This window comes from Nocardia stercoris (assembly GCF_003696265.1).
In the GTDB taxonomy this organism is placed as follows: Bacteria; Actinomycetota; Actinomycetes; order Mycobacteriales; family Mycobacteriaceae; genus Nocardia; species Nocardia stercoris.
The window spans coordinates 167966-398651 of the sequence record NZ_RFFH01000003.1 but is presented as its reverse complement, the minus strand read 5'-3'; the positions used below and the strand labels follow the sequence as shown (position 1 = coordinate 398651).

The window sequence follows — 230686 nt, the reverse complement described above, 5'->3', positions numbered from 1 at the left end:
CCATCGCGCTGGCCGGTATGCGCCCGATGATCACCCTCGACCACTGGGTCTACCCCGGCTGGGAGGCCGACCGCGGCGGCTGGACCAACCCGGGCATGGTCGACGACTGGCTGGCCAACGCGCGCCACGTCGTCGACCGCTACGCTGCCCGGAAACCGTTGTGGGTCACGGTGAACGAGCCTCTGGCCTATGTCGGCACCGAACGCCGGATCGGGGCGATCACCAGCAACGAGGACGCCGACACCATGGTGGACCGGCTCGCGCGGGTACACAACGCCGCCTACGACGAGATCCACCGCGTGCAACCCGACGCCATGGTCACCAGCAACATCGGCTACGTCCCCGGCCACGAGACCGAAGTCAATCAGGGATTCGTCGACCAGGTCCGCGGCAAGCTCGACTTCGTGGGCGTGGACTACTATTTCGGCCCCAGCGGCGACGGCACCCAAGCCGGCGCACCCGGCATGTGGAACCTGCCGCTGCAGACCGAGGGCATCTACTACGCGCTGCGCCACTACGCCCGCCAGTTCCCGGGTAAGCCGCTGTTCGTCGTCGAGAACGGCATGCCGACCGAGAACGGGCAGCCCCGGCCCGACGGCTATGACCGCGCCGACCATCTGCGCGACACCGTGTACTGGATCCAGCGCGCGAAGGCCGACGGCATGAACGTCATCGGCTACAACTACTGGAGTCTCACCGACAACTACGAGTGGGGCAGTTACGCACCCCGGTTCGGGCTGTACACGGTCGACGTCGGAGCGGATCCGCAACTGATCCGCAAACCCACCGACGCGGTCGAGGCCTACGCCACCCTGTCGCGGGCCGGCGGGGTCCCCGCGGGCTACACGCCGACCCGCGCGCCCGTGCCCTGCTCGCAGGTCGACCCGCCCGACAGCTGCGACGACGCGGTCTCGGCCGCACCTTGACCCCACCGGCCGCCACCCGTCGCTGCGGAACGGGTGGCGGGGGTGGTCCCCGCGCTCGAAGGGGCCGAGGATCGGCGCACGGCTGCTGGTGAGCGGCACGCGGTTTCGGTAGGTTCGGGAGATGCCCGACGATCCCGTACACCTGTTCGTATCGGCTGCCCACAGTTTCGCCGAGCTGGTCCGGTCGATTCCCGAGAACGCTTGGGACGGACCGGGTCTGGGGGACTGGGACCTGCGGTCGCTGGTCGGGCACACCTCGCGGTCGCTGATCACCACCAGCACCTACATCCACCAGCCGGCGCAGGTCGAGGACGTGACCAGCGCCCACGAGTACTACGCCATGGTCCGCGCGGTGTCCGCGCAGCTGGGCAGCGCCGACATCGTCGAGCGGGGCCGCAGTGCGGGCGCGGAACTCGGCGCGAACCCGGCCGACGCGGTCGACACCCTGGTGGCCACCGCGACCGCAGCGGTCCGCGGCGCCGAGGACCGGCTGATCACCGTGATCGGCGGCCGCGGCATGCGCCTGTACCCCTACCTGACCACCCGGGTGTTCGAACTCGCCGTCCACAGCCTCGATATCGCCCGCGCGACCGGCCTCGCCTACGACCCGCCGAGCGAGGTCCTCGAGGATGCGGCCGTGCTGGCTACCCGCATCGCGGTGCTGGTCGGTGCGGGCACTACGGTCTTGGCCGCCCTGACCGGGAGATCGCCACTGCCGCAGTCGTTCTCGGTGGTCTGAGCGGTACCGCGTCAGCCTCGGTGCACGCGGTCCATCAGCTGCATCAGCTGCCGGGTCTCGGCATCGGTCAGCGATGCCAGTAGTTCTGCATTCGCGTCCTCGGCCAGCCGGGCGCATCGATCCAGGACTTCCAGCCCGCGTGATGTCGCCGTTACCGCATTCTTGCGGCGGTCGTGGGGGTCGGGCCGGCGTGCGGCCAGCCCGGCATGCTCGAGGTGGTTGATCAGCACGACCATGTCTTTCGGGTCGAAGCGCAGCAGGCGGACCAGATCGGCCTGCGCGATCGGCCCGCATTCGGCAACGGCCGCGAGTACGGCGTGTTGGGGCAGCTTCAGGCCCTCCGCGGCGATGGCAGCGGCGACCAGTTCGCGGCCGCGGTCTGCTACTCGTCCGGCCAGCCAGCTGGGCAGGGTCTGGATGTGGGTCAGGAAGCGCGGCTCGCTCATGGCCTCAGACTATCGCCAATCGTTGGACATTCCAATGAATACCGGTTACGGTCGAATGATCATTGGAACTTCCAATGAATTTCCGGCAGGAGGTGCGCGTGCTTCGCGTTCGATACGAAACCAGCGGCGGCCCAGAGGTTCTGTTCACCGAGGAGGTCGCACCGCCGACCCCCGGGCCGGGTGAACTACTGATCGAGGCGCGCGCCATCGGCGTGACACTGCCCATGGTGCGCAAGGTACGCGAGGCGGATACTCCCGGCCCGCTCGGTGGCGAAGTCGCCGGCACGGTGATCGCCATGGGACCGGACGTCACCGATTTCACCGTCGGCGACCAGGTCACCGGTCTGTGCTTCGGGCACGGCTACTCCGAACAGGTTCTGCTGCACCACACCATGGCCTCCCGCATACCCGACCGGGCGACCGCGGTCGAGGCAGTCGCCCTGGTACGCAGTGGCCTCGTGGCGCGCGGCGCGTACGAGGCGGCCCGCGCGCAACCCGGCGACACGGTTCTGATCACCGCCGCGGCGAGTGCCGTCGGGTCGCTCGCCGTGCAATACGCGAAAGCGGCCGGGGCCGGCCGGGTAGTCGCCGCCGTCGGCGACATCGACAAGGCCGAATTCGTCCGAGGCCTGGGCGCCGACGAGGTCGTGCACTACGCCGACCACTCGTGGGGCGAGCCGGTCGATATCGTTCTCGACGGCGTCGGTGGCGAACTGCTCGGCCCCGCCGTGCGTTCCCTCGCCCCGGCTGGCCGGCTGGTCGCGTTCAGCTCGGGCGGCGGCATGATCGACGCCTACGAACTGCTGGCACGTGGTGCCTGCGCGATCGGTTTCCAGATGGCGGCGATCGCGCGGGGCAAGCCCGAGATGTATGCGCGCTGGCGCGACGAGCTCTGGGAACTCCACCGCGCCAGGACCGTCCGGCCGCGGGTATACGCCGAGGTCCCGCTCCGCGAGGCCGCCCGCGCGCACGAGATGATCGAGTCCCGCCGCAACCTCGGCAAGGTCGTGCTGGTTCCCTAGCTGTGCCGGCACCACGATCGCAGTGCGCGAAGTAGGTGCGGCCGAGCGTGAACCGCCGACTACAGCGCGGTCCCCACCAGGTGTCCGATGCCGTAGGTGATCGCCATGGCCGCGGCACCACCCACCAGGACACGAATCGTGGCCCGCCACACCGGCGCCGAGCCCAGCACCGCGCCGACCGCCCCCGTCCCCGCCAACGCCGCGAGGACGGCGGCCACCGTGATCGGTACCCGCATCGTCGGCGGGGTCAGGATGGCCAGCAGCGGGAGGATCGCGCCGATGGTGAACGACAGGGCCGACGACAACGCCGCCTCGAACGGGTTGGTGAGCGCCTTCGGGTCCAGGCCGAGTTCCGCCTCGGCGTGCGCGGTGAACGCGTCGTTGTCGGTCAGTTCCCGCGCCACCGTGCGCGCGGTCGCGGGTGAAAGGCCCTTGGCCTCGTAAATGGCGGTCAGCTCGGCCAGTTCGGCGTCGGGCTGTTCGGCCAGTTCCCGGCGCTCCAAGTGCAGGACCGCCCGCTCGCTGTCACGCTGTGTGCTCACCGACAAATACTCGCCCAGCGCCATCGACACCGCGCCCGCGGTCAGGCCCGCGATACCGGCGGTGAGGATCTCGCCGCGGTCGGTGGTCGCGGCGGCGACACCGACGACGATGCCGGCCACCGAGACGATCCCGTCGTTCGCGCCGAGCACGCCCGCCCGCAACCAGTTGAGCCGCCCGGCCATCCCGGGGTCGTGTGGTTCGTGCTGCGTGTGCGGCGAGCCGCTCTCGTTCTGCACGGGTGGAGCCTACGACGGCTGGGCGTGAGTGACCGGAAAGGGCGATCGTGCCGCCGTGTCGAGGTGGGCGTAGGCGAGAGTGATCAGGCGGCGGCTGCACCGGGTGCGGCCGGAGTGCGACTCGGTAGGACACAAAACGTTTCGCGCCGGCACCTCCGGAATCCGGTGGTGCCGACGCGATGGGGGTGTCGAGGTTCGGGTTCAGCTCAGCGCGGGGACCGGAGCGGATGCCGAGCCCTTCACGGAAGCCGCAGCGGCACCGCGGGTTTCGTGCAGGATGAGCAGGCCGGTGACGGCGACCAGTACGGCGGTCAGGCCGTGCACACCGAACGCGGTCGCGGTGGAACCGTGGTGGGCGAGCACGTTGGTCATGTCGCCGAACGGAGCGAGCGACTCCACCAGCATGGTCAAGCCCAGCGCGCGGCGGTGTCCGGTCAGCAGCAGGACGGCCGGCACCAGCACGGTCACGACATCCAGGATGCCCTTCTCGATCAGGAAGCCGCCGCCGTCGCCGGCGGGCCAGGTCGGCAGGCCGAACCCGGGTGCGATGGTCGCCGGGGTCAGGATGTAGGACACGCCGACGTAGAGCATGAAGAGGACACCGGAGGCGGTGAGGATGTTGTTGACGGTCTTGAGCGACATGACTTTTGTCCTTGGGTTCGGGCCGCGGGAGGCGGCGTTCGTTCGATGTACCGAGAGTGCGCTCGCGCTGTTGGAGGGCACTTGGAGGTGACTTGGAGCGGTGCCCGCCACCGCGCGTACCATCGGCCGGGTCATGATCTTGCTCCGGGTATTGGGTTCGTTCGCGGCCGAGAACGGCGATGAGCGGGTGCCGCTCGGCGGGCCGCGCCAGCGTGGGGTGCTGGCCCTGCTGGTGGCCGCGCGGGGGCAGGTCGTGTCGGTCGACCGACTCGTCGACGACCTGTGGCGCGGCGAACCGCCGGGCCGGGCGCTCACCTCGTTGCAGGCGTATGTGTCCAACCTGCGCCGACTGTTGGAACCCGGCCGCGCACCCCGCAGCCCGGCTCGGCTGCTGGTCAGCGCCGCGCCCGGCTACGCGCTGCGGCTGCCGCCCGCCGGAGTCGACGCGTGGCGCTTCGAGGAATTGCTTGACCAGGCCCGTGCGGTCGCCGACCCGCGTGCCGCCCGTGACCGGTTGACGGCGGCGCTGGCACTGTGGCAGGGGCCGGCGTTCGCCGAATTCGCCGACGAGCCGTGGGCGGCACCCGAGATCGCCCGGCTGGACGAACTGCGCGTGGTGGCCCGCGAACTGCGAGTCGCGGCCGGACTGCGGCTCGGCGATCCCGCCGCGGTGGTGCCCGAAGCCGAAAGCCTCACCCGCGACGAGCCACTGCGCGAAGCAGGCTGGCGCCTGCTCGTTCTCGCCCTCTGGGGCAGCGGCCGCCAAGCCGACGCCCTGGCCGCCCTGCGCCGCGCGCGCACGACCCTGGCCGACGAACTGGGTCTCGATCCGGGCCCGGACCTGGTGGAACTGGAAGCCGCGATCCTGGCCCAGCGCACCGACGTGCTGCGCGCCGCCGTCCCACCGGCTCCGGTGCGCGACACCACGGAACCCGCACGGCGAGACACCGACTCCCGGTACCCGGCGCACACCACCGCAGGACAGCAGCGCGACCGCCCGGGACTGGTGCGCGCGGACGGGGAACCGCTGCAGGCGAATCCGATGGGTGCCAGAGCGAAACAGCCACAGGCCCAAGAAGAATTACGGCGCGAGACGGCAAACCCGGTGCAGGCGAACGCAGGACAGGCGCAAGACCGGACAGGCCCGGCGCAGGAGCGCGACGACCGGCGACCCGGCAGTGCGGAATCGGCTGGGGCGCAATCGAACACGACGTCGTCACGAATGCCGGTGCAGCAGCACCCGGGCTTCGTCGAGCCGGTCCACGACAATCGCGTCGAGGACGCCCAGGTGCCCGTGGACGGTGGCGGTCTGTGGTCGACCGGCCCGCACGGCGATCCGGCCCGCGCGGCGAGCTTCGTGGGCCGGGACCGTGAACTCGACGCACTGGTGGCCGCCGCGGGGGAGGCCGCAGTCGACGGGGTGCGGGTCGCGCTCGTCACCGGCGAGGCCGGACTCGGGAAGTCGACGCTGCTCGAACAACTCCGTGCACGGCTCGGGCGGGACGGATGGCTGGTAGCCGCCGGCCGCAGTCCCGAACTCGACGGCGCGCCACCGGCATGGGCGTGGGTCGAGGCACTGCCGGCGGTGGCTGCGAGTTGCCCGCCAGGCGCACTCGCCGACGATCTGGCACCGCTGCTGCACGACTCCGGGGTGGTCGACGGTGACGCGGCGGCCGGGCGGTTCCGGTTGCGCCGGGCCGTGTGGGAATGGCTCACCGCGGCCGCCGCCGAACAGCCGGTCGCGGTGGTACTCGACGATCTGCACTGGGCGGACAGCGTGACCCTGGAACTGCTCGCCGGTGGTGTGGGGCTGCGGGCCCCGATCCTGGTGGTGGCGGCCTACCGCGGCGACGAGAGCGAACGCCTCACCGGCACACTCGGTTCCCTGGCCCGCACCGCGCCGCTGCGGTTGGATCTGGCCGGGCTCGACACCGACGCCGTCGCGGAACTCGTGCGGGCCGAGTGCGCGGCCGACGACGCGACGGTCGCCGGGATCGCCGAACGGACCGGTGGCAATCCGTTCTATGTGCGGGAGAGCGCGCGGCTGCTCAGTGGCGAGGGAGCGCTGGTCGCGCTGTCCGAGGTGCCCGACGGCGTGCGGGATGTGTTGCGGCGCAGGCTCGCTCGGCTCCCCGAGCGTGGCGTGGCGGTGCTGCGGTGGGCGGCGGTCGCCGGTCGGGAGAGTTCGGTGGACGTCCTGGTGCGGGCCGCCGACGCCGACGAGGACAGCGTGCTCGACGCACTCGACGCGGGCGTGATCGCCGGATTGCTCGACGAGCCCGGCCCCGGGCGGGTGCGATTCGTGCACGCCCTCGTCCGCGACACCCTGGTCGCCGACGTGAGCCGGTTGCGGGCGACCAGGATGCACGCCCGGATCGCGGCCGCACTCGAAGGCAGCGGCGACGTCTCGGCGCTCGCCCACCACTACGCGCGGGCCGGATTGCCGCAGGCTGTCGACTATTGCGTGCGCGCAGCCGATCTCGCCGAGACCCGCTACGCCCACGACATCGCCGCCGGCCTGCTCACCGACGCCGTCGCCAACTCCAGCGATCCGGACGAGCGCGTCGGCCTGCTGGGCCGGCTGCTGCGCGCACAGGTCAGAGCGGGCGCGGTCGCCGCGGCCCGAGCCACCCGCGAGCAAGCCGTCGAGTACGCCGAAGCGCTCGGCCGCGACGACCTGATGATCGCCGCGTTCACCGCCTGGACCGAACCCACCCCGTGGCAGGCCCGCACCTACGGCACGATCGACCAGCCGATCGTCGCACGCCTGCGCCGCCTGCTGCACCGAACCGATCTCGCCCCCGACGTCCGTTCCCGCCTGCTGACCGCCTACGCCGCCGAACTGGTGGGCGAAGACGATCCGACGGTCGCGGCCGCCGCACGCGAGGCGCTCGACCTCGCCACCGACCCGCGTCTGCGCGGAGCGGCCCTACTGATCCTCGTCCGCGAACCTGAGCGCGACGAGGGCGCCTACCTCCTCGGGCACGAGGCCTGTCCCGACTCCCACGGTCGCGGGCACGAGCAGCGCACCCGAGAGCCCGAGCGCGTCGGCTATGCGCGCGAACTGCTCGAGATCGGCGTCGAGCACGACCTGCCCATCTACCGCGTCACCGGGCTGCACAATCTCGCCTGCGCCGCGGCCCTCGCCAACGATCCGGAAACCATGCGCCGGACGGTCGCGGAAGCGCTGGATCTGGCCCGCGCCTATCGCATGCCGGAGGCGATCGGTGTCGCCGAGATCGCCCAGGCGACCTTGGAACTCGTCGAGGGCCGATACACCGCGGCCGAACGCGGCTACACCGAAGCCACCGAACGTCTGCTGGCCGCCGGATCGGTCCACGCCGCAGGCTTTCTCGACCTCGCCCTGGCAGTGATCCGGCTCCACACCGGCACCCTCGGCGACCACCTCGACGACGTGCGCGCCCTCCACGCGGCCTTCGGCCCGCTGGCCACCGACCTGCTCGCCCTCGCTCTGCACGCCGCCGGCGACGACGCCGAAGCCCGTCGAATCCGCCTGTCGGCCAGCCCGATCCGCCCCGACTTCTTCTACACCTTCCTGATGTGCCTGCGCGCCCGGGCGATCATCGCGCTGGACGAACACGGCGCCGCCGAAGACACCTACACGGCCCTGCTCCCACACCGCAACAGTCCACCGGCCGGCGCGGCGAGCCTCTCCCTGGCCCTGCACCCGGTCGCCCACACCCTCGGCGACCTAGCGCTGTACCTGCGCCGATTCGATGAAGCCACAGCCCATTTCACCCTGGCCGCCGAGATCGCCGACCGATGGAACGCACCACACTGGTCAGCCGACGCCCGATCCGGCGCCGATCGTGCACTGCACGAGGCTGTGTCACCGCGAGATCACTAGCGGGACCCAGGCTTTCGATCCTTGCCGGGGGCGCGCTGCAAGGCGCCTCCGGCTTGTCGCCGTCCTCCTCGACTTCGAGGACGCGGATTCTCGGCCGTGCCCGAAGTTTTCGCGCTGCCCTTCTGGTCCTCGAACCGCGGCCGATACATGTCCCGGCAGCACTCGTCGCCGCAGTACAGACGGGGCCGCCGTCCCTTTCGGCTGCTCGGCGAACAGACCGGAAGTTATCCGGACCGAACGCGCATGGGTAGGCGGCATGAAGCCGACAGATTGTGCTGTGGGCGCAACAGAGTTCGTGCTGCACGCCCTTGTTCGGAGTCGAGCAGGTCGATCAGTGGCTGCGATCAGCAGGGCTCGAGCGGGAAGCACACCTGCGGTTGGGTCGTCGGCGCGGGCGGCGCGACGGTCGGCGAGGCAACGGCCGACACTGCCTGAGGGCTGGTCGCGGGGAACACGGCGGGATCGGAGGTCCGGTGCGGGGACACCGCGAAGTAGACGGTCCCCACAGCCAGAAGGAGGAACACACCGACCACCAGCACCACGACGGTGGCCACGATCGGCGTAGGTGATGCGGTGGTGAAGCCGTGGACGTGCGGGTTCAGGCGGCGTCCACGCTGCCGCGGTCGGCGTTTGGGAGTGAGACGAGCCATGGCGTCCTCCTCGCATCCGGGAGCGGTGTCGACGATCTCGATCTCAGTGAACCATCCGACGCCCAGACCCCGGCGGGAACCCGCGGCCGATCCGCCGGTCCAGGCAGCCCGGACCGGCGGATCGTGAAATCCCAGTCAGGCGACCGGCACGAGGCTTCGAACCACGGCCGCTCGGCGCGGGGCTTCAGTTTTACGGCTGATCGGGTACTGGCCGCGACGGTCCCGTACCGGCGACGAGGGCCGCGTCGGACTTGTCGTCGCGGCCGCATCACTACACTCGCGGGCGTGCCGAAACCTTCGCGCCCGGCTAGCCTCGCCGATGTCCACGACGTGGCCGCCGCCATGCCGCATGTCACGATCATCGAAGGGCCGCAAGGCAATCCGGTCTATCAGGTGGGCAGGAAGTCCTTCGTCTTCTTCCGTACTCCCCGGCCCGATGCCGTCGACCCGGTTTCCGGCGAGCGCTACCCGGACGTGATCGTCTTCTGGGTTCCGTCGGAGTCCGACAAGCTGGCGCTGGTCCAGGACGAGAACTCCCCGTTCTTCACCACCGCCCACTTCGCCGGACACCTCTCGGTACTGTTGCGCGGCAGCAGAATCGGCGAACTCACCCTCGCCGAGCTGACCGAGGTCATCCAGGATGCCTGGCTCAGCCGCGCCTCCGCCGCCCGCGCCCGCACCTGGCTGGCCGAACACCGCCTGCCGTGAACGGCCGCGGGTGCCCCGGACTCAGTACTCGTTCTTGATGACGAAGTAGCTGCCGCGGATGGTGCCGGCCAGCTTCGACTTCTGGCGGGCGAACTTGAAGGACGAGAGTTCGGCGGGGATCTCCATGCCGTCGGACAGTTTGAAGCCGACCGCTCGTTTGCCGGCGTCCGCGAGGGTGTACATGACGTTGATCGAGAGGCCGCTCCGGTAGAAGACGTAGGCCATGCGGATGCCCTCGACCTCGAATTCGGTGGCCTCGAGCGGGGGAGAGGCGATGACGATATCGCGTTCTTCGCGCAGGATGCGGCTCACCCAGTCGATCGTCGACTCGGCCTCGGCGGCGGGCTCGACGGTGAAGGTGTGGTCGTACTTGTTCTTGAAATAGCGGGCCTCGTTCGCCCGCAAGCCCGCCAGAGCGGGTGCGACCGGCGAGGATTCCAGGCCGGTGGTCGAAACATCCTTGAAGTCCACTGCATAGGGCATGGGCGCGCTTCCTGACCGCGTCGGTCCGCGCGGGGGCGGACAGTCGAAGTTTCGCAAAACCCTAACGTGCCCGGCCGGCCGGGCGGGGCGGACGCGCGGAACGGACGGGGTGATCGCCGGACTCGGCGGATGCGGCTGTTTCGGGGTCCCGGCCGGGGCCGGGATGGGGTCTGCTGTGTCGGCACACGGCAGCTACCTCCTGTTGTCGACGGACGAACGGCGGGCCGGGTGGGTCAGCCGGTGACGCGGAGCAGGAACGCGGCCAGGTTCTCGCGCACCCGCAGGGCCTTCTCCTCCGGAGACAGTTCCTCGCGATAGCGGTTACCGAGCGCCGGACGCTTCTTGTTGCGGGCGTACAGCGAACACGCCAGGTCGGTGCACATATAGGTGCCGACCGTATTGCCGCGCCGGCCCGCGTCGCCGACCTTCGCCGCGGTCATCAGCGACACATCGGAACCGGTGTGCGTGGTCAGGCAGATCGTGCACATCTGAGCCTTGCGGGGACCGCCGGACTCGTAGCGCAACGCCACCCCGACCGGGCCGTCCGCTCCCGAGACCGGGATATCGGCGGGAACGACGATATAGGCGCGGCCACCCAGCGACGGATCGGTCCAGCCCAGGAAGTCCAGGTCGTCCCAGGGCCGGTCGGCCAGGTCGCGAGGCAGGTTGAGGCGTTTGGTGTCGCCCTTGGAACAGTTCACGAAGGACGAGCGGATCTCGCCTTCGGTCAGCGGATCCATGCGGATCCCCTTTCGTTGCGGAAAATGGACCGCTCCACGCTAGTCAGGAGCGAGCCGCCCGACAACGCAATATCGGGCCGCGCGGGCCACGTCCGTCACATGCGGCGCATCACCGAGACCACCTTGCCCAGCACGACCGCCTCGTCACCGTCGAGCACCGGGTAGGCCGGGTTGCGGGGTTCGAGATAGGTGTGACCGTTGCGGCGGCGCAGCACCTTCACCGTGGCCTCACCGTCGATCATGGCGGCCACGATGTCGCCGGAGTTCGCGTCGGGCTGGCGGCGCACCACCACCAGGTCACCGTCGCAGATGGCGGCGTCGATCATCGACTCGCCGCGCACCCGCAGCCCGAAAACCGTTCCGTGGCCGACCAATTGACGCGACAGGGTGAGTAGATCGTCGGTGTGCTCCTCGGCGAGGATCGGACTGCCGGCGGCGATGTCGCCCACCACGGGCACTGTCACCGACTCCGAATCCGCCACCGCCGCAGGCGAATTGCGCAGGAACAGGCGCACGTCCATCGGCCGCGCCACCGAATCACCGCGCCGCAGGAACCCGCGCTCCTCGAGCGCCTTGAGATGCTTCGACACCGACGACGGCGAACGCAGACCGACCGCCGACGCCAACTCCCGTGTGCTGGGCGCGAATCCGTCTCGCTGCACCGCGTCGCGGATGACCTCGAGCAGTTTGCGCTGCCGCGCGGGCAGGGTCGAGGTGTCGAGGTGGTCGAAGTCGTCGGCGGTCACCGGGGCATCGTACGGTGCGCCGGGCCCGGTGCCCGACCCGGCGCGCCTCGGGTCAGTTCACGCAGGGGATGTCGTCACCGATGCTGGTGGTGACCGGCTTCCCCGAGTCCGGCACACCGTCGTCGGCGCTGGGTGTTTCGGTGGCGCCGGCCGCGGTCGATCCGGACTTCGGCGGGGGCGCGACGCTGGTGGTCGTAGGCGGGGTGCCGCCGAGCGCCTCGGGCAGGGTGAAGTCGGAGCTCAGCACCACCTTCACGTGACCGGCGGCGACGTTCTTCGAGGCGACCGACGGGATCCCGCCGAGCATGTCCGACAGCTGACCGGCGTCGGTGTCGGCGCCGGAACCGTAGTAGATCGTGGACGCCGAATACTGGCCGGAGGTGTCGCTGGCGACAGTGCCCTCGGTGAAACCCTTCTGCGCCAGCGCGGTCGACAGCTTGCCCGCGTCACCGGGATTGGCGCCGGCGTTCCACACGTCGACCGTGCTGGTGGGGGTGGTCTTCGGAGCCACCGGCGCATCGGTCTGCATGCCGAACGCGGTACGGACAGTCGACCGGATCAGAGCCAGGTCGACGACGTTCACGTCTTGGCCGTCGACGGTGTCGTAGGCCTTCACGGGCAGGGTCTGGAACTCGATCGGTACCTTGCCCGCCTTGCCGAGCGTCTGGGCGAAGTCGAGCACGTCCCACCCCGCGGACAGCACGATGTCCTTCTGCGCCGCGGTGATCAGCTGCTGCAGCCGGGTGACATTGGTGAGGGTGCCGGAACTCTTGAGCTGCTTGGCGACCGAGGTGAGGAACGCCTGCTGACGGTGGGTCCGGTCGAGGTCACCGTTCTCCAGCTCGTGTCGCTGCCGCACGAACGACAATGCGTTGGCGGCGTCGAGATGCTGCGGGCCGGCCGGGAAGACGGCACCGGAATAGAACTCGTCGTCGACCGCGTGATTGAGGCAGACGTCGACGCCGCCGAGAATGTTGGCCAGGTCGTAGAACCCGACCAGCGAGACCTCCGCGACTCGGTTGATCGGCACGCCGGTGACCGCCTTGACCGTCTGCAACACCGACTTCTGGCCGGCCTCGCGGCCCTTGTGCTCGAGCTCGACCTTGTCGGTGACGCCCTGGGCCTCCAGCTTCTGCTCGGCGTAATACTTCGCCAGGCCGTAGGATTCCTTGATCTTGGCGTGGTCGTATCCGGGGATCCCGGTGACGGGCACGTAGTCGTCACGCGGGATCGAGAAGGCGGTGATCTTCTTGAGATCCTTCGGAATATGCACCAGGATCAGCGAATTGGCGTTGTAACCACCCTCTTCGCCGTCACCGGCGTGCAGCTGGTCGAGGATGTCCTTCGGTAGGTCGTTGCCGTTCTGGTCCTTTCGGGTGTCCAGACCGATCAGCAGTATGTTCATGTCGTCACCGAGCGCGGCGTTGTCCTCGGGATTGATGACGTCGGCCCGGGAGAACCCGTTGTTCACGCTCTTCTCGGTGTAGTACGCGAAACCCGTTCCGGTGACGACGATCACCGCCGACGCGGCGGCCATGATGCGGCTGCCCATCCGGACCGCGCGACCCTGCAACCCGGTCGGTGCGGCCGCGGCGGCCCGTCGGCGGCGGCGATTCGGACCCGTGGTGCTGCCGCGCACCGGCGTCAGCAATTCGGTTACCGGAGTGAGCAGTTCGGTGGGCGCGTCGACGGGGTCGTCGGCGGCGGGGGATCCGGACCGATCAGCGGAGGTCCGGTCCTGCGCCGGGAGCTTCCTGCTCGCGCGATCCCCGGCGGGCCGATCCACGTATACCGGGATCTCTTCGGTCTGGTCGTTCATCGTTCTAACAGTCTCGCATCATCTTGCTGAAGAAACTCTGAGAAAGTCGTGCTCGCGGGTCCAGTCATCCTGCCCGACCCAGCCGCCGAACGCCATTTCGCGCCAGTCGGATCGGCGGTCAGCGGGCGGGCGCGGCAGGCAATCCGAGCAGGTCACACAGCCCGTCGAGCTGATGGTCGAACAGTTCCGCGCGGTCGCTGAACGTGCTCTCACCGTACTGGTCGAAGACGTCGAAACTGATCGCCCCGAACATGCCGGTCCACAGCGAAACCGTCCGCAGCAGTACGGAATCGGGGACGGCGAGCCCGAAAGCGTCTCGGATGAGGGCGAAGTCGGCGGCCAGGCCCGCCGACAGCCGCGGTTTGGGCTCGGGCACGGCGACCGTCTCGGTGCGGCAGGCGTTGTCGACGATCTGCAGCAGGGTGCCGATCAGGCGGGTGCCGGGCGGCACGGTTTGCTGGGCGGGTGCCTGATAGCCCGGGACCGGGGTGCCGTAGAGCAGGCCGTAGCGCGCGGGCTCGGCCAGCGCCCAGGCGCGGACCGTGCGGCCCACGACCATGATCCGGGCGCGTGCGTCCGCGGGAGCGGTGGCGAGCGCGGTGTCGACGGTGTCGGCGAGTTCGGTGAAGCCGTCGACGACCAGCATGGTGAGCAGTTCGTCGCGGCTGCTGACGTATCGGTAGACCGCGGAAGACACGACGCCCAGATCGCGGGCCACGGCCCGCAGTGACAGGGCCGCGGCACCGTGCACGGCCAGGTGCTCGCGGCCGATCCGCACGATGTCGTCCATGGTGCGGGCGCGGGCCCGGGCGCGTGGTGTGGTTCCGGTCATTCCGCCATCCTGCCAGATCGAGAGCAGTGCTCTGGTATTTCGGGTCGAAACGACAGCGCCGCCCCACCGCCGGAGCGGGGAGCGGCGCTGCCGCACTGCGATCGCCGGAGGACGATCAGTGCGGGTCGGCGGTCAAGTCGTAGACGGCGGTACTGCCGATGTGCTCGACCGGATAGTGTGCGGACACCCAGTTGTAGATTTCGGGATTGCCGCCGGGATGCCACCGCGGGGTGTCCGGGTTCGCCTGCGTACCGGGCGCAGCGGACTCCGGTTGCGGCGCATCGGGTTTCGGCGCGTTCGGGTCCGCCGGCTCGCCGGGCTTGCGGTGGTGCGCACCGGGGGCCGGCTGGTCGGTCTTCCACGAGTCCGGCAGCTCGACCTCCTGGGCCAGGTAGTAGGCGATCTTGTGGTCGTGCACCAGTTGCTGGAAACCGGCCAGCGTGGGCACCGGGTCCTCGGAGGTGAAACCACCGATCGCCAGCACCGCGGTGTTCGTGGCCAGCTCCAGACCGGCCGCCGGACCGGACCGGTCGATCGCCGCCGACCAGGTCGTGTGCGTGGCCTCCAGCTTCGCGGTGAGCTGCGGATCGACCGAACCGCTGCCGGTAAACATCGCCATCTGCTGTCTCGTGATGCCGCCGAACGGGTTCGCCTTGTCGTCCTGCTTCGGACGGGCCGGGCCCACCGACGGGCTACCACCGGTGTGCGCCTGCGGCAACGTCGCCGCGGCGTACGCGGTGGTCCCGGCCAGGCCGACGATCACACTCGCCGCCAGCAGCGCGGTGGTCGCGCGCCGGCGCAGTTCCGGCGTGCGGGCCGTCGCCGGTGCCGCGGTCAGCAACAGACCCAGCGTCACGACCACGGTCAGCGCCAGGATCGTCCAGCGCAACCACGGCTGCCAGTCCGCGTTGCGGTTCAGCAGCACGAACGCCCAGCCACCCGAGGCCGCTACCAGCGCGGCCCCGCCGACCCGGCCGATCAGGCCGTCGCGCAACCGCCACGCCTCGAACGCACCCAACGCAACACAGCCGGCGATCCCGGGGGCTACCGCGAGGGTGTAATAGGCGTGCATGCCGCCCTTCATCTCGGTGAACGCGATGCCGTCGATGATCAGCCACAAGCCGAACACCAGTGCCGCACCGCGCACGACATCGGTGCGCGGGGACCGGCCGCGCGCGACCATGACCAGCGCGAACGCCACCAGTGCCGCCGGCAGCAACCAGGAGATCTCCCAGCCGATCTCACCGGTGAACATGCGGTCCGGCCCGTTGGCCCCACTGAACGCGCCGCCGCCGCGGCCGTGCCCGCCGAGCAGGTTCTCGGGCAGCTTGTAGCCCGGCGGCAGCTCGAACGGACCGCCGCCCTTCTGGCCGCCCATGTGGTTCTTGCCCAGGTAGCGGGAGATGCCGTTGTAGCCCAGCACCAGATCCATGAACGTGTTGTCCTTGGACCCGGCCAGATACGGCCGCGAATCGGCCGGCCACAGGATCGTCAGCAGCACGAACCAGCCCGCGGACACCACCAGCGCCACCGCGGCCGCGAGCAAGTGCGCGATCCGCTTGCCCAGCGTCGTCGGAGCAACCACCAGATAGGCCAGTCCCAGCGCGGGCAACACCATCAGGCCCTCGAGCATCTTGGCCAGGAACGCGAAACCCAGTGCGACACCGGCCAACATCAGCCAGCGCACACTCGCGCCGCGCAACGCCCGCACCGTGCAATACGCGCCGGCGGTCATCAGCAGCACCATTACCGCGTCGGGATTGTTGAACCGGAACATCATTGCCACGACCGGTGTCACGGCGAGCGCGGCACCGGCGAGCAGGCCGCTCGCGCGGCTACCGGTGGCGCGGGTCAGCGCGCCGTACATGAGGACGACGGCCGCGACCGCCATCAGCGCCTCGGGGACCAGCATGCTCGCGCTCGAGAAGCCGAAGATCTGCCCGGACAGGCCCATGACCCATTGCGACACCGGCGGTTTGTCGACGGTGATGAAGTTCGCCGGGTCCAGCGAGCCGAAGAGCAGTGCCTTCCAATCCTGCGACCCCGACCACGTGGCGGCGGCGTAGAAGTTGTTGCCCATCCCGTTGACGGTGATGTTCCACAGATAGGCGGCGGCGGTGCCCAGCAGCAGGACCGCCAGCGCGATCCGCTCCCACGGGCGGGCCGGGGCCAGTTCGTGGGGAACGGGTTCCGCCGCAGCGGGTACCTCGGGTGCTTCGGGGGCGGGTGGGCCGGCGTCGGAAGTTTCGGTACTGGTCACGGTCACCGCGCCAGCATGCCCGTCGCGCCGGTGAAGACTCTCACCGCTTCCTGGGAATCAGCTGGGAGCCCGTAGGGTGCAGGCAGCGAATACCCGGTTGCTCTTGCAGCTCACTTCCAGCACAGGGAAGATGGCGGCCGAGTCGGGACACCCAGTGGAATACAGCGGCAGGAGTTGACAGTGGCGAATTCGAGGAGAGTTCTGGCGATGGTGGCGGCGGCTGCGGCCGCGGCCGAGGTGACCGCGGTCCTGGCGGCGGGTCCCGCGTCGGCGACCCAGCACGGCGCGTTCGACGTCGGTGGAGCAATCGAGGTCGACTACAACAACCTCGGCGGGCCCGACGTACTCGGCGACCCGATCACCCCCGAATCCCCGGCGGCCAACGGCGGCCGGTTCCAGAAGTTCACCAACAACGCCTCCATCTACTGGACACCCGCGACCGGCGCCACCGAGGTCGGCGGCCGCATCCGCGACAAGTGGGCCTCGACCAACTACGAGAACGGCCCGCTGGGCTACCCGGTCACCGACGAGCAGGGCACCCCCAACGGCGAGGGCCGCTACAACCACTTCCAGAACGGATCCATCTACTGGTCGCTGGGCACCGACGCGCACGTCGTGTCCGGTCCGATCCGCGACAAGTGGGCCCAGATGGGCTGGGAGGGCGGCATTCTGGGCTTCCCGGTCACCGACGCCGCCAAGGCCGGCAGCGACGGCCTCTACCAGATCTTCGACGGCGGCACCGTGTACTGGTCGCCCAAGACCGGCGCGCACACCGTGTGGGGCGCGATCAAGCAGAACTGGCAGTCCTACGGCGACGTCAACGGGCGCTACGGCTTCCCGACCAGCGACGAGTACGACTACAAGGACGGCAAGGCCCAGGACTTCCAGGGCGGCAAGCTCACCTGGCAGCCCTGAAACCGGCTGTCACAGGCCGAGTTTGGTGACGGCGTTGTCGTCGAGCGGGTTCGCGGTGCGGATGTAGCCGTGCACCGTGCGCGGGTTGGACCAGCGGCCCTGCCGCATGATCTCGCGGTCGCTGGCCCCACCGAGCGCGGCCTGGGTGGCGAACCCGGAGCGCAGCGAGTGCCCCGAGAACAGGGTCGGGTCGAGACCCGCACGGGCGGCATAGCGTTTCACCAGTTCCGCTACCGCGCGGCCGGACATCGCGGTGCTGCCCAGCCCGCCGTGCCGCGACACCGCCGGGAACAGCGGCAGATCCGGATCGGTCAGCGTGGTGCCGGTGAAACCGTGGCAGCGGTGCAGGTCGGTACCGACCGGGGTGGCGTCCAGCCAGCCGGGTAGTCCGCCGCGGCCGTGCTCGGCGTAGGCCTCCCGCAACCGGATCCAGTCCGTGAACGCGCACACCGGGCAGGTCGGCGGGCGGCCGCCGCGCGGTAGCGCGACCCGCTGACCGGTGCTGCCCGACGGGTCGGTCTTGGTGGCCGGCAGCTGGATCAGCAGCATCGGCTCGCCGGTGTGGTGGTCGAGGTGGACGCTCACGTCGGTGATCCGCAGGCCCGCGATCTCGCTGCGCCGCAACGCGCCCGCGAATCCCACCAGCAGGATGAGCAGATCGCGGCGGCGAGCCGGTTCGGTGGGCCAGCCGGGTGCGGGAAGTTCGGCCAGCAGCTGTTCCAGCGTGTGCAGCAGGACCGGGCGTTTGCGCTTGGGTTGGGTGCGGCGGGTGCGACGGATACCGCGCAGGGTCAGGCGCACCACATCCGAGCGGGTCGGTGACGGCAGCCCGTTCGCGGCATGGACCGCCGCGATGGCGGCGCACTTGCGTTCCAGGGTCGCGGCACCGAATGCCCACTCGCCGCCAGTCTTTCGCGCGTCGGCGGCCGCGGCGACATACACGGCGACGTCGAGGGGGTCGGCGGGCAGCGACTGCCGGCCTTCGGCGGCACACCACGCCGACCAGGCCACCCAGTCGGATCGATAGGCGCGCACCGTATTCGGCGACTGGGACGCGGCGAGGTAGCGGCCGAGCGCGCCGGCCTGTTCGCTGTCGAAGCGTTCCCGCACCAGCCGCAGGGCCACCGGGTCGACCAGAACGCTGCGCACCCCGCGCCGCAGCTCACCACGAACGGTGTCGGGCACCGCGATCTGCGTGTCGGTGGTGGTCATTCGCGACAGGGTACCGTCTCGCAGGCGTTTCCCAGGTTCGCTCGAAACCCGTTGTGCCGGAATTTCACCGGATGGAAACAGGGACGGGCGTACCGGGCAGACCGCGGTATCGGGCCTCGGTGCTCGTCGGCACGATGTCCGGCCGCGCTGTGCCGCGGCGGAGCCGGGTCACCTCGGGTTCCGTTCCGCCGCAAGGGCTCTCGACGGGCGCTCGATCGTGCCCGCCCGCCGGGGTCGCCGTTCAGATGTTGAAGCGGCCGGCGAAGCCGCGGAGGGGAAGGTCGGCGCTGGTGATGATGCCGGGGCGGGCGGCGACGACGGATTTGATGGCGTTGAGGGCGGGCAGGCCGGTGACGGTCATGCCGATGGAGGCGAAGTTCTCCGGGTTCGACAGGTCGAAACCCTTACGCGGGAAGATCATGTGCTTGCTGTAGATGTTGGGGTCGCCGGTGACCTGGGTGATATAGCAGCCCTTGATATTCCATGCGGGGTCGGTGTGCGGGGTCATCTGCCATTCGAGGTGGGTCTCCACTCGTGCGACGCCGTCGACCATGCCTTGGTATTTGATGTAGTTCGCGCCGAGTGAACCCTTGGGCATGAAGTACCAGCCGAGGTCGACGTCCTTGGTGCAGGCGCCGAGCTCGTAGCTGAATTTCACCTCGTCGAGTTCCAGGCCGAAGGCGTCGGCCATGAGGTAGACCGAATCGGCGAAGACGGCGGTGTATTTGTAGAGCGAATCGGGGATGGTCGGATCGTCGATCGGGCGGCCGTAGCCGACGGCCTTCCAAGTGTCCACGGAGTGATGGCAGGACACATCCACGGATTCGGTGACGGTGACGTTCTCGATATCGGCGACGTCGGCGGTGTGCACGATGCCCAGGATCTGGCACAGGCCCGGATTCATGCCGGTGCCGTAGAACGTGGAACCGCCACGCTCGCAGGCCGCTTGGATGACCTCGCTGACCTTGCGGCCCGAGGGATGCGAGTGGTTGCGGTCGCGGTGGAAGCCGGTGATCCAGTCCGCGGTGGTCACCACGTCGATGCCGGCCTCGAGCACTTTTTCGTAGAGGTCCTCATCGGGGAACACGCCGTGGAAGGTGAGCACGTCGGGGCGGGCGGCGATGATCTCTTCGACCGTGCCGGTGGCGATCACACCGATCGGGTCCAGACCGACGATCTCTCCCGCGTCGCGTCCGATCTTGTCCGGCGAATAGCAGTGCAGCCCGACCAGTTCGAGGTCTCGGTGGTTGCGGATGCGGCCGATCATCTCGGTGCCGAGGTTGCCGGTGGCGACCTGGAATACCCGGATCTTGTCGGAGTTGCTCATGCCTCCACCTCGCTGACGCTCGGCTCCGGCATGACCACCAGGGTGGCTGTGTCTATTGGTCGCTCGCTGCGCTCGCTCATGATCAGTGCCTTTCTGGCTGTTACGTTTTCGCGTCGGTACTGGGTCGGGGAGGTTCAGGCGGTGGTGGCCGCCGGGCGCACGGCGCCGCTATCGGGGTGACGTGGATCGGTGCCAGCGGGTCCGCCGTCGGGGTAGAACTGCACGGCCCATTCGCGCAGCGCCTTGAAGCCCTTGAATTCCTTCTGCGACAGGGCGGGCGGGTCGGAGTAGCGCTGATGCGCCCAGATGTGGACGTCGGCTTCGAACTGCTCGATGACGAATCCGGCCATGGTCGTGCCGTAGCGGCCGATCTCGGGGCGTTCGTCGCCGGGCTTGCGGCCGATCCAGACGGTGAAACGCACATCGGAGGTGTATTCGTCGACCGGTGTCACCGCGGGCATGGTGCGGTGGTCGATCATGCCCCAGCTCTTGGTGATCGAACAGCCCAAGCCGGCGTTGATCGATTCCACACCACTGTTGACCTGGTCCTCGGCGATGTCCTCGTCGAAGGCGATGGTGAAATCGACGTAGGACACCGGGCCGGAGAAATCGTGACGGGTGAACTCCGGCACGAACGGCGTCTTGTGCACCACCTTGAAGTGCGCGAAGTCGACGCCGTTCTCCATCACATATTGCGGATGCAGTTCCAGGCCAGGCCGGAACAATGTCGCGGCAGGCACCGGCGGGTAGTAGTCCGCGGCGGTCTTGCCGTCACCGAACGCTTCGAACACGTCCGGCACCTCGAAATACGGTGCGCGGCCGGCGGTGTCGTACCAGATCCACACCGCCTCGTTACGTTCGACGACGGGGTAGCTGCGGATGCGGCGGCCCTTGTTCGGGTGGGACTCGTAGGGGATGCACACATTGCGGCCCTCGCGGTTCCATTCCCAGCCGTGGAACGGGCACACCAGGTTCTCGCCCTGAACCTGCCCGCCATAGCCGAGGTGCGCGCCGAGGTGCTCGCAGTAGGCGTCGAAGACCGCGAGGTCGCCGGCGGCCGATCGCCACGCCACCATCTCACGCCCGAAGTACTTCATCCTGTGCACCGCACCGACCTCGATCTCGGTGCGCCAGGCGACTTGGAACCAGCCCGTCGGCTCCATCGACAGTGGTGGTTTGGCCATCTCGATCCTCCACGTCTTCGCGGGCTGTCCGGGTCGGCGCGGACCGTCGGTTCCACGCCCGGCGACCACGAGAATAGAACCCTCTTTGAAAGAATGCAAGAGGGTTAGTTGAAACTGGATTCCCCAGGTCGATCGAGGTAGCATCGGCCCTCGTGACAGAGGCAACGGCGGGCACGAGGCGGGCGAACAAGCGCGGGATCCAATCGCGGGAAGCCATGCTCGAGGCGGCGATCGCCTCGCTGTCGACCGGGGACCCCGCCGCGGTGTCCGGCAACCGGATCGCCCGCGACATCGGCGCGACCTGGGGAGTCGTCAAATATCAGTTCGGCGACATCGACGGCCTGTGGGCCGCGGTCCTGCGCTACACCGCCGACAAGCGCGGGGACCTGCCCGCGGCCGCCAAACCGGGCGGCACCCTGCGCGAACGCGTCGCCGCGCTCATCCACGCGATGGCCATCGGATTGCGCCGCCCCGAGTCATTGGCCATCGAGACGCTGCGCGCGGCGCTGCCCCGCGACCACGCCGAACTCGAACGCGACTACCCGCTCACCGCCGCCGAGCTGGCGTCCTGGAAACCGCACTGGGACGACGCGTGCCAGCGGGCCTTCGCCGATCTGGAACTCGATCCGGTCAAGGTGCGCCGGGTCGCGGCGCTGATCCCGGCCGCCATGCGTGGTATCACCTCCGAGCGGACTCTCGGCACATACGGCAACCTCGACGACGCTATCGAAGCGCTCATCGGAAGTATGGTCGCCTACCTCGAGAACTGAGGCGTCTCGACTGCACTCACCAGCTACTGCGGACAAGCCCGCCGGTGCCCGGCTGCGATGAGCAGGCTCAGAACAACGTGTCACGCACCCGTAGCGGCCGGTGGCCGGTCGGCCCGAGCTGGGCGAGTTCGGCGTCGAGGTCGACCTCGGTCGCGCCGAAGCTACGGGTGGCGGTTCGGGGTGGATGTGGTGAAGAGCAGGTGCGCCGCGCGGGTGATGGTGTGGCGGATGTCGGTGATGTCGGCGGGATTGGTGGTCAGGTCGAGTAGGCAGGTGGTGAGGACGTGGCCGAGGACCAGGGCTCGGTCGTGGTCGTCGGTCCAGCCGGGGTCGGCGAGGGCGGCGCGGACGAGTTCGGTGAACACCGGCCGCCAGACCCTGATGCCCGAGCCGTCGCCGGAATGCACGGAGTTCATTCCGGCCTGCAGCAGATTGTGGTCCTCGGCGGCCCAGTCGATGACCTGGGAGAACGCGGCGGCGATCCGGTCGGCGGGCTCGGCGCCGGGGTCGGCCGGTAGGCGGGTCAGGCGTTCGAGGGTGTCGAGGGCCCAGTCGGCCATGAGGTGCTGGATCAGGCCGTCCTTGGAACCGAAGTAGCGGTACACCGTGACCGGGGTGGTGCCGGCCTGGGCGGCGACCTCGCGGATCGTGACGCCCTTGTAGCCGTGCCGGGACGCCATCGTGCGGGCGACCGCGGCGATCTCGGCGCGGCGTGCGCGTTCGGTGGGCCCGAATTCGCGGATCACGCGCAACGAATCGCGGGACTCGCGCAGCAGGGCAGCAGTGTCGTCGACCACGGTTCGAGGGTACCGCAGAACGAGAACACGTTGTATAACGTGTTATATAACGTGTGAAAGGCTGGTTGTGATGACTGTTCCTGACCTGTTCGGCGCTGAGGCACTGCAGGACCCGTATCCGCTGCTCGAGCAACTGCGTCCTATCGGGGACGTGCATTATCTTCCTGACCAGCAGCTGTATGTGGTGCTCGGGTTCGAGGCGATCCGCACTGTGCTGGCGGATCCGCAAACCTATTCGAGCAATCTGGTCGCGGTGCTGTCGGCGGCATCGGGTTCGGCGACGGTGTCGGTGGCCGAGGCCGGCGCCGGAGTCGATGTGCTGGCGACCGCGGATCCGCCCGCACACACCGCGCAGCGGGCGCTGGTGATGTCGCGGTTCAGCCCGCGTGCGATAGCCGAGACGACCGAGCTGATCGACGCCGCGGTCGCCCCGGCGGTGGCCGGGCTGGTCGCCGCCGGCGGCGGTGACTGGATGACCGCGGTCGCCCATCGGGTCCCGGTGCAGGTGATCGGCGAGCTGATCGGGCTGCCGCGCGAAGACCATCAGCGCCTCGCCGACTGGTCGGACGCGGCGATCGATCTGGTTTCCGGGGTCGCAAGTCCCGAACGCGCCGGGCAGGCCGCGCTCGCGGTGCTCGAGTTCGCCCGGTATCTGGGCGAGCGCCTCGACCAGGCCCGCCCGGGGCAGGACACGGGGGTGCTGGGCAGTGTCGCGGCCGCGGTCGCGTCGGGAACCCTGACCCGTGATCAGGGGGCGGTGCTGCTGGTGCAGCTGGTCACCGCGGGCGCGGAATCGACCGCGAGCCTGCTCGGCACCGCGGTACGGCTACTGGCCGAGGATCGGCAACTGCAAGTAACCCTGCGCGCCGAACCCGACCGGATCGGTGCGCTGGTGGAGGAAGCGGTGCGCATCGAGAGCCCGTTCCGCGGCCACTTCCGCGTCACTACCGCGCCCACTGAGCTGGCCGGAGTCGAACTCGAATCCGGTGCCCGGCTGATGCTGATGTGGGGTGCGTCCAACCGCGACCCCAGCATCTTCGACCACCCCGACCGCGTCGACCTCGACCGCGGCCAGCCGAAACAGCACCACAGCTTCGGGCGCGGCATCCACTTCTGCCTCGGCGCCCATCTCGCTCGCAAAGAAACCACCCAGGCCGTGCGTGCACTGCTCGCCACCACCACCGCCGTCTCGCTGAGCGGTCCGGAACCTACCTACGTTCCGAGCCTGATCGTGCGCCGCCTGGCGCACCTGAACCTGTCGCTCACCCCCGCATGACCGGCACACCGACCCGGTTCCGCCAGTACCGGCGCTACCACCGTGACCTGCGACCGTACGCGCTGGTCCTACCCCGCGAAACCGTCAGCCCACGCACGTTGCCGGTGATGCGCCGCCTTGCCGCACGCACCCGCCCGCATCCCGCCGCCCTGGTCACCGATCTGGGTGGCGGTGTGCGGGTCCGGGTGTTCGGCGACACCGGTTCCCGGGCGCCGGGCCCGGCACTGCTGTGGATCCACGGCGGCGGCTTCGTCTTCGGCACCGCCGCGCACGACGACCGCTGGTGCCACCAGATCGCCGCCCGCACCGGAGTGCTCGTCGCGTCCGTGGACTACCGCCTCGCCCCCGACCTCGCCGGGCTACCGCCGGCGTGGATCACCGTCGGCGACCAGGACCTGCTCCACGCCCAGAACGCCCGCTACCACCAGGCCTTGACCACCGCCGAGGTCGACAGCCGGCTGCGCCTTCCACGGCTTCGACACCGTCGCACCCACCACCACGATCAGCCGTGACCTGCGCCGCAACACCCTTCACACGATCCACACCGCGGTAACGACAGCACCACCCCGGTGAGCCTTCGGAGCAGCGTGTCGCGTAATTGCAGCGGCTGGTAACCGGTCGGCGGCCGCGCCGATGATGTAGCGGCTCAGAGTAGCCCGTACCGGGTGGCGGTGGTGACCGCCGCCGTGCGGTCGCCGACTTCCAGCTTGGCGAACGCGCGCAGCAGGTGGGTCTTCACGGTGGCCTCGCTGATGTGCAGGGCCCGCCCGATCGAGGCGTTGGTCTTGCCCTGGGCGACGTGGGCGAGGATCTCGAGTTCGCGGCCCGACAGGCGCGGCACCGTCCGGCGCAGGGAATGCGCGAGCCGGTTGGCGACCGTGGTGGCCAGTACGGTCTCGCCGCGGGCGGCCGCGCGGACCGCGTCGGCGAGCTGGGCACGGGACGCGTCCTTGAGCAGGTAGCCGGAGGCGCCGACCTCGACCGCGCGCAGGATGTCGGAGTCGGTGTCGTAGGTGGTGAGAATGACGATGTGAATTCCGGCGTGCGCGGCCAGGATTCGCTCGGTGGCCCGCAAGCCGTCGCCGCCGGGCATACGCAGGTCCATCAGGATCACCCGCGGCCGCAGATGCGCGGCAAGAACTTCGGCCTCGCCGGCCGAGCCCGCCTCGCCGACGACCGCGAGATCCGGTTCCGCGGACAGCATGCCGCGCAAGCCTTCTCGCACGATGGTGTGGTCGTCGACCAGCAGGACGGTGATCGGCGGAGCGGACGTCATGCGGGGACCTCGATCGTCACGGTGGTGCCGGTGTCGGCGGCGGTCGCCACGGTGACGGTGCCGCCGACTTCTTCGACCCGGGTGCGCATGCCGTGCAGGCCGTAGCCGACCGGATCGCCGGGTTCGCGCGCCGGGAAGCCGATGCCGTTGTCGCACACGACGATCCGCAGAAGTTCCGGACCGGTGTCGAGGCGCACCGCCACCCGGGAGGCGTGGGCGTGTTTGCGGACGTTGGCGAACGCCTCCTGCACCGAGCGCAGCACCACGACGCCGGTGGCGGTCGGGAGCGCCGACAGGTCGGGGTCGCTGTGCACGTCGACGGTCAGCCCGGTCTCGGCGGCGAGCCGGTCGCACTGCCGCCGCAGCGCCGCGCCCAGCGAGTGGTCGGCCAGTGCGGGCGGGGTCAATTCCGCCACCATGGCGCGTGATTCGGCGAGGTTCTCCCGGGCTGTCGCGCGCAGCAGCTCGAGGTGTTCGCGCGCGCGGTCGGGGTGCGCGTCCAGCTCGGAGTCGATGGCCTCGGCGAGGGTGATGATGCTGGTGAAGCCCTGGGCGAGGGTGTCGTGGATCTCGCCGGCCAGCCGGGCTCGCTCGGCGAGTCCACCGGATTCGTGGGCCAGGCGCGCGACCTCGGCGCGGCTCGCGGTGACCTCGGCGAGCAGTTCGGCCTGCCGATCGGTGACCCGGACGCGTTCGATGATCAGGGCGCCGATCAGCGGACCCAGTACCGCGCCCATCACGCTGACCACGATCACGAACCCGGCGGGCATCACCGCGCCGGCGAAATTCGCGACCAGCGGCAGGCCGGCTCCTGCGATCGCCGCCGCCGGCAGGCCGGCTCCGGCGATCGCGGCCGCGACCAGCGCGAACCGCAGCGGTAGCGACATGAACAGCAATGGGAACAGCAGCGGCAGCGCGAACGCGACGCCCGGGGCGAGGGCCGTGGCCAGGAACTGCAGGGCCGTGACGGTCAGCGCGAACACCACCGCGTACGGGTCCGGATCGTGCACCGTGCGGTCGTGGCCGTGGAACACCCGCTCGCCGAACAGCAAGCAGCACAAGGGGATTGCGACGAAGACGGCCAACCCCGGCAACTCGGGCGCGAGATCCGGAGCGAGGAACAGCTCAGCGGCGACCCCGATGACGAGATTGCCCAGCAGGTACCAGGTCCAGGGCCGAAGCTGCGGCTGCGCCCACCACATTCCGGAAAATCTACCCGACCGGGCCGCCGCACGTCCGCGCCCGGCGGGGCCGTCGACGGCCGGTTTCGGCGCGATCGTACGGCCGGTGCCGGGCGTGGGCGTGCTCATGCGGTCGGCACCCAGTTGCCGTGAAAACCGTTGGGCACCCGCGCGGGCAGATGCACTGTGGCCACATGGTCGAGGGTGCCCGCGTCGAGGATGACCAGGTCGCTGCGGCCGGTCTCGTGCCGGTAGACGAAGCCCATCACCACGCCGTCGTCCTCCGGCGTGCCGGGTCCGCTGGGCACGTGGATGAACTCACCCGGTTCGCCGTCACCGTCGAAGGAGACCACCTCCGTCGTCCCGGTGGTGACGTCGTTGCGCAGCAGCGTGTCCGCCGATCGTGTGTCCGGAACATTCAGGCGCGCGACCGAATAACCGAACCGGTGCCGCCGCCCGATCAGTCGCTCGTCGACGCGCGGGAACTCCTGTCGCCGATCGTCCAGCGGGGCCTCCGTGATCCGTCCGGTTGCCAGGTCGGCAGTCCATCGATGCAGGGCCGGCACGCCGATCGTGGGTTCGTTGTGGCCGTTGACGAACGTGCTGGGGTGCCGGACCGCGTCGATCACGATCCGCTGGCCCTCCTCGTAAGCGTTGAGCGTGTGGTAGACGAAGCACGGCTCGATCTCGAACCAGCGGACCTTTGCCGCCGTCCGCTCTCTCGGCAGCACACCGATCCGGGCGCCGTAGCTGGGGTCCCAGCGGTAGGGCAGCTGGAGGTTCTTGGGTTGTACTCGATGCGACAGGCTCATCGCCGCAGCCGCGAGCGGAGACGGCGTGCTATGGGTGGAGAAGAACCGGTTCAGCAGCTTGTTGCCGAGGTCGAGCACCACCGGAAGGTCGTAGATCAGCACGTAGTTCTCGGTGAGCGCGAAGTCGTGGATCATGACCGAGCCGCGCAACGGGATGTCGACCTCGCGCCGGATCCGGCCATCGACGCCGGTGACCGAGTAGCGGGCCAGGTTCGCGCGCAGCGGGTTGTAGGACACGGCATGCAGTTCGCCGGAGACCGGATCCCGTTTGGGATGGGCGGTGTAACCGCCCCGCAGGGAGCCGCAGAAGTCGCTGGGGCCGACGGTGTCGAGCTCGTCGTCGAGTTCGTAAGGGCGAGCGCCGGTTTCGGTCAGTGCCAGGGTGCGCCCGGCATGGCCGATGATATTGGTGTTGGCGGCGAAGTCGAATCCGCCGCGCCACGGGCCGCCGCGCCACTCCTCGCCGAGGGCGCGCGCGACGCGCGCCGAGCGGACCCAGCGATTGCGGTACCACTGGGCGCGACTGTCGCCGATGCGCAGCCCGTGCACCATGCCCTCACCTAGAAACCATTGGTAGGTCTCGGGATTCGGGTCGATCGGATTCGGGCCGATGCGCAGGAATCGTCCGTCGAGGTAGTCGGGGATGCTGCCGGTGACCGGTAGGTCGTAGGCGGTCACCTCCTGGGCCACCGGGCCGAAATTGCCTGCGAGATAGTGGTTTTCCGACACCGGGAGCGGGGCGGAACGCTGTGTGGAGGTCATGGTTCCAGCCTGCGCGCCCCGGCCCGTCGCCGCGACGACCGCTCGGCTGACGGTGGTGTCCGTCGATCGGTGGACAGTATGCGCCGGTGGCCGGAACGAGCCGCGGGCCCGGGAGGGGGGTTAACGGGTGCGCCGTAGTGCTCGAAAGGTGGAGGGAGAACGGCACATCGCCGTTCGGTGAAGGAGGAGCCGAGGATGAACCAGAGTCGGACGATGAGCATCGGGGCGGTCGCGGCGGGAATGCTGCTGAGCGCGGCGGCCGCCGGGGTGGCGGGCGCCGACGACCCGGCCATGACCGTGGACGCCGCGATCCCGTGCGCGGGGAACACGTACACGATCACGGTCCCGGCCATCAAGGTCCCGGCCGGATCGAATTCCTATCACTTCCTCGACGGCGCGACGTTGAGCACGGCGACCCAGATCGACGCCGACCAGCCCACGGTCCGCGGCGCGGACTTCACCTCCGCCTGGACCCCGGCCGCCGCCGGTGACCACAAGCTGTGGTTGGCCCTGAGCGGCGGCACCGGTGGGTTCCTGGGCCCGGTCGTCTTCACCGTCCTCGACGCGGGCGACCCGACCTGCACGCCCAGCACCACGGTTCCCGTGACGTCCACACCCGTCCCGACCACCACCTCGGTGCCCACCGGCCCTTCGGATCTCGGTACGTGGCTGACGGCGCTGCTGTCCTCGCTGTCGGCATCCGCCTAGGCTCTGTCTCGGAGTGTCGAGGGCATCTCGGTGGTTGCGACGCATGGGCCGGCGCGTGGGGCCTGTTCGCCGCCTGACAGCCGTCCCTGGCGAACACCGAAAGCAGCTGTGGCTTGGATGTTCCGGAGTATTCTGATCGCAGCTTCTGGATCGAAATTGGAGGAAGCGGTGGGACTCTTCAACAGGAAGCCCATGGCAGAGCGTCAGGCCGACGCCATGCAGCAGGCCGACCGGATCGTCAAAGGCAAAGGCTTTACCGGCAAGCTGACCAAAGCGGTGATGGGCAGCGAATTCACCAATGCGATGCAGGGTGCGATGAACTCTGCCAACCAGGCCCAGCAGGTTCAGGGGTTACTGGCGAGCGGAGTACCGACCGAGACTGCGACGGTCGTGCAGGTGCAAGACACCGGGCAGACGATCAACGACAACCCGAATGTCGTTCTCGTACTTGACCTGGGCGGTTCGCAGACCTCGATCACGACCCTCGTGTCTCGCCTCGAGATCCCCCGTGCGGGTGACGCGGTGCTGATCGTCCGGGAGCCGCAGTCGGGTGCACTGCTGTACGCCGGACTGGCACCACGCGGCTAGCAGGACGCAGGGCGCGGTGTCTGGGCCCGGTCGCACGGGTCCCGACACCGCGTCCGGGCTCAGCTCTTCGCCAGGGCGACAGTCGGTTTCGGCTCCCGCTCGCCGCGACCGCCCGCCGCGGTCTTGGCGAGCGGGATCAGCATCGCGATCACCGCGGCCACCAGGCAGACCACGCTGCCGATCAGGAAGACCGTGCGGAAACCGTGCTCGGTGGGCACATTGTGCCCGTCCATCGAGATGGTCATCTGGGCGAGAACCGCGCCGACCACGGCGGCGGAGGTGGAGGTGCCCAGTGAGCGCATCAGGGTGTTGAAGCTGTTGGCGGCGGCGGTCTCCGACTGCGGGACCGCGCCCATGATCAGGGCGGGCATCGCGCCGTAGGCGAAGGCCACGCCGCTGCTGACCACGATGTTGACCACCAGCAGTCCCCAGATGGATCCCATCAGCGGCAGTGCGACACCGTATCCGGCCGCCATGACGAGCGCGCCGATGACCAGCGTGACCTTCGGGTTGCGGGCCGCGGACAGTTTCGCGCCGATCGGGGAGACGACCATCATCATGATGCCGCCGGTGGCCATCCACAGGCCCATCTGGATCATCGACTGACCGAGGCCGTAGCCGAGCGACTTCGGCAGCTGCATCAGCTGCGGCAGGCTCAGTTGCAGCGCGTACAGGCCGACGCCGACGGCGATGCTGGCGAGGTTGGTGACCAGCACCTGCGGCCGGGCGGTGACCCGCAGGTCGACCAGCGGTTCGGGGGAGCGTAGTTCCCACCAGCCCCAGATCAGCAGGACGACGACGGCTGTGGTGAACAGCCCGATGGTGGTGCCGCTGGTCCAACCCCAGTTCGCGCCCTTGGAGATCGGCAGCAGCAGGCTCACCAGGCCGCCGCCGAGCAGCACCGCGCCGAGCCCGTCGAAGCGGCCGGACGAGCCTTCGGAGGTGCCCTCCGGGACCACGACGTAGATGAGTGCGGTCGCGATCCCGACGAGAACCGCTGCGGCCCAGAACATGACGCGCCAGCTGCTGAATTCGGTGATTGCCGACGCGAGCGGCAGGCCGAGGGCGCCGCCGATACCCAGCGAGGAACTGATCAGGGCGATGGCCGAGCCGAGGCGTTCGGGCGGCATCACGTCGCGCAGCAGCGCGATGGCCAGTGGGATGGTGCCGACGCCGAGGCCCTGCAGTCCGCGCCCGGCGACCATCTGGATCAGTGAGCCGGCTGTGGCGCACACGACGGATCCGGCCAGCAGCGGCACGGTCGACAGGATCAGCATGCGGCGCTTGCCGAACATGTCGCCGAGCCGGCCGGCGACCGGGGTCGCGACGGCGGCGACGAGCAGTGTGACCGTGACGACCCAGGACGTGTTCGTGGGGGTGGAGTGCACGATGCGCGGCAGTTCACCCAGCAGCGGCACCACGAGCGTCTGCATCAGGGAGGCGACGACTCCGGTGTAGGCCAGCACCGCGAGCATGGCGCTCGCGTTCGCCCGGGCCGACGGCGCGCTGTGGTCGCCCGGCCGCGCCACGGATTCGGATCTGGTCATGGCTGGGTTCTCCCTCACGAGTCGACGATAGATGTACTATACACATGATGTGCATGATGCACATTCAATGTGTCGTGCACGCCACGTAGGCTGGGGGCAATTGAGGAGGTGCATTGACGACGCCCACCGAGCGGCTCGAGTTCGAGACCATGCTCTTCGGTCGCTACAGCCTGATCTCACGCAAGAACGTGGACAGCGGGCTCGACCGCAGCGCGTACCTGTTGCTGAGCGTGCTGCGCGTGGAAGGCCCGATGTCGATCGGGCAGCTCAGCGACTCGCTCGGGCTGGACGTCTCCACCCTCAACCGGCAGACCGCCGCGATGCTGCGCGCCGGCGTCGCCGAGCGGATCCCCGACCCCGACGGTGGCATCGCCCGCAAGTTCCGGGTCACCGAAGCGGGCATCGCCCGGCTGGATGCCGAACGCGCCCAGAGCATCCACCACCTCGACGCCATCCTCGCCGACTGGTCCGAGCAGGACATCACCGCGCTGGCGACCGGGCTGGCCCGGTTCAATGCGTCGATCGAGAACTACCGCCACCGGGTGCGGTCCCGCGGCTGACCGCTACGTCCCCGGCGCGCGGTGGTCGGTCGGCGTGTGGACGATGTCGAACCAGTCGTTGTTGCGGGTCGGGTCCGGGCGGACGCGGTCGACGAACTCCTTGTCGGTCAGAATCACCACATCGACATCCCTGCGCGAGACTTCTTGCCCGGCAGGGTTCTTCGTGATCATCGTGCGCGTCTTACCGTCCGGGGTGAGCCACCAGTCGCCGTGCGCCGCCGGGGCGTCGTCGAGTCCGAACGCGGTGAAGGTGCCGTTGCGGGCGAAGTACACGAAGCCGAGGTAGGGCCGCACGCGGTCGTCGGTGAGTGGCACCGGATCCCCGTGCGGGTCCTGGACGGCGGTCGTCTGCCACGGCGTCGCCGTCAACAGCGTCCCGAGCGAGTCCGCCGCCACGGTCGGTGGCGGCGGACTCGACACGGGTGTCGTGGGGGAGAAGAACGCCTGGATGCTGCCGCAGGCCGTGACCAGTCCGCAGACGGCGACCGCTGCGAGGGCGCCGGTGGTGCGGATCGCGATCGGGGTCATACCCCATTCCTATCGGTTGCCGACGGGGGATCCGGGAGGCTCGGCCGGTCGGAGCGCGAAGACGTGCTGCGCCGCACCGGTGCACTAGGCACGACCAGGCAATACGAGGACAATTGACCCGACTGGTACGCCCCTGCCTCGTCGAGCCAGCCGTCGCTCTGATCCATCATCAGCCGAATCGAGAATGCCGATCACTCACCGTTCAGGAGCACCGCGATGTCCACCATTCATCTCAACCACACGACTACCGTGACACCCGAGCAGTTCCTCGCCGCGCTGACCGACTTCGGCCCGGGCCGGTCGCAGGTGTTCGGCAACAGCGCCGACAAATACCTCCAGGTACACGACCGGACACCCGATCATGCCGACGTCACCGAGGGCTCGAGCGGCATCTGGGAGCGTCTGGACTACGACTGGTCCGACCCGCGCCACATCGTCATGAAGACCACCGACTCCAACCTGTGGGGCGGCGCATCGGGCCACACCTACACCCTCACCTCGATGCCCGACGGGAAAACCGACGTGGATGTCGTCGTGGTTCGCGAGGGCAAGAACCTCAAGGGCCGCATGCTCGAGGCCGTGCTCGGGACTGTCGGCAAGGGAGTCCTGGACAAGGCGTTCGTCAACACGATCAAGGCTGTCGAAGCCCGAAACTCCGGCCGGCGGACCGACGGCCCGGCGTAACCACGTTCCATCCCTGCAGTGCCCGACATGGAGAGCGAGGATGAAGATGCCCACTCATCGTGCAGTACACGTCGCATCGGCCGGGGAGAAGTTGACCCTCGTGGACGTCGAAACCCGGTCACCCGATCCAGGTCAGGTTCGAATCGCAGTGTCCGCGTGTGGAATCTGCGGCACCGACCACGGTTTCGTCAACGGCGGATTCCCCGGGACGACCTGGCCCCTGACACCGGGCCACGAAATAGCCGGAACCATTGCCGAACTCGGTGCCGGTGTGGCCGGTTTCGGTCTCGGGGACCGCGTCGCGGTGGGATGGTTCGGGGGTCACTGCAACCGGTGTGTTCCCTGCCGCCAGGGCATCTTCATCCACTGCGAGAATCTGCAGGTCCCGAGCTGGCAATATCCGGGTGGGTACGCCGAGTCGGTCACGGTTCCGGCCAACGCCCTCGCTCGCATCCCGGATGAGCTTTCCTTCGCCGACGCCGCGCCGATGGCCTGCGCGGGAGTGACCACCTTCGACGCCCTGCGCAAGACCCGTGCGCTGCCCGGTGATCGGGTGGCCGTCCTCGGCGTCGGCGGTCTCGGTCACCTCGGGATCCAGTTCGCCCGCGCGATGGGGTTCGAGACGATCGCGATCGCCCGCGGAACCGGCAAACGTGACGACGCCCTCGCGTTGGGGGCGCACCACTACGTGGACTCCACCGCCGGCGACGTCGGCGACAGCCTGCGAGAGCTCGGCGGGGTGTCCGTCGTGCTCGCCACCGCCGCGAACTCGGCAGCGATGGCCGCAACGGTCGGTGGCCTCCTCCCTCGCGGCGAACTGGTAATCATCGGCGCCGCCACCGACCCGCTCCCGATCAGCCCGCTGCAGCTGATCATGCCCGGATACAGCGTGACCGGCCATCCGGCAGGCACCGCGCGCGATGTCGAAGAGGCGATGCGGTTCGCCGTCCTCGCCGGCGTTCGGGCCCGCATCGAGGAACGTCCCCTGTCCGACGCCGCCCAGGCATACACGGACGCGGACGAAGGACGAGCCCGCTACCGAATGGTCCTCACCATGTGAACCTGCCTGCCGCGGGCGCGGACTGCCACGGCTACTGTTCGAACACCAGCAGCGGTTTGCCCTCGTGTCCGGGAGCTTCGGCCGAATAGACGGCCTCACTGAACTTTTCGACCGGGATCGGCCGGCCTTCGGGCACGCGCAGCGCGCCGCTGTCGACCAGCCGAAGTGTCCGGTCGATCACTGCGGCCATGCGATCCTTCGGGGTCTCGGTGATCCAGCGGAACAGCCAGAACCCCCGAACGGTCTTCGTTTCGTAGATCAACGAGCGGGCGAAGATCGGGATGGCGAGTTTGGCGGGATCGGTTTGGCGGTGCGTCGACAGCGCACCGTAGACGACCAACTCGCCGTGCGGTGCGAGCGCACGCGAGACATCCGCACCCACCTGACCGCCGACACAGTCGATCGCCTTGGATACGCCGTCGGGGCGGGCTATCTCCGCCACCCGTGCGCGGAGGTCTTCGTCCTCAGTGCAGATCACCGCGGTGCCCCCCAATTCGAGGATGCCCTCGACGGCGGATCGACGGCGGACCACGTTGAGGGTGTCGAAGCCGACGTGCGCGCCGAGCTGGATAACCAACTGTCCCACGGTCGATCCGGCCGCGGTTTGCAGGAGCCATTCGCCCGGTCGGACATCGAGTTCTTCACTGGTCAAGATCACGGCCGTGAGCGGATTGGTGAGGATCTGAGCGGCCGTGGAATCGCTCATACCGGCCGGAACGGGCCGGACGCGCTCGGCCTCGGCAATGACATACTCCTGCCAGGTGCCCGTGACTCCGATCGTGAAGACACGCTGCCCGACCTCCAAACCATCTGTGCCGCTACCGAGTTCGTCGATCACGCCGACGGATTCGATTCCGGGCACGGCAGGGAACTCCGGGGTGAATCCGTACCTGCCGCGGACGGTATGCAGATCACTGGCATGGACAGGTGCCACTCGCACCCGGATCCGGACCTCACCGGGACCGGGCTCCGGAATCGGGCGGGTGCGCAGCTGTAGGACTTCGGACGGTTCGCCCATGGTGTCGGCAACGACGGACCGCATGGTTGTCATCTCCCGGACGCTCCTTCGGTCGGATCCCACACGGTTCCGTATGGATATCCCATTCCTATCGGTTGTCGGCAGGGGGATCCGGGAGGCTCGGCCGATTGCGGGGTACCGCTACGGGTGCGTCGTCACCCCGGCCGCCGGGTCCGCGGTGACGACGCTGTGCGTGCCTGCGCGGCGGCCCGAGAAGACGGCGTCGGCCAGCGACAGGCCGCTGACGTAACCGTTCGAGCAGATGCCGACCGCCGCGCGGCCCGCCGCGAACAGGCCCGCGATCGGGTTGCCGTCCGCGTTCAGCACGGCGCCGGTGTCCTCGTCGACGACCAGGCCGCCGAGGGTGAGCATCGGGGTCGGGTAGGCGACGCGGGCGGCGAACGAGATGTCCAGCAGCGCAAAGGGTCCCGTGCGCAGCGGGCGGCGGATGTCGTCCGGCTTGCCCATCGGGTCGGGCTGCTGCTCCTCGATGGCCCGGTTGTGCCGGTCCACGGTCTCCCGCAGCCCGGCCGGGTCGATCCCGGCGCGGCGGGCCGCCTCCTCGATCGTGGCGCCCGACTTCCGGCCGACCCGCAGCAGCCATTCGGCCTGCATCCGCTGGAACCACACCGACTGACCGGGCAGTTGCCGCCGCGCCTCGGCCTCGAGTTCCGCGTCGACCAGCAGCCACGCCCGGTTGCCGGGGCTGGTGGCGAGCGCCGCGCCCAGGGCGGCGCCGTAGCGGGACTCGTCGATCATGCGCTGTCCCAGGTTGTTCACCGCGATCGAGCCGAAGAAGGCACTGGACGGGGCGATGAACCGCCAGGTCGAGATCGAATCCATCTTGCCGGTCGAGGCACCCGCGGCCACCGCCATCCGGATACCGCTGCCGTCGTCGCCGGCGGTGCCCAGCGGCAGGCCCTCGCGCCACGGGTAGTCCGGTGCGTGCTGGGCCACCATCGCCTGGTCGGCGATGAACCCGCCGGTGGTGAGCACCACGCCCGATCGGGCTTCGATCCGCACCCGCTTGCCGTACCGGCGTTCGATCCGGTCCAGTTGCGCCTGCACCACTGCGCGCAGACCCTGGTGGTACACACCGGGTTTCGCCGAGATGCGGGCCAGCGCCGCGAACCGGCGCCGTACCCCCTTCGGCGCGCCCTCGAGCGTGAGGGCCTCGACGCCGGCCACCCGACCGTCCTCGACGACCAGTTCGGTCACGCGCGTGCCGGTGTGGACCCGGACACCGCGCTGGGCCGCCGATTCGGCCAGCGGCCAGAACAGTTTCTTGCCCGAGACGCCGCGCCCGTGCGCGCGGTGGCCGCGCTGCGCGGGTTTCGCGATGGTGCGGTAGCCGCCGGCGTTCTCCGAACCCGAGTAGTACAGGTAGTAGTCGTCGGTCGGGTACGAGGTCTTGAACGGGCACAGCGAGGGATCGAACGGGACGCCGTGTGCGGTCAGCCAATCGATCATGCTCACCGATTCGTCGCAGAAGCGGCGCAGGGTCCGCTCGCTCACCGCGTCGCCGACCTCGGCGCGCAGGTAGGCGAACATGTTGTCCACGTCGTCCTCGACCCCCGCCGCGCGCTGCACCCAGGTGCCGCCACCGGCGTACACGATGCCGCCGGACAGCGCGCTCGCGCCGCCGCCGAGATACCGGTCCAGCACGAGCACATCGGCGCCCTCGGCACGCGCGCTGAGCGCCGCGGACGCCCCGGCCGCGCCGTATCCGGCCACCACCACGTCAGCCGAGTGATCCCATGTCCGCACCACGTGACAACCTTCCGGTCGGTCTTCGCGCGGCCCCGTCGCCGCCGCCAGAACTATAACGTGTTCTAGGTTGCGTCGGGTTCGGGTTCGCCACACGCCGGCGGCGGTCTGTGCCGTGGGTTGTGGGCCGGAGATGTCGACGGCTTTCAGCGCCGGCTCAGAACAGCCGGTCGCCAAAGGGTTCCGGCACGGGGGTCGGCTGCATCGGTACCGGCTCCTCGTCGTCGACGGCATCCTGGAGCGCGTCGATCTGGTCCTGGACCACCCCGGCGCGCTCCACCAACTCGACCCGGTCGGGCTCGGTGAGGCTCTCGGCACCGAGCTTCTCGAAGACGCACGAGAGCGCCGACCGCAAGTCCTCGAGCTTCATGTCCGACTCCACGCGACCGACCCTACGTCCGAACCGAACACGCATGCGCTCCAGCCGCGTTCTGTCGGCCGACCGGGGCGAACGGGCCGCCGGGCCCGATCCGATCAGCTGGTCCAGGGTGCGGTCGACAGAGCCGGCACCGCCTCGGAAACGTTCAGGACGCGGGTGGTTCGCTGCGTGATCCGCCAGTCGCTCGAGGTGCGTTCGAGCGCACAGTGATTCCTCTGTTACGACAGGTGCCGGTCGACCAGGGCGCGCAGCGCGGCCAGCTGGTCGCAGTAGTGGGCGGCGTCGGTGGCTCGTACGGTGCAGGTCAGGTGGGTGGCTCCGGCCGTGCGCAGCGACTCCAGCCGGCGCAGTGAATCCCGTTCGTCGCCTTGGGGATCCAGTGGCACGCCGGGGGAGAGCACCACGTCGAAGCCGGCGGGGGCGGCGAGCATGCTCGCGATATCGGCGGCACGCAAGCCGAACGGCACCCAGCCGGTCCCGAGGGTCAGCGCGCGCCGCAGCGAGCGCCGGGTGCGCCCGCCCACCCAGATCGGGACCGTGGTGCGTGTGGCGTGCGGTTCGAGCACGAATCCGTCGACCTCTCGCTGCCCCCACGCGGCGCGCAAGCGGGCCAGTGCCGCGTCGGCCAGCGGGCCCCGGTCCTGCCACGCCGCCCCGAGCAGCGCGAATTCCTCAGCGAGCGAACCGACTCCGACACCGAGCACCACGCGGCCACCGCTGAGCCGGTCCAGCGTGCCGTAGCTCTTGGCCAGCGCCAGCGGATGGTGGTAGCCGAGGACCAGCACCGAGGTGGCCAGGCGGATCCGGGTGGTGTGCGCGGCCAGGAACGACAGGGTGGCCAGCGGATCCCAGTAGGTGACGCCGCGCCCGGCGGCGGACGCGGCGGGGACCCCGACATGGTCGGCGCAGGTGAGGTGGTCGAAGCCGAGATCGTCTGCGGCGCGGGCGATCCGGGTGAGTTCCTTGGGTCCGGCGGTGGCCTCCCACGGCGACGCGATTCCCGGCACCTGCACCACGATCGGGGTGGACAGGCCCAGGCGCAGTGGGTTCACAGCGCTCATCGCGACTTCCTCACCCGGGGGAAAGATCTCGGCATCCCCTTGTTCTACAAGGTGCGCCGCCGAAAAACTAGAGTGAATTCTAGTTCAATGGCCTAGAGTAGCGGTCATGCCGCGAATTCCCGAGTCCCGCGCCCCCGGCCGGGTGTCGACCGCCCGCCAGGAGGAGCGCCGCGCCGCCATTCTCCGCGCCGCGGCCCGTCTGGGCGCGGAGCACGGGCTCGACCGGGTCCAGATGAACGAGGTCGCCCAGTCCGCCGGAGTCGCGCTCGGCACGCTGTACCGCTACTACCCATCCAAGCATCACGTGTTCGCCGCCGTCCTCGATACCGCGGTACGCGATCTGCCGGAGCCCGCGGGCATCCCGGCCGACCCGGTCGTCGGCGTCACCGAGTTCCTGTCCCGCGCGACCGCCGAGCTGCTGCGGCACCCGCGCCTGGCGCGGGCCATGCTGGTATCGATGAACGCGGTGCGCGGGGAGGAGCCGGTGCTCGCCCCCGGCGGCGCGACGGGCGCGGAAAACGTTATCTGGCAGGACTATTCGATGCCCGACCGCATCCTCGCCGCTGGTGGCATCCTGGCGCCCACGGCCGAGGACCGCCGCCTGGCCCGGTTGCTCGAGCAATGCGTCTACGGCATCCTGACCTGGGCCACAGCGGGCCGGCTGACCACCGACGAAGCGCTCTCCGACATCCGGCGGGCCTGCGAACTCCTACTCTCGCCGTGGCAGGAGCAGGGCTGAACCGCTACATCGGTGTGATGGCGCGAACGGTCAGCATGTGGTCGGGTCCGGGGCAGATGACCTTCGGCCACCACAGGGTCAGGGACTCGGTGTTGTCCGGCGGGTAGACCCGGATCGTGTCGGTGTGGACTGCGGCGCAGCCCTCCAGTAGGGAGTCGTTCTCGATGAACTCGAACTGGGCCGCGGCGTTCGGTGCGACGGTGACCGGTGCGGGGGTGGCCGTCTGCTCGCGGTCGGCCGGCTGGCCGACCGGGTCGCCGGTCGGGCCGTTGGTGTAGGAGACACCCGGGAATCCCTGCAGGACACATGAGTTCGCGCTGTGGTTGATGAGGCGCAGGAACCAGTGGCCACCCTGGAGTCCGCCGACACCCTTGTCCAGGGTGAGTTGGGACGTGGTGCACTTGCCGGGAGCGGGTGCGCCCGGGTTCGGTGCGCCGCCCGGCGAGCCGTTGTCGCTGCCCTGATTGTCCGTCGGCGCACCGGAATTCGGGCTACCGCCGGGTCTCGCCGGGGCAGGGTTCGCGCCGCCCGGCCCGGGGTTCGCGCCGCCGGGTGTGCCGGGGGTGGCGCTGTCGGGTGCGGAGACGGTCACGGTGACCGGGCCGCTGGTGAGGGTGGAGTTGCAGCCGGTCAAGGTCAGCGTGGCGGCGGCGAGGAGCCCGCCGGCAATCGAGTACCGCTTCATCGTTGGATCGCCTCTCGATCGGGAAACCGGTGCACGGTCCCACCTGGTCCGAGACCGCCGGGGTCGGCGGTCGACGGCGCGTGGCCGGAAAAAGGTGCTCCGGGTGCTGCCGTCGCCGGAACATCGTCGCGGATCCCGGAAGCGCAACAGCGCGGCGGGTTCTGATGTGGTTGGGCCGCGCGCGAATTCGCCACGCGCAGCCACCGGGGTCGAGCGGGTGCATGGCCGTGACGTGGCCCGATCGAGCCTCCCGGAGCCGGTGACTGTAACACCGTGTCCGACCAAAATCCAGACGTTGACGAGACGTCGTGTCACACTTATCTTACCGATACAGCCTGTCTCACATACATGGGTTACGCGGTACACAGGAGTTCTTGCATGACACAGAAAGTGTTCGTCGTCGGCGTCGGCATGACGAAGTTCGAGAAGCCGGGCGGTCGGGAGTGGGACTACCCCGACATGGCCCGCGAGGCCGGCACCAAGGCGCTCGAGGACGCGGGCGTGGACTACGACCGGATCGGGCAGGCCTACGTCGGCTACGTCTACGGCGAGTCGACCTCCGGGCAGCGCGCGGTCTACGAGCTGGGCATGACCGGCATCCCGGTCGTCAACGTCAACAACAACTGCTCCACCGGGTCGACCGCGCTGTTCCTGGCCGCGCAGGCCGTGCGCAGCGGTGTCTCCGACTGCACGCTGGCCCTCGGCTTCGAGAAGATGCAGAAGGGTTCGCTCGGCTCGACCTACGACGACCGGGAACAGCCGATGATGCGCCACCTCATGGCGCTCGCCGAGCTGCAGGAATTCGCGATGCCGCCCGCGCCGTACATGTTCGGCGCCGCCGGCAAGGAACACATGGAGCGCTACGGCACCACCGCCGAGCAGTTCGCCAAGATCGGCGTGAAGAACCACAAGCACTCGGTCAACAACCCGTATGCGCAGTTCCAGCAGGAATACAGCCTCGAGGAAGTGCTGGCAGCCAAGCAGATCTACGGCCCGCTGACCAAGCTGCAGTGCTCGCCCACCTCCGACGGCTCCGGCGCGGTGATCCTGGCCAACGAGGACTTCGTCGACCGCCACGGCCTCGCCGACCGGGCCGTCGAGATCGTCGGCCAGGCCATGGTCACCGACATGCGCTCCACCTTCGACACCGAGAGCGCGATCAACCTGGTCGGCTCCGACATGACCAACGTGGCCGCCCGCCAGGTCTACGACCAGGCCGGATTCGGTCCCGACGAGGTCGACGTGATCGAGCTGCACGACTGCTTCTCGACCAACGAACTGCTCACCTACGAGGCGCTCGGCCTGTGCGCGCCCGGCGAAGGCGGCCGCCTCGTCGACGACAACGCCACCACCTACGGCGGCAAGTGGGTCGTCAACCCCTCGGGCGGGCTCATCTCCAAGGGGCACCCGCTCGGCGCCACCGGGCTCGCCCAGTGCAGCGAGCTCACCTGGCAGCTGCGCGGCACCGCCGACGCCCGTCAGGTCGACGGCGCCCGAATCGCCTTGCAACACAACATCGGACTCGGTGGAGCGGTGGTCGTCACCGGCTACCGGCCCGCCAACCGCTGACCTTCCACCACCTCGCAACAAGGAGCACCACCATGGCATCCGTTTCCGTTTCCACCGAACTGCCCGTCGCGCCGCAGCAGGCGTGGGAGCTGCTCAGCGACCTCAACGGCTGGGACCGCTGGCTGACCATCCACCAGGGCTGGCGCGGGGAGGTCCCGGCGCAGCTGACCGCGGGTACCCGCTTCCTGGAGGTCGTGTCGGTCATGAACATGGCCAACAAGATCGAGTGGACCGTCGCCGAGGTCGAGGCGCCCAAGTTCCTGCGCATCACCGGCACCGGAATGGCCGGTGTCACCGTCGAATTCGCGCTCAAGGTGGAGGAGACCCCCACCGGTTCGGCGGCCGTGTTCGACGCCAGCTTCAAGGGCACCATGATCGTCGGCCCGATCGGCAAGGCCGTCGCCAAGAACGCCGAGTCCGACCTGCGGGCGTCGATGGACAAGTTCAACGAGCTCGTCGTCGCCGCATGAGTGGGTCAGGCGCGGAGGCGGTAGCGAAGCGTGACCACGCAGCGCCCCCGCTCATGCGAGGAGACACAGCATGACCAGCACCGAAGTCGCCTTCGACGGATCCGGTCTCGGTGCGTGGACCGATCCCGAACGGTTCGAGGTGACCGCGGCCCGGATCGCGGAATACGCTGCGGCGACCAATGATCCGATCGAGGCGCACCTCGCGGGCGAGGTCGCGCCGCCGGTGTTCGCCATCGTGCCGGTCTTCACCTCCATGGCGCCCGCCGCACTGTCGGTGGCGCCGGTGGAACTGCTCATGAAACTGGTCCACGGCGAACAGGACTTCCGCTTCCACCGGCCGATCCGGCCCGGCGACGACCTGGTGGTCCGGGCCAAGCCGATCGGCTACCACGGCCGCCCGAACGGCTCGACCGTCGCGGTGTACGCCGAAACCCGGGACGCCACCGGCGAACTGGTCAACGAGCAGTGGCTGACGGCGTTCTTCCGCAAGGTCGACGCCGGGGCCGGCGAGGGCGAGGGTGCGCCGGAACACCGGCTCACCGACGAGATCCGGGCCCTCGACCCGGTCGCCACCGTCACCCAGCACATCGACACCGACCAGACGTTTCGGTACTCGCCGGCCTCCGGTGACCCGATGCCCATCCACCTCGACGACGAGATCGCGAAGATGGCCGGCCTGCCCGGCATCATCAACCACGGTCTGTGCACCATGGCGTTCACGTCGTGGGCCGCGCTCACCGAACTCGGTGACTCGCGGGTGGAGCGGCTGCGGCGGCTGGCGGTCCGGTTCGCCAAACCCGTCCTGCCCGGCCAGGACATCACCACCCGGTTCCGGCGCACCGGAACCGACGGCACGGTCACGACCTACGCCTTCGACACCGAGGCCGACGGCGAGATCGCCATCACCGACGGTCTCGTGGAGATCGCCGACTGAGCGGAGCTCACCGCCCCGATGCGGTGTGAGCCCGCCACCCGAGCGGGACGGGGCCGGCCACCGATGCCCGGCCGGCCCCGTTCCTCCGCTCTCGACGCCACCCGGCGCCCCCGAAACATCACACAGGAGAACCTGATCCATGGGAAAGCTTGACGGACGTGTAGCGATCATCACCGGTGCCGGCCGTGGCATCGGCCGCGAACACGCGCTGCTGTTCGCCCGCGAGGGCGCCAAGGTCGTGGTCAACGACCTCGGTGGCGCGAACGACGGATCCGGCAACGACGCGGGCCCCGCCCAGCAGGTCGTCGACGAGATCCGTTCCGCCGGTGGCGAAGCCGTCGCCAACACCGAGAACATCGCCACCTGGGACGGCGCCCAGCGGCTGGTCGAGCAGGCCGTCACCGAATTCGGCGGCCTCGACATCCTGGTCAACAATGCCGGGATCCTGCGCGACGCCTTCATCGCGGGCATGGACGAGTCCCAGTGGGACGCCGTCATCGCGGTGCACCTCAAGGGTCACGCCGCGACCCTGCGGCACGCCGCCGCGTACTGGAAGGCGCAGAGCAAAGCCGGTGTGCCCGTTCGCGCTTCGGTGATCAACACCGCGTCCGCGTCGGGCACCTTCATGCCCAACGCCGGGCAGGGCAACTACGGTGCGGCCAAGGCCGGCATCGCCGCGCTGACCCTGGTGGCGGCCGACGAGCTCGAGCGCTACGGCGTCCGCGTGAACGCGATCGCGCCGATCGCGCGCACCCGTCTCACCCTGGCCACCCCCGGTATGGGCGCGCTGTTCGCCGCCGAGGTGCCGGCCGGTGAGTTCGACGCCTTCGACCCGGCCAACATCTCCCCGCTGGTGGCGCACCTGGCCGAGGCCGACTGCCCGCTGAGCGGCAAGGTCTTCGCGGTGCAGGGCGGTGCGATCACCGAGCTGCAGGGCTGGACCGGGATCCGGACCGTCGAGACCGACGGCCCCTGGGATCTCGACAACGTCGCCAAGGCGCTCTCCGAGGAGAACTGATGTCCCGCAACGGATACGAACTCGGCCTCGGCATGACCGAGGAGCACGGCGCGCTGGCCGAGTCGGTGCGCGGTTTCGCCGAGCGGACGATCACCGCCGAGGTGGTCCGGGCCGACGTCGAGGCCACGACCGTGCCTCGGGTCCCGTCCTTCTGGTCCGCCCTGGTCGGTCAGGACCTGCTGTCGCTGCACGTGCCGGAGGATCAGGGCGGCCAGGGCGCGGGCCTGCTGACGCTGGCGGTGGCGCTCGAGGCGCTGGGCCGGTCCCTGCACACCGGGCCGTTCGTGCCGGTGGTGCTGACCTCCGCGGTGCTGGCCGCGGCCGGTGCCGCCGCGGAATACCCTGGGCTGCTGGACGGTTCGCAGCTCGGCGCGGTCGCGCTGGGCGCGACCCTGACCGGCGGTGAGCGCGACGGCGGCCTGGTCGTGGACGGCACTCTCGACGGGGTGCTCGGCGGCGACCACGCCGACCTGTTCGTACTGCCGGTGACCGTCGCCGACACCACCCGCTGGGTGGTCCTCGACCGGGATCAGCTCACCGTCACCGCCCAGGACGGGATCGATGTGCTGCGCGGCAACGCACGGGTCACCGCGGCCGGCGCCGTGGTCGAGCCCGGCCGGATACTGGATGTGACGGCGGCGCGGGTGAATTCGCTCGCCGCGGTCCTGCTCGGCGCGGAAGCGGTCGGGGTCGTGTCGTGGTGTGTGTCCACCGCCGCCGAATACGCCAAGACCCGGGTCCAGTTCGGCCGGCCGATCGGCCAGTTCCAGGGCGTGAAACACAAGTGCGCGCACATGGGCATCTCCCTGGAGAAGGCGCGCGCGGTCCTGTGGGACGCGGCGCACGCGCTCGACGAGGGTGACGAGACCGCCGACTACGCGGGAGCCGTTGCGGCACTGATCGTTCCGGATGCCGCGGTGACCGTGGCGCAGGACTGCATCCAGGTGCACGGCGGTATCGGCTTCACCTGGGAGCACGACGCGCACCTGTACTATCGGCGTGCGCTGGCCGTCCGCGGCGCGCTCGGCGGACGCGCGACCCGGGCGGAAGCCGTTGTGACGTACGCCCTCTCGGGCGCCTCGCTGCCGACCGACCTGGAACTGCCCGCCGAGGCCGAGACGATCCGGGCCGCGGTCGCCGCCGAACTCGCCCCGATCGCCGCCATCGACGACGAAGACGACCAGTTGATCGCGCTCGGCACCGGCGGCTGGGTCCAGCCGCACCTGCCGCGGCCCTACGGCCGGGACGCCTCGCCGCTCGAGCAGATCGTGATCGCGCAGGAGATCAAGGCCGCCGCTATCGACATGCCGCAGCTGCTCATGGGCACCTGGGCGGTCAGCGCGATCGTGGGTCACGGTGACGAGCGCCAGAAGCGCGAACTCGTCGTCCCCACGCTCAACGGCGAGCTGGTGTGGTGTCAGCTGTTCAGCGAGCCGGGCGCCGGCTCGGACCTGGCGTCGCTGACCACCAAGGCGGTGCGCGACACCGGCGGCTGGCGGATCAGCGGGCAGAAGATCTGGACCACGGTCGCGCAGTTCGCCGACTGGGCGATGCTGATCGCCCGCACCGACCCGGACAAGCCCAAGCACGAGGGCATCACCTACTTCCTGCTGGACATGAAGACGCCGGGCATCACGGTGCGTCCGCTGCGCGAGATGACCGGATCGGCGCTGTTCAACGAGGTGTTCCTCGACGACGTGTTCATCCCGGACGAGAACGTCGTCGGCACGGTGAACGACGGCTGGCACGTGGCCCGCACCACCCTGAACGGGGAACGGGTCGCGCTGAGCCAGAAGATGGAGGCCTATGCCACCGACGCCGACCTGCTGCGGTTCGCGATCGGGCGCGACCTCGGTCCGGTGGCGCGCTACCGGACCGGGGAACTGATCGCCGAGGGCCGGGCGGTGGACGTGATCAGTGCCCGGGTGGTGCTCGGGCAGCTGTCGGGCATCGACATCTCCACCACCTCCAGCGTCGGCAAGCTGCTGGGAATGGCTCTGGGACAGGCGATCTCGGAGTTCATCGTGGCCGAATCGGGTGTGGCCGGCGTCGTGTCGGTGCCCGGCGCGGGCAGTGACCACGCGATGGAGCAGCTGATCGCGGGCCGGGCGACCACGATCTACGGCGGCACCACCGAGGTGCAGCTGAACGTGATCGGTGAGCGCATGCTCGGACTGCCCCGGGACGCGGCGGCATGACCGGGACCGGTGCGGGACGGGTCTCGCCGAAGAACCCGGAGGGGTGTGGGCCGCTCGCCGGCCTGCGGGTCGTCGAAATCGCCAGTCTCGCACCGGGTCCCTTCGCGTGCATGATTTTGGCCGACCTGGGTGCGGAGGTGATCCGGGTCGACCGGGTGGGCGACGTTCCCGGTCTGATGTCGCCGTCGGGTGTGCTGGATCGAGGCCGGCGTTCGATCGCCGTCGACCTGAAATCCGCTGCGGGACGCGAGGTCGTGCTGAAACTGGTCGAGACCGCCGACATCCTGATCGAAGGATTCCGGCCGGGCGTGGCCGAACGGATCGGCATCGGACCCGAGGACTGCGCGGCCCGCAATCCCGGCCTGATCTACGGCCGGATGACCGGCTGGGGGCAGGACGGCCCGCTGGCCGCGGCGGCCGGGCACGACATCAACTACATCGGCTTGTCCGGTGCGCTCGACCTGATCGGGCGGGCCGGGGAACGGCCACTGCCGCCGGTCAACCTGCTCGGCGACTTCGGCGGCGGCGGCATGCTGCTGGTCGTCGGCGTCCTCGCGGCGCTGCAGGAACGGGCCCGCTCGGGCACCGGGCAGGTGGTCGACGCGGCCATGGTCGACGGGTCGGCGCTGCTCACCGCGTTCGTGCACGGGATGCACGCGGCGGATCTGTGGGACGGCGAGCGGGGAACCAATCTGCTCGACACCGGTGGGGCGTTCTACGACACCTACGAATGCGCCGACGGCCGGTATGTCGCGGTGGGTGCCGTGGAACCGCACTTCTACGCGGCGCTGCTCGACCGGTTGGGGCTCACCGAGGACGAATCCGCCGGGCCCGACGCGCTACCCGTGCAGTACGACCTCGACGAAGCCGAGGTGCTGCGATCCCGGCTGGCGGCGGTGTTCGTCACCAAGCCGCGCGACGAATGGGCGGAGATCTTCGCCGGATCCGACGCGTGTGTCTCGCCGGTGCTGTCGCCGTGGGAAGCCCACGAGCATCCACACAATCGGGAGCGGGCGGCATTCGTCGAGGTCGGCGGAATCCGGCAGCCGGCCCCGGCGCCCCGCTTCGGCCGCACCCCCGCGGCGGTGCCGCAACCGGGCAGCGCCTGCGGCGCGGACACCACCAACGTGCTGCGCGAGGTCGGCTACTCGGCGGCGGAGATCGAGCGGTTGCGCGGCGCGGGGGCCATCGATTAGCGGGAGCGGGCAGGTCGTCGGGGCCGCCCCGCGGCGGGATGGGTAGGTTGAGCGAATGGCGAAGACTGCACCCGACCTCGACGCGACGAAAGTCGACGGCCGCGCCAGCCGGTGGGACGACCACAAAGCCGACCGCCGCGAGCAGATCCTGCGTGCCGCCGTCGCCGCCGTCGGCGCCCACGGACCCGAGGTGGGTGTCCAGGAGATCGCCGAACGTGCCGGTGTGCCACGTTCGGTGGTCTACCGCCTGTTCAAGGATCGCGCCGATCTCGACGAGCACCTGCGCCTGCGGATCCTCGACGACCTGATGGCCCACCTCGCCCCGACTCTCACCCCGGAGGGCACGGTCCGCGACGCCATCGCCCGCGCCGTCGACACCTATATCGGCTGGATCGTCGCCAACCCGCAACTGCACCACTTCCTGGGCATGGGTTCGGCGAGCAGCCCGGCGCGCGGGGCCCGCTCGGTCACCGACACCAAGACCGCCATCGGTGTGCAGATCGCCGAAATGCTGGACTCGGTGTTCGGCAAGCTCGGGCTGCAGACCGAGGCCGCCGAATCGCTGGCGTTCGCCCTGGTCGGCATGGTCGACAGCAGTATCAACCGGTGGTTGAGCCGCTCCCGCCGGCCGCTGAGCGCGGCGGAGTTGTCGGCGTATATCCAGCAGTGGACCTGGCAGGTGCTCGCCGCGACCGCCGAGAGCGGGGGGATCATCCTGGTTCCCGAGACCCAGGTGTCGGACCTGCTCTAGTTCGCGGTGCGTCTCTACCGGACCACGTGGCCTATCCGCCCACCGCCGAGACGATTGCGGCGCCGCTGATTTCGAGCAGTCGACAGCGTGCCGTCGGATCGTCGGCCTGCGCGTGTGGACGACTCGGCCTGGCGCCGTCGAAATACCGGCCTGTGGTCCGGGACAGGCCCGGATCGCAGATCAGCCGGAGAGTCGCGTCCGCACCTTCGGCGATCGTGCTGATCGGCGTAGCACCGGCGTCCAGCACCATGGTCGTCGGCATGAGGGTGGCCGGGTGCAGGGCGTTCACGGTGACACCGGTACCGTCGAGTTCCGCGGCGTACTCGATGGTCGCCATGATCATCGCCAGCTTGGCGCGGCAGTAAGCGGTGTACGGGTCGTAATCCCGCTCGGGGGTCGGATCGTCGAAGTCGATCTGCTGCTGCCCGGCGGAGGCTACGTTCACCACGCGCGACGGAGCCGAGGATCGCAACAGCGGAAGCAGCTGGCGCGTCAGCCGATAGGCGGCCAAATGGTTGACCGCCCATATCAATTCGTTGCCGTCGGCGCTGAGTTCGCGCTTCCCGTCCGACCGGCCGCCGGTGCCGGCATTGTTCACCAGCACATCCAATTGCGAAGTACGGGCGATGATCTCGTCGGCCAGCCGGTCCACCTCCGCGAGGCGTGACAGGTCGGCCAGGATGATCAGCGGAGCGTGCCCGCCCGCGGCCGTCACCTCGGCCGCGACCGCGGCGGCCCGATCGGGGTTGCGGCCGTGCAGGATCAGCCGGGCGCCTGCCGCGCCGAGCCGCAACGCAAGTTCGCGGCCGAGCCCGTCGGTCGCACCCGTGATCAGCACGGTGCGTTCGGCCATGCGGTCGATATCGGCGATCCGAACCGAAGTCACCGCAGTGTCTCCGCCGTGGTGACGAGCGTGGCCCGGCCCAGGATGTGCCCCGCGACAGCGAATCCGAGCATGGCCGGCGTGGAGTCGGTGGCGACGCCGATGTCGTCCACGTCCAGAGCGTGCACGGTGACGAAATAGCGGTGAGCACCGTGCCCCGCGGGCGGCGCCGCCCCGATGTATCGAGCCAGGCGCGCGTCGTTGGGCAATTGGAAGGAGCCGGCCGGCAAGCCGCTGCCCGCGTCGTCTCCGGCGCCCTCGGGGAGGGTCGTGGTCGTGGCCGGGATGTTGGCGACGGCCCAGTGCCAGAACCCGGAGCCGGTGGGGGCATCGGGGTCGTACACGGTCACGGCGTAGCTCTTGGTGCCCGCCGGGGCGCCGGTCCAACTCAACTGCGGGGAAACGTCTTTGCCGCCTGGGGCGCCGGACGACCACTGCGCGGGTGGCCAGGCGGCGCCGTCGCTCACTGTGCTGCTGGTGACCGTGAATGCGGCTGCCTCGGGGAGGCGGGCGAAGGGATCGTTTGCGCTCATCGTGTCGCGCCTTTCGGAGTCGTACGGGGGCGTGCAAGATCGACGATAGCACAAAAAATCGATTATTTTCCGAACCGTCTATGATCAAGTGGTGACCCCGAGGATCCCTGCCACAACAGAGCCGACGAAGCAGATGCTTTCCGAGCGGGTCTACGCCCAGTTGCGGAACGCGATCATGCGCGGCGAGTACGCGCCCAGTGACGCGCTCAAGCCGCAGGATCTAGCCAGGCAATACGGCGTGAGCCTGGCCGTGGTGCGCGAGGCGCTGGTGCGGCTGGTCGGCGACGGGCTGGCCGAACGGCTGACCAATCGCGGCTTCGCCGTCCCGGCCGTCTCCGCTCACCGCTGGCAACAGATCGGGGAGGCCCGCCGGACCATCGAGCCGGTGCTGCTGCGCATGTCGATCGAACGTGGTGACGTCAACTGGGAAGCCGACGTACGAGCTGCCCACCACCGCTTGGCGCGCACACCGTTGTTCACCGGGCAGGACGGCGAGTACTACAGCGAAGAATGGGCCGAGGCTCACCGGGTATTCCATCGCACGCTCTTGGAAGGATGCGGTAACCCGGTGTTGCTGGAAACCTTCGACCGGCTGTGGGTGGCGAGCGAGCTGGCCCGCCGCTTGGCGGCCCGCCGCGCCCCGGAGCGCGACAGTATCGACGAGCATCGCCGATTGGAGGAGGCGGCATTGGCCCGCGACGCCGACACCGCCGCCGACATACTGACTCGACACCTCACCCTGACGACGGCCGCACTGGTAGAGCCAGAAGGCTGACACTCCGCGGGCAGGCTTCGCGCGTCAGTTGGTGTGCGGCATGCGCTCGGCGGGGATGACGCCGAAGCGGCCGGCCTGGAAATCCTCGACAGCCGTGACCAATTCGGCCCGGGTGTTCATGACGAACGGGCCGTAGTGGGCGACGGGTTCCCGGATGGGGCGGCCACCGAGCAGGAGCACCTCCAGATTCGGTTCGGCGGCAGGGGTTTTGGTGCCTGCCTCGACGGTGACGGTCTGGCCGGGGCCGAAGACCACGAGCTGTCCCTTGTGGATCGGGCGGCGTTCCGCGCCGACCGTGCCGGTTCCGGCCATGACGTAGGCCAGGGCGTTGAACTCCTCGTTCCAGGGCAGAGTGAGCCGCGCGCCGGGGCTGACGGTGGCGTGGATCAGGGTCACCGGGGTGAAGGTGGAGCCGGGGCCGGTGTGGCCGGCGACGTCGCCGGCGATCACGCGGACCAGAGCGCCGCCGTCGTCGGAGGACAGCAGGACCGCCTCGGTGGACCGAATGTCTTGGTAGCGCGGCGGATTGAATTTGTTCGCGCGCGGCAGGTTCACCCACAGCTGGATGCCGTGGAACAGTCCACCGGAGACAACGAGGTGTTCCGGCGGCTTCTCGATGTGCAGAATGCCGCTGCCGGCGGTCATCCATTGGGTGTCGCCGTTGGTGATGGTTCCGCCGCCCCCGTGCGAGTCCTGGTGCTCGAAGACGCCGTCGATCATGTACGTGACGGTCTCGAAGCCGCGGTGCGGGTGCCAGTCGGTGCCTTTCGGCTCGCCGGGGGCGTATTCGACCTCACCCATCTGGTCCATGTGGATGAAGGGGTCGAGCTGACCGGACGGAACACCGGCGAACGCGCGGCGCACCGGGAAGCCCTCACCTTCGTAGCCCGTGGGCGCGGTGGTGACCGTGCGCACGGTGCGGGGTGTGGCCGTAGTGGAGTCGGGAACCGCCACCCTGGGCAGGGTCAGCGTGTCTGCGGTGATCGCGGGCATTGCGACGTCCTCTCCCTGATCGTCGAACATCTAGTTAAAATCTGAACTTCTATCCGCTGCAACACGCCGAGGTACCCGGACATTCCCGTCGGCGGTCATCAGCCACGGCGGGTGTCGGGGCGGACAGGACGCCCGATCGCACCTACCCTGGGCCGCATGAGCCCCGCGACCGCTTTCATGGTCCCCATCGATCCCGACCTGGCGGCCGTCACCACCGTCGGATACGAGGACGATCCCCGCTCGGCCGGGGTCGAGCCGCGCGCGGTGGACGCGATCTGGGAGTCGGTGCGCGAGTGGTATCGCATGGGCACCACCCCCACGATCCAGGTCTGCCTGCGCCGCAAGGGGAAGATCGTGCTCAACCGCTCGATCGGGTACGGCTGGGGCAACGGGCCCAAGGACGGTCCCGAGGTGCCGAAGCGGCTGGTGACCCCGGAGTCGCCGTTGTGCGGATTCTCCACCGCGAAGGGCGTCTCGGCGGCCGTGGTGGCGATGCTCATCGAACAGCACGCGTTCGCGCCGGACGAGCCGGTATGCACGTATATCCCCGAGTTCGCGGCGAACGGGAAAGCCGCCATCACGATCGGCGACGTGCTCTCGCATTCGGCGGGCATACCGTTCGTCACTCCGCCGTTCCACGGCACCGAGATGGTGTTGGACGAGGACGAGGCGTTGCGTGGGCTCGCGGCGCTGCGGCCCAGTTCGCCGCCGGGCCGGTTCCGGGTCTATCACGCGATGACCGCCGGGCTGGTCCTGCGGCTGCTGGTGCAGCGGGCGACCGGTAAGCGACTGCGGGAACATCTGCGGGAGCAGGTGCTCGATCCGCTGGGTTTCCGGTGGACCGATCTCGGCGTGCGCCCCGAGGACGTCGACCTCGTGGTGCCGAGCGTGCCGGTCGGGCCCGGGCCGTCGAAGCTGTGGCAGCACCTGTCGCGGCGGGCGCTGGGCGGCGGGCTCTCGAAGCCGGCCACCCCGGCCGACGTCCAGGCCTTCCTCACCGCCGAGCTGCCGTCCGGGAACCTGGTGACCACGGCCGCCGAGCTGTCCCGGTTCTACGAGATCCTCGGGCGCGGTGGTGAATTGGACGGTGTGCGGATCATGCGTCCGGAGACCGTGGCGTGGGCGGTGCGGCCGGCGCGCTGGATTCCGGGCGTGGCCGGACGGGTATCGGTGGCCGGATACGAACTCGGTGCGGCGCGGTCGAAGTTCGGTCGGCACACCGAATCTCATTTCGGCCGAAGCGGATTGACCACCCAGTACGGTTGGGCGGATCCGGCGCGCGCAATGAGCGGCGCGATTCTGACCAGCGGGAAGGCGCGCTCCGATATGGATCGGCCGTACCGGCTCGTCGCGCAGATCTCGGGATTGTTCGACCGGGTGCGCTGACCGCGGATGTGGTCTCGCCCGCGCCGGATAATTCCCGGCGGGGGTGCACAGCGCTGTGGTTTTCCGATACTCTGACGACGAAGCGGACATAGCGAATTGTTTGCTTAGATGGCGGCTCTGTTCGGGTTGTGCGCACAGACTTGTGTGCTCACCATTGGATATCGGTAAATGTATTGCGTCGCTGCATGATTGCGGCGCGAATGTATTTCGATCCATCGAACGGTCCGGCGGTGAAGTGTCGGTGGTGAAGGAATGTTACAGGTGAGTTTCGTCCGGGATGCATTGGTGGAAATTGATCGCCGGCAGGCGGAGATCCTGGACCGGGGAATTCCCTATACGGGAATCGCGGCCCAGACGGACCGCTCGACGGCGCTGTTCGAATGCGGCTGGGCCGGCGTCGTGAACGGTCGCGTCGAAATTCACGTGGTGGGGGAGACGGCCGAACTGTGGTCGTTGCAGTCGGTGTCGAAGACCGAGATGCTCGCCCGCGCCCTCACCCATTTCGGAATGAAAAGGGTCACCGGTGAATTGGTGCTCTTCCACGGTTCGAGTCATTTCCGCGGCACCACCGAACTCCGCGATACCAACGGTATGCCGAAGAACCCGTTCGTGAACCCGGGCGCTATGCGGGTGATCGCCGCACTGATCGAACACCTCGGCGGCCCGCGTGCCGTGGTCGACGACGTGCTCGGCGCGCTCAATTTCCGCCTGCGCGCGGACACCCCACGCTTCTTCGTCGACCCGCGTGAGGCCGAACCGGTGCAACTCGCGGCCGGCGGGTCCGGCAATCTCGCCGTGGCACAGGAGTTGGCCCGCTACGACATGCTCTTCGGCCTCGAGCCCGAGGTCGTGGTGGAGACCTATCACACCGTCTGCGCCACCACCGGCACCGTCGCCGCCACCCTGGAGGCGTTCTTCCACTTCGCCGACGGCCACGACGTGTTCGGCCGCCCGGTGCTGCCGTGCGAGCCGTCGTGGCGGCTGCTCATGTCGTCCGTCGTCGCCCTCGGCTCCTACAGCAATGCGGTGCTGGACATGGCCGACCGGCGCGCGGGCAAGACCGGCGGCTCCGGCATGGTGGTGGGACCGACGTTCGAAGGGGCGCAGGGCACCCCGCCGGGCGTCTTCGTGGCCGCCAGCCCGGGTCTCGGCGAGGACCTGAACCCACTGGTCGCCATGCGGGCGGCCGCGATGTTCGGCGAGCTCACCCGGACCGGACTGTTCGACTCCCGCTACGGAATGCGGCCGGGTGTGACCGCGGCCTGACCGGGCACGGTCGAGCGGCTCAGGCACGCTCGGCCGTCGGCGGGCCCGATATGCGGACGGCAATTTGCCACGGCCGCGACCAGGTGCGTTTCCGTGGGCGGCTGCGGCGCACCTGGTCCTCGCTTGTGTCGGTCCCGTGGGGTGTCGGTTCGCTCGCGCACACTGGGCCGATGAGGGACGAAGCGGTAGCTCGCCGGGGGCGGCACGAGTCCGCGCGGGTGATCCTGCTCGCGGTCCTGCTGACCGTGCCGGTGCTGAAACTGAGCTGGACCCTGGGCGGTGGCGACGCGGCGAACGACGCCCTGGGCGCCATGGGTGTACCCGACTGGCTGAACATCGTCGCCGGCATCTTCCTCACGAATGCTCTGCTGGCCACCGTTCTGGCGGTCGTGGCGTGCCGGGTGATCTACAGCTTCTTCGCCGCGGCCGGTGGCGCCGCCTGGCAACAGAGGTTCGCGCAGCCCACGACGATGGCCTGGGCGGCCGTGGTCCCGATCGGTGCGGGCGTCGTGGTCGGCGCGTTCAACGGTCTGGTCTGGGCGGTGATCACCATGGCCGTCGGCTATGTGCTGCGGCTCGGCGTCATCGGGGACTACGCGACCGGGCGGCGATCGGCGGACACCGGTAGACGCACCGGTCAGGCGGTGGAGACGGCGGCCCAGCGGGCTTCCTTCGTGATCTGGATCGTGAGCCTGGTGCTGGCGGTGGTGGTGCTGCCGGTCCTGGCCGTCGCGGCCGCGCTGGACGGGCGCGCGTGGAGCACCGTGCTGATCTGCGATGTCGATACCGGTGGCGGGCCGCACCGCGCGCGGGTCGCGGTGCTCACGTGGTCCGGTTCGGGCGTGGTCGCGTGGGACATCGCGGCTCGTGCAGTCGTGAACGGCCGCGACTGCGCAACCGACCCCGACGATCGGATCCGGGATCCTTGGTGGCGGTCGTGAGTGGAAAGTGTTCCCGGCCAACGCTTTCCGGCGTCGCGTGGGAGGGCCGATCGCGAATCGAGGGCCGCAGGCGAATGCCGTTGCAGTACTGGCCGGCACGGGCCGGGGTGGCCCCGTCCCGTGCCGGCGCAATCGCTAGCCCTGCCGGACCTTGAATCGCCGGTCGCGCCGGTTCAATACGTAGGTGCGGCCCCGGCGGCGAACCACCTGAGCTCCGGGCTTGGACTTCAGCGAGCGAAGCGAATTACGCACCTTCATCCTCGACCTTCCTCTCCACGCCGTCGGCGGCGTACAGCAGACTTGAACCATTCAAGTCGGTAGGTTGTTCCCGCGACGGCATCACTCCCCGGCTGCGGCGTGGCGCGGACCACGGAGTGGCCAGCGGAGGCCCGCCCGAACACCTATGTTTGATGGATGACCGCGAGCATCCGGTTGTCCACCGCGACCGGCCGCTGGGTTCTGCTGGCGACCGTCCTGGGGTCCGGGATGGCGATGCTGGACGCCACCGTCGTCAACGTGGCATTGCCGCGTATCGGCGACGAGTTCGGCGCGAGCATGGCCGGACTGCAGTGGACCGTCAACGCCTACACCCTGACCCTGGCCGGACTGATCCTGCTCGGCGGTTCGCTGGGCGACCGCTACGGGCGGCGGCGGGTGTTCCTGGTCGGGGTGGTGTGGTTCGCGATCGCGTCCGCGCTGTGCGGTGCGGCACAAGATATTTGGATGCTGATCGGGGCGCGTGCACTCCAGGGGGTGGGTGGTGCGCTGCTGACGCCGGGGTCACTGGCCATCATCCAGGCCTCGTTCCGGCCCGAGGAGCGGGCGCGGGCGGTGGGCGCGTGGTCCGGGCTGGGCGGTGTGGCCGGTGCGATCGGCCCCTTCCTGGGCGGCTGGCTGGTCGAGGCCGCCGGTTGGCGCTGGGTGTTCCTGCTGAACATCCCGCTGGCCGCGGTCGTGGTCGCGGTGACCGCCAAACACGTGCCGGAGTCGCACGACACACAGGCGCACGGGAAGTTCGACGTACTCGGCGCGGTGCTCGCCGCCCTGTGCCTGGCCGGGATCACCTATGCGCTGACCCTGGCGCCCGAACCGAACGCCAATCGAATCCTGGTGTGGGGCAGCGGGATCGCTGGTGTGGTGGCCGGTGCGCTGTTCGTGGTGGTGGAGCGCCGGCGGTCGCGCCGTGCCCCGCTGGAGCGGGAATCGGGCACCGAAGGGCCGCAGGCCATGCTGCCCGTGGACGTGTTCGCGTCGCGACAGTTCACCGCGATCAACGTGGTCACCTTCGTCATGTACGGCGCGATGAGCGTCGTGTTCTTCCTGCTGGTGCTGACGCTCCAGGTCGCGGCCGGGTTCGGTCCGATCGCGGCGGGCACCGCGATGCTGCCGGTCACCGTGCTGATGCTGCTGTTCTCCGCGCGCTCGGGTGCGCTGGCCCAGCGGATCGGCCCGCGCCTGCCGATCACCGCCGGGGTTCTGCTGGCCGGGCTCGGCATGCTGCTGATGACCCGGATCGGCGTGCACACCTCCTACCTGCGTGATGTGTTACCCGCCGCCCTGGTGTTCGGCGCGGGCCTCACCCTGGCGGTGGCCCCGCTCACCGCCACCGTCCTGGCCTCCGCCGACGAACGGCACGCGGGCGTGGCCAGCGGGGTCAACAACGCGGTGGCCCGGGCGGCCGGTTTACTTGCGGTGGCGGCGATTCCGCCCCTGGTCGGCCTCACCGGCGCCGCCTACACCCATCCGGCGGATTTCGCGCACGGATTCCGCTCGGCCCTGCTGACCTGCGTCGTACTCATGGTGGCAGCAGCCGCGCTGGCCTTCCTCACCGTCCGCGACGACACCCTGCGCACGGCCTCACCGGATGCGGAACCCGAATGCCGCACCTTCTCCGCGGTCGCCAGTCCGCCGCTGGATCCGTCCCACTGTGATCCGTCACCGGGCGGAGGGCAGTCAGGGTCACTGGATCGCTGAGGTCTCGACCGCAATGACAGGTGCTGCAGCGGCCGATCCGGCAGCAGCCCGCGACAGGTCCGAGACTGCGCAAGCAGCGTTCGGAAGCGTTCGGCCGCAGCGCAATTCGCCTGCCCGGTACCGCCCGGATCGGGCGGCCGACGAGCTGCGGTCGCGCGACCGGCGAATCCCGGTGCGGCCGGTCACACACCGATCAGGCGCATGACGTCGGTCGCCAACTGGATCGCTTCGCTGCGGGCCTGCTCGGGCGGCAGTGGTGTGCCGCGGAGCGAGCGGGAGTCACGGGCGCGGGTGCCTGGTGGGTATTCGGTGCCGACCCATTGGATCCGAACGAACACTCCGCCCACCCGGACCAACACCGCCGCACCGGGTCGTGAATGGTCCGTGTGGTCTATCTCCGGTAGGGCACCGGGGAACTTCGGTGCGAGGATTCCGGGGATGTCGGTGTCCGGGATCCGTGCGGTGAGCGCCTTGTCTCCGACTCCGGGCAACGGGTCGATAGTCGCGCTGTAGCCCTTCGCCATCATTCCCATGATCTCGTCGAACCACTTTTGCGCGGCGAAAGCGTCGGGAAACACAGCGACGTCCACCATGAGTGCCCATGTCGAGTTGCCGTCGGGGTCCGTTGTCAGCCAGTCGCAGTGCTGATTGGACTTGCCGTTGAACCGGGCGGGTACGAGGTGCAGTCCCCGGGCCTTGGCCGGAAGTGAATCGGTGAGCTTGAAGCAGAGGCCGTTGATGTTCAGGGTGGACGCGGGAGCGGTGGTTGTGGTCATGGCAGCCGGCGCCGGGCTCTTACCCCCGGATCGGGTAACCGCCACGCCGATCACCGCCAGCAATCCGATGATCAGCACCATCGCCGACCCGATCAGCACCTTCCGGATGCCGCCGGTGGTGACGAGCGGCGGCCGCTGTCCCACCGGCGGCAGCGCCTGCGAATATGCCTGCGGCTGTGGCGGATCGGACTGTTGCGTTTCGATGGGTCGGTTCCCCCACGACAAGGTCCCGTCGTCGAGCACGATCGCCGACCAGTCGGCGTCGGGCACCGGAAGGTCGGCACCCCAGTCGTTGTCACCCAATGCCATCCCGTTCCGACTCGACCCGACGCCGGTCCTCCTGCCCGGAGCCTAGCCCAGGCCGAGTCGCTTTGGGTGAGAGCCGTTGCTGCTCACTGGATTCCGGATCGGCAGAATTATCCGGCGCTCGGATCCGGGCCGGCAGGCGGCGATTTCGGCGTCGCGCTGTTCCGACACTCGAAGTGTGCGTCGGCGGACTCTGCGGCTGGTCGACCAGCCGCCGCGAGGGCGGTCAGCGCGATCGTGTGGATCTGGCCGTGATCAGTCTCGTGGTGCGCCGAACCATCTGGTCAGCGCACCGGCCAGCGGCTCGGAATCGTCTGCGACCCAGGCGATATGACCGTCCGGGCGCATCAGTACCCCTGATACCTCGAGCTCCGGTGCGGCATCGACGACATGGTCGACCCGGTCGGTCCAGCCCACGATCGAGAGCTCACCGGTCCGGTCGAGCAGGAGGCCGCGGCCGGCGTGGGTCAGGTCGTAGAGGCGGCCGCGGTCGAGTTCGGTGTCGCGTAGGCGTCGTCCGACCAGGTCGTGCTCCGAGCCGAGGTCGTAGCGGACCGTGGTGGCGATGATCTTTTCGGTGAGATATCGGCTCACCTCGTCGAAGTCCATCAGTTCCGCCACCAGCCGGCGGACCGCCTGGGCGCCGGGTTCCAAAGACATCAACTCCATTTGGGCGCGGGTGTTGTCGAGGACCGCGGCGGCTACCGGGTGCCGTTCCGCGTGGTAGGTGTCGAGCAGGTCCGCCGGCACCCAACCCTGCACTGCCGCAGCGAGTTTCCAGCCCAGGTTGAACGAGTCCTGGATGCCGAGGCCGAGGCCCTGGCCGCCGGTCGGTGGATGGACGTGCGCGGCATCGCCGGCCAGGAAGACCCGGCCGGATCGGTACCGGTCGGCCAGCCGGGTGGCGTCGCCGAAGCGGGACAGCCAGCGCGGCGAATGCGCGCCGAAGTCGGTGCCCGCGACCGCGACCAGCTGTGCGGTGAATTCGTCGAAGGTCGGCGGGATCCGCGGGTCGGCGGCGACACCGTCGGCCGGGGTGCCCACCCGGTACAGTCCGTCGCCGAGCGGGACGGCACCGAACCGCAGCTGGGTCTTGCGGACCTCGGTCATCACCTTCGTGAGTTCCTCCAGCGGCACATCCAATTCCATTTCGCCCAACAGGGTTTCGGTCCGGCTCGGTTCGCCGGGGAAGCCCACGCCGAGCAGCTTGCGGACCGTGCTGCGGCCGCCGTCGCAGCCGACCAGATACCGCGAGCGCAGCCGGGTGCCATCGGCCAGTTCGGCGGTCACCCCGTCGTCGTCCTGGTCGAGGCCGACCAGTTCGGTGCCGCGCCGGATCTCCGCGCCCAACTCGGCGGCGTGCTCTTCGAGCAGCCGATCGATGATCGGCTGCGGGAGGCCGAGAACATACGGCTGTGAGGTGTCGATCCGGTCGGGGGTGGGCTTGGAGATACCCGCGAAGAACCCGCGCAGCGGGTGGCGGGTGCCCTCTGCCACGAAGCGATCGAGCAGTCCGCGCTGGTCGAGAATCTCGAGGCTGCGCGCGTGCAGGCCGAGCCCGCGCACGACCTTCGTTGGTTCGGCGTCCCGCTCGAGCACGACGGTCCGGATGCCGTGCAGCCGCAGTTCGGCGGCCAGCATCATGCCGGTCGGCCCGCCGCCCGCGATGATCACGTCGATCAAGTGAGTCCTTTCGTCGTACCCCCGCGCCCGCGTATTTCCGCTGGTCAACGGCTTCGGCAGGAGATTGTGCAGCATGACCCCGGCCTTGCCGCAAGCCCCGGGGTACGCGATATCCTGAAGGTGGAAGGGGGAGCTGCCGCGTACGATCCGACCCGTGGCTACTTCCATCGGTGTCGCGGGCGTCCGGGTCGGTCACTGGACGGATCCGGTCGGGCTGACCGGATGCACGGTTCTGCTGCTCCCACCTGGTTCCACCGGTTCCTGTGAGGTGCGCGGCGGTGCGCCGGCGTCGCGGGAACTGGATGTGCTCGCACCCGACAAGACCGTCGACACCGTGGATGCCGTTGTGCTGACCGGTGGTTCGGCCTTCGGCCTGGCCTGCGCCGACGGTGTCATGCGCTACCTGCGTGAGCAGGGGCGCGGTGTCCTCACGCCCGGCGGCCCGGTTCCGATCGTGCCCACACTGGGCCTGTTCGACCTCGGCGCGGGCGAGCCCATCGCCCCGACCGCCGATCACGGCTACGCTGCCGCCGGCGCGGCCGCCGGCGACCAGGTGCTGCACGGGCGAATCGGCGCCGGCACGGGCGCGCACATCGGGCAGTGGCGGGGCCCGGACGGCCGCCGCCCCGGCGGAATCGCTTATGCGGAAAGACGATTGGGCGAGGTCGTGGTGGCCGCGCTGTGCGCGGTGAACGCCTTCGGCGATATCGACGACGGCACCGGCGAGATATCGCTGGACGCGGTCTCGATCCTGCAGCCGCCCGTCGACCAGTCCGGTTCCCGCACCCACACCACCATCGGCGCGGTGCTCACCAACGCCCGGCTCGGCAAGACCGACTGCCATATCGTCGCCCAGGGCGCCCACGACGGCCTGGCCCGCGCGATCACCCCACCGCACACCCGCTTCGACGGCGACGCGTTCATCGCGATCGCGACCGGAACCGTGCCCACCGCGGTCGATATCGTGCGCCTGCTGGCCTTGTCGGCAGTCGCGGGCGCCATCCGATCCCTGGCTCAGCCCTAGGCGGAGCTCGGCGGGGTGCCGATGCGCTCGAACGCGGACAGGTCCTTTTCGAGCGTTCGGGACAGCCAATAGGTGGCGGCGAAGGCCAGGGCGCTGCCGATGCAGAGGACTCGAAGCGGGACTATGACGGCCGGGATGTCCGCGGCCGGGATGAAAGTCGCGCCTGCTACCCCGAGGAGGGGGACGGCGGCGGCGGTCGCGAGGAAGAAGGTGCTGCGACTGTCCAGTTGCCGCAGCCGCCGCGCGTCCTCGGGACCGAGCCCGCCCTGTTGGAGGAACATCGGATACAGCGACCGGACGGCGAAGCCGGTCACCATGAAGTAGGGGTATGCCATAGCGATGCCGCCGCAGACGATCTGGGTGATGAAGTAGTGCACGTAGGACTCGGCGGTGAGGTGGTTGCCGGTGGCCTGCACCGAGATCGGGACCACGACACCGGAGATCACCCATAACGCGAAGCAGGTCAACATGGTTCGCATCCCGAGCTGCAGCGTACTCGCGCGCGCCCGGGCCAGGGTGTCGGCGTCGTAGGTACGGCCGCGGCCCATCCGCCACGAGATCAGCCACAGTCTGCTGCTCAGCGCGACCGTGACCACGACGCCGATCAGGAAACACAGGATGTAGGTGATCAGCGCGACCTGGTCGAACCGCTGCCGCGCCGGCTCGGCCAGCTTGCTGATGATCAGGGCCCGGTTGTGGTTGTGGCTGTACCAGATCGCCAGCACGTTGGGGACGCCGACGGCCAGGGCCATGATCGGATGCATCAGCCAGCGGGCCTGCAACCGCCAGCTTCCCGGTGGCGGGTCGACCAGATCGCGGGCCCGCGGGTCGAGGCTGACCTCCAGCTGCTGGGCCATCTCGGCGCCGGATTGCCACCGCTGGTCCGGTTCCGGATCCAGCGCGCGCACCAGCGCTCGCTGCAACGACTCCGGGCAGTCGCGGGGCAGATCCTGATAGGGCAGCGCCCGCGGACTGTGGGACCGCCGCTCCAGCATCGCGTCCAGAGTTGTCCGATCACCGCCGGTCACCGCGTCGTCCTCGAAAGGCTTTCGGCCGGTGAGCAATTCCCACAGCATTACGGCGAGCGCGTAGAGGTCGCTGCGGGTGTCCAGATCGGCGGCCGTGCCCTCCCGGTCCGGATGCACCACGGACAGCTGCTCCGGAGACATGTAGGCCAGCGACCCGCCGAAATACGCCACCGGACTGTCACCGGATACGTTCCCGCTGAAGCTGATGTTGAAATCGGCCAGCTTCGGGATGCCTTCCGCGGTGAGCAGCACGTTCGCCGGTTTGATATCGCGATGCAGCACGCCCGCGTGGCCCGCGTAGTCCAGCGCCTCGGCCAGCCTGCGGCCGAGCCAGGCAATCGTCTCCGGCCAGGGCAGGGCCGCCAGCCGCGCCCGGGTCTGCGATTCGGCCGGCCGGATCTCCCCCTTGCCGGCCAGCACCGAATCGATGACGTCCAGCACCAGCCGCCCCGAACGTTGCGCCGCCGGGGTCACCCGCACTCGTTCGAGCACGTCGAACAGCGTCCCGCCCGGCACATACTGCATGTACAGCAGCCGCAACCCGCGACTCTCCAGCACGTGCTGATCGAAGACCCGCACGATGTAGTCGTGATCGAGCTGGGCGAGCGTCTGCGGTTCGGTGCCCTTGTCCTGGGAGATCTTCACCGCTACCAGCCGCTGCATCGATCGCTGCCGGGCCAGGAACACCCGGGCGAACCCGCCACGGCCGAGCTCGGTCATCAGATCGAAGTCGTCGATCGTCTGCCCGACTTCCAGATCGTCGAGCTTCGTCGGCACCACGCTCGCCGTCATCAAGGTACTGCGATAGTCGTCGGTCGCCAGCATCTCCGAAAGTTGTTCCGCCTGTGCTGGATACGCGGCCGTGTACTCGGCGACCTGCGCCGAGCTCCCGGCGCGCCGGCGCATGTGGAACTCCTCGTAGATGAGATCCGGCGGCAGCGGCCACGTCCGCAATTCCGGCAGATCGTCGACATATTCCGCGAGCCGCTTCGGCGCCGTCCCCCGGGACCACCGATTGGCCAGATCCACCTTGATCAACTCGATCAACGACACCCGGCGGATCGCCGGAGAATCCGGCAGAAACGCCGGGAGGTCCGGTGGCGTGTCCGCCTCGGCCCACGCCCGCGCGAACTGTTCGACCACCGCAGCCACCCGATTGTCGCGAGCATCCGCGGGCGAGCGATCGGATCCGACCGTTGCCCCCGGAACCGCGGGGTGCACCATGTCCGAATGGTATCGCTGTCCGGGCGAGCGAGACCAGGCCTCGGCCCGGACGGCACATCCGGCTCCTCCGACGACGTCGACCCCGACGACGTCGACCCCGACGACGTCTACTGTGTGGGCTTACGCAGGCCCCGGTTACAGTCCGCTCGCGCCGAGCGGACGAAACCTGGATCGGCGAACCGAGCCGTCGCCGCGGATCAGCGTGTCCTGGCGCACACCGAGGCGGCGGCCGCGCTGGGCTGTCTCAGCGCCGTCGTGGCAGGGCCAGGCCCAGTGCGGCGATGTCGAAGCTGCCGGCGGTCACATCGACTCCGGTGTCGGTGAAGCGCCGCCCACCGAGGGTGTCGGTGATGAAGGCGTGTACCGAATTCGGTTGGGTGGCAAGGGAATCCAGTAGGTCTTGCGGGACTTCCAGGGTGCCGTCGAAGTGGCGTGGTGCGTCGCTGATGCCTGACGGCTGTGGTGTCTGGCGGAGGCCGTCGACGGTGTGCAGGGTCAGGTCGACGCTGTTGCCGTCGCCGAGCTCGACGTGCAGCGGGGTGGGGCTCTGGGAGACGTCGAAGTGGGCGATGGTCGCGGTCCAACCGGCGGTCGAGCGGCCGGAGTAGTCGAACGCGGATTCGGCGACGGTGGGGTCGACGCTGCGGTCGTCGGGGGTGTTGGTCAGCGGTGTGCCCGACAAGGGCGCGTCGGTGGCCACGAAGGTCCAGTCCGGGGCGGCGACCGTCTTGGTCCAGTAGCCGGTGTGCCCGCCGTCGACCCCTTCGACGCGGAGTTCGCGTGCGTCGGAACCGATTCCGGTCTTGTGAATGGAGATGCGGTCGGTGATCCGTCCGGGGATCTTGGGCTGGTGCAGCCAGCCGGGGGCGGGGAGCTGGATGGCGGCGGTGCCGAAATCCACCCGCTCGGTGACCGTGTCCGGGGCGACCGGGCGGCCGCGCTGGTCGTCGTAGGAGTAGCGGAAGAAGACTCCGTCCGCCCCGGAGATGTCGAAATCGTAGAGGCGGGTGTAGATGTCGCCGCTGCTGTTCCACCACCAGCGAGGTGGACCCGCTCACCGACAGGGAGACCGCGCGGAAGCGGCCGCCGGCGGGGGTGCCGACCTCGTAGCTGTCGTCGACCGGCAGCCACGGATCGATGTAGCGGATGCGCGTACCGCCGTCGGTCAGCGCGTACACGTGCGAGACCTTGGATCCACCCACCGCATGGTCGTTGCCGGCGGCGTCGCGCCAGACGTGATCCTCGTCCGGGGACAGGACCGACCAGCTCCAGTCGATCGTGTCCGGCGGCAGCGAGTTGCCCGCGCCCAGCCACAACGGAGTCCCGTAGCGGGAACTCCAGTTCCAGTCCTTCGGTGCGCTTTCCGCGTGGTCCATGGTGTAGAAGCGGCCGGCCCGGTCGATCGCGAGCACCTCGTCGTCGTCCGCGGAGACGCCGATCAGGTTGCCAGCCAGGCAATCCGGCAGCGGTACGGCTCGCCAGCTGCCACTGTCCGCGCTCGGCTTCACGTACAGGTCGCCAGCTCGGGTCGCGAAAGTCCAACGGCTGTCGAAGGTTTCGGTGGACGTGCGGAAGTACACCCGGTCGGGCAGCTCGACGGTGGCGGGCGCGAACGTGTCCAGGCCCGCCGTGCTCGGGTCCGGGACCGAGTCCGGAGTCCCGACCGTGCCGATCAGGACACAACCGCCCGGATCGGCGACGGCGCCGGACTGCGCGGTGAATCCGCTGAGGACGAGTCCGGCGGCCACGGCGAGCGCGCCACGGTGTGCGATTCGATGCATCACAACCAGCCGAGGGCGCCGAAGACGACGAGTGCCAGTGCGTCGACGCCGAGGATCGCGCCGACCGCCAGGACCTTGGCGCGCACGGTCGGCAGGTCGTAGACCCAGAAGCAGGCGACGAAGAAGGGCACGTAGCCGATCAGGAAGATCAGGTACGGGACGCTCGCGTGCCACCAGGACCAGTCCCAGGTCAGCACGCCCGCCCGGTTCAGCAGGATCTCGACGCCGACCGCGGCGGCCGAGTTCGCGGCGATCAGCACCGGCCGGTTGGGCAGTCCGAGGATGCGAGTCTGTTTGGGTGGCAGCATCTTCGCCGCCGCGACACCCATGACGGCGAACATGAGGCAGATCTCCACATTGAGCCCGATCAGCAACTGGTAGGCGGTGGGCCCGGTGGCGCCCCAGACCGGCGCCCGGCCGGTCGCGTGGAAGACCAGGGAGTTCCAGATCTCGTTGAACACGTCCATGCCCCACAGCGCGATCCCGGCGAACAGCACGTTCCAGTTCCGGCGCTCGACCTCGGTCGCGTAGACATACACGACCAGCAGCAACAGCGGGATGACATACCACTTGAACTGACTGCTGTCGCGCAGCAGTTCCAGTGCGGTGCGCGCATGCTCGGTCACCAGGGCTACCTCCTCATCCCGGCCGTCGAGATCGGGCCATGCTGTTACAGATCGACGCTGATTGTCAATCTGTAATTGTGGCGCCCGGTGACCCGAACCGTCCGGGTTTTCGCGCGTGGCAAATCTCGTGGACACCTCGGGATTCCGTCCGTATCCTCGACGCGGTGTTCGGCGGCCGGTGACCCCGCTGACAGATCGGGAGGACCTCACTTGCTCTGGCAGCTCATCCGAACCACGCTGGCGCCCTATCGAAAATGGTTGCTCCTCGTACTGGTTTTCCAGTTCGTCAGCACGGTCAGCAATCTGTTCCTGCCGTCGCTGTTCGGGCACATCGTCGACAAGGGCGTCGTCGCCGGCAACACCGGTGCCGTCTGGGGCGACGGCGGCAACATGCTGGCCGTCTCGCTGCTGCAGATCTGCGCCCAGGGCGCCGCGACCTATTACGCGGCCCGCACCGGTGCCGCCTTCGGTCGCCGGGTCCGGGCCGACCTGTTCCACACCGTGGGCGGGTTCTCCCAGCGTGAGGTCAACCGGTTCGGTGCCGCCTCGCTGATCACCCGCACCACCAACGACGTGCAGCAGGTGCAGCTGGTGGTCGTGATGGGCCTGACCTTCGCGGCCATGGCGCCGATCATGTCGGTCGGCGGCATCATCATGGCGTTGCGCGAGGACGTCGGGCTGTCCTGGCTGATGGCGGTCGCGGTGCCGGTGCTCGGGGTCGTCATGGGCTTCGTGATCGCGAACATGGTGCCCGGCTTCCGCGCTATGCAGCGCTACCTCGACGTCGTGAATCGCGTACTGCGCGAACAGCTCACCGGTGTACGGACCATTCGCGCCTTCGTCCGCGAGGACATGGAGCAGCAGCGATTCGACGTCGCCAACGAGGATCTGACCCAGGCCGGTATCCGAGTGATGCGCTTGATGGCGATCATGTTCCCCGCCGTCGGTGTGGCGATGAACGTCTCGACCGTGGCGGTGTGGTGGTTCGGCGGGCACCGACTCGCCGACGGGTCCATGCAGCTCGGCGCGATCACCGCCTACATGTCGTACCTGATGCAGATCCTGATGTCGATCATGATGGCCACCTTCGTCGTGATGATGGTGCCCCGCGCCGCGGTGTCGGCCGAACGCATCACCGACGTGCTCGCCACGGAACCGTCGGTCGGGCCGCCGGCCGAACCGGCCGATGTCACCGCGGTGCGCGGCGACATCGAATTCGACCGCGTCGGGCTCACCTACCCGGGCGCGGAGGCGCCGGTGCTGTGCGACGTGAGCTTCCGGTTGCGGCCCGGTGAGACGCTGGCGGTAATCGGCGCGACCGGCGCCGGCAAGACCACACTGCTTTCGCTCGTCGCGCGCCTGTTCGACGCCACCGCGGGCAGTGTGCGGATCGACGGGCACGACATCCGGGACCTGCCGCCCGAGGCGCTGTGGGGGCACATCGGGATCGTGCCGCAGAAGGCGTACCTGTTCACCGGCACCGTCGCCGAGAACCTCCGCTACGGCCGGCCCGAAGCCACCGACGAGGAACTGTGGGCGGCGCTGCGCATCGCGCAGGCCGAGGACTTCGTCACCGCGCAGGGCGGACTGGACGCGACCATCGCGCAGGGCGGCGTGAACGTCTCCGGCGGTCAGCGGCAGCGGCTGTGCATCGCGCGGGCGATCGTGTCCCGGCCCGCGATCTACCTGTTCGACGACTGTTTCTCCGCCCTGGACCTGGCCACCGACGCGGCGTTGCGCCGCGCGCTGGCGCCCGAGATCACCGAGGCTGCGGTCGTCATTGTCGCGCAACGGGTCTCGACCATCGAACACGCCGACCGGATCCTCGTGCTGGAGGCCGGGCAGGTCGTCGGGCTGGGCTCGCACCGTGAGCTGCTCGACACCTGCCCGACCTACCGCGAGATCGCCGAGTCGCAGAACCGGCAGGAGGCCACCGCATGATCGAGTCAGGGCCCGGAGGAGGCAGCGTGCGTAACCACGGAGGGCCCCGCGGTCATGCGCAGGAGGTAGCAGCATGAGCCGTCCGGGTGGAGGCTTCGGGGGCGCGAACGTTGCGCCCGGTCAGAAGCCGCTCGACTTCAAGACCACGGTGCGCCGGGTCGGGAAACTGCTTGTCGCGGAACCGATCACGATGGCGCTGGTGATCGCGCTGTCGGTGGCGTCGGTCGGGCTGGGTGTGGTCGGGCCGAAGATCATCGGGCACGCCGTCGACGAGATCACCTCGGGATACCTTGCGTCCCTGCGGCATACGGGTGCCATCGACTTCGACTCGGTCGGCCGGATCCTGCTGCTGGCGCTGATCGTGTACCTGGTGTCCAGTGTGCTGATGTGGTGGCAGTCGTATCTGCTGGCCGGGGTCGTGCAGCGTGCCATGCAGACGTTGCGGGCGCAGGTCGAGACGAAGATGCACAAGCTGCCGCTGTCCTACATCGACGCCCAGCCGCGCGGTGACCTGCTCTCCCGCGTCACCAACGACATCGACAACGTCGGGCAGACGCTCACCCAGACCATGGGCCAGCTGCTGGTCAACGGCATGACCGTGATCGGCGTGCTGATCATGATGCTGGTGGTGTCGCCGCTGCTGACGCTGGTGGCGATGGTGACGATCCCGCTGACCGTGTTCGTCACCGGCGCGGTGATGAAGCGCAGCCAGAAGCAGTTCATCGCCCAGTGGAAGCACACCGGCGCGCTCAACGCACAGGTGGAGGAGACCTTCGCCGGACACGAGCTGGTGACCGTGTTCGGGCGGCGTCGCGAGGTCGGGCAGAAGTTCGACGAGCACAACGACGCGCTGGCCGGGGCCGCGTTCGGCGCCCAGTTCGCGTCCGGGCTGATCATGCCGATCAATATGTTCATCGGCAATCTGCAGTACGTGGTGGTGTGTGTGGTGGGTGCGCTGCGCGTCGGCTCGGGGGCGATGACCCTCGGTGACGTGGTCGCGTTCATCCAGTACACCCGGCAGTTCACGATGCCGCTGACCCAGCTGGCGACCATGGCCAACCAGGTGCAGTCCGGTGTCGCCTCCGCGGAACGAGTCTTCGAGATCCTCGACGCCCCGGAACAATCGGCGGACGGCACCGCGGAACTGCCGGAACCCACCAGTGGCCGAGTCGAATTCAGTGATGTGAACTTCGGCTACCAGGCGGACACGCCGCTGATCGAGAACCTGAACCTGGTGGCCGAGCCCGGCCGGACGGTCGCCATCGTCGGCCCGACCGGTGCCGGCAAGACGACGCTGGTCAACCTGCTGATGCGCTTCTACGACCTCGACGGCGGTGCCATCGACCTCGACGGCCGCGACATCGCCACCGTGCCGCGCGGTGCGGTCCGGTCGCGGATCGGCATGGTGTTGCAGGACGCGTGGTTGTTCGAGGGCACGATCGCCGACAACATCCGCTACGGCCGGCCCGACGCGAGCGACGAGGAACTGCTGGCCGCGGCCCGGGCGGCCTACGTCGACCGGTTCGTGCACGCGCTGCCGCAGGGTTACGAGACCGTGCTGGACGAGACGGCGGGCGCGCTGTCCACCGGTGAGAAGCAGTTGGTCACCATCGCCCGTGCCTTCCTGGCCGATCCGGCGATCCTGATCCTCGACGAGGCGACCAGCTCGGTCGACACCCGCACCGAGGTGCTGTTGCAGGAGGCGATGGGCGCGCTGCGGCGCGACCGCACGAGTTTCGTTATCGCGCACCGGCTCTCGACCATCCGGGACGCCGACGTGATCGTCGTCATGGAGCACGGGCGCATCGTCGAGCAGGGCGACCACGCCGCACTGCTCGAGGCGCGCGGCGCGTACTACCGCCTCTACCAGGCGCAGTTCGAGGGCGCGTTCCTCGACGAGGAGGAGCAGGCGAGCAGCCCGGTGAGCTGAGCGCCGATTCGGCGGAACGGAAACGTCCCCCCGGGCTCGATGCCCGGGGGGACGTTCGGTTTCAGCGCGCGCCGGACTGGGCTAGGACGCGGGCTTCGGGTGGGTCGTCGGGGTGTGGACGATGTCGAAGTACACGTTCGGGTCACCCGCGTTCGGGTGCACCCGATAGGTGAACTCCTGCGGGGTGAGGGTGACGATGTCGACGATCCGGCGGAACTGCTCCTTGCCCGCGGCGTCCTTCGCGACGATGGTGCGGGTCTTGCCGTCCGGGGAGACCGACCAGTCGCCGTGCATCTTCGGCGAGTCGTCGAGGTTGACCATGGTGAAGGTGCCGTCCGGCGCGAAGTAGGCGAAACCGACGTAGTTCTTGACGTTCTCGTCGGTCAGCGCGACCGGCGCGCCCTGGGCGTCCTTGGCGGAGGTGGTCTCCCAGGGGGTCGAGGCCAGCACCGCGGCCGGCGTACCCGGCTGCACTGCGGCGGCCGGCGCCGAGACCGAGGTGCTCGCCGCGGAGGTCGTGGTGGCGGTGTCGTTGTTGTTGCTACCGCACGCGGACAGCAGGCCGGCGGTGATCAGGGCGGCGGCGACTGCGACGTACTTCGTGGTCCTCATCGGATGCGTCCTTTTCGTCGGTGAGCGGTCAGAACGGAACGGCGGGAAGGTATTTGCCGTCGAGGGTGATGACGGCGCGTTCGCCGCCGTCCGGGTCGGCGACCTTCTGTACGTCGAGCCGGAAGTTGACGGCGCTGATGATGCCGTCGCCGAACTGTTCGTGGATCAGGGCCTTGAGTGTGGTGCCGTAGACCTGGAGCATCTCGTAGAAGCGGTAGATGGTCGGGTCTGTCGGCACCCGGTCGGGGATCGAGCCGCGCAGCGGGATGGTCTGCAACTGGATCGCCGCGTCGGGGCCGAGGTCGAGCAGTTCGGCCACCGCGGTCGCGGCCGATTCGGGCAGCGCGTGCTGGCCGAGCACGGCGGCGGTGACGAAGGCGGGGGAGTAGCCCGCGGCCTCGGCGATCTGCTGCCAGGTCAGATCCTTGGTGATCTTGGCCTCGACGGCCGCCACGGCGAGGGCTTGCCGTGCGGTGGGGTCGAACTGGGCGTGCACCATCTGTGTTCCTCTCACTGCGCTGTCCGGGTGTCGGCTGCTGAATTCAGGATGCACGACCTGCGACTATAGCGTCCAGTATGCATTAGGCATAGTTGCAATTGGTGTCATCTATGGTTCATGGGTTCGTCGGCGAACGCCACCGCCGTGGCGGTGAACGCGCGCGCCGCCGCCGAGTGGTAGGCGCTGCCCCGCCGCAGCAATACCACCGTGCGGGTGGGCAGGTCCGGGGTGAGCGGTACCCGGCGCAGATCGGTGTGGACGCGGGTGGTGGCGCAGGGCAGCACGGTCGCCAGCGACCCGAGCCGGACCAGCTCGAGCAGGGTACTGACCGAATCGGACTCGACCGCGATGCGCGGCACCACAGCGCACTCCTCGAAGTAGTCGTCGATGTGCAGGCGGGTCGCGAACGTTCGGCTCAACATGCCCAGCGGGATATCCGCCAGCTCACCAACCGGCAGTGACCGCGTGCCCGCGAGCGGATGCCGCGGATCGACGACCAGGCAGAGCGTTTCCACGAACAGCGCGGTCGCCTCGACACCGGCGGCGTGCGTGCCCGCGAAGGCGATGCCCACGTCGATCCGGTCGGCGAGCAGATCCGCCTCCATCAGGTCCTGCGTCGTCTCGTGCACCGACACCGTGATTCCGGGATACGCGCCGCGGAACCGGTGCACGAGCGGCCCGATCAGATACGTGGTGAAGGTGGGTGTCACCGCGACGCGGACGTGCCCGCGGCTCAGGTCGTTCACGTCGTGCACCGCGCGCTCGCCGGCATCCAGGTCACGCAGCGCGAGCCGGGCGTGATGGGTGTAGGCCACCCCGGCGTCGGTCAGGCGGACCGTCTTCCCGGACCGGTCGAGCAGCGGCACGCCGAGCCGGCGTTCGAGCTGGCGGATCTGCTGCGACAGCGTCGGCTGTGAGACGTGCAGCGATTCGGCTGCCCGCGTGAAGTTTCCGTGATCGGCGACCGCCAGCAGATAGCGGATGTGACGCAACTCCATCGGGTCACTCTAGGTGCGATCCCGGCCCGAGCCGGTGCCCCGGTCGCGTGTTCGCGTGGATCGCCCGGGGGCGGCCGCCGCAGGATCCGGCCTGCTGACCGTTCAGCTCGATCGCCCGGGGGCGGCCGCCGCAGGATCCGGCCCGCTGACCGTTCAGCTCGATCGCCCGGGCGCGGCCGCCGCAGGATCCGGCCCGCTGACCGTTCAGCTCGATCGGCTGCGCGCCCGAGACGCATCGGCCGCGACGAGGAAGGCGACCACGGCCAGTGCGACCGCCGCACCGAGCATGCCGGTGGTGACGGTGGCCGTGGTGGCCAGCGCGCCGACCAGCAGCGGCCCGCCGGCGTCACCGAGCTCGCGGCCGAGTTCGGCGGCGCCCATGGTCTGGCCGATCCGTTCGGGCGGGCTGGTGGCCGCGAGGTGCGCGAATCCCAGTGGTGTGACGAGACCGGTTCCGGCGCCGATGATCACGGCGGCCGTGACGACCCCGGCGACACCGGGTACGACGACGGCCGCCGCGATCCCGGCCGCGGCCAGCAGCAGGCCGGCTGTCATGCCGGTGCGGTCCCGTAACCGGCCGTGGTCGCGGGCGCGCCCGGCTCGCGGCTGCACCAGCGCGGCCGTCGCGGCCAGCAGCGAGACCACCGCACCGGTGGCGAGCGGTCCCAGACCCTGCCGGGCGCCGACCACCGGCAGGAAGCCGACCCCGACCGCGAGCGCGGCGGTGGCGCCGGCCAGGGCGGCCGTCGGGCGCAGGAACGATCCGCCGGTCAGCCGCCGCGCCAGATCCAGCACGGTCTGCCGGGTCTTCGGCAACACCTCGACCGCGGGCACCGCGATCGACGCCCAGACCGCCACCACCCCGGCGAGGACCGCGAGACCGCCGAACAGCAGCGGATAGCCGCCGAGGGCGACCAGCACGCCGCCGAGCACCGGACCGAGCGTGTACCCCAGGCCTTTCCACGCGCCGTAACTGCCGAACGCGCGCCCGTGTCCGGTGGCCGGTATCAGCCGCGCCACCATCGCACCGGCCGCGGGCGAGAACGCCGCCGCGGCCGCGCCCTGCCCGAACCGCGCGAACCCGACCAGGCTCGGGTCGCCCACCAGGACGAACACCGTCGAGGCCACCGTGAACGCGGCCAGCCCGCCGAGCAGCACCGACCGCGCGCCGACCCGATCCGACAGGGCGCCGAACACCGGCTTCAGCAGCACCTCGGCACCGTCGTAGACGGCCAGCAGCAGACCGAGCGTCAGCAGGCTCTCGTGTTTGCTGCCGGTGTACCCGGCGAGACTCGCCGCGATGCTGTGCGCGCCGAAGGCGGTGACGAACCCGGCGGCGTACAGCGGCAGCAGTCGTGCACGCGGCGCGGACATCATGAAGCCCGTGGTGCGGGAACCGGTTCAGGCGACGCAGTGATCAATACCCGCAGCGGAGTCCGGGTCAGGAAGGTGAGTGCCCAGCCCAGCGTCGGCCGGGCCGGCAGGTAGCCGATCAGGCTGACCGCCGCCCCGAGCGCGAGGCCGGCCAGGACATCGAGCGGATAGTGCGCACCGATGTACACCCGCGCGAACACCATCACCACCGCCGCCAGGGCGCTGATCAGGGCGAGGCGCCGGTTCACCAGCCACAGCCCGGCGGTGACCGCGCCGACCATCACGGCATGATCGCTGGGCAGCGACCCGTCGGTGTTGCAGTGCAGAACCACGATGTCGTGCAACGCATTACACGGCCGGGTCCGGTCGACCGCGGCCGCGATCGGCTGGCTGATCGCCATGGCCGCGAGCAGACCGAGCGGCGCCCACACCGCCGCCACCATCCGCCGCGGATCCGCGGCGGCGCGGGCGATCCACCAGCCGGCCAGCAGCAGCGCCGCGAACAGCACGACGCCGTAGGCGGCGTAACCGGACACGATCGGGTGCAGCCACGGCGTGTGCCGGGAGAAGTCGTTGATGTCGTAGAAGATTCGGGTGTCCAGGCTCATCGGTATCCCTCGGTCAGGTCACATCTGGTGCAGGGCCTGGAAGACCAGGTCGGTGTATTCCGCCAGGCGGGCGGCGCAATGCTCGAGTCGATCGGCGGCCTCGCTCGCGGCCGAGGCGCCGAAGACGTCACGGGCCTTGATGTCCCGATGCCAGCGTCGTAGCCGTTCCAGGCTGTGTTCCTCTTCCTCGAGTTCGGCCATGGTGAATTTCCGCTTGCCGATCTCCTTGTCGATCTCGGCGTCGAATCCCGCACAGTCATTGAGGAATTCGGCCCACTCGTCCGTGCGCTCCGCGGTGAACAGGGCCTCCAGCCGGGCGGCATCGGTCTCCGCCCGCCCCGCGGCGTCGAGGGTCAGGACCTCACCGTCGCCGCGACGCACCAGTTCGAGCACGCGCGCGATGCCGTCGGCGAACACCGGGACGTCCGGCACCGCCCACACGCCCTGCCCGATCTGCAGGGCGCCGACCCGCCGCAGCTCCCGCCACACCGCGACCCGGTGCCGGGAGGGCTCGGCGGGCACGCGCACCACCAGCACCAGCCAGCGCACTACCTCGGAACTCTGCTCTGTCACGGTTGATAATGTAACAACTGTTACTCAGCTGGATGTACGCGGGTCGGCGGCGGGCGGTGGTTCCGCCCGCTGCGTGGTGCCACCCCGGTCGGCTGCTTCGAAGAACGCCCTAATGATGGAAGAGGCGAAGTCCGGTGCGCACGAGCGTGATCCGGTGTTCATGGCAGGCTTCCGCGACCTCGTCGGATCGCAGCGAACCACCCGGCTCCACGACGACCTCGACGCCGTGCGCGGCCGCGACGTCGATATTGTCCCGGAACGGGATGTAGCCGTCGGAGACCAGCGTGGCGCCGGTGAGCGGGCCGGAATCGCGGCGTAGCCACCATTCCCGGGCCTTGTCGCCGGCCAGCCGGGTGCAGTCGATCCGCGACTGCTGCCCGGCGCCGATGCCGATGCTCATGCCGTCCCGGACGTACACGACCGAATTGGATTGGGTGTAGCGGGCCGCGACCAGCCCCAGCAGCGCGTCGGCGGTGGCGTCGGGGCCGAGCCGGCCCTCGCCGGTCACCTGCAGCAGGTCCGGGCCGATCGGCGCGTGATCGCGTTCCTGCTCGAAAGTGACACCGAGAACGGTCCGGACTTCCGGGGCGGGCGGCTCATAGGTGGGGTCGATCTCGAAGACGACGAAGCGTCCGCCCTTCTTGCGGCTCAGTGCCGCAACGGTTCCGGGTTCGTAGCCGGGCGCGATGATGCCGTCGGAGACGACCGTGGCCAGCAGTGCGGCGAGCTGCTGATCCACCGGTTCGGACACCGCGATCATGTCGCCGTAGGACGAACGGGGATCGGCGTCGCGGGCCCGCACATAGGCCGCCGTCACCGGGCCGGCCGCGTCCGCGCCCAAACCCCAACGGTCGCGCATGGTTTCGTCGAGGGAGCCGGCGAGCGCCGCGCCGGCGGGCGACACGTGCTTGAACGAGGCGGCGGCCACACGGCCGGTCGCGCGCGCGGCCTCCGCCACCAGCTGCCCGGCATTGAGCGCGTCGAGATAGTTGATCAGCGAGGGCGACCCGTGCACCGCCCGGACGTGATCACCGCCGGAGACGATCCGTGCGGATTGATGCGGATTCATGCCGTAACGCAATTGCACTGCGGTACCCCGTCTCTCGTATCGAGATGGGGAGCACCCAGGCGGACGACGCTCCGTGCTGCGCTTCCTCGTGGTCGGTCCACGGACGCCAGTCGCGGTCCACCACAGGCTAACCCACCGGATGCCGCCGCTCGAAACGAGCGCCCGAGGTTCGGGAGACAACTGGCTTGGGGCGCGGCGATCGAACTGGAACTGCGGCGCGGGCGGTGCGGCCGAACGCGGAACCGGCGGCAGGGTGAGCTCCTGCCGCCGGTTCCGGATGTGTGAAGTTGTTCAGCCGCAGGCTGATTCGGCGATCAGTGCACTCCGAGGGCGGCGAGCAGCCCGGAGAGGATATCGCCGTTGCTGCTGCCAGCGCCGCCGCCGGTGGCGGTGGTCGTCGTGGTGACCGGAACCGTCGTCGTCACCGGAACCGTGGTGGTGACCGGCGCGGTCGTGGTGGTCACCGGCGCCGTCGTGGTGGTCGGCGGGGCGGTCGTGGTGGTGTCCGTCGTCGTGGTCGGCGGCGCGGTGGTCGTGGTGACCGGGTCGGTGGTGGTGGTCGGCGGAGCCGTGGTGGTGACCGGGTCGGTCGTGGTGGTGGGCGGGACCGTGGTGGTGGTCGGCGGAACGGTCGTCGTGGTCGGCGGAACGGTCGTCGTGGTGGGCGGAACGGTCGTGGTGGTCGGCGGGACCGTCGTGGTGGTCGGGGCGGCGGTCGCGGTGAAGCACACGTTCAGCGCGGGGGAATTGCTGACGCCCACGGTGCCGCTGACGCTGATGCCGCCCGAGGTGACCGGGCCGGCGGGCTCGTTACCAGGCACGGCATAGGTCACGGTGAAGGTGACCGGGTTGGAGGCGTTGACGAACCAACCGCTGCTGGTGGCGGCCCAGCCGGCACCGCTGGCGGACGGGGTAACGCTCTCGGTGACCTCGCCGCTACCGGCGTGGTACGCGGTGACCGAGGCGGCGACGGGTGCGCCGAACCCGCTCGGCGGGTAGTCGACGATGGTGTTGACGTAGGGGTTGCCGATGCCGGTCGTGCCGACGACAACCTGGTAGGTGACGGTCGAACCGTCCTGTGCGCTGGTCGGGCTGACCGTCTTCTTGTAGGTGTGGGTGACACCGAGGGTGCTGATGTCGTTCTTGGTGGTCGAAGCGGTAGCCGAGCAGGTGGCCGCGGAGGCCGGCCCGGCCGTTCCGAGCGCGATAGCCGCACCGGTCACGAGCAACGCTGACGCCGCGAAACCCGCGGTGATCGAGGAGTGACGCATATTTCCTTCTAGGGATTCTTCCTGAGCGCTGGTTGCCGGAAATGCCATATCCAGTGCTCGTCAACAACATTCGATTGCCGATCACCCCCCTGGCGGCAGCGGCGGCACGGGCGAATGGAGGTCGAGTTCGCCGTTGCCGCCGCTGCCACTGCTACCGCGGGCCTACGACAGCGAGGTCTTGATGATCTGGATGATCTGGTCGGAGACCGAGCCGGTCGAGCTGAGTCCGTTGGTGCCGGAGCCGAATCCACCCGCGTTGGCGCTGCCGGTGATGGCCTCGCCCGGGTTGTTGATCCGCGCGCCGAAGCAAGAGGTCAGGCCGGGCAGGCTGGTGCCGACGCCGGCGGTGCCGCCGACGCTGATTCCGCCGCTGGTGACGTCCGAGGCGACGGTGTTCATCGGCAGGGTGTAGTCGATGACCAGGGTGACCGGGTTGCCGGAGTTGACGAACCAGCCGGTGCTGTTGACGGCCCAACCGGCGCCGCTGACGGTCGGGGTCACGTTCTCGGTGACCTGTCCACCGCCGACATGGAAAGCGGTGACCTTCGCGCTGGTGGGCGCGCCGAATCCGGCCGGCGGGTAGTCGACGATCTGGTTGACGTACGGGTTGCCGATACCGGTGGTGCCCACGACGATGGTGTACTCGACGGTCGTTCCCACGCCGATGCTCGCCGACTGCACCGTCTTGCTGTAGTTCATCGTCACGCCCAGCGTGCTGACGTCCTGCTTGGTGGCGGTGCTGGTCTGGTTGCAGGTCGTCGCGGCGTCGGCAGTGGTGGCGCCGAGCGTGACGGCCGCGGCGGACACGAACAACGCGGTCGACGCGATGTTGGCGGCCGCCTTGGTGGAGATACGCATGATTCCTTCCTAGGGTTCCGTCGCGGACGGAACCGGTTCTGCTATGGCGACAGCAGTCGGACTTGGATCCCGGGGCACCTCGGAGAGGCGCCGGTGCGGGGTCCGGCGGACGCGGTTACCGAAGGTCGGGGATGGTGATCCTCGGCGTTCGTTTCCTGGCCCGTACTGCTGTGACCTCCTGTGATATCGACTGGGGCAAGCGCGCTCACCATAGGTGAACACGCTTTAGAAATGTCGCCGTTTCGCAAAGTTACCCGCCGGTTCGACCCGTTTTCTGGACATCTGCCCAGTTAGGCGCCGGATAACGATCTGGGCACATCGGCACACTCGTCGCGTGCACACCCTCGAGACCTGGCATGGGCGAGCGTCTTTCGTGCCCGCGCTGGTCACCGCGGCGATCGTCGCGCGCCACCGACATTGCCTGCTCGCCAACTCGGCGCGCACAGCAGCTCACTGGTTACCGATTGGTGGTGCGTGGTCAGTGGAATCGGATCCGGTGGTCGCTCGGGTCACCTCGCCGCGCAACAAGGATGTACCCATCCGTGCGGGCATTCCTCGTCGTACCCACCGCGCACGGAATCGGCAGTCGCGCGAGACGCTGCTGCCGATTCCGTGCCTATGAAGTTGTTCCGCCACAAGATAATTCGACGATCAGTGCGCCCCGAGTGCGGCGATCAGCCCGGACAGGATGTCACCGTTGCTGCTGCCGAATCCACCACTGGGTGGTGCGGTGGTCAACGTGGTGGTGGTGACCGGGGCGGTCGTCGTTGTCGTGGTCGGAGCGGTCGTGGTGGTGACCGGCACCGTCGTCGTCACCGGCACCGTCGTGGTGACCGGCACCGTCGTGGTGACCGGAGCGGTTGTGGTCACCGGCACTGTCGTAGTGGTGTCGGTGGTGGTCGGCGGGATGGTCGTGGTGGTGGGCGGCTCGGTCGTGGTCGTCGCCGGGTCGGTCGTGGTGGGGGGAACCGTTGTGGTGGTGGGCGGTTCAGTTGTGGTGGTCGGCGGAACCGTCGTCGTGGTGGGGGGTTCGGTTGTGGTGGTCGGCGGAATCGTTGTGGTGGTGGGCGGTTCGGTCGTGGTGGGGGGAACCGTTGTGGTGGTGGGCGGTTCGGTCGTCGTGGGCGGAACCGTAGTGGTCGTGGGCGGCACCGTGGTAGTGGTCGGCGGAACCGTCGTGGTCGTCGGCGGCACCGTTGTGGTGGTCGGCGGGACCGTCGTAGTCGTGGGGGCGGCGCTTGCGGTGAAGCAGACGCTCAGGCCGGACAGGCTGTTGCTGACGCCGGCGGTTCCGCTCACGCTGATGCCGCCGGAGGTGACCGGCCCGGCGGCGATGCCCGCGGGCACCTGGTAGGTCACCGTGAAGGTGACCGGGTTGGAGGCATTGACGAACCAGCCACTGCTGGTCGCGGCCCAGCCCGCACCACTGGCCGAAGGCGTCACGCTCTGGGTGACCTCGCCCGAGCCGGCGTGGTAGGCGGTCACGGATGCCGAGACCGGCCTGCCGAATCCGGCGGGCGGGTAGTCGACGATGGTGTTGACGTACGGGTTGCCGATGCTGCTGGTGGCGACCTTGACCGTGTAGGTGACGTCGGACCCGGCCACCGCGGTAGCCGTGGTGACCGTCTTCGTGTAGGTGTCGGTGATGAACGCCGTGCTGATGTCGTTCTTCGTCGCCTGGTTGGTGGTCGAACAGGTGGTGCCCGCCGCGGCCGGGCCTGCCGTGCCGAATGCGATGCCCGCACCGGTCACAAGCAACGCAGACGCCGCGATTCCGGCGATAGAGGACTGACGCATGATTCCTTCTCGAAACTTTATGAACGCTGATAGTTCGCGAAGGTCACCTTCGGCGATCACCAACCGCATTCGATTGCCTGTTCACTGCGACGGCGGCGACCACAGCGAGTGGAAATGAATACCCGAAGTGCGAATTCCGGGTACTGCTCGCCGTTGTCGCCGCCGTCGGTGTGACCGCAGGTGCTAGCCGGACATCGAGGTCTTGATGATCTGGATGATCTGGTCGGAGACCGAGCCGGTCGAGCTGAGTCCGTTGGTGCCGGACCCGAATCCACCCGCGTTGGCGCTGCCGGTGATGGCCTCGCCCGGGTTGTCGATGCGCGCGCCGAAGCAGGCGGTGAGGCCGGGCAGGCTGGTGCCGACGCCGACCGTCCCACCGACACTGATCCCGCCGCTGGTGACGTCCGAGGCGACGGTGCTCATCGGCACGGTGTAGTCGATCGTCAGGGTGACCGGGTTGCCGGAGTTGACGAACCAGCCGGTGCTGTTGACGGCCCAGCCGCTGCCGCTGACGGTCGGGGTGACGGCCTCGGTCACCTGGCCGCCGCCGAGGTGGTAGGCGGTGACGGTCGCCTTGGTAGGCGCGCCGAATCCGGCCGGCGGGTAGTCGATGATCTGGTTGACGTACGGGTTGCCGATGCCGGTGGTGCCGACGACGATGGTGTACTCGGCCGTGGTGCCGACGCCGATGCTCGCGGACTGTACCGACTTGGCGTAGGTGTGCGTGACGCCCCAGGTGCTGATGTCGTTCTTGGTGGCGGTGCTGCTCTGGTTGCAGGTCGTGGCGGCGTCGGCGGTGGTGGCGCCGAGCGTGACGGCCGCGGCGGACACGAACAACGCGGTCGATGCGATGTTGGCGGCCGCCTTGCTGGAAATGCGCATGGTTCCTTCCTGAGGTTCCGTCGCGGACGGAACCGGTTCTGCTACGGCGACAACAGTCGAACCCTGATCCCGGACACCAGAACAGGTTCTGGGACGTTCGGTGGACGATACGACCGAGTGTTGTAGAAGCGATTTCCCGGCATTCGCCCTGGCCCGTACTGCTGTGACCTCCTGTGATATCGACTGGGGCAAGCGCGCTCACCATAGGTGAACGGGCTTCAGAAATGTCGCCATTTCGGAAAGTTACTCGCCGGTTCGGCCGATATTCTGGACATACGCCCAGTTAGGTGGAAGATAACGATCTGGGCACGCCCGCACATCGCCCGCGTGCGCACCCGCGAGAGGCGCCAGGGGCGAACGACTTTCACGGGTGCGCTGGTCACTTCGGTGATCCCTGCCCGCCGCGTGCCGGCCCAGTTCCGGGACCTCCGCGCGTGGCACTTCGTCAGCTAACGGCCGACTCCGTGGCCGCGCAACCGAACCGGTGGGCGCACCCGACCGGGGCGCGTCATACGCTGCCCGCTCACCCGGCGAGGTGCAGAGCGGCGAGATAGCCGAACACGATCGCCGGGCCGATGGTGGCGCCCGGCCCGGCATAGGTGTGCCCCATGACCGGTGTGGCGGTATTGCCCGCGGCGTACAGGCCCGCGATCGCGGTATCGTCCGCCCGCAGGACCCGTCCGGTGAGGTCGGTCCGGAGCCCACCCTTGGTGCCCAGATCGCCGGGTACGAGGCGGGCCGCGTAGAACGGACCCGTCTCGAGCGCGCCGAGATTCGGATTGGGTCGCTGCCGCGGGTCGCCGTAATAGGCGTCGTAGGCGCTATCGCCGCGCCCGAAGTCGGCGTCGACGCCCGACCGGGCGAACGTGTTGAACCGGTCGATCGTGGCGGTGAGCTCGTCGGCCGGCAGCCCGATCTTGCCAGCCAGCTCCGCGACGGTCGCGGCCCGGCTGAGCACGCCGGTGTCGAACCAGCGCTGCGGCAACGGCTGCCGCGGGGGCAGACCCGCGAACAGATAGCGATTGCGGTAGCGCTGATCGAAGATCAGCCAGGCCGGGATGTTGGTGCCCGGCCCGTCGCCCTGCCCGTGTCGGCCCCCGTACATGTGGTGCACCGCATCGACATAGGGCAGCGACTCGTTCATGAACCGGCGGCCGCGGTCGTTGACGATGATGCTGCCGGGCAGGTTGCGTTCGGCCAGACAGAACCACGGCTGCCGGGGCAGTGGAACCGACGGTCCCCACCAGGCGTCGTCCATGAATTCGACTGCTGCGCCGAGGGTTTGCGCGGCACGGATCCCGTCGCCGGTGTTGGCGGCGGCGCCGACCGTCCAGTCGGTGCCGATCGGCGCGCGCTGGTACTGCTTACGCATGGCGTCGTTGTGCTCGAACCCGCCGCACGCCAGCACGACACCCCGGCGGGCCGTGATCGTGTGCTCGACATCGTCGCGGCGTACGACGACACCCGTGACGCGATCACCGGTCTTCCGGAGTTCGGCGAGTTCGGTGTTCAACAGCAGCGGGACGCCCGCGTCGGCCAGGCCGAGGCGCAGCATCGCCGCCAGCGCCTGGCCGCGGGCGAGCAGATGTCGGCGCAGGAGATGAGCCTTGACCGCCCGGGCGCCGATTCGGACCGCCCGCCACGGCGCGCGGGGGTTGCGCAGGCCGAGATGGATCTGGCGGAAATCGGCTTGGGTGGCAACGAAATTGCGTGGTGCTTTGGTGAAGTCCGGTTCCAGCCGGGCCAATTCGGCACCCAGGGCCGAGGCGTCGAAGGGAGCGGGCTCGACGGAACGTCCGTGTGCCCGCCCGCCCGGCGCCTCCGGGTAGTAGTCGCTGTAGCCAGGGACCCAGTGCATGCGCAACGGGCAGTGCGCGGCCAGGAAGTCGAAGGCCTCCGCCCCGCGATCGATGTAGGTGTCGATGCGGTCCTTGTCGACGGCTTCGCCGATGATCGCGTGCAAGTAGGTGCGGGCGGCCTCGAGGTCGTCGGCGGGCGCCTCGCGGCGCAGGACGGCGTTGCCGGGGATCCAGACTCCGCCGCCGGACCGTGCGGTGGAACCGCCCCAGTGCGCGGCCTTTTCGATCATGACGACCGAGAGTCCGTGGTGGGCGGCCGTGATGGCGGCGGTCATACCGGCCGCGCCGGACCCGACGACGACCACGTCCACGGTCTCCGGGAGTGTGCTGTTCTCGTGCATAGCTGATCGAGCTTCCTGTTCGAGCGATGTGCTGGGGTGCGATGAATCAGGCTGTGCGCCAGCGCTGGTCGACGACTGCATCGAGGGCGCCCTCGACACACACCGGCAGCGACGCCGACCGGGGGCCGCGGCCCAGCCACTGGAGGTAGCCGAACTCGGCGGCGGCGAGCATCAGGTGCACCAGAAGACCTGGGGTGCTGTCGGTTTGGGGGTCACGTCCCATACGCCGGGCGACGAGTTCGATCAGCCGCGCCCGGTGATCGGCCGGAATCAGCGCGACCCGGTCCAGCAGGTGTGGTGCGGTGGCGAACGCGGCTCGCCACCGCTCCAGCTCCTCGACCGGGGTGGCGGTCGAGCGGGCCAGGATCGCTTGTGCCAGCGCCACATCGGCCGGCTCCGCGGCCGGGCGGGACTCCAGCAGGGCGGCGATCCCCGCGCCACCTTCGCGGACCGGTTCCAGCAGCAGATCTTCCTTGCTGCGCACATGCCGGAAGAAGGTGCTGGTGGAGACCCCGGCGGCGGCCGCGATCTGCTCGGTGGTCACCTCCGCGAACCCGGCCTGCGCGAACAGGGTGTACGCCGCGCGCTCGATATCGGCGCGCACCTGGCGTCGCTGGCGCTCCCGTAGTGACATGTGCATCCTCCGGATCTCGGAGCGAGAGTGTGCCCCGTAATGACAGTCTGTGCCTATGTGGGAGTGACTGTCAATATGGGAACTTAGCCCATATCGCTCCAAGCCACCTCCAAGTGCGCTCCAAAGGGCCCGGCGCAGTCTCGATGCATCGACCAAACGAAACCCGAAGGGAAGCAACAGATGAGCGTCGACACCAAGAAAATGGAAGTCGTCCACCGCGGGCTGCGCCGCGAGTCACGGCTGCTGATCGAGCTGGTCGCCGCGGTCGCGCCCGGCGACACCGCCCGCGCCCGGGTGATCGCCGACCACTACCGCATCTACCGGCTGGGACTGAAGCACCACCACGAAGGCGAGGACGAACTGCTGTGGCCGCCGCTGCTGGCCCGCGTCGACCTCGGGACCGAGGTCATCCTGCGCATGGAAGCCCAGCACGAGCACGTCCACGCCACCTTGACCAGGCTCGATGCCGCGGTTCCCGCCTGGGAAGCGAACGCGGGAGCCGACGAACGCGACACGCTCGTCGCCGCGCTCATCGACCATCGGGCCGTCCTGACCGAACATCTCGACGACGAGGAGGCCACGCTGCTGCCGCTGGCCGCCGAGCACATCACGGAAGCGGAATGGGCTTCGCTGGGCGAACACCTGGTGGCCAACACACCGAAACTTACGCTGCTCACCCTGTTCGGTGTGGTTCTCGAGGACGCGACCCCGGCCGAGCGCGCCCAGCTGCTGTCCGGCCTGCCCGCCCCGGTCCGGGGGATCTGGCACCTCGTCGGGCGCCCGCGCTACGCCCGCCACACCCGCCGCGTCCGCGCCGCCTGAGGCCCGCATCCGTCACATGCACGGCGAACTAGAAGCCCCGCAGCGATCATCCCTGCGGGGCCGAGCCGTCGGCAGCCTGCGGTCGTGCCGCGTCCAGGGCGCGAATACCGAGTTCCCGCGCTCGAGCGGCTGGTGATCAGGGTGTCGAAGGAAGCGCCGGGGCACGCAGCCGCACCGGACGCCGGGGTACTACGGCAATCGCACCGGTAAACCGAAGGCCGGGAACAGTTCCGGGGCGTGGAAGATGTCGATGCGGGAGATGCCGTCGGCGGTGAGGGTCGGGATGTGCAGGTTGACCGCGCACGATCCCGTGGATTCGGGGCGGTAGGCGCCGAACGCCGGTTGCCCGTTGGCCCGGGTCGACAGGAGCCGGAATTCGGCGCTGGCGCCGAACACCTCCGCGAGGAAGGCCGACACCGCGTCCACGCCCTCGAACCAGGCGGCGAAGGGCGGCATCTGCATGACGACGTCGTCACGCAGCACGGACTTCAAGGTTTCGACGTCGAGGGCTTCGAACGCCTTGACGTAGCGGTCGAGGAAGTGGCGCTGCTCGGTGTCGCTGAGCTCCGAATCCGCTGCGGCGGGGCCGATTTCGGCGAGGCGGGCGCGGGCCCGCAGCAGCGCGCTGTTCACCGCCGCCGGAGTGAGTTCGAGCAATTCCGCGGTCTCGGCCGCCCGGAACATCAGGACGTCGCGCAGGACCAGGACCGCCCGCTGATTGGGCGAAAGATGCTGTAGCGCCGAGACGAACGCCAGGCGGATGGTGTCTCGGGCCGCGACCGTACCGGCCGGGTCGCCGGGCTCACTGTCGGGAAACGGTTGCAGCCAAGGGATTTCGGGCCGCCGCGGATGCACTCCGACCTGCCAGATCCCCGTCGGCTCCGACATGTCGGTGGGCAGCACCCGCCGCTCGGCATGCTGCAGCGCGGTCAGACAGAGATTGGTGGCGATCCGGTACAGCCAGGTGCGGACCGAGGCGCGGTGCGGATCGTAGCTGGCGGCGGCCCGCCAGGCCCGCACCGTCGTCTCCTGCACCAGATCCTCGGCATCGTGGAGCGAGCCGGTCATGCGATAGCAGTACGCCAGCAGCTCGTGCCGATGCGAATCCGCAGCCACCGCGATGTCATCGGCAACCGTCATCCCAGACCTCCCGTCAGGACCGACCGTGCATTCCGGATCACGTCCAGCATGCCACCACCCACCGACAGATTCGGCCGGTGAACGCCCTCGCACCGGAGGTGCCGATTCCACGGATCGCGTCCCGTCACCGGTACGAACCGCGCACCGAACCCAACGGACCGAACCCGTCACCTGCGCGAATTACCATATGGCACATGAAGATAGGGCGACCCTGACCGCAGCGATCAGGTGGTGACGCCGAGGTTTCCGGTCACGCGGTGATCTCCGCGACCGGGTCGTGTAGCTGCGCGATCAGGCGCCGGATCGGGTCGGGGGCGGCACTCATATCGCCCTCGATCCGGAGTTCGCCTGCGGCAGTTGCTGATCGGCGGCGTTGTTGGGCGGCGGCCATGATCTCGGGGTCGCCGGCCCAGATCTGGCGGGACAGTGCGTGATGTACGGCGTAGTCGGCGACGATCCGGAGATCAGCGGTCGCGGGGGAGCCGGCGCCGACCACGGTGCCGTCGGTGTGGAAGTGGATGGACCAGCTCAGGGTGCCGGCGGGGGTGTTGGCGCGGCCGGGCGGCGGGCTCGTGAGGTCTTCGCACACGCAGTAGTCGAGGGGTCCGGGATCGTCGCCGAGCAGGTCGGCGACGATCGCCGCGACCGCCTCGAGCCACTGCGGGCCGACGTATTCGAACGTGCCGGGAGAAGTCATGCTCGGATGGTTCCACGATCCGGGCCGGGCGGTCTTGTGTCGGTCTGTGTGCGATCGGGCGGCGGCTTCGCGAAGAAATTTCCGGCGCCGCGACGAATTTCCGTTCCGTGCCGAGTACGTACCGGTGACATATCCCGACTCGACCGGAAGGTTGAACCGACATGACCACCACACAGCGCTGGACGCTGGCGCTGGCCTCGACAGCGTCGCTCATGGTGGGCCTGGACGCGCTCGTCGTCGTCACCGCGCTCACCGCGATCCGTCACAGTCTCGGCGCCGGCGTCGCCGACCTGGAATGGACGATCAACGCCTACACACTGGCCTTCGCGGTCCTGCTGCTCACGGCCAGCGCGATCGGCGACCGCGTCGGCCGGCGGCGCATGCTCGCCGTCGGCCTGGGCGTATTCGCCGCCGCCTCCGCCGCCTGTGCGCTGGCCCCCGGGGTCGGCCTGCTGATCGCCGCCCGGGCGGTGCAGGGCGCCGGCGCGGCGATGACCATGCCTGCCGCGTTCGCACTGGTCGGCAGTGCGTTCGGGCCACGGGAACGCGGTAAGGCGATGGGTATCTTCGCCGGCATCACCGGCCTGGCGATCCTCGGCGGCCCGGTACTCGGCGGTCTGGTCGTGCAGGGCCTGGACTGGCAGTGGATCTTCTGGCTGAACGTGCCGATCGGCGTGCTCGCCGTTCCGCTGGTGCTCGGTCGTGTCACCGAGAGTGTGGGCCCGGCCCGGCCGATCGATGTCGGCGGCGTGGTGCTGTCCGGCCTCGGGGTGCTCGGACTGGTGTGGGGGCTGGCCCGCGGCAACACCGCCGGCTGGACCGACGGCGCCGTCATCGGATCGCTGGTCGGCGGTGTGGTGTTGCTGGCGGCGTTCGCGGTCTTCGAGGGTCGCACCCGGGCGCCGATGGTGCCGCTGCCCCTGTTCGCCGACCGGACCTTCCGGTCCGCGAATGTGGCCGGTCTGCTCATGACCGCCGGCCTCTTCGGCACCGCGTTCTTCTTCGCCCAGTATCTGCAGGTCGGCCTGCATCAGAGTGCACTCCGCTCCGGTCTCGGCCTGCTTCCCTGGACCGCAACGCTTTTCGTGGTCGCACCGATCGCGGGCAAGCTGGCCGATCGGATCGGCAACCGGCCGCTGATCGTCGCCGGGCTGCTCGGGCAGGCCGCCGGTACGGCCTGGATCGCGGCAGCCACCGGACACGGCTACGCGCCGCTGGTTCCGGCGATGATGGTGGCCGGGATCGGGATCTCGTGTGCGATGCCCGCAGTGCAGAACGCGGTGCTCGGCGCGGTGGCACCTGAGTCGATCGGTGTGGCCTCCGGCGTGTACAACACCATGCGGCAGCTCGGCGGTGCGCTCGGCGTCGCCGGAGTGGCGGCCGTGTTCACCGCGAACGGCGGGTATTCGGAGGTCGCCGGGGCGTTCCGGGCGGCCATGCTGGTCACCGCGGCGATCGCCGCGGCCGGTGCGGTGGCCGGCAGCCGGGTATCCGATCGGCGTGCGGCGGAATTCGTTCCGGCAGCAGCGGTTCCGGTCGCCGTGGAGTGAGGGCGGAGGTGCCCGGATCGGTGCGGCGCGACTCCGCCCGCTCCGGGCACGACCCGAGCTCGCCGGTCAGCTCACAAGCAGCTGCCGTCGGCTCGCGGTGCCGGTCCGATCGCGATCGTGCCGCCGGGCGTGAAAGCGATCGCGCACAGGTTCGCGGGTGACCGCTCGGTCGCGGCGGCACACGTGAGCCCGACTTCCCCGTGCGGCACCGTCTGTCCCGAGAGCCGCAGCAGGGAAAGCATGTCGTCGAGGACGGCGGGCGCGTAGTCGTCGACGCTGCGGGTCACGGTGCACACGACCGGTGCCGTCGGCGGGGCGGCGGCGGCCGGAGCGGCGGAGATCACGGTGGCCGCCGCGGCCGGTGCCAGGATCGCAAGGGCCGCAAGTGATGTGGTCGAACGCATCCAGTACTCCTGTCCGATCGATCCGGTGAATCCTGGGATGTATCTGTTCGGAATCTCGTCGGTCGTGGTGGAGGCCTTCGCGGCGTTGTCCACCACTACCCGGCAAACAGACAATCTACCGCTCGGTCGGTACACATTCGGGGAACGCCGCCGGGCATGATGGACGTGCTCGACCGAACGGGTTCGGGCCGACCAGAATTGGGGGACAGGGGTGCGGATACCCTCACCACACACATTTCGGCGTTTCATGAGCCTGTGGCCGCCGCTGTTCTTCGCGGGCGTGCGCGTCGAACATGTGGCGGCGGACTGGACCTCGATCCGGGTGGCGCATCGCGTCCGCCCCTGGAACCGCAATATGAACGGCACCGCCTTCGGCGGGACGTTGTACGCGATGACCGACCCCTTCTTCGGGATGATGGCACTCGGCCAGCTGGGTCCGGACTACCGGGTGTGGAGCGCGAAATCCGGCATCGAGTTCCTGGCGCCGGGGCGCGGAATCGTCACCGCCACCATGGAATTCGACGCCGCGCTGGCGGCGGAGATCCGGCAGTCCACGCGCGACGGCGGCAAGTCGATCACCACCCACCACGCCACGATTGTCGATGCCGGCGGCACCGTGGTCGCCCGCGCCACTCAGGAGCTGTACGTCCGCCGGCTGCGGCAGGAGGCGGACCTTCGCGCCGGCCGGTGAGCGGTATCCGGGTCAGCAGCCCAGCTGAGCGGCCAGATCCTCGAAATCGCTGACGTTGAGGTCGAATTCGGCCGAGAACTCGGTGTCGGCGGTACCACCGGCACCGTATTCGAGCGGCCGGGCGACGAACGCGGTCCGGAACCCGAGCGCGCCCGCGGCCCGGATGTCGTACTTGTGGCTGGCCACCATCATGATCTGTTCCGGTACCAGGCCGAGATACGTTGCGGCCATGGCGTAGACCGCCGGATCCGGCTTGAACACCCCGGCCATCTCGGCGGTGAACACCGCGTGCCAGGGCAGATTCCCGAGCCGGCTGATGGCGACCACCGAGTTGACGTCGGCGTTGGACAGCGTGGCCAGGGTGAACCGGCTGCGCAGCCGAGTCAGCCCGGGGACGGTGTCCGGCCACGGCCGCAGGCGGGCCCAGGCGCCGGCGATCTCGTCGCGTTCGGGGTCGGTGAGGGCGATGCCGCGCTCGTCGAGCAGTTCGGCGAGCTTCGCGCGGTAGGTGCCGGCCACGGAGATCCAGGGGTCGGATGCCGAACGCGGACGCGATGTTTCCCGGAAATAGACGGCGCGCCAATCGTTCACGAACGCCGCCCAGTCGACGTCGGGGAACCGGTCACCGGCTACCCGGGCGGCCGTGCCGCTGACGGTGGTGTGGAAGTCCGTCGCGGTTCCCTGGACGTCGAAAAGTAGTGCCCGCACCTGCTCCGCGGCTTGCACCGAGGTACCCCCTGCTCCGACCATCGCTGCTGCTATCGAACGTGACGCTATCCGCGGGAACGGGAGCCGGTCAATCGGGGTGGCCGACCGGGTTCCGTTCCAGGTCAGGAGCGGAATCGGGCCAACCGGACCTGCTCGAACTATGTTGTGCCGAAACAGCTCTGAGCAGACACGCCGTCGATAGCCTGTCTGTCATGTCAGGTTTCGATGAAGCATTCGAAGCGCAGCTGGCGCGCTCGGCGCACTAGGTTCCGGCCGACGGCATTACGGCCGCCCGCCGCCAGGCCGCCGCGCGTAGCAAACGCAGCCCGTTGAGGCCGACGATCACGGTGGAACCCTCGTGCCCGGCCACGCCCAGGGGAAGCGGCAGCGTCCCGGCCAGATCCCAGATCACGAGGACGCCGATAAATGTCGCGGCGACGGCGAGATTGGCGATCATCACCCGGCGGGCGCGCCGGGACAGATTGATCACCGCGGGAACGGTCGTCAGGTCGTCGCGCACGACGACCGCGTCCGCGGTCTGCAACGTCAGATCGGATCCCGCGCCGCCCATCGCGATACCGGAGTGCGCGGCCGCCAGCGCGGGCGCGTCGTTGATGCCGTCGCCCACGATCGCTACCTTCGCCCCGCCCGCCTGCAATTCCCGCACCGCCGCGACCTTGTCGTCGGGCAACAGGCCCGCCCGGACATCGGCGATACCGACCTCGGCGGCGAGCCGGTCGGCGGTCACCTGGTTGTCGCCGGTCAACAGCACCGGGCCGAGGCCGGTAAGTGCTTGCGCCGCTGCGACTGCCGCGGCGGCCTCCGGGCGCACCTGGTCGGTCAGTGCGAGCACCCCGATCGGCACGCCATCGCAGGCAACGACCACCACGGTATTGCCGTCGCCCTGCGCCAGCTCCACTGCGGCGGCGACGGGCGCGAATCCGTCGTCCGGTAGTGCGGCCACCGAAGTCGCACTGCCGCCCGCGGTCGGTACCGTCGGCGCGCCGACACTCATCCAGCGCTCGCCCACCCGCGCGGACACTCCGCGCCCGGGATGGGCGGTGAACTCCTCGACCGACGGCCAGGCCAGATTGCGCGCGCGGGCGGCACGCACGATCGCGGCCGCGAGCGGATGTTCGCTGGGGTGCTCCGCCGCGGCAGCCAGCCGAAGCAGCTCGTCCTCGTCGAATCGCGGGTCCACGACCCGGATCTCGACCAGTTCGGGGACACCGCGGGTCAGGGTGCCGGTCTTGTCGAACGCCAGCCGCGTCACCGCGCCGAGCTGTTCCATGACGACCGCGGACTTGACGAGCACGCCGTGCCGGCCCGCGTTCGCGATCGCGGCGAGCAGCGGTGGCATGGTCGCCAGTACGACCGCGCACGGGGACGCGACGATCATGAACGTCATCGCGCGCAGCAGGGCGCGCTGCAGGGAATCGCCGAACAGCAATGGCACCAGGAACACCGCGAGCGTCACCGCGACCATGCCCAGGGAATAGCGCTGTTCCACCCTCTCTATGAACAGCTGGGTCCGGGCCTTGGTCCGGCCGGCCTCCTCGACCAGGGCGGCGATCCGTGCGACCACCGAGTCCGCGGCGCGGCGATCGACTCGCAGCCGCAGCGCGCCGGTCCCGTTGGTCGTGCCGGCGAACACCTCGTCGCCGACGGTCTTGTCCACCGGCAGCGGTTCCCCGGTGACGGTGGCCTGGTCGACCTCGCTGCCACCGCCGATCACGGTGGCATCGGCGGGAATTCGCTCACCCGGCCGCACCACGAGGAGATCGCCGACGGCGAGTTCGGCGGCGGCCACCCATTCTTCGCCGCCGTGGGCGTCCACGCGGGTGGCGGTTTCCGGTGCCAGGTCCAGCAGGCCGCGCACCGAGTCCTCGGTGCGGGCCGTGGCGAATGCTTCGAGTGCGCCGGAGGTGGCGAAGATGACGATCAGCAGCGCGCCGTCGGTGATCTGCCCGATCGCGGCGGCGCCGAGCGCGGCCACCACCATGAGCAGGTCGACGTCGAGGGTCTTGTCCCGCAAGGCTTTCAGGCCTTCGAGTCCCGGTTCCCAGCCGCCGGCGGCGTAACACGCGAGATACAGGCCCCACCACACCGCCGCGGGGGCGCCGGACAGTTGCGTAGCCAGGGCGAGCAGGAACAGTCCCGAGGCCAGTGCCGCCCAGCGCGCTTCCGGCAGTGCGAAGAGTCGGGTGCGGCGCACCGGTATTCGCGGGTGTGCGCCCGGGGGAGCGGATGTCAGGGACGCGACCACGTTCACCTCCAGGTCGATGGGCGGCGGCCGGGCCACAATATCAGAACCAATGAACATGTCTTCATATGTCGTCTGTGAGGTAGGCTACTCCAATGGGACACGGAATCGAAGGGCGCGACCGCCCGGCCGCGCGCCTCGACGCCGAATCCGCCGCCCACGTCGCCACCACGCTGCAAGCGCTCGCGACCCCGAGCCGCCTACTGATCCTCACCGAGCTGCGCCACGGTCCCCGGCCGGTCACCGACCTGGCCGAGGCGGTCGGGATGGAACAGTCCGCGGTCTCCCACCAGCTCCGGCTGCTACGCAACCTCGGCCTGGTCACCGGCACCCGCGCCGGGCGCTCGATCGTCTACCGCCTCTACGACAATCACGTCGCCCAGCTGCTGGACGAAGCGGTGTACCACAGCGAACACCTGCGGCTCGGACTGTCCGAGGAGTCGGAGAACGCCGGCTGATCCGGCATAGCCCGGCCTGAGTGCACACGTCTTCCCGGCAAATTCTGCCGTTCGAGGTCGATGATTGTGCGCTCAGGCCGGGCGATGCGGTCCGGCATGCGACGTCTTCTCGCACCACGCATCAGATCCTGCCGCGTGTCGTCGGCCATCGGACCGGCACCGCCGAAAGGCGCTGTAGGGTAACGCCGTGTCGTCGGGATCGACTCGCTGTCGGCGAGCAGGCGATGTGACCAGGGTCGCATAGCGGCATACGAGCCGGTCAGCGTCTTGAACCGACCGCTTAGTATCCGATTCTGTGTTCACGCCCCTGCCCTCCCGCTTACGCCCGGCCGGTCTACCTGCGGACGCGGGCGCCGGAAGGGCCGAAACGGCCGGGCCCCTCGGCCGGACCGTCGCACCCCGAGCGTGGTGGAGTGTCGCGTATGCGGTCTTCGTGATCGCCTGGGGCGGAAACGAATTCACCCCACTGCTGGTGATGTATAAGCGCGACGGCTTGTCCGCCGCCACCGTCGACCTGATGCTGTTCGAGTACGTGCTCGGCATCGTGCCCGCGATGCTGATCGGCGGCCCGCTGTCCGACCGCTACGGGCGACGACTGCTGATGTGCCCGGCTCCGATCGTCGCCGCAGCCGGGTCGATGCTGCTGGCCTGTGGTGAGCATGTCGCGACCCTGTCGGCCGGGCGCGTGCTCAGCGGAGTCGCGTTGGGGCTGGCGATGGCGGTCGGTGGCAGCTGGCTCAAGGAACTCTCCCAGCCTCCCTACGCGGTGGCGACCGCGCCCGGTACCGGAGCGCGGCGCCAGGCGATGAGCCTCACCGGCGGATTCGGCCTCGGCGCAGCGGTGGCCGGTTCGATCGCCCAGTGGGGCCCGTGGCCCGGCACATTGCCGTACCTCATCAACAGCGGGCTGTGTGTGGCGGCCGCCGCGTCCCTGCTCGCCACACCCGATACCGTCACACGCGATGCGGGGTCCGGCCGCCTGCTCGACGACCTGAAGATCCCGGCCGTCGGTCATCGGCGCTTCCGGCGTGTGGTGTTGCCGGTGGCGGTGTGGTTGTTCGCCTGCTCGGCCGGGGCCTATGCGATCCTGCCGACGCTGATGCTCGGCCATGCCGGAAGAGCGCCGATCGCGTTCTCCGCCCTGGTATGTGTGGTGACCCTGGGCTGCGGATTCGGGATCCAGTCGGTGGTGCGCCGCCTCGATCGCCCCGGCACCGTGCGTCTCCCGCTGCTGGCCTTGACCCTGGTCGTCGCCGGCATGCTTGCCGCCATCCTGGCCGCTGACATCCTGACCGTGTGGGCCACGCTGCTGGCGGCGGCCCTGCTCGGAACGGGATACGGCGCGGGCCTGGTCGCCGGACTGCAGGAGATCGAACGGATCGCCCGCCCCGACGACCTTGCCGGGCTCAACGCGGTGTTCTACGCGGTCAGCTACAGCGGGTTCGCACTGCCGTTCGTGATGGCGCTGGTCCACTCGGGAACCGGCGCTGCTTACCCAGTGATGTTCACGATCCTGGCTGCCGCCGCGGCAGCCTGTCTGATGCTGGTGGCCCGGGCACGCTGATGCGCGCCACCAGGGTAGCGCGGGTACGCGAAACCGACTGATCCGAGAAGTGCGGCTGCGCAATTTACCCGCTTCCCGGGCGATTTCGCGGCGACATCGCGGTACGGCCTACAAAACCGGTGCGGATGTAACTGTTTCGCCAGGAATCAGGCACCCCGGCAATTTCTGGGTACACCCTGCTGAAGCCGGGCTCGCCCCGGAGGCAAGACAATTCAGAGAGTTACGACCATGCGTAGAGCAACGGCGCTCTTCGCCACATTACTGTTGGCCATCCTTTTTTCCATCACACACCTGACGGCTCCGCGGGCCAATGCCGATGACTGCACCGGTGATTGGGCCATCGGCATCGGCGGACTGGGCGACAACACCTCGTCCATCTTCGCACCGTTCGTGAATCAACCCGTGGGTTACAACTCCGCCGACCCGATGTCGGGGTTGAACGAACTCAACCGGTTGTTCTGGCAGCACCGCAACGAATGTCCCGGCGACCACATCCGGTTGATCGGGCACAGTGAGGGCGCGGGTCTGGTGCACGCCTGGGTCACCGCACACCAGGACGTCGACAATGCCAATGCCATTCTGCTGTCGGATCCCAAGCGGGCTCCAGGTCCGGGCTGGGGTGGATTGTCGTCCACGCCCGGCAGCGGCATCATCGGCTACCCGCTCGCGGGCGTCGACGACTGGTTCGGCGGCTTCCCGGTGCTGACGGTGTGCAACCACGACGACCAGATCTGCGACACTTCGGCCGGCTGGTGGGGCTACCTCTTCGGAGGCGCCCATGGTCGTTACGATTTCGATGTCTGGGACTACGGCGACTGGGATTCCGGCGTCTGGTACCGGTGACATCCGTCATCGAACGATTCGAAGAGGATCAGTAGCCGAAAGGCTCTGGTCCTCTTTGGCTGAACCCGTGCCCCATCGAAGTGCACACCGCCGCACCGGAATAGGTGATCTGACAGGTCGCTCCGGCATATGAGACCGAGAACTGCGGATCGTGCCCACTCACCTGCGCGATGGGCACCGGCGCCGGATTACCGCCCGGCAGTGTGTGACTGCCGTTGGAGTTCCACTCCGGATGCGCCGGGGCCGCAGTCGAATCGATGACAATCGCGGATACATTCGGCAGCGGCACCTGCGCGCCGAGATAGAGCACATTCATGACGGCGGCCGGGACAGTCAGATCGCATCCCACCGCGCCGTCCGCGCCGATGGAACAATTCCACCCACCCAGGCTGAAATACTGGGTGCCCCCGACCTGCACCGGGCCGCCCGCCGAGTCGGCGGACGCACCCCCGGCTCCTGACAATCCGGCAACAACCCCGAGAATGCCCCCGCAAACCCATGCGACGGAAACCTTCACAGTTCTGGACACGCTATCTCCCTGATGCGCGAAGAAGAGTCAATGGATCGAATCGACCATAGAGAAAACGTATCACTCCAGGCTGCGGAGCTGGGGTCCTGTCGAGGGGTACTGACACCGCCCTGCCTTTCGTATCCCTGCGAACCGTGAAAGGCGCCATGCCTAGGCGTCCTGGAGGAGCGGCTCCGCGCGCTCGGTCACGACAGGCGCTACGACATGGCCGCGGGACGGGGACTCAGGCAGAACGGCTGGCCGTCGGGATCGAGCAGCACTCGCCAGCGCCCGGCTCCCGGCTGGAATTCGGGCCGGCTGGCGCCGATCGCGCACAGCCTCGCGGTGGCTTCGTCGAGGTCGTCCACCTGCAGGCCGAGGTGGAAACGTTTGGCGCCGTTTTCATCCGGCCATTGCGCGGGCCGGAACCCCTCGACCTTGCCGAAGCCGATCTTGATGCCGTCGCCTTCGACCATCCCGTAACTGTCGTCGCTGTAGGTGACCTCCCAGCCGAACGCGGCCGCGTAGAACCGTACCTGCCGCGCCGGGTCCGCGCTGTCGATGTTCAGCATCGACAGCGCCGCCGTCGGCTCGTTACCCTCAGATTTGGACTGTGTGTGACTCATGCATATAAACTGGAGCGGTGTCACGAAACCGGTCAAGCCTCCAGCACGCAGCCAACACCCTGGGCGCGTTGAGCCTCGTCATCGCGGACCGCATGAACGCGGCCGTCGAACCGATCGCAGCACTCGGCCCGTCGGCCCCCGCCGCACTGACCGCCCTGCACGAGTTTCTCGACGGCGGCTCGGTCACCCAGTTGAGTTCGGTGCTGGGCCTGACGCACTCGGGCACGGTCCGGCTCGTCGACCGCCTCGCGGTCGAGGGCTTGGTCGAGCGGGTCGGAGCGCAGGACGGACGAGCGGTATCCGTGGTGTTGACCGAATCGGGCCGAGGCATGGCGGAGCGGATACTCCGAGCCCGCGAAACGTCACTGACGAACGCCTTGTCGGCGCTGTCCGCGGATCAAATCGACACTCTCGCTGCAGCACTGGACGCGATGCTGACCACAGTCACCCACGCCAGAGCCGAGGAACGCGCAGTCGGCACTCGCGCCCGCCCACAACCGTGGCTGTGCCGTCTCTGCGACTTCGCGGCGTGCGGCCGAAGCGAAGGCAACTGCCCGGTCAACAACGCGACCACCGACCGGAGCTAGCGCGACAAGCCGAAACCGGTTGCGCCTACGCGCCGGTCACCGCGCCCTCGATTCCCTTGGCCGCGTGTGGCTTCGAACCTGGGACCCGGTTCCCCTGTGCGGAGCAGACACCGCACGAGCATCAGGTCGATCGCATCGCCGCTTGGCTGAAGTGGCGATCCGCTGCCGGATCGCGGATCAGGCCGGTCGTCGGTGTACGGCGTCGGAAATGGCTGCCGCCACGAACTTTTCGATCTCGAGTGCGGTCGGTGGCCCGGATTCCCGGTCCGTGAACAGTAGGTGCGCGCCGCCGACGAGGGACAGGGTGAGCGAGTCGATGTCCGCGTCGGACGCGATGCGGCCCAGATCGCGTTCGGCGGTGAGGTAGGTGGAGATCGCGGTTGTGGCCTCGGCAAGGATCGCCGTGCCCCCGCCGGGGCGGGATTTCCGCAGGCGGGCGCGCAGCTCGTCGCGGACGATGATGAGGGGAATGATTGCCACCGGCACCGGCCCGAACAGAACGGTCAGCGCGCCGGTCAGGTTGGTGGCCACCGTGCCGGAGCCGGCGGCGACACGTAGCGCGTCGGCTTGTGCCTCGAGCTGCCCGGCGCGATCGAGCACCAGATCGGTGAGGAAGCCGTCGAAATCGGTGAAGTGCCGGTGCAGAACGCCTTTCGCGCAGCCCGCCTCCTCGGTGACGGCGCGGCTGGTCAGGCCGTTCGGCCCGTCACCCGGCCCGGCTACCCCGACCACTTGGTGACACGGATTCTCGCCACCATCCCCGGAATGGACGTGCTCGATGTGGGCTGCGGGACCGGCATCGCAGGCCGCCGGTTCCAGGCCGCGGAACGCACCGTACTCGGCGTCGAACCCGATCCCCGGATGGCCGGATTCGCTTCCGCCCGAGGGCTTCCGGTCGAGGTCGCCACCTTCGAAGACTGGCAGCCCGGCAACCGGACATTCGACGCGATTCTCGCCGCCCAGTCGTGGCACTGGATCGACCCGGTCGCCGGCGCCGCGAAAGCCGCCGCTGTACTGCGGCCGGGAGGCCGGCTGGCGATCTTCGGTCACACCTACGAGCCACCTGCCGCGGTAGCGGAACCGTTCGCCGCCGCCGTTCGGCGCGTGGCGCCGGACTCCCCGTTCAGTGGCCAACCCGCCCGGCGGCCGCTCGCGTTCTACCGCTCGGAATACATCAAGGTCAACGACCGAATCGGCGAGACCGGGAGTTTCGGTGACCCCGAACTGTGGCAATTCGACTGGCAGCAGACCTATTCGAGCGCGCAGTGGCTCGAACTACTTCCCACCACCGGCGGCCTCACCCGCCTGCGGGCCGATCAGCAGGCCGAGATACTGACCGCGGTCGGTGACGCCGTCGACGTCCTTCACCATGGACTACACGACACTCGTCGCGACCGCCGTGGTTCGCCACACCTGAGACCTTCCTCAGGCGGTCGGGACACCGGGCACGCGGCGCTCACCACCGTTGCGGGCCTGCCACTCCCGGTACACGTCGACGGCATCCGTGTGCTCCTCGTAGCGCATGGGTAGCCGGCGATCCTGCCAGGGCTTGGCGAATTCGTCGTAGAAGTTGGCCAGTTCGAAGTATTTTCGGTCGTCCACGTAGTGCGGCTCGTAGGCTTCGCGGGTGGTGAGGAAGACGACCTCGTCGGGGGAGCAGTAGTACAGCGCGCCCAGGCACATCGGGCAGGGATGCGCGAGAACGTAGATGGTGGTGCCGGTCAGATGTTCGGTGCCGAGCGCGAGACAGGCCGCGCGGATGGCGAGGATTTCCGCGTGGGCGGTCGGGTCACCGGTCTGGGCCACCTGGTTGGGGCTCTGGGCGAGGATCTCGCCGTCCTTGACGATGACGGTCGCGAACGGGCGGCCGCCTTCCTCGACGTTCCGCCGGGCGAGATCGATGGTGCGTTGGGCGAAGTCCATGGATTCCTCCGATCGAGCAGAGCTGGGTAGGTATTCCGCCGAACTGCTGGAGATCAGGGCACGAAGCGCGACGCCGTAGACCTCGAGCATTCCACAGCGGCGGAGGGGTCAGGCAGCCGGCACGGCTCCGGTGGTGGCCAGTTCCTCGATCTCGCCGACCGCGATATCGAAGACCCAGCCGTGGAGGGTGACCTTCCGCTCGGCCAGCGCCCGGGCGACCGAGGGGTGCGTGGCCAGATTCGCCAGCTGGGCGAGCACATTCTGCTCGACCAGCGCATCGACGTCACCGACGGCGGCGGTTCGGGCCCGCGACGCGTCCGCGTGCCGCAGCCAGGCGGCGACCGCGGGCAGCTCGCTGAGGTCCTGGTCGCGGGCGAGCGCGGTCATCGCACCACAGGCGGAGTGACCGCACACGACGATGTTCTCGACTCCGAGTGTGGCAACGGCATATTCGATACTCGCGGCGACACCGTCGGCGTCGGGCGTGTAGGCGGGTACGAGGTTGCCGGCGGTACGAATGACGAACAGATCACCCGGATCGGTCGCCGTGATCAGCTCCGGGACGACCCGGGCATCCGAGCATCCGATGAACAGCGTGTGCGGCATGTGACGTGTGGCCAGCTGGGCGAAAAGCTCTGCCTTCGCCGGAAAGACGTCCCGTCGGAACTGGGCGACACCTTCGGTCAGGTGCTGCATGGAGTCACTCCCTTCGTGCTCCGGCCGACTCGCGGCCGGGTGAGTTCCACTCTGCATGACCTGTATCTATAGCGTCCAGTACATAGTTGTCATGGAAACCATTGGTCATACCTATGGCACGGGAGGTCGGTTTCGGCATCCTGCTGCCAGTGCAGCTGCGGAAGCCGGCTCGAGGGGGCGATGCGTGATGCCCCAGCCCGCAATCTCCACCGACTTCGGTCGGGAACTCGTCGCGGTGCGCACGCCTCGGTGGGCCCTCTTGTCCGGGTAGCTGACACACGCGACCGCCCCGCGGATCAGCCGAAAATCGCAGGCCCGTGTCAGCAGGGCAATTGTGTCGCGCATAACGTTTGCGTTGGGCACACGAAACGAAATAGCTACGTAACCACGATAATCGGGGGATTCCTGAATCCTGACCTCCGATAAGGTTCACTTATCGGAGGTTGTCGCGAGGTTCGAAGCGATGCCCGATTGGACCGTTTCGGAAGTTGCAGCTGCTGGGAATTCGATCGGGACGGCCCCGGAATCCTGGAGCTGGCCCGAGCCGCACAGTAGGTTCGCGCGCAGGCTGATTCGCCTGCTGTCGACGGGAGTGCTTCTCCTACGCCGGGCCGCTCTGCATAGGCCTGCTGCAGGTCGCCAGGCGGCGGCCTATGGGTCAATGGGGCCTATCAGTTATCTGGTCGGCGACGGAGCCCGCGGCGGGGGCGTTCTGGCTGTACCGCCGGGCGGGTGCGTGCTCGTCAGGGTGTCTTTGGTGCGGGTCGTCCGCCCGACTGTCATGTGCTGTGCCGGTGGACTCGGTGTGTGAGAGTGCGGCGAGGAGCCGCAGTTTCTCGTCGCTGTCGCTGTCCTTGTCCGGGTAGTAGACGACGAGGATTACGTCGTCGATGGCGAGTTTGTCGCGATGGAGGCGTAGTTCGCCGACGACGGGGTGGTGGACCGTGGTCGTGCCTCCGTCGAGACTGCGGACGTCGTGGCGGGCCCACAACGTTCGGAACCGCTGGCTGGACAGTGCGAGTTCTCCGACGAGTTCGACGAACCGAGGGTTGTCGGTGTCGTCCCCGATGCTGGTGCGAAGGGCGGCGATGAAGTCGGCGGTGGCTTTCGTCCAGTCCTGGTGGAAGGCTTGTTCTTCGGGATCGAGGAGGAGGGAACGAAGCCGGTTCTGGCCGGGCCGCAAACGGGGGGAGAACGCGACGGCCATAGGGTTGGAGGCCAGGACGTCGAACGCGCGCCCTTCGACGAACGCGGGGATCTGCAGGTGGGCGAGCAGCTCATGCACTCGCGCCGGTACGTGCTCGGGCCGCTTCCGGCGTGACGCCCTGGGGCGTGTCGCCGTGAGGCCGAGCAGATACGTCCGTTCGATGTCGTCGAGCTGCAGGACTCGCGCAAGTGATTCGAGAACCTGGAGTGAGGGGTTCTTGTCACGGCCCCGTTCCAGGCGCAGGTAGTAGTCGGGACTGATCCCGGCGAGCAGGGCGACTTCCTCACGGCGCAGGCCGGGCACGCGGCGGTTGCCACCGGACGGAAGCCCTGCCTGCGCCGGAGAGACCAGCTCACGCCGGGCACGAAGGTAGCTGCCGAGCCGGTTGCCGGATTCCTTCTCCTCCATACCGACACCGTAATCCGGTGCGCGTGTCTCAGCGGGGGCCCTGGCAGGACCAGGGAAGACGGGGGCCCTCCCACATCCAGCGAATGCCGTCGAGACTGCGATGACATCGTTTGAAAGATCGCTGTCTGCGCCGGGCCCGAACGCCGTTGGCGCCTCAGAATGAAAGGAAGATCTCGTGGATCTCTCCAACCGCACCGTTCTCATCGTCGGCGGAACTTCGGGTATCGGGCGAGAGCTGGCCCACCGGTTCGCCGCGGCGGGCAGCACCGTGGCCGTTGGCGGCCGCAGCCCAGAGGCACTCTCGGAACTCGCCGGGGAAGGTTTCGGCACGTTCGGGGTCGACGTCACGGACAGTGCCTCCGTCTCGTCTTTTCGTGATGCCGTGCTCGCCCGGTACTCCGACATGGACACTGTGGTGACCATGTCGGGGGTCATGCTCCTGGAGGACCTGCGCGACCCCGCGCACTTCGAGGTGGCAGAGACGACGATCGACACCAACCTGCTCGGCACCGTCCGGGTCATCGACGCCTTCACCCCCCACCTGGTCCGGCGCGGCGCCGGCACCTTCATTACCGTCACCTCCGGAATCGCCTTCCTGCCGTTCCCGCCCATGCCCAGCTACGCCGCCTCGAAGGCTGCGGTACACGCCTACTCAGAGGCACTGCGCGCGCAGCTCGACGGCACCGGTGTCGGCGTCGTCGAGCTCGTCCCCCCGGCCGTCGCCACAGCAGGTCAGGAAAAGGTGAACCCGCACGCACTGCCGCTCGACGACTTCGCCACCGAGGTCATGCAGCTGCTCTCGGAGAACCCCACCCCTCACGAGGTCCTCGTGAAGGGCGTCCGCATGCACCGCTGGGCCGAGCGCGACGGCACCTACGACGACCTCGTGGCACAGCGCTCCCAGGCCCTGGCCATGCTCCCCAACCGCAAAGGCTGAAGCCTTTGTTGATCTCTCTTCTGAATTGTGCACCTCCGTCAAGTGACGGAATGTGACGTAGGGTTCTACGTCGCGCTGAACTCGCTGAGCGCATTGGAGATTCGGCCACACGACCGGATTTCGGCCGGCGGTAGGAGTTCGGATCGTGCGTTGCCATCGCCACGGCGTAGTCGCCGTGACTACGAATACGCAGCATGGACCCGCTCGAGATAGAAGTATGCGTACCGGCCGTTGTCGAGGGCGTTCTTGCCGTCCATGATGCCCATCACGGCGTCGTCGTCGATCTTCTTGAAGTGGTCGTGAACGGGTTGTTCGTCGAACACCATCGTCGCGGTGACCTCGCCGCGGAACTCCTCCATCCAGAGGCTGCCCTCGCCGTTGTCGGTGTTCGAGTACCGGTTGCCGTCGGCATCCAGACAGACCAGGGGCTGCACGTCGGTGGCCGAGTTGAAGGTCTTACCGAACCAGTTGATCAGGGCCAACGTCCCGTTTTCGCGATGTCCGGTGTCGAACTCGCCACCCTCCCACGCACCGATCATGAAGTCGACGGTGGCGGGCTCCAACGTGGCCCAGAATTCGTCGAGGTCGGCGTCGGGGATCAGGAAATGCTCCGGTCCGGTCACCAGCCGCTGCCGGGCGCGCTTCTTGAGCTCGGAGAATGCGGTGCGGGCCGGATTGTCGCTCACGGTGCTCTCCAATCCAGTGGCGGAGACTCGCATCCACGATACCGCTGTGCGCTGCGGCAATCTACTGGCGAACTCCTCGCCCGGCCGTAGCGAAGCCGGGCCTCCGTTGTACGGCAATCGAACCGGCCCTTCGATAAGTTGGGGTCGTGACCATGCTGCGAGATCTGCAACACCGGGCGGTAACGACGTTTCAACGCCGTATCGGTAACCCGATGCTGCGGCGGCTGCCGGGGCAGACCCTGCTCGAGACGACGGGGCGGAAGAGTGGTGAGCCGAGGATCACGCCGATCGGCGGGCGCCGCCGCGGGCAATCCTTCCGGCTCGTGTCCGAGTTCGGTGAGAAGTCTCAGTACATTCGAAACATCAAGGTGAACAACCGGGTTCGGTTGCGCCTTCGGGGCCGGTGGCATTCCGGCACGGCGCACCTGGTGCCCGCGACGATGTCCGTACTCGGCTGCGCGAGCTGCCGCGTGCCAACAGCGCGGTGGTGCGAACGGTCGGCACCGATCTGCTGACCGTTCGCATCGACTTGGGCTGACCTGCCGGTCTCTCGTATGGCTCGAGCAGCCCGGTCGGCGGCATCCGAGCTTCCGACTTCGATCGGTGCTGCCGCACGATAGGGAAACCGCAAGGGGTGCAGCGATATTCCGATTCGAGACCAGCGCGGCGAGTGCTGCGGTCGCGGCGGCTCGCCATGCATCGCACGTGGTAGATCTCACCAGTCGATGGGCCGTGATCCAGTCGTAGCGCGGATTTGGCGAACGTCACTCGGCTCGCAGGGTTTGTCGCCGCCGAATATCCGACACCTTGTCTGCGGCGACAAGGCGATGGGCCGGAACTTCTGCTCCGCGACGGATCGGTGCGAGTCGGGATGCAATGGCGTCCGGGTGCGGGGTTCGGATTGCATGGATCGGTGAATTACCGAGGCGTGGCTATCTTTTGACAGTGGCCGCGCTGTGCTGGTACTACTTGCCATTAGCGGCGCTAATGAACCGCTATGGATGCCAACGGCGGCCTCCGGCGATAGGCCTGCACGGACTGTGTCGCTCATGCTTTATGCGCTTTCGGCATCACTACAGGCGATATCGGATTCCGCTGTATCGATATGGGACCACAGCCCGTCGAGTCTAGGTCTTGCGAACTCGATGTCGAAAAGTGGTAGCCAGAAATGTATCGCTCACTCGTCGAACTCTTTATGTTGCACGCCGACAAAAGGCCGGATGATCGGGCTTTCCGATATCTGGAAGAGGGCGAAGTCGACGGCCCGAGCGTCGACCTCACCTACGCCGACCTGGGCCGACGCAGCACCGCGATCGGCGCGGAACTGGCAGTTCGCGGACTCGCCGGGCAACGGGCATTGTTGCTCTATCCGCCGGGGCTGGATTTCGTCACCGGATTCTTCGGCTGCCTCGCGGCCGGCGTGGTGGCCGTGCCGATGCCACTGCCGGAGCTGCGGGAATTCGACCGCGGTCTGCGTCGGCTGCGGCAGGTCGTGGATGACGCCTCGGCCGTCGCCGTGCTCACCACCGGCCCGGTCGTCGCGGCCGTGCGGGAAAATCTCACCGAATTTCCGCAGCTCGCTGCCCTGACCTGGATCGCGACCGACGAAATCGGCGACGAAATGGCCCGGGAATGGCAGGACCCGGGCGCGGGACCCGACACTGTGGCATTCCTGCAGTACACCTCCGGTTCGACCAGTGCACCCCGGGGTGTCATCGTCACCCACGAGAACCTGCTGGACAATCAGCGCGCAATTGCCGAGTCGTTCGGGCACACCCCGGAGCGGGTGGCCGCCTGCGACCGCTCGCTGTTCGTCAGCTGGCTGCCCATGTACCACGACATGGGTCTGATCGGGCCGGTCCTGCACAACGTCTACCAGGGCGCTGATTCGGTGCTGATGGCCCCGCACCACTTCCTGCAGCGGCCGGAACGGTGGCTGCGTGCCGTGTCCGCGCATCGCGTCCACACCAGTGGCGCACCGAATTTCGGCTACGAGTTGGCCCTGCGCCGGGCCACCCCGCAACTGCTGGACGAGCTGGATCTGAGCCACTGGCGGGCCGCGTTCAACGGTGCCGAACCGGTTCGGGCCGGCACCCTGACCCGGTTCGCGGAGGTCTTCGGCGCCGCCGGATTCCGTGCCGCCGCGGCACTACCGGTGTACGGGCTGGCCGAGGCCACGCTGCTGGTGACCGGTGCCGCGATCGACCGGACGCCCACCCTGCTGCCGCGCGCGGGCGGCACCGACCTGGTCGGGGTCGGAACACCACCGACCGGCATCAGCGTCGTGATCGCCGACCCCGACACCGCCACGGAGGTACCCGACGGGACCGAGGGCGAAATCTGGGTCGCGGGCGCGAGTGTCGCGCAAGGCTATCTGGGCGACCCGGAACGCAGCCGCGACACCTTCGGCGCCAGACTGACCGACGGCCGCACCGGCTTCCTGCGCACCGGCGACCTCGGCCTACGACAGGCCGGTGAACTGTTCGTCACCGGCCGACGCAAGGACCTGCTGATCATCGACGGCCGCAACCACTATCCGCAGGACATCGAGCTGACCGTGGAAGGCGCCGACCCACGCGTCCGGCCGGGGTGTGTCGGAGCGTTCTCCGTCGACACTGCCGCCGGGGAACGGGTGGTGGTCACCGCCGAGGTGAAGGTCTCCGACGCCGAGCAGCTGCTGGCGGTCGAGGACGCGGTGCGTGCGGCGGTGAGCACGCAGCACGATCTCGGCGTCACGGTAATCCTGTTGCAGCCGCGCACCATTCCCAAGACGAGCAGCGGCAAGATCCAGCGCCAGGCCTGCCGGGCCGGATATCTGGCGGGCACGCTGGCGGTGGTCGAGCCGACCGGCGCACCGGTACCCGCGTCCGACGACTCCGGGCAGGATCCGGCTCGGGGCGGCGCTGCCGCGGCCGGTGTCGACGCGGCGCAGCCGACCACAGTGCGCCAGACCGGTGACCTTGGCCCGCACAGTGATTCGAGCCAGGGCAGTGGTACGGCGCAGTCCGGACAGAGGACCGACGCGTGGCTTCGCTCCTGGTTGCTCGAGCAGGTGGCGGCGCGCACGGGCGTCGCCGTCGCGCGCCTCGACGCCGACCGTCCCCTGGCCGAATTGGGTTTGGGTTCACGGGGACTGGTGGAACTCATGGTCGAGCTCAGCGCTGTCACCGGATCGGAGCTCGAACCCAGTATGGTGTTCGATCACCCGACGATTGCGAAGCTGGCCGCCGCCGTCGCCGGGATTCCGGCACCGACCGTCGCCACGGCCGCCGCCGGGAGTACGGACCCGATCGCGATCGTCTCGCTGGCCTGCCGATTCCCCGGCGCGCCCGATCCGGATGCCCTGTGGCAGTTGCTCGTCGAGGGTCGCGACGTCACCGCCGACGTGCCGGACGGGCGCTGGGACACCAGTGGCCTCTACAACAACGACTCGACGGTGGCCGGTACCGCGTATTCGCTGCGCGGCGGCTACCTGGACGGTATCGACGGCTTCGATGCCGCGTTCTTCGGTATCGGACCGGCCGAGGCCGCCGCCATGGACCCCCAGCAGCGGCTGGCGCTGCAGGTCGCGTGGGAGGCGGTGGAACGCGCGGGCATCGACCCGAAGACCCTGTCCGGCAGCACGACCGGCGTCTACCTGGGCTGCTACCACAGTGGCTACCTCGCCGGTGCCGAGCTGGACCAGCTCGACGGCCATGTCGCGACCGGGCAGGCCACCAGTGTCGTGTCCGGTCGGATCGCCTACACCCTCGGCCTGCAGGGGCCGGCGGTCACCGTGGACACCGCCTGCTCGTCGTCGCTGGTGGCCGTGCACCAGGCGGTGCAGGCGCTGCGTGCCGGCGAGTGCGACGCCGCGCTGGCCGGTGGGGTCAGTCTGTTGGTGACGCCCAACGCGCACGTGGAATTCAGTCGGCTGCAGGCACTCTCGCCGTCCGGGCGATGCTCTGCGTTCGGTGCCGATGCCGACGGGATGGTGTGGGCCGAGGGCTGCGGTGTCGTACTGCTCAAGCGGCTGCCCGACGCGTTGCGCGACGGCGACAGCATCCATGCGGTGCTGCGCGGCACCGCGGTCAACCAGGACGGCCGCAGCCAGGGCCTCACCGCGCCCAGCGGCCCGGCGCAGGAGCGGGTGGTGCGGGCGGCGCTCGCGGCCGCCGGGCTCGATCCCGCCGACCTGGACTACATCGAGGCGCACGGCACCGGAACGACCCTCGGCGACCCGATCGAGGCTCGTGCCCTGGCCCGGGTGTTCGGCCCCGGCCGCGAGCACGGCACGCCGGTCGGGCTCGGTTCGCTCAAGACCAATCTGGGGCACCTGCAGGCCGCCGCAGGCGTGGCGGGCCTGATCAAGACGGTGCTGGCACTCACACACGAGACCTTGCCCGCGACGTTGCACGCCGCGGCGCCGACCACCCAACTGGACTGGGCCGCAAGCGGACTCGCCTTGCAGTCGGAGGCCCGGCCGTGGCCTCGCGGTCGGCGCGCCCGCCGGGCCGGGGTGAGTTCCTTCGGCTTGAGCGGCACCAATGCACACGCCATCATCGAAGAGGCGCCGGTGGTACGGGGCAGCAATGGGAACGATGTCGTCGCGGTCGGGGAGTCGTCCGGTCCCGGGCTCGGCGGCGTGTCGATCGATGCCGGGGACGTGATGCACCCCGAGTCCAGGCGTGGCGATTCCGCGCCGCCGCCACAGCTGGTGCCCATGTCGGCCCGCAGTCAGGTCTCGCTGCGTGCGCAAGCAGCCCGTCTGGCCGGCGCGTTGCGGGCGCGGCCGGACCTCGAACTTTCGACAGTGGTACGCACACTGGCGTTGCGGCGCAGTCACTTCGAGTGGCGGGCGGGCATCGTGGCCGGCGATCGAGCCGAGCTGTTGCGTGGACTCGACGCGCTGGGCGCCGACCGCGAGGACTCCGATGTCGTGGTCGGTGCGCAGCCCGCACTCGGCTCCGGCGGCGTGGCCTTCGTCTGCCCCGGGCAGGGTTCGCAGTGGGCCGGGATGGCGCGGGACCTGCTGGACGGAAATCCGGTGTTCCGCGGCGAATTCGAGCGCTGCGACGCCGTGATCCGGGCTCTGGCGGGCTGGTCCGCGGCCGATGTGCTGCGGGCCGGGCCGGAGGCACCCAGCCTGGACCGCGACGACGTCGTGCAGCCGGTGCTGTTCGCCGTGATGGTGTCCCTCGGCGCGGTGTGGCGGTCGAACGGTGTGATCCCCGCCGCCGTGGTGGGCCACAGTCAGGGCGAGATCGCGGCCGCCTATCTGGCGGGCGCGCTGTCGCTGCGGGACGCGGTCACCGTCGTGGTGCTGCGGAGCCGGGCGCTGCCCGCCGTCGCGGGTACCGGCCGGATGGCCGTGGTCGGTGCCGCCGCGGCCGATCTCGCGCCCCGGCTGGCCGCCACCGGTGGGCTGGTCGAGGTGGCCGCGATCAACAGCAGCCGGTCCACCGTGGTCGCCGGGGATCCGGCCGCGCTGCGAGCCTTGCTCGCGGATGTGGCCGACGACGGGATCTTCACCCGGGAACTTCCGGTCGACTATGCCTCGCACACCGAGCGGATCGAGCCGCTGCGCGCGGGGTTGCTCGCGGACCTGGCCGGGATCAGCACGACACCCACTGGTGTGCAGTGGTATTCGACGGTGACCACCGAACCGGTGACGGCCGCCCTCGACACCGAATACTGGTATCACAACCTGCGCGAGCCGGTCCGGTTCGCCGACACCGTCGCCCGGATGATGGCCGACGGCATCCGCTGCTTCGTCGAGCTGAGCCCGCACCCGGCCATGCTCACCGCACTGGAAGCCGTTGCCGCCGAACACCTTCACGAGATCGTCGCGGCCGGATCGCTGCGGCGTGACCACGACGGTGGGCGCAGCCTGGAACGCAATCTCGCGCATCTCTACACCGGCGGGCTGCCGGTGGACTGGGCGGGCCGGGTCGGTGCCGGCGAGTGGGCCGAGCTGCCCACCTATGCCTGGGACAACCGATCCTACTGGCGGGCACCGGCCCGCCGGACCGGCGGTTCCGCACTCGACGCGCTCACCCATCCGATCCTGGACGCGGTCCTGACCCATCCCGACACCGGCGGCGTCACCGTCACCGGACGGGTGTCGGCCGCCGCCCTGCCGTGGTTGCGCGATCACACTGTCGCCGGAGCGGTGCTGGTGCCCGGCGCCGCGTTCGTGGAACTGGTTGTCCGGGCGGGAGATACGGTCGGCGCCGGAGTACTGCGCGAGCTGATCCTGCACGCCCCGCTGCCGGGCGACACCGACCGTGAGCTGCAGATCAGCCTCGGTGCCGAGACCGACGGCAGCCGGGACCTCACCGTGCACTCCCGGGCCGTCGGCGAGCCGGACTGGGTTCTGCACGCCCGCGGCAGCGTCGGCGCCGGCGCGACCCGATCGTCCGAGCCCGGATTCGATTGGCGGCCCGCCGAATCCCTGCCGGTCGAGGAACTGTACGCGGAGCTCACCGAGCGCGGCTACGGTTACGGACCCGCCTTCCGTGGCCTGCGGGCCGCGTGGCGCGACGGCGCCGACGTGTGCGCCGAGGTCGTGCTGCCGGCGTCCGTCGCGGCCGCCGCGCCGGACTACGGTGTGCATCCCGCACTGCTGGACGCGGCCCTGCACGCGATCGCCTATCTGGACCTGCCCGCCGCGCCCGGTACCGTCCTGGTTCCCTACAGCTGGGCCGGGGTCACCCTCAGCGCGGTCGGGGCCGCCACGGTGCGCGTGCGTCTGACCCCGCTCGGCCCGGACCGGGTCCGGGTGCTGCTCGCCGACCACACCGGAGCCACGGTCGCCGTCGTGGAGGAACTGACCCTGCGCGCGCTGGCCGCCGCCGCACTGCCGGGCGCCACCACCGGAACCGACGACGGCCTGTTCACCGTGCAATGGGAGCGGATCCCGGCGCCTTCGGCGTCGGGATCCGCCGAGCCGACCGTTCTCGACCTGCGTCGTGCCGAAACATCAGACAGCCCAGCGGAATCCGGTTCCCTGCTGGAGGCGGTCCACGACAACGCCGGCTCGGTCCTGCGCTGGGTGCAGGAGCAGCTCGCGGCCGGCGACGCACCGCTCGTGGTGGTGACGCACGGTGCGGTCGCGGCCGGTGACGGCGACGACGTGCCGAATCTGACGCATGCCCCGGTGTGGGGACTGTTGCGGTCGGCGCAGAACGAGTACCCGGGACGGATCTTCCTGGTCGACGTCGACCAGTGGTCGGATGCCGGCCGGGCGGCCGAGATCGCCACGAGCACAGCGGAACCACAGCTGGCGATGCGCCGGGACGCGCTGTATGTGCCGCGGTTGCGGCGCGGTGTGCCCGGCACGCTCGGCTCGGTCGAGCTCACCCGGGAACCGGGCTGGCAGGTGCGGATCGCGGGCACCGGAGAGTTGAACGGGGACAACGTCGCCGCCGTGGCGGTCCCGGAACGGGCGCCCGCGGCCGGGGAGGTGCGGGTGGCCGTGCGGGCCACCGGCGTCAACTTCCGTGATGTGGCCACGGCGCTGGGAATGGTCGGCGAGGACCCGGCCGCCGTATGCGGTGAAGGCGCGGGCATCGTCGTCGCGGGCGACGGATTCGCGCCCGGCACACGAGTTTTCGGTCTGCTGCCCGGTGCCGGACCGGACCTGGTGGCCGACTCGCGCACGCTGGCCGTGCTGCCGCGGAGCTGGAGCTTCCGCGACGGCGCCGCCGTGCCCGCGGTGTTCCTCAGCGCCTGGTACGGGCTGTGCGAGCTGGCCCGGTTGGCGCCGGGCGAGACCGTGCTGGTGCACGCGGCCACCGGCGGGGTCGGGATGGCCGCGGTACAGATCGCGCGACTGCGGGGTGCCGAGGTGTTCGTCACCGCGCACCGGTCGAAATGGGCGGTGCTGCGCGCGCAGGGCTTCGATGCCGCGCACATCGCCGACTCCCGTTCCCTCGACTTCGAGGACGCCGTACGCGCCGCCACGGGCGGGCGTGGCGTGGACGTCGTACTCGGTTCGCTGGCCGGGGAATTCGTCGACGCGTCGCTCCGGCTGCTGGCACCCGGCGGCCGCTACGCCGAGCTGGGCAAGACCGATCTGCGTGACCCGGTACAGGTCGCCGCGGACTACCCGGGCGTGCGGCACCTGCCGTTCTCGCTGCCGGATCTGGATCCGGCGCTGATCGGCCGGATGCTCGCGGAACTGACCGAACTGTTCGAAGACGGGGAGTTGACCCCGATCCCGGTGTCGGCCTGGGATATTCGTCGCACACCGCAGGTGCTGCGGCAGCTGAGCGAGGCGCGGCACATCGGTAAGAACGTGCTGACCCTGCCGCCTTCGTTCGACCCGAACGGGACCGTGCTGATCACCGGCGGCACCGGCGCGCTCGGGGCCGCACTGGCCCGGCATCTGGTCACCGCGCACGGTGCCCGGAATCTGCTGCTGCTCAGCCGATCCGGCTCGGCCGCGGCCGGCGCGGACGAGCTGGTCGCCGAACTCGCCGCCGCCGGTGCGACCGTGCGGACAGTGGCCGGGGACGCTTCGTCCCGCGCGGTGCTGACCGACGCGCTGGCGACGATTCCCGCTGCGCATCCGCTCACCGCGGTCGTGCACGCCGCCGGCGTCCTCGACGACACCACCTTCGACAGTGTGACCCCGGAGCGGCTGCGGGCCGTGCTGGCGGCCAAGGTCGACGCCGCCTGGCACCTGCACCAGCTGACCGTCGAGCACGAACTGTCGGCCTTCGTCCTGTTCTCCTCGCTGGCCGGCCTGCTGGGCGGTGCCGGGCAGGCGAATTACGCCGCGGCCAACAGCTTCCTGGACGCGCTCGCACAGTATCGGGCCCACCGCGGGCTGCCGGCGACCACCATCGCGTGGGGTCTGTGGGAGACCGACGGCGGAATGACCGGGCACCTGTCCGATCAGGATCGATCCCGCCTGCGGCGCGGCGGTGTGACGCCGCTGACCACTGCGGACGGACTCGCCCTGTTCGATCGGGCGTGGACCATCGGCGCACCGCTGGTCGCGGCGGCGCGACTGGATGCGGCGGCCCTCGCGGAGAGCGGGCCGGCGCTGTTGCGCGGTCTCGCGCCCACCCGCCGCCGCAGTGTCGATGCGGCGCCGGCGGCCGGCGGCCTGGCCGGCCGGCTGGCGGGCCGGACCCGCGCCGAGCAGGAAGATATGCTGCTGGCTCTGGTGGTCGACTCCGCGGCCGCCGTGCTCGGTCACCCGGCCGGGACCAGCCTGCACGCGGACTACACCTTCAAGGAACTGGGCTTCGACTCGCTCGGCGCCGTCGAGTTCCGCAATCGGCTGCAGCGTGCGGTGCCGGTCAAGCTGGCGGCGACCGCGGTCTTCGACTACCCGACGCCGCGGGCGCTGGCCCGGCAGCTGCGCACCGAGCTCGCTCCGGCGGAAGCGGCGGAAACCGCGGCGGCACAGCCGGTTCCGGCCACCGCGCCGGAGTCCGAAGACCCGATCGTCATCGTGGGTGTGGGCTGCCGGTATCCGGGCGGCATCGCGGCCATGGACGACCTGTGGCAGGTCGTGGCGCAGGGCGGTGAGGTGCTGGGCGACTTCCCGGCGGACCGTGGCTGGGATCTGGACGGTCTCTACGACCCCGACCCGGCGACACCCGGCACCACCTATGCCACTGCGGGCGGATTCCTCAGCGAGGTAGCCGATTTCGACGCCACCTTCTTCCGGATCACCCCCCGCGAGGCGCTCGCCATGGATCCGCAGCAACGACTGATGCTGGAGATCACTTGGGAGGCACTGGAACACGCCGGAATCGATCCGGCCGCGCTGGCGGGCAGCACGACCGGCGTGTACACCGGCGTCACCTACGCCGACTACGCCGCGCGCCTGGCCGGGCGGGCACCCGACGACGTCGAGGCGTACCTGGGCGAATCCAGCACCGTCAGTGTCGCTTCCGGCCGCGTGGCGTACACGCTGGGCCTGGAGGGACCCGCCGTCACCGTCGACACGGCCTGCTCGTCGTCGCTGGTCGCACTGCACCTGGCCGCGCAGGCGTTGCGCGCCGGTGAATGCTCGCTGGCCCTCGCCGGTGGTGTCACGGTCATGTCCTCGCCCGGCCTGCTGATCGGTTTCGCTCGGCAGCGGGGCCTGTCCGCGGACGGCCGATGCAAGGCGTTCGCCGATGCCGCCGACGGCACCGGATTCGCCGAGGGCGCGGGCGTTCTCGTGCTCGAGCGGCTGTCGGCGGCCCGCGCTGCCGGGCACCCGGTGCTGGCCGTGCTCGCCGGTTCCGCGCTGAATCAGGACGGGGCCAGCAACGGCATGGCCGCCCCCAACGGGCCCGCCCAACAGCGGGTCATCCGCGCCGCCCTGGCGAATGCGGGCCTGCGCGCCGCCGACATCGACGCCGTGGAGGCACACGGCACCGGGACCGCCCTCGGCGACCCGATCGAGGCCCAGGCGCTGCTGGCCACCTACGGCCAGGATCGTCCCGCCAACCGCCCACTGCGGCTGGGGTCGGTGAAGTCCAACCTGGGCCACACCCAGGCCGCCGCCGGCGTCGCCGGGGTGATCAAGATGATCGCCGCCCTCCAGCACGAAACCCTGCCCGCCACACTGCATGTCGATGCCCCGACGCGGCACGTCGACTGGGCCGCGGGCAGCGTGGAACTGCTGACCACCGCCCAGCGGTGGCCCCGGACCGACCGGCCCCGTCGCGCCGGAATCTCGGGCTTCGGCATCAGCGGCACCAACGCCCACGTGATCCTGGCCGAACCACCGGCGGATTCCGGGGACGAGGCACTCGTCGAGGGCGGACCGCGCCCCGTCGGGCGGGCCGCTGTGCGCGGATCGCAGCAGGCCGCCGACCCGGGTTCGGCAACATTTACCGACAGCCTCGCGAATGCGGCAGACCGGCAACCACTTCCGGTTACGCCGTGGCTGCTTTCCGGGATCGGCGCCGCGGCGGTGGCCGCGCAGGCGCAACGGCTCCGGGATCGCCTCGAACACGAGCCCGGCTTCGATCCGGGCATCGTCGCACGCACGCTCGCCGGGCGGACGCGGTTCCCGGACACCGCCGTTGTCGTCGGCCGGAACCGCGCGGAGTTCCTCGACGGGCTACAGGCGGTTGCCACCGGCAGCCCGGCGCCGCAGGTCGTTGTCGGCCGCACGGCCGCGCCTTCGGCGCTGGGCCCGGTGTTCGTGTACCCCGGGCACGGGGCGCAGTGGGCCGGGATGGCGGTCGAGTTGCTCGACACCTCACCGCTGTTCGCCGAGCGAATGCGTGAATGTGCCGACGTGCTGGCCGAGTTCGTGGACTGGTCGCTGCTGGACGTGCTGCGCGGAGCGCCGGGCGCGCCACCGCTCGAGCGACTCGACGTGGTCCAGCCGGTGCTGTTCGCGGTGACGGTCGCGCTGACCCGGCTGTGGGAGGCGTCCGGCGTGCGTCCCGCGGCAGTAATCGGCCACTCGCAGGGCGAGATCGTCGCCGCCCACATCGCCGGGGCGCTGTCGCTGCGGGATGCCGCGGCGCTGATGACGGCGCGCGGCCGGGTGCTCGCGCCGCTGGCCGGTCGTGGTGGCATGGCCGCCGTGGCGTTGCCGGAAGCGGCTGTGCGCGCACGGCTCACGGAGTTCGACGGGCGCCTGACCGTCGGCGCGGTGAACAGCCCGGCCGCGACCGTGGTGACCGGCGATCTCGACGACATCGAGCGATTCCTCGCCGCCTGCCGGGCCGACGGTGTCCGGGCGAAGCGGGTACCGATCGAATTCGCCTCACACTCGGCACATGTCGACATCCTCGAGCCGGAGATCCGGGCGGCGTTGCGCGGATTCCCTGTCGCCGCAACCGAGATCACGCTGATCTCCACCGTCACCGGCGCCGAGCACGACCCGGCCGACCTCGACGGCGAACACTGGTACCGCAACGTGCGCGACCGGGTACGCTTCGCCGACGCGGTTCGCACCGCGCACCGGCTCGGCTACCGCGAATTCGTCGAGATCAGCCCGCGGCCCGTGCTCGCCGCCGCGATCGCCGAGACCGTCGACGACCTCGACCCGGCTGCCGTCGTCTCGGTGATCGGCACCCTGCGCCGCGACGACGCCGACCTGGCGGCCTTCCTGCGGTCCACCGCCCGGGCCCGGCTGGCGGGCCTGCCGGTGGCCTGGAGCTACGGTTCGGGACCGCGAATGTCGCTGCCCACCTATGCGTTCCAGCGCTCGCGCTATTGGCTGGAACCGCGCGCGGTGCCGGACTCCGATCTCGGCTCCGCCGGGCTCGACGCCGCCGATCACCCGTTCCTGAGCGCGGTCGTGCCCCAGCTCGACTCCGACGGACTCACCCTCACCGGCCTGGTCTCGGTGGCGCGGCAGCCGTGGCTCGCCGATCACGAGGTGGCGGGGACGGTTCTGTTGGCCGGCACCGGTCTGGTCGAGCTGGCCCTGCGCGCGGGCGAGGAAGCCGAATGCCCCGATCTGGCCGAACTGGTGCTGCAGGCCCCGATGCCGATTCCGGCCGACGGCCTGCGACTGCACGTGTCGGTCGGCGAGCCGGACGGCACGGGTCGGCGACCCGTCACCGTGCGTTCGGCGGCACCGGGCGCCGGCACCTGGACCGTGCACGCGACCGGCCTGCTGGCGCCCGCCGAACCGGCAGCCGAACCGGCGGTGCTCGAATGGCCACCGGCGCAGGCGATCCCGATCGACGTCACAGACCTGTACGACCGTCTCGCGGACCGCGGCTATCACTACGGTCCCGCGTTCCGCGGTCTCGTCCGAGCCTGGCGTGCCGCCGCGGATCCGGCCACCGTCTTCGCTGACATCGCCCTGCCCGCCCAGTTCGATGCGAGCGGCTACCGGATGCACCCCGCCGTTCTGGACGCCGCGCTGCACGCCCTGGCCCTCACCGAGGGCGGCGACCCAGACGCGCTGCTGATCCCGTTGGCCTGGAGCGGAATCCGGCTGTACGCCACCGGCGCCGCCGCATTGCGCGTCCGGATCACCCGGACCGGCCCCGAGGCGGCGACCCTCACCGCACTGGACCCGGCCGGACGCTCGGTGCTGGAAGCGGAATCGATTGTGCTGCGCCCGATCTCACCGTCGGACCTGGCGCCGCGCGCCGAGGACCTCTACACCCTGCAGTGGCAGCCGATCCCGCCGGATTCCGGTGCGACCGCCACGGTTCCGGCACTCGCACACCGCTCCGCCGACGGCGACAGGCCGACCGCCACACCGCCGGACGCCGGGCCCAAGGTCGAACTGCTGGCCGTCCCGGCGGGCGACACCGCCGCCGCGGTGCACCACGCGACCGCGACCGCACTGGCCGCGCTGCAGCGGGTCGCCGCGACGGAGGGGACGACACTCATCGTGGTCACCCACGGCGCGGTCGACCTGCCCGGCGCCGCGCTGGAGGATCTCGCGGGTGCTGCGGTCTGGGGCCTGGTGCGGTCCGCACAATCCGAATATCCGGGCCGATTCGTGCTGGTGGACACCGATATCGAGGTGGATGCGGCGGCCGTGCTCGCGGCCGGCGAGCCGCAACTGGTGATCCGCGACGGGGTCGTGTACGTCGCGCGCTTGGCGCGCGCCGCCGCGGCGGCACCCGGTCAACTCAGCGGGACGGTGTTGCTCACCGGCGCGTTCGGCGGCGTCGGCGCGGCGCTGGCCCGGCACCTGGTCACCGGTCACGGCATCACCCGCCTTGCCCTGACCGGCCGCCGGGGCGCGGAAACGCCCGGTGCGGCCGAACTCGCCGCGGAACTGACTGCCGCGGGTGCCGAGGTGACACTCGAGGCGTGCGATCTGACCGATCGGGACGCGGTCGCCGCTCTCCTCGAGCGCACCCGCCCGCAGGTCGTCGTGCACGCGGCCGGTGTGCTCGACGACGGCACCCTCGCGACCCTCACGCCCGAGCGACTGTCGAAGGTGTTGCGGCCCAAGGTCGACGGCGCACTGCACGTGCACGAGCTGACGGCCGGCGAGCCGGTCACCCTGGTGCTGCTGTCGTCGCTGGCCGGTATCGCCGGTGGTCCCGGACAGGCGAATTACGCTGCCGCCAACACCTTCCTGGACGGATTGGCGGCCTATCGCCGGGCGCGTGGCCTGCCCGGTCAGTCCCACGCCTGGGGCTTGTGGCAGGTCGGGCTCGCCGCGACGCTCGGCGGTGGCGACCGGGCCCGGCTCGCCCGGGTGGGGTTGCGGCCGATGTCGGATGCCGAAGGCGCCGCGTTGTTCGACGCCGCACTCGGCGTGGACGCGGCGACCGTCGTGCCCGCCCGGCTTGACCTGGGCGCCTTGCGCGCTCGGCCCGCCGTGCCGGCGGTATTCGCCGGCCTGGTCCGGCCCCGGCGCAGAGTCGCCGGGACAGTCACCGACGCGACGATCACCGTCGCGCCCGGCGATCTGGACGAGACGACCGCCCTGAACCTGATCCGCGACCTGACCGCACGGGTGATCGGCAACCCGGACCAGGGCTCGATCGATCCGCACGGCACCTTCCAGCAGCTCGGGTTCGACTCGCTGATGGCCGTCGAACTGCGCAACGCGCTGCGGGCGGCGACCGGGATCACGCTGCCGGTGACCGCCATCTTCGATCACCCGAGCCCCGTCGAGCTGGCCGAGGTACTCCGCGGAGCTGCCGGTGGCGCGACCGAGAACGCGGCCGAGCCGGTGCCGTCAGCCGAAGTGCCTGCGACACAGTCGTTCCCGGCGACCCGAGATGTGATGCGGTTGCTGCGCAGCGGTCACGGAATTCCGGCGGTGGCACACGCGGTGGGTTTGGCGATCCGGTTGCGCACCCCGATCGACGCCACCGGCCTGGACCTGCTGTTGCGCCGGCTGGCTGCCCGGCACGCCGCGCTGCGCACGGCGATTCCGAGCACGCCGCGCGGGCGGGAGCTCGTGGTCCATCGCGAGCCACAGGGTCCGCTGTTGCGGCACCGCAGAGTCGCCGAGCTGACCGACGCGGGGGCGGCGGAGTACCTGCGTACCCTGCTCGAACCCGAATTCGATCTCGCCGTCAGCCCGCTGTGGCGCTTCGAGTTCATCGAATCTGATTCCGGGGCACAGGTTCTCGTCTTCGGCGCGCACCACGGTGTCGCCGACGCCCAGTCCCTGCTGCTGGTCGCGGCCGAGATCGACACCGAACTTTCCGGCACCGCGCTGCCGGGCGAGACGACCAATGTCGACCTGCTGCGCCTGCTCGACGCCCAGCAGGAACCGAGTCGGCCGGCGGCGGACCTCGCCGAATGGCGGGCCGCCTTCGTCGGCAGCCGCCGGCTCGACCGGGCCGTGGCCAGGCCACCGCGCAGCTATCGGGCCGGAACGCAGGTACTACCGCTTCCGGAGGGCCTGTTCGATCGTGCGACCGAGCGGGCCCGCGAGCTCGGGGTGACGCCGGCGGCGGTGTTCCTGGGTGCCCTGCAATTGCTGTTGGCTGCCCGACGTGAGGTCGACCGGTTCGTCCTGGCGGTACCGGTGGACACCCGGCTGCACGTGGACGCCATGCGCGGCATCGGCTATTACGGTGTGCCGGTGCCGTATCCGGGCCAAGTGGACGCCGGGGACACCGCGGCCACCGTCCTGCGCCGCACGGCCGAGCGGCTGCGCCGCCTGCTCACCGCGGGCGCCAGCTTCTCCGACACCCTGGCCGTGCTGGCCACCCAGGGGCTGCACCGGCCCGACGCCCCGATGGTCGAGGTGTACTTCAACTTCCTCCGCTCACCGGCCGGCTTCGACCACGTCGACATCCTCCCGGTCGGCATCGGCTACAGCGACCTGGACATCATGGTCACCGCCATGCCCGACCTGGGCAGCATCAGCTTCACCTACAACCACGACATCATCGACGACCGGGCAGCCACGCTGTTCGGCACCGACTACATCGCCGCGCTGACCGCGGTCGTGGCGAACCCGGACATCGCGGCCACCGCGGTACTACCGGCCGCATCGAACGGCCTGGCGCACAACGGAATCGCGCGCACAGCGGTGACCGGTGACACGCCGATCACGCCCGGACCGGACCTGGCTGCCGATCGAACGACGGAATCGCCGGGGCTCGTGGCAGAGCCGGATACCCGAGCATCGGCGTCCGGCACACTGTCCGATCCCGGTGGTGAACCGGCTCTGGTCAGCTCAGGAGCCGCAGATGCCGGGCCGGACGAGGCTGTGGCCGCGCCCCGGCGACCGGCTCCGGTGGTCGCGTTGGCGGCCGGCTTCGCGCTCGGGAATCTGCCTGCGCTGTGCCGGATCGCATTCGCGGACAGTGTGATCGGTGGTGCGGTGGAGGTCGCCGAGGCGCCCTATCACCAGGTGCTCGCGGCGCTGCGGGATCCGATGGGCGTGTTCGCGGCGGCCGAGACCAAGGTCGGCGTGGTGTTGCTGCGGGCGGTCGATCTGGTGCGGTTCGGTGAGATCGACGACGACGCGCTCGCGGAGCTGGCGCAGGCCTATCCGGCGGCGGTGGGCGCGGTGACCGAACGGGCTCGCATTCCGATGGTGGTCGGGTTCTTGCCCAGCGCGGAACTCGAACCGCGCCTCGCGGATTGGGAACGGCAGGTCGCCGCGCGGCTGCGGGACCTGCCCGGGGTCGCGGTGCTGGACGCGGACGACTGGACGCGCGTGCACGCCGTGGCGGAGCCGTTCGACCGGCACACCGACGCATTGGCGCACCTGCCGTTCGGCGCGGAATTCCAGGCCGCGATCGCGCTCACCCTCGCCGAAGTGGTGCGGGAGGTGACCGCCACCCCACCCAAGGTGATCGCGGTCGACGGCGACGAAACCCTGTGGGGCGGCGTCGCGGCGGAAGCCGGACCGGACGGGGTCGACCTCGGCGGCGCGCGGGCCGTACTGGCGCGGCGGCTGCTGCAGTGGCGCGCCGCCGGTGTGCTGCTCGTGCTGATCAGCAACAACGACGAGGCCACCGTCCGGGCGGTGCTGGAGCAGCCGGACAGTCTGCTGCGGGCCGAACATTTCGCGGTGCTGTCGGCCGGATGGGAGCCGAAGTCCCGCCGGCTGGCCGCGGCAGCCGACGAATTGCGGCTCGGCGTGGACAGTTTCCTGTTCCTCGACGACAACCCGGTCGAAGTGGCGGCCATGCGGGCCGCCCTGCCGCAGGTGCTGACCGTGACCTGCCCGCCCGCCGACCGGCTGGCGGCGTTCCTGCACCGGCTGTGGCCGATGCACCCGATCGCCGCCACCGCCGAGGACGCCGCCCGCGCGGAGTTCTACCAGCAGCAGCGGCTGCGCGATCAGGCCAGGGCCGCGACGGATTTCGCGGACTTCCTGGCCGGGCTGGATCTGCAGGTCGACATCGCCGCGCTGACCGACGACACCGCCGAGCGGTCGGCACAGTTGATCCGCCGCACCAACCAGTTCACGCTGCGCAAGGTCGCCGACGGTGAGCTGGACCGGTGGCGCGCCGACGGTGAAGTGTTCACCGCGCACGTGCGGGACCGCTTCGGCGACTACGGACAGGTCGGCGTCCTCGCGGTCCGCCAGGACGAGCAAACCCTGCTGGTGCAGGGCTGGCAGCTCAGCTGCCGGGCGCTCGGCCGCGGCGTGGAGGAGAACTTGCTGGCTTTCCTCGCCGATCGGGCGGACACCCTCGGCTGTACCGGGGTCCGGCTGATCGCCCACCACACCACCCGCAACGTCCCGGCCCGCACCCTGCTCGCCGGGCTCGGCGGCGGGGACCTCGACGACCCGGTACTGGACACCACCGTGACCCCGGAGCGGCTGCGCGCCTTCCGGTCCTGGGAACGATGACGCAGGAGCACCTCATGACACCGAACTCAGGCAACGACAACCGGTCCCGCGCCCTGGCCCTCGAAAGTGGCGGCGCCGGAATGGATATCGCCGCCCTGCTCGCCGCAGCGGCCCCGCGGCGCGCGACGCCGGAACCGGCCACTGATCCCGCGGTACCGCAATCGGCAACGGGCTGGACGGTCGCCGGCCTCGCGGCAGTCATCACCGAGATCGCCAATCGCAAGCTGGCCGAGCCGATCGACAGCGAGACCGATCTGTTCGAGGCCGGTGCGACCTCGGTGGCGGCGGTCGAGTTCGTGGCCGCGTTGATCGAGGAGCACGGGGTCGAACTGAGCCTGGACGACGTGTTCGCGGACGCGCGGCCGCGACGCCTGGCCGAGCGCTGGCTCACCCGCAACGGATTCGCGGTCGAGGCGCCGCCGGCGGACCCCGGCCTCCCCGCGGTTTCGGGCGGACACCTGGCCACGCCGCCCGTGCCGAGCGGGAACCTGCCGGCGGCAATCGATATCGACGAGGATCTCGCCCTGGCGAGTGCCGATATCGCCGGGGCGGACCGGCTGCCGTGGGTCGGTCCGCCGCCCCTGACCGCACCCCGGCGGGTGCTGCTGACCGGCGCGACCGGTTTCCTGGGCAGCCATCTGCTGCTGGACCTGTTGCGGCACAGCGACGCACACGTGGTCTGCCTGGTCCGGGGCGAGGACGACGCGGCCGCGACGGAACGGCTCGGCAAGGCGTTGCGGAGCTTCTACCTGCCGTGGTCTTCGGAGATCCGCCGCCGCATCACCGTTCTGGCCGGCGACGTGCGGCGCCCCCGGCTCGGGCTGTCCGCCGAGCAGTGGGACGCGCTGGCCCAGGACATCGACGCGATCGTCAATGTGGCTGCCGCCGTGGACTTCCTGCGCGGCTACCCGTCGCTGCGCCAAGCCAATGTGCTGGGCCCGCTGACCCTGGCGGAACTGGCCATGACCGGCACGATCAAACCGCTGCACCATATTTCGTCGGTCGCGGTGTTCAACGAGGTCGCCGCGCCCAGCATGGGGGAGGACGATCCGGTCGCGCATCTGGACCGGCTCGGCGCCGGCTACGACAAGACCAAGTGGGCGGCCGAGGCCCTGTTGCGCCGGGCGCGCGAACGCGGCCTGGTGGTCACCTTCCTGCGGCCGGCCGGGATCGGTGGGCACCCGCGCACCGGTGCCCACAATCCGCACGATCTGTCGAGTGCGTTCCTGGCGGCGTTCTCCCGCTTCCGGACCATGCCCGCATTCCGGTATCTCAATGTGGCGCCGGTGGATTGGGTGAGCCGGGTGACGGCCGCGATCGTCGGCGAGCCGCAGGCGTGGGGGCGGGACTACCATCTCACCGGGGTTCCCAGCACGGTCGAGGATGTGCGTCGGGACATGATGCTGGGCGGGATGAACGTGGTCCTGAAGGACTGGCCGGACTGGCGGGACGACACGCTGGCCCGGATCCGCCGCGAAGGGGTGGCGGAGCTGGAGTTCCTGGCCCGCATGCTGGAAAGCCCTACCGCACAGCAACTCTGCGAGGCCTCGATGACCGCGCCCGCGGCCACCATGCATCGCACCCGGGCATTCGTCGCCGCGCACGGCCTGCCGCCCGCGGTCCGCTACGACGCCCGGGCCCAGCAGCGCACCTTCGAGCGGCTCGCCGACCTCGGTGTGGCGCGGCTGCCCGACCGGGCCGACGCGCCCTACCTGTGGTTCCCGGAAACCTTGCGTGGCACCGTCACCGACGGGGACGACAGCCATCCGTGCGAGTTGGCGCTGACCTTGTCCATCGCGAGCATGCATCAGCTGGTCACCGACCGCCGCGTCGACGTGGCCGGTGAACTACGGTGTGCCGCACTGCATCCCGATCCACTGACGGTCGAACGCGGGGACGTGTGGGTGCGTCCGCAGCAGGGCGTACCCACCGAGTCCGGCCTGCGGCATCCACTGCTGCGCTACCGGCTCGAGCTGCGCGACAGCGACGGCGGGCGGTGGTGGATGGAAGGGCACAAGACCGCCCGCGCCCGCCGTGACCTGTGGCGCCAGGCGCGCGCCCTGCGCGTCGACATCGGGCGGGCCGGTGCTGCGGCCCGGCTGAGCGGTGAGGTCGTGGTCCCCGCCGACAGCTACGTGCCCGACCAGATCGACGGCATCCGCACGAATCCCGAACTGTCCGAACGCGAACAGCGGCTGGCCAAGCTCGTCTGGCTGGGCTGGTTCGGCTCGCAGGTCGGCCGCGGTCTCGCCCAGCCGTTGCTGCGGGCCGCCGCCGAACTGCTCGACCTCGGCCGTGACGCCGCCACCAAGGAGCTGCGATGACCCCCGTGCTGTCCACCCGCCTCGACGACACCGATATCGAGGACGTCCCACTGGTCGCCCGGGACGGGACCCGGCTGGGCCTGCGCCGCGCCACCACCGCGTCGGCGTCGGGCCCGGCCGTGCTGCTGCTGCACGGGCACACCGCGTCCTCGGACATGTTCCGGGTGCCCGGTACCCGGCACCTCACCGACGTGCTCGTCGACAACGGTTACGAACCGTGGCTGCTCGACTGGCGCGGCAGTTGCCGACTGCCCTACAACCACAACGGATCTCGCTTCAGTTACGACGATGTCGCGGTCTACGACATTCCCGCCGCGGTGGACGCGGTCCGGGCCCGGATCGGGGACCGGCCGCTGTTCGTCGTCGCCCACTGCATCGGGGCGCTGTCGCTGTCGATGAGCCTGGTCGCGGGACTGGTGCCCGGGCTGGCCGGTGTGGTGGCGCAGGGCGTGTTCCTCACCCCGAAGATGAGTGGGACCGCGCGGGCGCGCCTGACGCTCGGCACCGAGCTGCTGCGGACCCGAATCGACCACGTGCCCACCGATTTCCGCACGGTCGGACTGTGGTCGAAGTACACCCCGCTGTTCGCGCTCAGCGGCCGCAAGCAGGGCTGCAAGGATCCGACCTGCCGGCTGCTGCAGAACGCGTGGGGACTCGGCGGCTCGCTGTACGACCACGGCAACCTCGACCCGCACGCACACGACCTGCTGCCCGAGCTGCTGGGCCCGGCGCCGCTGTGGATCCTGCCGCATCTGCGGCGGGTCGAATTGGCGCACGCGATGCTGCGCTGGAACGACCGCGACGACCGATACCGGGTACTGCCGGAGAACGCGCTGGACCGCGCCGGTGACATCGACACCCCGCTGCTGTTGCTGTCCGGTAGCGAGAACAAGTTCTGGCCCGGGGCCAACCAGCTGTGCCACGAGGTGCTGACCGCCCGGCACCCGCAGCTGGACGTCGACTACGTCGAGGTGCCGGGGTACGGCCATCTCGACACCTTCCTCGGTCGCGGCGCCGCATTGGACGTCTTCGGCCACATTCTCGACTTCCTCGACCGGCACCACCCGGCCGGCTCGGTGAAAGGCCTCGGCGCATGAGGATCGCGGTACTCACCTTCGGCACCCGCGGTGATCTGCAGCCGCCGCTGGCGATCGCGGACGGGTTGCGGTCACGCGGCCACGACGTGGTGGTGGCGGCCAACACCAACAATGTGGAGCCGTCGCGACGGGTCGGGTTCGAGACGGTCGAACTGCCGGTGGACCTGCTGAAGTTCCTCAGTTCCGGTGCGGCACAACAGTCTCTGGTCGCGGGTAACACGGTGCGGTTCACTCGCGCGCTGGCGAAGCTCGAGGCCGAACACGCCGAGGCGCTGGACGAGGCGCACATCCGGGCATGTGACGGGGCCGATCTGATCGTGACCGGTCCGCTGAGTCTCGGCCGGGCTCTGGCGATCACGGGCCGTTCCGGTCAGCAGCTGGCCATGCACCTGCCGTTCCCGATCGACCGGACCGCCGAGTACGCGTCGCCGTTCGTCACCGGCCGGCACCTGCCGACCGGTGCGCTGCGGCTGGCGACCCACCTGGTGTTCGAGCAGGCCTATGCCGCCACCGGCCGTGCCACCGCACAGCGGATGCGGCGCCGCCTCGGGGCGACCAGGCCGGCGCCCGATCTCTGGAAGCTGGTGCGCGCGAACGCGTTCCCGATCGAGTTGCTGGTCAGTCCGGCGCTGTTCGGGCGGCCCGGCGACTGGCCGGACCGCACGATCTCGGGGATGGCCGTGGTGCCGCCCGGTTTGCGAGCCGCATGGGGTGAGCAGGCGCTGGACCCGGAACTCGAGCAGTGGCTCGACGAGGGGGAGCCGCCAGTGTTCGTCTCCTTCGGCGGTATGCCCGTGCTGGATCCGGCCGGCTGCCTGGCGATGATCGAGGAGGTGGCGCGCCGGCACGGCGTGCGGATGCTGCTGGGTGCGGGCTGGTCGACGTTCGAAGCCGGGCCGCGCGCGGGCCGCACGGTCTTGGTGACCGGGTCGTTCGATCATTCCCGGGTGCTGCCGCGCTGCCGGGCCGCGGTGCACCACGGCGGTTCCGGGACCACCCACGCGGTCGCGCGCGCCGGGATCCCGGCGGTGGTCGCGCATCTGAGCGCGGACCAGATCCTCTGGGGTCAGCGCGTGGTGCGGACCGGGACCGGAACCGCCCTGCCCTACCGCACCCTCAGCGCGGACACGCTGTCGTCCGCGCTCGCGGTCGCGTTGCGTCCCGAGACCGGCGAGCGCGCCACCGAGCTCGCCGCGGCGATGGCCACCGAGGACGGCGTGGCCCACTTCTGCGACACCGTCACCGGAGTCCGGCCCGCCGCGACTCGCGGTCGCTGACAAAGGAATACCCGAGAGCACCGCGCCGGGCGGGACTCGGACAGGAAGGAACGATCCGTTGGAGCACATCTATCGCCGCCTGGCGCCGAGCGAGGAAATCTTCGTGGCGTCGGAGCACTACTTCGCCATGACGCTGCTGGTCCGCGGCCCGCTGCGGATCGAAGCGCTGGACGCCGCTGTAACCGCCATGTGCGCCGCCGCGCCGATGCTCGCGGCCCGGATCGCCGACGTGACCGACGGCTACGCCTATGCCGCGGGCGGGCAGCGGCAGCAGCTGTTCGTCACCGACGGCGACCCGGACGCGCCGCTGAACGCGGCCGAACTGGCCCGGCACGACCTGCTGTTCGGTGTTTTCGTGGTGCGGGCCGGTGACCGGGCGGCGGTGAGCATGCAGTTCCATCACAGCCTCGCCGACGGACCTCGCGGCCTGTCGCTGCTCGCGCAGCTGTGGTCGCTGTACGGCGACGCCACGGCGGGGCGGGCCCTGATTCCGGCGCCGCAGCCGTTCCCGGAACCGGTGGAGACCCTCCTGGCCGAGCGGGGTGTCGTGAAGTTCGGCGAGCCCGACCCCGAGCCGCGCGAGACCATCCGCCTCGACGTCGACCCCGAGGCCAAATTCGTAGCCCCGCATCTGGCCTCGGCCGCGCTGACGGTGGCCGAAACCGACGCCCTGCTCGCCCTCGCCGCCCGCCAAGAGGTCACCCTGAACGGCTTGGTGTCCGCGGCCCTGTTGCTGGCGGAAACCGAGCTCGGCGGTATTCCGCTGCACGAGTTGCTGTATGTGTTCATGGTCGACCTGCGTGCCCGCCTGAATCCGCCGCTCGCACCGATGGACGGTTCGAACATCATGGGTTTCGCCGCCTACATGCCCGCCGCCGACGTCGCGGCCGAACTGGTCCCGCTGGCCCGCGCGGTCAACGAACATCTGCGGGTCAGCCTGGAATACGGTGTCGTGCAACAGACTCCGCTGCACAGCTCCAACATGCCGGACAGCAGCGCGCTGGAGATGCCCAACCTCGTCATGTGCACCAATCTCGGGCGCATTCCCGACCTGACCGGCACCGAAACGCTGGACGTCGAGGACTTCGTCCTGCTGGGCTCGCTCAGTGCCCGTGGCCGCCGCCCCACCTACCAGGTCCGCACCTTCGCCGGCCGGCTGTCCGTCGATTGGCCGCACTACGACGACACCCCCGAGGCGGCCCAGCACCGGGTGGACACGGTGATCGGCACCCTCCGGGCGGCCGTGGAGTCCGCCCCGATGTCGGTGGGGCAGTAAGGGTTCGATCTCGCCCGCGCCCGACCCGGGCAGGGGCTCGGATGCGGTAGCCCGCAATCTGTCGGAGGTCGGCGGTCCGGGCGCCGACCTCCGAGTTGGGCTCGCCGCCGAAGCCGCTATCGCCGTGGCAGGCTGAATCGTTCGGCGAATTCCGACATCTGGTCGTGTTGCTCTGCGGGGTCGAAGCCGGCGAACCCGACGACCAGCCGGTCCACCCCGTGCGCGGTGAGCTCCGCGACGCGTTCGGGGGACATGTCGGCCGAACCCCACCGGGTGTACTCGAGTTCGGCCGGATCGCGTCCGGCCTCGACGGCAGTCTTGCGGGCCAGGTCGATCTGCCGGTCACGCTCGTGCTCGGTCAGCATGCCTCCCGCGAAATAGCCGTCACCGCGGAGTCCGGCGCGCCGGGCGGCGGCGGCACTGGAACCGCCGATATGGATAGGCAGCGTGGGTGTTTCGTGGGGGTGCGGGTAGGTGCAGAGGTTGTCGAAGGCGAAGAACTCGCCGTGGTGACTGATGCCTTCCGGACCGCCCGCCCACAGTAGGCGCAGGACGTCGATGGCCTCGTCCGCGCGGCGACCGCGGCTGCGGAAATCGACACCCAGCGCGTGGGCTTCCCCAGGCAGGGCACCGAGACCGACGGTCAGCAACCGCATCCGGCCGCCGGACAGCACATCGACGGTGGCCAGCCGTTTGGCCAGGACCACCGGGTGCCGGTAGGGCAGCAGCAGCACCCCGGTGCCGAGCAGGATCCGGGAGGTGGCCGCGGCGACGAAGCTCAGACAGTCCAGGGGATCGAAGTAGGGCAACGTGGCCGGGAGTTCACCCGAGCCGTAGTCGGCACCAGGATAGAGCGCGATGTGGTCCTGGACATAGAGAGCCTCGAACCCGAGGTTCTCCGCGTGCCGGGCGAACGCCAGCAGGCGATCGGGGTCGGTGCCGTTGAACGCAGTGCTGTAGCTGACCGCGAAGCGCATGACGGGAATCCTTGTCTGGACATGGGGAGATGCCGGTCGCTGGGTTCGACCGGAGAACAGTGGGGTGCTGTCGGGAGTGTCGACTGCTAGGGGGAGAACTCGCATTTCGGCGGTGGCGCGGTGACCGCGTCGATGCGCGCGCGGACGCTGCGCCGGATCGTGCTCAGCCGCTCGATCGCGTCGTCGATCTCGTCGAGCTTGGCTCGCAGGGACTCCACCGATTCCGGGCATTCGTCGGCGGACCGGTGGCCGGTGCGCAGGCAGCTGACGAACGGGCGGGCATCGGCCAGGTCGAAGCCCAACTCCAGCAACGCCCGGATCTTCCGGACGATCTCGAGCTCGTGTTCGTCGTACACCCGGTACCCGTTGGCCGACCGCGCCGGCCGCACCAGCCCGTGCTGCTCGTAGTAGCGCACCGCACGGGTACTGGTACCGGCGCGCTGGGCCAGCTCTCCGATCAGCATCGGACCTCCTCGGGAATCCCGCCCAACGCTAAACCTTGTCACCGGCGTCAAGGCAAGACCGCGAGACGCCGGGACCGAGCACGATCGAGGGGTCCGTCTGCTCGGGGCGGGTCGACGGAGATCGTCGCGGCGCTGTCGCGCAGTTCAGTACGCGGCGGTGGCCCCGTCGACGGCGAGCTGGAGTTCTGCCGCGGTCAGGCGGGCGATGTCGGCAGGGCGCTGCGGGAGAGTGAGCACCGGCGTGCGGAAATAGAAGGCGGCGGAACGGACTTCGGCTTCGGTCGGTTCGACGGTGGGGTCGGGGCGAGGTCCGTAGCTGATGCCCAGGCACAGCAGGGCGGGCGGGGCGCCGAGTTTGGTTGCGCGGAAGGCGATGTGGCCGATGCCGCTGCCGATCGACTGGACCCGCGCGGGGTCGACCTCGTTGCAGGTGCCTTCGGGGAAGACCGCCACATGGTCTCCGGTGGTGAGTCGCTCGGCGCAGATGTCCATCATCTGCTGGCCGGCGGCGTTGACCGCGCGGATGCCGTGGTCCTTTCCTCGGAACACCGGGATGCCGCCCATCATGTCGACCTTGCGCCGCTGGTCGGGGTCGAGGAACAGTTCGTCCTTGGCCAATACCCGGACGCGGCCGATGAGCGGGCGCAACGGTGAGCGCCACGCGGCCGCGGCGACCACGTAGGGATCGCGCTGCGACAGGTGGTTGAGCGCGAACAGGATGGGCCGCTTGCTACGGAGCAGATCCGCGAGTTGTGCGCGGGCGCCGTCGGCGAACACGATCCGCGGCCGGAAGCGATTGGCCAGCAGGGCGTACGCGGCCATTGCTTGCAGCCGGTTCGGGCGGTGCCGTAGGTAGTAGGCGTAGACGGCATCACTGTTGTCGAGTAGCACGTCCGGCTTCGAGCGTCGATTCGAGGTCATCGGGATCCGTACTGTTCAGGGGCGGGGAGCGAGGCAGAGCTGGGAGATCAAGCGGGCCAGCCATTCCCGGGCTGTGGCCTGGTCGTGGTCGAGCAGCAGTTCCGCGGCGACGCCGTTGTACGCGGCGACGACCGCGCGGGCCGCGTCGACGGCCGTCCCGAACTCCGCGGGCAGTGCCAGCGCGCTCGCGGTCAGCCGCTCCTCGATCGCCGCCCGCAGGCTCGCGCGGTGTGTGTGCAGCCGGGCCGCCACGTCGGGGCGCCGGGCGGCGTAGGTGAGGAAGTCGGATTTGATCAGCAGCCAGTCCCGGTCGAGCGGCAACGTGGCCGCGAGCCGATCGACGAAAGTGGCCAGGTCGGACGGGTCGGCGGTGGCCGCGAGGGCGGCCCGGACCTGGTCGGTGATCGCGGTGGCGCGCTGGTCGTAGAGCACGAAGAACAGTTCTTCCAGGCTCTCGAACTGGGAGTAGAACGCGCCACGCGTGTATCCGGCTGTGGCACAGACGTCTTCGATCCGAACGTGCCCGAATCCCTTCTCCGCGAAGACCTCGAACGCGGCATCCAGCAACCGCGCGCGAGTCTCGGCGCGGCGCTTGGTCACTCGGGCGGGGGCGGCCGGTTCGGTCTGGGGCACGGGCCCACTCTATACATGAACGCATCGGATTCGCCAATGCATCTGATGCGTGACCGGTGCTGCGCCTCCGGCTTCGTGATCGAACGGATTGCGGCAGGCGGGAACCGGCGCCGAAGGGTACTCGGACTAGCGGGTCGCCGCAGCGAGCTGCCGGACTCCGCTCGGCTCGGCGGCCGCCGGATCCTCGGCCGTACCGGAACGAGGCATCGGGATGCGCCGACTCCGCACGACCCCGTAGAGCAATACCGCGACGTACACGAGTACGTGGGAATTCTCCAGGACCGGTTCGCTGTGCCATGGTTTGGGCAGCAGGAAGATCCCGACCGAGACGTACTCGCCACCCCAGTGATACGCCCAGGCGCCGGTGCAGACGACGAGTGCGGCTGCCGCGGCCCACCACCGCGGGCTGGTGCTCGCCTGGTGCACGAGGTGCACCAGGAACGGCACGAACCAGACCCAGTGATGTCCCCAGGCGAACGGTGACACCGCACACGAGGTCAGGCCGGCGATGGTCACCGCCAGCAGCCGTTCACCGCGGCGCTCGAGTGTGGCGGTGAGCCACAGACTCGACAGCGCGACCGCGCCGGCCAGGACCGCCCACAACCAGAGCGGCGCGGCGCCGTGCATCAGGTGCGCGAGCACGCCGCGGATCGACTGGTTGGCCGGATCGGTGTCGAGCGCGATGCGATCGGAGTCGAAGAACGTCGAGAACCAGTACTGCTGGGAATCCGCGGGCAGCACGATCCAGGCCAGCGCGATCGTGCCTACGAAAGCTGTTGCGGCACAAGCCGCCGCACGCCATCGGCGCAGGGCCAGGTAGTGCGCGACGAAGTAGGCCGGGACCAGTTTGACGCCCGCGGCCACACCGACGCCGAGACCGCGCAGCCGACTGGTCTCAGGGCGCGAGACGTCCCACAGGACCAGCAGCATGAGCACCAGATTGACCTGGCCGTAGAACAGCGTCGTGCGTACCGGTTCCAGGAACAGGCAGGTGATCGCAAGCAGCGCGGCGACTCCCGCCGTCCGGGAGGTCGTGCGGTAGCCGAGCATCCGCACGCTCGCCAGCACGCAGCCGTACAGGGCCGCGGCGTTCAGCAGCAGCGCGACGTAGGTCAGCAGACTCCACGGCACCGCGAGGATCGGCAGGAAAGCCAACGCCGAGAACGGGGTATAGGTGTATTGCAGGCCGAAGAAGGTCGGTTCGGTGTACAACGGCTGACCGTGCAGCACCCGGTCCGCGCCGACGCGATAAACGTGCGCGTCGAGCCCACCGGCCAACAGGCCACCGGAACCGGCGGAGAGCGCGTCCACCGTGCCGAACACCAGCACCGATGCCGCGAGCGCACCGGCGAACAACCACACCACCGTCGAGTTCGACCGGCCGAACTCGCGAAACCCCTGCCTGGACACGGCAATTCACCCTACGGCGTTGCCGCCGTGACGTGTTACCTCGCCTGGGAAGGCGGGCGGCCACTCACGCGGCGGGCGTCACCGTGAGTGTCACCGTGCCGGAGCCGGCGGGGCTCTGGACGGTCAGCAGGCGGCTCGCGCGATCCCAGTTCACCACCTGGGCGCCGGTGACGTGGACGTCGCCGGGGAATCCGGTCCGCGGGAGATAGATCTCGGTGGGCGCGCCGACCGTGCGATCCGGGCGGTAGGTGAGCTGGAGTTGGCTGGTGGTCGACGACCAGTCGACCGGCGTGCCGGCCACCGCGCGCGGATACGGCTTGTTCACGGCGTCGACGAGCACGGTGGGCGTCCCGTTCGACAGGTACGGGCCCCAGGTTCCGGGGTCGCTGGACCAGTACGAGACACCGGCACCGATCTTCCGTGCGGTGTCGTACACGTGGTCGATGTAGTCGCGGGCGCCGGGCAGTGTTGTGTCCAAGCCGAATTCGCCGATGATGATCGGCACGCCGCCGAGGACGCCGGCGGTGTACTGGACGCCGGCCCGCCAGGTCTCCACGGAGGCGTCGGTGATGACGCGGGCGATGCCGGTGTAGCCGGCGCCGAGGTCCATGGTGATCGGGTAGAGGTGCGGGCAGTAGGCGATTCGCGGTCCGCCCGGACGCGGGTCGTCGATCTTGGTGAGTGCGCTGGGCGCGCCCTGGTTCACGCCGACCGACTGCGGTTCCACGCACACCCAGGTCTTGTGGTCGGCCTGCCGGATCGCGGCGGTGGTCCGTTGGTACATGGCGGCGAGCGGTCCGGCTTCGAAGGCCCGGCCCTGCTTCGAGCCGCCGAACGGCTCGTTCATCAGGTCGTAGGCGACGACGGCGTCGTTGTGCGCGAAACGCTGAGCGACCGCGCGCCAGGCGTTCGCGTAGTGCTCGACGAGTTCGGGGTGGTTGCCGGTGTTGTTCCAGAAGTTGTCGAACGCGCGGATCACGCCCGGGTCGAGGTAGTACAGCTCCCATTGCCCCTGGGGCGGGACGGGCAGTCCGTCGGTGTAGGTCGCCCAGGCCGGGGCGCCGTTGCCGATGCCGCCGATATTGCTCGTGGACACGCCCGCCGTGGTGATGGCGCCGGAGTACACGTCCTGGTGCATGTCGAGCATGACCTTGTACCCGCGGGCGGCGTACCAGCCGACACGCTGTTCGACGCGGTCGAGGTACTGCTGGTCGTACTGGCCGGGTGTGGGTTCGACCGAGCGCCAGGAGATGAGGAAGCGCACGAAACCCGTTCCCATGGCGGCGTGTTCGCGGTCGAGGTCGGCTTCGGTGAACACGGGCATGCCGTCGGGAGTGCTCTTGGCGCTGGACGCGGTGTTGAAGCCCCGCAGGATCAGTGACCGGCCCGCGTCGTCCTTCGGATAGGACGGTGTGGACGCACTGCTGCCGTTACTGCTACCGCTGCCGGTGTCGGGCAGACCGCTCTGCGCGGTTGCGCCGCCGGCGCCGCAGACCAGCGCGACGGACGTGATCAGGGACAGGAACGCGAGACGAGTCATGGCCGAACTCCAAACTGGACGCTTGATCAACATCATGGCGGCTCGGCCTGTACCCAGGCGCCGATTCGGTAAAGCCGTCCGGATTCCGGTCTATCGCTGTCGAACCAGTAGGTGACACAACATAATTCGGCCCGGATGCGGCAGTGCCGACATCGGTGCCGTGCCAGTGTTCGTCTTCGGCTGTTACCCTGCGCTCCGGAATCGAGGCCCCTGGTCGGGCCGCGGGAATGAGGAGTCGTGGGCGTGGCCGGTGCGGCGGAGTGGCAGTCGGAGCACACCGGCGGTATTCCGCTGACCACGATCGCGCGGGAATGGGGCCGGATCGGCTGCCTCGGGTTCGGTGGTCCACCCACCCACATCGCGCTGTTGCGCCGCCTGTGTGTCCGGGACCGGCAGTGGATCACGGCAAGCGAATTCGAGGACGCGATCGCGGCCACCAATCTGCTGCCCGGGCCGGCGTCGACCCAGCTGGCGATCTACACCGCGTGGCGACTGCGCGGGACGGCGGGCGCGATCCTGGGCGGGGTGTGTTTCATCGTGCCGGGCCTGGTCCTGATCCTGGCGCTGGCCGCGTTCTTCCTGGCCGGCGGCGCTCCCCGCTGGGCGCACGGTGCGGCGGCCGGTGCGGGTGCGGCGGTGGCCGCGGTCGCCGTGCAGGCCGGGCTGGGGTTGGTGCCGGCCAGCCGGCAGCGGGCCACGACGCCGGCGGCGCGGCTGCGGTGGCTCGGCTGTGCGGTGGCCGGCGGCGCGGCGGCGGCGACGATCGGGCCGTGGCTGGTGCTGGTTCTGCTCGCCGCCGGTGTACTGGAAGTGGTTGTCCGGACCGGGATTCCGCGCCGGCCCGGGGTGCCCGCGGTACCGGTGGTGCTCGCGGTGCCGACGATCGGCGGTTCGGCGGCGGTGGCATGGGTCGCGGTGAAAGTCGGTGCGCTGTCCTACGGCGGCGGGTTCGTGATCATTCCGCTCATGCAGTCCGACGCGGTCGCCCGGCACCACTGGATGACCGGCGGGCAGTTCCTCGACGCGGTCGCGCTCGGCCAGATCACCCCGGGACCGGTGGTGCAGACCGTCGCGGTGGTGGGCTACGCCGCCGGCGGGCTCGCGGGCGGATTGCTCGCTGCCGTTGTGGCTTTCACACCGTCGTTCGTGTTCGTGCTCGCCGGTGGGAAGTACTTCGACCGCCTGCGCGCCGACACGCGGATCCAGGCGTTCCTGTCCGGCGCGGGCCCGGCGGTCATCGGCGCGATTCTCGGTTCGGCGATCCCGCTCGCCCTTGCCCTGCAGCAGGTGTGGCAGGTCGTGGTGCTGGCAGCGGCGGCCGGGTGGTTGCTGGTGGCGCGCCGCGGTGTGGTCAGCGCACTGCTCGCCGCCGCGGCCCTCGGTGTCGCGGCCGCGGCCGTCGGCCTGCCGGTCGGCTGACCGGGCCCGACGTGGTCGGGCGGCGGGCGCGCGACCGGCTCCGGTTGTACTGTCACCACTGCGAATGCGCGATCTCTGAGGGGGACGGACATGCCCAAGGCCATCATCGTGTGCAAGTCGGTGTCGCACGGCAATACTAGGAAAGTCGCCGCTGTCATCGGCGAGGTACTCGGGGCGCGGGTCGTCGACCCCGCCGACATCCAGGCGTCGGATCTGACCGGCTACGACCTGGTCGGTTTCGGCTCGGGAATCTTCACCGGCCACTTCCATCAGGAGCTGCGGGAGTTCGTCCGATCCTTACCGTCCGGCCAGGCCGGGGCAGCCTTCGTCTTCGCCACCAGCGGTTTCCCCGATTCCGGGCTGACCAGGTTCTCCCGCCCGCTGGTGAAACTGGTGGAGGAGAAGGGTTTCCGGGTGATCGGCACCTTCTCCTGCCGCGCCTTCGACACCTTCGCCCCCTTCGCGATCGCCGGCGGCATCCGCAAGGGCCGCCCCGACGCCACCGACCTCGACGCCGCCCGCACCTTCGCCACCACCCTCCGTACCCGGCCGGCCACCTCTTGACGATGACGCCCTATACCTACGAGACCGTCGGTGCGACACAGCCCGCGGAACCGCACTGGGCGCCCACGCCACCGCGGATGCGGCGGTTCGAGCGAACGGTAGTGATCGGAAAGGGCGCGGCCGTGTGGGAGGCCGCCACCGAGGCGGTGCTGTACTGGGGCATCAAGCAGCGCAGCGGTTTTCGCGTGGCGGCGGTGGACGGCGCCGGGGACGTGGTCACGGCGGGCGCCGAATACCACATCCGCGCCGGGTGGGGGCCGGTCACGATCGTCGAGCCGGTCCGGGTCGTGACGGTCGTGGAATCCGGCCGGCGGCGCGGATTCGCCTACGGCACACTGCCGGGCCATCCGGTCTCCGGCGAGGAGGCGTTCGTGGTTCATCGCGACGAGCACGGCACGGTGCGGCTCACGATCCGCTCGCTCACCCGGCCGGCGCGGACGGGACGGTGGCGCCTCGCGTTCCCGGCGTTGCTGCTCGCGCAGCTGATCTACCGTCGCCGCTATCTGCGGGTTCTGGTGCACTGAGCGTTGACAGAGGGTTTTGTCAGATATAGCGTCAGTGTTGACAGGACGCTCTGTCAGAATGGCGAGGAACGCGGATGGATCACCTGGTGCAGTTGGCGGCGCTCGAGCCGGCCACGACGACCGAGGACGCGCTGAAGCTGTTCGATCAATTGCCCGCGGTGCGGTCGGCGGATGTGCTCGGCGGCTGGGTCGGGCGGGAGCTGGCAACCGGGCATCCGATGGACGGGGTGCTCGCGGCCTCGGGGTGGTACGGCAAGCGGTTCGACGATGTCGACTCGGTGCACCCGATGCTGTTCAAGTCGGGGAACGGCCGGATCTGGGCGGCCGACCCGCGGCGGCTGCCGCTGGGGCTGGTGGGAAAAGTGAGTCCGCAGTTCGTCGAGAAGGCGCGGCGGGCTACCGCCGTCCTCGTCGACAGCGCGGTCGAGACCACCAAACACCGTGCGCGGCTTCGCGATCTGGAGTACCGGGGCGTGGTCAGCGCGGCGATGGTGTACGACCACCTGCCGATCATCGACACGTTCCGGCGGGTCGACGAGAACACACTGCTCGGGGCGATGGATCAGCGTGGTGTCGAGCAGCCGTACTTCTTCGTCCTGGTCCGCGACACCGCGGCCTGACGGTCAGGCGATCCGCAACGAGCCGGCGATCTGCACACACAGCGCCGCGGTCGTATCGATCAGCTCGGCCGGTTCCACGGCGAGACCACCGGCCAGCCACTGCCGCACGGCCTCGGCCACCCCGCCGACGATCATGACCGTCTGCAGGCGCAGCCGCGGGTGCCCTTCGGCGACATCGCCGTAGCGGATCATCTGCTCGGCCAGCAGGCCCGCGAATTCGATGATCGACTCGTCCCGGCGTTCCAGCAGCGCGGGGGAGCCGTTGGCCTCGAAATACAGCCGGGCGCGCCCGGTTGCGGTGGTGAGCGTGTGACACAGCGCGTCGGTGGCGGCCCGGCACTTGGCGTAGAGATCGGGTTCGGCCCGGTCGATCGCTTCCAGGCCGGTGCCGCGGAGTTCGGTGATCAGGGCGTCGTACATGGCGGCGCGCAGGTCGTCGAGGCGCCGGAAGCTCTCGTAGAAGTAACGTTCGGTGAGGCCCGCGGTCGCGCACACCTGGGTGACCGTCATCCCGGCCAGGCCCTGCTCGGCGACCAGGTCGAATCCCGCGTCGATCAGCCGTTGCCGGCGCTCGGTGCGCCGGTCGGCGGCGGCGACGCCCGCGTAGCGGCGGCTGCTCTCCATACCGCCCATTTTGACAGACCGGTTTGCCAGACCTGTGGAGTCGGCCACAGAACCCGGTCAGCGCGGTGATGGAGGTCACCCTGACCGGGCGTGCCGCCCGGCGGGCTCATACGATCGGGAGAGTGGAATTCGAAGCGGAGGTCCGGCGCGCGGTCTCGGACGCGGTGTTCAGCCGGGTGGTCTCCGCGATCCTCGCCGGACAGCTGTCCCCCGGCACTCCGCTGCCCTCGGCCGTCGATATGGCGGCCACCTTCCAGGTCGACCCGGAACTGATGCAGGACGCGATCGACCGCCTGCTCGAGATCGGGTTGGCGTCGTTCGCCGCGGACGGCAGCATCGCGGTCGTCGAGTGGCGGAACGTGGTCGGGATAGAACTGCTGGCCGAGGTCGCGGCCTCGGGCGCCAGGCCGCCCCGGCGCCTGCTGACCGACGTGTTCGTCATGCGCCGCGCGGTCGCCGCCGACGCGGCCCGCCTGTGCGCCGAGCACGCCTCCGATGCCGAACTGGCCGAGATCGTCTCCGCCGCACAGCGATACCCGGAAGTGCCGTTCGACGTCGACCACGCCTCGGCCGTCGACTCGGCCTTCTGGCTGCGGGTCCTCGACTGCTGCGGCAATGTCGGCTACCGCCTGCTGCTGAATTCGCTGTTGCGCACCTTCGCCGCGGTCGGCCGCGATCGGATCATCGAAATCGCCATGTACGAGGAGTATCTGCAGCCGGCCGCGCACCGCGAACTGGCCGCCGCGATGGCGGACCGGCGCGGCGACGACGCCCACCGCATGGCGTACGAGATGCTGAGCGGGACAGTGCGGAAACTGCGCCCGTTCGTCAACTGAGCGGCTCGTCGCGGCCGGTCACGAACCACACTCCGCGGGCGGGCTCGGTGCCCTCGTTGAGGTACAGGTGCGGGCGGGTGGAGTCGAAACACAGCGAGTCGCCGGCGGTGATCGTCTGCCGGTCGAAGTCGAGCAGCAGCGTCAGTTCGCCCGCGAGCAGATACGCGTACTCGATACCTCGGTGGCGCATCAGGGTTCGATCGCTCAAGCTGGCGGCACCCGGCTCGTAGGTGACCAGCAGGGCGTCGGTATCGGTGTGCGGGTCGACGGCCAGCCGCTCCCAGCGCACCCCGCCGGCCATGTCCAGGATCGGGTTGTCGTCTGCCCGCTGCACCACGCCGGGCGTGGCGGCCGTCCGCTCGCCCGCGGATCGTCCGGGGGTCAGGCCGAGCAGTTCGTCCAGGGAGACGTCGAGGTGTGTGACCAGGGCGTACAGCGTGCTCACCGACGGCTGTGATCGGCCGGTCTCGATCTGGGAGAGCTGGCTCGCCGAGATCGACACCGCCGCCGCGAGTCCGCGCAGGCTCAGCCGGCGTTCCAGACGGGCTTGCCGCAGTGCCGGTCCGATCCTGTCTTCCATCGCGGGTTCCTGTCCCTCGGTTCGATCCGGCTGAACGATACGGCGTACGCCGCGCGATAGCACCGGTGTTCAGTAGAGATTGACATCACGTCCCAGGTGTTCAATCATACTGAACATCTGGGAAAGGAACGGTCGATGCTGACCAGGAGACAATTCGTTGCCGCTGCGGCAGGTGTCGCGGTGGGTGCCACCACCTTCGGCGCGTCGGCCGCGGCGCAGCCACCCCTCGCGAACGGAACCGATTCGGGCCGAACCACGTTCATCGACGGCGCGTCGATCGAACCGGAGCGGCTCGCGGAATGGGAACGGCGGCGGGCCGATTCGGCTGCCGCGAGGCTGTCGGCCCACTATCTCGATCTGGCCGGGGACGAACTGAGCGCGCCGATCAGCCCTGCCGCGCTTGCCGCCGACGACATCGACTCCGCCCGAACGGCTTTGGCTCAGGCGCGGGCCTCGATCGGCGCCGACGGACTGCGCCGGATGCTTGCCGCCGAGGTAGCGACCTCCGATGCCGTGACGCGCGCCGCCCTCGCCGCATCCGGGAACCGCTGGGCCGTATCGGCGGCCGAGATCGTCAGCGGCCGTGGCAGTTCCGAAGGCTTCGCCGACTGGTTCACCCGGGAACGGGAGGCCGACGATCGGCCGGTGTGGACCGGCGCCTGCCCGGACCACTATCTCATCGAAACCGGCGCCGACGGCCGCCAGGAGGTCTACGAGGTGACCGGCGGCGCGGTGCTGGTCAGCCGCTTCTTCGTCGACTACACCGACCGGGACCGGGTGCCCGTACCGGCCGACCCGGACTATCCGCTGGCGATTGCCGGCACGGCGTGGCTGGCCGGCGGTGAGCTGATCGGCGGTGTGCGCCATCAGCTCCGCGCCGAACCCGGTGGCGGGTTCCGCGCGAAGCTCGGTGTCGCGTTCCCCGCCGCCGTACCCGCCCGCAATATCAGCGAGCACCAGTGGCATCTGGCCGTCGAATTCGGCAACTGGATCACCGTGTATCTGAACTCGCTCGGCTGAGTCGGGTCGTGGTTGTCGATTCGGTGGACCGTCGCGCGTCGGACAGCTGAGCGGTCCGAAACGACGGCCGCGCCGACCGAACCCAGGAGATGTCATGACCAGCACCCGTATCGACGACACCCAGGCCATCCGGCAGATCTTGGCCGACCAGTACGAGGCGTGGGCGGCCGGTGACGCGGAGCGCTTCGTCGCCGACTACGACGCGGAGGCCACCGTGATCACGCCCGGCATCTACCGCCGGAACCGGGACGAGGTCCGCGACGGTATGGCCGCCAACTTCGGCGGCGTCTTCGCGAAATCGACCGTCACCGACGAGATCCAGGACATCCGCTTCCTCGGCCCCGACCACGCGGTCGTGGTCAGCCGCGCCGGCATCCTGTTCGCCGGCGAGACCGAGCTGCCCGCGGACCGCTATGTGAACGCGACCTGGGTACTGGTCAAGCAGGACGACCGCTGGTCGGTAGCGGCCTACCACAACAGCCCGGTGGTCTCGAACTGAGCTCGAGCCACTGGGCAATAGCGTCGACGTCGCTGTGCCGCAATCCGATTCGTGGGTCGACGCGATACAGCAGTGCGTGCCCGGCGTAGTGGTCGGCCACCCACTCCCGGTCGCGGGCACCGATCTCGTCGTCGATCCAGACGAAGGTCCGGCCCGCGGCCTCGGCGATCAGGGTGCGGGTCTTCCAGTGCAGGCCGAACCATTCGTCGATGTGCCGGTCGGACCGCTCGGGCCAGGGCACGACCGGCAGGGCGGGCAGGCCGAGGGCCGGGCTCACCACCTGATTGGCCTCGTCCATCCAGGTGGTGGCCCACACCAGCTCGCAGCGCAACGCCGACAGTAGGTGCCCGAGTTCGGGATCGAGGCGGAAAAGGAGCGGATTCGACGAATGCCGGACCGGGGGAGCTGGGTGCTCCTCCGGCCCGGCGGTTCCGAACGGGATCAGCGGGCCGTCGACATCGAGGAACAGCAGTGGAGGCTGTGGCGTATCCATTGCTGTCGCAGGTTATATCGTGGTGTGGGCCCGCACTGCCTGTGTGAACCAGGTGAAGACCGGCGTCAGGTCGGGCATCGGCGGCCAGTCGTTGACGGTGGCGACCAGTTGCCAGTAGCGCGTCACGCGAGCGTCGTCGGCGACGGTCAGACGGTTCAGGATCCAGTGCCGGAGGGCGGTGTCGTCGGGGCGGCCGAAAGTGGTGCTGTAGCGGGCGGTCAGGGAGTCGACGACGGTGGCCGCTGCCGCCGACGTGGGATCGATGCCTGCGGCCAGCGCTCGGCCGACCTCGGACCGGACGGCCTCGGTCAGCTCGTGGTGCAGTCCGGTGGTGTCGCCGTCGGCGCGCTGCTGCTCCTGGTACGCGGCCATGCGACGGACCGCATCGCGGAATTCGTTGTCCTGCACCAGTTCCACGAGTTCCATCCAGGCTTCGACCTGAGCCGGGGCCGGGTCGTCGGGCAGGTCGGGCATGCTCGTGCGGAGCAGTTCCACCACGGCCGGGTTGGCGTCGACACCACCGAACGTGGCGTCGACGAAATCGTGGATGAAGCGGTGGCGTTCGGCCTGGGTCAGGTTGACGAGTTCGTGCATGAGGTACATCTCCTTCGGATCGGATTGCCGCCGGGCCACGGCCCGCAGCACCGCGCGACGCAGCCGGAGGTCGCGGATCTGGACGTCCAGTGCGGCGGCGTGGGCGGTCGCGACCTCGGTCAGTGAGGTCTCGTGGGCCAGCAAGCGGCGGACGGTGGGCAGGCCGATGTCCAGCGCGCGCAGGGTGCGGACGAGTTCGAGCCGGGCGAGCGCGTCCACGTCGTAGCGGCGGTGGCCGGCGGGTGTGTAGGTGGTCGGCGGGACGATCCCGCGATCGGCGTAGAACCGGATCGTCTTGACCGGCATGCCGGTCCGCTCGGCCAGTTCCCCGATCGTGAAGTGCGTGTCGTCGTCCATGGGTCCGAGTCTGCGGTCTCCCCTCGGTGGAGGAGCAAGCCCGAAACTTACAATAAACCTTGACGGTTTATGGTTTCTGAATCATGCTGGGACGCATGGCAGTAACGGACTCCCCGGCCGGCAACCGGGTCCGGCGAACGCAGGCCGAGCGCACCGCGGAGACGCGGCGGGCCCTACTCGACGCCACCTTCGACGCACTGGTGGAGGTCGGCTACAAGGCGACCACGACGACCGAGGTCGCGCACCGGGCCGGGGTGTCGCTGGGCGCCCTGCTGCACCATTTCCCGACCAAGGCCGATCTGCTCACCGCCGCCGTGACCCGGTCCTTCGACCGCCGCATCGAGGAATTCCAGGACCTGATGGCCGGCCTGGATCCGGCCGCCGACAAACTCGACGCCGCCGTCGACCTGCTGTGGTCGCTGTACTGCCGCCCCACCTTCACCGCCTGGTACGAACTGTGGACGGCGGCCCGCACCGATCCCGACCTCGCGACCGCGGTCGTAGCGATCGACCGCCAGTTCATGGCCGCCTGCCGACAGATCTACGCCGAACTGTTTCCGGCACGCGCCGACGCCGACCCCGCGTTCGCCGACGGAATCGGCCTCGACATCGTGCTGACCCTGCTCACCGGGTTGGCCACCTCGCAGACCCTCAGCGGCTACGAGCCGCACCCACCGCGCGCGGTCCTCGACGCCTTCAAGGTGATGTGCCGCGCTGTACTCGGTTCCGCGACCGTATCGCGGGCCGAGTGACCCTGCCGAAACGACCTACGCCAGAAGGAATCTCGTGAGCGCACTCGACAACGACCCCGCCCCTCGACCGCGAATCCCGGTGCGGCGCATTCGGTTCTCGTATCCCACCGGCTCGCTGGACCGCCACTACGTCGACGGCGACCTGGTGATGAGCCACATCGTGGCGCACCTCTCGTCCACCTTCCCCGAGGGCGAAGACTTCTTCATCCGTTCGGTCCGCCGCTACGCCGATCAGCTCACCGATCCCGAATTGCGTTCCCGGGTGAAGGGATTCATCGGCCAGGAGGTCACCCACGGGCGCGAACACCGGGCCCTGAACGACCGCCTGCGGCAGATGGGTTATCCGACCGGCTTCGGTGAACGTTCGTGCCGCCGCGTGGTGGGACTGTACGAGCGCCGGCTCTCGCCGCTGACCTGCCTGGCGTTCACCGCCGCACTCGAGCACTTCACCGCGATCTTCGCCGAAACGCTGCTCGGCGACGAACGAGCGCAGGCGCTGCTGGGCACCACCGAGGTGCGATCGATGCTGCTCTGGCATGCGATCGAGGAGTCCGAGCACCGGTCGGTGGCGTTCGACGTCTACCGCGCGGTGGGCGGCAGCGAGCGCCGGCGGATCGCCGCGATGCGCGCGATCATGGTGCTGTTCACTTCCAGCCTCGTCATTCACACGTTCGTCTCACTGCTCGGCGACCGGGCGGCCTACAACCCGATCCGGTTGGGCCGCAGTCTCGCCGCGCTGCGGCACTCGCCGTTCCTGTCCCCGAAGGTCCTGCGGCGGGTCGGTTCCTACAATCGGCGCGGGTTCCATCCCGACGACATCGACAACACCGCCCTGCTGGAGTACTGGACCACCGAATTGTTCGGTGCGCGGGGGACACTCGTCGACCACCTGACGTAAGCCGCGGGTCGGCCCGGTCGGTGCTCGGCGTGCCGATGACGCCGATCGGTGCGCTGTCACAGCCGATTATCCAGTGGTGGATGCCGATCAGCTCTGGGACCATCGGGGCTGGCGTTCGCCATCGGTGCTGGTAGGAGGAATCGCGGATGACCAGGGTGCGGCGGTTCTGGATCGAGTTCGACCCGCAGGAATGCTCGGACGCCCGGTTCCGGCAGGGCGTCGGTGTGTCCGGCTTCGATGTGCGGGACTGCTTGTCGATGGTGGTGGATCTGTTCCCCGACCGGGTGCTGCCTCCCGTGCACCGAATCACCGCCGACATCTCACTGGCCGAGCCACTCTCGGGAGGTCGTCGCTATCTCGGCGTCCCGGTGTGGCGCGGTGTGTGGTATCCACCGGTGAACCTCGGGACCGGACCGACCCGCAGTATCGATCGAAGAGGCGCGCCCCGCGACTACCCGACACCTGTCACGCAATCATCCCCGCGGCGCGCTGGTGAGAACATGTGCACGAAGGCCACATGGTGGGACGAAATCCCGCGTATCGATGGCCTGCGGTGGCCGCTGGTGGACATGCACCGCAGCGTGTACGGCCGCGGAATCCGGCTGAGCGCCCCGGCGTTACGCGACTTCTGCGCCGCGGATCCAACGTATGGGGATATGGTGCGCGAAGCGCTCGACTTCATGATCGCGTGGCACCCGACACCGGACGAGTGGTTCGACCCGACCGAAACCAGGTTCGCCGATCAACGGGACCTGGAAGAGTACCTGCGAGCCTTCCGCGACTACTTGTCCGGAACTCGCCCGGAGCCGATCTATCCTCCCGGCAGCGAACCGCTTTCGCCCGAGGACGCGTGGCTGGAAGCCAGAGGCCGATTGGTCTTCACTCGCCGGGAGCCGGTCGACGCTCCCGACAGCGAACGGTTTTCACCTGGCACGCAACCACGACTTCCCGAGTGCGAGTGACCCAGACCGGCTACCGGCTGCTGCGGGTTCGCGACGCATGGCCGGATCCGGACATGGCGTCGGCGAGGGCCTCGGCGGCGCCGATCGAGCGCGCGAGATCCCGGGTGTGGGTGGCCAAGTCGGTGGTCAGAGTGCGCGTGCGTGTGCGGAGTTCGTCAGCGGCCCGCCCGGATCATGCGGCTCGCGCGCAACGTCCGGGCCGAGTCTTCGTCGAATTCCGTTGAATCATCGAGATATCCGGTGATGAGGTCCGGGGCCGGGTGGTCCTCGATATCGGTGAAGCCGAGTACTCGGAGCTGTGCGGCGATGTCGGCGGGGGTGAAGTAGTTGACGAAGGGTTCGCCGATGGCGGCCAATCGTCTCGCACGGGCCTCGAGGTACGCGCGATCCTCGTCGGTGTCCGCGGGCTGGAGGTAGTCGAAGACGACTTCGACCGGAGCGTCCTGGCCGGCGATGTATTCCAGGGTGCTGTGCGCGGCGTCGGGGGTGAGGTAGAACACGACGCCGAGCCAGACGAAGACCGCCGGCTCGGTGCGGCTGAACCCGGCGGCCGCCAATCGGGTTGCCAGCGTGTCGGTTTCGAAGTCGACCGGGACGAAGGTCAGGCCGGCCGGGTGGTCGAGGCCGGCGGCGGTGACGAGGCGGCGCTTCCAGTCCTGGGTGTCGGGGTGGTCGACCTCGAACACGCGCAGGTCCGGATTCGGGTTGCGGTAGGCGAAGGTGTCCAGGCCCGCGCCCAGGATCACGACCTGGCGGGCGCCGGTCACGGCGACGCGGTCCTCGGCGAAGCGGGAACGGGCGGCGAAGAACAGGCGGCGCGGACGATCGAGGGCGGTGCCGGGTTCGGTTGCGCGACCGAGTGATTCGGTGAGCCCGTCCGCAGTGACCCCGAGCGCGCGGGCCGCCAGCGGGTCGGTGAAGATCAACGGCCGGTCGGCGACCTGATGATAGGCACGGGCGTAAGCGGTGACGAGCGCTGTCCGGCTGGGTCCTTCGCTGTCCATGGGATCGAACCTACTCATGAACAGAGCGCGAGCGCGGTGAACTCGGCCACACCGGCAACCCTCGGGCGCCGAAATGATGCCCGGCTGGTCGCCCCGAACCGAGTTCCGGCTCACGGCTCACCCAGTCGAAATCGGCACGTCGGCTCGATTGAGACGACCGCCCTCGAGCGGCGGTGAGCCACGCTGATCTCCCGGTACGAAGGGTCAGTCCATGTGCTCGAGCTGACGGATCTTGTTCATGGCGTCCAGGGCAGCGACCTTGTAGCACTCGGCCAGGGTCGGGTAGTTGAAGACGGCGTCGACCAGGTAGTCGACGGTGCCGCCGCACCCCATGACGGCCTGGCCGATATGGATGAGTTCGGTTGCGCCCGTGCCGAACACGTGCACGCCGAGCAGGGCACGGGTCTCGCAGCAGACCAGGAGTTTCAGGACGCCGTAGGAGTCGCCGATGATCTGGCCGCGGGCCAGTTCGCGGTAGCGGGACACCCCGACCTCGAAGGGGACCTTCGCCTCGGTGAGCTCGTCCTCGGTGCGGCCGATGAAACTGATCTCCGGGATCGTGTAGATGCCGATCGGCTGCAGCGTCGACAACTCCTGCACCGGTTCACCGCACGCGTGGTGCGCGGCGAGCCGGCCCTGTTCCATCGAGGTCGCGGCCAGCGCCGGGAAACCGATCACGTCGCCGACCGCGTAGATGTGCGGCACCTCGGTGCGGAAGAACTCGTCGACGGTGACCCGGCCGCGTTTGTCGGCCGTCAGGCCCGCGCGGTCCAGGCGCAGGCTCGCCGTCATGCCCTGGCGGCCGGCCGAGTACATGACCACCTCGGCGGGAATCCGCTTGCCGCTCGCCATGATCGCGATCGCGCCGCGTGGATGCCGCTCGACCGCCGCGACCGTCTCCCGGAACCGGAAGGTCACCGCGAGATCCCGCAGATGATATTTGAGCGCCTCGACCACTTCGATATCGCAGAACTCGAGCATGCGCTCCCGCGATTCGACGACCGTGACCTTGCAGCCCAGCGCGGCGAACATCGACGCGTACTCGATGCCGATCACGCCCGCGCCGACGATGAGCATGGACTGCGGGACCCGCTCCAGTTCCAGGATGCCGTCCGAGTCGATGACGGTCGTGCCGTCGAAGTCCACACTCTCGGGGCGGGCCGGTTGGGTGCCGGTGGCGATGACGATCTTCTCCGCCGTCACCCGAGTGCCCTGTCCGGTGCCGTCGAGCACCTCCACGGTGTGCTCGTCCACGAACGAGCCCAGTCCGGGCAGGATCGATACGTGGTTGCGGGACAACTGATTCCGGATCACATCGACCTCGCGGCCGATGACGTGGCGGGCCCGCGACAGCAGGTCGGTGACGGTGATGTCCTCCTTGACCCGGTAGCTCTGGCCGTACATCTCACGCTGGCTCAGGCCGGTGAGGTACAGCACCGCCTCGCGCAGCGTCTTGGACGGGATCGTGCCGGTGTTGATGCACACCCCGCCGATCATGTCCCGCCGCTCCACCACCGCGGCCCGTTTTCCCAGCTTCGCGGTGGCGATCGCCGCCTTCTGGCCGCCGGGTCCGGAACCGAGCACCAGCACGTCACAGTCGTACATGCCGCCAGTCTGACAGTGATATGTGAAGTCCAGGTACACATTTGCTGACCGAAGGCCGGTCCGCACCGGGCCGGCCGCGACTTCCCCGCGGTGGGAGTACGGGGTAGGGCCGGGCGGCGGTAGTGTATCGGGTAACTTGCGACCGACTGGTCTGGTCGCTGTCGAGCCTTTCGAATCGTTCCATTCAAATCGATGCCACAGGCCGAATTCCGCACGTCGGGTCCCTCGAATGTGCGCCACGAGAACTGTTTTCCCAGTTCGGGAATAGTCTTCTTACGGTGTCACGCGCATTGGTTGCACGCCCTGTGCTGATCAGGTACCTTCTGGTTTGTCAATGATGACGACATCTGCTGGACGGGCGCGCTTTACAGGAAAGTCCTGAGCGTCTCGGTATTCGACTTAGACAGTGGCGTCATAATTTATCGATCGTGCTCGCGCATCGATTTTCTGCACCGCTCCGGGTGATTCGACACAAGTGGGTCGAGCGCGGCCTGAAATGGCCGCGGTTCAATGGTCCCACTATTGCCCGGAGCGTGTTCTTGTGCGTCGGCGAATGGGAGAACGTGCAATGCCGGGTGATGGTTCAGCTGTTCATAGCGCGACCTTGGTCGATACCATAGAAAGTCGTGCGGAACGAACGCCCGACCGGATGGCAATGCGATTCGTCCGGCCAACGGCCGCGAATCGTTTCGAAACCGAGGACTTCACGTACCGGGAAATAGCGGAAAAAGCTCGGTCGATCGCGGTGCATCTCGGGGAACAGTGCGCTCCCGGGTCGAGAATTCTGCTGCTGTGCCCGCCGGGGCTGGAATATACCCTGCATTTCTACGGCTGCCTGTATGCCGGGCTGATTCCGGTACCGGCCTATCCGCCGGCCTCGAATCGGCACCTGTCCCGGGTCGAGACCATCGCCCGCTCGGCGCGGGCCGCGGCGGTCCTCACCGCCGAGGGCGCCGACCGCTTCGACCTGTCCAGCATCCGCGGCGCCGAGATCCCGACCCTGGCCGGCGCGACCTGGATCGAGGCGAAACGCTCGTCCTTCGACACGCCGTCGGACTCCTGGCGCCGACCCGAAATCACTGGCGACACAACGGCATTGCTGCAGTACACGTCAGGTTCCACCTCGGCGCCGAAGGGGGTGGTCGTCAGCCACGCCAACCTGCTCGACAATGCGCGCCTGGCAGCGGACACCTTCGGCCTGACCCCCGACAGCCGCGGTGCCGGCTGGCTGCCGCCCTACCACGACATGGGCCTGCTCGGCGGCCTGGTCTCGCCGATCCACACCGGATATCCGATCGTGGTGATCTCGCCGATGACGTTCATCCGGGATCCACTCTATTGGCTCGAGGTCATCTCGCGGGAACGGGCGACCAGTAGCGCCGGCCCCAATTTCGCCTATCAGATGTGCGTCGACAAAGCGACTCCCGAACGCTTGGCCGAATTCGATCTGTCGACGTGGAATTACGCCCTGAACGGTTCCGAACCGGTTCGCGCCGAAGTGCTGGACACTTTTTCCGACACGTTCGCCGAATGCGGGTTCCGGCGCTCGGCGTTCTATCCCTGTTACGGACTGGCGGAAGCCACACTGCTGGTCTCCGGGGGACGTTCGTCCGGTGATCCGACCATTTTGCGGGTCGGCACCGAACAGCTCGCGCACGGGCAGGTGGTGACCGGATCCGAGGGCCCGCAGCAATCGCTGGTGAGTTCCGGAAAGGTTGCCCCGGACACCGAGGTCGTCATCGTCGATCCCGCCACTTCCGCCGTCCTTCCCGAAGGCGCGGTGGGCGAGGTGTGGATGCGCGGCAGTAGCATCACCGCCGGATATTTCGAGAACGAGTCCGCGACCACCGAAACCTTCCGCCGATTCACCGCCGACGGGTCCGGTCCCTATCTGAATCCGGGCGATCTCGGGGTAATGGTCGACCAGGAACTCTATATCGTCGGCCGCACCAAAGAGGCAATGAATTTCCGCGGCCGGAATGTCTATCCGCAGGACGTCGAGGCGACCGCGGTGGCGAGTCATCCGGGTCTCGCGGGGACTCGCTGTATCAGCTTCTCGATCGAGGTCGACGGAGCGGATCAGCTGGTCGTGGTCCAGCAGAAGCCGCGCCGGGCCAGCCGCGAGCACGCGGACGCGGATATCGTGCGGGCCGTCCGCCGGGCGGTCTCCGACCACCATCAGCTGTCGGCCTACGACGTGTTGCTGGTGCCCGCACGGGCCATTCCGGTCACCTCCAGCGGCAAACTGCAGCGCGCGGAATGCCGCAAGAGCTATCTGGACGGGGAGTACGGCGGCCGCATCGTTTCCCAATCCGAGACGAATAGTGCTGTGCCACAAGAACAGTCGTCGGAAGTAGCCGACACGCGGCCGGTTGCGCAACGGCGGCGGGAGATCGAGGACCTGCTCGTCACCCTGATCTGCCGCCACGCTGGCCTCACCGCCGGCGAGGTAGACCGGCACGAACAGTTCGCCACCTACGGCCTGAGTTCCATTCAGGCCGTGCGCATCGCGGCCGACCTGTCCGACGAACTCGGCACCGAGATCGCGCCGACCCTGGCCTGGGAATACCCCAGCATCGATGCGGCCGCCGCCGCACTCGCCGGTGCCACCGATCCGGCGGCCGCCACCGAATTCACCAGTGCCACCGAAGAACCCATCGCGGTGGTCGGCGTCGGCTGCCGCCTGCCCGGCGGTGTGACCGGCCCGGACAGCTTCTGGGACCTGCTGGTCGCGGGCCGCTCCGGCATCGCCGAGGTCCCCGGCGACCGCTGGGACGCCGACGGGCTGTTCGACGCCGACCCGGACGCCCCGGGCAAGACCTACTCGCGGCACGGCGGCTTCCTCGACGACGTCCGCGGCTTCGACGCCGGTGTGTTCGGGGTGTCGGCCCGCGAGGCCACGACCATGGACCCACAGCACCGCGCCGTGCTGGAGGTCGCCTGGGAGGCGCTCGAACACGCCGGGATCGCACCGGATTCGTTGCGCGGCAGCGCAACCGGTGTGTTCGTGGGTATGTCCGGCGGTGACTACGAGCGGATCGCCGCGGCGGCCCACGGCATCGCCGACATCGACGCCTATGTGGCCACCGGCAACGCCGGCAATTTCGGTGCCAACCGGTTGTCGTACGCGCTCGGTCTGCAGGGACCGAGTCTGGTGGTCGACACCGCCTGCTCGTCCTCGTTGGTCGCCGTGCACCTCGCCGTACAGAGCCTGCGGGCGGGGGAGAGCGACCTCGCCCTGGCCGGTGGCGTGAATCTGCAACTGTCCCCGGAGGTCACGGTCGCGCTGGCCAAGGGCCGCATGCTGTCGGCCACCGGACAGTGCCACACCTTCGACGCCGCCGCCGACGGGTACGTCCGCGGTGAGGGTTGCGGTGTGGTGGTGCTGCGCCGGCTGTCGGACGCGCTGGCCGCAGGCGACCACATCCTGTCGGTGATCCGGGGTTCCGCGGTCAACCAGGACGGCCGCAGTTCCGGCCTGACCGCACCCAGCATGACCGCGCAGCAGGACGTGGTGCGCCGTGCCCTGGCGGTGGCGCGGGTGGCACCGGCGGAGATCGGCTATGTCGAGGCGCACGGTACCGGCACACCGCTGGGCGACCCGATCGAGGTCCGGGCCCTGGCCGGCGTGCTGGGCACGGACCGGCCCGCCGACCGGCCGCTGCGGCTCGGCTCGGTCAAGACCAATATCGGGCATCTCGAGGCCGCGGCCGGCATCGCCGGATTCATCAAGGCGGCACTGGTGTTATCGCGCGGGGTGATTCCGCCGCACCTGAACCTGCGCGAGCTGTCCCCGCACATCGCCTGGGACCGGATGCCGGTGCAGGTGCCGCGCACGCTCACGGTGTGGGGCGAGGGCCCGCGCCTGGCCGGTGTGTCGTCGTTCGGCTTCGGTGGCACCAACGCCCACATCGTGCTGGGTGCGGCACCGGAACCGGCCGCGGCACCGGCGGATACCGCCGACACCCGGCCCGCCCTGGTGAAGGTTTCCGGCGCCGATGCCGCCGGTGTCGCCGCGACCGCCGCGCGTCTCGCGGAATTCGTTGCCGCGCAAGCACAGTGGCAGGCCGGTGCGGTGGCGTGGGCCGCCGGTACCGGGCGCGCGGATCTGCCGTCGCGGGCCACCGTGCTCGCCGGCTCGCGCACCGAACTGCTGGCCGGGCTGCGCGCCCTGGCCGCCGGCACGGGCATCCGGGAGCGCCGCCACGCCGGGGCCCGGCCCCGCGTCGCGTTCCTGGCGCCCGGGCACGGCGCCCGGATCACCGGCGTGCTGGCCGGGGTGTACGGCACGGTCCCGGTTGTCACCGACGTGCTCGACAGCCTCGGCCCGATGACCGAACTGCCGCTGTCGGTGCTGGTGGAGACCGGGCCGGACGCGGAGAGCGCGGTACTGCGCACCGAGGTGGCCCAGCCGGCGCTGTACGCGCTCGCGGTGGCGCTCGGATCCTGGTGGCGTTCGGTCGGTGTCGAACCCGAGCTGATCGCCGGGCACAGTGTGGGCGCCTACGCGGCCGCCGCCCTGTCGGGAGCGTTCTCGATCGGGACCGGCGCCGAGCTGATCCGGGCCCGGGCGAACGCGATGAGCGCACTGCCCGACGGGACCGGGATGGCCGCCATCGGCTGTGCCGCGACCGATCTCGCCGACCTGCCCGAGTCGGTGTCCGTCGCGGCCGTGAACGGCCCGTCCGACACCGTTGTGGCCGGACCCGATGCCGAGGTCGACGCCGTGGTCGCGACTGCCCTGGCCCGCGGGCTGAAGGCGAAACGCCTGTCGGTGAACCGGGCCTTCCACACCGCCGCGGTCGACCCCGCGCTCGACACGCTGCGCGCCGCCTTCGCAGCCGCTGAATTAACCACGCCCACAACCGAGTTCATCTCGGACACCACCGGCGCGGTGGTGTCGGCCGAGGTGACCGACCCCGAGTACTGGGTGGACCACACCCGGCAGCCGGTGCGCTTCGGCGACGTGATCGACACCGCCCTGAGCCGCGGGATCACCACGGTCGTGGAACTCGGCCCCGGCGCCCTGCTGCCGCTGGTCCAGAACCGCCCCGGCGACCACGAAACCCTCTGCGTCGCATCGGTATCCGCAACCGATCCGGCGCGGGCGCTGACCGAGGCGGCCGGCCGGCTGTGGCGGAACGGCACCGATCTGGACTGGACCGCGCTGACCACCCGGCCCGCGCGGGTGCCGATCCTGCCCACCTACGCCTTCCAGCACGTGCCGTACTGGATCACCGACGGTCCGGTGCGGCCCGCGATCACCGCGGGTTCGCCGGCCGCAACCGCGAGCCGATCCGAAACCGGCTCGCGGCACAGCGCGCTCGGCGCCCCGGCGGCGCGCACTGTCGACGAGGAGATCCGAAACCTGCGCGGGCACATCGCGCGACTGCTCGAACTGCCCGATCCCGACCGGATCGACCCCGACACCGGGCTCTTCGAACTGGGCCTCACCTCCGCGATGGCCGTCGAACTGATCACCGTCCTGCGCGAAACACACAGCGTGCCACTGCCGGCCACCGTCGTGTTCGAGCATTCGACCATCGCGAAGCTCGCGGCCTACCTCAGCCGGGGCGGGGCGGGCACCGGCCCGGCCACCCGGTCCCGGGCCGCGGCCCCGGCGGAACCGATCGCCATCGTCGGCATGGCCTGCCGGTTCCCGGGCGGCGCGAACGACCCCGCCGGGTTCTGGCGGTTGCTGCGCGACGGCGTGGACGGCACCGGCCCGATACCCGCCGACCGCGCCGCGTTGCGGGCCGGACTCGGCGACTTCCGAGGCGGATTCCTGGACCTGCCGGTCGCCGGCTTCGACCCCGACGTGTTCGGGATCTCGCCGCGCGAGGCACGCAGCATGGACCCGCAGCAACGGCTGCTGCTGGAGGTGGTGTGGGAGGCGCTCGACGACGCCGGAATTCCCCGCGACCACCTCGACGGCGTCGCCGGTTCGGTACACGTGGGCATGAACACCACCGACTACCTGCAGCTGCTGGCCGCCGACGGCACCGCGCAGGTGGACCCGTACTTCGCCACCGGCAACACGTTCAGCGTCGCGGCCGGGCGAGTGTCGTATCTGCTGGGCCTGCGCGGCCCGGCCACCGCGATCGACACCGCCTGCTCGTCGTCGCTGGTGGCCACCGACCACGCGATCCGCGACCTGCGTTCGGGTGTGTCCGATGTGGCGATCGTGGGCGGGGTGAACCTGATCCTGTCGCCGGCGACCGTGCTGAGCCTGTCCAGCATGGGCGCGCTGGCCGCCGACGGGCGCTGCAAGACCTTCGACGCGGCCGCCGACGGATACGGGCGCGGCGAGGGCTGCGGTGTCCTCGTCCTCAAGCGGCAGTCCGACGCCGAACGCGACGGCGACCGGACCTGGGCGCTCATCCGGGGTTCCGCGGTCAACCAGGACGGCCGCAGCGCCGGCCTGACCGTGCCCAGCGGTACCGCGCAGGCCGAGGTCATCGCCGACGCCCTGCACGCCGCGGGCGTCACCGCCGACGCGGTCGGCTACGTCGAAGCACACGGCACCGGAACCCCGCTGGGCGATCCGATCGAACTGGCCGCCTTGGCGAGTGTGCTGCGCCCGCACGACGACGCCGAGCCGCTGATCGTCGGTTCGGCCAAGTCCAATGTCGGCCACCTCGAGGCGGCGGCGGGCGTGTGCGGTCTGATCAAGGTCGCACTGTCCCTGCACCACAAGATGATTCCGCCGAACCTGCACTACGGCACCCCGAACCCGCGGGTGCCGTGGGAGCAGACCCCGATCACCGTGCCCACCGCGGCCACGGCCTGGCCCGAGCACGGCGCGGGGCGGATCGCCGGGATCAGCTCGTTCGGCTTCAGCGGCACGAACGCGCACGTCGTGCTCCAGGAAGCGCCCGCGCCGGCACCCGCCGCGGCAGTGGAAACGGAACTGCCGCAACTGATCACGGTGTCGGCGGCCTCCCCGGCCGCGCTGCGCGCCACGGCCGCCGCCCTCGCCGGCCGGGCGCGCGCCGAGGCGATCAGCACCGCCGATCTGGCCGCGACCCTGCTGCGGCACCGGACCCCGCAACCGTTCCGCCACGGTTTCGTCGCCACCGCCACGACCGACCTGCTCACCGGCCTGGACGCGCTCGCCACCACCGCAGCCGACGCGCCGCGCACCACGGCGCGGACCCGGGCGGGACTGGTGTTCGTCTATTCCGGTCAGGGCAGTCAGTGGGCGGGCCTGGGCGAACGGCTCCTCGGTGAACCGCTGCTGCGGGCCGCGCTCACCGAGTGCGACGACCTGGTGCGGGCCGAGGCCGGCTGGTCGCTGCTCACCGAACTGCAACGCGCACAGGCGGAATCGCGGCTCGAGCACACCCGGATCGCGCAGCCGGTGATCACCGCGCTGCAGATCGCGCTGACCGACCTCTGGGCCTCCTGGGGGATCCGGCCCGGCGCGGTGATCGGACACAGCATCGGTGAGATCGCGGCCGGCTACGCCGCCGGCGTACTGAGCCGCCGCGACGCGCTGCGGCTCGCCATCGGGCGCGGCGCGGCCATGGACGACTTGCACGGGCAGGGCGTGATGGCGGCGGTCGGCCTGCCCGAAACCCACGTGCGTGAGCTGGTCGAGGACCAGCGCGCGACCGGCGGGGACGGTGGCGGCCTGTGTGTCGCCGCGGTCAACGGCCCGGCGGCCGTGGTGATCTCCGGCGCGGCCGACGCCGTCGACGCCGTCCTGAGCGCCGCGGCGGCCCGGGGTGCGCGCACCCGGATCATCCAGCAGCGCTATGCCTTCCACAGCAGTCAGGTCGAATCCGCCCGGGCCGCACTGGCCGACGTGCTGGATCGGGTCGAATTGCACCGCCCCGCCGTGCCGTTCCACTCGACGGTCACCGGTGCGACGGCCGACACGGAACTCACCACGCCGGCCTACTGGCTCGCCGGCGCGGTGCAGCCGGTCCGGTTCCTGGCCGCGCTGCGTGCCGCCGCCGCGGCCGGGGCGCACCGAGCCGTGGAGATCGGCCCCGACCGTTCGCTGGCGGGAGCGATCCTGCAGTCCCAGGACGAGGCGCCGCTGCGGTACCTGCCGTCCATGACCCAGGACCGGTCGGTCCGCGAGAGCGTGCTGGCCGCCGCCGGTGCGCTGCTCGACGACGGATACCCGGTCGTCCCGGCCGCGATCGTGCCCGACCACACCTACCGGCGCGTCGCGCTGCCGGCGTACCCGTGGCAGCGGCAGGAGTACTGGCTGCCCGGCGCGGGTGCGATGACGACGGCCGAATCGACCGGTCCGCAACCACTCTCGGACCTCTACGGCATCACCTGGGAGGCGAGCGAATCCCGCCCGGAACCGGTGCCAGAACCGGGCACCTGGGTGATCGTGGCGGCCGCGGCGGGTCCGGCCGGGGACCTGGCCGACCGGTTGCAGGCCGACGGGCACGGCGCCCTGATCGTCGATCCCGAGTTCGCCGCCACCGCGGACCGAGCCCGCTGGGACGCCGCGATCGCCGCGGTCCGGCCCGCCGGCGCCGGCAACGCGGTCGGTGTCGTCTACGTGGCGGCAGGCACCGAGAATGCCTCGGGCACGCCGGACCTGGTCGCCGCCGAGGTCGAAACCACCACCGCCACCCTGCTGACCGTGGCGCAGGCGTGGATCGCGAGTGGCCGCATCGGCCGGATCTACGCCGTCACCCGCGGCGCCGCCCCGGTCGGCGACGAACCGGTCACGTTGGCGCACACCCCGCTGTGGGGTCTGGGCCGGGTGGTCGGGCTCGAGCACCCGGGCCTGTGGGGCGGCGTGATCGACCTCGATCCCCGCCACACCGACCCGGTCGCGGACGCGACGCGGATCGCCGCCGAGATCACCGCCGCCGACGTCGAGGACCAGGTCGCCTACCGCGACGACCGGCGCCTCGTACCCCGGCTGCACAACCTCGACGAGGTGTACCCGGCCACGCCCGAATTGCGTTCCGACGCCGCCTATCTGATCACCGGCGGCCGCGGGTCGCTCGGTGTCCGGCTGGCCGGTTGGCTGGCCCGCAGGGGCGCCCGGCACCTGATCCTGCTCGGCCGCAGCCCGCTCGCGGACGCCGCCGCGCAGACGCGGGAAGCCGTTGCGGCCCTGCGGGAGTCGGGGGTGACGGTCTACACCCCGGACGCCGACGTGGCCGACCACGCCGCGATGTCGGCGCTGTTCGAGGATCCGGCTTGGCCCCCGGTCCGCGGTGTCGTCCACGCCGCGGGCACGCTCGACGCGGCCACGGTCGCGGACATGCCCGTCGACCAGTTCCACCGGGTGCTGCACGCCAAGGTGCGCGGTGGTCTGGTCCTCGACGCACTGCCCGCGCTCGCCGAGGTGGACTTCTTCGTCCTGTTCTCCTCGGCCGCCGCGGTCTGGGGTTCGGCACTGGCGGCCCACTATTGCGCCGCCAACCACTTCCTGGACATGCTGGCCTGGGACCGTCGGGCGCGCCGCGCGCCGGCGCTGGCCGTGGACTGGGGCTGGTGGCAGGACAGCGCGATGGCCGCCGGGCACGGCGACTACTTCGCCTCGATGGGTATGGCGGAACTGGCCGCGGACACCGCCCTCGAGGTGCTGGACGCGACGCTGACCGGTGAACTCACCCAGGTGGTCGCCGCGCCGGTCGACTGGCGACGCTTCCTGCCGGTCATGGAGGCCAAGCGCCGCCGTCCGCTGCTGTCCGGGATGGCCGCGGCCTCCGCGGACGCGCTGCGCACCGCGGCCGCCGACCGGTTCGTGGACCGGGTGCGCACCGCCGCGCCCGCCGCCCGGGACCGGCTGCTGCGCGACGCGGTGCAACGCGAGGTGGCCGTCGTGCTCGGTCTCGATCCGCAGGTCCGGCTGGACCCGCAACGCGGGTTCTTCGAGTCCGGCATGGATTCGATCACCAGCGTCGAGCTGAAGGGCCGGATCGAGGCCCTGCTAGGCCGCACGGTCCCGGTCACCACCGTCTTCGAACACCCGACCATCGCGGGCCTGAGCGCCCACCTGCTGGAACTACTGGCCTTCGACGACACCGGAGTGCCCACCGCCGCAACGGAATCCGCGGCCACCGACACCGAACTGGCCGATCTGTCGGAGCTCGAACTGCTCCAGCTGCTCGACCGGGAACTGAACTCCGGGAGGATCGATGACCGTCACTGACGAACGCGACACCGCACGCCAGCCCGATCGCGAGGCCACGCTGCGCCGCGCGCTGCTGGAGGTGCGATCGGCACGCGAGGAGGCCGCGCGCACCCGCAACGCCCTCACCGAACCGATCGCCGTGGTCGGAGTGGGCTGCCGGTTCCCCGGCGGCGTGCACGGCCCGGAGGACTTCTGGGAACTGCTGGCCGACGGCCGGTCCGGTGTGATCGAAACACCCAGGGACCGTTGGGATCTGGACCGGTTCTTCGACGCCGACCCGGAGGCGCCGGGCCGCACCTACTCCCGGCACGGCGGCTTCCTCGACGACGTCAAGGGTTTCGACCCGGCGGTGTTCGGGATCCCGCCGCGGGAGGCGGCCAGTATCGACCCGCAGCACCGGCTGGTGCTCGAAGTCGCCTGGGAGGCACTGGAGAACGCCGGAATCGCACCGGATTCGCTGCGCGGCAGCGCCACCGGTGTGTTCGTCGGCATGGGCAGCAGCGACTACGAGCGGCTCGGTGCGGCGGCCCACGGCGTGGAAGCCATCGACGCCTACGTCGCGACCGGCAACGCCGCCAATTTCGGCGCCAACCGGCTGTCCTATGTGCTCGGCCTCGAGGGACCGAGCCTGGTGCTGGACACCGCCTGCTCGTCCTCGCTGGTGGCACTGCACCTGGCCGCGCAGAGCCTGCGCCGCGGCGAATGCGATCTGGCGCTGGCCGGCGGTGTGAACATGCTGCTGTCGCCGGAGGTGACGGTCGCGTTGTCCAAGGGCCGCATGCTTTCCGAGACCGGCCAGTGCCGGACCTTCGACGCGGGCGCCGACGGGTACGTGCGCGGCGAGGGCTGCGGTGTGGTGGTGCTGCGCCGGCTGTCCGACGCGGTCGCCGACGGTGACGCCGTGCTGTGCGTGATCAAGGGCAGCGCGGTCAACCAGGACGGCCGCACCTCGGGCCTGACCGTGCCGCGCGGTGCGGCGCAGCGGGCCGTGGTCGGCCGCGCGCTGGAGGCCGCGGGCGTGGCACCGGCCGAGGTCGGGTACGTGGAGGCGCACGGCACCGGCACCCCGCTCGGCGACCCGATCGAGGTGCGCGCCCTGGCGGCGGTGCTCGGTCAGGGCCGGCCCGCCGACCGGCCGGTGCGACTGGGCTCGGTGAAGACCAATATCGGCCACCTGGAGGCCGCCGCCGGGATCGCCGGGTTCATCAAGGCGGCGCTGGTGGTCTCGCGCGGCGAGATCCCGCCGCACCTGCATCTGCGCGAGCCGAACCCGCACGTCGCGTGGGACGAACTGCCGGTGGAGATTTCGCGCACCGGGGGCGCGTGGGGCGACGGCCCGCGGATCGCGGGGGTGTCCTCGTTCGGCTTCGGCGGCACCAACGCGCACGTCGTGCTGGCCGCCGCGCCGGACCGCGCCTACTCCGCGCCGATCCCCGAACACCCTGTGGTGGTGAAGGTTTCGGCGACCACCGCGCAGGCACTGGACGAGGCCGTCACACGGCTGGCCGACTGGGTGCCAGGCGCGGGCGCGGACGCCACCGAGATCGCCTGGGCCGCCGGTGTCGGCCGGGCCGACCTGAACCATCGCGCGGCCGTGGTCGCCGCCACCGCCGGTGAGGTCGCCGACGGACTGCGCGAGCTGGAGTCCGGCATCGGAATCCGGGGCCGGCGCATCCCGAGCGCACTGCCGCGGGTGGCGTTCGTCCTGCCCGGGCACGGTGCCCGGATCGCCGGTGCCCTGGCCGGAATCTACGGTGTGCACCCGGTGGTGACCGAGGTGCTCGACAGCCTGGGTGACGTCGGTGCCCTGCCGCTGTCGGCCCTGGTCGAGCCCGGGCCCGAGGCCGAGGCGGCGTTGCTGCGCACCGAGGTCGCGCAGCCCGCGCTGTACGCGCTCGGCGTGGCACTGGGCCGCTGGTGGCAGGCGGCGGGAATCCAGCCGGAACTGCTGCTCGGCCACAGCGTCGGCGCCTACGCGGCGGCCGCGCTCGCCGGGGTGTTCTCGGTCGCCGACGGCTGGACGCTGATCACCGAACGCGGCCGGGCGATGGGCGAACTCGCCGCGGGCGGGGCGATGGTGTCGGTGGCCTGCCCGGCCGCGGAGCTGGACCTGCCGCAGCTCGCGTCCGGCGCGGTCGTGGTGGCCGTGCGGAACAGTCCGTCCGATACCGTTCTGTCCGGTCCGGAGACCGAGATCGACGCCGCGGTCACGGAACTCACCGCGCGCGGGGTGCGGGCCAAGCGGCTGCACGTCACCCAAGCCTTCCACTCGCCGCTGGTCGAGCCCATGCTGGCCGACCTGCGCGCCGCGTTCGCGGGTATCGAATTGTCGCCGCCGGCAATCGATCTGGTATCCGACAGCAGCGGTGCGGTGGAGGCCGGGCGCTTCGCCGATCCGGAGTACTGGATCGAGCACACCCGGGAGCCGGTGGACTTCGCCGCCGCCGTCGACACCCTCGTCGGGCACGGCATCACGACGGTGATCGAGCTGGGTCCCGGTGCACTGCTGCCGCTCCTGGTCAATCATGCCGGGGGCGCGGGCCTGTACTGTGTGCCGTCGGCGGGCTCGGACCGGCCCGGCCACCGGCTGGCCGACGCGCTCGCCCAGGTGTGGGCGAGCGGCGCCGATGTGGACTGGAAGGCGGCACTGCCGCGGCCCGGTCGCCGGGTGGCCCTGCCCACCTACCCCTATCAGCGCACGCCGTACTGGATCGCCGAGGCCACCGCGCCGCGCGACGCGGCGGCGACCCGCACCGGCGCGGCGGCACCGAACGGGGCGCTCGAGCCGTTGATCGTCGTGTCGGCGGCCAGTGGTTCGCTGAGCCAGACCCGGATCTCCGCGGCCGCGATCCCGTTCCTGGACGAGCACATCGTCTACGGGACCCGGGTGGTACCCGGTGTGGTGATGCTGGAACTCGCGCTGCGCACGGCCGAAGCGGTGGCGCCGGAACCGCTGCTGGCCCGCAGCGTGTCCATCGAGCACCCGCTGGTCGCACCCGACGAAGCGGAGATCGATGTGCAGGTCCTGGTCACCGGCAGCCTCGAGACCGAGGATCTGACTGCCGAGATCTTCAGCCGCACAACCCGTTCCGAGTCCTGGACCAAGCACGCGACGGTCGGGTTCGGTCCGCGGGCGGCCACCGGCGTCGCCGACGGCGACGCGGACCTGTATCTGGAGCACCCGCAGGTGGTGAACGCCGCCGAGTTCTACGAGCAGGTCTGGCATCCACGCTTCGAGCTGGGCCCCAGCTTCCGGATCGTGGACCACGCGCAGATCGGGATCGGCGCGGCGTTCGGTGCGGTGCGCTCCCCGGCACCGGACTCCGGTAGCGAGATCGCCGGTGTCCGAACCGAACTGCTCGCCTTCGACGCCTGCGTCCAGCTGGTGGCCGCCGCGTGGGCGCACGAGCACGGCACCGATCCGAACCGCCCCGTCCTGCTGGGCACCGGATTCGAATCCATGCACGTGCTGCGTGATCTCACCGGCGATCGGCTGGAATGCGCTGTCACGCTGACTCATTCGGCGCCGACCGGCGCGACCGGCGATATGCGGATCCGGGTCGGCGGCGAACCGGCGGTCCTGTTCACCGGGGTGTCCTTCGCGCCGGTGAGCCCGGAGATGCTCGACCGCCTGGTGCATGCCAGCCGGTCCACCGGCACCGGGTCGGCCCGGCTGGCGAAGGTCCCGGCGCCCGACCTGGCGGAACTGCGGACGGCGGACCGGGTGGTCGCGCACGAGACCGTGCTGCGCTACATCGTCGACATCCTGGCCGCCGTACTCGGAGCCGAACCGGCCGACATCGACACCCTCGCCCAGTTCAACGATCTGGTCGACTCGCTGATGATCGCCGAACTCAAGCGCAAGATCGAACGCGACCTGGAGATCGGCGTCCCGCTCGAGGCACTGTTCGACCATCCGACCCCGCGCCGGCTCACCGACTGGGTGGTCACCGAACTCGCCGACGAACACGCCGAGCAGGCCGACGGCGCCACCCGCTCGAGCCAGGGTGTGCGGATCCGGCGCAAGACGGTCACGGAGATGACCGAACTGGCCGCGCTCGACGCCGACATCACCCCGAAAGAGCTCACCGCCGGCCGCCGGCCCGATGTATTGCTCACCGGCGCAACCGGATTCGTCGGCGCCTTCCTGCTGCGGGAGCTGCTCGACCGGCACGAGCGGGTGCACTGCATGGTCCGGGCCGACGACGCCGACCACGCGCGGCGGCGCCTGGCCGCCAACCTGGCCGGCTACGGACTGCCGTGCGACGACGAGGATCTCGCCCGCATCGTGCCGGTGGTCGCGGACCTCGGCAAGCCGCTGAGCGGCCTGAGCCCGGTCGACTACGACCGGCTCGCCGCCACCGTCGGCCACATCGTCCACGCGGGCGCCCTGGTCAAGTGGACCTACCCGTTCCGCGGCCTGGAGGAGGTGAACGTCGGCGGCACCCGGGAACTGCTGCGGCTGGCGACCTGGGGTGCGCCCATACCGTTCCACTTCCTGTCCACCGTAGGGGTGTTCTCCTCCCGGGAATACCTGCGCGACAGCGTCGACGAGACCGAGCCGCTGGCCAACAGCGGTGCGCTCGTGGTCGGATACGCCCAGACCAAGTGGATCGCCGAGCAGATGGTCCGCAACGCCGCCGACCGCGGCCTGCCGGTCACCATCCACCGCATCAACACCGCCGGCGACAGCACGACCGGCGCGTTCAACAAGCTCGACCACCTGTCGATGATGATCAAGGGCTGCATCGAGGCCGGGATCGCGCCCAGCCGAGCCGAGATGCCGATCCAGCCGGCGCCCGTCGACTACGTGGCGACCGCGATCGCCGCGTGCACGACCGAACCGGCGCTGCTCGGCGGCACCTACCACCTGGTCAGCCGCCGGCCGATGACCTGGCCCGACTTCTTCGACAGCCTGGACGAATTCGGCTACGACCTGCAACGGTTGCCGTTCGACCAGTGGCGGGAACGGATTCTGGGCCGCGGTTCCAGTAGCGTTGCGCTGCTCGGCTTGATGCCCTTCCTCAGCGATTCCGTCGATCACGTCCGGCTGCCCGAGTCCGAATGCGATCGGACCGCGGCCGCGCTGGCCGCGGTCGGGATCGATTGCCCGGCACTCACCAAGGGACAGATGACGATCTATCTCCGCCGGTTCGTCGACACCGGGTTCGTGCAACCTCCCAGCGCCCAGCCCACGAGCCGAAAGGCAGCACAATGAGCAGCACCCTCACCCTCGATCTGGCCGATCCCGAATACCGGCTCAACCCGTGGCCGAAGTACACCCAGCTGCGCGAGCGGCCGGTGCACTTCCTGCCGGAGGCCACCTGGGACGGCCGCGACCTGTATGTGCTGGCCCGCTACGACCAGGTCAACGACGCGCTGCGCAACAAGGACCGGTACTCCTCGCATATCCAGCGCGAGGGCATGCTGAACGTGCCCATGCTGGTCAACCGTGACGCCCCCGAGCACACGCGGCTGCGCAAGATGGCCAACCGCGGATTCAGCGCCCGGCTGGTCCGCACCCTCGGTGACTGGGTGCAGGACCACGTCGACACCCTGATCGACGACATCCTGGTGCAGGACCGGGTGGAGTTCGTGGAAGCGTTCACCACCGCGCTGCCGCTGCGGGTCGTGGGCGGCATGCTCGGAATCCCGTTGGACCGCAAGGCCGAACTGCGCCGGTGGTCGCAGGGCGTGATGGACGGGTTCGCGGTCGCCGCAGGCATGGACCCGGACCTGGCGCCTGGCTACTACGAGGACGTCCTCGAATTCAGCAACTACATGGACGAGCTCGCGCAGGCCCGGCTCGGCCGCCCGAACCCCGGCGACATCCTGGGCGAGCTGGTAGCGCAGGAGGAGTCGGGGGAGATGACCCGCGACGAACTGGTCACCATGGCGTGGTCGTTCATCGCGGCCGGCCACGAGACCACCATGAACCTGCTCGGTGGCGGCTTCAAGACCATCCTCGAGGACCCGGCCCTGGCCGACCGGCTGGCCGAGAACCCCGAGGACATCAAGGAATTCATGGAGGAGTTCCTGCGGCTCTACAGCCCCACCCAGTGGCTGCTGCGCCGTGCCGCCACCGAGATCGACTTCGGTGACGTGGTGGTGCCCGAGGGCGGGCTGATCCATGTGGTGATCGGTTCGGCGAACCGGGACGAGACCCGTTTCCCGGACGCGGCGACCTTCGACCTGGACCGGGCCAACAAGCGCGACCACCTGGCGTTCGGCGCCGGACCGCACTTCTGTCCGGGGTCCTCGCTGTCGCGGCTGCTGGCCGAGCACGCGTTCGCCTCGCTGCTGCGGGTCCGGGACCGGTTCGCGCTGGATCCGCAGGATCCGCCGAAGCTGCGCACCCGGCAGGGTTCCTTCGGTTACGCGTATCTGCCGGTGCTGGTACAGAAGCCGGGCAATGCCGCGTAGGCGAGCACTGCTCGTGGGCGGCGCGCTGCTGGGCGCCGCCTGGGCGAGCGGGGCCGGCCGGGCCCGCGCCGAGGCCGGCGAGCGGATCGAGAACCTGATCATCGGATCCGGGTACGCCGGGTCGGTGGCGGCCCTGCGGCTGGCCCAGGCCGGGCGGGCCGGCGTGGTCCTCGAACGCGGGCGGCGCTGGAACATCGGTCCGGCCGGCAACACCTTCGCCACGCCGGAGAAGCCGGACCCGCGTGCGGTCTGGCTGCCCGGTGCGGACGGGACGCCGCTGTCCACCGGTGTGCTGGAAGCGTTTCCGTGCAACGGCATCATCGGGCTCGCCGGTGCCGGGGTCGGCGGTGGTTCGCTGGTCAACAACGCGGTGCTGATCGCGCCGAGCGAGGCGGGCTTCCAGCGGACCTTCGCCGGGATACTCGACTATGCCGAGTTCCGTGACACCTGGTATCCGCGGGCCCGGGCGCTGCTGGGGGTCGCGTCGATCCCCGACGACGTGCTCGGCTCGGCCGCGTACGGGAACGCCCGCGAATTCGCCGACACGGTGGCCGACGCGGGCTACGACCCGGTCCGGCTGGACACCGGGGTCGCCTGGGACGTGGTACGGCAAGAGATCGACGGCACGCTCGCGCCCGCCGCGATCGCCGGACATTCGTTGTGGGGCATCAACAGTGGCGCCAAGCGCAGCGTCGACCGGACAGTACTGGCGGCAGCCGAGGCCACCGGCCTGGTGGAAGTGCGGCCGCTGTCGCCGGTGCGGTCGATCCAGGCCACCGGCGACGGCTACCGGGTCGAGTACACCGATCTCGCGGGCGGGGAAGCTCGGTCGGTGACCGCTACCCGGGTGATTCTCGCGGCCGGTTCGATCGGCACGTCGGGGCTGCTGGCCCGGGCGCAGGCCGAGGGCACGCTGCCCGGAATCACCGCCGAGGTGGGCCGCCGCTGGGGTACCGGCGGTGACCATCTGGTCGGAATCGGCGGCTGGCCACTGCCTTCCGACGCGCAGGGCGGGCCGTCGCATCTCGGGCTGTTCGACGAGGCCGGGGACGTGCCGGTCACACTGCTGTCGTTCCCGCTCGGGAAGACGATGGGCGGGCAGCTGGCCGGTGGGCTCCTCGCCGTCTCCGATCCGCCCGCGCTCGGCACCGTCCGGTACGCCGGCCGGACCGTGATCGACTGGCCCGCATCGGATTCCGCGGTGGCCCGGATCGCCGGGGCGGTGGCGGCGACGGCGCAGCGGATCGCCGGCGCGCGGGGCACGACCAGCTTCTCGGCGAGCGGGGCACCCACCACCTCGCATAGCCTGGGCGGGGTGGTATTCGGTTCGGCCACAACCGATACCGGTGAGGTCATCGGATGCCCCGGCCTGTATGTGGTCGACTCCGCACTGCTGCCCGGATCCTGCGGTGCCGCACCACCGGCGTTGACGGTGACGGCACTCGCGGATCGCTGCGTCACCACCCTGCTCGCTCACCTCGATCGCTAATCCGAAAGGCGACAACCCATGTCCGGATCGGTTCTCATCACCGGCGCCACCCAGGGCCTCGGCCTGCTCACCGCCCACGAGCTGGCCCGGCAGGGCCGCGACCTCGTGCTCGGCTGCCGCAACCAGGCCAAGGCCGAGCAGGTCGTCGCGGGAATCCGCGCCGAGAGCCCCGACGTCACCGTCACGATCGAGGTCATGGACACCTCCTCGATCCGCTCGGTCCAGGAGGCGGCCCGCCGCATCCGCGACACCGCCGCGGTGTCGGCGATCGTCTGCAACGCGGGCCTGCAGATCGTCGACGGGGTGCAGAGCTCGGTCGACGGCTACGAATTGACCTTCGCCACAAACCATCTCGGTCACTTCGAGCTGGTCACCACGCTGCTGCCGGTGCTGCCGTCCGACGCCCGGATCGTGTCGGTGGCCAGTGAGGTGCATCAGGGTCCACACAAGTCGTTCGGGTTCCCGGCGCCGCGCTGGGACGACCCGGCCCGGCTCGCGGATCCGGCGGCGCAGCCGAAGGGTTCGGCCGGGCAGCTGGGCCGGGTGCGCTACGCGAACTCCAAGCTCGCCAACATCTACTTCACCTACGAGCTGGCCCGGCGGCTCGGCGACGGCGGCATCACCGCCAACGCCTTCGACCCCGGTCTGATGCCGGAAACCGGTCTGTCCCGGCAGTATCCGAAGTTCGTGCAGAGCTTCTACACGAGCATGACGCCGCTGCTGACCAAGCTGCCCGGCGCGGCGACGGCCGCGACCTCCGCGAGCAACCTGGCGTGGCTGGTGAATTCGGCCGACGTGGCGGGCGTCACCGGCAAGTACTTCTCCGGCCGCCGGGAACGGCCCAGTTCGCGCGCCTCCTACGACACCGAGCGGGCGGCCCAGCTGTGGGAGGTTTCCGAGCAACTGATCCGCAAGGTCACCGGCTGATGACGAAACCGGTTGCGGCGCAGCGTGGTCCGGCCCGCACGGTGCTGGCGGTGATCCTGGCCCTGTTCGCCGCGGCACTCACCGTCGGCGTGCTGGTGCCGGATGCGCGGCTGGCCGGCGGCGCCGCCGATCCGGCCGCCGACTCGGCCGTGGTGGCGCGCCAGATCGGTGGGATCGCGCCGCAGGCCGACCCGAACCTGTTCGTGCTGGTGTCCGCACCCGGCGGGGTGGACGATCCGCGCGTCGCCGCCGCCGGCAAGCTGCTGACCGAGCGGCTCGGGACCGTCGACGGCGTGGTGGGCACGGTGTCGGCGTGGACGGTGCCGCTGCCCGCGCTGATCTCCCAGGACCGCCGCTCGGGGCTGATCATCGCGCACATCCAGGGCGACGAGGGCGCCCAGGACCGCACGCTGACCGCGGTGCGTGCCGGACTGCCACAGGTGGATCCGGATATCGGCGTGCGAATCGGCGGCCCGGCAGCGGTGCGCGCCGAGGTGCAGTCCACCATCAAGACCGACCTGCTGCTGGCCGAACTCGTGGCCATGCCGCTGGTGCTGCTGGTGCTGCTGTGGGTGTTCGGCGGCGTGGTCGCGGCGGTGCTCCCGGTCGCGGTCGGGGTGATCTCGATCGTGATCACCAATGCGCTGCTGCTCGTCCTCGGGCATGCCGTCGACGTGTCGGTGTTCTCGCAGAACCTCACCACCGCGGTCGGTTTGGGCCTGGCGGTGGACTACGCGCTGCTGCTGGTCCGCCGGTTCCGGGAGGAGTTCCGGGTGCGCGGCGACACCGAGAGCGCGGTCACCGCGACGCTGGCCACGGCCGGGCGCACGGTGCTGTTCTCCGCGGTGACCATCACCGCGGTGCTGGCGGTGCTGCTGCTGTTCCCGATGTACTTCGTGCGGTCGTTCGCGTACGCGGGCGTGATCGTGGTGGTGGTGTCCACGACGACGGTCCTGGTCGGGTTGCCGGCCGCGTTCCGGCTGCTGGGTCCGCGCATCGTACAGGGGTTCCGGAAGTCCGATCCGGCCGAGCGCGGGTACTGGGCGGCGTGGACCCGGGTGGTGCTGCGGCGGCCGGCCGTGTTCGCGGTCGCCACCACCGTCGTCTTGCTGTGTCTGGCCGCGCCGTTCGCGTCGGTGAAGTACGGGACGGTGGACGACCGGCAGCTCCCGCCCGGCGCGGATATCCGCGCCACGCACGACGTGCTGCGCACCGACTTCCAGGCCGGCGCGCTGCCGATCGCCTACGTCGTGGTGCCCGCGAACAGTGATCCGGCGCGGATCATGGCGCTGTCGGCGGCCATCGGGCGGGTGGACGGTGTCGTGGCCGTGAATCCGCCTCCGCTGCAAGCGGATCCGCGGTCGGGCGCGACACCGCGGCCGAGTGCGCTGCTGGTGGCGGCGGCCAAGGGCATCGAGCCGACCTCGCAGCGTGGCCAGGACGTGGTGTCGGGGGTGCAGCGCCTGGCGCGAGCCGACGGGCTACAGGTGGGTGGCGGTATCGCGACCCTGCTCGACACCGAGGCCGCCATCGGCCGCATCGGGCCGTTGGCCGTCGCGATCGTGGCACTGGTCGCCTTCGCCGCGCTGTTCCTGCTGACCGAGAGCGTGGTGCTGGCGGTGGTGTCCGTGATCGTGAACGGGCTGAGCCTCACCGCGGCGCTGGGTGCGATCGTGTGGATCTTCCAGGACGGGCATCTGTCCGGACCGCTCGGATTCACCTCCACCGGTTCGATCGACAGCACACTGCCGATCCTGGTGGTGTGCATCGCGTTCGGGCTGTCCATGGACTACGGGGTGTTCGTGCTGGCCCGGCTCACCGAGGAACGGCGGTCCGGGGCCGACCATCGCACCGCGATCGTCAACGCCATCCAGCGCACCGGCGGCATCATCACCTCGGCCGCGATCATCCTCGCCATCGTGTTGATCGCGATCGGCGCCTCGCGCGTCTCGGCCACCAAGATGATCGGCATCGGGGTGGCCCTGGCCGCCACCGTCGACGCCACGGTGGTGCGCCTGATCCTCACTCCGGCGGTGCTCGGTGTCCTCGGCTCGGCCACCTGGTGGTCACCGGAACCGTTGCGCCGCTGGGCTGCCCGGCTCGCGGTCCACGACGGCGCGGCGGCTGCGCCGGCCGTCGAGGTCGCCGAGGTGAGCAGCTGACCGTGTTCCGTCCCTCTCCCGAAAGCGTGCCATGACAAAGACATTCGCCGAGGAATACCGCTTCGACCACTCGGCGCGGGCGATCCACGACGCGCTGACCTCCCGGGCGCACTGGGAGCGTCGGCTGGCCGAGGTCGGTGACCAGGTGACCACCATGACCGGGTTCACCGCCGACGCCGAATCCACGACGGTCACCGCCGCCACCGAGATCGCGACCGCGCTGCTGCCCCGCGGCGCCGCGCGCGCCCGCGACATCACCTTCGATTTCGCGGAGAGCTGGTTTCCGTTGACCGGTGACACCGCGCGCGGCACGTTCACCGGCTCGATCACGCTGGCGCGCATGGTGCTCGACAGCGAGTTCGTCCTGACCGCCACCGGACCGGACAGCGCGGTGCTCACCCTGACCGGGGAGATCACCGCCAAGCTCCCGGTGTTCGGCAAGGCCGTGGAGGAAGGGGTGCTGGAACAGACCGTCGAGGGGTTCGCCCGCAACTGCGCGTTCATCGACGCGTGGGTCGCCGAACAGGCGGCCGCGGCCGGTAACTGACGAACGGACTCGGCACCCGCCACTTCGGGGCGGGTGCCGAGCCGTTTCCTGGTCGATTCGCCGGATTACCGAGTGCCGCCCGCGTGCCAGGTCCCGGATCGGCGTTGTTCGAGGCGATCGTTGTTAGCGTCGGTCCCGCACGGGATGCTCCGCATTTCTTGACCACCGGGATCGAGAGCTTCGGGAGTCACAGTGACGGATCGGTTCGGCAGGATGAGTCGTCGTGGCCTGTTCGGGGTCGGGCTGGCGGTCACGGCGGGAACCGTGCTCGCCGCGTGCGGTTCCGGGGACAGCGAACGCGGCGACGACGGCGGTGAGCCGGCGGACAGCATGGCCATGAGCACCGATCCGGTCGCCGTGGCCACCGACGCCTACATCTTCGGGTATCCGCTGGTGCTCATCGACGCGACGCGCGGGACCGACCTGCCGGTCGATACCTTCATGCACGCCGCCGCCCTGCCGACACCGGCCGACCGGGTCGCGGCGCGAACCGACCTGGACACGCTGCGGTCGCAAGCATGGCTGGACCTGTCGGCCGAACCACTGGTGTTGCAGATTCCCGCGACAGACGGCAACCGGTACTGGCTCATGCAGCTGATCGACGCCTGGAGCAATACCGCCCACAACCCGAGTAGTGTTCGGCCCCAGGTCGTTTCGGGTACCGAGCCGCCGTTCACCTACCTGGTGACCGGCCCCGGCTGGACGGGCACGGTCCCGGCGGGCATGACCCGGCTGGCGATGAACACCAACCGGGTGTGGGTCGTCGGGCGCATCCAGCTCGACGGGCCGGACGATATCGACGCGGTCCGCGCGATCCAGCAGCGAATCAAGCTGGCACCCTTGCACGCCTATCTGGCCGACCCCGGCATCTCCACACCTGGTGTCATGTTCGACGCGACCGCGCCGGGAGAGTCGGCGCGAGACACGGTCGCCGGTATGACTCCGGCCGCCTACTTCACGAAACTGTGCGAGCTCATGGCCACCGACCCGCCCGCTGCCGCCGACGCTCCCGCGATGCAGCGGTTCGCGTCGCTCGGCATCGCCCCGGGTGGCACGCTCACGGCCGAACCGGGCGGGCTGAGCGCCGGGGTCCAGGCCGCGAAGTCCGCCATCGCCGGCTATGCGGATCCCGCCGTCCAGAGCCCGAACGGATGGACCTTCTCCCCGGGCACCGGCACGTACGGCACCGACTATCTGCTTCGGGCGCACGTCGCGCGGACCGGGCTGGGAGCGAACCTTCCCGAGGACGTCATTCACCCGACGTTCGCCGGTGTCGCCGACTACCGCGGCACGCCGCAGCGGTTCCGGATCCGTTTCGATGCCGGGCAGCTGCCGCCGGCGGGCGTGTTCTGGTCGATCACCGCCTACGACGCGGACGGGTTCCTGATGGGCAATCCGGCGGGCATCTACGCGGTGGGCCACCGGATTCCGGTCACCGCCGGCCCGGACGGTTCGGTGGACGTCGCGGTACAGCACGCCGACCCCGGATCTGATGTGCCCGAAGGCAATTGGTTGCCGATCGCGGCCTTCGGGAGGTTCACGCTGACGATGCGCCTGTACGCACCCACACCGGAAGCCGTGCAGGGCAGATGGCAACCGCCGCTGCTCGAGACCGTCGGCTGAGCTCACGCCGGGGCGGGATCTTCCACGAATTCGTAGACGCCCGTGGGGAGCTCGAGCGCCCGGGCGGTCCGGTCGGCCGCCGTGTCGACGGCGATCCGGGGCTGGGCGGGCAGGGTGTCCGGGTAATACGTTCCCGGACCGTAGAACTGGCCGTAGCGCAGTACCACGCCGCCCGCCGCCAGCACCGATTGCTCCAGGAATTCCTTGGCGGCCTGGCCTTCTCCCTCCATCGTCCAGGCGACACTCTGGGCGATGAACCGGGCGGCACCGGCTTTTCGGGCGGCCGCCAGTAGGTTCGTGGTGCCCTCCCGGCGGATACGGGCGTTGGCCGCCCGTCCCTCGGGTAGGAGGGCCGGGTCGTCGGGCAGGTCGGTGAGCTGATGCATCACCAGTTCGGGGGCGAAGGCGGTGACGGCCGTGGTGAGCCCGTCCGGATCGAAGGCGTCGCACACCACCGGTTCCGCACCGGCGGCGGCGAGCAGCCGCGCTTTCGCCGGCGAACGGGTCATTCCCGCCACGTCGTGACCCGCCGCGACGAGCAGTGGTACCAGCCGAGAACCGAGCACGCCGCTGGCGCCCGCCAGAAATATCCGCATGGTTTCCGAGGGTATCGACCTCGACGCGACGGCTCCCACCGGCCGTCCACCTGCGACAACACCGTGTCAGCATTCGTGTCAGTTCGCTGTCAGCCCGGTATCAGCGCCGCTCGCGACAGTAGTTCTCGTGAACAGCACAGCAATTGCAGCGAACGGGCTGCGGAAGGCATACGGGGACAAGACGATCCTCGAGGGTATCGATCTGAACATCGGTGCCGGAACGATTTTCGCCCTGCTCGGCCCCAACGGGGCCGGCAAGACGACGACGGTGAACATCCTGACCACCCTGTCGAAGGCGGACGGAGGTTCGGCGCGGGTCGCCGGATACGACATCGCCACCGAGACGAAGGCGGTGCGGGCCTCGATCGGGGTGACCGGCCAGTTCGCGGCGGTGGACGATCTGCTGACCGGCGAGGAGAACCTGCAGCTGATGGCGGACCTGCACCGGCTGCGGGGCGCCGACCGCAAGCGGGTCGTGACCGGGCTGCTGGAACGATTCGATCTGCTGGAGTCGGCACGCAAGCCGGCCGCCTCCTACTCCGGCGGCATGCGCCGCAAGCTGGATCTGGCGATGACGCTGGTGACCAAGCCGGAGATCGTCTTCCTGGACGAGCCGACCACCGGACTGGACCCGCGCAGCCGCCGCACCATGTGGGAGATCGTGCGGGAGTTGACCTCCGAGGGCGTCACGATCTTCCTCACCACCCAGTATCTGGAGGAGGCCGACCAGCTGGCCGACCGGATCGCGGTGCTCGACCAGGGCCGCATCGTGGCCGAGGGGACCGCCGACGACCTCAAGCGCCGGGTACCGGGCAGCTACATCGCCTTCCGGTTCGACCAGCTCGCCGAGCTGCGCGCGGCGGCCGCGGCGCTGCCCGATGCCAGCTCGGACGACGAGGCGCTGACCCTGCGGGTACCCGGCAGCGGCGGATCGGCGTTCCTGCGCGACCTGCTGGACCGGCTCGCCGCATCCGGCCTGGAGGCCGCGGAGGTCTCCATCCACACCCCCGATCTCGACGACGTTTTCCTCGCCCTCACCGGGCACGCCACCACGGAGGCCGCACGATGAACACCCTGACCGCACCCCTGGCCGACGCGACGATCATGTTGCGCCGCAACTTCACTCACATCGCCCGCACTCCGGTGTCGGTGTTCAACGCGGCACTGATGCCGGTGGTCATGCTGCTGATCTTCGTCTACGTGTTCGGCAACGCCTTCGATGTCGGTGAGCACTACATCGACTACGCGACACCCGGTGTGCTGCTGCTGGCGATCAGCTACGGGCTGTCCGGGACCGCAGTGGCGGTCAGTTCCGATATGGCCAAGGGGGTCATCAACCGGTTCAAGGTCATGGACGTGTCCCGCGGTGCGGTGCTCACCGGGCATGTCGCGGCGACCATGGTGACCAACGCGGTGGCCGTCGCTGCGGTGCTGGGTGTGGCGCTGCTGCTCGGGTTCCGTTCCGACGCAACCGCTCTCGACTGGCTCGGCGTGCTCGGCATCGTGGTCGCCACCTCGTTCGCGACCTCGTGGCTGACGGTCGCGCTGGGCATGGCCGCGAAGACGCCCGAGTCGGCGGGCATGAGCGTGGTGCCGATGATCATGCTGCCGTTCGTGAGCAGCGCGATCGTGCCGGCCGCCAAGATGGGGCCGGGGGTGCGGCAGTTCGCCGAGTATCAGCCCTTCACGCCGATCATCGAGACCATCCGGGGGCTGCTCGCCGGGCACCCGTCGGGCGGGACAGCGGCGGCCGCGCTCGCCTGGTGCGCGGGGATCGCGGTGGTCGGCTACCTGTGGTCGCGGGCCTCGTTCGACAAGCGGGCGTGACCTCACTCCGCCTGACGCACCATGGATTCGGCCAGCTCCGACCAGTTCGCTCGCAAACCTTCCCCCGTCGCCTCGGTGAACCGCTGTTCACCGAGGCGACGTCGTGCGGTCTGCTCGACGCGGTCCACGTCCGGATGGGACCGATCCGACAGCCCCCGCACGGCGGTGGCGGCGGCGAGCAACCGGGCGGCCTGCTCGTCGTCGTTCTCCCGTAGCGCCTGGTCGGCCAGCCCGACCAGCATCTGGGCGATCGCGGGCGGGTTACCGGTGGCGGTGGCCGCGTGCAACGACCGGATACGGTGGGCGCGCGCCTCGGCCACATCGTCGGCGAGATAGCCGCGCAGGTCGTGGATGACCGCTTCGAGATACGGTTGGTCGGAGTGCCCGTCGAGCAGGGTCACGGCGATATCGATCTGCCGGAACGACTCCGCCGGATCCTCGTTCCACCGGGCCAGATATGCGCGGGACAACGCCAATTCGGCCAGCGCGCTCGGCCAGGCCGTCCGGTCCGCCCATCGCTGGGCCTCGGCGATCGCGGCCTCGCTCGCCGCCCGATCGCCGGCCAGCCGGTAGAGCTGGGCCTGCCGCGACCGCATCCGGACGATGTCCTCGGTCGCCCCGATCTCGGTGACCACCGCGACCGCCTGATCCAAATAGTCACAGGCTCGGTCGAATTCGCCGCGCATCGCGATCCGGTCCGCGAGTTCGGTAAGGGCGAAGGAGATTCCCCAGCGCTCGCCGACCACACGGAACTCGGTGAGCGCCTGCTCCAGGCAGTGGTCGACAGCGTCCAGGTCGCGGCCCAGCATACTGCGCATCTTGCCCAGCTGTAGGCGGGCCAGCGCCCGCACCCACGGATCCTCGTCCGCGAGTACGGCTTCGAAGGCGGGCAGCACCTCGTCCGGTCCGCCCAGCATGCGTTCGAGGGCCGGGACGAACGCCAGGACCGGATGCCCGGCCCGCTGCCCCCGGCCGTACCGGTTCGCTTCGCGGATCCACTTCTCCACCTGGAACTCGTCACTGCGCCCCGACGTCGCGAAATGCACGACCAACCCGTACACCGTGGCCCGGGTCGCGTCGTCCACCTCGCCGGGGGCGCCGGCCGCGGCGGTGAGCAGCTCCAGGCCCTCGGCCTTGTGGCCGCTGAGCCACCAGTACCAGCCGGCCGCCACCGCGAGCCGCATGGCCTCGGCCGCCCCGTCGGTGAGCGCGCCGCGCATGGCGGCCGCGAGATTGTCGTGCTCGGCTTCGAGTTTCGCCAGCCAGTCCAGTTGGTCGGCGCGCCGCAGCCGGGGTTCGGCGGTGGCGGCGAAGTCGGTGAAGTAGGCGAGATGCGCGCGGCGGGCCTGCTCGGCTTCACCGGCGTCGGTGAGCCGGTCGCGGGCGTACTGCTCGATCGTCATGAGCATCCGGTAGCGCGGCCCGGTGGCACCGGAGTCGGGTACGGCGAGCAGCAGGGATTTCTCGGTCAGCGCGGTGAGCAGCTCGAGCACCTCCCACTGCTCGACGGTGGTTGCCGAATCGAAAGTGCTTGCCGTGCAGACCTGTTCGGCGGCCTCCAGGCTGATGCCGCCAGCGAACACGGCGATCCGGCGCAGCACCGTCCGCTCCGGTTCGGTGAGCAGTTCCCAGCTCCAGTCCACGACCGCCCGCAGGGTGCGGTGGTGTGGCAGGGCGGTGCGGCTGCCGCCGGTCAGCAGCCGGAACCGGTCGTCGAGGCGGTCGGCGAGCTGGTCGAGGGTCATGGTGCGCAGGCGGGCGGCGGCGAGTTCGATCGCCAGCGGGATGCCGTCCAGTGCGCGGCAGACGCGGGCCATGGTCGCCGCGGCCTGCGGGCCGGACGCGAAGTCCGGGCGCACGGCGGTGGCGCGTTCCCGCAGCAGGGCGACCGCGGGGGAGGCCGCGACGGCCGCCGGAGTGGCGTCCGGTGCGGGCAGCGACAACGGCGCGACCTGCCACAGCGCCTCGCCGGTGATGCCGAGCGGTTCGCGGCTCGTGGCGAGGATCCGCAGCCGCCGGCATTCACCGAGCAGCCGGTGGGCGAAGGCGGCCGCGGCCTCGATCACGTGCTCGCAGTTGTCCAGGATGAGCAGGGTTTCGCGGTCGCGGATCGCGGCGACGAGGCGGTCGATCGGGTCGGCGTTCGGCGCGGCGAGCAGTGAGTCGCGCAGTCCCAGTGCGGCCAGGGCGGATCCGGCGAGGTCGCTGCCCGGCCCGGCGGCGGCCAGCTCCACCAGCCACGGTCCGTCGGGCAGGTCGTCGAGCAGGGTGCGCCCGGTTTCGACCGCCAGCCGCGTCTTGCCGGAGCCGCCGAGGCCGGTGATGGTCGTGAGCCGGTGTGCGGCAACGAGTTCGCGCACCGCGGCGATATCGGCGTCCTTGCCGACGTATCCGGTGAGCTCGGCCCGCAGGTTGGTGGTGCGGTCCGGTGCCGGGCCGCCCACCTCGCCGCGCAGCAGGGCGACGTGCAGCGCGGACAGCTCCGGTCCGGGGTCGACACCCAGCTCGTCGGCGAGCGCCTCGCGCGCGGACTGATACACGGTGAGCGCTTCACCGCCGCGCCCGGCGGCGGTGAGTGCCCGCATGAGCGCGGCGACGAGCCGCTCGCGCAACGGATTGCGGGCCACCAGATCGGTCAGCTCGGCCACCAGTCCCGCGCCGAGGCCGAGCCGGATCTCGGTGTCGTACAGGTCTTCCAGCGCGGCGAGCCGCAGTCCGTCGAACCGGGCGACGACGGCGTCGGCCGCCGCGCTCTCGGGCAGGTCCACGTCCTGCAGGGCCGCACCCCGCCACAGCCCGACCGCCTCCCGCAGCAGCCCCGCCCGGCTCGAATCGTCCCCGCCCCGAGCCTGATCCAGCAACCGTTCGAATCGGACCGCGTCCACGTCGGGTGGCTGCACCGCGAGCCGGTACCCGCCGGCCTGACCCTCCAGCGACCCGTCCGGCAGCACCCGCCGCAGCCGCGACACCAGCGCCTGCAAGGCGTTTCCCGCGTCCGCCGGCGTCCGCTCGCCCCAGATCCAGTCCACCAGTGTCGTTTTCGGCACGACCCGTCCCGGCTCCAACGCGAGCGCGATCACCAGCGCCCGCAACCGGCTCCCCGGCACCTCGAGCAGCTCCCCGTCGGCTGCCCGGACTTCGAGCGCTCCAAGCATTCCGATCCGCACTCGGCCATTGTGCCGTGCGCCGCTGACAACCGGCCGCGGGGTTCGGTCGGTCCCGTCGTGGTCGTGGTCGGTCACGATGGCCGACACCGGGGATCGAGAGTTCCGGGGCGAGCCTGGAACCGGCAACCAGGATCGGGTTCGACCGTACCGGGGCCGGTCCGGTGGGAGCCGTGTTTCCAGCGTGGCGTACGCGGTCGGCGCCCAGCCCGCTGTGACAGTGTGTTCGGGCGAACGCGTGCGAATCCGACAGGAAGGTCCGACATGCGAATCAATCTGGCGAGCCTGTTCGTCGACGATCAGGAACGGGCGATGCGGTTCTACACCGAGGTGCTCGGTTTCCGGTTGAAACACGATGTGCCCGTGGGCGCGGACCGATGGTTGACCGTCGTCTCCCCGCAGGATCCCGACGGTACCGAGCTGCTCCTCGAACCCAGCGGGCACCGCGCGGTCCAGCCGTTCAAGCAGGCGCTGGTCGAGGACGGGATCCCGGCGATCTCGTTCGCGGTGGACGACGTCGCCGCGGAATACGAGCGGCTGCGCGGACTCGGCGTGCACTTCACCCAGGAACCGGTCGAGGTCGGCCCGGTCACGGTCGCCGTGTTCCACGACACCTGCGGCAACCTGATCCAGATCGCCCAGCACGCCGCCTGACCGGTGTGCGTTCGCGGCCGGTCGGACCGATGAGTTTCGCTCGCGCGCGCAGTCTCCTCCGCAAGAGGCAATTGCAGAGGAGACACCATGCCGCTCGATATCGAACGTTCGCCCGAACACCTGGTCACCGTCGGTGACATCGAATTGTGTGTGACCACTTTCGGTGATCGGCGGCATCCGGCGGTGGTGCTGCCGAGCACGTCGCGACTGTTCTGGGCGGACTCGTTCTGTGACCGGCTCGCCGCTGCGGGCCGGTTCGTGTTGCGCTACGACATGCGCGACAGCGGCCGCTCGACCACCTACCCGGCCGGTGCTCCCGGCTACAGCCTGCGCGACCTGGCCGCGGACATCGTCGGACTGCTGGAAGCCTTCGACGTGCCGCGGGCCCACCTGGTGGGTTTCTCCGTGGCCGGCTGGATCTGTCAGCTCGCCGCCCTCGACCACCCCGACCGGGTGTCGGCCCTGACGTTGATCGCTACCCGGCCGACGGCCCCCGGCCCGGCGGACCCCGACCTGCCCGAGCACTCCGATCGCGTGCTGGAATTCATGACCGGTACACCCGCCCCGGACTGGTCCGACCGAGCGGCGGTGATCGACTACCAGGTCGCCCAGGCCCGGATACTGGCGGGTGCGAGCGGATTCGACGAAGCCGAGGCGCGAGAGCAGGCCGCGCGAATCACCGACCGCACCACCGATGTCGCCGCCGGCCTGCTCAACGTGGCGTTCGCCCCGGCGGGCGACCGCTGGCGGGAACGGCTCGGCGAACTCACGATGCCGACCCTGGTGGTGCACGGCACCGACGACCCGTTCTTCCCGTACGGCAACGGGCAGGCTCTGGTGCTCGAGATCCCCGGCGCCACCCTGCTTCCGCTGCCGGGCATCGGCCACGAACTCCCGGCCACCACCTGGGATCGGCTGGCGGCCGCCATGCTGGCCCTGCAGCCCGCGTTCACCGGTAACGAAGGCGGGCATGCGAGTTAGTCCCGCCGCGCCGGACGGTCCTGCTGGTGGAGCTGACGTGGGAGGCGCTGGAGCACGCCCGGTTTCGACCGAGCGAAGCTCAGGGGAGCAGCCGCCGGATCAGGGTCAGTGAGTGGGCGAGATGGGCCCGGTCGTCGGCGTCGAGGCGCTGGTCGATGAGGTCGGCGAGGTAGTCGTAGCCGGCGTCGCGTCGTTCCGCGAGCAGCGCGTGGCCGGTGTCGGTGAGGTGCAGGACGCGGCGGCGCAGGTCGGCGGGGTCGACATCGCGGCGGACGAGGCCGCGGTCGACGAGCGCGGAGACCGTGGCGGCGGCCGACTGGTGGGCGATCTTGTCCGCGCGGGCGAGTTCGGCGACCGTGTGCGGTCCCTCCCGGTCCAGCCACTTCAGCACCGACACCTGGGCGAGGGTGAGATCGCGGCCCGGTGACGCGGCCCGCATCGACCGCACCACGGCGCCGACGACCGTCTGCAGTTCGGACGCCAATACCGCTGGATCCGTTGCGCTTTCGCTCATGCCTCGATACAGTACAGGAACACTGCGCAGGTAACCTGTATAAATTCGAGAGGGAGAACTCGACCATCGAGAACGTGCTGATCGACGGACACGAACGAACATTCACCCTGCGGCCACCCGCCACACCCCGGCCGGGCCTGCCGCTGATCCTGGTGCTGCACGGCAACCGCGCGACCGACGGACGCGCGGTCCGCGGCGGTGACGACACCATGCGCCGCTGGACCAGTTTCGATACCCAGGCCGACCGATTCGGCGCGGTCGTGGCCTATCCGGACGCGTTCACCGGCAGCTGGGCCGACGGCCGCGGCGTCACCACCGGTGACGAATCCGGGGTCGACGACGTCGCCTTCCTGCGGGCCGTGATCGACCTGTCGGCCGAGCAGCACGGCACCCGCCCCGATCACACGGTCGTCGCGGGAATCTCCAACGGGGCGTTCATGGCACACCGACTCGCGCTGGAAGCCTCCGATCGGGTCGCCGCCTTCGGCGCGGTCGCCGGTGCGCTGCCCGCGGCACTGTCCGATCTCCGCCCCACCCACTCGGTTTCGGCGCTGCTCATCAACGGGACCGCCGATGCCATGGTCCCGATCGACGGTGGATATTCGCGGCGACGCGGGCCGGACGGCGAACTGCGCGGTCGCACGCACGGACTCGCCGAATCCGCCCGTCGCTGGGCCGACTGGAACGGCTGCGGCACGGTGGCTACCGTCGCGGACCTGCCGGCCGGTGCGGGGCCCGACGAATTCGCGGTCAGCCGATGGGAGGCCGGCGCCGGCGCCGGCGGCACCCGTGTCGCCGCCTGGACCGTGCACGGCATGGGCCACACATGGCCCGGCGCTTCCGTTCCGGCCGCTCTCGCCGCGCTGCAACCCACACCGCGGAACTTCGACGCGGCGGCGGAACTCTGCCGTTTCGCGCTGCCCCAGCTCGCCTCCGCTGACGACCGTCGGCACTGAACGACCGGAGTACTCATGGGATTTCTCGGCACACTGCTGCGCAACCGCCACGCCGGCGACACCGGCCTGACCTGGAACCTGCCCGGCCTCGACGGGCCCGACACGGTGACCCTGTCCAGCCCCGATTTCACCGCGAGCGGCCCGATCCCGCGCATCCATGTCGCGAAACGGGCGGGCGGAGAGAACCTTTCACCGGAACTGCGCTGGTCGGCCACGCCGCCCGGTACGGCCGGCTGGTTGCTCGTGATCGAAGATCCCGACGCGCCCACCACCCGGCCGTTCCTGCACTGCCTGGCCCTGCTGGACCCGGCCCTGACCGGCGTACCGCGGGGCGCCCTCGCCGCCGGAACCACCACGCCGGGTGTCCGGGTGCTGAACACGCGCCTCACCCGCGGCTATCGCGGTCCGGCGCCGATCAAGGGACACGGTCCGCACCGGTACGTCTTCCAGTTGTTCGCCCTCGCTGAACGTCTCGAGACTCCCGAGACGGTGCACTACGCCGAGTTCGTGGCCGGGGTGCCGCCTGTGCTCGCCCGCGGCCGCTACGAGGGCACCTACGAGCGCTGACCTGACGCTCGTCCCCGCTGGGAGGCCCGGTCCGGCGGGATGTGGATGATTGATGCGGTGAAGTACGTTCCACGCGCCGCGCTGTTCCTGGTGATCCCCGCCGCGCTGTTCCTGGTGCCCTGGTGGGTATTGATCTACTGCCCGGTCTCCGGGCCGCTGTTCTGGGCCGGCACCGCTCTGGCCGTGGCCGGATATGTGGGCCTGCCGCTGGCCATGTTCCGTGGGCACGGCCCGAAACAGTCCGACCCGGCCGCGATCGTCGGCGACACCCTGCTGGGCGTGATGTGGGTGCTGTTCAGCTGGTCGGTCGTCGGGGCGGTCGGGCGGACGGTGTTGATCCTGGCCGGTGTCGACGATCCGCTGCGGTCGCGGGTCGTCGCGCTCGGCGTGCTGGTGGTGTCGGCGGCGCTGATCGGGTGGGGCGTCGTGGAGGCACGGCGGGTGCCGCGCGTGCGGACCGTCGAGGTCGCCGTGCCCCGGCTCGGGGCCGGGCTCGACGGACTGCGCATGGTGGTGATCACCGACACCCACTTCGCCGCCCTGGACCGGCGGCGCTGGTCGGAGCGGGTCGTGGCGGTGGTCAACGAGCAGCGAGCCGATATCGCTTGTCACGCAGGTGATCTCGCCGACGGTTCGGTCGCGGCCCGGCGTGCGCAGGTGGAACCGCTGGCGAAGGTGGAAGCCCGGCTCGGCCGGTACTACATCACCGGCAACCACGAATACTTCGGTGACGCACCGGGCTGGATCACCACCATGACCGAATTGGGTTGGCTCCCACTGCACAACCAACACGAGACTCTCACCCACAACGGCGACCGGCTGGTGATCGCCGGCATCGACGACCCCACCGGCAGCGGATTGCCCGGCCACGGACCCGATCTCGACGCCGCCCTCGCCGGCGCCGACCCGCAGCTCCCGGTCGTGCTGCTGGCACACCAGCCGACGCAGGTGCGTGACGCGGTCCGCGCCGGTGTCGCACTGCAGATCTCGGGGCACACCCACGGCGGGCAGATCTGGCCGTTCCACTATCTGGTACGGCTCGAGCAGCCGGTGGTGGCCGGGCTGAGCCGCCACGGTGACCACACCCAGCTCTACACCAGCCGGGGCACCGGATTCTGGGGCCCGCAGCTGCGCGTGTTCGCTCCCAGTGAGATCACCGTACTGGTGCTGCGCGCGGCGTGACGCCGTGACCGGTAGCCGTCACCGATACAGCTGCGCCACAACCCATTCGGTGGTGTTCGGGCTGGATCGCAGGCTCGAGTGGTCGACCGGCGCGCTGCCGGGGAACTGGTCCTCGTAGAACACGTTGGTGACGCCGGGCTCGTCGATGAACGACGAGGTGCCCACCGGCGTCGCCAGCGTGTCGTTCCTGGTGGCCATGATCGAGTACTCGACACCGGGCTGCGCGATCGGACCGTCGCCGAGCGCGGTGACGGCAGGCGCCGCGGAGAGCAGACCGAGAGCGCCGCCGACCCCGAGCAGACCGGCCAGCGGTGGTGCGATCGGCAGGCCCGCGACCAGCTGCGCCGGTGGTACCGGAAGGCCCGGCAGGACCCCGGATCCGTCGGAGCCGTGGGTCTCCGGCGCCAGCTGGATCAGGCTGTGCACGTTCGGGAAACCGCCCAGCACCTTGACGTAGTAGTCGCCGATCACCGCGCCCGCGGAGTGCGCGACGATATCGACCTTCGGTGCGCCGGTGACCGCCCGCACCTCGTCGACGAACTGCGCGACCTGTCGAGCGGAGACGGCCGGGTCGACTGCCCACCGTTGCGTACCGATGATGCCGCCTTGGAAGACGAGAACACACGCTCCCGCCTGCTGCAGCGCGTCCACCATGGGCGCCCATTGTGCGGCGGTGTCCGCCGTCGTGCCGTCGGCGCCCGGCAACACGACGACCGGATAGGGGCGTGAACCGGCCGCACACTCGACCGGCGGCTCGATCACCTGCGCCGCCACGATGTCCGGGACGGTGACCGGCTCGGCACCGGCAGTCGCCGGCGGGCCACCCAGCGCGCCCGACAGCAGTGCCAGCAACGCTCCCGCGTGCGGCCCGAACCGCAGTGCTCCTCTGGTCGCCACCTACCGCCGCCTTCCAGCTGGTGTCAGCGGCCCCCACCGTTCCCCAAGGGGCCGATCGGCATCGAGAGCCAGACGCTATCACGGGCGAAACACGGTGCGGCGGTGCGACCGGCGCCGTGTCGGCACCGGTTTCGGACGCGCGGCGAGCGGTTCAGGCGTCCTTGTGGCAAACCGCTTCGAGCAGCACGCCGTCGTATCCGATCCAGAAGGTGGCGTAGTAGGGCGGCGGGTATTGCGGGAATTCCTGTGGCGGGTGGACGATTTCGTCGCCGTGGGCTCGCGCCCAGTCGTGCACGGTGCGCACCGCGGCGCGCGTGGGCAGCATGAAGGCGAGGTGTTGCAGACCCGCCCGGTCCGCTGCATAGCCCGGCGTGGGAGCGGGATAGAAGAACAGGTGGGTGCCGATCTTGCCCTGGGCGGGGCGGTAGGCGAACTGCGTGTCGTCGCCCAGGTAGCGTTCGTAGTTCAGCAGCGGCATGAGCTCGTCGTAGTAGGCGCGGGCCGCGTTCGGATCGGTGACGTTCACGCCGAGATGTCCCAGTGGCATGTCCGGAATCTACCCCCGATCCGGGCGGCGACCGGCGCCGATTGTCGTAGCCTGGCCGGATGAGGCTGATCCCGCAATTGCCCGCGGCGTTGCACTGGGACCACAACGCCCACTACCACGCTCTGCTGTTGCGGGCGCTCCCGGAGCGGATGGACCGCGCACTCGATGTCGGTTGCGGGACCGGGGTTTTCGCGCGGAAGCTGGCCGCTCGAGCGGGCGCGGTGGACGGGATCGACCGTTCCGCCGCCATGATCGATCTGGCGAGGGCCGAAGGCGGCACCGTGCGCTGGGTGCACGGCGACGTCATGGATTCCGTGGACCTGGCGCCGGACGGATACGACGCGGTCACCGCGATCTCCAGCCTGCACCACATGCCGTTGCGGCCCGCACTGGCTCGCCTGGGATCACTGGTCCGCCCCGGTGGAACGCTCGCCGTCATCGGCATTCCGCGGGTAACCGGGCGCGAAGTACCGTGGGAGGCAATCTCACTGCCCGCCAACGCAGTCATGGGCGTGCTGCGCGCGGCCCAGGGCCGGGCCGGAAAATGGCAGGACATCGGCATGCCGATGCTGGACCCCACGACCACCACCGCCGACGTCCGGTCGGCGGCCCGAGACCTGTTGCCGTCCGCCGTCGTCCGCCGGCATCTGTTCTGGCGTTACTCACTGATCTGGCACAAACCGGCATGACGCCGGGGTCGGTCAGTCGAGGTCGCGGTAGTAGAAGTACATCGGTTCGGTTGCGCCGGGCTCGGTGTTGCTGAAGCCGTGGGCTTCGTAGAATCGGCGGGCGTCGGTGTCCTCGCCGTCGACATTGATCTCCAGGGTTCCGGCGCCGTGGGCGCGGGCCACACCGATCGCGGTCTCCAGTAAGCGATTTCCGAGTCCACAGCGGCGCAGGTCCGGCTGGATGTAGAGCTCGTCGAGCAGTGCGACCGGGCCGTCGAACCACACATTGGGTCGGAACGACAGCACGGCGATTCCCACCGCCGGTTCGCCGCAGAGCAGGACGACGATCGCGTCGCCGGCGAGCAGAGTGGTGAGCCGTGCGGTCAGTGCCTCCACTCCCGGTGTCGGAGTGTCGAATTCGCGATTGAAGTCGTCGAGCAGCCGCGCGGCGGCGCGGGCATCGTCCACGACCGCCCGGCGGATCTGCTGATCACCTACCGTCATGCGCCCACTACAGCACAGCGCGAGTCGATCGTCACCGGCACGAACGGGGACGTGCGCCGGCGGGGCCGGGCCGCTCGCGGTGTGCGGTGCGCGCCGCAACGAAAGTCGCGCACGCACGTGAACCGGTCACGAGAAGGTTGCCGCAGAGGCCCCGGGCGTACCGACGATGCCGGTCGGCCGCGAACCTGTGAACGTGATGCAGCTCACCGCACCAGGTTTCACGCCGTGAACACTCCCGCTACCTGCGGGAATGCGGCGTGATGCGGAGTAGACGGCGGATATTCGAACGATTTCTGTCAGTGGTGCGCGCAATACTTGCCGACGACCGATGAGTTGAGCTCGGCCGCCACGTCTCGAAACAGGAGTGGCCCGCACAGCGCCGCTCGTCGCCGAACTCGCTGATCGAATCCCCGGAGGTTATCCGATGCCAGAACAACCGCCCACGGCCGGCGGTGGCGGCCGCACACCGGCCGTCGTCAGGGTCCTGACCCTCGCGACTTTCGTGGTGATTCTGAACGAGACCGTCATGATCAACGCGATCCCGCGGCTGATGAACGACCTGAAGGTCACCGAGAGCGCCGCCCAGTGGGTGTCGACCGCGTTCATGCTCACTATGGCGTCGGTCATCCCGACCACGGGGTGGTTCCTGCAGCGGGTGTCCACACGCACCGCCTACTCGGTCGCCATGGGCGTCTTCATCACCGGCACCCTGCTCTCCGCCGTCGCGCCGGTGTTCCCGCTGCTGCTGGCCGGTCGCATCGTGCAGGCCTGCGGTACGGCGGTCATGATGCCGCTGCTGATGACCACCCTGATGACGGTCGTTGCCGAACAGGACCGCGGCCGCGTCATGGGCAACGTGACCCTGGCTATCTCGGTGGCCCCCGCGCTCGGCCCGGTGACCTCCGGCCTGGTGTTGCAGGTCGCGTCGTGGCGCTGGCTGTTCGTCATGATGCTGCCGATCGCCGGTGTGGTCACCTGGCTCGGCCTGCGCAAGCTCGACAACATCGGTGAGCCCCAGCCGGGCGCGATCGACTGGACCTCGGTGATGCTGGCGGCCCTCGGCTTCGGTGGGCTGGTGTACGGTCTGAGCCGCTTCGAGGGCGGTAACGCCGCTGTTCCGGGCCTGATCGTGGCCGCGGGTGCGGCGGCGATCGGAGTCTTCGCCTGGCGGCAGATCCGGCTGCAGCGGTCGGGCACCCCGCTGCTGGACCTGCGGGTGCTGCTGGCGCCCACCTACGCCAAGGCGCTGGTGCTGATGGCGGTGGCGTTCCTGGCCATGCTGGGCTCGATGATGCTGCTCCCGCTGTACCTGCAGAACCTGCGCCACCTGTCTCCGCTGGAGACCGGTCTGCTGGTGATGCCGGGCGGCCTGGCGATGGGCCTGCTCGGGCCGTCGGTCGGCAAGGTGTTCGACCGGTTCGGCGCGCGGCTGCTGGTGGTTCCCGGTTCGATCGGCATCGTCGCCGCGCTGGCCGGCTTCACCCAGATCACGCTGACCACGCCGTACTGGATGCTGCTGGTGCTGCACATCCTGCTGATGGTCTCGCTCGCGGCCACCTTCACACCGGTGTTCACCCTGGGCCTGGGCGCCCTGCCGATGCACCTGTACTCGCACGGCAGCTCCATGCTGGGCACCCTGCAGCAGGTGGCGGCCGCCTTCGGCACCGCACTGGTGATCACCCTGATGACGTCCCGCGCCAAGGGCCTCGTGGCGTCGGGCACCGAGCCGCTCACCGCGCATCTGGACGGCATGAAGCTGGCCTTCGGTGTCTCGGCGGCGCTGACGGTGCTGGTCGTGGTGATGGCGGCGCTGCTGCCCAACCGGGCCGAGTCCTCCCCGCACGGCCCGGTCGACGCCGAGCCGGAGTCCGAGCTGGTCCACGGCTGAGGTTCGGAGCCTGCGGGTGCCCCGGTCACGAATCGTGACCGGGGCACCCGCATTTCGGCGCCGGGGTAATTCGTTCGCAAAGGTTTAGCACCGCGGTACGGCGGCAATCTGCTCAACGAACCAGTTATCGGGCGACGACGTGCAGCGGCCGGCTCCGGTCGTGTCGGCCGAAGTAGTCGGCGGGCACGCGTCCGGGGGAGATGAGGTGTCCTGACCGGTGTTTGCTGCGCCGTCACACTCCGGCACGAACCGCTCGCACCGCCGGGTCGCCCCTAGCGACACGCCGTCATCACCGTTCACAGGGCGGTTCGTGGCGACGAATCTGGTTCTGTTACAACCGGACGGTAGTGACGAATCCGAACCCGAGGTGGTCCCGCGGTGACCGATAATGCAACGGAAATCGTTGCGACAGTGGAGGATCCGCGCCCACCGGAGCCAATCGGCAATCGCACGCGCGTCGTGCTGGCCGTGACCGCCGCGGTGTCGCTGCTGCTGACCTTCACACTGGTCGACCCGTGGCTCAACGGGGCCGGGATCCTGGCCGGCGGATTCGATCTGCACATCTATCGCGACGGCGCGTGGAAGATCGCGCACGGTCATCCGCTCTACACCGAGACAACCTTCCGCGGGCTCTCCTACACCTACACACCGTTCTCCACGCTGATCTTCCTGCCGATCCTGGCGGTGCCCTGGGCTGCGGTCCGAGACACCGGCCTGGTCCTCAATTCGGCCGTGCTCTACGGCTGCGTGCTGCTGTGCTGGCGGGTCCTCGGCTACCGGATCACCCCACGGCTCGCGGGCGTGAGCGGATTGCTCGCCCTGACCTGTGTATTCCTGGAACCGGTGCGGTCCACGCTCTACTACGGGCAGATCAACCTGGTGTTGATGGCCCTGGTGCTGTGGACCTTCACCCGCACGCCCGAATCCGACGGCGCGGACCGGGAACTGCGCGGCACCTGGATCGGAGTGGCCGCGGGCATCAAGCTGGTACCGCTGTTCTTCGTGGCGCAGTTGCTGGCGTTGCGGCAGTGGCGAACCGCGGCCGGAACGGCGCTGACATTCGTCGGGACCGTCGTGGTGGCGGGGCTGCTCCTGCCGGACGATTCCCGCCAGTACTGGACGTCCACGTTCTTCGAGGCCGGGCGGATCGCACCGGACACCATGCCCGCCAACCAATCACTGCGCGGCGCGATCGCGCATCTCACCCACCACGCCGTGCCCGCTTGGTTGTGGCTGCTGGTCGCCGCGCCCGTGGCGGTGGCCGGGCTGCTGGCGGGCGCTGAATGGAACCGCCGCGGAGAACCGTTGCTGGCGGTCACGCTGGCCGGCATGACGGCATGTGCGGTGTCGCCGTTCACCTGGAACCACCACTGGGTCTGGTTCGTGCCACTGCTGGTGGATCTGGTCCATCGCGCACAGCGCGCACCAGGCTGGTGGTGGGTCACTGCCGCACTGTATCTGGCGGTCGGTGCCTGGACCTACCAGTGGAACGAGCACTGGGTCGTGGTCGGGCTGTTCCTGTTTCCGCCGCAGTGGCCGGTCGCCCCGATTCTGTTGAACTGTTACGTGATCGTCTATCTGGTGATCCTCGCCGCCGCGATCATCGGGTTGCGCCGCCGGCGCGGGTGACCGGCACACAACGGTCTTCGGGGTCGAAAACGGGCGCTGGCCTGCGCCGACACGGCGACCTGGTCCACCTGGTGCGCCGAGTGACAGGTACCGTCGAGCGCTATGACTTCCTCGGGGACGGCGACGGGTGCGGGGCAGACCAGAGTGTGGGGACCGGCCATATTCGTGGTCGGGGGCCTGCAACTGCTGGTAGTTCTGGACGGGACGGTCGTGGCTCTCGCGCTGCCCCGCATTCGAGAGGCGGTGGGGCTCACCGAGGCTGGCGGCAACTGGATCATCACCGCGTACGTGCTGGCCTTCGGTGGCCTGATGCTGCCGGGCGGCCGACTCGGTGACACCCTCGGGCGCAAACGGGTCTTCGTGGCCGGGGTCGCGGTGTTCACCCTCAGTTCGCTGCTCTGCGGTCTGTCCTGGAACGAGGCGAGCCTGATCACGGGCCGGGCGCTGCAGGGGATCGCGGCGGCGGTGGCGTCCCCGACCGCGATGGCGCTGATCGCTGCCACCTACGCGCCGGGCAAGCCGCGCAGTCAGGCCTTCGGCATCTACGCGGCGCTGACCGGTATCGGGTCCGTCCTCGGCCTGACGGTGGGCGGCCTGCTCGCCGATGTGTCGTGGCGGCTGGTGTTCCTGGTCAATGTGCCGATCGGAACGCTGGTGGTGCTCGGTGCGCTGGTGTATCTGCATGAGTCGCAAGGACATCGGGTGTCGCTCGACGGGCCGGGCGCGCTACTGGTGACCGGCGGCGTCACGGCCGCGGTGTTCGCGGTCAACGAGGGTCCGGCCGGCTGGGGCCGGCTGGTGGTCGTGGTCCCCGCGCTGCTGGCTGTCGTGCTGCTGGTGTTGTTCGTGCGGGTCGAACGGCGCGCCGTGGCGCCGATCCTGCCGTTCAGCCTTTTCCGCAACCACAGCCGGGTGTCCGCGTTGTGCTCGATCCTGGTGATGGGCGCGATCATGATGAGCCTGTCGGTGTACCTGGCCATGTATCTGCAAGGGATCCTGCGGTATTCGCCCACGCAGAGCGGTCTGGCTTCGGTTCCGTTCGCCGTCGGGCTGGCCGCGGCGGCGGCCCTCGCCTCGAATCTGGCGCTGCGTGTGGCTCCGCGCTGGCTGGTGGCGGCCGGCGCGGTGATCATCTGCGCGGGTTGCTTGTTCGCGGCCGCCATCACCACCCATCATCCGGCGTACTTCCCCGGCATCGCGGGCTCGGTTTTCGTGTGCGGCTTCGGATTCGGGCTGGCGTTCATCGCGTTGACGCTCTCGGTCATCGCCGGTGTCGCGGTGACCGAGATCGGCCCGATCACCGCTCTGGCGCAGGTCGCTCAGAACCTCGGTGGCGCAGCGGGATTGGTGGCGGTGGGCGCGGTGGTGGGATCGCACAAAGCGGCGCTCGGCGGCCCGGAGAAAATCCGTGCGGGACTGTCGGATTCGGAGCTGTATCCGTTCGCGGCCGGCTACAGCTGGGCATTCGCCGGCTGCGCCGTTCTGGCGGCGGCGACCGCGGTGCTGGTGTTGTGGATGCGGTTCAGTCCGGCGGATGTGGCAGAGGGACAGAACGCCCAGCAGGCGGCGTCCAGTGATGGTGTGGCCGTACCGGTTTCCGACCGGCCGGTGAGTGCATGAAGCGTTCGGCGTTCCGCCGGTTACCATTCCGGCGTGGCTAGCATCTGCAACTATCCCGGCTGTACCCAGGCGACCGCGCCCGCAGCCGGGCCCGGTCGGCCGCCCGAATACTGCGAGCTGCCGGAGCACACCCGGTGGCGCGCCTGGCGGGAACGGCAACGCCGCCAGGAGGCCGCCGAACCCCAGCCGGTGAATGTCACCGTGACGAAACAGGGTCCGGTCACGGTGGCCCGGCTGCGCGCCGACGAACTGCTCACCGAGTTCCGGACCTTGGCCGAACAGTTCGGTGTCACGATCAATGCCGCAGTGGCGGAACTGAGTACGCTCGCCGATCCCGCGGTGGCCGAAGCGCAGGTGCAGGCGGTCCAGGCCGAGGCCGCCCGCCGTATTGCGGAGGCCGAGGTGGCGACCGTCGCCGCCGAGCAGGGACGCCGGGCCGCGGAGGAGTCCCGCAAGATCGCCGAAGCCGCCGCGGACGACGCGGTCACGGCCGCCGAAGCGGCCGAGGCACGGATCGCCGGCGCGGAATCGGCGCGGGAGGAGGCGCTCGGCGAACTCCGGACGGTCAGCGAACGGGCCGCCGCCGACGTGTTCGCGGCCCGCTCCGAGGCCGAAGCCGAAATCCGTGCCGCCCGAACCGAAGCGGCCGCCGATGTCGAGCGGGCCCGGGAACAGGCCGGCGAGGACATCGCCGCCGCCCGGCGCAACGCCGCCGCCGAGGTGGAGCGAGTGAAACGCGATGCGGCCCAGCAGCTCACGGCCGCGGCGGCCGAGCGGGACATGGCCGTGCAGCGCGCCGCGGACGCCGAGCGGGCCATCGGCCGCGCCGAAGCGGCTGTCGCCGAGCGCAATCAGGCAGTCGCCGAGCTGCGGGAGGAACTGCACCGCGTACGAGCGGAATTGGATGCGGCGCGTGCCGAGCTGACCCGGGTCCGCGACCGTGCCGCGAGCGATATGGGCTCGCTCCGAACCGAATTTGCCGCGGCGCTGGCCCGAACCGAACGCGAAGCCGCCGACCGGATCGCCGCCCTCGACGAGGCGCGCGCGCAGACCCTCGCGCGAGCCGAGCGGGCCGAACGTCAAGTCGACGATCTGACCGCCGCCGCCCGCCAGCAGCCGCCGGCCGGGCGCTGACGCCGCACGCAACCGTGGTCGCCGGTCGTACCGCAGCTGCGGCCCAGGGCGACATCCGTTGCGGCAGCCACTGTTCGGTGGCGACTGTTCGGCGGCCGCAGCTGGATGCCGCGGCGGTGCTGGATGCCGCGGCTGACAGTGACCGCTGGCTGGGGCAGATCGCTGGCTAGGGCAGATCCACGGCTAGGGCAGATCCACGCTAAGGCAGATCCACGGCCGTCGGGTGCAGCGGCTGATACAGGCCCAGATCGCCGAAGCCCGGCACGGCCAGGGTGGTCAGCCGACCCCAGCGCTGTTCGCTCACCTCGCTGGTGAATTCGACGCCCTTGGCGGTCAGGTCCGCCATTGTCGCGGCCAGGTCGTCGCACATCAGGTACAGCTCGGCCCGGCCGCTCTCGCCGGGCTCGGCCGGGTGGACGGCCAGTTCGGCCGGGGGTGCCTGGAAGATCAGCCAGCCGCCGCCCGCGTCGACGTGGGCGAAGCCCAGCACGTCACGGAAGAACGCCCGTGCCCGCTCGGCGTCGGCGGCATAGCAGATGGTGTGCGCACCGATGATCATGCGCGCACCGTACCAAGGAGATCGCCCGGATCAGTTCTTCCGCGCGTGCGCGGCGGCGATGAGCTGCTGCCAGACGGTGGGCTCCTGGGTGGCGGCACCGATGGTGGTCAGGCCCGCGGTTCCCGGTTCGGGCTCGGGCCACCAGCGGACGCAGGGCCGCAGGCCGGGCTCGAGCACCTCCAGATCGCCGAACAGCGAGCGGATCTCGGCGTCGTTGCGCCAGCGGCCGCGGCCGAACGTGGACTGCAGCTTGGCCTCGGCGGCGCGGGTCTCGTCGTTGTCGCCGGAGCGGAAGTGTGAGATGTAGACCTGGCTGCCGACCGGCACCTCGCCGGCCCAGTACCGCACCACGCCGGCGGGGTCCTCGTCGTCGTTGAGGTGGTGCAGGATCGCGCTGAACACCACACCGACCGGTTCGCTGAAGTCGATCAGCCGCTCGACCTCGGGGTTCGCGCGGATCGCTTCCGGGTCGCGCAGGTCGGCGGTGATCACGGTGGTGGCGCCGTCGGTGGCGAGCAGGGCGCGGCTGTGCGCCAGCACGATCGGGTCGTTGTCCACGTAGACGACCCGGCTGTCCTCGTCGAAGCGCTGCGCGACCTGGTGCACGTTGTCGACGCTGGGCAGCCCGCTGCCGAGATCGATGAACTGCCGGATGCCCGCGTGCGACATGGCGGTGATCGCGCGGATCAGGGCCTGCCGGTTGGAGTGCGCGATCGCCACGGAACCGGGCAGATCCTTCTTGAAGAAGTCGCCGACCTCGCGGTCTACCGCGTAGTTGTCCTTCCCGCCGAGGAGGTAGTCGTAGACGCGCGCGATGCTGGGTTTGGACTGATCGATCCGCGCCGTACTGTCGGTCATGCTGCACCCCTGTTCGAAGAGTCCGATGTGGGACCGATGATAGGCGCCCGGTCGGTCGACCGGACGCGAGCTGCATTGTGCCACAGCACAAATGGACCGTCCGACCAGTTCGCCGGGAGGCGGGGCCGTGATTTGCGCGAGGTCCGCGCCGGGTTACTGGGGACGGTAGCGGGCGCGCAGGTGGAAGCGTTCTCCCTGCGGGCCCATGATGCTGAGGAACTCGACCGGTTGCGGATCGGCGGTGCCGAACCAGTGCGGGAGGTGGGTGTCGAATTCGGCGACCTCGCCGGGTCCGAGGGTGAGGTCGTTGTCGCCGAGAATCAGGCGCAGCCGGCCGTTGAGGACGTAGATCCAGTGGTAGCCCTCGTGGGTGCGCGGGTCGGGGATGCTGGACCGGTCGGTGGGGGACATGATCAGCTTCTGGACCTGCAGGCCGCCCGGCTTGTTGGTGAGCGGGACGGCGGTCATGCCGTGATAGGAGATCGGGCGCAGGTGCACCCGCGGGTCACCGCTGGGTGGCGCGTTGACCAGTTCGTCGAGCGGTACCTGATGGGCCTTGGCGAGCGGGAGCAGCAGTTCGAGCGTGGGCTTGCGCCGCCCGGATTCGAGCCGGGACAGGGTGCTGAGCGGGATTCCGGTGGTGTCGCTGAGGGCGGCGAGGGTCAGCCCGGCACGGCGCCGCAGTTCCCGCAACCGTGGCCCGACTTCGGTGAGCACCGAGTCGAATTCGTCCGCCACATGTCCATTCCAGATTCGGCCCCGGCAATTGTCAAGGCACCTGTCGCGGCGGTGATCAGCCGCGCAGCACGGTACGCAGGGCCCGCTTCAGACCGGCCGCGGTGTCCGGTTCGAGCGCGGCCAGGAACCGGCCCTCGGCCCGATCGGCGGCGGCGCGCGCCTCGGCTCGCACCGTCTCGCCGCGCGGGGTCATTTCGACGATATTGACCCGGCGGTCGGCGGGGTTGGGGTGGCGGCTCAGCAGCTGTTTGCGTTCGAGTTCGTCGAGCAGGGCGACCATGGTGGTCCGGTCGACGCCGAGGCGTGCGGCCGCCTGCTGCTGCGAGATCGGTTCGTTACCGGCGACGACGGTCAGCACCGCTAGCTCACGGCCGCTGACCGGGTGCTCGGCCAGTTCGGCCGCGACCAGCTCGTTCAGGCGCAGATGGGCGTGCTTCAGCAGGTAGACAAGGCTTTCCGGCGGATCGGTCGACGGGGTTCCGGCTGCTGTGGACACCGGCTCATGGTAGCGCCTACGATATTGTCAGTTTTACTGATGATCAGTAGAACTGAAGGAATTCAGAGGGGAACGCATGATCCTGATAACCGGCGGCCTGGGCTTCATCGGCGCGCACACCACCCGCGCCCTGCTCGACCTGGGCGCGGACTGTGTGGCCGTGCAGCGTGGCGCCCGGCCGGCGACCGCGTTCGAGGTCGAACTGGGCAAGCGAGTCTTCGTGGAGCAGGCCGACATTCGCGATCGGGACCGGCTGCGCGCACTGTGCGAGCGATACCGGCCGACGGCGATCGTGCACCTGGCCGGGTCGGTCCCGTGGCCGCCCGGTGGTGCCGATCCGGTGGCCGACGCCCTCGCGGCCGTCGAATCCCTGCTGCGCGTGCTGGATGTCGCCCGGGAGCGATCGATCCGGGTCGCGGTCGCGAGCACGATCGGCGTATACGGCGGCATCGCCGACCCCGGTCCCTGGCACGAGGACCTGCCGCTCGCGCCGCGCGCGCTGCACCCGATCCCGGCGTTCAAGAAGATCGGCGAACTGCTGTCCGATCACCTCGCGGACACGGCCGGCCTGGACGTCGTGAACCTGCGCATCGCCGGAATCTGGGGCCCCGGCGGACATCCGGTGTCCCGGTTCATGGCCGCACCGCAACTGCTGCACGCCGCCGCCCACGGCACTGCGCCGGAACTGACCGGCCCGCTGTACGCGGACGACGGCATCGACCTGTGCTACGTGAAGGACTGCGCCCGGGCGATCGCGCTGCTCGCCACGGCCGAGCGGCTGCACCACCGCGTCTACAACATCGGCGGCGGCCGCCACACCACCAACGCCGAGGTCGTCCACGCGCTGACCGAGCTGGTACCGCGGTTCGCGGTGGAGATCCGGCCCGGACACGGGCCGCAGCCCACGAGCGGCACCGAATATCTGGCCATCGACCGGTTGGTCGCCGATACCGGATACCGCCCGCACTATCCGGTATCGAGCGCGGCGGCCGACTATCTGGCGTGGCTGCGAGCCGGAAATCCGCGCTAGTGGCGGCGGACGCGGGCGGCCAGCGCCGCGCGGAGCGGGCGAACGTGGACGCCCTCGGTCGCCAGCCGCCGCCGCGCCTTCATCCGGGTGATCAGGACGCCGGTCACCGCGAGGATCCAGATCGGGTACTGGCAGAGCCAGGCCAGCCGGAAGGCGTCGAAGCGGTAGCCGCCGTGACGCTCGAGCACCACGCCCATGGCCTCGATGACCAACAGGGTCGCCAGGAAACCGCCGATATTGACCATGCCCTGGGCCGTGCCCAGCCGGGCGCCCGGGTGGAACATGCGGGCGTAGTCGAATCCGATCATGGATCCGGGCCCGCCGACCGAGATGACGATGATCAGCAAGGTCAGCAACCACAGCGGGGACGGTGAATTCCGCAGCAGCACCACGGTCCACATGCCGGCGGCGGCCAGGATGATCGTGAGGACCAGTACAGATCGCCGCAGCGGATAGCGCGCGCTCAGCACGCCCAGCACCGGTCCGGCGGCGAGCGCGGTGAGCACCGAGACGGTCAGCAGCAGACCGGCAGTCGACCGCGAAAGATGCTGTGCCGAAACCAGATACGGCACACCCCACATGAGCGCGAAGGTGGTGGTGGAGAACTGGGTGCCCATGTGGGAGAAGAAGCCCAGCCGCGTCCCCGGGTGCGACCACACCTGCCGGACGAGCTGCCGCAGGGTGTGCGTCTCGGTTTCGACGGCGACCGGTTCGTGTCCGGGCGGGACGTCGCGGATCACGGTCAGCGCCAGCACCGCCGCCAGCACCGACAACGCCGTCACGCTCGTGTACGCCGCCGACCAGCCGTCGCCGTGCAGCAGGGCCAGGAACGGCAGCGCGGACAGGATCTGCCCGAGCTGCCCCAGCATTCCGGTGAGCTGCACGATCAGTGGGCCGCGCCGGGGCGGGAACCAGGCGGGGATCAGCCGGATCACCGAGATGAAGACCATGGCGTCGCCGGAGCCGACCAGGACGCGACCGAAGATCGCGGCGGGCAGCGCCGCGGTGGTCGCCAGCAATCCCTGCCCGGTGGCCATGATCAGCGATCCGGCGACGATCATGGCCCGGGAGCCGAACCGGTCCAACAGCAGGCCGGACGGAATCTGCATGCCCGCGTACAACGCGACCTGCAACACCACGAACCCCGACAGCACCGCCGGGTCGGCGTGGAACCGCGAGGCCGCCTCCAGCCCGGAGACCCCGAACGAGGTCCGCTGCAGCACCGCGACGACATAGGCGCCGACCCCGACACCCCAGACCAGATATGCGCGTTTCACGATGCGAGGGTAATCCGCCAGCTAACGATCGCCCGCAACGCCGACGCGCGAACCGTGTTGCCGCCGATGCCGCACCGCATCGCGTGCAGCCGGTGGACGCACGCAGCCGGGGTGCGTCCACCGGGATCCGCTCAGCTCGACGCGAGTTCCGGTTCCGGCGCGACGGTCGCGACCGGCGGAACCCGCCGGGCCGCAAGGGTCGTGGCGACCACGACGGCGGCCAGGACCACGAAGCCGGCGGTCCAGCCCGCGGCAACGTGCGCCGCGTGCAGGAATGCGTCGTCGGCAGCCGCGACGAGTCCGGGGTCGCCGGTGGTGCGGGCGACGTGGCGCGCCGATTCGGCCGATACCCGGGCGGCGTCGCGCACCGCGGGCGGCCGGGCGGCGACGGCAGACTCGATCGCGCCCTGATAGACGAGCGTGGTGATGGTCCCGCCCACCGCGATGCCGAGCACGCTGCCGGTCTGGCGCAGGGTGCTGTTGACGGCACTGCCCGCACCGGCCCGCGCGGGCGGCAGCGATCCCAGGACCGCCCCGGTCAGCGGTGCGGTGACCATGCCGGTCGCGGTGCCCTGGACGAACATCAGGACCTCGAACAACACGATCGAGGTGTGCAGCCCGTAGCCACAGACCGCGGCCATGCACGCCGCGGTGATCAGCAGCGCGAGGGTCGACACCACCCGGGCCGACGAACGTCGCACCAGACGCACCGACAGCGGTGACCCGATCATCACGCCGGCCGCGGCGGGCAGCATCAGCAGCCCGGATTGCAGGGCACTGAGCTGCCGCGGCCCCTGCAGATAGAACGCGCCGTAGAACGACGAGCCGGTCATGGCCAGGAACAGCAGCATCAGCGCGATATTGCCGCCGGCGAACGCGCGATCCCGTAGTAGCCGCGGATCGAAACTGGGCGCGGGCACCCGGAGTTCGACGAGTACGAACCCCGCCAGCACGAGCAGTCCGGCCACGATGGTTCCCCAGACGGCCGGCCGGGCGAACGACCCGTCCTGGCCGGCGCGGATCAGGCCGTAGGCCAGGGCGCCGAGTCCCGCGATGGACAGTGCCAGTCCGGGCAGATCGAGTCGCCGGGCCACGGGACTGCGGAAGTTCGGCACCACGAGCGCGATGCACACCGTGCCGACCAGCACGACGGGCACGTTCACAATGAATACCGAACCCCACCAGAACTTCTGCAGCAGCAGCCCCGACAGCACCGGTCCGGCGGCGATGCCGACGCCGGCGAACGCGGACATCGCGCCGTAGGCGGCGGCCCGCTGGGCGGGTTCGAAGGTCCAGCTGATCACCGCCATGGTGGCGGGCATGAGCAGTGCCGCACCGACTCCCATGGCGACGCGGGCGGCGGTGAGCTGGTCGGGGCTGCCGGCGTAGGCGGCGACGACCGAGGCGAGGCCGAAGACGGCCATGCCGGTGAGCAGGGTGTTGCGGTGGCCGAAGCGGTCGCCGAGCGCGCCGCCGGTGAAGGTGAGGGTGGCGAAGACCAGGGTGTACGCGCCGGTGGCCCACTGCAATTGGCCGGGGGTGGCGCCGAGGCCGCGGACCGGGTCGGCCAGGGTCTCGAAGGCGTTGGTGAGGATGGTGCCGTCGAGCCAGATCAGGAGCTGGGAGAACAGCAGCATGCGCAGGATGGTGCGCTGCCGGCTCGGCGGGAGTGCGGGGGAGGAGGACACGTCGAAAGCCCTTCCGGGACAGGGAGATCTGCGGGATATGATCGACAAGTACTTGACGGAGATAGCATCACCAATTTGTCAGGTACTTGTCAATATGTCGACGCGTAGATTCGTGGGTGCCCGATGTCGAGCCGGAGGTGTCAGTGGAGTCGATGCAGGAGGACTACCCGGTCCTGAGCTTCCTGGTGCGCCGGGTCTGGCTCGGTATGCGCGCGACCATCGGCGAGGAACTGGCCCGATTCCAGCTCACCGTCCCGCAATTCGCGACCCTGATCATCCTCGCCGACCATCCCGACGTCTCGGTCTCCGATGTCGCCCGCCACGTCGGCTCCAGCCGCCAGGCCGCCAACGAGATGCTCGCCGGACTCGAACGGCAGGACCTCATCGTGCGCAGCCCACATCCGGTCGACCGCCGCAAGCACGTCCTCGAGATCACCGCCCAGGGCCGCAAACGCCTCGCCGAGGCCAGGCCCGCCGTCGAGCGCCGCGAACGCGAGCTGGAAGCCGAGATCGCGCCCGAACATCGGGCCGCGGTGCGGAAGTGGTTGGTGCAGTTGGCCGCCAGCTGCGTCGCCGATCCGTTCGATCCACGGAGCTGACCTCGCCGCCGCCGGCTGCCGTTGCGCCGGGCCGGTTTTCGCCGCCGACGCGCGAACTCGCCCGGTCCGATGCCGATGGTCCGACGATTACCGACCGGTAGGATCGGGACGCGTATCGGCCGGACGTCGGCGCTCCGGTCGGCAGGACGGAGGACAACGGTGTTCGAAGGCCAACTACTGCAACGGGCGATCGGCCTGGTGAACCGGACCGCGAGCGTGAACGGGACACCGTTCGACCCCGCCACCCCCATGCCCCCGCCGGCCGGGCGGATGCGGAACTGGGTGCACTACGGCGTGATGGTTCCCGAACTGCCCGAACCACATCGATCGTTCGGTGTCATGTCGATCCTCGGCACCCCGGGCGTCACGGTCTTCGCCAACGACCAGGCGATCACCACCGACCCGGCCGACACCGTCTACACCTCCTCGGCGACGGCGTCCATGCCGGACGAGCAGTTCCTGGTGCACAGCAGGGCCTACGACTGCGAATTCGCCCCGGACGGCAGCCATCTCCGGTTCGGCGAGGAACTCGTCATCGACGGCACCTACCCGCATTTCACCGTGCGCCGGATCCATCCCGACGTCGTGGTCGAACTCGAGATCGAGGCCACCCCCAATGTGGCCCATTTCGCGAATATCCCTGGCCTGTACAAACATTGGAGCCTGCTGTCGACCTATCGCGGGCACGTCGACCACCACGGTGACCGCGTCGCGGTCGAGGGTCTGTGTACGGTCGAGTACGCCGCCGGGGTCGGCCTGCACAGCCTCGCGCCCGCGACCCGGCACAACCTGCCGGTCAAGTTCTTCACCTACCACGTCCTCAACCTCAGCGACCGCACGCAGGCACTGCTGGTCCAAGTCCTCGGCCCCTGCGGCTTCCCGTTGCAGAAGGCGGTCTACCTGCGCTCCCTCGACGGTTCCGGTGGCGTCTACACCCGCGGATTCGACTTCGAGGTCACCGAATTCGAGCCCGAACCGCGTCGCACCCCCACCGGTCGCACCATGAGCCTGCCGCGATCGCTGTCGTGGCGAGTACTCGACGGCGACGGGCGCGAACTGATCACCATCGAGGGAAAGGGTGGCGGCGACTACTCCTACGGGCTGGGCGCCGGGTATGTGGGGACCTACGAGTACAGCGGCACCTACCGCGGCCGGGACGTCGCCGGCCGCGCCTACATCGAGTACATCGACTGTCGCTGAACGCTTCCCAGCCGCGAACCGGGCCTAGACTGCCGTTGTGCCGGAGACCAATTCGCTGCCAGCTACCGTGACCCGCGACATCGTCCTGGATGTCCGCCTGCCGGAACCGTTGCCCACCAGCCGCATCGAGGCGCGCCGGATTCGGATGCCCGCTGGCACCGCGGCCGGGCTGCACGTGCACAACGGGCCGGTGGTCGGGAACATCATCAGCGGCCGGGTGGCCTACCAGATCGAGGGCGAGCCGGTGCAGATCCTCGGTCCCGGTGACGTGTTCTACGAGCCGCAGGACGCGCGCATCGCGCGCTTCGACGCGCTGGACGCCGATGTCGAGTTCCTCGGATACTTTCCGCTGACCGCCGGCCAGGAACCGGCGCTGGAGTTCCCCGCGCAGTGACCGACCGGCCCGTACCGCCGGTGGGTACCGGCGGTACGGGTGGCCCGAGGTTGCGCGGAACCTCAGATCAGGGTGCCGACATCCTCCGCGACGATGCGGTCGAGCGCGCGTTCGGCGACCGCGGCGATGGTCATCGACGGGTTGCAGGCCGCGGTGTTGCCGGGCATGAGGGCGCCGTCGAGCACGTAGAGTCCGCGCTGACCCAGCACCCGGCCCTCGAGGTCGCAGACGGCGCCCATGCACGCGCCGCCCAGCGGATGCCAGGTCGAGGGGAAGGCCAGGTTGGTGTCGAGCAGGATGCCGTCCGAGCCCGCGATGGCGTGTGCGGTGGGCGCGATGTGACCGTCCTGGATGACCGCGTCGCCGTCGGCCGGCCAGTGCAGGGTGGCCGCGTCGGTGGCCGCGTCGTAGGTGAATCGGCCGCGGCCGTCGCTGACGCCGTAGCCGACCATCATGGTGCTGCCCGGGTCGGCCGGTAGCGGCGGGATCGAGGCCTGGATGACGGTGTGCGCGTACCGCGGGTCGTCCCAGTTCAGGCTGCCGTAGACGACCGGACCGCCCTGGGTGGTACCGAACCCGGCGTTCGGGTCGGTCCACACGTAGATGCGGTCGGCGTTGGTGCCCCAGCCGCCGCCCAGTTCGCCGGGCAGGTCCGGGATCCGGCCGGTCGCCGCGGCACGCACCAGCAGTGCGGTGGTGTTGAGGCTGCCGGCGGCCAGCACCAGCGCGCCGGTGGTGAGGATCAGGTTCTCCCGCACCGCACCGGAGGTGTCGATCCGGTCGACGTACACGACCCAGCGGCCGTCGGCGGCGCGCTCGATGTCGGTGACCTGATGCAGGACGCGGACTTCCACGTTCCCGGTCGCCTCGGCCGCGGCCAGGTAGGTGACGTCGACCGAGTGCTTGCCGCCGTTGTTGACGCCCATCGCGCCGTCGCCGTTGGTGTAGGACGGCTTCATCTCGCCGCGCAGTTCGGCGAGCGCGTAGTTCCAGTCGATCGGCATCGGGATCTTCGAGACCGGCAGCCCGGCGTCGCGGGCGCGCTGGGCGAACACCCGTGCCGCGGTGTACTGCGGGCTGTCGACCAGTTCGTCGGGGGCGACCTCGAGGCCGAGCATCCGCGCCACTCGCGGATAGTGCACGCGGTCCATGGTCGCCCAGTCCAGTTCCGGCGGGAGATGGGTGTTGAACACCGCCTCCGCCGGTTGGAGCGACATCCCTTGGTAGACCAGGGATCCGCCGCCGACGCCGGCGGCGCAGAGCGCGGTCATGTTCTCGCCCGCGACGGCTTCGATCAAGCCGGTGTAGGGCTCGAAGGCGAGCGGCTGCCCGAACAGGTTCGGGTCCGAGCGGTACCAGAGGATGCGCTTGTCGGGTGCGGACGGATGCGGGAAGGTTTCGGCGTTCGGGCCGGTCGGCCAGCGCCGCCCGCGTTCGAGGACGAGCACGGGAATTCCGGCCTGGCCCAGGCGAAGTGCGGTCACGCCGCCACCGAAGCCGGAGCCGATCACCACCACCCGATGCTCTTCGCGGGTCAGCGGGACGACCCCGGCCCGGGCGGTGCGGGCGAACGCCACCGGGGCGCCGGTCAGGGTGGCACCGGCGGCGGCCGCGGCCGCGCCGGTGAGCAGGGCGCGGCGGGACAGTGCAGACATGGGCGAACCTTCACTACGACACAGGGATTGGCGGTGACCGGGACACCCGACGAGGCGGACACAGCCCCGAGGGCCGGGCCCGGGATGGATCCCTGGCCCCGCGACCTGCCTGGATCCACCCCGTACCGCCACGCGTGTGGTAGGGGGACTCGCGCGACGGTAACCCGGTTACCGGTAACGAAGTTACCATTGACGGATGAGGCGCGAGTCGGAATCGGACGTTGCGGTACGGATCGTCGATGTGGTCGTCCAGCTACTGGAAACGCAGGGCTACGACGCCGTTCACCTGCGCACCGTCGCCGGACTCGCCCACGTCTCGCTGGCCCGGATCTACAAGCTGTTCCACACCCGCGACGAGCTGATCGCCGCCGCCCTCGAACGCTGGATGACCGAGCACGCGTACGGCGAGGTCGCGCCCCCGACGCCGGACGAACCGCTGCGCGACGTCCTGATCCGCGTACTGCGCTCGGTGTTCCAGCCTTGGGAGCAGCACCCCCACATGCTCGAGGCGTACCACCACGCCCGATCCGGTGCCGGCGGCGACCGCCTCGACGCACACGGCCTGTCGGCCATCATGCCGATCGCCGAGATCTCGCTGCGGGACCTCGACCCCGAGTACCTCGAGGACGTCGCCATCATCCTGCCCAGCATGGCCGTCGCACTGATCGGCCAATTCGCCTCCGGCGCACTCGAAGTCACCGAGATCCTGCCCATCCTGGAACGTACCGTCCGGCGCCTCACCGCCGACAACGCCGCGGCCGCCGCCAGCCGCACCCCAGCGGGCGGCGGGCTGCCGCACGCCACGGTCAGCAACAGCCTGCGCCGGGCGGCCCCCTGAGTGCCTCTCGTTGCGGCACAACGAATCCCGAGTCACGGTGCGCGGCAGTGAGGACCGCTGCGGAGGATCTCCGGTCGCGTTTACATAGTTAGTAAATGATGATTTACTAACTCCATGGCCCGGCCTCGAGAAACAACGAACGACGAGCTGCTCGTCCACGCCCACGCTCTCCTGCTCGAGCGAGGTGGGGCGGGATTCACGCTGAGCGACGTGGCCGCACGCGCCGGTGTCGCCCCCGCCACACTGATCAAACGATTCGGTTCTAAATCGCAGCTGATCATTGCCGTATCGGAGCGATGGCTGGCTTCGATCGCACCTGGGATGGCGGCCGCGATGCGCCCGCACGACGACCCCGTCGAGCGACTGGTCGCCGGAGCTTCGTGGGACATGGGCAACTTCGACGACGCGGTCACGGCGGGCAGTCAGCTCGCCGCCTTCGCCGACGACCTCCAGGACCCCGCCCTCCGGGCCCTCCTCGCGAAAGGGTGGGAACGGGAGACACAGATCCTCCAGGCCGCAGTGGACGAAGTACGCACACACCTCCCGCTCGCTCCCGACAGCCGCAAGGCCGCGCGCATGCTGCGCGCCTTGGCCGTCGGCATCCATCTCTCCTGGTCGATCGCGCCCGTCGGCAGCCTGGTCGACGACGCGCACGACCACCTCACCACTCTTGTCAACTCCTGGAAGGACATTCGATGACCGCGCAGTACCGCCCCCTCACGGGACAAGTCGCTCTGGTGGCCGGCGCCACCCGCGGAGCGAGTCGCGCGATCGCCGTGGAACTCGCGCGCGCAGGTGCGTTCGTCTACGCCACAGGTCGAAGCAGCAGATCCGCGGGACGGTCGGAGATCGATCGACCCGAAACGATCGAAGAAACGGGTGACCTCGTCGCGGCCGTCGGCGACGGCCGCGCGCTCGTCGTGGATCACCTCGACATCGCCGAAGTGTCCGGTCTGATCGAGCAGATCGAATCGGACCAAGGTCGACTGGACATCTTGGTGAACGGACTGTTCGGCGGCGACATCTATGCGCAGTTCGGCGACAAACTCTGGGAGCACGACCTGCGGCGAGGGCTGCGCATGATCCGCCTGGGTGTCGACGGTCATGTCATCACCGCCCACCAGGCCCTCCCGCTGATGCTGCGCAAGCCTGGATCGTTGCTCATCGAACTCACCGATGGAACCACCGAGTACAACAGGTCCTATCGCAAGAACCAGGGGTTCTTCTACGACCTCGTCAAAGCATCGACCGAACGGATGACCGGCGCCCTCCACTACGAGATGGCTCCGCACGGCGGCGCGGCGATCGCGGTCACACCTGGGTGGCTTCGTTCCGAAGCGATGCTCGAACTATTCGGCGTCCGCGAAGACAACTGGCGCGACGCCCTCGACATCGAGCCGCACTTCGCGATCTCGGAGTCACCGACATTCGTCGCGCAGGGAATCGCAGCCCTCGCTGCGGACCCCGATCGCGCTCGCCTCGGCGGATCGGTCGTCTCCAGCTTCGACCTCGCATCCCGCTACGACCTCGACGATGTCGACGGCACCCGTCCAGACGCGTGGCGGTACATCGTCGAGGTGCAGGACCCAGGGCTTCCTGCCGACGACTCGAGCTACCGCTGACGCCAGTCACCGACGAGGTCTCCGCAACTGCACAGCAATTGCGGAGCTACGTCGAGCCGAGGTGAGCCCACCGGATCCGCACCCTCAGTGCACGAAGCTGGTGGCTTGGTGGGCCAGGTTCAGCAGTGGCTGCGGTGCGATGCCCAGCACCAGCGTCACCGCCGCGCTCACCACCACCACACTCGTCGTCAGCGCCGGAACCACTACGCGCACATCACCTTCGGGCTCGGAGAAGAACATGAGCACGATGACCCGGATGTAGAAGTAGGCCGCGATCGCGCTGGTGATCACACCGAGAACGACCAGGCTGGTGTATCCGCCCGCCGCGGCGGCGGAGAACACGGCCAGTTTGGCGATGAACCCGGCAGTCAACGGGATTCCGGCGAAGGACAGCAGGATGAGTGCGAATGCCGTTGCCAGCCAGGGGGATCGGCGGCCCAGGCCCGCCCACGCGGACAGTGCGGTGGCCTCGTCGCCGGCCGAATCCCGCACCAGGGTGATGACCGCGAAGCCGCCGACCGTGCCGACACCGTAGACCGCGAGGTAGAACAGCACCGCCGATACGCCCCGGTCGTCGGCCGCGGCCAGCGCGGTCAGGATGAATCCGGCGTGGGCCACCGACGAATACGCCAGCATCCGCTTCACGTCGGTCTGCGTCACCGCCAGCACCGCGCCGACCACCATGGTCGCGATGGCGATCGCGGCGACGATCGGCCGCCAGTCGTCGCGCAGTCCGGGCACCGCCACCTGCAGGATCCGCAGCAGCGCGCCCACGGCCGCGATCTTCGTCCCGGCCGCCATGAACGCCGTCACCGAGGTCGGGGCGCCCTGATACACGTCGGGGATCCAGGACTGGAACGGCACCGCACCGATCTTGAACAGCAGGCCGACCGCGAGCATCGCCAGCCCGAGGATCGCCAGCGTGCGCGAACCCGAATCCTTCGCCACCGCGTCGGCGATCCCGCCGAACCGGACCGTTCCCGCGTATCCGTACAGCAGCGCCATCCCGTACAGGAAGAACGCGGAGGAGAAGGCACCCAGCAGGAAGTACTTCAGCGCCGACTCCTGCGACAGCAACCGCTGCCGCCGCGCCAGCCCGCACAGCAGATACAGCGGCAGCGACAGCACTTCCAGGGCCACGAACATGGTCAGCAGATCGTTCGAGGCCGGGAACAGCAGCAGGCCGCCGACCGCGATCATCGTCAGCGGGAACACCTCGGTGGTCGTGATCCCCGCCCGCGCGGCGGCGATCTCGTCGGAACTGCCCGGCACGGCCGCGGCCTGCGGGGCGAAACCGTCGGCGACCGGTATCCCGGTGGCCAGCGCCGCCGCCCGGCTCCAGGTGCCGGGACCGTCCCCGCGGACCCGGGCCGTCCGGGACTCGATGCCCCGCTCGGCCATCAGCGCCAACCCCAGGATCGACACCACCAGGATCGTGCCCTGCAACATCAGGGTCACCCCGTCGACCGCGACCGCGTCGACCACCGCGGTCGCGTGGGTGCCCGACAGCGCGATCACCGCGGCCAAACCGCCTGCCAGACCGCCGAATCCGAGCAGCAGCTGCAGCCGGTACCGCCACGGGCGCGGCGCGAAGGCCTCCACCAGCACGCCGGCCACCGCCGCGCCGAACACGACGAGCATGGGCGAGAGCAGGTGGTATTCGATCGACGGTGCCGGAACGGTCTGCGGCCCCGCCAGCAGAACCGCCGAGAGTTGCTGACTCACTTGTGCGTACCTCCGGTCGTGGCGGCCTCGGGCTGCGGCACCGTGGGTGCCGGATCGTGGACGCCGATGCTGGTCAGAGTGCCGCTCACCGCCGGGTTGATCCGGTCCAGCACGGGTTTCGGGTAGACGCCGAGCACCAGCAGCGCCAGGACCAGCGGCACCAGCACCACCAGTTCGCGGGGCAGCAGGTCGCGGATCCGCTCGTTGCCGGGCCGCACCGGGCCGGTCATCATGCGCTGGTACATCCACAGGATGTAGAGCGCCGCCAGCACCAGGGCGCCGGTCGCGAAGACCGCCGCCACCGGGTAGCGGGTGAAAGTGCCGATCAGAACCAGGAGTTCGCTGACGAACGGCGCCAGCCCGGGCAGCGAGAGCGTGGCGAGCCCGGCGATCAGGAAGGTGCCCGCCAGCACCGGCGCCACCTTCTGCACCCCGCCGAACTCGGCGATCACTCGTGTGCCGCGCCGCGAGACGAGGAATCCAGCGACCAAAAGCAGTGCGGCCGTGGATATTCCGTGGTTCACCATGTACAGCGCCGCACCCGAGCCGCCCTGGGTGGTGAGCGCGAAGATACCCAGGATGATGAACCCGAAGTGCGAGATCGAGGTGTAGGCGATCAGCCGGATCACATCGGTCTGTCCGATGGCCAGCAGGGCCCCGTACAGGATTCCGGCGACCGCGAGCACGCTGATCAGCGGCGCGTAGGTGTGGGTGGAGCCGGGGAACAGCAGCAGGCAGTAGCGGAGCATGCCGAAGGTGCCGACCTTGTCCACGATCGCCATCATGAGCACCGCGCTGGGCGGGCCGGCCGCGACGGCCGCGTCGGGCAGCCAGGTGTGCAGCGGCCACAGCGGCGCCTTCACCGCGAACGCGAACATGAAGCCGAGGAACAGGGCGTTGAGCACCACCGGCCCGGCGCCCAGGTGACCGGATCCGGCGGCCGCCACGACGGTCCGGAAGTCGAAGGTGCCGCCGTCACCGCCGAGGTGCTGCCGGGCGGTGAGCACGTACAGGCCGATCACCGCGGCCAGCATGATCAGGCCGCCGAACAGGTTGTACAGCAGGAACTTCACCGCCGCCCGCACTCGCTGCCGGCGCGGTTCGGCGTCCTCCCCGCGCGGGCCGAAGCCGCCGATCAGGAAGTACATCGGGATCAGCATGACCTCGAAGAACACGTAGAACAGCAGGATGTCGAGCGCGACGAACGAGATCAGCACCATCGCCTCGACCACGAGAGTGAGCGCGATGTACACGTGGGTCACCCGGGGGCCGTCGGCGGCCACCCGGTCGTCGTTCCAGGCCGCGATCAGCAGCAGCGGTACCAGCGCCGCGGTGAGCAACACCAGAACCAGCGCGATCCCGTCCACGCCGACGGTGTAGCCGGCACCGAACGACCGGATCCACTCGTGCTTCTCGACCAGCTGGTACCGATCGCCGCCGGGTGAGAACCGCACGGCCGCAACGACACCCACGGCCAGGGTGGCCAGCGCGGCCACCAGCCCGACCCAGCGGGCCGCGGTGCGCCGCGCGGCCGGAACCGCCAGGGTCGCCGCGGCGCCCGCCACCGGCACCACCCACAGTGTGGTCAGCCAAGGGAATTGGTTCACGACTACCTCACCGCCAGCAGGGCGGCGACCACCAGGGTCGCGCCGACGAACATGGACAGGGCGTAGGAGCGGACGAAACCGGTCTGTACGCGGCGCACCCGGCTGGAGATCCCGCCGATCAGGGCGCCGGTGGCGTCGACCAGTCCGTCGATACCGCGGACGTCGAACAGGCCGAGACCCTGGGTCAGGCCCTGACCGGTCCGCATGAACACCGCCTCGTTGATCGCGTCGCCGTACAGGTCGGCGCGGGCCGCGACGGTCAGCGCCGAGACCTCGGCCGGCGCGGTACGCGGCACCTCCCGAGCCCAGTACTGCCGCACCGCGATTCCCACCCCGATCGCCACGACGACCAGGGCCAGCGCGGTCACCACCCAGGCCGGCAGGCCGCCCTCGGCGGCCTCTTCCCCGACCACCGGCCGCAGCCAGTTCCGCAGGGCGGAACCGTAGACCAGCAGTCCACCGGAGAACACCGATCCGAGCGCCAGCAGGATCATCGGGCCGGTCATCACCGCGGGCGCTTCGTGCGGGTGGGTGTCGGGTTCCCAGCGCCGCTCACCGAAGAAGGTCAGCACCATCACGCGGGTCATGTAGAACGCGGTGATCCCGGCGCCGAGCAGCGCCGCACAGCCCAGGGTGATCCCGGATGCACCGCCGTGCGCGAACGCGGCCTCGATGATCCTGTCCTTGGAGAAGAAGCCCGCGAACGGCGGGACCCCGATGATCGCCAGGTAGCCGAATCCGAAGGTGGCGAACGTGATCGGCATGAGCACCCGTAGCCCGCCGTAGCGGCGCATATCGGTTTCGTCGTTCATGGCGTGCATGACCGAGCCGGCGCCGAGGAACAGTCCGGCCTTGAAGAAGCCGTGTGTCAGCAGGTGCATGATCGCCACCGCGTATCCGGCCGGTCCGAGCCCCGCCGCCAGCACCATGTAGCCGATCTGGCTCATGGTGGAGGCGGCCAGCGCCTTCTTGATGTCGTCCTTGGCGCAACCGATGATCGCACCGAACAGCAGCGTGACGGCGCCGACGATCAGCACCCCGGCCCGGGCCGCGGGCGCCAGATCGTAGATCGCGTGCGAGCGGGCGATCAGGTACACGCCCGCGGTGACCATGGTGGCCGCGTGGATGAGTGCCGACACCGGGGTCGGGCCCTCCATCGCGTCCCCGAGCCAGGACTGCAGCGGCACCTGCGCGGACTTACCGCAGGCACCGAGCAACAGCAACAGCCCGATCGCGGTCAGCGTGCCCGAATTCGCGTGCGCCGCACCGGCGAACACGTGCCCGAAGTCGACCGAGCCGAAGGTGGCGAACATGACCATGAGCGCGATCGCCAGACCCATATCGCCGACCCGGTTGACCACGAACGCCTTCTTGGCCGCGGTCGCCGCGCTCGGCTTGTGGTACCAGAACCCGATCAGCAGGTAGGACGCCAGGCCGACCCCCTCCCAGCCGAGGTACAGCACCAGGTAGTTGCCGGCCAGGACCAGCACCAGCATGGCGGCCAAAAACAGGTTCAGATAGGCGAAGAAGCGGCGGCGACCAGGGTCGTGGCTCATGTACCCGATCGAGTACACGTGGATCAGCGAGCCGACCCCGGTGATCAACAGCGCGAAGCACATCGACAGCTGGTCGAGTTGCAGCGTGAAGTCGGCCTGGAAGCCGGCGGCCGGCACCCAGCTGAAGAAGTTGTGCGCGATGAGCCGCGTGGCGTCGGACCGGCCGAGCATGTCGACGAACGCCCACGCCGCGACGCCGAAGGACCCCAGCGCGGCGGCGGTGGCCGCGAAATGTCCCCAGCGATCGGCGATCCGGCCCGACAGCAACAACAGCACGGCACCGGCCAGCGGCAGGGCCGGCAGCAACCAGAGCTCTGCGGTACCCATGTCAGTACCGCAGCAGACTGGCGTCGTCGACCGAGGTCGAGCGGCGGGCACGGAAGATGGTCATGATGATCGCCAGGCCCACGACCACTTCCGCGGCCGCGACCACCATCGTGAAGAACGCGTACACCTGCCCGTCGAGATTGCGATGCTCGCGGGCGAAGGTGACGAAAGCCAGGTTCACCGCGTTGAGCATGAGCTCGATACACATGAACACGACGATGGCGTTGCGCCGCACCAGCACCCCGGCCGCGCCGATGGTGAACAGCAGGGCGGACAGATACAGGTAGTTGTCCGGATTCACCGCGAACCTTCCTCACCGGCGGCGGAACCGCCCGGGGTTGCTGGGGCTTCGGGAACGCCGGCGTCGTCGACCACCGCGACCCCGAGCACGGCGGCTTCGGTGTGGGCGCGGCGGCGACGGTGCCGCAGGATGGTGCTGACCGATTCCTCGGCGAACGAGCCGTCCGGCAGCCGGGCGGGGACGTCGACCGCGTTGTGCCGGGCGTAGACGCCGGGCGTGGGCAGCGGGGTGACGCGATGTCCGTCGCGCAGGCGCCGTTTCGACAGTTCGCGCTGATCTGTGCGGGGACCGAACCGCTCGCGGTGCGCGAGCACCATCGCGCCCAGGGTCGCGGTGATGAGCAGGGCCCCGGTGAGTTCGAACGCCCACACGTAGCGCACGAAGATCAGGTCGGCCAGTTCGTTGATCGAGTAGGAACCGAACCCGGGTGTCCCGGTGACCGCGACCGTGTGGTCGTGCACCCCGCGCGCGATCGCCGCGATCAGCAGCAGCCCGAATCCGATGCCCGCCGCCACGGCCGCGATGCGCTGGCCCGGCAGCGTCTCCTTCAGCGATTCGGCCGAGTCGACGCCGACCAGCATGAGCACGAACAGGAACAGCATCATGACCGCGCCGGTGTAGACGACGATCTGCACGATGCCCAGGAACAGGGCGTCCTGGGCTATGTAGAACACCGACAGCGAGATCATGGTGGCGGCCAGGCACATCGCCGAATAGACGGCCTTCGGCGCGCAGACCATCCCGAGCGCGCCGGCCACGGCGACCAGTCCGAGAATCCAGAAGACCGCCGCCTCGCCACCGGAGGCGTGCGTGGCCGCCGCCTCCGCGAGTGTGCTGTGCTGGGTGATCATCGCGCGCCCTCCTCGGTCCGGCCGGCGGTGGTGATGTGCGCGACCTCGTCGGTGGCCCGCAGGCCGGTGTCCTGCGCGGTACCCGGGGCGCCGGGAACCCGGCCCAGGTAGTAATCCGCTTCGGTGGCACCGGGATACATCGGGTGCGGGGCGGCGAGCATGCCCGAGCGCAGCGGCGCCAGCAGCTGGTCCTTCTCGAAGATCAGGTCGGCGCGGTTGTCGTCGGCCAGCTCGTACTCGTTGGTCATGGTGAGTGCCCGAGTGGGGCAGGCCTCGATGCACAGGCCGCAGCCGATGCAGCGGAGGTAGTTGATCTGGTAGACGCGGCCGTAGCGTTCACCCGGCGAGAACCGCTGCTCCTCGGTGTTGTCGGCGCCTTCGACGTAGATGGCGTCGGCGGGACAGGCCCAGGCGCACAGTTCGCAGCCGATGCACTTCTCCAGCCCGTCGGGATGCCGATTGAGCTGGTGGCGGCCGTGATAGCGGGCCGCGGTCGGCGTCTTCACCTCGGGATAGAACTCGGTGTTCGGCTTCTTGAACATGGTCGCCGCGGTGACCGCGAAGCCGGCGAGCGGCTCGAGCAGACCGGGGCTGCTCGCGGCCGGTTCCGGTCGCGGTACCGGCGGGACCGGGAATCCGGCATCCGCGTCCGGCGGCTCGAATTCGGCGGCCCGGTCGTCGCCGCGGTGCCCGGCGCGCAGGAAGACCCCGATCAGCACACCCGACAGCGCCGCGCCGCCGATCACCAGCCCTGCGGTCTGCACGTGATACCCGTTGTCCTGCAGGATCTTCAGCGTGGCGACCACCATCACCCACAGCAGCGACACCGGGATCAGCAGCTTCCAGCCCAGATTCATGAACTGGTCGTAGCGCAGCCGCGGCAGCGTACCGCGCAGCCAGATGAACACGAACAGGAACGCCCACACCTTGGCGGTGAACCAGAGCACCGGCCACCAGCCGGAATTCGCGCCGTCCCACAGGTTCAGCGGGAACGGCGCGTGCCAGCCGCCGAAGAACAGCGTGGTGGCCAGCGCCGATACCGTTCCCATGTTGATGTATTCGGCCATCATGAACATGGCGAACTTCAGTGACGAGTACTCGGTGTGGAAACCGCCGACCAGTTCGCCCTCGGCCTCGGGCAGGTCGAACGGTGCCCGGTTGGTCTCACCGACCATGGCGATCGCGTAGATCAGGAACGACGGCAACAGCAGGAAGACGTTCCAGGTACCCCACTGGCGTGCCACGATGCCGGAGGTGGACATCGTGCCGGCCAGCAGGAACACCGCGGCGAAGCAGGCGGCCATGGCGATCTCGTAGGAGATGACCTGCGCGGTGGAGCGCAGCCCGCCCAGCAGCGGGTAGGTCGAGCCGGACGACCAGCCGGCCAGCACGATGCCGTACACCCCGATCGAGGCCATGGCCAGGATGTAGAGCACTCCGACCGGCATGTCGGTGAGCTGCAACGGGGTTCGGGTGCCGAAGATCGACACCTCCGGGCCGAACGGGATCACGGCGAACGCCATCACGGCCGGGATCAGCGAGATCACCGGCGCCAGAACGAAGATCGGCCGGTCCACGATCGCCGGGACGATGTCCTCCTTCAGCAGCATCTTCACGCCGTCGGCGATGGACTGCAGGGTGCCGCGCGGTCCGACCCGGTTGGGCCCGACCCGCATCTGCATGAACGCCACGATCTTTCGCTCGGCGTACACCGCCAGCATCGGGATCAGCAGCAGGAAGACGAAGATCGCGATCGACTTGCCGACCACCAGCCACCACGGATCGTGGCCGAAGGCCGTGAGATCGGTGTTCGCGGCGAGTTCATTCATCGTCGTCCTCCCGTCGGATCCGCACCAGGTGCCCGGGGGTGGTGGCCAGCCGGTTGTAGACCACGGAACCGGGGGAATTCAGCGGCAGCCAGACCACGCGCTCGGGCATCGGCGTGATCGCCAGTGGCAGTGTCACGTGACCGTGGTCGGTGCTGACCCGGACCGGATCACCGTCGGCCGCACCGATTTCCGCCGCGGTGTCGGGGGCGAGCCGGACCAGCGGCGGTCGGGCGGTGCCCGCGAGTTCCGGCGCGCCGTCCTGCATGACGCCGAGGTCGAGCAGCTGCCGCCAGCCGGCCAGCACCGCGGTGCCCTCGGCCGGGCGGGGTGCCGGTGCGGGCTCGGTGGCCGGGTTCGCCGCGGCGCCGCGCCGGACCCCGATCGTGGCGAGCTCGCTACGGGCAGCGGCGATATCGGGCAACCCGATCGGGTGGCCCATCTCGCGAGCGAGAGCGTCGAGCACCCGCAGATCGGACAGCGGTGCGGCCGCGCGGCGGACCGTCGGGTCGGCGAGGGCCGCGTCGAAGGGGCGTTCGCGGCCCTCCCAGGTGAGGTAGGTGCCCGCCTTCTCCATCGCGGTGGCGACCGGGAAGACCACGTCGGCGGCCGCGGTGATCGCGGTGTGGCGCTGTTCCAGGCAGATCAGATAGGGCGCGCTCTCGATGGCGGCCAGTGCGGCCCGCGAGTCCGGCAGGTCGGCCGGGTCCACCCCGCCGATCAGCAGGGCACCCAGCAGCGGCGCGGACGCGAGGATCGCGGCGGTGTCGCGACCGGTGCCGGCAGGCAGGTCGGAACAGTTCCAGATCGACCGAATGTCTTGGCGCGCCTGCGGATCGGTGACCTGGTGGCCACCGGGGAGCAGGTTCGGCAACGCACCGGCCTCGATCGCGCCGCGTTCCCCGGCCCGGCGCGGCACCCAGCCGAGCGTGGCGCCGGTGGTATCGGCGAGCCGGACGGCCGCGGTGAGCGCTCCGGGCACGTCGGCGAGGCGTTCCCCGGCCAGGATCACCGCACCCGGCTGCCGCAGCAGCCGGCCGATCTCGGCCAGGTCGCCGGCGCTCTCGGTGTGGATCGCGCTGAGCACATACGGTTCGGTGCCCGGGGTCGCGGCGACCAGCTTGCCCGACATCCGTTCCAGGCCCCGGCTGGCGTACGGCGCAACGGAATACACCGCGACACCGCGCTTGCGGGCCGCGCGGCGCAGCCGCAGATACACCATCGGCGACTCGTCCTCGGGTTCGAATCCGACCAGCAGCACGACCGGTGCGGTGGTCAGCGCCGCGTAGTCGAGCATCCGGCCCTGGCCGGCGACCCGGGCCGCCAGGAACTGCGCTTCCTCGGCCGAGTGGGCGCGGGCCCGGAAGTCGATATCGTTGGTGTTCACGGCGATCCTGGCGAACTTCGAGTAGGCGTAGGCGTCCTCGAGGGTGACCCGGCCGCCGGTCAGCACACCGCAGTTGCCCTGCGCGGCCCGTAGCCAGGCGGCGGCCCGGGCCAGCGCCTGCGGCCACGACGCCGGGACCAGCTCGCCGCCCGCGTCGCGGATCAGCGGCGTGGTGATCCGGTCGGGTTCGGTGGCGTAGCCGAACGCCCAGCGGCCCTTGTCGCAGTTCCATTCCTCGTTGACCTCGGGATCGTCACCGGCCATGCGGCGCAACACTTTTCCGCGCCGGTGGTCGGTGCGCTGGGCGCAGCCCGACGCGCAGTGCTCGCACACCGCGGGGCTCGACACCAGGTCGAAGGGCCGGGCCCGGAACCGGTAGGAGGTGCCGGTGAGCGCGCCGACCGGGCAGATCTGCACGGTGTTGCCGGAGAAGTAGGAGTCCATCGGCTCGCCCGCGGCGATACCCACCTGCTGGAGGGCGCCACGGTCGAGGAGTTCGATGAACGGGTCGCCGGCCACCTGCTGCGAGAAGCGGGTGCAGCGGGCGCACAGCACGCAACGTTCCCGGTCCAGCAGCACCGCCGCGGACAGCGGAATCGGCTTGGGATAGGTCCTTTTCACCCCCTCGAAGCGCGATTCCGGCCGCCCGTTCGACATGGCCTGGTTCTGCAGCGGGCATTCGCCGCCCTTGTCGCAGACCGGGCAGTCGAGCGGATGGTTGATCAGCAGCAGTTCCATCACCCCCTCCTGCGCCTTGTGCGCGGCCGGCGAGGTGAGCTGGGTGTGCACGACCATGCCGTCGCTGACGGTCTGGGTGCAGGAGGCGACCGGCTTGCGCTGGCCCTCGATGTCGACCAGGCACTGCCTGCAGGCGCCGACCGGGTCGAGCAGCGGATGGTCGCAGAACCGGGGGATCTGCACCCCGATCAGTTCGGCGGCCCGGATCACCAGGGTGCCGGGCGGCACGCTGATCGTCGTGCCGTCGATGGTGACGCTGACCAGCTCGGCGGGCGTGGTGCCGCTACCGGTGCCGGTCGATACGGTGGCGGTCATCGCGCTCCTTCGGGCAGGCGGGCGGGCGCCCAGACGGTGCTGCGTGCCGGATCGAACGGGCAACCGCCCTGGCGCAGGTGGTCGACGTATTCGTCGCGGAAGTACTTCAGCGAGGACACGATCGGCGAGGCGGCGCCGTCACCGAGGGCGCAGAACGATTTGCCGTTGATGTTGTCGGCGATGTCGAGCAGTTTGTCCAGGTCGGCTTCGGTGCCGCGGCCGGCCTCGAGTCTTTGCAGCAGCTGCACCAGCCAGTAGGTGCCCTCCCGGCACGGGGTGCACTTGCCGCAGGACTCGTGGGCGTAGAACTCGGTCCAGCGCAGCACGGCCCGCGCCACGCAGGTGGTGTCGTCGAAGCACTGCAGCGCCTTGGTGCCGAGCATGGATCCGGCCGCGCCGACGCCCTCGTAATCCAGTGGGACGTCGAGGTGTTCGGCGGTGAACAGCGGCGTGGACGAGCCGCCCGGGGTCCAGAACTTCAGTTCGTGCCCGGCCCGCATGCCGCCCGCGTAGCCGAGCAGTTCGCGCAGTGTGATGCCCAGCGGCGCCTCGTACTGGCCGGGCGTGGTGACGTGCCCGGACAGCGAGTACAGCGTGAAACCGGGTGACTTCTCGCTGCCCATGGTGCGGAACCAGTCGACGCCGTTGCGCAGGATCGCGGGGACGCTGGCAATGGATTCGACATTGTTGACCACGGTGGGGCAGGCGTAGAGGCCGGCGACCGCGGGGAACGGCGGCCGCAGCCGCGGCTGGCCGCGCCGGCCCTCGAGCGAGTCGAGCAACGCGGTCTCTTCGCCGCAGATGTAGGCGCCGGCGCCGGCGTGCACGATCAGGTCCAGGTCGTAGCCCGAACCCAGGATGTCGTGGCCGAGATAGCCCGCGGCATAGGCCTCGTCGACTGCGTACTGCATCCGCCGCAGCACCGGCAGGACCTCGCCGCGCAGGTAGACGAACGCGTGTGCGGCGCGAATCGCGTACGCGGCGATGATGATTCCCTCGATCAGCGTGTGCGGCGTGGCCAGCATGAGGGGTATGTCCTTGCAGGTCCCCGGTTCCGACTCGTCGGCGTTGACCACCAGGTAGTGCGGTTTGGCCGGGTCGTCTTGCGGGATGAAGCCCCATTTCATGCCGGTGGGGAAGCCGGCGCCGCCGCGCCCGCGCAGGCCGGAGTCCTTGACCGTGGCGATCACCTCGTCGGGCTGCATGCGCAGGGCCTTGGGCAGCGCGCGGTAGCCGGCGTGCGCCCGGTAGGTCTCCAGCGTCCAGGACCGCGGGGCGTCCCAGTAGCGGGACAGCACCGGAGTCAGCGGCGTCGCGCGCTGTTCGTCCGTGGTCATGGCGCGCTCGTCTCGCCGGAACCGTTGGATTCGGGCAACCCCGAGGCGGCACGCAGACCAGCCAGCGTGGCTGGGCCGGGGGTGCCGTCGTTGGCGCCGGGGCGCCGGTCGGGGAAGCCGGCGAGGATGCGGGCGGTCTCCTTGAAGCTGCACAGCGGTGCGCCACTGCGGCTTCCGGTGACCTGGTAGCCCCGGCGCAGCGCCTCGACCAGTCCGAGTGCCGTCTCGGGGGTCTGGTTGTCGAAGAACTCCCAGTTGATCATGATCACCGGGGCGTAGTCGCAGGCTGCGTTGCACTCGATGTGTTCGAGGGTGATGATGCCGTCGGCGGTCGTCTCCCCGTGGTGCACACCGAGATGCTGTTCGAGCCGGTCGAGGATCTCGTCGCCGCCGAGCACCGCGCACAGCGTGTTGGTGCAGACCCCGACATGGAACTCACCGGTCGGCGTGCGCCGGTACATCGAGTAGAAGGTCGCGACCGCCGTCACCTCCGCGGCGGTGAGATCCAGCAGGCCGGCACAGAACTCGATGCCCGCGCCGGAGACGAAGCCCTCTTCGGCCTGCACGAGATGCAACAGCGGCAGGAGCGCCGACCGCGGATGCGGATAGCAGCCGATGATCGAGACCGCGTCCGCCCGCAGCCGGTCCGCGATCTCCGGCGGATACGGCACGGGCCGCGGGGAGAGTTTGAGCAGTAGTTGCGTCATCGATCTACACCACCCATCACCGGGTCGATGCTGGCGACGGCGGCGATGACGTCGGCGACCATGCCGCCCTCACACATCGCGGCCACGGCCTGCAGGTTCGTGAACGAGGGATCGCGGTAGTGGACCCGGAAGGGCCGGGTGCCGCCGTCGGAGACCATGTGGACGCCGAGCTCGCCGCGGGGCGACTCCACCGCGCAGTACACCTGGCCGGCCGGGACCCGCATGCCCTCGGTGACCAGTTTGAAATGGTGGATCAGGGCCTCCATCGAGGTACCCATGATCTTGCCGACGTGCTGGGGCGAGTTGCCGAGCCCGTCGGGGCCCAGCGCTAGGTCGGCCGGCCAGGCGATCTTCTTGTCGTCCACCATGACCGGGCCGGGCCGCAGCTTGTCCAGGCACTGTTCGACGATCTTGAGCGATTCGCGCATCTCGTTCACGCGCACGAGATACCTGCCGTAGCAGTCACATCCGGTATCGGTCATGACCTCGAACTCGTAGGTCTCGTACCCGCAGTACGGCTGCGACTTGCGCAGGTCGTGCGGCAGCCCGGTGCTGCGCAGGACGGGACCCGTAATGCCCAGCGCGACACAGCCAGCCGCGTCGAGGTAGCCGACACCGCGGGTGCGCGACTTCCAGATCGGGTTCTCGTTGAGCAGCAACTCCAAGTCCCGCAACCGTTTCGGCAACAGGTCGAGCAGTTCGCGGACCTTGGTGACGCCGTCGTCGGGCAGGTCCTGGGCCAGGCCGCCGGGGCGGATGTAGGCGTGGTTCATTCGCAGGCCGGTGATGGTCTCGAAGACGTCGAGGATCAGCTCGCGTTCGCGGAACCCGAACAGCATCGGGGTCAGCGCGCCCAGTTCCATGCCGCCGGTGGCCAGCGCCACCAGATGTGAGGAGATCCGGTTGAGTTCCATCAGCAGGACCCGAATCACGCTGGCGCGCTGGGGAATCGCGTCGGTGATGGCGAGCAGCTTCTCTACCGCGAGGCAGTAGGCGGTCTCGTTGAAGAACGGGGACAGGTAGTCCATCCGGGTCACGAAGGTGACGCCCTGCACCCACGGGCGGTATTCGAGGTTCTTCTCGATGCCGGTGTGCAGGTAGCCGATGCCGCAGCGGGCCTCGGTGACCGTCTCGCCCTCGATCTCCAGGATCAGCCGGAGCACGCCGTGCGTGGACGGGTGCTGCGGGCCCATGTTGACCACGATGCGTTCCTCGGCGGCGGTGCCGCCCAGTGACGCTCCGGCGGTGCCGCCGAGGCGCTCGTCGGTGGTACCGCGCGATTCGGCCGCGGTGCCGCCCACCACGTCCGCCCAGTCCTGGCCGACCACCGTGACGGTGCGTTCCACCGGCGGTGTCGTGCGGCCGGACGGTGTGGTGGATGCCGGTACGTGTTCGCCGGTCTCGCGCCGGCGCCGGGTTCCGAGGTTCATCAGCTGTACGCCCTCCGCTGGTCCGGCGGCGGTATCCGCGCGCCCTTGTACTCGACCGGGATCCCGCCGAGCGGATAGTCCTTGCGCTGGGGATGACCGCGCCAGTCGTCGGGCATCGTGATCCGGGTCAGCGACGGGTGGCCGTCGAAGACGATGCCGAAGAAGTCGTAGGTCTCGCGTTCGTGCCAGTCGGTGGTCGGATACACCCCGGTGAGCGACGGGAGGTGCGGGTCGGAGTCGGGCACCGACACCTCCACGCGCAGCCGGTACCCGTGGGTCATCGACAGCAGGTGGTAGACGGCGTGCAGTTCGCGGCCGGCGTCGTCGGGGTAGTGGACGCCGCTGACTCCCAGGCACATCTCGAACCGCAGCGCGGGATCGTCGCGCAGCGCCCGCGCGACGGCCGGCAGGTGTTCGCGCCGGACGTGCACGGTCAGCTCGTCGCGGAAGACGACCACCTTCTCGACCGCGTCGGCGAAACCGGCCGCCGCCCGGGACACCTTGGCGGACAACGCGTTCCGCAGCGCCTCGATCACATCGTCGAAGTGGCCGCCGTAGGGCGGCGGGGTGCCGCCGGGCAGGGTGACCGGCGCGACGAGCCGGCCGTAGCCGGAGGTGTCGCCGGTGCCGGTGACCCCGAACATGCCGTGCCGGACGCCGATCACCTCCGGGGGCGAGTCGTCGGCCGCGGGTGGGCCGGCGGTGGGTTCGTCGTCCTGCGTCATCGCAACATGCCCTTCAACTGGATGGTCGGGGTCGAGGCGAGGGCGGCTGCCTCGGCGGCGCGGACCGCCTCCTCGCGGTTCACGCCCAGCGGCATCTCCTGGATCTTCTCGTGCAGTTTCAGGATCGCGTTGAGCAGCATCTCCGGGCGCGGCGGGCAGCCGGGCAGGTAGATATCCACGGGCACAACGTGATCCACGCCCTGCACGATGGCGTAGTTGTTGAACATGCCGCCGGAGGAGGCGCAGACCCCCATGGCGAGCACCCATTTGGGTTCGGTCATCTGGTCGTAGACCTGCCGCAGCACCGGCGCCATCTTCTGGCTGACCCGGCCGGCGACGATCATCAGATCGGCCTGGCGGGGTGAGGCCCGGAAGGCCTCCATCCCGAACCGGGCGAGGTCGTAGCGACCGGCGCCGGTGGCCATCATCTCGATCGCGCAGCAGGCCAGGCCGAAGGTGGCGGGCCACAGTGAGCCCTTGCGCAGGTAGCCGGCGAACTGTTCGACTGTGCTCAGCAGGAATCCGCTGGGCAGTTTCTCCTCGAGCCCCATAACTCACTTCCGTGTGCGGATCGGCGATCCCGGCCGGCCGGTGTCGTGGGGCGGCACCGCCGCCGGGATCGGTTTCAGTCCCAGCTCAAGCCGCCGCGCCGCCATTCGTAGGCGTAGGCCACCGAGACGTTGACGATGAACAGCGCCATCGCGACCAGTCCGAAAACCCCCAGCGCGTCGGCGTGCACCGCCCACGGGTAGAGGAAGACGATCTCGATGTCGAAGATGATGAAGAGCATGGCGGTCAGGTAGTACTTGACCGGAAACCGTTGCCCGGCAGCGTTACCCGGCCCGCCGGCGACGGCGTGCGGTGTCGGCTGGATACCGCATTCGTAGGCCTCGAGTTTCGCTCGGTTGCGGCGTTTCGGGCCGATGAGGGCCGCCAGGCCCAGGGAGAAGAATCCGAATGCCGCCGCAACGGCGCCGAGCACGAGAGTCGGGACCTCGGTGTTCACTTCTGCACCACCCCTCCAGTTCACATCGGTCGGCCGGGTCGCGAGCACCCGCGGGGAATGCGGGCGAGAGTGTTATATCACCAGCCGCTCACATGTGATGTAACGCACAGCCTACAACTGTTCGTCATCAATAAAGACCGAATGCCCGGGTCGTTTGATCGCATTCGGTATTGCAACTTATGACTGAAGTGACGCAATCGAGATTGCCGGACGAGTGCCGCGGGCACCCGGGTGCGGACACAGAGCGACCGCCGTCCCGGCGGAACGACGGTCGAGCGGGATTGCCGTCAAGGGCGCTGGTCAGCGCCCCGCAGGACGGCGCTCACGGCGGCGGTGAGCTGGAACGGGTCGATCGGGTGCGAGACCGCGGCCTCGGCCCGCGACCAGGACGCCAGCCAGGCGTCGTCGGGACGGGCGGTCAGCACCAGAACCGGCGGGCACGCGGCGATCTCGTCCTTGAGTTGCTTGGCCAGGCCGAGGCCGCCGGTGGGGCTGGCCTCGCCGTCCAGGACCACCAGGTCGATCCCGCCGGCGTCGAGATGCTCGAGCACCATCGGCCCGGTGGCGACCTCCAGGTAGTCCAGCGGCGGCAGATCGGGATCCGGGCGGGTACCCAACGCCAGCCGGATCTGGTCACGAGTGTCGGAATCGCTGCTGTACACGAGAACCCGCAGCGCGGGGCGGTTCGCATCGGCCATCGGCGCATGGTACGTCCGCCGCCGCGGCGCCCGGCGCAGCTTCGCCGAACCCGCGCGCGTCGGCACCGGCGCCCGCGACCGCGGCCGGAGGTCGAGTGTGGCCGAATCTTGCCTGGTTAGAGCGCCGCGAACGGGGGATTCTGAGTACAGGTGGCGGGCCGGAGCGCGACAGAACGGACGGTGGACGATGCGGATTGCGGAAGTTTTGCGGGGGAAGGGCAGCGCGGTGGTGACCGTGGCGGAGACGGCGACGGTGCGGCAGCTGCTCGCGGTGCTGGCCGAGCACAATGTCGGCGCGGTGGTGGTGTCGCCGGACGGCCGGACGATCGCGGGGATCGCCTCGGAGCGGGATGTGGTGCGGCATTTGAATATTCGGGGCGCCGGCCTGCTGGACCAGCCGGTCGCGGCGATCATGACCGCGGTCGTGCACACCTGCGCGCCCGAGGATCACGTGGAGAGCCTGCGCGCGGTGATGACCGAGCACCGGATCCGGCACGTCCCCGTGCTACGCGACGGCCGGCTGGCGGGCATCGTCAGTATCGGCGACGTCGTCAAGTGCGCGATCCGGGAACTAGAGGTGGAACGCGAACATCTCGTGCAATACCTGCAGAGCTGAAATTACCGTTTTCGCGGCCGACCGGAATTCACAGAGGCGTAACTCGAACAGTGCGCCGTCGGCGATGCGAGAAGCGCATGATTTTCGCGAGGATCCATCCGGATCCTGTGGAACCGCGGCCCTGGGCCGCCGATCGGGTGGGGTCCGGGATGTGCGCCGGTCCCTCGGACCTCACCGCCCGGACCCGGGGGTCAGGTGGCGGGTAGCTCCATGATCTCCTGCCACCAGCTACTCAGCGGCGACGGGTCGGGCCAGACTACGGCAACCCGCGCGCCGCTGTCCTTGGGGTCGGTGGATGCCGTGGGAGTGGGTGAGCGGCGAGCTGTACGGGGGGTCTTCACGAATCTCCTCGAGAACCATTATGGGATCCCGGAATTCCGCACGCGGCGCGCGAAATTCAGGATGCCGGGGGCCTCCGTCTCACGGCGCTGTGAGCGTAGCGGAAGTTTTTCGCTGTAAGACTGTTTTAGCAGAGTTACTCACCGGAAGTTTCCGAACGTGATTTTTCCGACGTGAAAAGAATTCAGCCGGCCGGTGCGGCGGGTGCCGGATCGGCGAGATTGTCGGCGAGCCGATTCAGGGCGGCGACCAGCACCTCCCGCTCGTCGGACGGTAGTTCCGCGAGGGCGTCGGCGAGCCGTTGCGCCCGGACCGACGTGATGCCCGTCACCAGGGACCGGGCGGATTCGGTGGGGACCAGCAGTTGGGCGCGGCCGTCCTGGGGATCGGCGATCCGTTCCAGATAGCCCTGCTTGTCCATGGCCGACACCATGCGGGACATCGTCGGCGCGGAGACGCCCTCGTGGTGGGCCAGGTCGCCGAGCCGCATCGGCCCACGCCGCAGCAGGGTGGTCAGCGCGGCGACCGAGGCGGGCCCGACGGCCCCGATTTCGGTGGAGCGCCGCAGCTGCCGGATCATCCGGCCGATGGCGAGATTCACCTCGGCGGCCTGGGCCAGCTCTGCGGCGGTGCGGCGCTCCTGCGACATCATCGAGTGACGGCTCCTACCGGTTCGTTGTCGTTGTCGGCGATTATCCCCTCGCGGGCGGCCTCGTCGAGTTCGGCCTGCTCGTCGGTGGCGTAACCTCCGGCGAACCAGGAGGCGATCGCACCGGCCACCATCATGGCCGCGGCGGCCAGGAACACCGCCACCAGGCCGCTGTGGAACGGACCCGACACCAGGTGCGGGAAGAACTCCCGGCCGGTGAGGACGTCGGCGTGCACGCCGGGGTGCTGCAGCGTCCCGGTCGGTCCCAGCAGCTCCTGCAGCGGGTTGAAGCCCAGGAACGTGGAGAACAGGGTCCCGACCGGCGGCAGGCCGGCCACGTGGTCGGCGACCGGGGCGGGCACGCCCTGCGCCTGCAGGCCCGAGTTCATCGCGCCCGGCAGGGAGCCGGACAGGCCGACGATCATCAGGGTGAAGAACACGCCGATCGACAGGGCCTGACCACCGTTGAGCAAGGTGGCTCGCATACCGCTGGCGGCACCGCGCTGCGACGCCGGGACCGCCGACATGACCTCGGCGCTGTTGGGTGAGGCGAAGATTCCGGTGCCGAGCCCGTTGAGCAGGATGATCACCGCGAAGACGCGGTAGTCGAAGTCGACCGGCAGCAGGACCAGCAGGACGAACGAAACCGCCGCCAGCACAAGGCCACCCGTGGCGAACAGGCGCGCGCCGTAGCGGTCGGACAGCCAGCCCGCGATCGGCCCGGAGATCAGGAATCCGACGGTCAGCGGCAGCAGGTAGATACCGGCCCACAGCGGGGTCGACTCGTAGCTGTAGCCGTGCAGCGGCAGCCAGATGCCCTGCAGCCACACGATGAGCATGAACTGCATGCCGCCGCGGCCGAGCGAGGCCATCAGGTTGGCGAAGTTGCCGAGCGCGAAGGTGCGGTTGCGGAACAGTGAGAGGTCGAACATCGGTTGCGCGACGCGGGTTTCGATGACGCAGAACAGGACCAGCAGCAGTACACCGCCGATGACCGCGCCGAGCACCCACGGGTTGCCCCAGCCGGTGTTCGCGTCGTGGTAGGGCTGGATGCCGTAGGTGATACCGGTGAGCAGGGCGGTGAGGCCACCGGCGAAGGTCAGGGTGCCGGGCAGGTCCAGCGAGCCGGGGGTGCGGGTACCGAAGTCGTGCAGTGAGCGGTAGGACCAGATCGTGCCGATGACGCCGATCGGGACGCTGACCCAGAACACGGCCTTCCAGTCCCATTCGGCGAGCACGCCACCGATCAGCAGGCCGAGGAACGAGCCGGCCACGGCCGCCACCTGGTTGATGCCCAGGGCGATACCGCGTTTGCTGGCCGGGAAGGCGTCGGTGAGGATGGCGGCGGAGTTCGCCATCAGCGCGGCGCCGCCGATGCCCTGGACGACGCGCCAGCCGATCAGCCACAGCGCTCCCGAGCCGTGGGTGAACGGATCGAGCGAGAGCGCGATGGCCGACACCGTGAAGACCACGAACCCGAGGTTGTAGATGCGGACGCGGCCGAGCATGTCGCCGAGCCGGCCGAACAGCACCACCAGGACCGCGGAGGTGAGCAGGAAGCCCATGAGCAGCCACAGCAGGTAGCTGACGTTGCCGGGGGCGAGCGGGTCGAGGTCCACACCGCGGAAGATGGCGGGCAGCGAGATGATCACGATCGAGGAGTTGATGGTGACCATCAGCATGCCGAGCGTGGTGTTGGACAGCGCGATCCACTTGTAGGCGGGGTGATCGCGGTCGATGCGGCGGCGGCGGCCGATGGTCGCGACGTCGCCGGCGTCGACATGCGGCGCCGATGGGCTACCGGGCGTGTGGTTACCGGACAAAGCAGTCTCCGAGGCCGAGCGGAACAGGACCTACCCAATATAGTTGTCGTACGCTAACTAATGAAGTGGTGAGAGGCGAGTCACTCCGACCGGGCCCGCACGCAACCGGTCAGGAATCGAGAAGCGCCGAAGAGGCCGCGAAAAATACCGTTGTCGACATGGACATCACCACTGAAACCAAGACCGGCATCGACTCCGTCATCCTCGAGGTGGCCGACCCCGCGGCCGCCGCCGCGACCTACGCCGAAGCGTTCGGACTGCCCGCGGATCTGCTGCGCTTCCGGACCGCGCAGGAACCCAGCACCGGCTTCCGCGGCTGCGTACTCTCGCTGGTGCTCGCCCAGCCGGCCACCGTGGACAGCTACGCCGAGACCGCCCTGCGGGCCGGCTTCACCGTGATCAAGCCGATCACCAAGAGCTTCTGGGGTTACGGCGGGGTGCTGCAGGCACCCGACGGGACGCTGTGGAAGCTGGCCTGCTCCGAGAAGAAGAACTCCGGGCCGGTCGTGCGCGAGATCCAGGAGATGGTCCTGCTGCTCGGCGTCGCGGACGTGAAGGCCACCAAGCGTTTCTACGTCGAACAGGGCCTCACGGTGGGCAAGAGCTTCGGCAGCAAGTACGTCGAGTTCGCGACGCCCGGCGCGGCCGTGAAGCTCGCGCTGTACGGGCGCAAGGCGGCCGCCAAGGACGCCGGCGTCGCGCCCGAGGGCAGCGGTTCGCACCGGCTGGCGATCGGCAGCGCGGGCGCGGCCTTCACCGACCTCGACGGATTCGCTTGGGAGGCTTGAGTTCCGGACTGCGCCCGCTGCGGCCGGGGGCCCGCCGCGCTTCGCCCCCGACAGACAGCGGGCCCGGTGTCAGCCCAGAGCGGCGCCGCTGGCCACGACGACGCCGTACAGGTCGTGAACGGTGGCGAGCGCGCCGCGGTGGAGCTGCTCGGCGCTCACCTCCCCGGCCGGGGTCTGCAGCCTGCGCGTCGCGCAGGCGTCGGCGACCACAGTGGCGTGGTTGCCGCGCAGGAAGGCGCCCTGGGTGGTGAACGCGACGCACATGTGGGTCATGAACCCGGCGATGATCAGCCGGTTGTTGCCGGTATGTCGAGGCCCTCCGGGTCGAGGCCGCGCGCAATCGCCTGGAGGCCACCGACGACACCCTCGAGCGAGTGGCCGCCGCATGCGGCTTCAACAGTGCCGACACCCTGATCCGCGCGTTCCGCCGCAAGCTCGACACCACTCCGACCGAGTACCGGCAGCGACACCGATGGGCGGACCGCGGGTGACCGACCTCAGGACTCGAAGGCGGCCGCGCCGACCCGCTCCCGATCGGTGATGTGGGCGACGAACAGCCGGGCCGCCGGCGTCGGTGTACGCGTGGTGACGACGTGCCACGGGCGGTCCAGGGGAGTGCCCTCCATCGGCAGCACTTCCAACCGGCCCGCGGCGACGTCACCGTCGACGGCGTCACTGTGGATCAGCGTCACGCCCAGCCCTTCGCGCGCGGCCGCCAGCACCGCGCCGTGGGTGCCCAGGGTCAGCGCGGGCGGGCGGATCTGCCAGCGGTCCAACAGGTTCAGCGTGGTCTCGCGGGTGCCCGAGCCCTCGCCGCGCAGCAGCCAGGTCGCGGTGCGGGGGTCGAGGTGGCGGCCCGCCCGGCCGACCACCACCAGCTGGCTGGCGCGCCGGGCCCGCACCACCAGCCCGGCGTCGCGGGGCGGTCGCCCGGCGATCACCAGATCGGCCTCGTGATGGCGCAATTCGAGGAACAGGGTGTCGCGCGGATGGATGGACAGGCCCACCTCGATGTCGGGGAAACGGTCACGGAACGATGCCAGGGGCCGCAGTAGCAGGTACTCCCCGGCGGTCGACACCGCGCCCAGCCGCAGCCGGCCGGTCTCCGCGCGCCGCACCGCGGCCTGCGCCTCGGTCATGAGACCCAGGATGCTGCGGCAGTACTCGGCGTAGATCCGGCCCGCCTCGGTGAGTGCCACGCCGCGACCGGATTTCGCGATCAGTTTCGCGCCGAGCTGCTTTTCGATATACGCCACGGCCGCCGACACCGCCGCCTCGGTGATGTGTAGCTGGGCGGCCGCCCGGCGGATGCTGGAGTGTTTGGCCACGGCGAGGAAGGTTTCCATCCGAACCGAGCTGACCGTACCCATACCCGACGGTAACAAACTCAACCAATCGGTTGAGTGAATCGAGAAACTATCGAATTGTTTGTGGAGGTACCCCCGGGCATCCTGGAATTCGCAAGGCGCACAACCCCATTCGACAGGAGGAATGTGATGGCCGACGAATCCAGCCGGGACCGGTGGGATCCGGGCGTGCACTCGTACGCATCGATGGGTTACTACGACGCCGACTACGAGCCCAAGGACACCGACGTTCTCGCGGTGTTCCGGGTGACACCCCAGCCGGGCGTGGACCCCATCGAGGCCGCGGCGGCCGTGGCCGGCGAGTCCTCCACCGCCACGTGGACCGTGGTGTGGACCGACCGGCTCACCGCACACGACCGCTATCAGGCCAAATGCTATCGCGTAGAACCGGTTCCAGGTAGGGACGGCGAGTACTTCGCCTACATCGCCTACGACCTCGACCTGTTCGAGGAGGGGTCGATCACCAATCTGACCTCCTCGGTGATCGGCAACGTGTTCGGGTTCAAGCCGCTGTCGGCGTTGCGGCTCGAGGACATGCGAATTCCGGTGGCGTATGTCAAGACCTTTCAGGGTCCTGCGCACGGAATCGTTATGGAACGTGAGTATCTGAACAAATACGGGCGACCACTGCTCGGTGCGACCGTGAAGCCGAAACTGGGTCTGTCGGCACGCAACTACGGCCGCGTGGTCTACGAAGCCTGTAAGGGCGGACTGGACTTCACCAAGGACGACGAGAACATCAACTCCCAGCCGTTCATGCGCTGGCGGGACCGTTTCCTGTTCGCCATGGAGGGGGTCAACCGCGCCGTCGCCGAAACCGGTGAATTGAAGGGCCATTACCTCAATGTCACGGCTGCCACCATGGAGGACATGTACGAGCGCGCCGAGTTCGCGAAGGAACTGGGCAGCCCGATCGTGATGATCGACCTCACCGTCGGTTACACCGCCATGCAGTCGATGTCCTTGTGGGCCAGGCGCAACGGCATGCTGCTGCACCTGCACCGGGCCGGGCACTCCACCTTCACCCGGCAGAAGACACACGGGGTGAGCTTCCGCGTACTGGCCAAGTGGTGCCGGCTGATCGGCGTCGACCATCTGCACGCCGGCACCGTGATCGGCAAGCTCGAGGGCGACCCGTACAGCGTGAAGGGCTTCTACGACACGTTGCGCGACGGCCACATTCCCGCCAACCCGCGCAACGGCATCTTCTTCGACCAGGACTGGGCGAGCCTGCCCGGCGTGATGCCGGTCGCCTCCGGCGGCATCCACGCCGGCCAGATGCATCAGCTGCTCGACCTGTTCGGCGACGACGTGGTGCTGCAGTTCGGTGGCGGCACGATCGGGCATCCGCTCGGGATCGCCGCGGGCGCCGAGGCCAACCGGGTGGCGCTGGAAGCGGTCGTGAAGGCCCGCAACGAAGGTCGTGACCTGCTGAAGGAGGGCCCGGACGTACTGCGCAAGGCGGCGCAGAGCAACCGGCCGCTCGACGTCGCGCTGGCCACCTGGGGTGACGTCACCTTCGAATACACCTCCACCGACGCACCCGACGCGGTGCCGACGGCCAGCCGCTGAAAGGAGCAGTGCCGCCATGTATCTGCGTCAGGGAACCTTCTCGCACCTGCCGGACCTCACCGACACCGAGATCGGCGACCAGGTCCGCTACGCCCTGCTCAACAACTGGCCGGTGTCGATCGAATACACCGACGACCCGCATCCGCGCAACGTCTACTGGGAGATGTGGGGGCTGCCGCTGTTCGACCTCGACGAACCCGAAGGGGTGCTGGCCGAGATCAACGCCTGCCGGGCGACGTTCCCGCAGCACTACGTCCGGGTCAACGCCTACGACGCCTCCTACGGGCGGCAGACCACGGCGCTGAGCTTCCTGGTGCAGCGGCCGGCGATCGAGCCGGGCTTCCGGCTGACCCGCACCGAGGGTGCCGACCGGCGGCAGCGCTACAGCTGGCAGCCGTACGCGACCGACGCGGCCCCCGGCGGCCGGTACCAGCAATGAGCGCGAGCGCGGAACGGTCCTCGGGACCGGGTAATCGGGGCCCCGGCTCCGAGCGCCCGGCCCCGGGGTTCCGGATGTACCGGCCGGGTGGGGCCGCCCGGCCGGGGCGCGGCGCGCAGGACCCACCCGAATCGGAGGGTCCGGAGTCGCTGCCGCCGGACGCACTGATCGATCTGTCGACCGATCTGGCGGGCAAGGACGTCGAGGACACCCTGGCCCGGCTGGACGAGGAACTGATCGGGCTGGCGGCGGTGAAGCTGCGGGTGCGCGAGATCGCGGCGCTGCTGTTGATCGACCGGGCCCGCCAGCAGTTCGGCCTGCAGGCGGTGCGCCCCACCATGCACATGAGCTTCACCGGCGGGCCGGGCACCGGGAAGACGACGGTCGCGCTGCGCATGGCCGAACTGCTGCACGCCCTCGGCTACATTCGTAAACCCAAGGTGCACACGGTGACCCGCGACGATCTGGTGGGCCAGTTCATCGGGCACACAGCGCCCAAGACCAAGGAGGCCCTGGCCAAGGCCGCCGGCGGGGTGCTGTTCATCGACGAGGCCTACTACCTGTTCCGCCCGGAGAACGAGCGGGACTACGGGCAGGAGGTCATCGAGATCCTGTTGCAGGAGATGGAAACCGAGCGGTCGAGCCTGGTGGTGATCTTCGCCGGCTACCCGGACCGGATGGACACGTTCTTCTCCGCCAACCCAGGCCTGTCCTCCCGGGTCGCCCACCATCTCGAATTCCCCGACTACACCCGGGCGGAGTTGCTCGCCATCGCGGAACTGATGGTGGCGCAACAGAACTTCACCTTCGCACCGGACGCGGTCGCCGCTTTCGACCGCTATCTGGAACTGCGGATGCCGCGGCCCCGGTTCGCCAACGCGCGCAGTGTGCGCAATGCCCTGGACCGCTGCCGGCTGCGTCAGGCCAACCGGCTCGTCGGCCTGCACCGCCCGGTGAGCCGCGACGACCTGATGACCCTGACCGTCACCGACGTCGAGGGCAGCAGCGTGTTCGCGGCCGGCCCCGCAACCGAATCGACCCCGGATCCGGGGTGATCGGCACGAGCTCGAGGAGACGACCCACCGATGCCCGACGGATTGACGACGCTCACCCGGTACACGATCGAGCAGGAGCACCGGCACCCCGGATCCTCCGGGGAGTTCTCCGCCCTGCTCAACGTGATCGCCACCGCGACGAAGATCATCGCCAATCAGGTGACCCGGGGCGCCATCGCCCCGGGTTCCGGCGACGGTGTGCCGCTGCACCGGCGGATGGACGCGCACGCCCACGACGCCATGCTGGCCCAGGCGTTGTGGACCGGCCACCTGAGTGCGCTGCTGTCCGAACAGAACCGCGAGATCGAGCCGGTCCCGGTGACCCAGCGCCGGGGTAAGTATCTGCTCGCCTTCGACCCGCTCGACGGATCCTCCAATATCGACGTGAATCTGCCGGTCGGAACGATATTCAGCGTGCTGCGTTGCCCCGACACCGACCGCGCGCCGGTGGCGGCGGACTTCCTGCAGCCCGGGGTCGAGCAGGTGTGCGCCGGGTTCACGCTGTACGGCGCCGCGACCCTGCTGGTGATCACCACCGGGGACGGGGTGGACGGTTTCACCCTCGACCGGGAGATCGGCGCCTTCGTCCTGACCCATCCGAGAATGCGAATTCCGCAGGAGTCCACGGGATTCGCCATCAACGCCGCCAACGAACGGTTCTGGGAGCCGCCGGTCCGCCGTTACGTCCACGAGTGCCTCGACGGCGCGGCCGGGCCGCGCAAACGGGACTTCAACATGCGCTGGGTGGCGTCGCTGGTGGCGGACGCGTTCCACATCCTGACCCGGGGCGGGGTGTACCTGTACCCGTACGACACCCGCTACCCGCAGGGGCGGGTGTCGTTGTTGTACGGGGCGAATCCGATCGCGTTCATCGTCGAACAGGCCGGCGGCGCGGCCAGTACCGGGCACGAGCGGGTACTGGATGTGCGGCCGGCCGAACTGCACCAGCGGGTGCCCATGATCTTCGGGTCGCGCAACGAGGTGCAGCGAATCCAGCACTACCACACCGAATCCGAGGACGGGCCGCGCTTCGACGCGTCCCTGTTCGGGCAGCGGTCGCTGTTCCGGCGGGCGCGGGGCTGAAAGGGGATTCTCAATGACCTTGTCAAGCCGCTGCGGCCCTTGGGATGGGCTGGTAGGGCGTGCTTGTGCGGAGCATTGCCCACAGGACGTTGATGCGGCGGCGGGCAAGGGCGATGACGGCTTGGGTGTGGGTTTTTCCTTCGGATCGCTTGCGCTGGTAGTAGGTCCGGGATGCGGTGTCGTTGATGGCGGCGATCTGGGCGGCGAGGTAGCACGCTCGCAGCAGGCGTCGGTCGTAGCGGCGTGGCCGTTTGAGGTTGCCGCTGACTTTGCCGGAGTCGCGGGGGACCGGGGCCAGGCCGGCGACGCCGGCGAGGCGGTTCGCGCTGTCGAAAGCGGTCATGTCACCGCCGGTCGCAGCGATGAATTCCGCGCCGAGCAGGACACCGAAGCCGGGCATGCTCAGGATGGTTTCAGCGTGGCGGTGGCGGCGAAATCGCTGCTCGATCATCGCTTCGATCTCGGTGATCTCGATGTCGAGCTGGATGACCTCTTGCGCCATACGGGCGACCATCGCCGCACCGAGTTGCTGCCCGGCGATGGTGACGTGCTGCGACCGGGCTGCTTCGAGTGCGGTGGCAGCGACGCGGGCGCTGTTGCGTGTCTTGCGGTTACGCAGCCATGTTTCCAGACGCGAGGCGCCGATCTTGCGGAGCTGGTCGGGGGTCTGGAAGCCGGTGAGCAGGATCAGCGCCGCCTTGTTGTGCGCGAGATCGAACGCGCGCTCGAGAGCCGGGAAGTAGTCCAGCAGCTGCGCGCGCAATCGGTTGATCGCGCGGGTGCGGTCGCAGCCCAGATCGGTGTGCCGCGAGATCAGGATCCGCAGCTCGACCGCGGCTTCGTCACCGACACGCAAGGGCTGCAGGTCGCGACGCATGCGGGCCTGGTCAGCGATGACGGCGGCGTCTTTGGCGTCTGTTTTCGCGTCGCCACGGTAGGTTCCGGCTGCCCAGTGCACTGTGCGGCCGGGAATGTACAGCAGCCGCTGCTCCCGGCTGAGAAGCAAGGCGATCAGAAGTGCGGCACCACCGTGGTTGAGGTCGATGGCCCATGTCACCTCGGCGTCGCTGGTCAGGCCGATGACGGCGTTGATCAGTTCCAACAGCGCGGGCTCGTCGTTCGCGATCCGGCGGGACAGCAGCCGCTTGCCGTCGGTGTCGATCACGACGCAGTGGCGCGCCGCTTTCCCGGCGTCGATTCCTGCCCACAACTGTTGTTGCACAAGCACTTCCGTTCTCTACGCGTTGATCGGGTATCCCGCAGACGACTGCGCCGTCGTGTCCTTACGAAGCGATCGGGTCGCATATCTCAATCAGCGGTCGAGTCGTCGCGGAGCGCCGGGCGGCCAATCCCCTTGGGCCATCAACGGCTCAGCCATGAAAGCCATACCCGACGCTCCTGGGTGCCGGAAAGCCTATGGCAGCCAGTAGCTTCCAGCACCCAAGAAGAAAGGTAAGGAAGTCATGTCGGTCAAACATCCCGTGGTCGCCATCACCGGGTCCTCCGGGGCCGGGACGACCAGCGTCACCCGGACCTTCCAGGAGATCTTCCGGCGGGAGGGGATCCATGCGGTGATCGTCGAAGGGGATTCGTTCCATCGCTACGACCGCGACGGAATGCGGCTGGCCATGGCCGAGGCCGAAGAGAACCTGGACCTCAGCTTCTCCCACTTCGGTGAGCGGGCGAACCTGCTGCCGGAGTTGGAGAAGCTGTTCCGCACCTACGGCGAGACCGGCACCGGACTCACCCGCAAGTACCTGCACAACGAGCTGGAGGCGAAACCCTATGGGCAGCAACCGGGTACGTTCACACCCTGGGAGGAGATGATCCCGGGCAGCGACCTGCTGTTCTACGAGGGCCTGCACGGCGCCGCGGTCACCGACTCGGTGAACGTGGCCCGCCACGCCGACCTGCTGGTCGGGGTCGTGCCGATCGTGAACCTCGAGTGGATCCAGAAGGTGCACCGGGACAAGCACGAACGCGGCTACTCGGACGAGGCCATCATCGACACCATCCTGCGCCGGATGCCGGACTACGTGAACTACATCTGCCCGCAGTTCTCCCGGACCTATGTGAACTTCCAGCGGGTTCCGACCGTGGACACCTCGAATCCGTTCACCGCCCGCACGATTCCGACCGCCGACGAGAGTTTCGTGGTGATCCGGTTCGCCGACCCCAAGGTGATCGACTTCCCGTATCTGCTGTCGATGCTGCACGATTCGTTCATGTCCCGGAACAACAGCATCGTGGTGCCGGGCGGAAAGATGGCGCTGGCCATGCAGTTGATCTTCACTCCGCTGATCCTGCGGCTGATGGACAAGCGGCCCAAGCGCGGCCGCTAGCTCAGGACCGCCGGTACTTCCACCACGTGTAGGCGCAGACCACGGCGCAGCCGATGGTCGCGCCGTACAGCATCCAGCGGCTGCCCTGGGTGACCAGGGCCAGCAGCCCGCCGAGGAGGGCGCCGAGCAGGAAGAACGTGTACTGCACGGCGTAACCGAGCCATTCGCGGTACGTGCCGCCGGCCAGGTGCCGCTCGATGCCCTGCATGAGTTTCACCATGGTGCCGGTCACGTAGGTGACCGGGATGGAGACCTCGCCGTTGCGGACGAAGGCGGTGTTCAGCGCGCCCATCGCGAAGGCCACACACAGAATGGGGCCCAACGGGATCGGCGTCTCGTCGGAGTAGGCGAAATTGTCCCAAACCGTTCCGGCGGCGAGCGCGACAGTGCACAGCAGAGTCGAGTCACCGGGCGGATTGCGCCAGAACCGCCGCCGCAGGATCGATCCGACCAGCACACCGCCGAGGAAGCAGGCGATCAAGGCGGCGGCGCCGATCGCCATCCCGCCGTGCCCGACGAACCCGCCGACCACCGCGCGTTCGGTGTTGCCGGTCATGAAGGTGACGAAGTATCCGTCGGAGCGGGCGAACGCGATGGCGCCGACGAATCCGGCGAGCAGCAGCAGTGCGGCGGCCAGCCGGTTTTCCAGGGTCCAGTACTTCTCACGGGTGGGGGAGTCGCTGGTCGCAGTCACGAGCTACAGGTTAGCTATCGAAGGTGTGTCCCCCCACGTGCCGCGCGACACAACACCCCGGTCGTCAGCCCCGTTCACCGCCACCGGTAAGCAAACTCACCGGGCGCCGGCGGCGGGCCCGGCAGTTCCGACCCGACGGTGAGCCCGTCGAGGATCAGGGCCAGCATCCGCTGCCGGAGTTCGGTGGTGCGCGCGGGGTCGGGGACGGTGATCGCGGCGCACGACTCCAGGATCAGGCCGAGGTCGTGCGGGGTCACGTCGGCGCGCAGCCGGGTGGACTCGTGGGCCCGGCGCACGATCTCCGTGGTCAGTTCACCCGATCGCCGCACCTCCGGGAGGAATTCGGCGTCCGGGGTGAAGGTGCCGGCCAGCCGCACGGTCAGCGAGTGCACGTCGGCGTCGACCACACGCCGCAGGAAGCCGGCCAGTGCCGCCCAGCCGTCCGGATTCTCCAGTGCCGCTTCGGCTTCGGTGTTGTAGCGGCGCAGGCCTTCGAGGCACAGGGTACGCAGCAGCACCTCCTTGGAGGAGTACCGGCGGTAGAGGGCGCTGATGCCGACGCCGGCGCGTTCCGCGACCGCCGCGATGGGAGCGTTCGCATCGGCCAGGAAGACCTCGCGGGCGGCCCGCAGGATGATGCCGTCGTTGCGGGCCGCTTCCGCCTGCCGCCCGGACCGACCGCGCCGAGCTGGGGTTTCGACTGTTTCGGACATGAGTTCAGACTACCACTGGATCGGAATGCTTCGTTCTGTTACGGTTGAAACAGAACGAATCATTCCGATCCAAATCCAGGAGCGACCATGACCGCCGTACGGCCCTTCCAGATCGACATTCCGCAGTCCCGCCTCGACGACCTGACCGATCGGCTCCGCCGCGCCCTGTGGCCCGACGAGCTGCCCGGCACCGCCGACACCTACGGCGTGCCGGGGGACCGGGTCCGCGGCCTGGCCAAATACTGGCTGGAGGAATTCGACTGGCGCGCATTGGAATCGAAGCTCAACGCCTATCCGCAGTTCGTCACCGAGATCGACGGCGAAGACATCCACTTCCTGCACGTCCGCTCGTCCCGGCCCGACGCGACCCCGGTGATCCTCACTCACGGCTGGCCGGGCTCGATCCTGGAATATCTCGACATCGTCACCCTGCTCACCGAGCCCGAATCCGCCGACGACCCGGCCTTCCACGTCGTGCTCCCGTCCCTGCCGGGCTTCGGCTTCTCCGGCCCGACCCGCAGCACCGGCTGGAACCGCTACCGGACCGCCGCGGCCTGGGTCGAACTGATGGACCGGCTCGGGTACGAGCGGTACGGCGCGATCGGCAACGACGGTGGCTCGATGATCTCGCCCGAGATCGGCCGCCTGGCACCGGAGCGCGTCACCGGAGTCCATGTGACCCAGCTGTTCTCGTTCCCCTCCGGCGATCCGGCCGAGATGGCGGACCTGTCCGAGGCGGACACGGCGGCACTGCAGCACCTGCAGTGGTTCCACCAGAACAAGATGGCCTTCAACACGCTGCACAGCCAGCAACCGCAGACCCTGGCCTACGCGCTGGCCGACTCCCCGGTCGGGCTGCTGGGCTGGAACGCGCAGCTGTTCGGGGAGTCCCTGGACGCGGAGTTCGTGATAGGCAACGTCGCGATCTACTGGCTGACCGGCACATCGGGCTCGTCCACGCGCTTCTACTACGAGGACGCGCACACCACCGATCACCCGCAGGGCCCGACCACGACACCCACCGCACTGGCCATGTTCGCCGGCGACTTCCGGTCCATCCGCCGGTTCGCCGAGCGCGACCACGCGAACATCGTGAGCTGGAACAGCTACGACAGCGGTTCGGTCCGGGGTGGCGGCAACGACGCCGCCGGGCACTATGCCGCGCACGAGGCGCCGGAGATCCTGGTCGACGACATCCGCCGGTTCTTCGGCAGACTGCGCTGATCCCGGGCGTGCTGGGCGCGGTCGCGCCCAGCACGCTGCGCGACCGCGTACATGGAATCTATTTTCTAATTGGAAAGTAGATGCTAATCTTTCAGCATGAGTAGCGAAACACC

General features: G+C 69.6%; 197 protein-coding genes, 1 pseudogene and 1 riboswitch (2 of these 199 cut by a window edge). Of the genes and pseudogenes, 93 read left to right on the top strand and 105 right to left on the bottom strand.

What is annotated here, in order from left to right; translation table 11 throughout:
- Both EBN03_RS10265 and EBN03_RS10260 read left to right on the top strand, forming a co-directional pair.
- Window positions 1-926, top strand: partial view of a family 1 glycosylhydrolase gene (locus EBN03_RS10265; RefSeq protein ID WP_122187698.1) — the 3' portion only. The gene continues 382 nt to the left of window position 1, outside the view; the window shows 926 of its 1308 coding nt (coding positions 383-1308); its start codon lies off the left edge, out of view; it ends in the stop codon at window positions 924-926.
- A gap of 121 nt (window positions 927-1047) precedes the next feature.
- Complete coding sequence (locus tag EBN03_RS10260) at window positions 1048-1665, top strand: maleylpyruvate isomerase N-terminal domain-containing protein (protein ID WP_122187697.1); 618 nt, start codon at window positions 1048-1050, stop codon at window positions 1663-1665.
- A gap of 11 nt (window positions 1666-1676) precedes the next feature.
- Here EBN03_RS10260 and EBN03_RS10255 read toward each other — a convergent pair whose 3' ends face one another.
- Entirely contained in the window at window positions 1677-2111 is a 435-nt protein-coding gene (locus EBN03_RS10255) for a MarR family winged helix-turn-helix transcriptional regulator (RefSeq protein ID WP_122187696.1), read from the bottom strand.
- Window positions 2112-2209: 98 nt separating this feature from the next.
- On the opposite strand from EBN03_RS10255, the gene EBN03_RS10250 reads away from it, so the two are divergent.
- Complete coding sequence (locus EBN03_RS10250) at window positions 2210-3133, top strand: quinone oxidoreductase family protein (RefSeq protein ID WP_122187897.1); 924 nt, start codon at window positions 2210-2212, stop codon at window positions 3131-3133.
- Between the two features lie 59 nt (window positions 3134-3192).
- On the opposite strand, the gene EBN03_RS10245 is transcribed toward EBN03_RS10250, so the two are convergent.
- Together EBN03_RS10245 and EBN03_RS10240 are read right to left on the bottom strand one after the other, a co-directional pair.
- Window positions 3193-3858: a VIT1/CCC1 transporter family protein gene (locus EBN03_RS10245; RefSeq protein ID WP_122187896.1), complete on the bottom strand. Its 666-nt coding sequence runs from the start codon at window positions 3856-3858 to the stop codon at window positions 3193-3195.
- 255 nt (window positions 3859-4113) lie between these two features.
- A complete protein-coding gene (locus EBN03_RS10240; protein ID WP_122187695.1) occupies window positions 4114-4554 on the bottom strand; it encodes a DUF4267 domain-containing protein in 441 nt (146 codons plus the stop codon).
- A gap of 133 nt (window positions 4555-4687) precedes the next feature.
- Between EBN03_RS10240 and EBN03_RS10230 the strand changes: the two genes are divergently transcribed.
- Window positions 4688-8422 carry a BTAD domain-containing putative transcriptional regulator gene (locus tag EBN03_RS10230; protein WP_233608288.1) on the top strand — a complete coding sequence of 1245 codons (3735 nt, stop codon included), beginning with the start codon at window positions 4688-4690 and terminating at the stop codon, window positions 8420-8422.
- A gap of 344 nt (window positions 8423-8766) precedes the next feature.
- Here EBN03_RS10230 and EBN03_RS10225 read toward each other — a convergent pair whose 3' ends face one another.
- Complete coding sequence (locus EBN03_RS10225; RefSeq protein ID WP_147471512.1) at window positions 8767-9072, bottom strand: hypothetical protein; 306 nt, start codon at window positions 9070-9072, stop codon at window positions 8767-8769.
- 342 nt (window positions 9073-9414) lie between these two features.
- On the opposite strand from EBN03_RS10225, the gene EBN03_RS10220 reads away from it, so the two are divergent.
- Entirely contained in the window at window positions 9415-9780 is a 366-nt protein-coding gene (locus EBN03_RS10220) for a hypothetical protein (protein ID WP_122187894.1), read from the top strand.
- A 21-nt stretch (window positions 9781-9801) separates the two neighbouring features.
- Here EBN03_RS10220 and EBN03_RS10215 read toward each other — a convergent pair whose 3' ends face one another.
- The 6 genes from EBN03_RS10215 to EBN03_RS10190 form a co-directional block, all read right to left on the bottom strand.
- Entirely contained in the window at window positions 9802-10263 is a 462-nt protein-coding gene (locus EBN03_RS10215) for a phage tail protein (RefSeq protein WP_122187693.1), read from the bottom strand.
- A 233-nt stretch (window positions 10264-10496) separates the two neighbouring features.
- Window positions 10497-11003 (bottom strand): FBP domain-containing protein, encoded by a 507-nt coding sequence (locus EBN03_RS10210; RefSeq protein ID WP_122187692.1) that lies wholly within the window; start codon window positions 11001-11003, stop codon window positions 10497-10499.
- Window positions 11004-11098: 95 nt separating this feature from the next.
- Window positions 11099-11749, bottom strand: coding sequence for a transcriptional repressor LexA (gene lexA, locus EBN03_RS10205; RefSeq protein WP_122187691.1), 651 nt, complete (start codon window positions 11747-11749; stop codon window positions 11099-11101).
- A 52-nt stretch (window positions 11750-11801) separates the two neighbouring features.
- Window positions 11802-13301 carry an LCP family protein gene (locus EBN03_RS10200; RefSeq protein WP_407671117.1) on the bottom strand — a complete coding sequence of 500 codons (1500 nt, stop codon included), beginning with the start codon at window positions 13299-13301 and terminating at the stop codon, window positions 11802-11804.
- Between the two features lie 385 nt (window positions 13302-13686).
- On the bottom strand, window positions 13687-14400 hold the full coding sequence (locus tag EBN03_RS10195; protein WP_122187689.1) for a TetR/AcrR family transcriptional regulator: 714 nt from the start codon (window positions 14398-14400) through the stop codon (window positions 13687-13689).
- 115 nt (window positions 14401-14515) lie between these two features.
- Window positions 14516-16660, bottom strand: coding sequence for a glycosyltransferase family 39 protein (locus EBN03_RS10190; RefSeq protein ID WP_407671116.1), 2145 nt, complete (start codon window positions 16658-16660; stop codon window positions 14516-14518).
- Between the two features lie 180 nt (window positions 16661-16840).
- Here EBN03_RS10190 and EBN03_RS10185 point away from each other — a divergent pair, with 180 nt between their 5' ends.
- Window positions 16841-17575, top strand: coding sequence for an LGFP repeat-containing protein (locus EBN03_RS10185; RefSeq protein WP_233608286.1), 735 nt, complete (start codon window positions 16841-16843; stop codon window positions 17573-17575).
- A 9-nt stretch (window positions 17576-17584) separates the two neighbouring features.
- Here the strand turns inward: EBN03_RS10185 and EBN03_RS10180 are convergent, their stop codons facing one another.
- The 3 genes from EBN03_RS10180 to EBN03_RS10170 all read right to left on the bottom strand — a co-directional run bounded on the left by EBN03_RS10180 (window position 17585) and on the right by EBN03_RS10170 (window position 21298).
- A complete protein-coding gene (locus EBN03_RS10180) occupies window positions 17585-18787 on the bottom strand; it encodes a site-specific integrase (RefSeq protein WP_122187687.1) in 1203 nt (400 codons plus the stop codon).
- A 241-nt stretch (window positions 18788-19028) separates the two neighbouring features.
- Entirely contained in the window at window positions 19029-20114 is a 1086-nt protein-coding gene (locus EBN03_RS10175) for an NAD(P)H-dependent amine dehydrogenase family protein (RefSeq protein ID WP_122187686.1), read from the bottom strand.
- Window positions 20115-20248: 134 nt separating this feature from the next.
- A complete protein-coding gene (locus EBN03_RS10170; protein ID WP_122187685.1) occupies window positions 20249-21298 on the bottom strand; it encodes a Rieske 2Fe-2S domain-containing protein in 1050 nt (349 codons plus the stop codon).
- 152 nt (window positions 21299-21450) lie between these two features.
- On the opposite strand from EBN03_RS10170, the gene EBN03_RS10165 reads away from it, so the two are divergent.
- Window positions 21451-22068 carry a TetR/AcrR family transcriptional regulator gene (locus EBN03_RS10165; protein WP_122187684.1) on the top strand — a complete coding sequence of 206 codons (618 nt, stop codon included), beginning with the start codon at window positions 21451-21453 and terminating at the stop codon, window positions 22066-22068.
- Window positions 22069-22229: 161 nt separating this feature from the next.
- On the opposite strand, the gene EBN03_RS10160 is transcribed toward EBN03_RS10165, so the two are convergent.
- Window positions 22230-22865: a TetR/AcrR family transcriptional regulator gene (locus EBN03_RS10160; protein WP_122187683.1), complete on the bottom strand. Its 636-nt coding sequence runs from the start codon at window positions 22863-22865 to the stop codon at window positions 22230-22232.
- A 70-nt stretch (window positions 22866-22935) separates the two neighbouring features.
- Here EBN03_RS10160 and EBN03_RS10155 point away from each other — a divergent pair, with 70 nt between their 5' ends.
- On the top strand, window positions 22936-24141 hold the full coding sequence (locus tag EBN03_RS10155) for a cytochrome P450 (RefSeq protein ID WP_122187682.1): 1206 nt from the start codon (window positions 22936-22938) through the stop codon (window positions 24139-24141).
- Window positions 24138-24653, top strand: coding sequence for an alpha/beta hydrolase (locus EBN03_RS10150; RefSeq protein WP_325052063.1), 516 nt, complete (start codon window positions 24138-24140; stop codon window positions 24651-24653). The genes EBN03_RS10155 and EBN03_RS10150 overlap by 4 nt, the downstream gene beginning before the upstream one ends.
- A gap of 134 nt (window positions 24654-24787) precedes the next feature.
- On the opposite strand, the gene EBN03_RS10145 is transcribed toward EBN03_RS10150, so the two are convergent.
- From EBN03_RS10145 to EBN03_RS10135, 3 genes are all read right to left on the bottom strand, one after another.
- Window positions 24788-25417 carry a response regulator gene (locus EBN03_RS10145; protein WP_122187681.1) on the bottom strand — a complete coding sequence of 210 codons (630 nt, stop codon included), beginning with the start codon at window positions 25415-25417 and terminating at the stop codon, window positions 24788-24790.
- Window positions 25414-26619, bottom strand: a complete 1206-nt coding sequence (locus tag EBN03_RS10140; RefSeq protein WP_158675582.1) for a sensor histidine kinase — start codon at window positions 26617-26619, stop codon at window positions 25414-25416. Before EBN03_RS10140 ends, EBN03_RS10145 begins: the two co-directional genes overlap by 4 nt.
- Before the next feature lie 104 nt (window positions 26620-26723).
- The gene (locus tag EBN03_RS10135) at window positions 26724-28172 is read right to left on the bottom strand and encodes a carotenoid oxygenase family protein (RefSeq protein ID WP_122187679.1); all 1449 of its coding nucleotides are present in this window, start codon (window positions 28170-28172) and stop codon (window positions 26724-26726) included.
- Between the two features lie 195 nt (window positions 28173-28367).
- Between EBN03_RS10135 and EBN03_RS10130 the strand changes: the two genes are divergently transcribed.
- Window positions 28368-28880 carry a hypothetical protein gene (locus EBN03_RS10130; protein ID WP_147471511.1) on the top strand — a complete coding sequence of 171 codons (513 nt, stop codon included), beginning with the start codon at window positions 28368-28370 and terminating at the stop codon, window positions 28878-28880.
- Window positions 28881-29072: 192 nt separating this feature from the next.
- Window positions 29073-29468 carry a hypothetical protein gene (locus EBN03_RS10125; RefSeq protein WP_147471510.1) on the top strand — a complete coding sequence of 132 codons (396 nt, stop codon included), beginning with the start codon at window positions 29073-29075 and terminating at the stop codon, window positions 29466-29468.
- Window positions 29469-29527: 59 nt separating this feature from the next.
- Here the strand turns inward: EBN03_RS10125 and EBN03_RS10120 are convergent, their stop codons facing one another.
- Window positions 29528-31015 (bottom strand): MFS transporter, encoded by a 1488-nt coding sequence (locus EBN03_RS10120; RefSeq protein ID WP_199742704.1) that lies wholly within the window; start codon window positions 31013-31015, stop codon window positions 29528-29530.
- Window positions 31016-31128: 113 nt separating this feature from the next.
- On the opposite strand from EBN03_RS10120, the gene EBN03_RS10115 reads away from it, so the two are divergent.
- Complete coding sequence (locus tag EBN03_RS10115) at window positions 31129-31575, top strand: MarR family winged helix-turn-helix transcriptional regulator (RefSeq protein WP_233608285.1); 447 nt, start codon at window positions 31129-31131, stop codon at window positions 31573-31575.
- Window positions 31576-31578: 3 nt separating this feature from the next.
- Here the strand turns inward: EBN03_RS10115 and EBN03_RS10110 are convergent, their stop codons facing one another.
- Window positions 31579-32103 (bottom strand): DUF4822 domain-containing protein, encoded by a 525-nt coding sequence (locus EBN03_RS10110; protein WP_122187676.1) that lies wholly within the window; start codon window positions 32101-32103, stop codon window positions 31579-31581.
- A gap of 216 nt (window positions 32104-32319) precedes the next feature.
- Here EBN03_RS10110 and EBN03_RS10105 point away from each other — a divergent pair, with 216 nt between their 5' ends.
- Both EBN03_RS10105 and EBN03_RS10100 read left to right on the top strand, forming a co-directional pair.
- Window positions 32320-32787 carry a hypothetical protein gene (locus EBN03_RS10105; protein ID WP_122187675.1) on the top strand — a complete coding sequence of 156 codons (468 nt, stop codon included), beginning with the start codon at window positions 32320-32322 and terminating at the stop codon, window positions 32785-32787.
- A 46-nt stretch (window positions 32788-32833) separates the two neighbouring features.
- Window positions 32834-33847, top strand: a complete 1014-nt coding sequence (locus tag EBN03_RS10100; RefSeq protein WP_122187890.1) for an alcohol dehydrogenase catalytic domain-containing protein — start codon at window positions 32834-32836, stop codon at window positions 33845-33847.
- Between the two features lie 31 nt (window positions 33848-33878).
- On the opposite strand, the gene EBN03_RS10095 is transcribed toward EBN03_RS10100, so the two are convergent.
- From EBN03_RS10095 to EBN03_RS10080, 4 genes are all read right to left on the bottom strand, one after another.
- Window positions 33879-34865: a zinc-dependent alcohol dehydrogenase family protein gene (locus EBN03_RS10095; protein ID WP_267899271.1), complete on the bottom strand. Its 987-nt coding sequence runs from the start codon at window positions 34863-34865 to the stop codon at window positions 33879-33881.
- A gap of 141 nt (window positions 34866-35006) precedes the next feature.
- Window positions 35007-36632 (bottom strand): FAD-binding protein, encoded by a 1626-nt coding sequence (locus tag EBN03_RS10090; RefSeq protein WP_122187889.1) that lies wholly within the window; start codon window positions 36630-36632, stop codon window positions 35007-35009.
- Between the two features lie 157 nt (window positions 36633-36789).
- Window positions 36790-37002: a hypothetical protein gene (locus tag EBN03_RS10085; RefSeq protein ID WP_158675581.1), complete on the bottom strand. Its 213-nt coding sequence runs from the start codon at window positions 37000-37002 to the stop codon at window positions 36790-36792.
- Window positions 37003-37229: 227 nt separating this feature from the next.
- A complete protein-coding gene (locus EBN03_RS10080; RefSeq protein ID WP_122187888.1) occupies window positions 37230-38054 on the bottom strand; it encodes a TIGR03619 family F420-dependent LLM class oxidoreductase in 825 nt (274 codons plus the stop codon).
- Window positions 38055-38178: 124 nt separating this feature from the next.
- Here EBN03_RS10080 and EBN03_RS10075 point away from each other — a divergent pair, with 124 nt between their 5' ends.
- The gene (locus EBN03_RS10075) at window positions 38179-38811 is read left to right on the top strand and encodes a TetR family transcriptional regulator (protein ID WP_122187672.1); all 633 of its coding nucleotides are present in this window, start codon (window positions 38179-38181) and stop codon (window positions 38809-38811) included.
- Window positions 38812-38815: 4 nt separating this feature from the next.
- Here EBN03_RS10075 and EBN03_RS10070 read toward each other — a convergent pair whose 3' ends face one another.
- Window positions 38816-39496, bottom strand: coding sequence for a DUF4232 domain-containing protein (locus EBN03_RS10070; protein WP_122187671.1), 681 nt, complete (start codon window positions 39494-39496; stop codon window positions 38816-38818).
- A gap of 378 nt (window positions 39497-39874) precedes the next feature.
- On the opposite strand from EBN03_RS10070, the gene EBN03_RS10065 reads away from it, so the two are divergent.
- From EBN03_RS10065 to EBN03_RS10035, 7 genes are all read left to right on the top strand, one after another.
- The gene (locus EBN03_RS10065) at window positions 39875-41065 is read left to right on the top strand and encodes a lipid-transfer protein (RefSeq protein WP_122187670.1); all 1191 of its coding nucleotides are present in this window, start codon (window positions 39875-39877) and stop codon (window positions 41063-41065) included.
- A gap of 32 nt (window positions 41066-41097) precedes the next feature.
- Entirely contained in the window at window positions 41098-41535 is a 438-nt protein-coding gene (locus tag EBN03_RS10060; RefSeq protein ID WP_122187669.1) for a type II toxin-antitoxin system Rv0910 family toxin, read from the top strand.
- Window positions 41536-41605: 70 nt separating this feature from the next.
- Window positions 41606-42469 (top strand): MaoC/PaaZ C-terminal domain-containing protein, encoded by an 864-nt coding sequence (locus EBN03_RS10055; protein WP_122187668.1) that lies wholly within the window; start codon window positions 41606-41608, stop codon window positions 42467-42469.
- 139 nt (window positions 42470-42608) lie between these two features.
- Window positions 42609-43487 carry an SDR family oxidoreductase gene (locus tag EBN03_RS10050; protein ID WP_122187667.1) on the top strand — a complete coding sequence of 293 codons (879 nt, stop codon included), beginning with the start codon at window positions 42609-42611 and terminating at the stop codon, window positions 43485-43487.
- On the top strand, window positions 43487-45685 hold the full coding sequence (locus EBN03_RS10045) for an acyl-CoA dehydrogenase (protein WP_122187666.1): 2199 nt from the start codon (window positions 43487-43489) through the stop codon (window positions 45683-45685). The genes EBN03_RS10050 and EBN03_RS10045 overlap by 1 nt, the downstream gene beginning before the upstream one ends.
- Window positions 45682-46881, top strand: a complete 1200-nt coding sequence (locus EBN03_RS10040) for a CaiB/BaiF CoA transferase family protein (RefSeq protein WP_122187665.1) — start codon at window positions 45682-45684, stop codon at window positions 46879-46881. The genes EBN03_RS10045 and EBN03_RS10040 overlap by 4 nt, the downstream gene beginning before the upstream one ends.
- A 55-nt stretch (window positions 46882-46936) precedes the next feature.
- Window positions 46937-47632: a TetR/AcrR family transcriptional regulator gene (locus EBN03_RS10035; RefSeq protein ID WP_122187664.1), complete on the top strand. Its 696-nt coding sequence runs from the start codon at window positions 46937-46939 to the stop codon at window positions 47630-47632.
- 31 nt (window positions 47633-47663) lie between these two features.
- On the opposite strand, the gene EBN03_RS10030 is transcribed toward EBN03_RS10035, so the two are convergent.
- Both EBN03_RS10030 and EBN03_RS10025 read right to left on the bottom strand, forming a co-directional pair.
- Window positions 47664-48518, bottom strand: a complete 855-nt coding sequence (locus EBN03_RS10030; protein ID WP_233608283.1) for an SDR family NAD(P)-dependent oxidoreductase — start codon at window positions 48516-48518, stop codon at window positions 47664-47666.
- The gene (locus EBN03_RS10025; RefSeq protein WP_122187663.1) at window positions 48515-49048 is read right to left on the bottom strand and encodes a YbhB/YbcL family Raf kinase inhibitor-like protein; all 534 of its coding nucleotides are present in this window, start codon (window positions 49046-49048) and stop codon (window positions 48515-48517) included. The genes EBN03_RS10030 and EBN03_RS10025 overlap by 4 nt, the downstream gene beginning before the upstream one ends.
- Window positions 49049-49139: 91 nt before the next feature.
- Between EBN03_RS10025 and EBN03_RS10020 the strand changes: the two genes are divergently transcribed.
- Complete coding sequence (locus EBN03_RS10020; protein WP_233608282.1) at window positions 49140-49823, top strand: GntR family transcriptional regulator; 684 nt, start codon at window positions 49140-49142, stop codon at window positions 49821-49823.
- Window positions 49824-49847: 24 nt separating this feature from the next.
- Here the strand turns inward: EBN03_RS10020 and EBN03_RS10015 are convergent, their stop codons facing one another.
- Window positions 49848-50816, bottom strand: coding sequence for a pirin family protein (locus EBN03_RS10015; RefSeq protein ID WP_122187661.1), 969 nt, complete (start codon window positions 50814-50816; stop codon window positions 49848-49850).
- 156 nt (window positions 50817-50972) lie between these two features.
- Between EBN03_RS10015 and EBN03_RS10010 the strand changes: the two genes are divergently transcribed.
- The 3 genes from EBN03_RS10010 to EBN03_RS10000 all read left to right on the top strand — a co-directional run bounded on the left by EBN03_RS10010 (window position 50973) and on the right by EBN03_RS10000 (window position 54409).
- Window positions 50973-52202 (top strand): serine hydrolase domain-containing protein, encoded by a 1230-nt coding sequence (locus EBN03_RS10010; RefSeq protein ID WP_233608281.1) that lies wholly within the window; start codon window positions 50973-50975, stop codon window positions 52200-52202.
- A 261-nt stretch (window positions 52203-52463) separates the two neighbouring features.
- Window positions 52464-53468, top strand: coding sequence for a glutaminase (locus tag EBN03_RS10005; protein ID WP_158675580.1), 1005 nt, complete (start codon window positions 52464-52466; stop codon window positions 53466-53468).
- A gap of 170 nt (window positions 53469-53638) precedes the next feature.
- A complete protein-coding gene (locus EBN03_RS10000) occupies window positions 53639-54409 on the top strand; it encodes a hypothetical protein (RefSeq protein ID WP_147471509.1) in 771 nt (256 codons plus the stop codon).
- 135 nt (window positions 54410-54544) lie between these two features.
- Here EBN03_RS10000 and EBN03_RS09995 read toward each other — a convergent pair whose 3' ends face one another.
- A complete protein-coding gene (locus tag EBN03_RS09995; protein WP_122187658.1) occupies window positions 54545-54667 on the bottom strand; it encodes a ribosomal protein bL36 in 123 nt (40 codons plus the stop codon).
- Window positions 54668-54823: 156 nt separating this feature from the next.
- On the opposite strand from EBN03_RS09995, the gene EBN03_RS09990 reads away from it, so the two are divergent.
- Entirely contained in the window at window positions 54824-56383 is a 1560-nt protein-coding gene (locus tag EBN03_RS09990; protein ID WP_122187657.1) for an MFS transporter, read from the top strand.
- 182 nt (window positions 56384-56565) lie between these two features.
- Here EBN03_RS09990 and EBN03_RS09985 read toward each other — a convergent pair whose 3' ends face one another.
- On the bottom strand, window positions 56566-57468 hold the full coding sequence (locus tag EBN03_RS09985) for a hypothetical protein (protein WP_122187656.1): 903 nt from the start codon (window positions 57466-57468) through the stop codon (window positions 56566-56568).
- Window positions 57469-57720: 252 nt separating this feature from the next.
- A complete protein-coding gene (gene rox / locus EBN03_RS09980; RefSeq protein WP_122187655.1) occupies window positions 57721-59148 on the bottom strand; it encodes a rifampin monooxygenase in 1428 nt (475 codons plus the stop codon).
- Between the two features lie 154 nt (window positions 59149-59302).
- On the opposite strand from rox, the gene EBN03_RS09975 reads away from it, so the two are divergent.
- Window positions 59303-60172: a P1 family peptidase gene (locus tag EBN03_RS09975; protein ID WP_199742702.1), complete on the top strand. Its 870-nt coding sequence runs from the start codon at window positions 59303-59305 to the stop codon at window positions 60170-60172.
- Here the strand turns inward: EBN03_RS09975 and EBN03_RS09970 are convergent.
- From EBN03_RS09970 to EBN03_RS09960, 3 genes are all read right to left on the bottom strand, one after another.
- A complete protein-coding gene (locus tag EBN03_RS09970) occupies window positions 60169-62424 on the bottom strand; it encodes a serine/threonine-protein kinase (protein WP_122187654.1) in 2256 nt (751 codons plus the stop codon). The genes EBN03_RS09975 and EBN03_RS09970 overlap by 4 nt on opposite strands.
- A gap of 244 nt (window positions 62425-62668) precedes the next feature.
- Entirely contained in the window at window positions 62669-63325 is a 657-nt protein-coding gene (locus EBN03_RS09965) for a hypothetical protein (protein WP_122187653.1), read from the bottom strand.
- A gap of 879 nt (window positions 63326-64204) precedes the next feature.
- Complete coding sequence (locus EBN03_RS09960) at window positions 64205-64831, bottom strand: hypothetical protein (RefSeq protein ID WP_199742701.1); 627 nt, start codon at window positions 64829-64831, stop codon at window positions 64205-64207.
- 210 nt (window positions 64832-65041) lie between these two features.
- Here EBN03_RS09960 and EBN03_RS09955 point away from each other — a divergent pair, with 210 nt between their 5' ends.
- Window positions 65042-66772 carry an ABC transporter ATP-binding protein gene (locus EBN03_RS09955; RefSeq protein WP_122187652.1) on the top strand — a complete coding sequence of 577 codons (1731 nt, stop codon included), beginning with the start codon at window positions 65042-65044 and terminating at the stop codon, window positions 66770-66772.
- 73 nt (window positions 66773-66845) lie between these two features.
- A complete protein-coding gene (locus tag EBN03_RS09950) occupies window positions 66846-68702 on the top strand; it encodes an ABC transporter ATP-binding protein (RefSeq protein ID WP_122187651.1) in 1857 nt (618 codons plus the stop codon).
- Window positions 68703-68783: 81 nt separating this feature from the next.
- Here the strand turns inward: EBN03_RS09950 and EBN03_RS09945 are convergent, their stop codons facing one another.
- From EBN03_RS09945 to EBN03_RS09905, 9 genes are all read right to left on the bottom strand, one after another.
- On the bottom strand, window positions 68784-69314 hold the full coding sequence (locus EBN03_RS09945; RefSeq protein WP_122187650.1) for a DUF4822 domain-containing protein: 531 nt from the start codon (window positions 69312-69314) through the stop codon (window positions 68784-68786).
- A gap of 28 nt (window positions 69315-69342) precedes the next feature.
- The gene (gene cynS / locus EBN03_RS09940; RefSeq protein WP_122187649.1) at window positions 69343-69813 is read right to left on the bottom strand and encodes a cyanase; all 471 of its coding nucleotides are present in this window, start codon (window positions 69811-69813) and stop codon (window positions 69343-69345) included.
- Between the two features lie 104 nt (window positions 69814-69917).
- Window positions 69918-70811, bottom strand: coding sequence for a transcriptional regulator CynR (cynR, locus tag EBN03_RS09935; RefSeq protein WP_122187648.1), 894 nt, complete (start codon window positions 70809-70811; stop codon window positions 69918-69920).
- 204 nt (window positions 70812-71015) lie between these two features.
- Window positions 71016-72188, bottom strand: coding sequence for an MFS transporter (locus EBN03_RS09930; protein WP_199742700.1), 1173 nt, complete (start codon window positions 72186-72188; stop codon window positions 71016-71018).
- Complete coding sequence (locus EBN03_RS09925) at window positions 72185-72793, bottom strand: phosphatase PAP2 family protein (protein ID WP_122187646.1); 609 nt, start codon at window positions 72791-72793, stop codon at window positions 72185-72187. Before EBN03_RS09925 ends, EBN03_RS09930 begins: the two co-directional genes overlap by 4 nt.
- Window positions 72794-72811: 18 nt before the next feature.
- On the bottom strand, window positions 72812-73366 hold the full coding sequence (locus EBN03_RS09920) for a Chromate resistance protein ChrB (protein ID WP_122187645.1): 555 nt from the start codon (window positions 73364-73366) through the stop codon (window positions 72812-72814).
- A gap of 109 nt (window positions 73367-73475) precedes the next feature.
- Window positions 73476-74453, bottom strand: coding sequence for a 5-aminoimidazole-4-carboxamide ribonucleotide transformylase (locus tag EBN03_RS09915; protein WP_122187644.1), 978 nt, complete (start codon window positions 74451-74453; stop codon window positions 73476-73478).
- 28 nt (window positions 74454-74481) lie between these two features.
- A riboswitch (ZMP/ZTP riboswitch) is annotated at window positions 74482-74559 on the bottom strand.
- Window positions 74560-74749: 190 nt separating this feature from the next.
- Window positions 74750-75706 carry a hypothetical protein gene (locus EBN03_RS34525; RefSeq protein ID WP_199742698.1) on the bottom strand — a complete coding sequence of 319 codons (957 nt, stop codon included), beginning with the start codon at window positions 75704-75706 and terminating at the stop codon, window positions 74750-74752.
- Window positions 75707-75868: 162 nt separating this feature from the next.
- Window positions 75869-76564 carry a hypothetical protein gene (locus tag EBN03_RS09905; RefSeq protein ID WP_122187643.1) on the bottom strand — a complete coding sequence of 232 codons (696 nt, stop codon included), beginning with the start codon at window positions 76562-76564 and terminating at the stop codon, window positions 75869-75871.
- A gap of 334 nt (window positions 76565-76898) precedes the next feature.
- Between EBN03_RS09905 and EBN03_RS33650 the strand changes: the two genes are divergently transcribed.
- A complete protein-coding gene (locus EBN03_RS33650) occupies window positions 76899-77186 on the top strand; it encodes a hypothetical protein (RefSeq protein ID WP_147471508.1) in 288 nt (95 codons plus the stop codon).
- A 29-nt stretch (window positions 77187-77215) separates the two neighbouring features.
- Here the strand turns inward: EBN03_RS33650 and EBN03_RS34075 are convergent, their stop codons facing one another.
- The 4 genes from EBN03_RS34075 to EBN03_RS09885 form a co-directional block, all read right to left on the bottom strand.
- A complete protein-coding gene (locus EBN03_RS34075; RefSeq protein WP_158675579.1) occupies window positions 77216-78361 on the bottom strand; it encodes a hypothetical protein in 1146 nt (381 codons plus the stop codon).
- 183 nt (window positions 78362-78544) lie between these two features.
- Window positions 78545-79243, bottom strand: coding sequence for a hypothetical protein (locus EBN03_RS09895; RefSeq protein WP_122187642.1), 699 nt, complete (start codon window positions 79241-79243; stop codon window positions 78545-78547).
- 523 nt (window positions 79244-79766) lie between these two features.
- Window positions 79767-81443, bottom strand: a complete 1677-nt coding sequence (kstD, locus tag EBN03_RS09890) for a 3-oxosteroid 1-dehydrogenase (protein WP_122187641.1) — start codon at window positions 81441-81443, stop codon at window positions 79767-79769.
- A 46-nt stretch (window positions 81444-81489) separates the two neighbouring features.
- Window positions 81490-82077, bottom strand: coding sequence for a TetR/AcrR family transcriptional regulator (locus tag EBN03_RS09885; RefSeq protein WP_199742697.1), 588 nt, complete (start codon window positions 82075-82077; stop codon window positions 81490-81492).
- A gap of 180 nt (window positions 82078-82257) precedes the next feature.
- On the opposite strand from EBN03_RS09885, the gene EBN03_RS09880 reads away from it, so the two are divergent.
- On the top strand, window positions 82258-82899 hold the full coding sequence (locus tag EBN03_RS09880; protein ID WP_122187639.1) for a hemerythrin domain-containing protein: 642 nt from the start codon (window positions 82258-82260) through the stop codon (window positions 82897-82899).
- A gap of 189 nt (window positions 82900-83088) precedes the next feature.
- On the opposite strand, the gene EBN03_RS09875 is transcribed toward EBN03_RS09880, so the two are convergent.
- Together EBN03_RS09875 and EBN03_RS09870 are read right to left on the bottom strand one after the other, a co-directional pair.
- A complete protein-coding gene (locus EBN03_RS09875) occupies window positions 83089-84039 on the bottom strand; it encodes an RNA polymerase subunit sigma-70 (RefSeq protein ID WP_122187638.1) in 951 nt (316 codons plus the stop codon).
- A gap of 250 nt (window positions 84040-84289) precedes the next feature.
- The gene (locus EBN03_RS09870) at window positions 84290-84736 is read right to left on the bottom strand and encodes a hypothetical protein (RefSeq protein ID WP_122187637.1); all 447 of its coding nucleotides are present in this window, start codon (window positions 84734-84736) and stop codon (window positions 84290-84292) included.
- Between the two features lie 161 nt (window positions 84737-84897).
- On the opposite strand from EBN03_RS09870, the gene EBN03_RS09865 reads away from it, so the two are divergent.
- Window positions 84898-86286 carry a DHA2 family efflux MFS transporter permease subunit gene (locus EBN03_RS09865; RefSeq protein WP_122187636.1) on the top strand — a complete coding sequence of 463 codons (1389 nt, stop codon included), beginning with the start codon at window positions 84898-84900 and terminating at the stop codon, window positions 86284-86286.
- Window positions 86287-86357: 71 nt separating this feature from the next.
- Here EBN03_RS09865 and EBN03_RS09860 read toward each other — a convergent pair whose 3' ends face one another.
- Window positions 86358-86690, bottom strand: a complete 333-nt coding sequence (locus EBN03_RS09860; protein WP_147471507.1) for a hypothetical protein — start codon at window positions 86688-86690, stop codon at window positions 86358-86360.
- Between the two features lie 247 nt (window positions 86691-86937).
- Between EBN03_RS09860 and EBN03_RS09855 the strand changes: the two genes are divergently transcribed.
- On the top strand, window positions 86938-87381 hold the full coding sequence (locus EBN03_RS09855) for a DUF4442 domain-containing protein (RefSeq protein WP_122187634.1): 444 nt from the start codon (window positions 86938-86940) through the stop codon (window positions 87379-87381).
- 12 nt (window positions 87382-87393) lie between these two features.
- Here EBN03_RS09855 and EBN03_RS09850 read toward each other — a convergent pair whose 3' ends face one another.
- Both EBN03_RS09850 and EBN03_RS09845 read right to left on the bottom strand, forming a co-directional pair.
- The gene (locus EBN03_RS09850; protein WP_122187633.1) at window positions 87394-88131 is read right to left on the bottom strand and encodes a haloacid dehalogenase type II; all 738 of its coding nucleotides are present in this window, start codon (window positions 88129-88131) and stop codon (window positions 87394-87396) included.
- Between the two features lie 220 nt (window positions 88132-88351).
- Window positions 88352-90412 carry a heavy metal translocating P-type ATPase gene (locus tag EBN03_RS09845; RefSeq protein ID WP_122187632.1) on the bottom strand — a complete coding sequence of 687 codons (2061 nt, stop codon included), beginning with the start codon at window positions 90410-90412 and terminating at the stop codon, window positions 88352-88354.
- A gap of 35 nt (window positions 90413-90447) precedes the next feature.
- On the opposite strand from EBN03_RS09845, the gene EBN03_RS09840 reads away from it, so the two are divergent.
- The 3 genes from EBN03_RS09840 to EBN03_RS09830 all read left to right on the top strand — a co-directional run bounded on the left by EBN03_RS09840 (window position 90448) and on the right by EBN03_RS09830 (window position 93217).
- Window positions 90448-90810, top strand: coding sequence for an ArsR/SmtB family transcription factor (locus tag EBN03_RS09840; RefSeq protein ID WP_122187631.1), 363 nt, complete (start codon window positions 90448-90450; stop codon window positions 90808-90810).
- Window positions 90811-91243: 433 nt separating this feature from the next.
- Window positions 91244-92374, top strand: coding sequence for an MFS transporter (locus EBN03_RS09835; RefSeq protein ID WP_233608280.1), 1131 nt, complete (start codon window positions 91244-91246; stop codon window positions 92372-92374).
- Between the two features lie 228 nt (window positions 92375-92602).
- On the top strand, window positions 92603-93217 hold the full coding sequence (locus EBN03_RS09830) for an alpha/beta hydrolase family protein (RefSeq protein ID WP_122187630.1): 615 nt from the start codon (window positions 92603-92605) through the stop codon (window positions 93215-93217).
- 28 nt (window positions 93218-93245) lie between these two features.
- On the opposite strand, the gene EBN03_RS09825 is transcribed toward EBN03_RS09830, so the two are convergent.
- Both EBN03_RS09825 and EBN03_RS09820 read right to left on the bottom strand, forming a co-directional pair.
- Window positions 93246-93746, bottom strand: a complete 501-nt coding sequence (locus tag EBN03_RS09825) for a hypothetical protein (RefSeq protein ID WP_147471506.1) — start codon at window positions 93744-93746, stop codon at window positions 93246-93248.
- 197 nt (window positions 93747-93943) lie between these two features.
- A complete protein-coding gene (locus tag EBN03_RS09820; RefSeq protein ID WP_122187882.1) occupies window positions 93944-94297 on the bottom strand; it encodes a VOC family protein in 354 nt (117 codons plus the stop codon).
- A gap of 71 nt (window positions 94298-94368) precedes the next feature.
- Here EBN03_RS09820 and EBN03_RS09815 point away from each other — a divergent pair, with 71 nt between their 5' ends.
- Complete coding sequence (locus EBN03_RS09815; RefSeq protein WP_147471505.1) at window positions 94369-94938, top strand: MarR family winged helix-turn-helix transcriptional regulator; 570 nt, start codon at window positions 94369-94371, stop codon at window positions 94936-94938.
- 177 nt (window positions 94939-95115) lie between these two features.
- Here the strand turns inward: EBN03_RS09815 and EBN03_RS09810 are convergent, their stop codons facing one another.
- The gene (locus EBN03_RS09810) at window positions 95116-95670 is read right to left on the bottom strand and encodes a TetR/AcrR family transcriptional regulator (protein ID WP_199742696.1); all 555 of its coding nucleotides are present in this window, start codon (window positions 95668-95670) and stop codon (window positions 95116-95118) included.
- A 33-nt stretch (window positions 95671-95703) separates the two neighbouring features.
- On the opposite strand from EBN03_RS09810, the gene EBN03_RS09805 reads away from it, so the two are divergent.
- Window positions 95704-96468, top strand: coding sequence for a class I SAM-dependent methyltransferase (locus EBN03_RS09805; RefSeq protein WP_233608279.1), 765 nt, complete (start codon window positions 95704-95706; stop codon window positions 96466-96468).
- Here EBN03_RS09805 and EBN03_RS09800 read toward each other — a convergent pair.
- The 3 genes from EBN03_RS09800 to EBN03_RS09790 all read right to left on the bottom strand — a co-directional run bounded on the left by EBN03_RS09800 (window position 96364) and on the right by EBN03_RS09790 (window position 99172).
- The gene (locus EBN03_RS09800) at window positions 96364-96861 is read right to left on the bottom strand and encodes a nucleoside deaminase (RefSeq protein WP_122187627.1); all 498 of its coding nucleotides are present in this window, start codon (window positions 96859-96861) and stop codon (window positions 96364-96366) included. The genes EBN03_RS09805 and EBN03_RS09800 overlap by 105 nt on opposite strands.
- A 108-nt stretch (window positions 96862-96969) precedes the next feature.
- A complete protein-coding gene (locus tag EBN03_RS09795) occupies window positions 96970-97557 on the bottom strand; it encodes a carbonic anhydrase (protein ID WP_122187626.1) in 588 nt (195 codons plus the stop codon).
- Between the two features lie 658 nt (window positions 97558-98215).
- On the bottom strand, window positions 98216-99172 hold the full coding sequence (locus EBN03_RS09790) for a helix-turn-helix domain-containing protein (RefSeq protein WP_199742694.1): 957 nt from the start codon (window positions 99170-99172) through the stop codon (window positions 98216-98218).
- 175 nt (window positions 99173-99347) lie between these two features.
- Here EBN03_RS09790 and EBN03_RS09785 point away from each other — a divergent pair, with 175 nt between their 5' ends.
- Entirely contained in the window at window positions 99348-100109 is a 762-nt protein-coding gene (locus EBN03_RS09785; protein ID WP_122187625.1) for an SDR family oxidoreductase, read from the top strand.
- A 179-nt stretch (window positions 100110-100288) separates the two neighbouring features.
- Here EBN03_RS09785 and EBN03_RS09780 read toward each other — a convergent pair whose 3' ends face one another.
- On the bottom strand, window positions 100289-100828 hold the full coding sequence (locus EBN03_RS09780) for a DUF4334 domain-containing protein (RefSeq protein ID WP_122187624.1): 540 nt from the start codon (window positions 100826-100828) through the stop codon (window positions 100289-100291).
- Between the two features lie 113 nt (window positions 100829-100941).
- Here EBN03_RS09780 and EBN03_RS09775 point away from each other — a divergent pair.
- The 6 genes and pseudogenes from EBN03_RS09775 to EBN03_RS09750 all read left to right on the top strand — a co-directional run bounded on the left by EBN03_RS09775 (window position 100942) and on the right by EBN03_RS09750 (window position 124467).
- Window positions 100942-101333, top strand: a pseudogene (locus EBN03_RS09775) (nitroreductase/quinone reductase family protein).
- Between the two features lie 630 nt (window positions 101334-101963).
- Window positions 101964-118493, top strand: a complete 16530-nt coding sequence (locus EBN03_RS35675) for a type I polyketide synthase (RefSeq protein ID WP_122187623.1) — start codon at window positions 101964-101966, stop codon at window positions 118491-118493.
- A gap of 14 nt (window positions 118494-118507) precedes the next feature.
- Window positions 118508-120817 (top strand): thioester reductase domain-containing protein, encoded by a 2310-nt coding sequence (locus EBN03_RS09765; protein ID WP_122187881.1) that lies wholly within the window; start codon window positions 118508-118510, stop codon window positions 120815-120817.
- A complete protein-coding gene (locus tag EBN03_RS09760) occupies window positions 120814-121914 on the top strand; it encodes an alpha/beta hydrolase (RefSeq protein WP_122187622.1) in 1101 nt (366 codons plus the stop codon). Before EBN03_RS09765 ends, EBN03_RS09760 begins: the two co-directional genes overlap by 4 nt.
- A complete protein-coding gene (locus tag EBN03_RS09755) occupies window positions 121911-123191 on the top strand; it encodes a glycosyltransferase (RefSeq protein ID WP_122187621.1) in 1281 nt (426 codons plus the stop codon). Before EBN03_RS09760 ends, EBN03_RS09755 begins: the two co-directional genes overlap by 4 nt.
- A 58-nt stretch (window positions 123192-123249) precedes the next feature.
- On the top strand, window positions 123250-124467 hold the full coding sequence (locus EBN03_RS09750) for a phthiocerol/phthiodiolone dimycocerosyl transferase family protein (RefSeq protein ID WP_122187620.1): 1218 nt from the start codon (window positions 123250-123252) through the stop codon (window positions 124465-124467).
- A 116-nt stretch (window positions 124468-124583) separates the two neighbouring features.
- On the opposite strand, the gene EBN03_RS09745 is transcribed toward EBN03_RS09750, so the two are convergent.
- From EBN03_RS09745 to EBN03_RS09720, 6 genes are all read right to left on the bottom strand, one after another.
- Window positions 124584-125444 (bottom strand): TIGR03619 family F420-dependent LLM class oxidoreductase, encoded by an 861-nt coding sequence (locus EBN03_RS09745; RefSeq protein WP_122187619.1) that lies wholly within the window; start codon window positions 125442-125444, stop codon window positions 124584-124586.
- Window positions 125445-125530: 86 nt separating this feature from the next.
- Window positions 125531-125908, bottom strand: coding sequence for a MerR family transcriptional regulator (locus tag EBN03_RS09740; protein WP_122187618.1), 378 nt, complete (start codon window positions 125906-125908; stop codon window positions 125531-125533).
- 144 nt (window positions 125909-126052) lie between these two features.
- Window positions 126053-126829, bottom strand: a complete 777-nt coding sequence (locus EBN03_RS09735; protein WP_122187617.1) for a lysophospholipid acyltransferase family protein — start codon at window positions 126827-126829, stop codon at window positions 126053-126055.
- A 15-nt stretch (window positions 126830-126844) separates the two neighbouring features.
- Window positions 126845-127462, bottom strand: coding sequence for a TetR/AcrR family transcriptional regulator (locus EBN03_RS09730; protein ID WP_199742693.1), 618 nt, complete (start codon window positions 127460-127462; stop codon window positions 126845-126847).
- A 126-nt stretch (window positions 127463-127588) separates the two neighbouring features.
- Window positions 127589-128872 carry a glycosyltransferase 87 family protein gene (locus EBN03_RS09725; protein WP_233608278.1) on the bottom strand — a complete coding sequence of 428 codons (1284 nt, stop codon included), beginning with the start codon at window positions 128870-128872 and terminating at the stop codon, window positions 127589-127591.
- A 64-nt stretch (window positions 128873-128936) separates the two neighbouring features.
- Window positions 128937-130412, bottom strand: a complete 1476-nt coding sequence (locus EBN03_RS09720; protein ID WP_122187616.1) for a cellulase family glycosylhydrolase — start codon at window positions 130410-130412, stop codon at window positions 128937-128939.
- A 237-nt stretch (window positions 130413-130649) separates the two neighbouring features.
- Here EBN03_RS09720 and chrA point away from each other — a divergent pair, with 237 nt between their 5' ends.
- The 4 genes from chrA (at window position 130650) to EBN03_RS09700 (ending at window position 133539) form a co-directional block, all read left to right on the top strand.
- Window positions 130650-131831 carry a chromate efflux transporter gene (gene chrA / locus EBN03_RS09715; protein WP_233608277.1) on the top strand — a complete coding sequence of 394 codons (1182 nt, stop codon included), beginning with the start codon at window positions 130650-130652 and terminating at the stop codon, window positions 131829-131831.
- Between the two features lie 90 nt (window positions 131832-131921).
- Window positions 131922-132395, top strand: coding sequence for a flavodoxin family protein (locus EBN03_RS09710; protein ID WP_122187615.1), 474 nt, complete (start codon window positions 131922-131924; stop codon window positions 132393-132395).
- A gap of 2 nt (window positions 132396-132397) precedes the next feature.
- The gene (locus tag EBN03_RS09705) at window positions 132398-132919 is read left to right on the top strand and encodes a DUF1990 family protein (protein ID WP_122187614.1); all 522 of its coding nucleotides are present in this window, start codon (window positions 132398-132400) and stop codon (window positions 132917-132919) included.
- A 74-nt stretch (window positions 132920-132993) separates the two neighbouring features.
- Window positions 132994-133539 (top strand): DUF4334 domain-containing protein, encoded by a 546-nt coding sequence (locus tag EBN03_RS09700; protein WP_122187613.1) that lies wholly within the window; start codon window positions 132994-132996, stop codon window positions 133537-133539.
- 3 nt (window positions 133540-133542) lie between these two features.
- On the opposite strand, the gene EBN03_RS09695 is transcribed toward EBN03_RS09700, so the two are convergent.
- Window positions 133543-134163 (bottom strand): TetR/AcrR family transcriptional regulator, encoded by a 621-nt coding sequence (locus EBN03_RS09695; protein ID WP_158675578.1) that lies wholly within the window; start codon window positions 134161-134163, stop codon window positions 133543-133545.
- Between the two features lie 122 nt (window positions 134164-134285).
- Here EBN03_RS09695 and EBN03_RS09690 point away from each other — a divergent pair, with 122 nt between their 5' ends.
- Entirely contained in the window at window positions 134286-134999 is a 714-nt protein-coding gene (locus tag EBN03_RS09690) for a FadR/GntR family transcriptional regulator (protein WP_158675577.1), read from the top strand.
- On the opposite strand, the gene EBN03_RS09685 is transcribed toward EBN03_RS09690, so the two are convergent.
- Window positions 134992-135579 carry a helix-turn-helix domain-containing protein gene (locus EBN03_RS09685; RefSeq protein WP_122187610.1) on the bottom strand — a complete coding sequence of 196 codons (588 nt, stop codon included), beginning with the start codon at window positions 135577-135579 and terminating at the stop codon, window positions 134992-134994. The genes EBN03_RS09690 and EBN03_RS09685 overlap by 8 nt on opposite strands.
- 135 nt (window positions 135580-135714) lie before the next feature.
- On the opposite strand from EBN03_RS09685, the gene EBN03_RS09680 reads away from it, so the two are divergent.
- Both EBN03_RS09680 and EBN03_RS09675 read left to right on the top strand, forming a co-directional pair.
- Window positions 135715-136599: a hypothetical protein gene (locus EBN03_RS09680; protein WP_147471503.1), complete on the top strand. Its 885-nt coding sequence runs from the start codon at window positions 135715-135717 to the stop codon at window positions 136597-136599.
- A gap of 94 nt (window positions 136600-136693) precedes the next feature.
- Window positions 136694-137098, top strand: a complete 405-nt coding sequence (locus tag EBN03_RS09675) for an SgcJ/EcaC family oxidoreductase (protein WP_122187608.1) — start codon at window positions 136694-136696, stop codon at window positions 137096-137098.
- Here EBN03_RS09675 and EBN03_RS09670 read toward each other — a convergent pair.
- On the bottom strand, window positions 137037-137591 hold the full coding sequence (locus EBN03_RS09670; protein ID WP_122187607.1) for an HAD domain-containing protein: 555 nt from the start codon (window positions 137589-137591) through the stop codon (window positions 137037-137039). The two genes, EBN03_RS09675 and EBN03_RS09670, sit on opposite strands and share 62 nt — an antisense overlap.
- 12 nt (window positions 137592-137603) lie before the next feature.
- The gene (locus EBN03_RS09665) at window positions 137604-138542 is read right to left on the bottom strand and encodes a MerR family transcriptional regulator (RefSeq protein ID WP_122187606.1); all 939 of its coding nucleotides are present in this window, start codon (window positions 138540-138542) and stop codon (window positions 137604-137606) included.
- 95 nt (window positions 138543-138637) lie between these two features.
- Here EBN03_RS09665 and EBN03_RS09660 point away from each other — a divergent pair, with 95 nt between their 5' ends.
- From EBN03_RS09660 to EBN03_RS09650, 3 genes are all read left to right on the top strand, one after another.
- Window positions 138638-139294, top strand: coding sequence for a TetR/AcrR family transcriptional regulator (locus tag EBN03_RS09660; RefSeq protein WP_122187605.1), 657 nt, complete (start codon window positions 138638-138640; stop codon window positions 139292-139294).
- Window positions 139295-139328: 34 nt separating this feature from the next.
- Window positions 139329-140192 carry a metal-dependent hydrolase gene (locus EBN03_RS09655; RefSeq protein ID WP_233608276.1) on the top strand — a complete coding sequence of 288 codons (864 nt, stop codon included), beginning with the start codon at window positions 139329-139331 and terminating at the stop codon, window positions 140190-140192.
- Between the two features lie 257 nt (window positions 140193-140449).
- Complete coding sequence (locus tag EBN03_RS09650; protein WP_147471502.1) at window positions 140450-141154, top strand: hypothetical protein; 705 nt, start codon at window positions 140450-140452, stop codon at window positions 141152-141154.
- A gap of 155 nt (window positions 141155-141309) precedes the next feature.
- Here EBN03_RS09650 and EBN03_RS09645 read toward each other — a convergent pair whose 3' ends face one another.
- The gene (locus EBN03_RS09645; RefSeq protein WP_122187603.1) at window positions 141310-142158 is read right to left on the bottom strand and encodes a class I SAM-dependent methyltransferase; all 849 of its coding nucleotides are present in this window, start codon (window positions 142156-142158) and stop codon (window positions 141310-141312) included.
- Between the two features lie 204 nt (window positions 142159-142362).
- Window positions 142363-143763 carry a Si-specific NAD(P)(+) transhydrogenase gene (gene sthA / locus EBN03_RS09640; RefSeq protein ID WP_122187876.1) on the bottom strand — a complete coding sequence of 467 codons (1401 nt, stop codon included), beginning with the start codon at window positions 143761-143763 and terminating at the stop codon, window positions 142363-142365.
- Window positions 143764-144259: 496 nt separating this feature from the next.
- Here sthA and EBN03_RS09635 point away from each other — a divergent pair, with 496 nt between their 5' ends.
- The 8 genes from EBN03_RS09635 (at window position 144260) to EBN03_RS09600 (ending at window position 167051) form a co-directional block, all read left to right on the top strand.
- Window positions 144260-153898 (top strand): type I polyketide synthase, encoded by a 9639-nt coding sequence (locus tag EBN03_RS09635; protein WP_122187602.1) that lies wholly within the window; start codon window positions 144260-144262, stop codon window positions 153896-153898.
- Window positions 153885-159098: a type I polyketide synthase gene (locus EBN03_RS09630; RefSeq protein ID WP_122187601.1), complete on the top strand. Its 5214-nt coding sequence runs from the start codon at window positions 153885-153887 to the stop codon at window positions 159096-159098. The genes EBN03_RS09635 and EBN03_RS09630 overlap by 14 nt, the downstream gene beginning before the upstream one ends.
- Window positions 159095-160303 (top strand): cytochrome P450, encoded by a 1209-nt coding sequence (locus EBN03_RS09625; protein ID WP_158675575.1) that lies wholly within the window; start codon window positions 159095-159097, stop codon window positions 160301-160303. The genes EBN03_RS09630 and EBN03_RS09625 overlap by 4 nt, the downstream gene beginning before the upstream one ends.
- On the top strand, window positions 160293-161792 hold the full coding sequence (locus EBN03_RS09620) for a GMC oxidoreductase (RefSeq protein WP_147471501.1): 1500 nt from the start codon (window positions 160293-160295) through the stop codon (window positions 161790-161792). The genes EBN03_RS09625 and EBN03_RS09620 overlap by 11 nt, the downstream gene beginning before the upstream one ends.
- Window positions 161793-161810: 18 nt before the next feature.
- The gene (locus EBN03_RS09615; protein ID WP_122187598.1) at window positions 161811-162719 is read left to right on the top strand and encodes an SDR family NAD(P)-dependent oxidoreductase; all 909 of its coding nucleotides are present in this window, start codon (window positions 161811-161813) and stop codon (window positions 162717-162719) included.
- Window positions 162719-164881: an MMPL family transporter gene (locus EBN03_RS09610; RefSeq protein ID WP_122187597.1), complete on the top strand. Its 2163-nt coding sequence runs from the start codon at window positions 162719-162721 to the stop codon at window positions 164879-164881. The genes EBN03_RS09615 and EBN03_RS09610 overlap by 1 nt, the downstream gene beginning before the upstream one ends.
- A 31-nt stretch (window positions 164882-164912) precedes the next feature.
- Window positions 164913-165428: a DUF2505 domain-containing protein gene (locus tag EBN03_RS09605; RefSeq protein WP_122187596.1), complete on the top strand. Its 516-nt coding sequence runs from the start codon at window positions 164913-164915 to the stop codon at window positions 165426-165428.
- A gap of 213 nt (window positions 165429-165641) precedes the next feature.
- Window positions 165642-167051, top strand: coding sequence for a DUF1254 domain-containing protein (locus EBN03_RS09600; protein WP_233608275.1), 1410 nt, complete (start codon window positions 165642-165644; stop codon window positions 167049-167051).
- Between the two features lie 2 nt (window positions 167052-167053).
- On the opposite strand, the gene EBN03_RS09595 is transcribed toward EBN03_RS09600, so the two are convergent.
- Window positions 167054-167647, bottom strand: coding sequence for an NAD-dependent epimerase/dehydratase family protein (locus EBN03_RS09595; RefSeq protein ID WP_122187594.1), 594 nt, complete (start codon window positions 167645-167647; stop codon window positions 167054-167056).
- 127 nt (window positions 167648-167774) lie between these two features.
- Between EBN03_RS09595 and EBN03_RS09590 the strand changes: the two genes are divergently transcribed.
- Window positions 167775-168716, top strand: a complete 942-nt coding sequence (locus EBN03_RS09590; RefSeq protein WP_122187593.1) for an ATP-binding cassette domain-containing protein — start codon at window positions 167775-167777, stop codon at window positions 168714-168716.
- A complete protein-coding gene (locus tag EBN03_RS09585) occupies window positions 168713-169474 on the top strand; it encodes an ABC transporter permease (protein ID WP_122187592.1) in 762 nt (253 codons plus the stop codon). The genes EBN03_RS09590 and EBN03_RS09585 overlap by 4 nt, the downstream gene beginning before the upstream one ends.
- Window positions 169475-169476: 2 nt before the next feature.
- On the opposite strand, the gene EBN03_RS09580 is transcribed toward EBN03_RS09585, so the two are convergent.
- The gene (locus EBN03_RS09580) at window positions 169477-172641 is read right to left on the bottom strand and encodes a BTAD domain-containing putative transcriptional regulator (protein WP_122187875.1); all 3165 of its coding nucleotides are present in this window, start codon (window positions 172639-172641) and stop codon (window positions 169477-169479) included.
- 261 nt (window positions 172642-172902) lie between these two features.
- On the opposite strand from EBN03_RS09580, the gene EBN03_RS09575 reads away from it, so the two are divergent.
- Entirely contained in the window at window positions 172903-173292 is a 390-nt protein-coding gene (locus tag EBN03_RS09575; RefSeq protein ID WP_122187591.1) for a VOC family protein, read from the top strand.
- Window positions 173293-173379: 87 nt separating this feature from the next.
- Window positions 173380-174273, top strand: a complete 894-nt coding sequence (locus tag EBN03_RS09570; protein ID WP_122187590.1) for an alpha/beta fold hydrolase — start codon at window positions 173380-173382, stop codon at window positions 174271-174273.
- A 79-nt stretch (window positions 174274-174352) separates the two neighbouring features.
- Here the strand turns inward: EBN03_RS09570 and EBN03_RS09565 are convergent, their stop codons facing one another.
- Window positions 174353-174787 carry a MarR family winged helix-turn-helix transcriptional regulator gene (locus tag EBN03_RS09565; protein WP_158675574.1) on the bottom strand — a complete coding sequence of 145 codons (435 nt, stop codon included), beginning with the start codon at window positions 174785-174787 and terminating at the stop codon, window positions 174353-174355.
- A gap of 74 nt (window positions 174788-174861) precedes the next feature.
- Here EBN03_RS09565 and EBN03_RS09560 point away from each other — a divergent pair, with 74 nt between their 5' ends.
- The 3 genes from EBN03_RS09560 to EBN03_RS09550 are packed head-to-tail and all read left to right on the top strand — an operon-like array spanning window position 174862 to window position 177492.
- Window positions 174862-175743 carry an alpha/beta hydrolase family esterase gene (locus EBN03_RS09560; protein WP_158675573.1) on the top strand — a complete coding sequence of 294 codons (882 nt, stop codon included), beginning with the start codon at window positions 174862-174864 and terminating at the stop codon, window positions 175741-175743.
- A 15-nt stretch (window positions 175744-175758) separates the two neighbouring features.
- The gene (locus tag EBN03_RS09555) at window positions 175759-176310 is read left to right on the top strand and encodes a YbhB/YbcL family Raf kinase inhibitor-like protein (RefSeq protein WP_122187588.1); all 552 of its coding nucleotides are present in this window, start codon (window positions 175759-175761) and stop codon (window positions 176308-176310) included.
- 57 nt (window positions 176311-176367) lie between these two features.
- Window positions 176368-177492 (top strand): metallophosphoesterase, encoded by a 1125-nt coding sequence (locus EBN03_RS09550; RefSeq protein ID WP_233608274.1) that lies wholly within the window; start codon window positions 176368-176370, stop codon window positions 177490-177492.
- Window positions 177493-177510: 18 nt separating this feature from the next.
- Here EBN03_RS09550 and EBN03_RS09545 read toward each other — a convergent pair whose 3' ends face one another.
- Entirely contained in the window at window positions 177511-178389 is an 879-nt protein-coding gene (locus EBN03_RS09545; RefSeq protein WP_147471500.1) for an esterase/lipase family protein, read from the bottom strand.
- 151 nt (window positions 178390-178540) lie between these two features.
- Window positions 178541-178936, bottom strand: a complete 396-nt coding sequence (locus EBN03_RS09540) for a VOC family protein (RefSeq protein WP_122187586.1) — start codon at window positions 178934-178936, stop codon at window positions 178541-178543.
- A gap of 59 nt (window positions 178937-178995) precedes the next feature.
- On the opposite strand from EBN03_RS09540, the gene EBN03_RS09535 reads away from it, so the two are divergent.
- Window positions 178996-179625 (top strand): class I SAM-dependent DNA methyltransferase, encoded by a 630-nt coding sequence (locus EBN03_RS09535; RefSeq protein ID WP_122187585.1) that lies wholly within the window; start codon window positions 178996-178998, stop codon window positions 179623-179625.
- Between the two features lie 12 nt (window positions 179626-179637).
- Here EBN03_RS09535 and EBN03_RS09530 read toward each other — a convergent pair whose 3' ends face one another.
- Window positions 179638-180108: a GNAT family N-acetyltransferase gene (locus EBN03_RS09530; protein WP_122187584.1), complete on the bottom strand. Its 471-nt coding sequence runs from the start codon at window positions 180106-180108 to the stop codon at window positions 179638-179640.
- Window positions 180109-180532: 424 nt separating this feature from the next.
- On the opposite strand from EBN03_RS09530, the gene EBN03_RS09525 reads away from it, so the two are divergent.
- The 4 genes from EBN03_RS09525 (at window position 180533) to EBN03_RS09510 (ending at window position 186379) form a co-directional block, all read left to right on the top strand.
- On the top strand, window positions 180533-181996 hold the full coding sequence (locus tag EBN03_RS09525; protein ID WP_122187583.1) for an MDR family MFS transporter: 1464 nt from the start codon (window positions 180533-180535) through the stop codon (window positions 181994-181996).
- Between the two features lie 378 nt (window positions 181997-182374).
- Window positions 182375-183625, top strand: a complete 1251-nt coding sequence (locus EBN03_RS09520; RefSeq protein ID WP_233608273.1) for a glycosyltransferase 87 family protein — start codon at window positions 182375-182377, stop codon at window positions 183623-183625.
- A gap of 102 nt (window positions 183626-183727) precedes the next feature.
- A complete protein-coding gene (locus EBN03_RS09515) occupies window positions 183728-185245 on the top strand; it encodes an MFS transporter (protein WP_122187582.1) in 1518 nt (505 codons plus the stop codon).
- A 33-nt stretch (window positions 185246-185278) separates the two neighbouring features.
- Window positions 185279-186379, top strand: coding sequence for a coiled-coil domain-containing protein (locus tag EBN03_RS09510; protein ID WP_233608272.1), 1101 nt, complete (start codon window positions 185279-185281; stop codon window positions 186377-186379).
- 199 nt (window positions 186380-186578) lie between these two features.
- On the opposite strand, the gene EBN03_RS09505 is transcribed toward EBN03_RS09510, so the two are convergent.
- The 4 genes from EBN03_RS09505 to EBN03_RS09490 form a co-directional block, all read right to left on the bottom strand.
- Entirely contained in the window at window positions 186579-186938 is a 360-nt protein-coding gene (locus tag EBN03_RS09505) for a VOC family protein (protein WP_122187581.1), read from the bottom strand.
- Window positions 186939-186968: 30 nt separating this feature from the next.
- Window positions 186969-187796 carry an SAM-dependent methyltransferase gene (locus EBN03_RS09500; protein ID WP_122187580.1) on the bottom strand — a complete coding sequence of 276 codons (828 nt, stop codon included), beginning with the start codon at window positions 187794-187796 and terminating at the stop codon, window positions 186969-186971.
- Window positions 187797-187949: 153 nt separating this feature from the next.
- Complete coding sequence (locus EBN03_RS09495) at window positions 187950-188534, bottom strand: helix-turn-helix domain-containing protein (protein WP_122187579.1); 585 nt, start codon at window positions 188532-188534, stop codon at window positions 187950-187952.
- Between the two features lie 55 nt (window positions 188535-188589).
- Window positions 188590-189030 carry a MarR family winged helix-turn-helix transcriptional regulator gene (locus EBN03_RS09490; protein ID WP_122187578.1) on the bottom strand — a complete coding sequence of 147 codons (441 nt, stop codon included), beginning with the start codon at window positions 189028-189030 and terminating at the stop codon, window positions 188590-188592.
- A gap of 76 nt (window positions 189031-189106) precedes the next feature.
- Between EBN03_RS09490 and EBN03_RS09485 the strand changes: the two genes are divergently transcribed.
- Window positions 189107-190060 carry an NAD-dependent epimerase/dehydratase family protein gene (locus tag EBN03_RS09485; RefSeq protein WP_122187577.1) on the top strand — a complete coding sequence of 318 codons (954 nt, stop codon included), beginning with the start codon at window positions 189107-189109 and terminating at the stop codon, window positions 190058-190060.
- Here the strand turns inward: EBN03_RS09485 and EBN03_RS09480 are convergent.
- Window positions 190057-191337, bottom strand: coding sequence for an MFS transporter (locus EBN03_RS09480; RefSeq protein ID WP_122187576.1), 1281 nt, complete (start codon window positions 191335-191337; stop codon window positions 190057-190059). The two genes, EBN03_RS09485 and EBN03_RS09480, sit on opposite strands and share 4 nt — an antisense overlap.
- Window positions 191338-191468: 131 nt before the next feature.
- Window positions 191469-193025, bottom strand: a complete 1557-nt coding sequence (locus tag EBN03_RS09475) for an MFS transporter (protein ID WP_199742691.1) — start codon at window positions 193023-193025, stop codon at window positions 191469-191471.
- A 152-nt stretch (window positions 193026-193177) separates the two neighbouring features.
- Here EBN03_RS09475 and EBN03_RS09470 point away from each other — a divergent pair, with 152 nt between their 5' ends.
- The 3 genes from EBN03_RS09470 to EBN03_RS09460 all read left to right on the top strand — a co-directional run bounded on the left by EBN03_RS09470 (window position 193178) and on the right by EBN03_RS09460 (window position 195218).
- Window positions 193178-193624 (top strand): MarR family winged helix-turn-helix transcriptional regulator, encoded by a 447-nt coding sequence (locus EBN03_RS09470; protein ID WP_122187869.1) that lies wholly within the window; start codon window positions 193178-193180, stop codon window positions 193622-193624.
- A 159-nt stretch (window positions 193625-193783) separates the two neighbouring features.
- A complete protein-coding gene (locus EBN03_RS09465) occupies window positions 193784-194824 on the top strand; it encodes a DUF6670 family protein (protein ID WP_122187575.1) in 1041 nt (346 codons plus the stop codon).
- Between the two features lie 37 nt (window positions 194825-194861).
- Window positions 194862-195218, top strand: coding sequence for a cupin domain-containing protein (locus EBN03_RS09460; RefSeq protein ID WP_233608271.1), 357 nt, complete (start codon window positions 194862-194864; stop codon window positions 195216-195218).
- A gap of 62 nt (window positions 195219-195280) precedes the next feature.
- On the opposite strand, the gene EBN03_RS09455 is transcribed toward EBN03_RS09460, so the two are convergent.
- Window positions 195281-196873 (bottom strand): GMC oxidoreductase, encoded by a 1593-nt coding sequence (locus EBN03_RS09455; RefSeq protein ID WP_122187574.1) that lies wholly within the window; start codon window positions 196871-196873, stop codon window positions 195281-195283.
- A 196-nt stretch (window positions 196874-197069) separates the two neighbouring features.
- Between EBN03_RS09455 and EBN03_RS09450 the strand changes: the two genes are divergently transcribed.
- From EBN03_RS09450 to EBN03_RS09440, 3 genes are all read left to right on the top strand, one after another.
- Window positions 197070-197711 (top strand): TetR family transcriptional regulator, encoded by a 642-nt coding sequence (locus EBN03_RS09450; RefSeq protein WP_122187573.1) that lies wholly within the window; start codon window positions 197070-197072, stop codon window positions 197709-197711.
- Window positions 197712-197825: 114 nt separating this feature from the next.
- Complete coding sequence (locus tag EBN03_RS09445) at window positions 197826-198410, top strand: TetR/AcrR family transcriptional regulator (RefSeq protein ID WP_122187572.1); 585 nt, start codon at window positions 197826-197828, stop codon at window positions 198408-198410.
- Window positions 198407-199333, top strand: coding sequence for an SDR family oxidoreductase (locus EBN03_RS09440; RefSeq protein ID WP_122187571.1), 927 nt, complete (start codon window positions 198407-198409; stop codon window positions 199331-199333). The genes EBN03_RS09445 and EBN03_RS09440 overlap by 4 nt, the downstream gene beginning before the upstream one ends.
- A gap of 84 nt (window positions 199334-199417) precedes the next feature.
- Here the strand turns inward: EBN03_RS09440 and nuoN are convergent, their stop codons facing one another.
- The 14 genes from nuoN to EBN03_RS09370 all read right to left on the bottom strand — a co-directional run bounded on the left by nuoN (window position 199418) and on the right by EBN03_RS09370 (window position 215869).
- Window positions 199418-201058, bottom strand: a complete 1641-nt coding sequence (gene nuoN, locus EBN03_RS09435; protein ID WP_267899266.1) for an NADH-quinone oxidoreductase subunit NuoN — start codon at window positions 201056-201058, stop codon at window positions 199418-199420.
- Window positions 201055-202665 (bottom strand): NADH-quinone oxidoreductase subunit M, encoded by a 1611-nt coding sequence (locus tag EBN03_RS09430; protein ID WP_122187570.1) that lies wholly within the window; start codon window positions 202663-202665, stop codon window positions 201055-201057. The genes nuoN and EBN03_RS09430 overlap by 4 nt, the downstream gene beginning before the upstream one ends.
- 2 nt (window positions 202666-202667) lie before the next feature.
- Entirely contained in the window at window positions 202668-204548 is a 1881-nt protein-coding gene (gene nuoL, locus EBN03_RS09425) for an NADH-quinone oxidoreductase subunit L (protein WP_122187569.1), read from the bottom strand.
- 1 nt (window position 204549) lies between these two features.
- Complete coding sequence (gene nuoK, locus EBN03_RS09420) at window positions 204550-204849, bottom strand: NADH-quinone oxidoreductase subunit NuoK (protein ID WP_122187568.1); 300 nt, start codon at window positions 204847-204849, stop codon at window positions 204550-204552.
- On the bottom strand, window positions 204846-205700 hold the full coding sequence (locus tag EBN03_RS09415; protein WP_122187567.1) for an NADH-quinone oxidoreductase subunit J: 855 nt from the start codon (window positions 205698-205700) through the stop codon (window positions 204846-204848). The genes nuoK and EBN03_RS09415 overlap by 4 nt, the downstream gene beginning before the upstream one ends.
- Window positions 205697-207529, bottom strand: coding sequence for an NADH-quinone oxidoreductase subunit NuoH (gene nuoH / locus EBN03_RS09410; RefSeq protein WP_122187566.1), 1833 nt, complete (start codon window positions 207527-207529; stop codon window positions 205697-205699). Before nuoH ends, EBN03_RS09415 begins: the two co-directional genes overlap by 4 nt.
- Complete coding sequence (locus EBN03_RS09405) at window positions 207522-209966, bottom strand: NADH-quinone oxidoreductase subunit G (RefSeq protein WP_122187565.1); 2445 nt, start codon at window positions 209964-209966, stop codon at window positions 207522-207524. The genes nuoH and EBN03_RS09405 overlap by 8 nt, the downstream gene beginning before the upstream one ends.
- The gene (gene nuoF / locus EBN03_RS09400) at window positions 209963-211303 is read right to left on the bottom strand and encodes an NADH-quinone oxidoreductase subunit NuoF (protein WP_122187564.1); all 1341 of its coding nucleotides are present in this window, start codon (window positions 211301-211303) and stop codon (window positions 209963-209965) included. The genes EBN03_RS09405 and nuoF overlap by 4 nt, the downstream gene beginning before the upstream one ends.
- Window positions 211300-212010, bottom strand: coding sequence for an NADH-quinone oxidoreductase subunit NuoE (gene nuoE, locus EBN03_RS09395; RefSeq protein WP_122187563.1), 711 nt, complete (start codon window positions 212008-212010; stop codon window positions 211300-211302). The genes nuoF and nuoE overlap by 4 nt, the downstream gene beginning before the upstream one ends.
- Window positions 212007-213356 (bottom strand): NADH dehydrogenase (quinone) subunit D, encoded by a 1350-nt coding sequence (gene nuoD, locus EBN03_RS09390; RefSeq protein WP_407671115.1) that lies wholly within the window; start codon window positions 213354-213356, stop codon window positions 212007-212009. The genes nuoE and nuoD overlap by 4 nt, the downstream gene beginning before the upstream one ends.
- An 83-nt stretch (window positions 213357-213439) precedes the next feature.
- Window positions 213440-214165, bottom strand: a complete 726-nt coding sequence (locus EBN03_RS09385) for an NADH-quinone oxidoreductase subunit C (RefSeq protein ID WP_122187561.1) — start codon at window positions 214163-214165, stop codon at window positions 213440-213442.
- The gene (locus EBN03_RS09380) at window positions 214162-214716 is read right to left on the bottom strand and encodes a NuoB/complex I 20 kDa subunit family protein (protein ID WP_122187560.1); all 555 of its coding nucleotides are present in this window, start codon (window positions 214714-214716) and stop codon (window positions 214162-214164) included. The genes EBN03_RS09385 and EBN03_RS09380 overlap by 4 nt, the downstream gene beginning before the upstream one ends.
- Window positions 214717-214790: 74 nt before the next feature.
- Window positions 214791-215171 (bottom strand): NADH-quinone oxidoreductase subunit A, encoded by a 381-nt coding sequence (locus EBN03_RS09375; RefSeq protein ID WP_122187559.1) that lies wholly within the window; start codon window positions 215169-215171, stop codon window positions 214791-214793.
- Between the two features lie 287 nt (window positions 215172-215458).
- Window positions 215459-215869, bottom strand: a complete 411-nt coding sequence (locus tag EBN03_RS09370) for an Rv3143 family two-component system response regulator (RefSeq protein WP_122187866.1) — start codon at window positions 215867-215869, stop codon at window positions 215459-215461.
- Window positions 215870-216056: 187 nt separating this feature from the next.
- On the opposite strand from EBN03_RS09370, the gene EBN03_RS09365 reads away from it, so the two are divergent.
- Window positions 216057-216485 (top strand): CBS domain-containing protein, encoded by a 429-nt coding sequence (locus EBN03_RS09365; RefSeq protein WP_122187558.1) that lies wholly within the window; start codon window positions 216057-216059, stop codon window positions 216483-216485.
- A 191-nt stretch (window positions 216486-216676) separates the two neighbouring features.
- Here the strand turns inward: EBN03_RS09365 and EBN03_RS34070 are convergent, their stop codons facing one another.
- The 3 genes from EBN03_RS34070 to EBN03_RS09355 form a co-directional block, all read right to left on the bottom strand.
- Window positions 216677-216826 (bottom strand): hypothetical protein, encoded by a 150-nt coding sequence (locus tag EBN03_RS34070; RefSeq protein ID WP_158675572.1) that lies wholly within the window; start codon window positions 216824-216826, stop codon window positions 216677-216679.
- A gap of 182 nt (window positions 216827-217008) precedes the next feature.
- Window positions 217009-217476 (bottom strand): MarR family winged helix-turn-helix transcriptional regulator, encoded by a 468-nt coding sequence (locus EBN03_RS09360; protein ID WP_122187557.1) that lies wholly within the window; start codon window positions 217474-217476, stop codon window positions 217009-217011.
- Window positions 217473-219155: an MFS transporter gene (locus tag EBN03_RS09355; RefSeq protein WP_122187865.1), complete on the bottom strand. Its 1683-nt coding sequence runs from the start codon at window positions 219153-219155 to the stop codon at window positions 217473-217475. The genes EBN03_RS09360 and EBN03_RS09355 overlap by 4 nt, the downstream gene beginning before the upstream one ends.
- Window positions 219156-219454: 299 nt before the next feature.
- Here EBN03_RS09355 and EBN03_RS09350 point away from each other — a divergent pair, with 299 nt between their 5' ends.
- Window positions 219455-220084: a VOC family protein gene (locus EBN03_RS09350; protein WP_122187556.1), complete on the top strand. Its 630-nt coding sequence runs from the start codon at window positions 219455-219457 to the stop codon at window positions 220082-220084.
- 69 nt (window positions 220085-220153) lie between these two features.
- Here EBN03_RS09350 and EBN03_RS34965 read toward each other — a convergent pair whose 3' ends face one another.
- Entirely contained in the window at window positions 220154-220357 is a 204-nt protein-coding gene (locus EBN03_RS34965) for a cysteine hydrolase family protein (protein WP_122187555.1), read from the bottom strand.
- A gap of 71 nt (window positions 220358-220428) precedes the next feature.
- Between EBN03_RS34965 and EBN03_RS09340 the strand changes: the two genes are divergently transcribed.
- On the top strand, window positions 220429-220575 hold the full coding sequence (locus tag EBN03_RS09340; RefSeq protein WP_199742726.1) for an AraC family transcriptional regulator: 147 nt from the start codon (window positions 220429-220431) through the stop codon (window positions 220573-220575).
- A 6-nt stretch (window positions 220576-220581) separates the two neighbouring features.
- Here EBN03_RS09340 and EBN03_RS09335 read toward each other — a convergent pair whose 3' ends face one another.
- The gene (locus EBN03_RS09335; protein WP_233608270.1) at window positions 220582-221454 is read right to left on the bottom strand and encodes a LysR family transcriptional regulator; all 873 of its coding nucleotides are present in this window, start codon (window positions 221452-221454) and stop codon (window positions 220582-220584) included.
- Between the two features lie 126 nt (window positions 221455-221580).
- Here EBN03_RS09335 and EBN03_RS09330 point away from each other — a divergent pair, with 126 nt between their 5' ends.
- Genes EBN03_RS09330 through EBN03_RS09315 form a run of 4 tightly spaced genes read left to right on the top strand, consistent with a single transcriptional unit; the run spans window position 221581 to window position 225600 of the window.
- Window positions 221581-223023 carry a form I ribulose bisphosphate carboxylase large subunit gene (locus EBN03_RS09330; protein ID WP_122187554.1) on the top strand — a complete coding sequence of 481 codons (1443 nt, stop codon included), beginning with the start codon at window positions 221581-221583 and terminating at the stop codon, window positions 223021-223023.
- Between the two features lie 16 nt (window positions 223024-223039).
- Complete coding sequence (locus tag EBN03_RS09325; protein WP_122187553.1) at window positions 223040-223462, top strand: ribulose bisphosphate carboxylase small subunit; 423 nt, start codon at window positions 223040-223042, stop codon at window positions 223460-223462.
- Window positions 223459-224517 carry an AAA family ATPase gene (locus EBN03_RS09320; protein WP_199742688.1) on the top strand — a complete coding sequence of 353 codons (1059 nt, stop codon included), beginning with the start codon at window positions 223459-223461 and terminating at the stop codon, window positions 224515-224517. Before EBN03_RS09325 ends, EBN03_RS09320 begins: the two co-directional genes overlap by 4 nt.
- A 30-nt stretch (window positions 224518-224547) precedes the next feature.
- Window positions 224548-225600, top strand: coding sequence for a class 1 fructose-bisphosphatase (locus tag EBN03_RS09315; protein ID WP_122187551.1), 1053 nt, complete (start codon window positions 224548-224550; stop codon window positions 225598-225600).
- 22 nt (window positions 225601-225622) lie between these two features.
- On the opposite strand, the gene EBN03_RS09310 is transcribed toward EBN03_RS09315, so the two are convergent.
- Complete coding sequence (locus tag EBN03_RS09310; protein ID WP_122187550.1) at window positions 225623-226822, bottom strand: IS110 family RNA-guided transposase; 1200 nt, start codon at window positions 226820-226822, stop codon at window positions 225623-225625.
- A 241-nt stretch (window positions 226823-227063) separates the two neighbouring features.
- On the opposite strand from EBN03_RS09310, the gene EBN03_RS09305 reads away from it, so the two are divergent.
- Window positions 227064-227942 carry a phosphoribulokinase gene (locus tag EBN03_RS09305; protein WP_122187549.1) on the top strand — a complete coding sequence of 293 codons (879 nt, stop codon included), beginning with the start codon at window positions 227064-227066 and terminating at the stop codon, window positions 227940-227942.
- Window position 227943: 1 nt separating this feature from the next.
- Here the strand turns inward: EBN03_RS09305 and EBN03_RS09300 are convergent, their stop codons facing one another.
- Both EBN03_RS09300 and EBN03_RS09295 read right to left on the bottom strand, forming a co-directional pair.
- Complete coding sequence (locus tag EBN03_RS09300) at window positions 227944-228636, bottom strand: YoaK family protein (RefSeq protein WP_122187548.1); 693 nt, start codon at window positions 228634-228636, stop codon at window positions 227944-227946.
- 74 nt (window positions 228637-228710) lie between these two features.
- Window positions 228711-229349 carry a TetR/AcrR family transcriptional regulator gene (locus EBN03_RS09295; protein ID WP_122187547.1) on the bottom strand — a complete coding sequence of 213 codons (639 nt, stop codon included), beginning with the start codon at window positions 229347-229349 and terminating at the stop codon, window positions 228711-228713.
- A gap of 87 nt (window positions 229350-229436) precedes the next feature.
- On the opposite strand from EBN03_RS09295, the gene EBN03_RS09290 reads away from it, so the two are divergent.
- A complete protein-coding gene (locus EBN03_RS09290) occupies window positions 229437-230573 on the top strand; it encodes an epoxide hydrolase family protein (protein ID WP_122187546.1) in 1137 nt (378 codons plus the stop codon).
- Window positions 230574-230669: 96 nt separating this feature from the next.
- A protein-coding gene (locus EBN03_RS09285; RefSeq protein WP_122187545.1) for a hypothetical protein crosses the window boundary here: on the top strand, window positions 230670-230686 show its start. It continues 448 nt past the right edge of the window; only the first 17 of its 465 coding nucleotides appear in the window; the start codon lies at window positions 230670-230672; the stop codon falls past the right edge of the window.

Excerpts from the sequence above, each read along its gene's own strand:
- EBN03_RS10260 (WP_122187697.1), top strand. The coding sequence starts at position 1,048 with ATGCCCGACGATCCCGTACACCTGTTCGTATCGGCTGCCCACAGTTTC.
- EBN03_RS10255 (WP_122187696.1), bottom strand. The coding sequence starts at position 2,111 with ATGAGCGAGCCGCGCTTCCTGACCCACATCCAGACCCTGCCCAGCTGG.
- EBN03_RS10245 (WP_122187896.1), bottom strand. The coding sequence starts at position 3,858 with ATGGCCGGGCGGCTCAACTGGTTGCGGGCGGGCGTGCTCGGCGCGAAC.
- EBN03_RS10240 (WP_122187695.1), bottom strand. The coding sequence starts at position 4,554 with ATGTCGCTCAAGACCGTCAACAACATCCTCACCGCCTCCGGTGTCCTC.
- EBN03_RS10230 (WP_233608288.1), top strand. The coding sequence starts at position 4,688 with ATGATCTTGCTCCGGGTATTGGGTTCGTTCGCGGCCGAGAACGGCGAT.
- EBN03_RS10225 (WP_147471512.1), bottom strand. The coding sequence starts at position 9,072 with ATGGCTCGTCTCACTCCCAAACGCCGACCGCGGCAGCGTGGACGCCGC.
- EBN03_RS10220 (WP_122187894.1), top strand. The coding sequence starts at position 9,415 with ATGCCGCATGTCACGATCATCGAAGGGCCGCAAGGCAATCCGGTCTAT.
- EBN03_RS10215 (WP_122187693.1), bottom strand. The coding sequence starts at position 10,263 with ATGCCCTATGCAGTGGACTTCAAGGATGTTTCGACCACCGGCCTGGAA.
- EBN03_RS10210 (WP_122187692.1), bottom strand. The coding sequence starts at position 11,003 with ATGGATCCGCTGACCGAAGGCGAGATCCGCTCGTCCTTCGTGAACTGT.
- EBN03_RS10200 (WP_407671117.1), bottom strand. The coding sequence starts at position 13,301 with ATGGGCAGCCGCATCATGGCCGCCGCGTCGGCGGTGATCGTCGTCACC.
- EBN03_RS10195 (WP_122187689.1), bottom strand. The coding sequence starts at position 14,400 with ATGACCGGAACCACACCACGCGCCCGGGCCCGCGCCCGCACCATGGAC.
- EBN03_RS10180 (WP_122187687.1), bottom strand. The coding sequence starts at position 18,787 with ATGACCACCACCGACACGCAGATCGCGGTGCCCGACACCGTTCGTGGT.
- EBN03_RS10175 (WP_122187686.1), bottom strand. The coding sequence starts at position 20,114 with ATGAGCAACTCCGACAAGATCCGGGTATTCCAGGTCGCCACCGGCAAC.
- EBN03_RS10170 (WP_122187685.1), bottom strand. The coding sequence starts at position 21,298 with ATGGCCAAACCACCACTGTCGATGGAGCCGACGGGCTGGTTCCAAGTC.
- EBN03_RS10155 (WP_122187682.1), top strand. The coding sequence starts at position 22,936 with ATGACTGTTCCTGACCTGTTCGGCGCTGAGGCACTGCAGGACCCGTAT.
- EBN03_RS10150 (WP_325052063.1), top strand. The coding sequence starts at position 24,138 with ATGACCGGCACACCGACCCGGTTCCGCCAGTACCGGCGCTACCACCGT.
- EBN03_RS10145 (WP_122187681.1), bottom strand. The coding sequence starts at position 25,417 with ATGACGTCCGCTCCGCCGATCACCGTCCTGCTGGTCGACGACCACACC.
- EBN03_RS10140 (WP_158675582.1), bottom strand. The coding sequence starts at position 26,619 with ATGTGGTGGGCGCAGCCGCAGCTTCGGCCCTGGACCTGGTACCTGCTG.
- EBN03_RS10135 (WP_122187679.1), bottom strand. The coding sequence starts at position 28,172 with ATGACCTCCACACAGCGTTCCGCCCCGCTCCCGGTGTCGGAAAACCAC.
- EBN03_RS10130 (WP_147471511.1), top strand. The coding sequence starts at position 28,368 with ATGAACCAGAGTCGGACGATGAGCATCGGGGCGGTCGCGGCGGGAATG.
- EBN03_RS10125 (WP_147471510.1), top strand. The coding sequence starts at position 29,073 with ATGGCAGAGCGTCAGGCCGACGCCATGCAGCAGGCCGACCGGATCGTC.
- EBN03_RS10120 (WP_199742704.1), bottom strand. The coding sequence starts at position 31,015 with ATGACCAGATCCGAATCCGTGGCGCGGCCGGGCGACCACAGCGCGCCG.
- EBN03_RS10110 (WP_122187676.1), bottom strand. The coding sequence starts at position 32,103 with ATGACCCCGATCGCGATCCGCACCACCGGCGCCCTCGCAGCGGTCGCC.
- EBN03_RS10105 (WP_122187675.1), top strand. The coding sequence starts at position 32,320 with ATGTCCACCATTCATCTCAACCACACGACTACCGTGACACCCGAGCAG.
- EBN03_RS10100 (WP_122187890.1), top strand. The coding sequence starts at position 32,834 with ATGCCCACTCATCGTGCAGTACACGTCGCATCGGCCGGGGAGAAGTTG.
- EBN03_RS10095 (WP_267899271.1), bottom strand. The coding sequence starts at position 34,865 with ATGGGCGAACCGTCCGAAGTCCTACAGCTGCGCACCCGCCCGATTCCG.
- EBN03_RS10085 (WP_158675581.1), bottom strand. The coding sequence starts at position 37,002 with ATGAAGCTCGAGGACTTGCGGTCGGCGCTCTCGTGCGTCTTCGAGAAG.
- EBN03_RS10075 (WP_122187672.1), top strand. The coding sequence starts at position 38,179 with ATGCCGCGAATTCCCGAGTCCCGCGCCCCCGGCCGGGTGTCGACCGCC.
- EBN03_RS10070 (WP_122187671.1), bottom strand. The coding sequence starts at position 39,496 with ATGAAGCGGTACTCGATTGCCGGCGGGCTCCTCGCCGCCGCCACGCTG.
- EBN03_RS10065 (WP_122187670.1), top strand. The coding sequence starts at position 39,875 with ATGACACAGAAAGTGTTCGTCGTCGGCGTCGGCATGACGAAGTTCGAG.
- EBN03_RS10060 (WP_122187669.1), top strand. The coding sequence starts at position 41,098 with ATGGCATCCGTTTCCGTTTCCACCGAACTGCCCGTCGCGCCGCAGCAG.
- EBN03_RS10055 (WP_122187668.1), top strand. The coding sequence starts at position 41,606 with ATGACCAGCACCGAAGTCGCCTTCGACGGATCCGGTCTCGGTGCGTGG.
- EBN03_RS10050 (WP_122187667.1), top strand. The coding sequence starts at position 42,609 with ATGGGAAAGCTTGACGGACGTGTAGCGATCATCACCGGTGCCGGCCGT.
- EBN03_RS10045 (WP_122187666.1), top strand. The coding sequence starts at position 43,487 with ATGTCCCGCAACGGATACGAACTCGGCCTCGGCATGACCGAGGAGCAC.
- EBN03_RS10040 (WP_122187665.1), top strand. The coding sequence starts at position 45,682 with ATGACCGGGACCGGTGCGGGACGGGTCTCGCCGAAGAACCCGGAGGGG.
- EBN03_RS10035 (WP_122187664.1), top strand. The coding sequence starts at position 46,937 with ATGGCGAAGACTGCACCCGACCTCGACGCGACGAAAGTCGACGGCCGC.
- EBN03_RS10025 (WP_122187663.1), bottom strand. The coding sequence starts at position 49,048 with ATGAGCGCAAACGATCCCTTCGCCCGCCTCCCCGAGGCAGCCGCATTC.
- EBN03_RS10015 (WP_122187661.1), bottom strand. The coding sequence starts at position 50,816 with ATGCCCGCGATCACCGCAGACACGCTGACCCTGCCCAGGGTGGCGGTT.
- EBN03_RS10010 (WP_233608281.1), top strand. The coding sequence starts at position 50,973 with ATGAGCCCCGCGACCGCTTTCATGGTCCCCATCGATCCCGACCTGGCG.
- EBN03_RS10000 (WP_147471509.1), top strand. The coding sequence starts at position 53,639 with ATGAGGGACGAAGCGGTAGCTCGCCGGGGGCGGCACGAGTCCGCGCGG.
- EBN03_RS09995 (WP_122187658.1), bottom strand. The coding sequence starts at position 54,667 with ATGAAGGTGCGTAATTCGCTTCGCTCGCTGAAGTCCAAGCCCGGAGCT.
- EBN03_RS09990 (WP_122187657.1), top strand. The coding sequence starts at position 54,824 with ATGACCGCGAGCATCCGGTTGTCCACCGCGACCGGCCGCTGGGTTCTG.
- EBN03_RS09985 (WP_122187656.1), bottom strand. The coding sequence starts at position 57,468 with ATGGCATTGGGTGACAACGACTGGGGTGCCGACCTTCCGGTGCCCGAC.
- EBN03_RS09970 (WP_122187654.1), bottom strand. The coding sequence starts at position 62,424 with ATGGTGCACCCCGCGGTTCCGGGGGCAACGGTCGGATCCGATCGCTCG.
- EBN03_RS09950 (WP_122187651.1), top strand. The coding sequence starts at position 66,846 with ATGAGCCGTCCGGGTGGAGGCTTCGGGGGCGCGAACGTTGCGCCCGGT.
- EBN03_RS09945 (WP_122187650.1), bottom strand. The coding sequence starts at position 69,314 with ATGAGGACCACGAAGTACGTCGCAGTCGCCGCCGCCCTGATCACCGCC.
- cynS (WP_122187649.1), bottom strand. The coding sequence starts at position 69,813 with ATGGTGCACGCCCAGTTCGACCCCACCGCACGGCAAGCCCTCGCCGTG.
- cynR (WP_122187648.1), bottom strand. The coding sequence starts at position 70,811 with ATGGAGTTGCGTCACATCCGCTATCTGCTGGCGGTCGCCGATCACGGA.
- EBN03_RS09930 (WP_199742700.1), bottom strand. The coding sequence starts at position 72,188 with ATGATGTCCGCGCCGCGTGCACGACTGCTGCCGCTGTACGCCGCCGGG.
- EBN03_RS09925 (WP_122187646.1), bottom strand. The coding sequence starts at position 72,793 with ATGAGCCTGGACACCCGAATCTTCTACGACATCAACGACTTCTCCCGG.
- EBN03_RS34525 (WP_199742698.1), bottom strand. The coding sequence starts at position 75,706 with ATGCGTCACTCCTCGATCACCGCGGGTTTCGCGGCGTCAGCGTTGCTC.
- EBN03_RS09905 (WP_122187643.1), bottom strand. The coding sequence starts at position 76,564 with ATGCGTATCTCCACCAAGGCGGCCGCCAACATCGCGTCGACCGCGTTG.
- EBN03_RS34075 (WP_158675579.1), bottom strand. The coding sequence starts at position 78,361 with ATGCGTCAGTCCTCTATCGCCGGAATCGCGGCGTCTGCGTTGCTTGTG.
- EBN03_RS09895 (WP_122187642.1), bottom strand. The coding sequence starts at position 79,243 with ATGCGCATTTCCAGCAAGGCGGCCGCCAACATCGCATCGACCGCGTTG.
- kstD (WP_122187641.1), bottom strand. The coding sequence starts at position 81,443 with ATGCACGAGAACAGCACACTCCCGGAGACCGTGGACGTGGTCGTCGTC.
- EBN03_RS09885 (WP_199742697.1), bottom strand. The coding sequence starts at position 82,077 with ATGTCACTACGGGAGCGCCAGCGACGCCAGGTGCGCGCCGATATCGAG.
- EBN03_RS09880 (WP_122187639.1), top strand. The coding sequence starts at position 82,258 with ATGAGCGTCGACACCAAGAAAATGGAAGTCGTCCACCGCGGGCTGCGC.
- EBN03_RS09875 (WP_122187638.1), bottom strand. The coding sequence starts at position 84,039 with ATGACGGTTGCCGATGACATCGCGGTGGCTGCGGATTCGCATCGGCAC.
- EBN03_RS09870 (WP_122187637.1), bottom strand. The coding sequence starts at position 84,736 with ATGACTTCTCCCGGCACGTTCGAATACGTCGGCCCGCAGTGGCTCGAG.
- EBN03_RS09865 (WP_122187636.1), top strand. The coding sequence starts at position 84,898 with ATGACCACCACACAGCGCTGGACGCTGGCGCTGGCCTCGACAGCGTCG.
- EBN03_RS09860 (WP_147471507.1), bottom strand. The coding sequence starts at position 86,690 with ATGCGTTCGACCACATCACTTGCGGCCCTTGCGATCCTGGCACCGGCC.
- EBN03_RS09855 (WP_122187634.1), top strand. The coding sequence starts at position 86,938 with ATGAGCCTGTGGCCGCCGCTGTTCTTCGCGGGCGTGCGCGTCGAACAT.
- EBN03_RS09850 (WP_122187633.1), bottom strand. The coding sequence starts at position 88,131 with ATGGTCGGAGCAGGGGGTACCTCGGTGCAAGCCGCGGAGCAGGTGCGG.
- EBN03_RS09845 (WP_122187632.1), bottom strand. The coding sequence starts at position 90,412 with ATGTTCATTGGTTCTGATATTGTGGCCCGGCCGCCGCCCATCGACCTG.
- EBN03_RS09840 (WP_122187631.1), top strand. The coding sequence starts at position 90,448 with ATGGGACACGGAATCGAAGGGCGCGACCGCCCGGCCGCGCGCCTCGAC.
- EBN03_RS09830 (WP_122187630.1), top strand. The coding sequence starts at position 92,603 with ATGCGTAGAGCAACGGCGCTCTTCGCCACATTACTGTTGGCCATCCTT.
- EBN03_RS09820 (WP_122187882.1), bottom strand. The coding sequence starts at position 94,297 with ATGCTGAACATCGACAGCGCGGACCCGGCGCGGCAGGTACGGTTCTAC.
- EBN03_RS09805 (WP_233608279.1), top strand. The coding sequence starts at position 95,704 with ATGGACGTGCTCGATGTGGGCTGCGGGACCGGCATCGCAGGCCGCCGG.
- EBN03_RS09800 (WP_122187627.1), bottom strand. The coding sequence starts at position 96,861 with ATGGACTTCGCCCAACGCACCATCGATCTCGCCCGGCGGAACGTCGAG.
- EBN03_RS09795 (WP_122187626.1), bottom strand. The coding sequence starts at position 97,557 with ATGCAGCACCTGACCGAAGGTGTCGCCCAGTTCCGACGGGACGTCTTT.
- EBN03_RS09790 (WP_199742694.1), bottom strand. The coding sequence starts at position 99,172 with ATGGAGGAGAAGGAATCCGGCAACCGGCTCGGCAGCTACCTTCGTGCC.
- EBN03_RS09780 (WP_122187624.1), bottom strand. The coding sequence starts at position 100,828 with ATGCGAGTCTCCGCCACTGGATTGGAGAGCACCGTGAGCGACAATCCG.
- EBN03_RS35675 (WP_122187623.1), top strand. The coding sequence starts at position 101,964 with ATGTATCGCTCACTCGTCGAACTCTTTATGTTGCACGCCGACAAAAGG.
- EBN03_RS09765 (WP_122187881.1), top strand. The coding sequence starts at position 118,508 with ATGACACCGAACTCAGGCAACGACAACCGGTCCCGCGCCCTGGCCCTC.
- EBN03_RS09760 (WP_122187622.1), top strand. The coding sequence starts at position 120,814 with ATGACCCCCGTGCTGTCCACCCGCCTCGACGACACCGATATCGAGGAC.
- EBN03_RS09755 (WP_122187621.1), top strand. The coding sequence starts at position 121,911 with ATGAGGATCGCGGTACTCACCTTCGGCACCCGCGGTGATCTGCAGCCG.
- EBN03_RS09745 (WP_122187619.1), bottom strand. The coding sequence starts at position 125,444 with ATGCGCTTCGCGGTCAGCTACAGCACTGCGTTCAACGGCACCGACCCC.
- EBN03_RS09740 (WP_122187618.1), bottom strand. The coding sequence starts at position 125,908 with ATGCTGATCGGAGAGCTGGCCCAGCGCGCCGGTACCAGTACCCGTGCG.
- EBN03_RS09735 (WP_122187617.1), bottom strand. The coding sequence starts at position 126,829 with ATGACCTCGAATCGACGCTCGAAGCCGGACGTGCTACTCGACAACAGT.
- EBN03_RS09720 (WP_122187616.1), bottom strand. The coding sequence starts at position 130,412 with ATGACTCGTCTCGCGTTCCTGTCCCTGATCACGTCCGTCGCGCTGGTC.
- EBN03_RS09710 (WP_122187615.1), top strand. The coding sequence starts at position 131,922 with ATGCCCAAGGCCATCATCGTGTGCAAGTCGGTGTCGCACGGCAATACT.
- EBN03_RS09705 (WP_122187614.1), top strand. The coding sequence starts at position 132,398 with ATGACGCCCTATACCTACGAGACCGTCGGTGCGACACAGCCCGCGGAA.
- EBN03_RS09700 (WP_122187613.1), top strand. The coding sequence starts at position 132,994 with ATGGATCACCTGGTGCAGTTGGCGGCGCTCGAGCCGGCCACGACGACC.
- EBN03_RS09695 (WP_158675578.1), bottom strand. The coding sequence starts at position 134,163 with ATGGAGAGCAGCCGCCGCTACGCGGGCGTCGCCGCCGCCGACCGGCGC.
- EBN03_RS09685 (WP_122187610.1), bottom strand. The coding sequence starts at position 135,579 with ATGGAAGACAGGATCGGACCGGCACTGCGGCAAGCCCGTCTGGAACGC.
- EBN03_RS09680 (WP_147471503.1), top strand. The coding sequence starts at position 135,715 with ATGCTGACCAGGAGACAATTCGTTGCCGCTGCGGCAGGTGTCGCGGTG.
- EBN03_RS09675 (WP_122187608.1), top strand. The coding sequence starts at position 136,694 with ATGACCAGCACCCGTATCGACGACACCCAGGCCATCCGGCAGATCTTG.
- EBN03_RS09670 (WP_122187607.1), bottom strand. The coding sequence starts at position 137,591 with ATGGATACGCCACAGCCTCCACTGCTGTTCCTCGATGTCGACGGCCCG.
- EBN03_RS09665 (WP_122187606.1), bottom strand. The coding sequence starts at position 138,542 with ATGGACGACGACACGCACTTCACGATCGGGGAACTGGCCGAGCGGACC.
- EBN03_RS09660 (WP_122187605.1), top strand. The coding sequence starts at position 138,638 with ATGGCAGTAACGGACTCCCCGGCCGGCAACCGGGTCCGGCGAACGCAG.
- EBN03_RS09650 (WP_147471502.1), top strand. The coding sequence starts at position 140,450 with ATGGTGGTGGATCTGTTCCCCGACCGGGTGCTGCCTCCCGTGCACCGA.
- EBN03_RS09645 (WP_122187603.1), bottom strand. The coding sequence starts at position 142,158 with ATGGACAGCGAAGGACCCAGCCGGACAGCGCTCGTCACCGCTTACGCC.
- sthA (WP_122187876.1), bottom strand. The coding sequence starts at position 143,763 with ATGTACGACTGTGACGTGCTGGTGCTCGGTTCCGGACCCGGCGGCCAG.
- EBN03_RS09635 (WP_122187602.1), top strand. The coding sequence starts at position 144,260 with ATGGCCGCGGTTCAATGGTCCCACTATTGCCCGGAGCGTGTTCTTGTG.
- EBN03_RS09630 (WP_122187601.1), top strand. The coding sequence starts at position 153,885 with ATGACCGTCACTGACGAACGCGACACCGCACGCCAGCCCGATCGCGAG.
- EBN03_RS09625 (WP_158675575.1), top strand. The coding sequence starts at position 159,095 with ATGAGCAGCACCCTCACCCTCGATCTGGCCGATCCCGAATACCGGCTC.
- EBN03_RS09620 (WP_147471501.1), top strand. The coding sequence starts at position 160,293 with ATGCCGCGTAGGCGAGCACTGCTCGTGGGCGGCGCGCTGCTGGGCGCC.
- EBN03_RS09615 (WP_122187598.1), top strand. The coding sequence starts at position 161,811 with ATGTCCGGATCGGTTCTCATCACCGGCGCCACCCAGGGCCTCGGCCTG.
- EBN03_RS09610 (WP_122187597.1), top strand. The coding sequence starts at position 162,719 with ATGACGAAACCGGTTGCGGCGCAGCGTGGTCCGGCCCGCACGGTGCTG.
- EBN03_RS09605 (WP_122187596.1), top strand. The coding sequence starts at position 164,913 with ATGACAAAGACATTCGCCGAGGAATACCGCTTCGACCACTCGGCGCGG.
- EBN03_RS09600 (WP_233608275.1), top strand. The coding sequence starts at position 165,642 with ATGAGTCGTCGTGGCCTGTTCGGGGTCGGGCTGGCGGTCACGGCGGGA.
- EBN03_RS09595 (WP_122187594.1), bottom strand. The coding sequence starts at position 167,647 with ATGCGGATATTTCTGGCGGGCGCCAGCGGCGTGCTCGGTTCTCGGCTG.
- EBN03_RS09585 (WP_122187592.1), top strand. The coding sequence starts at position 168,713 with ATGAACACCCTGACCGCACCCCTGGCCGACGCGACGATCATGTTGCGC.
- EBN03_RS09575 (WP_122187591.1), top strand. The coding sequence starts at position 172,903 with ATGCGAATCAATCTGGCGAGCCTGTTCGTCGACGATCAGGAACGGGCG.
- EBN03_RS09570 (WP_122187590.1), top strand. The coding sequence starts at position 173,380 with ATGCCGCTCGATATCGAACGTTCGCCCGAACACCTGGTCACCGTCGGT.
- EBN03_RS09565 (WP_158675574.1), bottom strand. The coding sequence starts at position 174,787 with ATGAGCGAAAGCGCAACGGATCCAGCGGTATTGGCGTCCGAACTGCAG.
- EBN03_RS09555 (WP_122187588.1), top strand. The coding sequence starts at position 175,759 with ATGGGATTTCTCGGCACACTGCTGCGCAACCGCCACGCCGGCGACACC.
- EBN03_RS09540 (WP_122187586.1), bottom strand. The coding sequence starts at position 178,936 with ATGCCACTGGGACATCTCGGCGTGAACGTCACCGATCCGAACGCGGCC.
- EBN03_RS09535 (WP_122187585.1), top strand. The coding sequence starts at position 178,996 with ATGAGGCTGATCCCGCAATTGCCCGCGGCGTTGCACTGGGACCACAAC.
- EBN03_RS09530 (WP_122187584.1), bottom strand. The coding sequence starts at position 180,108 with ATGACGGTAGGTGATCAGCAGATCCGCCGGGCGGTCGTGGACGATGCC.
- EBN03_RS09525 (WP_122187583.1), top strand. The coding sequence starts at position 180,533 with ATGCCAGAACAACCGCCCACGGCCGGCGGTGGCGGCCGCACACCGGCC.
- EBN03_RS09515 (WP_122187582.1), top strand. The coding sequence starts at position 183,728 with ATGACTTCCTCGGGGACGGCGACGGGTGCGGGGCAGACCAGAGTGTGG.
- EBN03_RS09505 (WP_122187581.1), bottom strand. The coding sequence starts at position 186,938 with ATGATCATCGGTGCGCACACCATCTGCTATGCCGCCGACGCCGAGCGG.
- EBN03_RS09500 (WP_122187580.1), bottom strand. The coding sequence starts at position 187,796 with ATGACCGACAGTACGGCGCGGATCGATCAGTCCAAACCCAGCATCGCG.
- EBN03_RS09485 (WP_122187577.1), top strand. The coding sequence starts at position 189,107 with ATGATCCTGATAACCGGCGGCCTGGGCTTCATCGGCGCGCACACCACC.
- EBN03_RS09470 (WP_122187869.1), top strand. The coding sequence starts at position 193,178 with ATGCAGGAGGACTACCCGGTCCTGAGCTTCCTGGTGCGCCGGGTCTGG.
- EBN03_RS09455 (WP_122187574.1), bottom strand. The coding sequence starts at position 196,873 with ATGTCTGCACTGTCCCGCCGCGCCCTGCTCACCGGCGCGGCCGCGGCC.
- EBN03_RS09450 (WP_122187573.1), top strand. The coding sequence starts at position 197,070 with ATGAGGCGCGAGTCGGAATCGGACGTTGCGGTACGGATCGTCGATGTG.
- EBN03_RS09445 (WP_122187572.1), top strand. The coding sequence starts at position 197,826 with ATGGCCCGGCCTCGAGAAACAACGAACGACGAGCTGCTCGTCCACGCC.
- EBN03_RS09440 (WP_122187571.1), top strand. The coding sequence starts at position 198,407 with ATGACCGCGCAGTACCGCCCCCTCACGGGACAAGTCGCTCTGGTGGCC.
- nuoL (WP_122187569.1), bottom strand. The coding sequence starts at position 204,548 with ATGGGTACCGCAGAGCTCTGGTTGCTGCCGGCCCTGCCGCTGGCCGGT.
- EBN03_RS09415 (WP_122187567.1), bottom strand. The coding sequence starts at position 205,700 with ATGATCACCCAGCACAGCACACTCGCGGAGGCGGCGGCCACGCACGCC.
- nuoH (WP_122187566.1), bottom strand. The coding sequence starts at position 207,529 with ATGAATGAACTCGCCGCGAACACCGATCTCACGGCCTTCGGCCACGAT.
- EBN03_RS09405 (WP_122187565.1), bottom strand. The coding sequence starts at position 209,966 with ATGACCGCCACCGTATCGACCGGCACCGGTAGCGGCACCACGCCCGCC.
- nuoF (WP_122187564.1), bottom strand. The coding sequence starts at position 211,303 with ATGACCACGGACGAACAGCGCGCGACGCCGCTGACTCCGGTGCTGTCC.
- nuoE (WP_122187563.1), bottom strand. The coding sequence starts at position 212,010 with ATGACGCAACTACTGCTCAAACTCTCCCCGCGGCCCGTGCCGTATCCG.
- EBN03_RS09385 (WP_122187561.1), bottom strand. The coding sequence starts at position 214,165 with ATGACGCAGGACGACGAACCCACCGCCGGCCCACCCGCGGCCGACGAC.
- EBN03_RS09380 (WP_122187560.1), bottom strand. The coding sequence starts at position 214,716 with ATGGGGCTCGAGGAGAAACTGCCCAGCGGATTCCTGCTGAGCACAGTC.
- EBN03_RS09370 (WP_122187866.1), bottom strand. The coding sequence starts at position 215,869 with ATGGCCGATGCGAACCGCCCCGCGCTGCGGGTTCTCGTGTACAGCAGC.
- EBN03_RS09365 (WP_122187558.1), top strand. The coding sequence starts at position 216,057 with ATGCGGATTGCGGAAGTTTTGCGGGGGAAGGGCAGCGCGGTGGTGACC.
- EBN03_RS09360 (WP_122187557.1), bottom strand. The coding sequence starts at position 217,476 with ATGATGTCGCAGGAGCGCCGCACCGCCGCAGAGCTGGCCCAGGCCGCC.
- EBN03_RS09355 (WP_122187865.1), bottom strand. The coding sequence starts at position 219,155 with ATGCTGATGGTCACCATCAACTCCTCGATCGTGATCATCTCGCTGCCC.
- EBN03_RS09350 (WP_122187556.1), top strand. The coding sequence starts at position 219,455 with ATGGACATCACCACTGAAACCAAGACCGGCATCGACTCCGTCATCCTC.
- EBN03_RS34965 (WP_122187555.1), bottom strand. The coding sequence starts at position 220,357 with ATGACCCACATGTGCGTCGCGTTCACCACCCAGGGCGCCTTCCTGCGC.
- EBN03_RS09335 (WP_233608270.1), bottom strand. The coding sequence starts at position 221,454 with ATGGGTACGGTCAGCTCGGTTCGGATGGAAACCTTCCTCGCCGTGGCC.
- EBN03_RS09330 (WP_122187554.1), top strand. The coding sequence starts at position 221,581 with ATGGCCGACGAATCCAGCCGGGACCGGTGGGATCCGGGCGTGCACTCG.
- EBN03_RS09325 (WP_122187553.1), top strand. The coding sequence starts at position 223,040 with ATGTATCTGCGTCAGGGAACCTTCTCGCACCTGCCGGACCTCACCGAC.
- EBN03_RS09320 (WP_199742688.1), top strand. The coding sequence starts at position 223,459 with ATGAGCGCGAGCGCGGAACGGTCCTCGGGACCGGGTAATCGGGGCCCC.
- EBN03_RS09315 (WP_122187551.1), top strand. The coding sequence starts at position 224,548 with ATGCCCGACGGATTGACGACGCTCACCCGGTACACGATCGAGCAGGAG.
- EBN03_RS09305 (WP_122187549.1), top strand. The coding sequence starts at position 227,064 with ATGTCGGTCAAACATCCCGTGGTCGCCATCACCGGGTCCTCCGGGGCC.
- EBN03_RS09295 (WP_122187547.1), bottom strand. The coding sequence starts at position 229,349 with ATGTCCGAAACAGTCGAAACCCCAGCTCGGCGCGGTCGGTCCGGGCGG.
- EBN03_RS09290 (WP_122187546.1), top strand. The coding sequence starts at position 229,437 with ATGACCGCCGTACGGCCCTTCCAGATCGACATTCCGCAGTCCCGCCTC.